Genomic DNA, 230,686 nt, shown 5'->3' on the forward strand with positions numbered 1-230,686 from the left:
CGCGAACTTTTTTACATTCTCCATAAATTGCAGATCCGACGCCGCTCCGCGCGAGATTTCATTCAGGCGGCGCTCCCATTGGCCCGTCATTTCCGGAGAAGTCAGCAGCTCGACGCCTGCCCCGCGGATCAATTCAATCGCCGTCCGTCCCTTTTGCGTAATCCCAATCTTTTTTCCCTGCATCTCAATGTAGCCGACCTTTTTCAGCCGCTCGATCGTGGCCGCTCTCGTTGCCGGGGTTCCCAGCCCCGAATCCTTCATGGCGTCGCGCAGCTCCCCGTCCTCGATCTGCTTGCCCGCGCTTTCCATGGCTTTTAACAAAGTGCCTTCCGTAAAAGCCTTCGGCGGTTGGGTTTCCTTCTCCTTTACGATAGCGTCACTACAATGCACACCTTCGCTGGGAACAACGGAGAACGGCTCGCTGACCTCCGTCTCTTCTTCCTCTTCTTCTTCCTTGCCCTTTGCTTTGCTTCCCTTCGGCTTGTCCTTCTTCTGATCGCTGTAAATGACCTTCCAGCCGAGGCTCAGAAGCTCTTTGACCGTCGTCTTGAATTTTTCCGCTTCCACTTCAGTGATGACAGTGTGCATCTTGTATTCGGCTGCGGGATAGAACTGCGAGAGAAAGCGCCGGACAATAAGATCGTACAGCTTCTGCTCGTCGGGACCGAGCCCCGCCGCTTTGCGCCCCGTCGGCAGAATGGCATGGTGATCCTCAACCTTCGCCGGATTGCAGACAAACTTATTGCCTTTGTGCACGAGGCTCCGGTTCGCACCTTGGACCCATTCATCGTAAGCCGTTCCCGTAAGCGAGGACAGCGTCTTGTGCATCTCGGGGATATTCTGCTCGGTGACGTAGTTGGAATTCGTCCGTGGATACGAAATCACCTTATGCTTCTCGTACAGCGCTTGGGCGGTGTCGAGCGTTTTTTTGGCCGAAAAACCGAATTTGCCGTTCGCTTCACGCTGCAATAGCGTCAGATCATATAGTCTGTTCGGATATTCTTTCGTATCCTTGACCTCGTATGAGGCAATGCGCCCCGGCTTTCCTTTGACCTTGGCCGCGAGCGCCTCCGCTTTGTCCTTTTCGGTCAGGCGGTCGCCCTGCCACAAGCCCTTGTAAGACGTATCTCCCTGAGAAAAGTGGCCCTCCACCTGATAAAATTTCAGCGACGAAAAAGCTTCGATCGTCTTCTGCCGTTCATAAATCAGGGCAAGAACCGGCGTCTGCACCCGGCCAACCGATAGAAGCACATTATGCCTTGTGGTGAAGGCCCGCGAGCCGTTCATTCCGATCAGCCAGTCGGCTTCGCTGCGGGCTTTGGCTGCTTTGGTCAAGTTGTCATACTCCGCCCCGTCCTTCAGCTCCTGGAAGCCTTTGCGGATCGTCTCGGGTGTAAGGTCGGAAATCCACAGCCGCTTGACCGGCTGCTTCAGCTTCAAATGCCGCTGGATCAGTGAAAAAATATGCTGCCCCTCCCGCCCGGCGTCGCAGGAGTTAATCAGCAAGCTGCTGCGCTTCGCCAGTTCCCCGATCACTTTAAGCTGATCAATGGTCTTCCGGTTCGGCACGAGCTTGAACTGCTCGGGAATGATCGGCAGGTCGCCAATATTCCACCGCTTATATTTCGGATCGTATGCCTCGGGCTCCGCCAGTTCGATCAGATGCCCGATGGCCCAGGTAATAATATACTGCTCCCCTTCGAGGTAGGAACGGTGATTTTTGGCTTTCGGGTCAATTGCGGCGGCGATGTTCCGTCCCATATCCGGTTTTTCCGCAATGATCAGTGTCTTCAAAAACAATCGCTCCCCGTCTATCAATCTCTGCTGTATAAACTGAACTTAAGATTTTCCCATTTGGGTATAGTTCGTAACTACGGAATGTTTGGACTTTCGGCCGCTGTTGTCTCCAGATTTCTTGATGCATATCGCTCTTCGCGGTTGAAATCCGGAGACAAAGGCGAACGCTATCGCTCCTACAGTTCCAAACCTCCCTTCGTTACTTCTTACCCTGAGGATATTTTTCAAGTTCATTTTATATAGTAAAAAGGTCCAGTAGTCTATTATACATCAAATCCGATTGTTTTTAACGCAACTTTTGCAGCCCTATTTTTGTTGATGAAAATTTTACAATTGCCCTTGCAACACCGGATACCTAAACATATACATGAAAAAACGGAAGAAAGCGTGATGCAATTGTCCCTGTACAAAGTAAAAGGAAAGATGATTAAGCACCAGATCCTGCTAAACCAACCGGAAATTCGTCCCTATTTGCCCGAAACCCATTGGTTCTCGGCAGACAGAGCCGTGCAAATGTTGAAGAAGTACCCGACCATCTTTATCAAACCCAACGGCGGCAGCGGCGGGGCAGGTATTATCCGTGTCCGGAAAACCGTTAACGGGTATGAAACGGCTCACGACCGAAGCCGCCAAAGGCTCGGCTCCCCTTCATTGCACAGGACTCTCCGCTCTTACGAGCGGTCGCCGAAACAATACATTGTGCAGAGGGGCCTTGACCTCGCCTCCTATAAGGGCAAGTTGTTCGATCTCCGCATCTATCTGCAGAAGCCGGCAGGCCAGTGGATGGTTTCCGGCACTGTGGCTAGGGTCGCTGCTCCGCACCGCTTTGTGACAAATCACACAAGAGGAGGTCATGCCGCATCGCTTCCCAGGGTTCTTTTGCCCATCTACGGAAACAATCGAAGTAAAGTGCGCCATAGCATGAATACGATCAAGAAGCTTTCTCTTATCATAGCCAAGACGCTGAATAAGTCGTTCTCGGACCTTCGCGAATTGGGGATTGATTTTGGAATCGACAAAAAAGGCCGAATCTGGTTTATCGAAGCCAACTCCCGACCTGCCCACCATTTATTTACCCAGCTCCCCGACAAGACCATGCTGCGGCGGATTCGCAGAAACAAACGCCTGATTTTTGTCGAATAAGAAGAACGTTTCCCTAGCAAGTCCTCTTATATCGTCTTCATCAGGTCTAAAGAAAGGAAGCGTGCAATGAACAAATCCACCCGATTGAAGCAGTTGATCAATTCACCAAAAACGGAGTACTTAATGGAAGCCCATAACGGTTTGTCGGCAAAGATTGTGGAAGAAGCCGGCTTTCAAGGAATCTGGGCGAGCGGCCTCACCATCTCAGCGGCCATGGGTGTCCGTGACAACAACGAAGCTTCCTGGACGCAGGTGCTGGATGTGCTGGAATTTATGAGCGACGCGACGTCCATTCCCATCCTGCTCGATGGAGACACAGGCTACGGAAACTTCAATAATGCCCGGCGTCTTGTTAAAAAATTGGAGCAGCGCCAGATCGCGGGCGTATGCATCGAAGATAAGCTGTTTCCGAAAACGAACTCTTTTATCAACAGCGAGACTCAGCCGCTTGCAGACATCGACGAGTTTTGCGGCAAGATCAAAGCCATGAAGGATACGCAGCAGGATGAGGATTTTACGGTGGTCGCGAGAGTGGAAGCCTTCATCGCCGGCTGGGGTCTGAAGGAAGCCCTGAAACGGGCCGAAGCATACCGGCAAGCAGGCGCCGACGCCATCCTGATGCACAGCAAAAAGGCGGATATCTCGGAGATCGAGGCTTTCATGAAAGCCTGGAACGGCAGACATCCGGTGGTCGTGGTGCCCACTAAGTATTATGCCACGCCAACGGAACGCTTTCAGGAGCTTGGGATCAGCACCGTCATCTGGGCCAACCACAACTTGCGCGCCTCGGTTGAGGCCATGCAGGGAATCACGCATAAGATCTTCCGCGAAGAAAGCATCATGGATGTGGAAAACCGCGTAGCAGGCGTTAACGAGATTTTCCGGCTGCAGCGAGCCGATGAGCTTCAGGCGGCCGAAGGCAAATACCTCCCTTCCCCGGGCAAGCCGGAGGGTGATCGGCCATGATCCCTACCGGACAATTCGGAGCGGAATTGCACCGGCTTGGATTTCACTTTTATACCGGGGTGCCGTGTTCCTACTTGAAGAATTTGATCAACTATGCCATCAACGACTGCGAATATATCGGGGCGGCCAATGAGGGAGACGCGGTGGCCATTGCGGCCGGCGCTTACCTGGGCGGGAAAAAGCCCGTTGTCCTCATGCAAAACTCGGGGCTCGGCAACGCCGTTTCGCCTTTGACGTCCCTCCTGTACCCGTTTCGCATCCCCCTCCTCGGTTTTGTCAGCCTGCGGGGCGAACCCGGCGTTCCCGACGAACCCCAGCATGAGCTGATGGGACAGATTACGCCGCAGATGCTGGAGCTGATGCAGGTGGAATGGCAATACCTGTCTTCAGAGATGGCTGAAGCCAAGCAACAACTGCTGCAAGCTGTTCGGGTCACGGAACAGAACCGGCCTTTTTTCTTTGTCGTTCGCAAGGGAACGTTTGAACCGGAAGAGCTGCGCAGCCAGACTCCGCTCCTGGCGGCGAATCAAACCGTTCGAGTCAAGCACAAGAGAGACCAGCTTCCCACCCGGTACGAAGCGCTGTCTCTCCTCCATGCCCAAAGAGACAGCCATACTGTCTATCTTGCCACAACCGGCAAGACGGGCAGAGAGCTGTACGATATCGCGGACCATGCCGGCAATTTTTACATGGTAGGCTCCATGGGATGCATCAGTTCGTTCGGGCTCGGGTTGGCCTTGACCCAAACCAAGAAAGACATTGTCGCCATCGACGGAGACGGCTCCTTGCTCATGCGCATGGGCGCTCTGTCAACAATCGGCTGCTACGGTCCTTCCAATTTGCTGCACATTCTGCTGGACAACAACGCTCATGATTCAACCGGAGGTCAGAAAACCGTTTCGCATAATCTTGATTTCGTGAAAATCGCAGCCGCCAGCGGCTATGCCCACTCCATTTATGTCCACCAGTTGAGCGAGCTGGAGGCCGTTTTGAGCGAATGGAAGGAAGCGAAAAAGCTGACCTTCCTCCATATGAGAATCGCCGCCGGCTCCAAGGAGCCGCTCGGCCGGCCCCACATCCGGCCCTTTGAAGTGAAAGAGCGGTTAGTGGAATTTCTAGGAAAATAGCGAAAAAAAGGAGGGTCATGTTATGGGGACCGTAAAAAGAACGATTTTGCTCAACCCCGGTCCTGCAACGACGACAGACACCGTGAAATATGCCCAGATCGTACCGGATATTTGTCCCCGTGAGCAAGAATTTGGAAGATTGATGGAAGACATTTCTGTGGAGTTGACCCGCCTGGTTGCCGATGACGCCCGTTACGCCACCGTTCTGTTTGGCGGTTCGGGAACTGCCGCGGTGGAATCGATCCTGTCTTCCGTCGCCTCGGACGATGCGGTGGTCATCATCAATAACGGCGCTTACGGCAGGCGGATGTGCGAGATCTCGGCTGCTTACGGATTGAATTACCTGGAATTCAAAAGCTCTCCCGAGCAAGCGGTCGATGTGCCTGCGCTTGAAGCTGCGATCCGCAATTCCCGGCAGCCCGTATCTCACGTCGCCGTCGTTCACAATGAAACGACAACCGGCCTGTTAACCGACATCGAGGCGATAGGAAAGCTATGCGCGAAATACCGGCTGGACCTGATCGTGGACGCGATGAGTTCCTTCGGAGCCATCCCCATCCAAATGGAATCGATGAATATCCGTTATTTGGCGGCCAGCTCCAACAAAAATCTTCAGGGTATGCCGGGAATCTCTTTTGTCGTGGCGGATAAAAGCAAGCTGGAATCCCTGAAATCCGCGAAGCCGCGGAACTATTACCTGAATTTGCCTGCGCAATACGAGCATTTTGTGAAAACCCGGCAAATGCGATTTACCCCGCCGGTGCAAACCCTGTACGCCCTCAAACAGGCCATCGAAGAATTGAAGGGGGAAGGTTTGGCCGAAAGGTACGCAAGGTACGCAAAATCCTGGGAAACGCTGATTCATGGCATGTCCCTGCGGGGACTGAAACATCTGGTTGCGGAAAAGGATCATTCCCGAACCGTGACTTCCTTCCTTGAGCCGGACTGCGAAGGCTTTGATTTTCAAGCGATGCATGATTTTTTTTACGCCCGGGGCTTTACCATCTATCCCGGCAAAATCGAGGATTTACGCACTTTTCGCATCGCGAATATCGGAGACATCAGCTTCAAGGATATCGAAGCCTTTTTGACGCTGCTGGATGAGTACCTGTTAAGCATCGGTTATTCTATGCGAAAGGCAGTTGACTAATCATGCCATTACCGAACAGCAAGAACAAGTTTCTGAAATACCGGTTTATGAATAGCTCCCCGTATTTACGGCCTTATATGCCGGAGACGAGATGGATGACGGCTTTATCGTTTCAGCAGATGTTAACCAAATACAAGAAAGTGATTGTGAAACCCGTAGGCGGCAGCCGGGGACAGGGGGTCTTCCAGGTTTCGGCGCTTGGAAACCATCTGTACGAAGTACACATCGAGAACAGAAAATACAAAGTGCGAGGAAAGCGGCAAGCTTTTGCATTGATAAAAAGGCAGGTCGGAGCCCGCGGCTATATGGTTCAACGCTGCATCTCCCGAGCGGACATCAACGGGCGTCCATTTGATATGCGGGTTATCGTTCAGCGCAAAACAAATTCCCCGGATTGGGTCGTTACCGCGAAAGTGGCAAAAGTGGCAGGCAGCGGTTATATCGTCTCCAATATCGAGCGAAGCAAGGGGACGATTCTGCCGGTCGGAACCGCCCTCCGGCATTCTTCCTTGAAAGGGCACTCCCCACACCTCCTGCAAAAGAATCTGGACCGGGTTGCCCTGCGGTCTACCTTCAAGTTAAAGGAATTATTCCCGGAGCATCGGATATACGGCTTTGATCTGGCGCTGGATCGCCATGGCCGCGTCTGGATCATTGAAGGGAACCTCTTCCCGTCAAGGTCCCATTTCCGGAAGCTGGAGGATAAAACGATGCTTCGCCGGATCAATGCGTATAAATTGGGATAGAGAGATTGAAAAAGCCGCCGTTTGGATCGCGAATCGTGACCAAAGGCGGCTTGAATTTTGAGCAGTTCAGAATGTCTAAACCAAGCACCCAGATTGGAGTTACGATAATTTTTTAGTCTGCGAAAGTTGAGGTTTTAACATGTTCCGTGATTCGTAAAACGGCCTCTTCGAACCCGAGTGTCTCTTTAACTCCGCTTACACGGTTCTCATACTCCACTCTCTCAATCGCCGCCTCCCTGCCGATGACCACAACCTGCGGCGTGCCGATCAGGCCGGAGTCTTTAAATTTAACGCCTGGGCGCTCATCCCGGTCATCCAGCAGCACCTCAAGACCAAGCTTTTTCAGCGTGCCATACAGCTTCTCCGCCAGCGCGGCCTGCGCTTCGTCCTTGATCGAGACGATAATGACCTGCACCTCAAAAGGCGCCAGCGCATCAGGCCAGGCAATTCCCCCTTCTCCGGCGTTCTGCTCGGCAACCGCCGCCAGCAGCCGGGATATGCCTACACCGTAGCAGCCCATGATCATGCTCCGTTCCCTGCCGGAAGCATCCAGAAACGCGGCCGAAAGCTTATCGCTGTACCGGGTTCCCAGCTTGAACACATGACCGATTTCGATTCCCCGGTGCAGCGTCAAATGCCCTTCACGGCAGCGCGGACACTGGTCCCCCTCTGCGGCATTGCGAAAATCGCCGATATGAGCAAGCGGAAAATCGCGGCCGGGCCGGACTCCCCGGAGATGATAGTCCCGTTCCCCGGCGCCAGTGGTGCCCTCCGTCATTGCCGCAACGGCATAATCGGCAAGCACCGGCAGCTTAAGTCCGGCCGGGCCGACATAACCGCTGATCACGCCCGCCGCCGCAGCTACCGTACTGTCATCCGCAAGCGCGATGTCCTCCGCTCCCAAATATTTGCCCAACTTGATTTCATTGACCTCATGATCCCCCCGCACAAGCACCGCAACGATATCGCCGCCCGCCTTGTAAATCAGCGTCTTGATGATTTGCTCCGGCTTCAAGCCGAATGCCGCTGTAAGCTGGTCAATGGTGCGGATGTCCGGCGTATGAAATTTTTCCAGCGGTGGTATGTCATCATTAGCAGCCCCGTCTTGATCCGCCTGTGGCGTGTCCAAACCGATCTCTTTAGCGCCGGAACCGATACTTTCTCCGTTCCGGGCAGCCGTCTCAGCCTGTTCCAAATTTGCCGCGTAATCGCAATGCCCGCAGACGGCGACCGTGTCCTCGCCAATTGAAGAAAGGGCAATAAACTCGTGACTGCCGCCGTCTCCGCCGATCGTTCCCGCATCCGCCTCCACCGCCCGAAAGCGAAGCCCGCAGCGGGCGAAGATCCGGTTGTACGCCCCGAACATAGTCCGGTAGGACAAGTCCAGCCCCTCCTCGGAGATGTCGAAAGAGTAGGCGTCCTTCATAATGAATTCGCGCCCCCGCAGAAGCCCGAAGCGCGGCCGCTTCTCGTCGCGGAATTTGGTTCCGATCTGGTAGACCTTCACCGGCAGCTTCCGGTAGGAACTCACTTCGTTCTTCATCAGGGAAGTGACGGCCTCTTCATGCGTCGGTCCAAGAATAAATTCCCGTCCGTGACGGTCGTTTACCGTCATCAGATTGTTGCCGTACGTTCCGTAGCGCCCCGATTCCATCCACAGCTCCGCCGGCTGCATCGAGGGCAGCATCACCTCCTGGACGCCGGCGCGTTCCATTTCCTCCCGGACAATCCCCTCAATTTTGCACAGAACGCGGCGGCCCAGGGGAAGATAGCTGTAAATGCCGGCGGCAAGCTGCCGGATGTAGCCACCGCGCAGCAGCAGCCCGTGTCCTTCCGTGTCCGCTTCCGAAGGCCGCTCCCGTAAAGTGTTGAGTAATAACTGACTTTGTCGCATCCTTAATTCCCCCTTGAAAAAAATAAAGACACATCCGTCAGGGACGAATGTGTCGTGATACCACCCTAATTCAATCGCTGCGCCGGTATGGCGAACGATCCTCAAAGCGGATAACGGCCGCAGACCGGCAGCGTTTCACGCCTAATGCGCTCAATCTGGATTCGGCAGGTACTGCCGTCTATCCGCATGAGAACTTTTTGGCCTATGTTCCATACCCCGCAGGGATGAATCCATATGGTCTCGGGGGCGCTTCTTCGCTGCAGCTACCGGGCGGGGGGCAGGCTGACGTTTCGGGGAACCTCTCAGCCGGTGAGTTCCCTTTCTGTACCAACGGGGGTAATGCAACTGCCTTCCTCGGTCATTGCTGCTGAATGATCAATTGTAATTTCAATTAACTTACATAATTTCGGCAGCTTAGTCAAGAGGCAAGCTTACGGTAGAATGCTCGAGCCCATCAAATATTGATCCACCTCGCGGGCGGCAGCGCGCCCTTCGTTGATCGCCCACACAACCAGGCTTTGTCCGCGGCGCATGTCTCCGGCGGCAAATACTTTTTCAACATTGGTGTTAAATTTACCGTAGGCCGCTTTTACGTTCGTGCGACGGTCGGTATCCAGCTGCAGCTCCTGAATCAATCCCTGCTCCGGTCCGTCGAAACCGATGGCAATCAGCGCCAGCTGCGCCGGATAGACCGCTTCGGTACCGGGGATTGGCTGATAAATTTTACGGCCTGTCTCATCAACCGTCCGGTGAATGTTCACCGTATGCAGTTCTTTAAGGTTGCCGTTCTCGTCGCCGACGAATTTCGTCGTCATAATCGAGAATTCACGCGGGTCATCGCCGAATACCGCCTTCGCTTCCTGCTGGGCGTAGTCCAGCGTATATACATTCGGGAACTGCGGCCAAGGGTTCGCAATCGGATCGCGCTCGAGCGGCGCCTTGTCATGCGTACCGAACTGAGTAATGCTCTTGCAGCCGTGACGGAGCGCCGTAGCTACACAGTCGGAGCCGGTATCGCCGCCGCCAAGCACGATAACATCTTTGCCTTCCGCAGACAGGAAGTTGCCGTCCGTAAGCCCCGAATTCAGGTAGCTCTTGATCGTGCCGTTCAAGTAATCCATAGCGTACATCACGCCGTTCAGATCACTGCCTTCCGCAGTGAACTTACGCGCCTGGGTCGCACCGCCGCACAGTACGACAGCATCGTACTCGTCAACAAGCTGCTGTGCCGGAATGTCCTTGCCGATCTCCGTGTTCACGACAAAAGTGACGCCTTCAGCTGCCAGCAGGTCAACCCGCCGCTGCACGACACGCTTATCGAGCTTCATCGTCGGGATGCCGTAGGTCAGGAGTCCGCCGACCCGGTCGCTGCGCTCGTAGACGGTAACCAAATGGCCCGCTTTGTTAAGCTGCGCCGCCGCCGCGAGCCCGGCAGGTCCGGAGCCGACAATCGCGACTTTTTTGCCCGTGCGCTTCTCCGGAGGCTCCGGAACGACCCAGCCCTCTTCAAAACCTTTATCGATAATGGCCAGCTCGATCGTCTTGATCGTGACCGGCTGTCCGATCAGGCCGACCGTACAAGAGCCCTCGCATGGAGCCGGACAGATGCTGCCGGTAAATTCAGGGAAATTGTTGGTCTTGTGCAGACGCTCCAGTGCTTCCTTCCACAATCCTCGGTATACAAGGTTGTTCCATTCGGGTATAAGATTATGCACCGGACAGCCCGAAGTGCCTCCGGCCATGTCGATTCCGGTATGGCAGTACGGCGTTCCGCAGTCCATGCAGCGTGCCCCCTGCGTCTTAAGCTCATCTTCGGACAGATGGTCGTGGAACTCTTCCCAGTCCTTAACCCGCTGTTCGGGATCGCGGTCGCCCGGAAGCTGTCTTTTATATTCCATAAATCCAGTTGGTGTAGACATATTTTCGATTCCCCCATCCGTTCTATTCTTGTTGGTTGCAGTACACTTGAACATATTGCGGCATTCAGGTGGGATTCACTTTAGCGCACAGAGGTTCTTGTACAATAATTAATGGGCCTAAAACTTCTAATTTTAATTATATTAGCATCCTTAACTTTCGCACGTTAATGGACTAATTTGCTGATTGTTTGTACTTTTTTCACATGTTATGTCAGATAAGCAGGCTGCTAAGCCTCCGAGTGAAGAGATTAGGACCGCCGATTATTCCGAACGTTCGTACACGACAAACCGGTAATCATACGGATTCTTCTCATCACGGATTCCCTGCGTATGGGATACTTCCCGCCACTTGCTCCAGTCCGTTTCAGGAAAAAACGTGTCTCCTTCAAAAGACTCGTCAATCCGGGTAACGATCAGCTTGTCGGCAAAAGGCAGCGTCATCCGGTATACTTCCGCTCCGCCGATCACCATCAGCTCATCCTGCCCGCGGCCAAGCTCAAGCGCCTCTTCCAAGCTGTGAACCGTTTCCGCCCCTTCGGGAGCGAAGCTTTCGTCCCGGGTCAGGATAACGCTTGTTCTTCCCGGAAGCGCTTTTCCTCCCAAGGAATCCCAGGTTTTTCGGCCCATCAGCATCGTCTTGCCCATCGTCTGCGCCTTGAAGAACGCAAAATCCCGGGGAAGGTGCCATGGCATGGCGCCATCTTTTCCTATGACTCCATCCTCGCCCATAGCCCAAATTAAGCTAATGCTCATCTTTATGCTTCCCTCCTCGCATGCAGTAATGAGAACTGATCGTGGTATGTCTGCTATACGGCGATAGGCGCTTTGATGCCCGGATGGTAGCGGTATCCTTCAAACTCAAAATCCTCGAAAGTATAGTCGAAGATGCTATCCGGTTTTCGGCGGATAACAAGCTTGGGCAGCTCGTAAGGCTCCCTCGACAGCTGAGTCGCCACCTGCTCCAGATGATTTGTATAAATGTGCACATCCCCGCCGGACCAAATAAACTCTCCCGGCTCTAGCCCTGTCTGCTGGGCAACCATATGCGTCAGCAAAGCGTAGCTGGCAATATTGAACGGCAGTCCGAGAAATGTATCCACCGACCGCATCGTCAGCATGCAGGACAGCTTGCCGTCCGCTACATAAAACTGAAAGACGAAGTGGCAGGGCGGCAGCTTCATTTGGTCAATCTCGCCCACATTCCAGGCGCTTACGATATGCCTGCGTGAATCCGGGTTGTTCTTGATCGATTCGATCACGCTTGAAATCTGGTCGATCTGGCGTCCATCCGCGCTTTCCCATGCACGCCACTGTGAGCCGTATACCGGTCCCAGTTCTCCGTTCTCATCCGCCCATTCGTCCCATATGGTAACGCCATTTTCTTTCAAATAAGCGATATTCGTTTCGCCTTTCAGAAACCAAAGAAGCTCGTGCACCACCGATTTCAGATGAATCCGTTTGGTTGTCATCAGCGGAAATCCTTCCGATAGATCGAACCGCAACTGACGGCCGAATACGGATATCGTCCCCGTTCCCGTACGGTCGCTCTTGCGGGTGCCATGATCCAATACATCCTGCAGCAGATCTAAATATTTACGCAAGCCTTCAACGCTCCTCCATTCATATTCTCTTCTAATTCTACCATGACTTACGTCCCCATGTAACATACCAAACTATAGAAAAGGACATCATCCGCCGTGTATAAGCGGCAACAGCTTCTCCATTCTTCCAGAGCGGCGACCGTTTCACGCAGAAATAGAAAGCAGACAGCAGGCGCTATTCAGAAAAAACGCCTGACGTCGTCTTTTTAAGACGCGGGTACGTTTCTCGTAAAAATATAAGACCAAACGATAGGTGCGCAGCTTATAAAGTCTTATATTTCTAGAAAAAAGGACGAAAACGCTTATGCGTCTTCGCCCTGTTCTGCAAGCTTGCTTATGCAAGCTTTCTCGTTCGTATAATTAGCGGGTCAGCACGTGAATCGGGTGTCCTTCGACCAGTTCCGCCGCTTCCATTACGACTTCGCCCAGTGTCGGGTGGCCGTGAATGGTCAGCGAGATATCTTCAAGCGTAGCGCCCATTTCGATAGCCAGACCAAGCTCGGCGATCAGGTTGGAAGCTTCGATGCCGACGATTTGCGCGCCCAGCACGATGTTGTTCTCTTCGTTGGCGACAATCTTGATGAAGCCGTCCGGATTGTTCAGGGACAGGGCGCGGCCGTTGCCCGCAAACGGGAATTTGCCGGATTTGACTTTGAAGCCTTTGTCCTTCGCTTCTTTCTCCGTCAGGCCGACGCTGGAGCATTCCGGATCGGTGAACACGACGGCCGGAATCACTTTGTAGTCGACAGCGGATTTATGTCCCGCAATCGCTTCAGCGGCAATTTTGCCCTCGTAGGAAGCTTTGTGGGCCAGTGCAAGTCCAGGAACGACATCGCCGATGGCGAAGATGTTCGGAATGTTGGTGCGGCCCTGATGGTCAACCTTGATCAGCCCGCGCTCATCCAGCTCGACGCCGATCAGGTCAAGTCCCAGCTCTCCATCCGTGTTCGGACGGCGGCCTACGGTTACGAGCAGGTATTCAGCCGTTACTTCCTTGGACTCGCCGCCAACGGAGTATTTCACGGTAACGTCCTTGTCAGTCTGCACCGCGCTTTCCGCTTTGGCATTCGTCACGATCTCAATGCCGGTCTTCGCCATGCTCTTGGCTACAAGACGGGTCATGTCTTTATCGAAGCCAGGCAGTACGGTATCCATACCTTCGATAATCGTAACTTTGGTGCCGAACTTGGAGTACATTTGACCGAGCTCCGCGCCGATGTAGCCGCCGCCGATGACGATCAGGCTCTTCGGAATTTCCGGCAGCTCCAGCGCCTCGGTGGAGGACAGAATGCGTCCGCCGAACGGGAAAGGCTTAAGCTCGATCGGACGGGAGCCGGTCGCGATAATGCAGTTCTTGAAGCGGTAGCGCGGGGATTCATGGTCGTTGAATACGCGCGCTTCCGTTGTGCTGATGAACATGCATTCACCGTTGAAGATTTCAACCTTGTTGCCCTTCAGCAGACTGGCGACGCCGCCGGTCAGCTTCTTGACGACGCTGGTCTTAAACTCCTGCGTCTTGGTGAAATCCACCTTCACGTTCTCGGCGCTAATGCCGAACGCTTCGCCGTGCTTGGCGGATTCATACTGGTGAGCCGCCGAAATCAGTGCTTTGGACGGGATACACCCACGATTCAGACATACGCCGCCGACTTCGGATTTATCCACGATGAGAACTTTTTGTCCAAGCTGGGCAGCCCGGATGGCTGCCACATATCCGCCCGGACCTGCACCAATAACCAATGTATCAATATCGAGTGAAGCGTCTCCCACTACCATATATTACACCTCCATAACCAGCAGCTCCGGATTTGCGAGCAGCGATTTAATGTAGTTCATAAAGTTCTGCGCGGTTGCGCCGTCGATAATGCGATGGTCGAAGCTTAAGGACAGAGCCATAACCGGAGCGGCTACGATCTCTCCGTTCTTCACCACCGGCTTCTCGCTGATGCGGCCCGTTCCGAGAATAGCCACTTCAGGGAAGTTGATGATCGGCGTAAAGAACATACCGCCGGCGGAGCCGATGTTCGTGATGGAAATCGTGCTGCCCTTCATTTCGTTCGGGCTCAGCTTGCCTTCACGGCCGCGTGCAGCCAGGTCGCTGATCGCCGAGGCGATCATCCAGATGCTCTTGCGGTCGGCATCCTTGATGACCGGAACGATCAGGCCGTTCTCCGTATCGGTTGCAATACCAATGTTGTAGTATTTCTTGTACACAATTTCATTCGCTTCTTCGTCAATGGTGGCATTAAGCGCCGGGAACTGACGGGAAGCCGCTACAAGCGCTTTGACGATGAACGGAAGGTAGGTTACCTTCACACCCTTCTTCTCGGCGAGAGGCTTCATGCGTGTGCGGAAAGCAACCAGCTCGGTTACATCCACTTCGTCCATAATCGTTACGTGCGGAGCGGTATAAGCCGATTTAACCATGGCGTTCGCAATCGCTTTGCGGATACCCTTGAACGGTACGCGCTCTTCCTCAAGGCTCACATTGCCGGCAGCTGCTGCCGCCGGAGCCGCCGCCTTCTCTGCTGGCGCCGCTTCGGAGGCCGCTTCCACTGCTGCCGGAGCTGCTGCTTGACCGCCGCTCAGGAACGCTTCGACGTCCTCGCGGGTGATTTTACCGTTTTTGCCGCTGCCATTCACTTTAGAAATGTCCACGCTGTTGTCACGGGCGAATTTGCGCACGCTCGGCGTAGCCAGAACGTCGCGGTCCGGCGCCGGAACGGCTTCCGCGCCGCCGGCTTCGCCTGCTTTTGCGTCCGCTGGACTGGCTGCAGCCGGAGACGAAGCGGTGTCCGCACTGCCTTTGGCCGAATCGGCTTCCTGCGCGCTCTGCTCCTCGGCATGTCCGCCTTCCTGCTCCGGAATGTCGCCTTCGGCGTCGATAACGGCAACAGTCTGGCCTACGCGGAACACGTCGCCGTCCTTGGCCAACACTTCCAGAACGGTTCCGTTAACGGGACACGGAACTTCGACGACCGCCTTGTCGTTCTGCACTTCCATAATAATGTCTTCGTCGGTTACTTTATCCCCGGCCTTGATGTGCATCTTGATGATTTCGCCTTCGTGCAGGCCTTCGCCCAGCTCGGGGAACGGGTAATTGAATTTTGTCACGATCGAAAACCTCCTCTATGAGAAATAACGATTAAAATTCCAGAACTTTCTTCACGCCGGCAATGATGCGGGCGGGATTTGGCAGCCAGGTGTCTTCGATTTGGGCGAACGGATATACCGTGTCCGGTCCTGCGATCCGCAGAACGGGGGCTTCGAGATGGAGAATCGCCTTTTCGTTGATCTGCGCAATGACTTCGGCGGCGACACCGGCGCTCTTTTGCGCTTCCTGCACCACAATGGCGCGGTTCGTCTTCTTCACGGATTCCACAATCGTATCGATGTCGATCGGGCTGACGGTGCGCAGGTCAATGATTTCAGCTTTGATGCCGCTCTTCTCAAGTTCATCTGCAGCCTTGGTGGCCGTATGTACCATCAAGCCGTAAGCGATAATCGTAACATCGGAGCCTTCGCGGACGACGTTGGCCTTGCCGATTTCAACCGTATAGTCGCCTTCCGGAACCTCTGTGCGGAAAGCATGGTACAGGTTCAAATGCTCCATGAAAAATACCGGGTCATTGTCGCGGATAGCCGCGATCAGCAGTCCCTTCGCGTCATAAGGGTTGGAAGGAACGACAACCTTGATGCCGGGGCTCTGAGCGATCAGGCCTTCCAGGGAGTCGGTGTGCAGCTCAGCCGCCTTGACGCCGCCGCCAAACGGGGTGCGGAAGACGATTGGAGCGTTGTATTTGCCGCCGGTGCGGTAGCGCAGACGGGCCGCCTGTATAACCATTTGGTCCAGCGCTTCAAAAATAAAGCCGACGAACTGGATCTCGGCAATCGGCCGGAAACCTTGTACGCCAAGGCCCACAGCAAGACCGCCGATAGCGGATTCAGCCAGCGGCGTATCGAATACGCGCTCCTCGCCGAACTCGCCCTGCAATCCTTCTGTCGCCCGGAATACGCCGCCTACATGGCCGACGTCTTCGCCGAAGATCAGGACGTTCGGATCACGTTTTAATTCGACGCGCATCGCGTCGCGAATCGCTTCTTTCATATTCATTTGTGCCATAGCCAGTATCCTCCTTATTCAAAATCGGCTTTTTGCTCTTCAAGATCTTTCGGCGTCGTTTCGAACATACTGTCGATCAGGCCGGAGATCGTCATTTTTTCGGTTTTTTCCGCAAGCTTGATTTCTTCGTTCACTTTCGCCTTCGCTTCGTCCTTCACGCGCTGCGTATCTTCGTCGCTCCACAGGCCTTTGGACTCCAAATATTTAACCACACGGGCGATCGGGTCTTTCTCGTTCCACTCGCCTTCTTCTTCTTTGGTGCGATATTTGCTCGCGTCGTCGGACAGGGAGTGCGGACGGAAACGGTACGTAACGGCTTCGATCAGGGTAGGCCCTTCTCCATTCCGGGCGCGTTCGGCGGCTTCTCTAACCGCTTGAATGACCGCAAAAATATCCATTCCGTCCACTTTCACGCCGGTAATGCCGGCAGCAACCGCTTTATGGGCGATCGACTTGGAAGCGGTTTGCTTGGCGAACGGCGTTGTGATGGCGTAGCCGTTATTTTGCACAAAGAAAATGACCGGCAGCTTGAAGCGTCCCGCAAAGTTAAGACCTTCGTAGAAATCGCCTTCAGAGGAGCCTCCGTCCCCGGTGTAGGTAATAGCGACATTCTTCTGATTCTTCAATTTAAAGCCCATGGCAATGCCTGTGGCATGCAGAATTTGAGCGCCAATGATGATCTGCGGAGGCAGCACGCTGACATCCTCAGGGATTTCACCGCCGTGCTGATGGCCGCGGGAGTACAGGAACGCCTGATGAAGAGGCAGACCATGCCAGACAAGCTGCGGAATATCGCGGTAGCCCGGGCAGATGAAGTCCTCCTTCTCAAGAGCGAATTCACTGCCGACCATTGTCGCTTCCTGTCCGGAAGTCGGGGCGTAGAAGCCGAGGCGGCCTTGGCGGCCCAGGTTAACGGCACGATCATCCCAAGTACGGGTGAAAATCATGCGGTAAGCTATTTCTTTTAATTGATCATCGGTAAGAGCGGGCATTTTATCTTTATTGATCACTTCTCCAGCCGGAGAAAGGACCGTAAGAGCCTCTACGTCCTCTGTATATACCTCGTAAGGAACTTTACTCATTATCTTCACCTCAGCAAAAAAATTTGAATAACAATTTGAATATTATCTGCCTCTGTTATAGAATTATTATACACCTGTTTCGTTAATTTCGTCAAAGAATTACGCATAAAATTTATACTCACGTAAACTTTGTATGTATAACAGGACTGTATTTTTAATATAACAGAAATGCAGTTTTTCAATGTGTAAATGATTTTTGCCACAAAGTTGATATTAACTCATTACCGCAAGCATTGCAAAATCCGACAGGAAAGGTGCCTGATGAAACATGGATGATTCTGTTTTTCTGAAACGTACAATTGTAAAACATACCCTTTGGAGTGAAAGCCTGCAAGAGGAACGCAAGCTGCGCATATATCTTCCTCCAGGCTATAACGAGCTGCTCAGCTATCCCGTAGTCTACTGCCAGGACGGGGAGGAGTTTTTTAACTTCGGCCGAATCGCCACCATAGCGGGCAAGCTGATTCTCGAAGAAGGCGCAGAGCCTTTCATCATTGTCGGGGTCGAAGTGAACGTTGCCGTCAGAACCCAGGAATATGCGCCTTTTGGCACCCGGTTCGACCAGTACCTTGCCTGCTTTGCCGAAGAAATTATCCCCTATGTTGAGCAAAATTATCCGGTCCGCCGCTCGCCGAACGAACGGATCGTTGCCGGAGACTCGCTTGGGGGAAGCGTCTCGCTCCACCTCGCCCTCCGTTACCCTGAGCTGTTCACCCGCATTCTCAGCCTTTCAGGCGCGTTCTATCCTCTCACACTGGAATGGATTGAGGACGAAACCGATCTTTCGTGGCTTGAGATCAACATGGTCGTGGGCCTCCAGGAAAGAGATTATGAGACCGACACGGGCGTCTATGATTTTGTGCAGCTCAACCGGGATGCGAAGAAGCTGCTTGAAGAACGCGGCGCCAAGGTGGATTACCGGGAGAAGGACGGACGCCATTTGTGGGGCTTTTGGCAGAAGGAGCTGCCGGAATCGCTATTGTATTTTTTAACCATCTGAACAGGACTTGAATGCCCAAAATAGTGAACAAATTCTAACAATTTATTCTACCGGCCCGATGATTGCGCTTTCATAAGAGGGCAAAGGAAGAGAACCATAGCCCTCTTCTCTACTTTAATGACAGATCTTGTTTCAGCTTGTCCAGCAAAACCCCGCAGCCCGCATCGACCAGTTCATACACCTCTTCAAAGTTGCCTGTAAAATAGGGGTCCGGCACTTCCTTATGCTCATTGTCCGGCAGTAATTCCATAAAGTACATGAGCTTCGCATCCTGTCCTCCGGGCAGTTTGCGAACGTTGGCCCCGTTCGAGTTGTCCATGCAGATGATATAGTCGAATTTGCCGAAGTCTTCGCTGCTCACTCTTCTCGCGGCCATTCCTTCATAGCTGATGCCATTCAGGTCCAGCATCCGTCTTGTCCCCTCATGCGGCGGTTTTCCGATATGCCAGTCGCCGGTACCGGCGGAATCCACGGATATCTTTTGCCCCAAGCCTTCCTTCACGATCTTGTTCCTTAGAACTGCTTCCGCCATTGGAGAACGGCAAATATTCCCCAGGCAGACAAACAGCACATGCAGCATCGTTCCTACCCCCTGATTATTACAGCTTTTTCGGGCCTCTTTCGTAACCTTCACCTGTTGAACCTAAAGAGGTACCTTACCCATTTTATCTTCGCCACCGGCAATTGTACAACCGTTCATTGTGCTTTATACTAGGTCAGGATTACAAAAATTTTGCATCAAAGCGGAAGGAGGTTTGTGATGCCAGCGCGCAGAACCGTTATTTTTGCCGGCGGAGAGCTGTCCGAGCAGTTTTTGCGGGAACTGGACAAAGAAGATTTCATTATCGGCGCTGATCGCGGTGCGCTCTTTCTTGTCAGTCACGGCGTTATTCCCGATATTGCCGTAGGCGATTTCGACTCCATCACTCTGGAAGAGTTCAAGCGGATTGAAGAACAAGTCCCAAGAGTGATTGCCTGCGACCCCGTTGATAAAGATTTAACCGACAGCGAGCTTGCCCTGGATCTTGCTCTTGAACAGCAGCCGGAGGACATTTTGCTCTTCGGTGTTACCGGCACACGGCTTGACCATACCCTGGCCAGCATCCAGATGATGACTCGGGTGCTTCAGCGCCAAATCCGCTGCTCGGCCATGGATCTCAACAATTATGTCACCATTACCGGCTCCCAGGCCACTATACAGGATCGGGGCTATACTTATGTTTCCCTGCTGCCCGTGACTCCAGAAGTCACCGGGATTACACTGGAGGGCTTTCAGTATCCATTAACCGACGCTACGCTTAAGCTTGGCCAATCTCTGGGGATAAGCAACCGGCTGGTCTCACCCACAGGGACCGTTACGATCCTGAGCGGACTTCTGCTTATTATTCAGAGTAACGACTAAGTTGAAGTATGTAAAATTTAAGTCATTTTTGTAACTTTAATCTTCATTCTCGAATGGCGGATTCCCTTTATCCACAAGGGTTTATCCGCCTTTTTCTATGGATAGGAATTTGTAAAGATTAATTTTCTGTAACTTTTAATGCAATTTTAATATAACGCTTACACTTTCGGCCCTCTATGACTTTGAGACCATCCATCCAAATTTTAGGCGGTTTCAAAGCTGTTATACTACGAACTAGCCAAGACATCAACTTGGACAAACATCTTTGGAGGTACGATTACATGAATAAAGCAACACTTATACAAAAAGCACTAGTTGTCGGGGTATGTACAGCCATCGGATTTGGCGGAGTCATGGCTAGCGGAGAAGCAACACCGACCGCGCAAGCCGCATCGGTGTCGGCAAAAGGTGATCAAATTGTCAACTTAGGCAAACAATATATGGGAACCCCTTATAAATTCGGTGTTACCACAAAGACGACCAAATACTTCGACTGCTCGTCCTTTACCAAATATATTTTCGGCAAATACGGCATCGACCTGCCCCGCACTTCGGTAAAACAATCCAAAGTGGGCCGAGCCGTCTCCAAATCCGATCTCCGCGTAGGCGATCTCGTGTTCTTCTCCAGCGGCAGCCGTGCTAACGGCAGTAACGTTACTCACGTAGCGGTTTACGCTGGGGGCGGAAAAATTCTGCACACCTACGGCTCACCGGGTGTCACGATTTCCGACCTGAACTCCGGCAACTGGAAAAGAACGTATCTGAAAGCACGCCGCGTTCTGTAATTGATCGCTACCTGCTATCTAACCGTATAAGCTTACGTATATGGCGCCATTTCCGGCGCCTTTACTACATAACCGGCGCCGCGCACCGTATGAATCAGCTTCTGGCGGTAGCCCTTGTCCACCTTTAACCTGAGATGGCGGATATATACGTCCGTCACATTGGTGTCGGTGTGAAAATGGTATCCCCATACGTGGCGCAAAATATTTTCCCGGGAGCAAATCTCGCCGCTGTTGGCGACCAGGTAATAGAGGAGCGCGAATTCTTTGGCGGTCAGCTTCAAATCCTTGCCGTCGCGGACGGCCCGCCGCCGGGACGGCTCAAGCGTCAGACCGTCAAGTTTAAGCGTGCCGCTCGCTCGCCTCCTGCTCGTCAGCGTCAATAGATTCTCGATTCGGCACCGAAGCTCGCCCGGATGCAGCGGATAAGCCATATAATCGTTGGCTCCCGACTTGAATGCGGCTTCGGCGGCATCTCCGCCCTGCTGGCCGGAAATGACCAGTACAGGGAGATATTTGCCGTTCTCCCGGAGGCTTGCTACCGTATTCCAGCCTTCCCATCGCCCGGCATCCCGGATTTCCGCTATGAGCAACGCGGCGTCCTGCTGCCCAAGGCGGTCTTTAAGGCTCTCCGCATCCGAAGTTTCCACTACGGTTAGTCCCGTATCATGGAGCGCGCGTTCGATTACCACCCGTTCGCTAACCCGTTCCTGCGTTGTGTCTAGAAAATTGCTTCCCTCCTTCCCTACAGGGAAGAACCAAATCATCATCTCATCCACGGAAATCCCCCATATCCGCCGGCGGCTATGCCTGCACAGAAATCCGGCGCTGCATAGGTCTAGATTTCCCTAAAATAAAACGGCCATTCCTTAGCGGATGGCCGTGTTTGCTTATTATCCAAAGTACCGGTGATAGACGCTCCTCGCCGCCGATATATCATTCGTTCCGTGAACAAGCGCTCTCCCGTCTCCAAATACGACGACCCGGTAATCTCCGTCATTGAAGGAGACGAGATACGGATTGATGTCCACCTTGCCCAGTCCCAGCCTGGACAATCTGTTCGCGGTGTCGGGAAGCGAGATCGAGCTTCGGACCGCAGGACGAATCTGCACCGTATTCCGCCCGCAGAGCACGTCGCTGCGCTCCGTATTCGCCGCAGACAGATACGGATATACCGGATCTTTGCCGCATGAAGGGCAATGCTCCTTGCGGGCCGCTCCGACGCCGATTTCCTGGTACTCATTTCGCCAGATGTCAAATGTCATCAGCTTCCGGCGGAGCTGCTCCTTGCGCCCGCCCAGCAGCTTAAGCGCCTCGGCGGTCGCGTTCGACGTAACCATCTGTACGGCCTGCGGCAGAATACCCGCCGTATCGCAGGTGTCTCCGCCAAGCGGAACGGTGCCAAGCAGGCAGTTAAGGCAGGGTGTCTCGCCGGGAATAAAGGTATAAGTAACGCCGTAGCTAGCCACACATGCGCCGTAAATCCATGGAATGCCATGCTTCTGCGCTATGTCGTTGAGAATGAGCCGGGTATCGAAATTATCCGTACCGTCCATAATGAGATCGATTCCCGGTACGAGAGCCTCCAGCTCCTCCGCGCGAACGTCCATAATATGACTCTCCACCGTCACTTCGGAGTTAATCGCCGACAGCCTTGCTTTGGCCGCCGCCGCTTTCGGTATATGGCGCTCGGCGTCTTCTTCCGTGTACAATTGCTGGCGCTGCAGATTGCTCCATTCCACATAATCCCGGTCGGCAATGACAACTCGTCCGACTCCGCAGCGGACCAGCGTCTCGGCAATGCCCGTTCCGAGCGCTCCCGCTCCAACGACGAGCACGCTCGATTCCGCCAGCTTCCGCTGGCCTTCCGCGCCGAACGGCGCAAACCGCACCTGGCGGGAGTATCGCCCTTCTCTGCCGGCGGCTGAGGAAGCCGTATTTTCTTTATCTTGATCTTTCTCCATCCCGGTATGTCCCCTTCCTATATTCAAAAGTCCGGGAAACACGGCGCCCTGTCGCCGTCTCCCGGACTTAAAGTTTAAATTCTGGGCAAAAGCTTTAGCGAGTGCTAGACGGATTGTGTGGACCACTGCTCCACGTTCCACGTCTTGGTTACCCAATCTTCGTAGAAATCGGGTTCGTGGGAAACGAGCAGAACGGTGCCTTTATACTCCTTGAGCGCCCGCTTCAGCTCATCCTTCGCCACAACGTCCAGGTGATTCGTCGGTTCGTCGAACAGAACCCAGTTGCTCTCGCGCATCAGCAGTTTGCACAGCCGGACCTTTGCCTGCTCTCCGCCGCTCAGCATGTTCAGCGGACGGGTAATATGCTCGTTCTTCAGGCCGCAGCGCGCCAGATGCGCCCGTACTTCATGCTGATTCAGACTCGAGAACTCATTCCAGACATCGTCGATCGGCGTAATGTTGCCAGCCTTAACCTCCTGCTGGAAATAAGCGGGATGCAGGAAGTCGCCCCGGTAGGTCTTCCCGCTCAGCGGCGGAATAACGCCCAAAATCGTCTTCAGCAGCGTCGATTTGCCGACTCCGTTGCAGCCGACGATAGCGATCTTGTCGCCGCGTTCAATCGTCATGTTCAGCTTGGGCAGCAGCGGGCGGTCATAACCGATTTCGAAGTCGATGCCTTCAAATACCGTCTTGCCGCTTGCCCGGCTTTCCTTGAACTGGAACGTAGGCTTGACGGCTTCTTCCGGCTTGTCGATCCGCTCCAGACGATCAAGCTGCTTCTCCCGGCTCTTCGCCCGTCCCGACGTCGAGTACCGCGCCTTGTTCCGTTGGATGAAATCCTCTTGCTTTTTGATAAATTCCTGCTGCTTCTCATACGCTTCGATGTGCTGCGTCTTATTGATGTACGCCATATCCAGGAACTTCTCATAATTGGCCGTATAGCGGGTCAGCTTCGCAAATTCCAGATGATAGACGACATCGACAACCTTGCTCATGAACTCCGTATCATGTGAAATCAGCATGAATGCATACGGATATTGCTTCAAATAATTGGTCAGCCATTCGATATGCTCCACGTCGAGATAGTTGGTCGGCTCGTCAAGCAGCAGCACGTTCGGCTTCTCCAGCAGCAGCTTGGCCAGCAGCACTTTCGTCCGTTGTCCGCCGCTAAGGCTCGCCACGTCCCGATCCAGTCCGATCGCGGACAGTCCGAGACCGTTGCCCATCTCCTCCACCTTAACGTCGATCAAGTAGAAATCGCCAATATCAAGCTGCTCCTGAATTTCGCCCATCTGCTCAAGCAAGAGCTCCAGCTCTTCAGGCGAGGCGTCAGCCATTTTCTCGGTAATGCCCATCATTTCCTGTTCCAATTCAAGCAGCGGCAGGAACGCGTCCTTCAGCACATCGCGGATCGTCTTGCCCGGCGTCAGAACGGTGTGCTGATCAAGGTAGCCATAGCGGACCTTCGGGGTCCATTCCACCTTGCCGCTGTCCTTCAGCAGCTTGCCCGTCAATATATTCATCAGCGTCGATTTGCCGACGCCATTCGCTCCAACTAGACCGACATGCTCTCCTGCGAGCAGCCGGAACGATACATTCTTGAACAGCTGACGGTCCCCAAAATTGTGGGCAACGTCTTCTACAGTAAGTAAACTCATAAATTCACGCAAGCTCCTATCTATATTTAAAATCATGAATATTCCGCAGGGCATACAACGATTAATTTTAGCATAAAAATCCCGTTTTCCGAAATATAAATGTTTACATTTCTTTTCATTTGCGCTGAAAAAAGCGCCCTTTTTTCCATCCTCCACCTTTTTCCAATAGGCCGGCGAGCAGCTTCCGAAGCTCGGCTTCCATGCTTCCGCCGCTTGCAAGGGGATCGGGCTGAAATGGCAGCGCGTACACTTCCCGGACCCCCAGCGTCCGCTTTAGCAGTTCGGCGGCATGGACTTCCGCCAGCGGAAGACCGATCTTCCAGCGGCTATCCTGCCGCCAGCCGCTGCGGCGGAGCCAATGCAGCGTCTCCTCCATTCGCCAATCCGCCCCCGAAGCAAGCAGCAGGGGAATGTCGCCGCTGGCGAATTCAGCTTCCGCTCCCTCATACCCCCCGCTGCCCATATCAAGGACAACGTATCGGTAGCGGGCTGCAAGCTCTTTCAGCCTGCCATCCTCCGGACGTCGCCAGCAATGAATGCCGTTTACCTCTAGAGGGCCTTGCTTCTCTTCGGATGGGATAGACCTGCCGGAAGCTGCGGCTAATGACCTTATCCGCCCGTAGACAGGCGAATCGGGAGCATAATCGACCCAAGCTGCCGGACCGCAACGGCTCAGTAGACGTGCAGCCGCCAGCGACGTGTGTGTGACGCCGATGCCGGAAGCCGTTCCCATCAGCGTTACGATATGCGCCTTGCTCTTGGCAGGCAGCGTTGTTCGCGTCAACACTTGCTGCCGCAACCCGGCGGATAAGCCCGCTTTGACATCTTCAAGCACCCGAAGCACCTCTTCCGCGCTGCCATAGCGATCCTCCGGCCTTGGCCGGAGCAGCCGCCGCAGCACGGGGATCAGAATTTCCGGTGCGCGGCCGTCAAGCCTGCGTTCCATTCCAGCGGCCCACTCGCTGTATTTGCCTCCGGTAGCCAAGTACAGCAGCAGCGCCCCCAATCCGTACAGATCGGAGCGGTGATCGCTCTGGCCACTCCCGTACTGCTCCGGCGCGGCAAAACCGACCGTGCCTAGCTTAACCGTATCTTCTCCCACTCCGCCCCTGTGCCTGCGGGCGATCCCGAAATCGATCAGCATCAGCCCTTTCTCCGGAGCCAGCATAATGTTCGATGGCTTCAGGTCGCGGTAGACGATAGGCGGACGATGCTCATGAAGGTATTGCAGCACCTCCAGCAGCTGCTTGGCGAACAGGAGCAAAGTCTCCCTCGGAATAGTTCCGCCCAAGGAATCCATATAACGGTTCAGCGTCACGCCTTCGATGTAGTCCATTACAAGATAAGCGTATCCGTCTTCATCCGGCGGAAAAAAATCGACGACTCTGGGAAGTCTTCTATGATCCAGGCTGATCAGCAGCTCCGCTTCGGCTTGTACATTTCCATAATCTTGATTTTCCGCTACACATTCTTTAACCGCCCAGCGCTTGCCGGGCAGACGCAAATCCTCGCTCAAATGCACATGGCTGCTTCCTCCCGAGCCGATGATACCCGCAATCACGTATCGGCCGCCCAAGATCTGCCCAGGCTTCAGCTTTGATTTATAGCGCATTTTCTTTCCCTCCAACTTCATATTTAGTAAAAAACATCCCGCTGCTGTAAGCCGCATTTTAGCGGTTCACTTCAGCGGGATGCTTTCCCGGAAAAATCTATAGGTCATGCCATTAATATTTAATCATATAAAGCGTTATTTCGTCCCGGTTATGGAACAGCTGCTTGGCCCGCTGAATCTGCATTCGCTCGGCTTCAAACATGGCCATAATCTCTTTGATCAGCGCCAGCGGCTTCTTATACATCAGCTTCACGGTGACGACTGCGGTTCCTCCGGGCGCCAGGCTGTACAGCAGTCCCGTTACAAGCTTGGCCATCAGCTTCGGACTCCAGCTCATATCGCAGACGAGCAGATCGAATTCATTTTCCTTGAATTTGACCTCCCCGGCGTTTTTGCGCAGCACCTTAAGGGCAGGATGATCTTGTAGCGATTCATGCATTCTCGCCGGATCAACCGCTGTCACCTGAAGGCCCCGTTCTAGCAGAAACGACGTCCAGCCGCCGGGCGCCGCCCCGATATCGAGCGCTCGCCGGAAACTGCTGAACGGAATGCCGAATTCCTTCTCCGCTTCCATCAGCTTGAACTTTGCCCGCGAAATTTGGCCGTCCTCGCGGCGGAAGCGGATCGCTCCGCCGTTCCAATCGCTTAAATTGTCCTCGGGACGGGAAACCCCGGCGTACAGCGCGTTCGAGGCCGCATAGACCGAGACGATCCAAGCCGGGCTCTGCACGGTAAATTCGGCTGCGGCGCCTTCAAGCTTGGCCTGAAGCCATTCCCGCAGTTCTCCCGGGCTGTCGCTCCAGAACGAATCCTCAGTCTTGCGCACCTGAACGGCGATCCGCTCCCCTTGAAGCTCGCTCCGGCGGCTTAAATAGACCGCCAGCCGCTCCAGCGCTTCGCTTCCGCCTTCATCCTGCAGCTGAACCGGCTGAATATGGCGCAGAAATATCGGCGGGTTCTCCGATAGTCGCCGCGCGACCTCTTCCGGCTCCGCGTGAAGCGTAGCCAAGAAGACTTCTCCCGGCAGCAGCAGTGTACTCCTGACCGAGCCGAACTGGCGCCGCAGTTCCTCCTGGGCATAGGGGGCAAAGCCGTGATTGGCGGTACAAATGTATCTTGAAACCGTCTCGCTTACCGAAGGAGACGGATTTTGTTCTAAGCTGGGCTTAAGCTCGTTCAAATGGATGAACCGTTGCCAAGAGATTGTACAAGTCTACACAACTCTTGTTTGCTTCCTGCTTCAACGTGCCCGCTTTTGCCGAAGCTACTTACGTTTGGTATAACACTCTACAGGCGTAAATTCGGATGCAACGAATCCTACACATTGGCGTAAGCTTTAAGATGCTACACGGCCAATTGGGCTAGGTTGATTGCCGCGTTCAAGTCACGATCAATCTTTAATCCGCAATCACATTCATAGATGCGGTCAGATAACTTTAAATGGGTCTTGACCTGTCCGCAACCTGAACAACATTTTGACGACGGGAACCATCGATCCGCTTGCATAAACGTTGCACCCCTCTTTTCGCACTTATATTTCATTTGGCGAATGAACTCATTTAGCTTTTGGTTAGCAATCGCTTGACTCAAGTGACGGTTCTTCATCATCCCGCTTACATTCAAAGTTTCCATCACTACGGCGCGTGGCTTGGTTTTCGCGACTGCACTTGTAGCTTGGTGAATGTGATTGGTACGGATATTCGTTAATCTCCGATGAAGCAAACGAATGGACTTTTCGACTTTTACAATGTTGCTTGTCTTGACAAAACGGCTTCCCTCCTTGTTCATCTCATATTTGCGGGAAACTTTACGTTGCAACCTACGCAAACGTTTCTCCGTCTTTCTTACGGCAGCAGACTTGTTGATGTTCTTAAACACCATACCGTTACTACACACTGCCAATTCTTTTACACCTACATCAATGCCTACGACTTCGTCTGTTAATTTTTGTTGCACCTGTTCCTGGTTGATCCCGACAGACAGGTACCAGTACTTACCATCAAAAGTAACACGTGGGTTGCTATAAGAAACACCTATCGGAAGTTGCTCCACTGTTTTCATCCAGCCCACTTTTTCTAACAGGACAACTTGATCTTTAACCTTAAGTTTAGCTGTGTCATTGTAAAAAGATGGCCTTGATTTCTTTCTGGACTTGAACTTTGGTTTCTTTGCAAGTCCCTTAAACATCTTCTTATACGCATCACAGGCATCTTTCACGGCTTGCTTTGCTACGTTATTAGAAACATTGCACAGCCAAGCATACTCTTCGGTATGTTTTAGCTGAGTTAGCTCTTTCCGAAGGTCTCCATCCGACAAGAACTTGCCACCATGCTTGTGGTTTTCTTCTTGTCTGGATAGTGTCCAGTTGTATACCCATCTTGCAGTACCTACAGAACGCCATAATTGCTGTTCTTGCTCAAGTGCCGGTCTGATTCTGACTTTCTTCGTTAGAATCATTTTCGACCAAATCCTTTATTTCCTTGTTCCTGCGTGTAGTATCTATACCCGCTGTCACTGATAGAGTACGGTACTAATTTTCCTGTTTTGTTCCACTCTCTCAGCGTTTTTGGAGTTACTCTTATCATCTTGGATACTTTTCCTATAGGAAGAAGTTTCATTATATCACCTCATAAACATGATAACGCAATGTTTGAGATGTATAAAGAAGTTAAACATCGTTTAGGCAGATATCTCACCTCCACGTTTTATTTTTATCCAGGGACGCTCTTCCTCCCATTCGATCTCCACGGGAAGCTCATAGGCGGCAAGCATCATCTCACCGGTCAGCACTTCTTTCTTCGGTCCCGCCCCGGCCAGTCTGCCTTCACGGGTCAGCGCAACATGGGTAAACAAGGGCACAATCTCCTCCACATGATGCGTGACATACACGACGGTTACCTCCCGGCGGTTCAGCTTGTCCACCTCGGCCAGCATTTTCTCCCGCTCATAAAGATCCAGTCCCGCGCAGGGCTCATCCATAATGAGCAGCTTCGGGTCCACCATCAGGCAGCGTGCCAGCATCGCCTTCTTGCGTTCTCCCTGCGACAGCGTGCCGAAGGTATGATAAGCCAGACGCCCCATATTCATGTCTTCCAGCAGCGCAATCGCCTTGGCCTTAATTTCACCGGGAATCTGCTGATAAAAGCGTAAGTAAGCGTATGCTCCGGTGGCCACCACCTCCCAGACGGGATCGCGAAGCGTCAATTTCTCCATAAGCGACGGCCCGATGTAGCCGATCTCCTTGCGCACTTCGCGCAAATCAACCTGGCCGTAGGTATGGCCGAGCACCTTGACCGTGCCGCTGCTTGGGAACAGATAGCCGGTCATCATTTCCAATAAAGTCGTCTTGCCCGATCCGTTGCGGCCGAGGATCACCCAATTCTCGCCTTCTTTAATATCCAGCGATACATCATCCAGGATCAGGTTCTCCTCCCTGCGCAGGGTAATATGCTGTAAAGAAATCATTATAAATTCACGCTCCTTATGTACTCCAGCACACGCTCCACCGAATCTAACGCATAATGGACGCGCGGCGGACGGTCACGGTCTGCGTCAAATATAAGCAGCGCCGGAACACTGGCAATACGGTACTGCCTTACGATGCTTGGGAGAAGATTAACGTTGCCCGATACCAGCGCATAATCCCGGGGAAGCAGATGTTCAGCGACATCCATCATTCGGCGGGCCACTTTGCATGTACCGCACAGCGGTGTCTCCAGAAACACGGCAAGGCAAGCCCCGCTGCGGCCAATCGCCTCCAGCAGTTCGTGTTCTTTCATTTCCTTCATGATCCAGAGGCCCCCGAAGCGATCTCGCGCAGCTTCTCCTCCGGCATCGGCCCGTTATGGACTGCCGTTTCTTCCGGCCTTGCCGGATACAGCAGCTCGAACATTTCTTTTCTGCCCGGCGCACTCGAGGTATGCAGATAAACCTCCCTCGGGAACAGCGCTTCAAGAACGATGGTTTTGGCTACGTATCCCCCGGTTTCGTCGTCGGGCCCCATATCATAGTCGAGAGAGAGGACGCCGACCTCGCATTCGCGAAGCAGCAGCAGACATTCCTCCGTCGTCCGGGCAAGCGTAAAGCCTGGGGGAACCCGCCTGTAATCGTCCATATATACATGGATCATTCGTTCATCGCCCCTTTTTTTACGCTTCAAACCATGACAGCACCGCCGCAATTTCATCTCTGTGCGTGCCGTCCGCTCCTTTTTCAGTCTCCAAAATGGCCGGTTTGCCAAGCAGCGGCTCCGATGTAAGCAGCTCCTTCAGTCCTTTTTCACCAATTAGGCCCTTGCCCACCCCGGCATGCCTGTCCCGCTTGGAGGAGTAAGGATACCGGGAATCGTTGAGATGAATGGCAGCCAGATGCGGCCAGTAATCCAGCCTTAAGCCCGACTCCAGCAGCTCGCCGCTGCGCTCCGGATTCCATATGCCTGCCGCAAAAGCGTGGCATGTATCGAAACAAAAACCGATTTTTTCAGGATAGCGGCTCAGTTCACGAATCTTGACCAGTTCCTCCAGTGTCGTTCCCTCGAAACCGCCGTTTCCCGCCTGGTTCTCAATCAGCAGCTTGGCCGTCCCTGTCCAGGACTGAAGCGTTTCATTTATACATTGTATAATATTTTGATAGCCTTGTAACGGCGGCAGCTTCTGAAAATGCCCGAAATGCGCAATGACCCCCAGCGATCCGCACGCTTCGGCGATCTCCAAATCGTTAAGCAGCGACCGAACCATCACTTCCCTGGTTGGCGAGTCCGTCTCGCCTGCGGCGAGATTTGTGGGATAGGGCGTATGGGCGACGGACAGCAGTCCTTTTTCCCGGCAATAAGACGCGCAAGCTCCCGCATCTCTTGTATCCACGGCCTTAAGCTGCAAGCTCCGGGGATTTTTCGGAAAATATTGAAATGAGCCCGCGCCGCTCTTCCATGCCGCTCTTGCAGCCTGAGCATAGCCGCCACGGATGCTGACATGCGCACCGATCCTCGGCTTAGCGCTCATTCTGGCAATCCGGGCAGTAGAACACCTTGCGGCTCGATAATTCCGACTTGACGATCGTTCCTCCGCAGCGTTCACAGGTTTCGTCTTCGCGGTCATATACCTTGCATCTGTCATTATAGCTTCCCGTGACCGTATCTCCTGTCATAAAAGGCAGCTCCATGTAGCCCCCGATGTCTGCCGCCTCGCTCAGCACCTTACGGACTGCGGCGTACAAGCGGGTTATCGAATCGGGCGTTAGCCCCTGAACGGGAGCGGACGGCAGCAGCGCCGCTTCATAGGCGATTTCGTCGGCATAGCAGTTGCCGATTCCGGCAAACACCTGCTGGTTCACCAGGAGGCTTTTGAGCGCACCGCGCCTGCCCTTCAGCAGATCAGCGAACCGCTCTTCGTTCATCCGCCGGTCCAGCAGCTCGGGACCCAGCTTGGCGAGGGCCGCCTCAGTCTCCTTAACGGATAACAGATGCAGATAGCCAAGGCGAAGCCCCATAAAATACAATATCCGGTCGCCGAAGGCGATCTCCACCTGCGTGCTATGGTCAGGACGTTCTTCCTCCGTTCCGTAGAACAGCAGCCCTCCAAGCATCAGATGCAGCAGCAGCCGGCGGCCGTCATGCAGATGGAACACCAGATGCTTTCCTCTCCGTTCCACAAAAACGATGCGTGCGCCGACAAGTCTCTCCACAAATACTTCCGGCTCCACATTTATCGATTTCTCCCTGTTAACCGTCACCCCAGTGATCGGTAAATTAACGATATGCTTCGAAAGCAGTCTGCGGTAGTTCTCCATTTCCGGAAATTCCGGCATGATTCATCGTCCTCTCCTATTGTGAAATGCAGCTCTGCCATTATACCCCAAGCAGGGCGCGCAGTTCAGCTAGATTACTGCAAATAAAATCCGGAGATACCCCGATCCATTCCTTGGACTGCTCCAGATTGTCTTTCGTCGTCACACCGGTCAGTGTAAGCACCGTCCGGCAGCCCGCATTCGCTCCGGCAGCTATGTCCGTTCTCATGTTGTCGCCGACTACGATGGCGTCTTTGAGATCAATACCCAGCCGCGATGTGGCGTAATTCATTAGATGGCGGTGCGGCTTGCCGATGATCACCGGCTTTACACCGCTGGCAGCTTCGATCGCCGCCCCCAGTGTGCCCGCCCCAGGCATCATGCCGTCGTCGGAGGGCAGCATCAGGTCCGGATTGGTTAGCACAAAGGCCGCTCCCCCTGTGATCCAGCGCGCCGCGCGGGTCAGCGAATCATATGTAAAAGAACGGTCAATGCCTTGGACGACGTACTGCGGCGAATCGGTTACGATTTGAAGCCCCTCTTCCTCGCAAGCGCGGTGCAGCCCTTCTTCCCCAAGTATCGCCACGGCCGCCCCGGGAGATTCTTCAGCGATATATCTTGCCGCCGCCAGCGAAGAAGTGCAGACTTCATGCTCATGGGCTTCAATCCCCATCGCGGTGAGATGAGCGGCGACATTTGCCGGCGTGCGTGACGAGTTGTTGGTTACGAACAGAAACGGGATTCCTTTCGATCTAAGTCCGGCAATCAGTTTATCCGCTCCCGGAATCATGATGCCCCCATGAAACAGTGTACCATCCAGATCCAGAAGCAGGCCTTGTATATTATCGATCATTTCTCCTCATTTCCTCCCCGCCTTATCCTTGATAATACATCAAATTTGAGACATTATTCTCCATGCTTTTCTCGCTGTGAAACAACTAAAAGTCGAACGGCATCGAACTAGCGGCGGCTTCAGCACTTAATGGCGGTTCTGTGTCGCTTCCTGCGCTTTCCCGGAAAATAATTTAATTTCCCTTCTTTCGCTCCACCGGAAACAGCCGAAATTCCTCAGCAAGCTGCGTGTCCGGAAAAATAGCGCGCGCCTCTTCCAGCAGTGGTCCAAGCTCTTCGGGTGAGCTGTATCTTGAGCTGAAATGCGTAAGAATCAGTTTACGGGCGTTTGCCTCCTTCGCGATTTCAGCCGCCTGAACCGTCGTGCTGTGATGGTATTCCCGGGCCATCTTGGCCAGCTCATGGGCAAAGGTTGCCTCATGAATCAGCACATCGGCTTCTCTCGCGAGCGGAATGGAATTTCCGCAGGGCCTCGTATCTCCGAGAACGGTGACGATTCGGCCGCGTTTGGGTTCGCTGAGGACGTCAGCGGCGGCAATCGTGATTCCCTGTTCCGTGGTCACATCCCGGCCGCTCTTCAGCACACCGTATAATGGCCCCGGCTTAAGACCGTAGCCTTTGAGAAGCTCGATGTTGAGACTGCCGGGAAGGTCCTTTTCCGTGACACGGTAGCCGTAGCTGTCAATCCTGTGCTCCAGCAGAGCCGACTCCACCTTGAAATGCTCATCCTCAAAAAGAAGCCCCCCATCATGCTCGGCCACTTCAAGCTTGTAGGGAATCCGGGATTGGCTGACGGACAGCGAAATATCCAGAAAAGCCTTGAGCCCCGGCGGACCGTATACAGTCAGCGGGGCGGTTCCTCCCTGATAGCCCCGGCTGCTCAGCAGCCCGGGGAGTCCAAAGAGATGATCGCCATGAAGATGGGTAATGAACAACTTCTCCAGCTTGCCTAGCCGCAGCGGCGAACGGAGAATCTGATGCTGTGTTCCCTCGCCGCAGTCGAACATCCAGAAGCTTCGGCGCTCCTCAAGCAGCCGCAGAACAACTGAGGTTACATTTCGCTGAACGGTGGGAATGCCCGCGTTCGTACCCAAGAAATAAATCTCCATCTCTCTCCTCCTTCCCTCTATATAATCTTGTTCTTCCAAATGAGCCCTGGCGGTCTTCCAGCAAAAAGCCTCCCGTAACCGGGAGGCTGGTATAACGGGAAGTTCCCTTAACTGCTATTCTGTCCAAAAGCTCAGGCTTTCTCAACATTAAAATACTGCGCTTCAGGATGGGCGAAGACCATCGCGGACACGGACGCCTCAGGCTCCATCATAAAACCATCCGTCAAGTGGACTCCAATATCCTCGGGCGACATCAGCTTAAACAGCGGCCCTTGATCCTCCAAATCCGGGCAGGCCGGATAGCCAAAGGAGACGCGGATGCCCTGATAGCGGGCGCCATGTCTTTGCTTCATCGTCATATCCGCCGGGTCCGGGAAGCCCCAGGTATCCCGCATCATGTGATGGACACGTTCGGCCAACCCTTCCGCAACCTCAAGCGCCAACGCCTGCAGCGCATGGGAGCGAAGATAGTCGCCCTTATTCTTCAGTTCCTCGGACTGTTCACGAATTCCTTGTCCGGCTGTGACGACCAGGAAACCGACATAATCCATAATTCCGCTGTCTACGGACTTCAAGAAGTCAGCCAGGCAGAGATAAGGCTCAACCTGCTGGCGCGGGAAGGTAAAGGTGTGAAGTACCTTTCCCGTGTCCTCCGGATCGTAGATCAGGATATCGTTCCCTCTGGATTGGGCCGGGAAGAACCGGTACATCGCATGCGGCCGCATCGTTCCGTTAACCGTCGCTTCAAGCAGCAGCCCGTCCACCGTCTCCTTCAATTCGACTGCCCGGGGCTCGCCTGCGGCCAGCTGTGCTTCGACCGATCCTCTAAGCCCCAAATGATGCCCAAGCAGCATCTGCATGTTCACATAAGGGATGATGTGTCCGAGCGGGTAATTGCGCAGGACATGCCGCTCCAGGTCCGGCGGAATGTAGACCGGTGCATCCTGCGAAATTTTCGAGCGTAACGCTCTCGTAAGCTGGGGAAGCTCCGGTTTCTGAGGAGCGGCCGCTCCGGCCTCGTTCTCCTCACGCATCTCCTCGGCCAGCTTGGCCCGTTCCTGCGGATTCATCAGCTTGTTGGCAAGATCAAGGCCATCCATGGCATCCTTGGCGTACAGCACAAGTCCGTCGTATTCCGGACGGATGCGTGTCTTGGTGAATTTGCGGGTCAGAGCCGCGCCGCCGACCATAATCGGCACGTCGATTCCCGCCGTTCGTAAATCCTGCGCCGTCAGGACCATCTGCTGCGCCGATTTAACGAGCAGCCCGGACAGGCCGATGGCATCGGCTTTTTCCCGGCGGTACGCTTCGATGATCGTCTCCGGCGGTACTTTTATACCCAGGTTGATAATTTGGTAGCCGTTGTTTGAAAGGATGATCTCGACCAGATTTTTGCCGATATCATGCACATCACCCTTGACGGTGGCGAGCAAAATCTTGCCCTTGACCGAGGTTTCATTCTTCTCCATGAACTGCTCCAGATGGGCCACCGATGCCTTCATTACTTCAGCGCTTTGCAGCACCTCCGCCACGATGAGCTCATTATTGTTGAACAGCCGTCCGACCTCGGACATTCCGGCCATGAGCGGTCCGTTAATAATCTCTAGCGATCCGTATTTTTTCAGCGCCTCGTCAAGATCGGGAATTAGCCCTTCTTTACTGCCCTCGACCACATAGGAAGCAAGGCGCTCTTCCAGCGTCAGATTGGAAATCTTCTCTTTCTTCTCGACCTTCTTGCCCCGGAAAGCGGCGACAAAGTCGGCAAGCGTCTCATCGTTGGTGTTGTAAATCAGTTCTTCGGCCAAGCGGCGCTCTTCCTCAGGAATCGAGGCGTAACGCTCCACCTTCTCCGTATTGACGATCGCGTAATCCAGCCCAGCTTTCGTGCATTCGTAGAGGAAGACCGAATTCAGCACCTCCCGGCCCGCTTCCGGCAGACCGAACGACACGTTGCTGATTCCAAGCACGGTATGAACGCCTGGCAGTGCTTCCTTGATCAAGCGGATACCATCAATCGTCTCCTTGGCGGAGCCGATATACTGTTCGTCCCCGGTTCCGACAGGAAATACCAGCGTATCGAATATCAAATCCTCCGGCGCCAAGCCGTATTTGTTTACAAGAAGATCGTAGGAGCGTCTGGCAACGGCGAGCTTGTCCTCCGCCTTGATCGCCTGGCCGCTCTCGTCAATGGTTCCGACGACGACCGCCGCGCCGTACTTGTGAATCAGCGGCGTGACATGCTCGAATTTTTCTTCACCATCTTCAAGATTAATGGAGTTAATAATCGCTTTTCCCTGACAGTACTGCAGAGCCAGATCAATAACCTTTGGATCAGTCGTATCGATCATCAACGGCACCTTGACCTTTTTCACGACCAGCTCCAGGAATTGTTTCATATCTTCCGCTTCATCACGGTCGGGGTCCTGTACGCAAACATCGACGACCTGCGCTCCGCTCTTCACCTGGGCGCGCGCAATCTCCGAGGCCTCCTCATACTTGCCTTCGACGATAAGCCGCTTGAATTTACGTGAGCCAAGCACGTTGGTCCGCTCGCCAATCATATACGGCCGGTTATCCTGCTCAATGTACACCGGCTCGATGCCCGACAATGCCGGGGAATGGCTTCCGCGCAGAGGACGCGGCTGGTATTCCGCCAGCGAATCAGCCATCGCGCGGATATGCTCCGGCGTTGTGCCGCAGCAGCCTCCGGCAATATTGAGCCAGCCTTTCTCGGCGAAAGCTGCAACCTTGCGGGCCAGCGACTCCGGCGACTCATGATAGTTGCCGTTCTCATCCGGCAGACCGGCATTCGGATAGCAGCTGACCGCCGCCTTGGCCATCTCGGATAACGAACGGATATGGTCGCGCATGAATTCCGGCCCGGTCGCGCAGTTAAGTCCGACGGAGATCGGCTTCAAATGCTCCAATGAAATATAAAAGGCCTCAATATTCTGACCGGCCAGCGTCGTGCCCATCGGCTCAATCGTGCCTGATATCATAATTGGAAGTGTGACTCCGGTCTTCTCAAAAGCATTTCGGATACCGATGCTGCCGGCCTTTACATTCAAGGTATCCTGCGAAGTCTCGAGCAGCAGGGCATCCACGCCGCCTTCGATCAGCGCAACCGCTTGTTCCTCATAGCTTTCCGTCAGTTCGCTGAATGTCAATCCGCCGGTAACGGACAGCGTCTTGGTAGTTGGCCCCATTGCGCCCACAACATAACGCGGACGGTCCGGGGAATCGTACTTATCGACAGCTTCCCTGGCGATCGCCGCTGCGGCGAGGTTGATTTCGCGCGCTCTTTGCGGAATATCGTACTCCGCAAGGACAACCGAGGTTGCCCCGAACGTGTTCGTCTCAATCAGATCGGCGCCGGCTTCCAGGTAAGTTTCATGAATATTTCGAATAACCTCGGGTCTGGTCAGCACGAGCATCTCGTTGCAGCCATCCAGCTCGTCTCCGCCAAAATCCTCCCCGGTCAGCGGAACCTGTTGTATCATGGTGCCCATGGCACCGTCTAAAATCAGAATACGCTGCTCCAGCGCTTCTGCAAGTGTAGGTTTAGCCACTTTCCAATCCCTCCAGTAAAACATTAGAGTAAGTTTAGCAGAATAAAGGGAATTCGGAAAGTCTCCCCCATCGATTATCGCTTAACGGTCAAGGATTTGACCGGCATGGAATGCTGCGTTCGGGCAGTTACATGCGAGGTCACGCTGTAACTGCCCGCCTCTATCAGCATTCCTTCAGCCGTATAATACCCTTCGCCTACTGACTTACCGGCCAGCTAAAGCTTTTTTGACTCATCAGCGGTATTTATAATTTCAAACCGTACTTCCTTGGCATCATCCACTGGCCCACCGCCTTGAGTCACTCTTGCTTCAAAGGTGATTTCTTGATTAACCGCCACCTCTGGCGGACTCCAGGAGAGCTCGACCTTGACCGGCTCCATTGACATCTCGGACATATTCATGCCGGAATGATTATTTCTCCCGGATGAACAGCCTGCGAGTGCTCCCGCAATCACCAGGAACATTAGAACCCATTTTGCCAATGGTCTTAGCATATGCATCCTTATCCCTCCCGAATAGCCTCTGTATCGTACGGGATGTCGATTACATCTTGCGTTATGCTTACGTTAAGTCTGCCTCTCTCATTATACATGGATTGACCGTCTTTGGTAGACAATGACTTGCTGTTTTCTCATAGAAATGAGATATTTGTCACACATCCGGTTTTGCACTCCATATAAAAGACCGATACCCTGTCATGCAGGATACCGGCCACGAAAAGAACGAGATTACGATTAAAGGTTAGAGACTTTGAGCTAAAGGAAGCAGTTCCGATAAATGCTTGATCTCATAATGAGGGATAATTTCCGGGTCGGATGGTTTGCCGGTGCGATTGATCCATACCGTTGTAAGTCCTGCAGCCAAACCGCCGCGAATGTCAGTCGTAAGCTTGTCCCCGACCATAATTCCCTGCTCCGGTGCGATATCCAGCAGCTTCAGCGCATGCTCGAAAATGGCCACGTCCGGCTTCCCCTTCCCAAATGTTCCGGAAATGACAATATGATCAAAGAAAGGAATCAGTTCGGGTACGCCATCCAGCTTCTCCTGCTGAAGAGCCGGGCAGCCGTTGGTCAGCAGCAGCAGCTTTACTTTCCCGCGAAGCGCAGCCAGAATCTCCAAGGTCTCTTCATACATGTAGGGACGGCTCCGGCGTTCCGCAGCAAAACGCGCAGCAAGTGTCTCCGCCAGGCTCTCATCGTCTATTCCCACGGCCGCAAGTCCGCGGCGCCAGGATTCCTTCCGGTAATTTGGAGCAAGCTGCTCCAGCTTCCGGAACTGCTCCTGTTCTCCGGCTGTAAAATTCGCCCACAGCGCTTCAAATGGATTAATCCCGATCATCTGCGTAAAAGGAAAGGTCTCATAAGACTCGTAAAGACTTCTCGCTTCCCGTCTAACCGCGGCTTCCAGTTCCTTCGGGTCAACGGCTGTGCCCGCCGCTTTGCAGGCGTATTCAAAAGCTTCCTCAATACTTCGCTCATCCCATAAAAGAGTATCATCCAAATCAAACAGTACGGCCGCAATCGGCATTCCACTACTCCCTCTCTATAATAAACTTTGCAATTGTTGCTCTATACTATTTGTGCTCTACAGGAATATGGTTTAGCTGACCAAAACGCTCCATCCGCTCGCCCATGACAGCCGTGTCATAACGGTTGATCAACCGCGAGAAAATCCATTGCCCCCGTTTGGCTTTGGGCTTAATGTTAACGGAGCCGCGGGATATGATGATTTTCTCGATGTCAGCTGCCTCAAGGAACCTTTGGCGGTTAAATTTGAAAGTAGAGACCCGTGCCCGTTCAACTTTCAAATAAGGGCGCCGAAAGAAAATCATTGCAGCCAGTGCAAAATAGAGCACGACGCCGATCCAATTCATTACCAGGCTGTTTTGGTTGGCTGAAGACGTATCGAACTGGCCTATGGTCCAGTACAAAGCCCCCAGTGCCGCAAGCAGTACAGGAAAAACAATATTGCGTCCCTTGTATACGTCGGTTGGACCGGCCTTGGATGAAGAATTGATGGAATCCTTACCCTCTTTTTTTCTTCTCTTGTTAACCTGATGCGTGTTGCGTTGAACCATTCTTTCCCAAGAACGGGCCATTTCATTTCCCCCTAGTCTTCCTGAAATATCTATGATAAGGCGGCTTCGGCTTGATTAATGAAGGTTTCTTCCACCGTCTCGTTCATTTCCATTGTCATCCACAATTTCAATCGACTCCAATTGAGCACGGAAATTGCGGCGGACATTGCCAAGGTATATCTCCCGAAGCTTGGCGCGTTCAGCCAATTCCTCTTCGTTAAGTCCGACGCTCTTATGTTTGCGTGCCAGCTCATTAATGCGATTAACCAGTTCATCTATATTCAAAATGTTCCCTCCTAATTAATGCATGATCGTTCATACCAGCGTCACTGTAATTTGATGAAACCGGTAGAACAGCTTTAAATTCATTCTAACTTTGCCATGAGAAAAAGAGCTTGTCAAGGCGGCTCCCCTGAAAGCTCAGTTGTACTGCAATAGACCTAATATCCTTCTGCCTGTTATTTCAGTACTTTGCAAAATTTGCTCTAAGGCGCTAAACGGAATTATGCCAATGCTCATTTGTATACGGGAATGGACAATATATCTCCAGCCTGAATATCGGAACCGCTCAAATGATTATGTCGTTTAATAGCATCAATATATACGACAGTTCTCATATCGGAAGATTTATTCTTAAGAGCGATACTCCAGAGTGTATCGCCGGGCTCCACTACAATCCGCTTCTCCTGCTGCGGCGAAGATGCCGAACTGGCAAATACCTGGCTTACCACGGTAAATCCCGAAATAATTAGAAGAAGCACAATCATCAGCTTAAAAACATCCTGCTGTTTCAATACGATACGGGCTTTCTTGATGATCGCTTTAATGTTCTTTACGGATGGGTTTGTATGGTCAGAAACCGAGCTCCGGCGCGTTGAGACGGCCTCCGGTGTCTCATTATAAATGCTGCGGTATGTACTATATTTCAACATCTATCATCAGCCTCCAAACACTTGTTCTTACTCGCAAAATTAATATAGCACGAACATGTGTTTCGATCAAGAGGTTTTTCGAACGATTGTTCCCTTTTATTTTCTTAGAACTTATGTTTGTGCGAACGGAAGTTCTATGTTATAATTTTCCCAAACATTACTAGATGGGGTGTATTCCGATGTCAAAGATTTCGAGTCGCCAGCTGGCGATCCTGGAATTTATACGTAACGAAGTTCGCAGCAAAGGGTATCCGCCTTCCGTCCGGGAAATTGGAGAAGCGGTCGGCCTGGCATCCAGTTCTACCGTACACGGGCACCTTGACCGGTTGGAGAAGAAAGGACTTATCCGCCGCGATCCCACGAAACCGCGCGCCATTGAGCTGCTGGGTCAGGAAGACTCTGAAAATGTCCATCAATTCGTGCAGACCGTTGCCCGAGTTCCGGTTGTCGGCAAGGTGACTGCGGGTGTGCCTATTACAGCAACAGAGAATATTGAAGATTATTTCCCCCTTCCCACCCATTACGTTGGAGATAACAAGGTCTTTATGCTATCCGTTATGGGAGACAGCATGATCGAAGCCGGTATTATGAACGGAGATTATGTCATCGTCCGCCAGCAGCAGACCGCCGATAACGGCGATATTGTGGTCGCTATGACCGAAGATGACGAAGCTACCGTCAAGACCTTCTATAAGGAACGCGATCATATTCGCCTGCAGCCTGAGAATCCGGACTATGAGCCGCTCCGGCTTAACCGGGTGAGTATTTTGGGTAAGGTGATTGGATTGTTCAGAGATATCCAGTAGCTGTACACATTTGAAAGGCGGCCAGTTAAATGAGGCCGCCTATTTTCGTATATATTTTTTACGGCTAAGCTTATTTCGCCGCACTACGCTATTCAAGGAAATTCGAACGGCATATGCACTCCCTGCATATTTTGTATCGTAAAGGAGTGCTAATCATATGCCAAATTATCGGATCATTGTCGATTTATCCGAGCGCACGCTGTATCTTCTGGATAACGATACAGTCATTCGTGGCTTCCCTGTAGGAATCGGCAAAATGCTGACCCAGACACCCCAGGGAGAATATACTATCGTTAATAAGCAAGCCAATCCAGGCGGACCGTTCGGCGCATTCTGGATGGGGCTTTCCAAGCCCCATTACGGCATTCACGGAACCAATAATCCCGCGTCTATCGGCCATGAAGTCTCACACGGTTGTATCCGAATGTACAACGCCGACGTTCTTGAGCTGGCCCGGATGGTTCCGCTGGGTACAAGGGTTACGATTCGCCAATAGTGAGGATTCTTATAGTTTCCTGCGTTATAGTCTGACCTACCCAATAACTATAAAGTCCTCTTCTGGGGCATTTTCTATAAAAATGGCTCGACAGACATGAGGATACAGCCGATTAACTCCACTGTCCATGTCTCCGCTCGCGAACTTCAAGCTTGCTATATTCAATCTGACCGTCCAGTATATGACACTCTCAACCATAAGCGTAAGCCATGTGAAGTTCATCGTCTATCAACCTTTGGAGTTTCCACCACATTGCATATCTTTCCTCCAAAAATAGAGAACCCCTCGGCGCTCACAGCACCGAGGGGTTCGTCTTTTAATAAAGCGTAAGGTATTGGTTTCTTTCCCAATCGTGTACTTGGGTACGGTAGATATCCCATTCTATTTCCTTTAGCTCATAGAAGTGCGCCAGGGCATGCTCGCCAAGAGCGTCGGTGACTACGGAGTTACGGATCAGTTCACCCAGTGCTTCCTTAAGATCCGCCGGCAGACTCGGGATGCCCTCCTCGATCCGCTCTTCTTCGGACATAATGTAGATGTTGCGGTCAATAGGAGCAGGAAGATCAAGCTGCCGCTTAATGCCGTCCAGACCCGCCTTCAGCATAACCGCCAACGCGAGGTAAGGGTTGGCCGCCGGGTCCGGGTTCCGGACTTCAATGCGTGTGCTGAGTCCTCTGGAAGCCGGGATACGGATCATCGGGCTGCGGTTGCTTGCTGACCAGGCAACATAGCAAGGGGCTTCATATCCGGGAACCAGGCGCTTGTACGAGTTCACCGTAGGGTTCGTGATTGCCGCAAGCGCCCGCGCATGCTTCAGCAAGCCTGCCATGTAGCTGCGCGCAGTATCGCTGAGACCAAGCTCATCTTTTTCATCATAGAAGGTATTCTCGCTGCCTTTGAACAGCGATTGGTGGCAGTGCATACCCGAGCCGTTCATACCGAACATAGGCTTAGGCATAAATGTGGCATGCAGCCCATGCTGGCGGGCAACCGTCTTCACTACCAGCTTGAACGTCTGGATTTGGTCGGCCGCCTTGATCGCATCGGCATACTTAAAGTCGATCTCATGCTGTCCATACGCGACCTCATGGTGTGAAGCTTCGATTTCGAAGCCCATTTCTTCCAGCGTCAATACGATTTCGCGGCGGCAGTTCTCTCCGAGGTCCATTGGGGCAAGGTCGAAATAGCCGCCTTGATCGTTGAGCTCTGTCGTCGGATTGCCCTTTTCATCGGTCTGGAACAGGAAAAATTCCGGTTCCGGTCCAACGTTCATGGAAGTAAAGCCCATTTCTTTCGCTTCTTTAAGGCAGCGTTTCAAAATACCGCGGGGATCTCCGGCAAACGGAGTTCCGTCCGGCATATAGACATCACAAATAAGACGGGCAACGCGGTCTTCGGCCACCCATGGAAAGATTACCCAAGTGTCGAGATCAGGATATAAATACATATCGGATTCTTCGATGCGGACATAGCCTTCGATGGAAGAGCCATCAAACATCATTTTGTTGTCCAACGCCTTCTCCAATTGGCTGACGGGAATTTCCACATTCTTAACCGTACCAAGCAAATCGGTAAACTGGAGACGAATGAACCGGACATTCTCTTCCTTGGCAATGCGCAAAATATCTTCTTTAGTAAAGCTCACTATACCCTCTCCCTTTCGCGCTTCTGTATGTGTTATTTATTGAAAAACCGGGATAACTCACCTTGAATGAGAGATACTTGTCCCGGTCTTTTCCCGGAAACCAACTCCTGCTTAAGCAGCCGGTGGAGTTGGGAATCGGACAGCTCGCGCCGCCGGACTTCCGTGTCGGGGGTAATGACGGTAGCTTCTTCGGATTCCTTCGATACCGGGTTCATCACCTGCTTGATACCGGCAATATTAACTCCTTTTTCAATCAAAGCCTTAATTTCCAACAAACGCTCTACATCGTTAAAAGAGAATAATCGCTGGTTGCCCGAGGTGCGCGCCGGAACAATCAAACTATGCTGTTCATAATAGCGGATTTGCCGTGCGGACAAATCGGTAAGTTTCATTACAATTCCAATAGGAAATAACGCCATATTTCTGCGGATTTCATCACCCATGACTCATCCAACCTTCCAATGATCTTTTTCTCATCTCATTGTACATTTTCGGCTATGACGTGTCAATGACATGTGAGATATACTCACAACATTTTTGGCTTCTTCTTACAGTAAATTGCGATCCCGCATACTCTGCAGCGCCATCAGCACACCATATTTGACATGCGAATAGGTCAATCCTCCCTGCATGTATCCGATGTATGGAGCCCGAATTGGAGCGTCTGCAGACAACTCCAGGCTGCCTCCCTGAATAAAAGTTCCCGCCGCCATAATGACCGGATGCTCGTAGCCAGGCATGTCCCAAGGCTCAGGAACAGCATGGCTGTCTACGGCAGCGGCCCGCTGAATTCCCTGGACGAAGGCGATCAAATGCTCGGGTCCGTCAAAAGAAATAGCCTGTATAAGATCGGTCCGCTGCTCCTGCCATGCAGGCTTGGTGCGAAACCCGCAGCGTTCAAACACGGCGGCAGCGAAAATGCTTCCTTTTAAGGCTTGTCCGACCGTATGAGGAGCCATGAACAGCCCCTGATAAAGCCCCCGTGTCGTCCCCAGCATCGCCCCGACTTCCCCGCCGATGCCCGGCGCCGTAAGCCGGTAAGCCGCCAGTTCCACCAGATCTCTTCTGCCGCATATATACCCTCCGGTCTCGGCGATCCCGCCTCCGGGGTTTTTGATTAGGGAGCCTGCCATCAGATCGACGCCGACCTGGGATGGCTCCATTTCCTCGGTAAATTCCCCGTAGCAGTTATCAACGAAGACGACAGCGCCCGGCGCCATTTCTTTAACCTTGGCCGTCATCTCCCCGATCTGTTGCACCGTAAAAGAAGAGCGCCAGTCATAGCCACGGGACCGCTGGATCCCGATTACCTTCGTCGCGGGCGTCAAAGCACGTTCAACCTCCGCCCAGTCAACTTCTCCCTCTTCGGTGAGCGCCGCTTCCCGGTAGGTTATGCCGAAATCCGCCAAAGAGCCTGTCCCGTCGCCCGGCTTGCCGATCACCTTATGCAAAGTATCGTAAGGCCGCCCGGTAATGTACAGCAGTTCGTCCCCCGGCCGGAGCACGCCGAACAGCGCTGTGGAGATCGTATGCGTTCCCGAAGCGAAATGAGGCCGCACAAGCGCCGCTTCCGCACCGAATACATCCGCATATACCAGATCCAGCACCTCCCGGCCTCTGTCATTATAGGCGTAGCCCGTTGAGCCGGCAAAGTGGAAGTCGCTGACTTGGTGCCTTTGAAAAGCTTCGATTACTTTCCACTGGTTAAGATCCACAATCCGGTCAAGAGTTCTGACCGCTTCCTGAATCTCTGCTTCCGCTGCTTCCGCCGCTTGTAAAATATCTTCTGCAAATACTGCCATTTGCGTCTGTCTCTCCTTACATACACTTCCCATAATCATAACAGTAAACGGCAGAAGGCTGTCGCTTATATCTGTAAAATAGGATGCCATTTTGAATTAAATAATAATATCCCTGGAGATTTACTGAGTTATAGCGCTGTTCAAATTTGCTGCTATTAATCTCGGCCTGCCTGATCCACGAAATCGGTCAGCAAATATCCCCATTTTTCATAATCGTCCTTGTTCACCCGCACGCAGTATAGGATATCGTTCTCCTCGAAAGACTGATCCAACACATCCCCCACTCTATACAGGAGGGAAGTCAAATCGCCCCGGCTGGACGGAATCCGGAAACTGAGCGTATCTCCGGCCAGCTCATTCTGAATGGTGTCTGCAATCCGGGCTAGATCCTCCGGATTAAAGGCACTGACCTTCATAAAGCCCGGGCCTCCTGGCAGCATCTCAAGTTGTTCGGGCCGACAAAGATCGCTCTTGTTGAACAGAACAATCTTCGGCTTCTCAGCCGCTCCAAGGTCCTCCAAAATGGACTCCACAACCTCCATCTGATCTTCCCGCATCGGGGAAGAGGCATCGACTACGTGCAGCACCAAATTGGCCTCGTTAACCTCTTCAAGCGTCGCCCGGAACGAGGCAACGAGATCATGCGGAAGATTCTGGATAAAACCAACAGTGTCTGTCAGCACGACACTCTTGCCGCCAGGAAGTTCAAGCAGCCTGGATGTCGGGTCCAGCGTAGCGAACAGCTGGTTCTCGATGTAAACGTCCGCATCGGTCAGCTGCTTAAGCAGTGTGGACTTGCCGGCATTCGTATAGCCAACAAGAGCCACCTGCACCACTCCGCTCTTGCGCCGCCGCTCGCGGTGAAGACTCCGCGTCTTCACCACTTCATCAAGCTGGCGCTTAAGCTCGCCGATCCGGTCCCGGATATGCCGGCGGTCCGTCTCCAGCTTGCTCTCCCCGGGTCCTCTTGTGCCGATGCCGCCGCCCAGCCGGGACAGATTCTTGCCATGCCCCGACAGGCGCGGCAGCAGGTAAGACAGCTGGGCCAGTTCCACTTGGATAATCCCCTCCCGGGTCTTCGCCCGGCCGGCAAAGATGTCCAGAATGAGCTGCGTGCGGTCAATGATCTTCAGGTCTAGAGCTTCCTCCAAATTACGTACCTGAGCGCCCGACAGCTCCTGATCGAAAATCGCCGTATTGGCGCCTAGCCCATCCGCAGCCATCCGAAGCTCCTCGACCTTGCCTTTGCCGATGAACCATTTTGAATCCGGCGTTTCCTTATTCTGGCGCAGCACTTCAAGCACTTCAACCCCGGCGGTTTCCGCCAGCTGAACCAGCTCCTGAAGTGAATATTCGGGATCAATTCCGGTCCGTTTGACCTCATCGGTCACAAGGCTTACCAGAATCGCCCGGTCCTGTATTTCTGTATTTGTCTCATGCGTCATAATCGCCATATGCATCTCCTTTTGCGGAATATAAGAACTTATGTGCCTAAGCGTATCTCTACCAAAGTCCTTATATTTTTACGAGAAACGGCTGCCCTTATAACGATACTAGTATCGCGCACTTAGAAAGCGCACAATTCCCTTTTAGGACGGCGCAGCCGTTTCTTCTTAGCTGATTCGTTTCCTACGGCCCGATTTACAGTTTGAAATCCTCGGTTCGCAGGGTCATCAGCTCCTGCTTGCCCGGACTATTATGTTCATACTGATTGAGCAGCCTTACGGCCTGACTGCGTACCGCTTTTTCGATCGCGTTGCGCACATAGCGCGCATTGCTGAAGGCATGCGGGCTATCCTCTTTCTCCACCATCAAATGCTGCTTTAACTTGAGTATCGCCTGCGGCATCAAAATGTAATCACGCTCCTTCGCCATCAGCTCGGCGATTTGCAGAAGCTGGTCGATCGTATAATCCGGGAACTCGACCTGGATCGGAAAGCGCGAAGGCAGCCCCGGATTGCTCATGAGAAAATAATCGATCTCGCTGGAATATCCCGCCAGAATAAGCACGAACTGACTGCGGTGATCTTCCATCGATTTGACAAGCGTATCGATCGCTTCCTTGCCGAAATCCTTGTCGCCGCCGCGAGCCAGGCTGTACGCCTCGTCGATGAACAGAATGCCGCCAAGCGCTTTTTTGACGAGATCCCGGGTCTTCTGCGCGGTATGCCCGATATACTCGCCTACAAGATCGGCCCGCTCCACCTCGATAAGATGTCCTTTGGTCAACACACCCATACGCTGAAACAATTTCGCGACTATACGCGCCACCGTCGTCTTGCCGGTACCCGGGTTCCCTTTAAACACCATGTGATAAGCCTGGCCGCCGCTTGCCAGACCCACTTCACTGCGCATTTGCGCAACCTGAAGCAGTGCGTATATCTCGAATACAAGCTCCTTAATATTGTCCAGACCTACCAGCGCGTCCAATTCTCCCCCGATCTCCTGGAAAAGACCGATTTGGGCATTGCTTTTGGGAGACGCCGATTCGCTGATCGCCGATGTTCCGCTCACAGCCGGTGTTTCGTGATTACGCAATACGATGTTGATTTGCCGCGATGGTCTGCCTTCATCCCGCCCGCTTGAAGCAGCGCTGCGTATGTTCATGGGTTCACCTCATTACTTAGGGCTGAGTGTTCTACTCAAGTCTATTCCCAAGGTTCAGGCGTTATTAGCAGATTCGGCATTTTCCCTTAAACAAGCTCAAAACATCTGTAGAAGCTTCCATTTCGTGTAGGCCAATATCTCCCTCGTCTTATACTTAGCCATCGACATCGTCTCCGAATCGGTAAGTCCGAGCTCAGGCCTCAAATACCCAAGCGATTCTGCAACCTCAAGCGCTCTGCGGCCATGAAAGGTATGGGTGATAACCACTGCCGTTGACCAATTCTCCCGCTGCATGATTTCCTGGCTGAACAGGAGGTTCTCGTAGGTTGACGTCGCTTTGTTCTCCACGGCAATCGCGCTGTCCGGTACGCCCCCGGCAATCAAATAATTGCGCATTCCCTGGCCTTCCGTATATCGATATCCTGGTTTATCAAGCCCGCCGCTAACAATAAAACGAGAAAAAAAGCCCTGTCTATACAGCTTCAACCCGTAGTCAAGCCGCTCCTTAAGCCCGGGACTGGGCTCATCGCCCCACATTGCCATACCGAGAATAATGCCAACATCCGCCTTCTTCATTGGGGAGGTCGTCTCCGCCTGATTGATGATGATCAACACATAAGTACTCCATAATATACCGGCGATCAGCAGAACGGCAGCTGTAAACACCATGATCCGCTTAAATCGCCATTTCCGTCCGCCCGCCGCACTGCTGCGAATCGGCAACGAGTCTAGAGCATACCTTTGCATCTAAAATTTCCTCCTGAATTCCCCATGATGAAACAATTCGGAGCGATGCTTTAGAGACAGAGTGAAAAAAGGAAAGGCGTGCGCGTCAATACTTTTCAGTATCCTTCTGGCGGTATTCCAGGCTAAATTGTAATCGCTGTCTGAAATATCTCCCCGTTCAAGCGCCTCTTCAAGCTCATCCTCATCGAGCAAGAACACTTCTCCGTTCCACAGCACCACTACATCCAGGTACAGATCGTCAAACCAGGGCACCCCCTGATCCGTTACCCCCTGAACCTTGCAGGTGTCTATATACCACTGGATAATATTTTGCCTTTCATCGAACATCGCCGTAACAATATAATGACTGTCTTTTGGAAAATACTGCAGCCACGAATAGCCCTTGTCCGCAATGCGGTATGTATGCCGGCCATAGCTTTTCCAGAGCGGCTCCTTCAATCCGTAAATCGTGTAAAGGGTGATGTATCCGCTGAATTCCCGGCTTTCCACATAGCGGCAGGCAAACCCGCGGCGCGTAATCCGGCGCCAGTTGGCCCGGTCTCCGAATTTACGTTTCATATAATAACCCTCTCCATTATGGTGTCTTCAGCTTACCACATTTAGGAGTCGCACTCAAAACCTTAGGCTGTAAAAAAGAAAAGCTCAGACAGACCGGACCAACCGTCACTAACAGAGGGTCCAGACTGCCTGAGCGGCGTTATTAAAGCAAAATCCCTGCTATTGCGCCGGAACTCCTTGGTTCACCGATCCGTCTACTGGGCCCGCAGCCGGATCGCTGCCATCTCCAGGTACGGCTGCGTCCGCAGGACTTGCAGGCGGAGCAAGAGATGGTGACGGCGAAGGGCTCGGCTGCACCGGAGCGTCCGAGTTACCGCCGTTATTGCCATTCCCGTTGCCATTTCCATTTCCGTTACCATTACCGTTGCCGTTTCCGTTACCATTGCCATTCCCGCCAGTTCCGTTATCCGGACTCGGTTCGGCCGGACTGGCGCCGGTACCGTTGTCGCCGCCACCCTCAGGCGTAGCCGTTGGCAGCTCAGGAATAACCGATGGCGACGGTTCGACCGACGGTGATGGTTCAGCCCCCTCTATTAGCACCGATGCGATATTGGAAGGACCGCTCTCTACTCCCTGATCCGGATAATATACCCTCACATAGTACTCATAGGTAAGACCGGCCATGGCGCTTAGATCAGCAGCATTAGGCGTCAGCGTATTGATCAGTGGACTGAAATCTGCTTCCGAAGTCTCTTTACGGTAGACACGGTATTGCGCACCCGGAGTATCGACAGGCGTCCATGCCAGATTGACGGTTCCCGTCGAGGAATCATATTGGGCGGTTAACCCGCTGGCCGGTCCATTTTGAACCACCGGCGCTTCTGAAGGTTTGGGAATATCGACATTATCCGGTTTCGGGAATGATTTTTCCGGATAATTCTTCACGACCTCCTGCATTACCTTGCCCCAGAATGCGGCGGCCAGCGGACTGCTGTTCTTAAGCAGATGCTGACGGTCGGGATTGTCATATCCCATCCAGACCGCTGCCGTAAGCTCCGGTGTGTAGCCGACGAACCAGACGTCGCGGTTGGAACTGACGCCTCTGTAACCGCTCTGGCTCGTTCCGGTTTTGCCCGCGACCGGACGGTCGATTCTCGCTTTTCTACCGGTACCGCTCTGAACAACCTCCTGCATCATCTCGGTCATCTGATAAGCGGTGCTCTCCTTCATGACGCGCTCGGCGTTCGTGTTCGCCTTATAGACGGTTTCTCCTGTGCTGTCCTTAATGGATTTGATCGCATAGGCCTGCCTCAATTCACCGCCGTTGGCGAACGCGGTATAGGCCTGGGCCATCTCCAGCGTATTTGTGCCTTTGGACATGCCGCCCAGCGCGAGCGACAGGTTTTTGTCGTCATCTTGCAGGCCGATGCCCATTTTTTTGGCAAAATTGAAGCCGGTTTTCACCCCGATCTCGTTAAGCAGCCATACGGCGGGGATATTCTCCGATTTCGTCAGCGCTTCGGTCATGCTGATGGATGACGAATAACCATGCAGATTGGTCGGACAATAATCGCCAAAGCACTGCTTTGCGTTGCTGATCTGCGAGTTCATCGAGAATTGGCCCGATTCGATCGCCGGAGCATAAGATACGATCGGCTTAATCGAAGAGCCCGGAGACCGCCGGCTGTTTGTAATGCGGCTGTACCCCTTTTTCTCGTAATTGCGTCCCCCGAGAAGAGCGACAATACTGCCGTTCTCCTGGTTGATAATGACCATTGAGCCTTGGACCGGCTCGCTGTCGACGCTTTTTTCAAAATTATCGCCGTCGGCAAAAGCATTCTCGACCGTCTGCTGCGCATCTTTGTCCATGGTCGTGTAGATTTTGTAACCGCCAATATTGAGATCGTCTTCGGAAAGACCAAATTTGTCCTGAGCCTCGTCGATCGCATAATCGATAAAAGCCTGATATTTCTGCTGCTTCGCCGGCGGTTTATAGTTGTAATTAATATCCTTCGCCTGGTTCATTTCCTCTTGGGTAATATACCCCTGTTCATTCATCAGTTGAAGCACTACCGCTCTGCGTTCCTTGGAAAGCTCAGGGTTGCGAAGAGGGTTGTAGCGGGAAGGACCCTTCGGCATCGCCGCCAGCGTCGCGATCTGCCACAGCTTCAGCTTGCTCAGGTCGCTTTGCCCGAAATAGTGCTCGGACGCAGCCTTGATGCCGTAGATGGTGCCGCCGAAGTTGATCCGGTTCAGATACATCGTAATGATATCATCCTTTGACCTATGACGCTCCAGTGCCATCGCGATGGACATCTCCGTTGCTTTGCGGAAGAACGTTTTGTCCCGGGTCAAAAAGATGTTCTTGGCCAGCTGCTGCGTAATCGTACTACCGCCTTCCACCATGCTGCGGGCCACAACGTCCTTAACGGCCGCCCGTCCGATCGACCACAGATCGACCCCGCTGTGCTCATAAAACCGTCTGTCCTCCGTCGCGACAAATGCTTCCTTGATAATCTTTGGAATTTGGTCACTATTGACGGGTTCGCTCTTTTCCAATGACAGTTCACCCATCAGATTCGCGTTCCGGTCGTAAATCTTGGTTGTTGGATTGACCGTCAGCTTGCCCTGGTTCTCATTAAGCAGCTTCTCTCCGTTGATCGTGATGAACAGATAACCGCCAAGCGCGCAAAAGATGGCTAAAGCCGTTGTAAAAAACAGAGTCCAAAAGACTCGCTTACGGGACAGCCTTTTCTTCTTTTTCGGCTTGGGCGGTTGTCCGCCTCCCCCTTTTCTGTGACGGTTCGATCGAAGTATTTCGTCGTTCGACATGTTGCCTCCTACTCCCCTAAAAAAGGTCATAAGTTTTATTTGTCTCGGAATGAAAAGAACAACCTTATTCAGGTTGCTCTCTCACCCTCTATTCAAACGAATCATAAGCAAAAAGGTTTCGCTTCGAACACATTCTGGCGTATTGGCATAAGCCCTCGGCTGCGGAAATTATTCTTCGGTAGCGTTGTCCTGCATCAAGGATACGCTTCGCTGCGGAGTAAATGTTGAGATCGCATGCTTGTACACCATTTGCTGGCGTCCGTCGCTGTCGATCACGATCGTGAAATTGTCAAAGGCTTTAATGATTCCCCGGATTTGAAAGCCGTTGGTTAAATATACTGTAGCAGGGATATTTTCTTTGCGAAGTTGGTTCAAGAACGTATCTTGGATGTTAATGGACTTGTTCATATGCCGTACCCCCAATGGCTCAATTAGATTGTTCAGAAGTATATTCAAGACCTGAAAGAAACTTTCCTGCTATTATAGCATGTATTTTCGAGAAATTCTCAGAAAAGTTTCCGCTGCTCGTAACATCGATCCACTGAATATCCTTCATATGGCGAAACCATGACAGTTGTCTTTTGGCGAAACGGCGCGTATCCCGCTTAAGAAGCACCACCGATTCTTCCAGTGTCATCTCTCCCTCAAGATAAGCGGCGATCTCCTTGTAGCCGAGCCCTTGCATGGAAATGAGGTTCCTGCCGCAGCCCCGACCCATCAGACCCCTAACCTCTTCGACCAGCCCTTCCGCCAGCATTTCGTCGATTCGCTCTTCAATACGTTTATATAGTATTTGCCTGTCCATTGTCAAACCGATGAGGCAAAGGTCATACGGTGACTCCGGTTTCTTGGCCGCCGAAGACTCGGATAGAGGCGTATCGGTCTGCCGGTAAATCTCGAGCGCGCGGATAATTCTCCGCCGGTCATTCGGATGCAGCCGGGCGGCGCTGGCCGGGTCCACTTCGGCTAATTTCGCGTGGAGGGCCAGCGCGCCATGCTCCTCCGCAAACCAGTCCATTTCCGCGCGGAAGACCTCGTCAGCGACCGCCTCAGAGAAGCGAAAGCCGTAGCAGAGAGATTCAATATAAAGGCCCGTGCCCCCCACAATGAACGGCAGCTTGCCCTTGGCGGAAATCTCGCGGATCAGCCTGCGGCCCTCATTCTGAAATTCAGCGACCGAGTAAGGCTCGAGCGGATCGTGAATATCGATCAGATGATGGGGAATGCCCTCCATTTCAGACGACTTGATCTTGGCCGTTCCGATATCCATGCTGCGGTATACCTGCATCGAATCGCCGGATATAATTTCCGCGTTGAATGCTTTGGCGATCGTAAGGCTGAGTCGTGTCTTGCCGACAGCGGTGGGTCCAAGCAGCACCAGCACCTTCGGTTTAGCTTCTTTGGTCAATTCGGATCACCCCGTACGATGTTTTGGCCCCCGGGCGAAGCAATTCTTCGAACCCGAGCCGGCTGAACTCGCCGCTGCCTCTTTTCTCTTTCAGCACCACGGCTTTGCGTGCGACCCGAACCGCTGCAAGCACGCTTTCCCGGGACAGCGAAGCGCTGTTGGCGTATGCGCGAAGCGGAGAAATTGCCGCCGAATCCTCAAGAGGCTCACGGAACATCGGATCGAAATAGACGATGTCCACGCTGCCGTCCGGGAGGCTCGCCAGGTAGCTCTGATGGTCGCTGTGAACAACATTGATCCGGCGCAGCGCAGCGTCCACTTCCTCTATTCCGGAAGTGTAATTAGCCATCCCTTCCGCCAGCAGAGCGTAGAGCGGCAGGGAACTCTCCAGCGCGGTAACGCGAGACCGTTCTCCTCCGCGCACCGCGAACAGCAGAGCGTCGGAGCCCAGTCCCGCCGTGCAGTCCAGCACACTGTCGCCCGGAGCCATTCCCGCCGATTCCAGCATCGGGTCGCCTTCACCCTTCAATACCCGCTTGGCGCGTACAAATCCCATGCTGGGATGAAACTGAAGCTGCGGACGGTCCGGCCGCAGCAGTCTTACTCCCTCCAGCAGCACAACGAGAACCTCGTCTCCGCCATAATGCGAGAAAAGTTTATTCATGGATAGGCTGCCGCGCTGTACATAGGGAACACCGAGGCGTTCCGCCAGCCTCTCGGCACGCGCGGCAACCTCGGTTAGCGGGCGATCGCCCGTAGTTATAATCATGGTGCCTCCGTATACTTAATCTTCGTAATAATATTTAATGTCATTCACTATTTATCACATTACTCTTTTGAAAAGCTTCTCCAGATCATATGCCGAAAAAGAAATAACAATCGGTCTTCCATGCGGGCAGGTATAAGGCTGCCGGCAGGCCGACAATCGGGAAAGCAGGCTCTCCACTTCCTGCTCCGTCAGCTTCTGATTCGCCTTGATCGATGCTTTGCAGGAGCATAGAATGGATGATGCTTCCCGCAGCTTGGCGAGGTCGATGCTCTTTTCGCCCAGCACCCATTCCGCCATTTCCTCAATAATCTCTTTCTCATCCCCTTTCGGGAACCAGTAGGGATGCGAACGCACCAGAAACGTCTGGCCGCCGAAAGGCTCCAAGTAGACGCCGGCCTGCTCGAACCACTGCAGGCGCTCGGCAAGCAGCTTGCTCTCCGCCGGAGTAAACTCCAGCGTAATCGGCAGCAGCAGCTCCTGTGAAGCTTCCGCCGGGCGGCCGAACTTCTCGTAATAGAATTCGTAATTGATGCGCTCGTGAGCCGCGTGCTGGTCGATCAAATACAGCCCTTCATCGTTCTGGGCGATAATGTAAGTGCCGTGATGCTGACCGATATAAGTCAGCTCGGGAAATGGCGGCAGGCCTGTATTCCCGCTCCCGGCAGGAGCCCACAGCTCTTCGGTTCCAGGCAAAGCCTGAGCCGGGCGTGAAGCTGTCCTGGAATCGGAGCGGTATCCTCCACCGTATGGGGCTCCGTCGCGCAGCTGGGACGGGGAAGCCGGACGGTCCGGATAAACGGCATCCCGGGCTCCCCCGCGCGTCATGGAGGAAGCGTCAGCTTCATAGGGAGCAGACGGGAAGGAGGCCGCATCAGCCGCGCCTGCCGAAAGGCCGGAATTTGGACTTTGGCCGCGCGAGGCGCCCCCTTGTCCCTGACCGCTTTCAGGAACCATCTGGCCTTCCCGGATACCCGGTGTTTCGCCCGCTCCCGATTTTGCTGTAAACCCAAGTTGTTCCGGGCTTGTCTTCGGCACTCCGCCCGCAGCCGCTGAATTCGGCGCAGCCTTCGGAAAGGCAAATTGCCCCTGAATGAATGAAGTGCTGCCCTTAGGTCCAATTGGTTCTCTGCCGGGGCGCGGAATTAAATTCTCACCGAGCAGAACCTTGCGGATTTCCTGCTCCACGAACTGATACAGCTCGGTCTCCTTGCTGAACCGCACCTCCAATTTCGCCGGGTGCACGTTAACGTCCACCAGCGAAGGATGCATATCCAGCTTTAGTACAAGCAGCGGATAGCGGTTAATCGGCAGCAGCGTGTGATACGCGCGCATAATGGCCGCATTCAGGCCGCTACTGCGAATATAACGGCCGCCCACAATCGTTGTGACCGCGTTACGGTTGGACCGCGTCCATTCCGGGCGGCTGACAAGCCCTGAAATCCGGTAGTCCGGATCTTCCGCCTGTACGGGCAGCATGGCTTTCGCTGCCGAAGTGCCGTAAACGGCGGCAATGACTTGAAGCAGATCGCCGTTCCCCAGCGTATGCAGCAGTTGGTTGCCGTTATGATGCAGTGTAAATGAAATCCCTGGATGGGCGAGCGCCATCCTGTACATGGCGTCGGAGATGTGGCCCAGTTCGGTCTGGATGCTCTTCATGTATTTCAGCCTTGCCGGGGTGTTGTAGAATAGCTCCCTGACATTCATCTCTGTCCCCCGGCTGCGGGCGGCATCTTCATTCACCGTCAGTTTGCCGCCCTCGATCTCAAGCAGCCGCCCCCTGCCGTCGTCAGAGCTCGCAGTCAGCAAGGAAACTTTAGCCACGGCGGCGATACTGGGCAGCGCCTCGCCCCGGAAACCGAGACTGGTAATCTGAAACAAATCCCGGCCGTTCGCAATTTTGCTCGTTGCATGGCGGTAAAAGGCGGTCTCGCAATCCTCCGCTTCAATACCCGATCCGTTATCCTTGACCCGGATGCTCTGCAGCCCGCCTTCCTCCACAGCGACTTCGATCCGGGTGCTGCCCGCGTCAATGGCGTTCTCCACAAGCTCTTTCACCACTGAAGCCGGCCGCTCCACGACCTCCCCGGCGGCAATCTGGTTGGCGATATGCTCGTCCAGCACATGGATTTTGGCCATTTACGTTCACCTCCGATTCGGTTTCCCTCTATTTCTTTTTGAGCTTCATTTTCAAATCGTTCAGCAATTGCATGGCCTGGAGTGGCGTCATATTCATCAGATCCGCTCCGCTGACCGCAGCTATAATATCGTCGGCTACCAAATGGCCTTGCTGGCTTGCTGCCGCCTTGGGGCCGCGCCGAGGCTCGTCATCGCCGAAGATGGAGAGCTGCACTACGCCGCCTTCTTCTTCCACGCGGTCCGCTAAATGCACCGCCGTCTCCCGGCGGGCGGCCTCGGAAGCGCCCAGGCTTCCTTCCGCATGGGATGAAATGTTAGTAGCGGAGCCGGCTGCGGGGTATGTACTGGATTCGGCAGCCGTTTCAAGGACGGTCTCAAGTGCAGCTTCGGCCGTACTAACATTTTTGCTGTTGCCTGTGAGATTGGAACCCGCAGATGCCAGACCGCCGCCGTGATCCCCGGACAGTGATACAGATTCCGCAGGAGCATTAGCTGAAGAAGAATGCTCGATATGCTGCAGCAGTCCGTAAGCGCGGTCGATGATGCTGCCGGGCAGCCCGGCAAGACGCGCGCAGTAGATGCCGTAGCTGCTGTCCGCAGCGCCAGCAATCAGCTTGCGCAGGAAAGTCACTTTATCTCCGCTCTCCTGCACCGCCATGGAATAATTGCGAAGACCGTTCAGGCTGTCCTCCAGATGCGCCAGCTCGTGAAAATGCGTCGATACCAGCGCCTTGCAGCCGATATGGTGATGCACATATTCGATAACCGCCTGGGCTATGGCCATTCCCTCGCTTGTCGAGGTCCCCCGGCCCAGCTCATCAATAATAATCAGGCTGCGCGGCGTCGCTTTGTCGGTCATGAGCTGGATATCAGCCATCTCGACCATAAAGGTGCTTTGACCGCCAATGAGATCATCGGCCGCTCCAATTCGTGTGAAAATCCGGTCGATGACCGGGATTTCCGCCCTATCTGCCGGAACGAAGCATCCCACCTGCGCCATAATGCAGATCAGAGCCACCTGGCGCATATAGGTGCTTTTTCCCGCCATATTCGGACCCGTAATCAGCAAAATTCTGCCCTCGTCCTGCGTGAGACTGCTGCCGTTGGCGATAAAAGAAGCATCCTTCAGCACCGCTTCAACGACAGGATGGCGGCCGCCTTCAATCTTCAAATCATAACCTTCGGTCAGCGTCGGCTTGACGAAACGCTGCTCCGCGCTGACCGCTGCAAGACCTTGGTACACGTCGATTTCGGCCACTTTCTCCGCCAAACTTTGCAGTCTGGGAATCTGCGAGCTTAACCGTTCGCGCAGTTCGCTGAATAAGCTGTACTCAAGATCGGTCATTTTGTCCTGCGCTTCCAGAATCAGGGCTTCCTTCTCTTTCAATTCGGGAGTTACGAAGCGCTCCGCATTGGCGAGCGTCTGCTTGCGCTCATACCGTCCCTCCGGCAGGGACGCCAGATTGGAACGGGTAATTTCTATATAATAGCCGAACACCTTGTTGAATCCGATCTTCAGCGACTTGATTCCCGTTGCCAGGCGCTCCTTCGCCTCAAGCTCGGCTATCCAGCGCTTGCCGCTGCTGCTTGCCTCTCTAAGCTCGTCCAGCCGGGCATGGTAGCCGGGCCGAATCAGCCCGCCGTCGCGTACGGATACCGGTGGATCGTCGACTATAGCCCGTGCAATGTCCTCGCGAAGATCGGCGCACTCGTCAATCCCTTCACCGATTTCCCGCAGCGTGGACGAGCCCGAAGCGAGGCATAGCTCCTTAAGCTCGGGAATCTGCGCCAGCGACAGCTTCAGGGCGTTCAGATCACGGCCGTTGGCGCTGCCGTACGCGACCCGTCCGGTAAGACGCTCCAGATCGTAAATTTCTTTTAGGGCCAGGCGAAAATCCTCGCGGACAATGTACTGGTTGTACAAATAGTCGACAGCCTCCAGACGCCGCTCGACCTTGGAGCGCTGCAGCAGCGGCTTGTCGATCCGCCGCCGCAGCAGCCGGGCGCCCATAGAGGTCTCTGTACGGTCGAGCAGCCAGAGCAGAGAGCCTTTCTTGGAGCGTTCCCGCACGGTCTCGGTCAGCTCCAGATTACGCCGCGTGAAGGGGTCCAAAATCATATAATTCCCCGGCTCATAGGAGGAAATCTGGCTTAGCTGTCCCAAGGATCGCCGCTGCGTCTCGCTGAGATAAGAAATCAGCAGCGCGAGGCACTCCGCCCGCTCGGACTCCAGCCGCGCCCAGGCCGCCTCACCGAACTGGTTCCGCGCCAGCTCTTCATTCTTCTTCTCCCAGGGTGTATAGACAACCGGCTTGTCTCCCGGAATCGTACCTGCCCGGACACTGTCCAGCAGCGTCTCGTCCCCGATAATTTCCGCCGGCTCATACAGGCCGATCTCACCGCGCAGCGTGTCCGCCCCCGCAGGCGAAGAGGTTACATACAGCTCTCCTGTCGTCAGATCGCAGGCGGCCAGCGCCGTCATTCCTGCGCACTCGGTGACGCAGACCAAATAATTGTTGCTCTTATCGGCGAGCACTTTACCTTCCATAACCGTACCAGGGGTGACAACCCGTACAATATCCCGGCGGACCATTCCCTTGGTTGTCGCGGGGTCGTCAAGCTGCTCGCAGATCGCGACTTTGTATCCTTTTTCAATAAGACGCTGAATATAGCCCTCTGCGGAATGGTAGGGAACCCCGCACATCGGAATGCGCTCATCGCCCCCGCCTTCCCGGCCGGTCAGCGTAATATCCAGTTCCTTGGAAGCCAGCAGGGCATCGTCAAAAAACATTTCGTAAAAATCGCCCAGCCGGAAAAAAAGGAAGGCATCCTTTGCCCCTTCCTTCACTTTCAAATACTGCTCGATCATCGGTGTATATTTTGCCATCGTAAACCTCCAGGCCTTATCATGCTTATCCTCTATTATACCAGAAACCGTTCCGCCAAGCGTAAGCGGGTAGACAGTCTGAGCGGGGTGTAACGGTAGTCAGTTCTTACAGTTTTAGTCATGCCGCCTACCGAAGCGAAATTTCGGCGTGCAAAGTATCTTATCATAATCCCAAGCGTTCGCCTAGAGGTTGATACACCGCATATCCGGACTCCACAGCCGCTTAATGGCATAGAAACATGGTTATTGGAAGCAGTGGGAGAACAACTTCTATGACGGGGTATCTTCCCCAACAAAAAAAGCCCTCGATCTCCCAGCTGCCGCCATCTTAAAACACCCATGTAAAAAGGCCAACCGGAAGTTTCCGGCTGTCCCTAATCATACGAACAAGCGCCTTCTCAGGGCGCTTGTTCTCCGCACCATAACCTGCGGACATTGCGGGTTTCGTCCCAGCTTCGGCCGGCGTCGATGTGGCGCAGCAGCGGCTCGACGGCATCCGCCGCCGCAGCGTAGCCGGCCAGTGCCCGGAGCTGCGCCGTCAGCGGCGCGAACGCGGCGCGCAGCGGCGGCTTGTCGCCGCTGTAATACGCAGCGTGAAGGTCCTCGCGGTCAAGCGGGCGCAGCGGCAGTTCCTCGTAATGGCTCACGATTAGGTGAGCCAGCGTGACCGCGCCCCGGGCGACGACCGGGGATACGAGGAAGCTCGGCAGGGTCCGGTACTCGAAGCCGCCATGCGGCTGGAGCCGGAAATCGCCGAGCACGCCGTAGCGGGGGCGCCGGCCTCCGGCCCGGGCGTCCTCCAGCAGTGCGATGGGCAGCGCGAGATAGTTGTCGAGCGCGCGCAGCAGCGGCGCCGTCAGCGTGACGCCGCTGAAGTGCAAATGCCCGCCGAGGGCCCAGCCCCTCAGCGGCATGCCGCCCGCCCGCCAGCTTATGCTGCGGTCGGCAATGAGCCGGTCCGCCTCCATCGCGGCGGACCTCAGCTGCGCCAGCAGCGCGCGCGGCTCCCCGCGCGGCCGGGGGCGCAGCTCCGCCACCGGGAACGCGCCGCGCGTTCCCGGCGGTCCGGCGTCGCAGCCGGCGACGCCGTCCGTAGGCAGGTACCGCGACGCGGGCACGACGCGGCCGGTGGACTCCCGGAGCAGGAGGAACTCCGGGTCCATGCCCATGACGAGGTCAGGCCGCCCGGGCCGTTCCCTCTGTAGTGCCCGCTGCAGCGCGGCAGCCGCCGAGCGGTAAGGCTCGGGCATCACGCCGCCGGCAGAAAGCGCCAGCGGTGTGATGCCCTCTACCGTATACCGCCGCTCTCCCTGGGCCGCAAGCAGCACTTCTCCGCTGTCAAGCCCCAGACAGTACAGCGTTTTGGCCGCAAGGCTGCCCAGCCGCTTCGGCAGGCTTCCGCGCTCTAGAAAGGGAAGCGCGGCGTATCCAGCCGGGTCTTCTGCACGCACGCGGCCTGCAGAGGAGCGCCGGCGCGGCCGGGCCGTAAGCGCCGCCGCCGCGGGCTTCATTCCCAGCCCCGCGCCCAAAGGCGTGATTTCCAGCGGGGTCAGATTGTAGACCTTGACCCGGTAGCGCTGGCGGTAATGCTCCTTCGCAGAAGCCCCCGCCCTGCCGAAGCCCCGATCCCTGCCGCCTGTCTCCGCAGACTGGCTGCCGGCTTCGGGCGACCGGGTTCCGCCTCCGATGACAAGGGAAGCTGAAATCCCGCTGCGCCGAAGCCGCCGCTCTCTGCCTTCGGGCGTCAAAGCATGATATATCTCGGACCCGTCCTTCATAGTTAAGCCCTCCCGAAGCGCAAGGTTCATATCCATCACTTTCCGGCGGGCTGCGGCAGACCATACGGAAGGCGCCTCCTCTACCTGCCTAAAAAAAAGCAAAAAAAGGAGGGCATCCGCCCTCTACGCCGCCGCCCCCGGTACATATAATGGAACATATCCGCTTTTGGTTGTGGCCCGCCGTTCTCGCGGTCCGGTGAAGCCACCTTTATACCCTGACGGCGGCGTACCGTCCTTACAGTTCATCATCCAGCGAGTCGGGATCGAGGTCTTCGTAATCGAAGCCCTCGGTTTCGAAGTCGTAATCCTTGTCTTCGGGGTCGCCCTCCTGGTCGCTGACATACACGCGGAGCTTGGTTTCAGCCACCAGCTCGGCCTCGAATTCGCGTTCGACCCGGATCGTTACGCTGCCCCCGCCCGAAGATACACCCGCTTCCACACAGTTCGGCTCCTGCGTCGCCTCCGCGGAAACCTCTATGGTGGAAGCCCGGTGCTTCGGGTCGAGGTACGAGAGCGAGATCGGCTCCACATAGGAAACCGTTTCTTTCGCCACCTCGGTCTGCTTATTCTTGTCGTACGAGTACCAGATGTTGATATCGTAAGTACCGATTACCTCAATTCCGTTTCCGGCGGCAACCGCTTCGTATTGGTGGTTGATGATCCAAGCCCCCAAAATACTAGTCGGATGATGTGGCGGAGTCACGGTATGGGTTACGGTGGAGAACTTACGACCCTTGCCGCAAATTGCCTTCGTAATGATCTCCCTTGTTTGGCGTTTATGGCCTAATGACATCTTTGAACCTCCTCCATACAATCATTCACTATCAAGTGTATGCAGGGCATTGGCCCAGGGTGACAACTATTTTTGGATAAGTTGATGATTTTGATAAACGAGCGTATACTCCCGTTTTCGGCGTTTTTCTCATGTTTTAGACGAAAAAGAGAGACGGCTGCCTCCCATGCGGGAAAGCAAAGCCGTCTCTTTCGTTTTTTCAGATTGCTATCTTCTTCCGGCTGTCGAGGCTTGCCGAGGCATCTGCTGCCCTAGGGCGATTGGCGCTTTGTACTGCTTGGCAATCTTCAGATACAGCGCCAGCTCCCGGCAGAGCTGGAGAATGGCCGAGCGGACCTCGAATTCCGCACGCGTCGACGGCAGCTTCATTCCCCGAAACTCCTGCTCCAGCGAGTTCAGCAGCTTCTCCGTTCTTCCCGTGTACCCTTCATCCAGCACGTCCTTGCTCAATTGCTCGAACAGTTCGGCGACCATTTCACCATGCGGCACATGCTCGTACACCTGGGAGAGAAGCTGAATCATATTTTGAATCGATTCCAGCTGCTCCTTGCGCATGTAAAAATAGACGTTCCACGCTTCGTCCGGATGAATGACGCTGTTCTCCATCTCCATTGCCGCGGCCGTCAGGCCGCGCTGAACCGCGCTGCCCGCCTGGATCAGCTCCTTGCCGTCCCATACGTACTGCGGATCATGCAGCGTGTTGGAAACTTGCTTGAAAATAATGGAGAAAAGCCCGTCCACCTCTCGGCGTATCCCATACATCATTTGACCGCTTTTTGGCATGTAGATCAGGTTGACCAATCCGGCAGACCCGAGTCCGATCGCAAGTAATTCCACCTGCTGGATCAGTACTTCCAGGCTTAGATGGGCCTCTCCGAACACACGGAATACGATAACCGAGCTAGTGACAATCCCTTCCCTAAAGCCTGCGCGGACGATCAGCGGGAAGCTGCATAGAACGAAGAGCCCCAGCACCCAGTAATGAAAGCCGAGCCGCCAAAACAGGACCCAGCCAACCAATAGACCGACCAGTGAGGCGAAAAAGCGCGCCGTGATCGTCTTTACGCTTCTTTTCCGGGTGACCTCTACCCCCAGAATGGCCAGCAGCCCGGCGCCCTGAGCATTCGGAATGCCTACCGCCGCAGCCAGCAAAACAGACAGCAGCGTCGCCGCCGCTGTCTTCACAACGCGAAACCCCATGAAATTACCCCGCTTTATTTGATGCAAAACCTGCTCCGAAGCTCAGGCGTTAGCGCCGCTGAGACGCACCTGGCTCGAACGCTTAAGTCTGCTGATAAATTTCATGGTACTTGATTTTCTGTAAACGCACAATACTTTCAAGGGCGCGTCACCGCCGGGACAGAAGCGCCTTCTCCATGTACACGACCAGCTGATACATGGCGGTGGCGACAAAGGCGATAATGATCAGGCTGGACATTACGAGCGTGAAATTGAAGACCTGAAACCCGTATATAATGAGATAACCGAGTCCCGATTTCGCGACAAGAAACTCGCCGACGATGACACCCACCCACGACATGCCGACATTCACCTTGAGCGTAGAGACGATGGCCGGGAACGAGGACGGCAGGATGACCTTGAAAAAAACTTGCGTCCGGTTCGCTCCGAACGACCTTGCAACCTTTACCAGATTGGGGTCTACCCCGCAAAAGCTGTTGTATACGACCAGCGTCGTGACAATAATCGTAATGGACAGCGTCGTTACCACGATAGCGGTGAAGCCGGCGCCGAACATGACAATAAAGATCGGGCCGAGCGCCACCTTCGGCATACTGTTGAACACAACCATATAAGGATCAAGCACAGCGGACAAAAAGGGGGACCACCAGATCGCAACGGCCAGCAGCGTGCCGAGAAGCGTGCCAAGCACAAACCCGACAGCGGTCTCCCCTACGGTGACCCCCAAATGATGCCACAGACTGCCGTCAACCATATTGGCATAGATTTGCCAAAACACTTTGGACGGACTGCTGAACAGCAGCCGGTCGACCCAGCCCAATCTGGCTGCTGTCTCCCACAGCGCGAACAACAGCAAGAGAAATATACCCTGGACGGCGAGTACGGCCCTTTTCCGTAGCCGATTCGCCCGCTTGAACTCATCATGGCGGCTACGCAGCCATTCCGAACGGGAAGCCGCGATCCCTGTATGTTCCGCTCCCGTCGCCTTCACAAGCATTCCCTCCTTTAATCTCTAGCCTTCCGTCTTCCTTGCCCCGTCAGCAGCGGTCCCCGCAAGCTCCATTTCCTTCCATAACTCATGGAACAGCTCGGCGAATCCCGGTTGATCACGGGCATACAAGGGCGGCGTATCCGCGATTTGCGCCGGAATAGCGAACACGCGGCGGATTCTGCCCGGATTCCGCGACAGGAGAATGACCCGGGTGCTGACCGCAATTGCTTCCGACAAGTCATGGGTAACCAGGACCGCCGTCTTTTCGCGCTGCCGCAGCGTCTCCGACACCAAATCCTCCAACTGGAGTTTGATCTGATAATCCAGGGCCGAGAACGGTTCATCCAGCAAGAGCAGGCCCGGATCGGTCGCCAGCGTCCGCACGAGCGCGACCCGCTGACGCATTCCGCCCGAGAGCTGGCTCGGATAAGAATGCTCCGTCCCTTTCAGCCCCATATCCGCAAGGAGCTCGGCCGTCTTCCGCCGTCCCGCTTCGTCCAGACGTCCGGTCAGCTCCAGACCCAGAAGCGCATTGTCCAGAATGCTGCGCCATGGAAACAGATAGTCCTGCTGCAGCATATAGCCAACCTCCGGAGAAGGGCCGCTCACGGCGCGTCCGTTCACAAGCACTTCGCCGCGCGAGGGCTGCAGCAGTCCGGCTATAATCGACAGCAGCGTCGTTTTCCCGCAGCCGCTCGGTCCGACCAGGCTGACGAACTCGCCTTGTTCTATCTCAAGATTCAGATCCTCAACCGCAAGGGAAGCTTCCCTTTCGCCCAGGTAAGCGTGCGTAACCGACTTTAATTCCACAACCGGCGGCATGCATAATCCCTCCTTTACGCCTGGCCTCCCGAAATGGCGAAGAGCGGGCTTACTTGTTGCTCTGGGCCGCAGACTGCGCCTTTTCAGCGAATGTGTTATTAACGATCTTCCCTGCCGGAACCCGCTCTTTCAGCTCTCCCGCATTGTCCATCACATCAAGCAAGTTATTCCATTCCTTGTCATCGATGACCGGATTCTGTGCGTAAGTATCCTGATCCTTATAGCGCTTGATCGCCGAAACAACGATATCGCGGTCCGTATTCTGGAAGTAAGGCGATATCGTATCGGCGATTTCTCCGGGACTGTGCTTTTTCACCCACAGCTGGGCTTTTTGCAGCGCATTGGTGAATTTTTGCACGGTGTCGCTGTTTTTTCCGATATAGCTCTTCTTGGACATAAACACCGTGTACGGCAGATAACCGCTCTCAACCCCGAAGGAAGCGATAACCTTGCCCCGCCCTTCGCGTTCAAAGATCGAAGCCTGCGGCTCGAACAGCTGCACGTAGTCCCCGGTTCCCGAAGCAAACGCGCTGGCGATATTCGCAAACTCAATATTTTGGATCAGCTTAAGATCGGCAGCCGTATCAATCCCCTTTTTCTTAAGCGTGAACGCTCCGGCCATCTGCGGCATGCCGCCTTTTCTTTGTCCGAGAAATGTCGAACCTTTGAGTTCGCTCCAATTGAAATTCGGATGGTCTTTGCGGGCGAACAGGAAGGTGCCGTCCCTTTGCGTCAACTGGGCAAAATTGATCACCGGATCATCCGACCCCTGCTGGTATACGTAGATCGACGTTTCGGAGCCGACCAGCGCAACGTCAATCGCTCCCGAAAGTAGCGCCGTCATCGTCTTGTCTCCGCCCGGAATGGTCTGAAGCTCGACATCCAGCCCCTCCTGCTTGAATAATCCCAGCGACAGCGCCACATATTCCGGAGCGTAAAAGACGGAGCGGGTCACTTCGCCCACCCTTACCTTGACTGTCTCCGATTTGCCGCCGCAGCCGGCAAGCAGCGAGACGGAAAGGCCGAACACCAGCAGCAGCGCCGCCAGTCTTGTTGTTCTGCTCATCACTTATGAATCTCTCCTTTCTCCCCAAGGGTCCTGCCCTTCCTAACCTGAACCGCTTCGAAGCTAATGCCCCGCCCAGCGGGATTATTAAAATATATGCGGATGCCTAGGGTTTGGTTAAAGAGGCCAGCGGAAAAGGATAAGATTCGCGAAATAATGCAATTGCGGGCATTAGATCAGCCGGAAGCGGGACATCCATGGCAATCCCTAACGGGATACCATGGCGAACCTTTTTTATAAGGAGAAGGGGGGGACGAACAGAAAGAAACTCGTTTCGAGGAAAACGTGGTAAGAAGGAGGAGGGAAAGCAATATTGCCGTCATGCGGAAGAGACTGGTGATTCTACGGAGCAATCGGCTTTAAGTGCAGGAGCCACTCCAGAAAGGCAGCGCAGAATTGCTTCTTGCCGACGGGTGTCGCCGACAGCCAATCCTCATCTCCGCAGCTCATGCGCAGCAGCCATCCGCAGGAATGGTCGGCGAAAAAGGAGGCGTACTGCAAGGACCAGCCTTGGCTGCTTCTGGAGCAAATGCGCAGTTCTCCTGCCGTGTGCCGGCATTTTACGCTTTTCGCGAATCTAGCGGACAGCCGGGAATCGCCCGTAGCAAGTTCAATATACCAGCGCAGTTCTTGCAAGGAGCAGGAGTCCGACATTCTCCTGATTTCATCATATTCATCTCTCGACATCAGAAGGGCAGGGCTCTCTCCGCTGATTTGTTCGGGGAGTGAAATGCCTTCTAGAAAAAAGGCGCACATCCCCTTCTTGCCTTCGCAATCCTTCAGATCATAACTGAATGACTTCGATGTTTCCGGGCATACAGCGACTATTTTATCCATATGTACATATATGAGCAGATCATTCTCCGTATCCCCGCTTGTATAATGCAGACGGCAGATCCGATCCGTATCTTCCGGCAGCTCCAGCAGTTCTTGTTCTAGATGCTGCTCCAAGTCTTCCGGCATTAGAAAGCGGGATAATTGCTTCGACTCATCAACTTTCACTGTAATCGTTTCCTTCCGGTTGCCGGACTCGGGACGTTAAACCTCTCGTTTCCGGGGAATATCTAGCAATCTTTATGTTATCATAAGCTAATTTTAAGGTAAAATTAAGAAATAACGGGTAGTATTCATATTATGAAATAACTGTAACGAGGTGATTTCTAATGAAAATGATGATTACATTCCAGAACAAGCTCGTACCCGTGTATTTTACAACGGAAAATAAGCAGCCGACTCAAAAAGTGCTCAGAATTCTGACAAGCACGCTGGAGCACAAAATCAATAAAGGCAAAAATGCCCTCAAAAAATGTCTAAGCACTTTGATTAGTATCGAAATTAAAGGCTCTGAGGCCATTTTGCACAGTTTCAGCGAGAACGATACTCTGGCACTATCTCTCTATTAATGCTGGCGGAGGGCACTCCTCCGCGTCAGCAAAAGAGCATCTCCCGATAGGAAGATGCTTTTATTTTGGGCTTTTTAGCTGAATCATCCGGTCTTCTTGCCGTCGTACTCCGCCTTTTCCGCCTTTTGAATTCGAAGCTGAAACAGCTTGACCAAATTGATTCTCGTCTGCTCGTGACAGTTGTCCAATTTTTTTATGATAAAACGGTCAATGGACATGTCAATCGCTCCTTTATTTCGCCTTGTATCCCCTATATAACCCGGCTATTTACTTTTCAAACGGGCTGTTTCGCGTGTCTAACCCCTTTGGAAATTCCATTTTTTGTATAAAAATAACCGGCGCATCCAGCCTATGTCCTATATATTGATGAACACCCGGCTAAAACAATGCTCCCCTTCAAATATGTAGAGGGAGACAAACTCCAGACTTTAAAATACGTTCCACAAAAAAATTTGAACATAATGCGACATATTTTTTTATCCATCGTTTTATCCCCTAAATGTACCAAACAAATTGACCTTAATCCTCCAGATCCCGCCGCCAGCCGTATTTCCTGGAGCGTGAGGACGCCGCCTTCTGCCCGGAGCCAGCTCCGCCTTTCCGTTTGGATTTGGCCTCCTTGGCGGCTTGATATACAAGCTCCCGCTGAGTTTTATGGTAGCTCTGAAGCCGCTTCTCCTCAAGCTCGCCGCTGTCTACAGCCTCGAGAACGGCACAGCCCTCCTCCCGCTCATGCCGGCAGTCCGCATACCGGCAGCGCACCGCGAGCTGCGTAATATCGGCGAATGCGAGATCCAGCCCGCCTTCGTCTTCCCACAGCTGAAGCTCCCGCATTCCGGGAGTGTCGATGATCACGCCGCCGTCAGGCAGCAGAAACAATTCACGGCGTGTTGTCGTGTGCCTTCCCCTGCTGTCATCCTCCCTCACTTCCTGGGTCAGCTGAAGATCGGCGCCGCAGAGCCAGTTGACCATTGTCGACTTGCCGCAGCCCGAGGACCCGGTCAGGGCGATTGTCCGTCCTTCGCCGATATAAGGCAGCAAAGCATCGCGTCCGGAGTCCGTAAGCGCGCTGACCGCATGCACGGGAACTCCCGGGGCTGCCATTTCCATCTCTGCGATATTAGCTCCCGGATCATCGCATAAATCCGCTTTGGTCAGCAGAATAACCGGTGACGCGCCGCTATTCCAGGCCATAATGAGATATCTTTCCATCCGCCGGAGATTATAATCATCATTGAGCGCGCTGACCAGAAACAGGGTGTCCACATTGGCGGCTACAATTTGCTCTTTCGGCTGCGTTCCAGCCGCCTTTCGAGATATCATGCTGCGGCGGGGAAGCACGCCATGGATGATTACCTGCCCGCCCTCCGCTATCTTGACCGCGGTCCAGTCGCCGATCGCGGGGTAATCGCCGGAAGCCTCCAGCGAGTGCCGCAGCCTGCCCGATAGCTCTCCCCAACGTTCTCCATCTTCCGTCAATATCCGGTACTTGCTTCCGAAATCCCCGACAACCCGCCCGGGAGTAAGAGACTCTCCGGCCGCTTCTTGCCCTGCCATGCCGCCCCATTGATTGATCCAATATTCATTCCATCCGTATTGCCGTATCGTCATGCGATACCTCCACTCATTTATTTTTCTTCTTGCAGATTCCTTCATTTCTCTGCCGGGAACCGCGCCGCATGCCTTGAACATAGTGCGTTTTGGACGCAAAAAAGCCCGCCGGAGCAAGTACGTTCCGGCGGGCGGTGACAGGCAAGCAGTCTCTTTGCAACAGAGACAGCTTGCCCTGCCTAACCTGGCGTGCGCTGCGGCGGTGCCCTCTGGACGCCTGGTCGCTTGCGCGCGCGCATATGCGGACAGACTTCTGGAGTCTGCCGCTATACGCAAAAAAGCCGCCGGAACCGATACGGTCCCCGGCGGCGCTAATGGCATACGAAATATGCGCGCTTATGCTGCGGCGTCTATTCCACGCTCACAGCCTGTTCCCGGAAGACACGTATCCTGAGCAGTAACAACCGACAAGACCCAAGCCGTATAAACTGTCATAATACATCCTCTCCTTCCGGTAATTTATGGTGCAATCATAAACAAGAAGACAGCCCTCTGTCAACCCTAAATCCATCCAACTATAAAATGCTCCGCAGCTCGTGAAGCTCATCGATCGTCTTCCAGGGCTGCACATCCAGCTTGTCGTCCCACGGATGGTTGCGGCGCAGCCAAACGCCCCTCATACCGGCGCGTCCCGCCCCCCATATATCGTTCACGGGATGATCCCCAATGAACACGGTCTCTTGCGAATCGTATCCCAGCCTGTCCAGCGCCAGCCGGTAGATGGCAGGGTCCGGCTTGCTGATTCCGGCTTCACCGGAAATGACAATGCTCTTGAAATGGCCGCGCAGCCCGAGCAAATCGATTTTTGCGTGCTGGATCTCGCTTTTTCCGTTCGTTAACAGCCCCATCGCATAACCCCGCTCCTGAAGATAGCCGAGCGACTCCACCGCATGCTTCATCAGTGCGCCGTGTCTGGAATAATTCAAATCGTAGAAAGCGCGGATATCTTCAGCCGATACGGCTTCCCGCCAAGGCAGAACCTCGCTCAGCTCTCGAAAGAAGCCGTCCTTGTCCCGATACCCGTCGGCGTCCCTGATAATGATATCTTCCACAATTTCCAGCTGCCGGTCCGGGCCCAAATGGCCCAGAAAATGGGCGACGAACTGCGTGCTAAAGCTTCGAAAGGTGTAATCCCTGTCCATGAGCGTATTATCCAGATCAAACAGCAAAGCCTGTACCGTTTCCATACCCTGATTCCCCTTGTTATTCTGTATACGTCTTTGCCCGTAAGCGGGCTGTCAGGAATCATTGTACTATGGCGCTTTACTCTATGAAAAGGCCGTTTCGCAAAAAGGAGAAATCCGGAGCATTCTCATATTTTCCGAAGAGAATCATTGGCATGTAACGGGACGCGCCGGCGATGTCTCAAACTTGCAAGAAAATAAACAACCGGGAAGACCAGCAGCAAGCATCCGGCAGCAATCATTCCGCTTACCTGCCCGTAATGATAGGCCGCGGTCCCGAACCATGACCCGAAGGAGCCTCCGAGATAATATCCGACCATATAGAGCGAATTCAGTCGGCTGTGATGCCCTGGATTCAGGCGGCTGATGCGTCCTTGGTTCAAAGTCATGTTCATGCGGGAGCCTACATCTAGCACAAAAGTAACGGCTACGAGCACTGACAGATGATACCAGCCCATGCCTAACAATGCAAAGGAGAACATCATCGTCAGCAGCGCAGCCACATTCCATCCGCGTGCATGAATGCCGTCCGACAGCCGTCCCGCGAAGCCCGCCGCCAAGGCGCCGGCGATCCCGATGACCCCGAAGGTTCCGGCGACCCCGTTCCCGAAATGATAAGGTGCGCCATCCAGAATAAATGACAGGGGAACCCAAAAGACATTAAAGGCGGCAAAAGCGGCCGCGCCGAAAAAAACCGTCTCTCTTAATACCGGCTCCTCCCTTAGCAGGGGAATCATCGACCGCATAATTTTGCTGTAAGATTCTTGCTTCTTGGCCGAATCCTCCGGCAGTTTCACGAACACATAACCGGCAAACAGCAATAAAATACCTGCCGCAAGCCAGTGCACAGTCCGCCAATCGAATATCTGTCCGATCCACCCGCCGGCAACACGGCCTACGAGCACACCGAGAAAGACGCCGGTCAACAGTCTGCCTGTGACCATCCCCTTTTTTTCCGAATCCATGTTGGAAGAAACGTACGGGATAATGAGCTGCGCCGCAACTGTGCTGAGTCCAAGACCCAAACCGGCAGCAAGCAGAAGGCTGAACGAAGGCGCGATTGTCATAACGGCAAGCCAAAAAGCCGACAAAAGCAGACTGGCAACAATCAGCTTGCGTCTGTCAAACCGGTCTCCAAGCGGAACGATAAATAATAAGCCGAGCGTGTAGCCTACCTGCATCATTGTAAACAGCAAGCCGGATGCATTTTGAGGCACATGATAACTCTTGGCGATATCCGATAGCAGAACCTGATCATAATACAGATTGGCAACAGCCAGCGCGCACACTACGGTAAGCAGCCATTGCAGAGTGACGGGGAAAACTTTAAGCTTAGCAGCGGATTCCATGACGAATCATCCTCTCTTCTTAATACGATACAGTGTATAATCATCGCTGTAAGGCATGAAGAGACGCATGATCCTAGGATTAAGAATCCTATGCAAGAGAAAGGGGCTGGCTTCGCCGTCGTGACTCAAGACAAGCATCTGGAACTGGGACTTTTTTTAAGAAAAAAACGCGCTTCGCTTACCCCGGAGGAGGTTGGTCTGCCCCCTGGAAGCAGGCGGCGGGTAGAGGGGTTACGGCGGGAGGAAGTTGCGGAATTGGCCGGTCTAAGCAATGATTGGTACGTTCGTTTGGAGCAGGGCAGGCCCGTGCGCCCTTCCGCCGAGGTATTACTTGCATTAAGCAATGCGCTTCAGCTCAATCGAAAGGAACGGGAATATTTGTATACACTGGGGGCGCAGCGGCTGCCTGATGAAACGCCCGATTCTTTTAAGGTCAGCACCGGGATGCAGCAGTTTCTCGATTTGCAAAATCCTTATCCCGCTTATATTTCCGACCACGAGTGGAATATTATCGCCTGGAATCGGGCCGCTCAGTCGGTATTCGGAGATTACTCCGCAATGTCCAAGCTGCAGCGCAATTCAATCTGGCGCGCGTTCATGGACCCGTATATGCAAAAGCTGCTGGACAACTGGGAAGGACATGCCAAACTGCGTGTGAGCCAATTGAGAATGGCCCATAGCCAGCTGCCTGAGAATCCGGAACGGACGGAATTAATTAATAAATTGCATACGCATAGCGAAAAATTTGCGAACTGGTGGAATGAACAGACGATTGCAGGAACGCCGGAGGGCAAAAAGCTGATCCACCATCCCGTCGCCGGCGATATTCGCCTAAGTTATCTTTCCTTTCAATCCGAGGAACTGCCGAATGCGACGATTACCGTTCATCTGGCAAGCGATAAGGAATCGAAACAGCGGCTGGAGCGGCTGCAGGATCAAAGGTTAACATGACCGTCAAAGCCCTGCAAGAAGATGACTTGAATTCCTTAAACATTCAAGCTCACACAAAGCGCGCGGAACCGCTTACCCGAAATGCTCAGGACGGTGGGTCAGCATTAATTCCTCTTCGGTAATATACAGCGGAAAAGGCGGCATTTCCTTCAAATACCTCTGGCTTGCCAGCAAATGATAGTGAACTTCAGGAAGGTCCGATTCTTCAAGCAGAGGCAGCTTGCCCGTATCGCTGATATAATTGTCAACCGCCGACTGCACCATATCAAGAAAATAGGGAATCTCTTTATCCTTTTCTTCAAAGATCTCAAACGTTTCTCTCGACAAATAGAACTTCTGCTCGGACCTTCCACCCAAATAACGGGCCAGCCGGGACAAATCGATGCTTTTGTCTTCCCGCATCAACACAGTCCGATTGATATCGCCGGGCATATCCTTTTCGAATTGACGCACAGCCTGTTTGACTTGTTGTAGAGTTACGGTAACTTGGCGGGGGGCGGCTTCTTTCTTAAACTTTTTAAAAAGCATATCGAAAGACTCCTTTCTGGCTTTTCATAGATAGCGCTTACAATTCCATTTTATTCGATTCTGCAAATTTTAATCAATTCAAAATTGAACCGTCACAGAAATGTAAGATTAATAAGAACTTTATTTGACAGATTCCCATTTCGTCCACATTTCCCGGGGATTCAATTCATATTTGTCATTTTCCCTGTACATGAACTGATGCATGATGAACTCGCGGCGAATCGTGGCGCAATCGTCATGATACTGCTTGATGAAAGTGTTGATTTCTTTTTCACTGTAGACAACGCCTGGCTTCAACTGTTCGACAATATGCTGCAGGGCAATCAGCTTCTTCTTGTACTGCGCCGGAATTTGCCGCAAACGGCCGTCCTTGGCGAAGAAATTGCGGAGCACCGACTCCTTCAGCTTCTGTTCCTTGCTCTCCTCTTCCATTTCATCCGCCCCTTTATCAAAAATAAACTGCAGCGACGCCTCCCCGCCCTTCCGGATAAATTCCGGATTCAGCGTGAAATAGACGGTATTCTTCTCGCGGCGTTCCTTAATGAGCGCTGCCGCGCGCAGCTTGGCCGCATGATGCGTCACCGTCGGCTGCGACAGGTTCAGCTTCTCCGCCAGCGCCTGGCCATGCATTTCCCCATTCGACAGGAGCAGGAGCATGCGAAGGCGTGTGGGATCGGCGAGGGCTTTGTGATATCCTACGATTTTGTCCAGTTGCATCAAAGACACTCTCCTCTTAACAAAAACACATTAGATATATATCTAATTATATAGTGGACGATACTGTTAATGCAAACGGAAAATTCGTCGGCGCGCCCTGCCCTGGAAAAACCGTGCAAATTGCGGTAGGATGTAGTTTGCACGTTCCAAACGGACGAAGAATATACGAGAAAAAATAAACAGGAGGGAATCCGCTGTATGCATGATGTCATTATCATTGGCGCCGGGCCCTGCGGCCTGTCCACTGCCATTGAATGCCGCAGGCAGGGCCTGTCAACGATCATTGTGGAGAAGAACTTTATTGTCCACTCCATCTTTCTGTATCCGACCCATATGCAATTTTTCAGCACTCCGGAGCTGCTGGAAATCGGCGATGTTCCCTTTACGACGCCGAACGAGAAGCCGTTCCGCCACGAGGCGCTCGTCTACTACCGCAAGGCTGCCGAGCTATATGGACTGGAAATTGCCGCCTATGAGGAAGCGACGGGGATTGAGCGGCTGGAGGACGGAACCTTCGGCGTCGCCACAGTGAACAAGCGCGGTGAACGGAAGACACGGCGGGCGGGCTCTGTCGTCATCTCCACCGGATACTTCGACCAGCCGAACTGGATCGGCATTCCCGGCGAGGATTTGCCGAAGGTGACCCACTACTTCAGGGAGGCGCACCCATACACCGGCATGAGGGTTGCGATTATCGGCGGCAGCAATTCGGCCGTGGACGCGGCTCTTGAGCTGATTCGGGCCGGGGCCGAGGTCGATATGATCTACCGCGGAGACAGCATCTCCGGCAATATCAAGCCTTGGGTGCGCCCAATCTTTGAAAGCATGGTGCAAAAGGAAAAGATCCGGCTTCATCTTTCGTCCAGAGTTACCGAAATTAAACCGGACACGGTTGTCGTATCCTCCGGTTCCCGGGGCGAAGCTTACGCGCTGGACAATGATTTCGTTCTGGCGATGACCGGCTTCAGACCGGACCGTGCACTGATGTCCTCCATCGGCGTCTTGATGGACGACGATATGGATAAGCCCGTATTTGATCCGGCAACGATGGAGACGAACATTCCGGGCGTCTATGTGGCAGGCGTTATCGCCTCCGGCCGCAACGCCAACGAGATTTTCATAGAGACGGGACGACGGCACGGGGCGCTGATCGCGGTGCATGCGGCAGCGAAACGCCTGAATGAAGACAAGGAGCGGAACTGAAGATGGACTACACTTCCCTGCTTCTCCTGGGGCTGGCCGGACTCGGCGTCATCAGCAGCAACTCAACCGTGACTATCGCTATGGTGGCGCTGCTTCTGGTACGGCTGCTTGGCCTCCATCAAGCTTTTCCGTGGCTTGAAAAGTATGGACTGACGGTCGGTATCATCATCCTCCTGATCGGCGTTATGACCCCGCTGGCAAGCGGACGAATCTCGCTGCAAACCGTGGGGCAGGCATTTCTCCACTGGAAATCGCTGACGGCCATCGCTATAGGCATACTTGTCGCTTATCTTGGCGGCCGGGGAGCGGTCCTGATCGGCAGCCAGCCGACGATTGTCGCCGGTCTCTTGATCGGAACCGTTATCGGAGTCGCCCTCTTCAAAGGCGTTCCGGTCGGCCCGCTCATCGCCGCAGGCATCCTGTCGCTCATCATCGGAAGAATTTGAGCATGCATGCGCACAGAGGATAGATACCAGCTTGGTCAAGCGGATTCTACCTCTGTTGTCTATTCTTGGCAGTCCGTACGCAGTTCTCCCGGTAGTGCGCTTATTGACTTTTGTTCCGTACAGTGTTTTGATATTTTTAAATCCTTTCCAAGGATTATAGCAGTACCCGAACTTCAGGAGGATAATGATGTCAAGACAATTTGTGACTGAAGCCGTTATGATGGCCATTTACGGCCAACTGCTGGTACCGAACAGACCGGTAGAATATATCGTTCCGTATACTACGATACTCGAACTGTACGAGCTCCGGGATAGCGACGAGCCGCTGATGAACATTCCCGATGACGATCAGCACGTCAAGGCTAAGATCGGTGAACTAATCGCCTATTTCGAGCAGCCGCTTAACCAGAAAAAGATCCGCCGCTGTCTGAACGTTCCATGGGCTAAGAGTCCGGCCATCCTGCTCGGCGAGCGGGCACAAATAACCGTCATCAACAGTGTGGACAATGCCAGTTACGGCGAAACCTACGACCCGATCGAGACCGAGCTTTTGCTGACCTCACAGCGTGCGAAGATTCCGATCTTAACCGACCAGGTCGAGCTGATCCATCGGATTATCGACGGAGGCATCCCCGTAATGGTATACGATATCGACGATTTTGAATTCGCCATGGAAGAAGAAACCTTCCGCCGGTCCCATTGACCGCCCTCCCTCACAGCAGTCGTTAACCGCAAAAATGGAGCCCTTACCGATGGCAAGGGCTCCATTTGTTTATCACTTATTTGCGCCGGCGGCGGCTTCCGGCACTTTCTCACCGCTAGCCTCAGGGTCATACCAGTACTCGATATCATCTTCTTCCGGCGAGTGGATGATCGACAGTACGTACCCTTCCATATACCATAAATCCTGCTCCTCCATGTAAAAAACGATGCCCTCCCGGGAAGCTTGAAGTCCCGGACGTCCCGGCGGCTCCACGGCAATGCCGAGCGAAAATCCGGGATGAAGCCCGCCGCCGGAGCTGTATCTTGGGAACAGGCGGACACAGTCGCCGTCCGTTAAACCAAGCTCCCGCTTGAACCAGGAGGCGGCTTCAGGACTGACAGTAATGCTCATAAAGCTCTCAACTCCTTTGTCTATTACATTTATCATACCCTAATCCCAGGCTCTATTCCAACCACAAGCGGAATGCCGCAATCCAAACGAAAATAATTTTAATCAAAAACCTGTTTGACAATTTTGCAGGACCGGTGATAAACTCGACATGAGCGAAACGTCTTCTAATCATTACCAAATTTTTAACGAAAGGGTGATCTCGGTGTTTACATTCATGGATATTCATTACACTATTGTCGGCAGCCTTATCCAACAGAATACCGAAGCAGCCCTGCAGGTGAATCTTTCCCGGAAGCGCGCGTTCTAGCCGCTTTACTTTTCGGGAAGCCGAACATTTTACTGGCCGGTGCTGTCATGCACCGTGCGCATGATACGTTTGAGAAACCAGGCATATCGTCCGTTAACGGATGGTATGCCTTTTTTGCTCTTCACCGAACGTTAATCCCGCTTAACCTTGGGTCTTAATGCCGACACCACACCTAATCGAAAGGAAGGGATTTCATGTTTTCCGTATTAAAAGATCTCGGCTGGTTCTTCCGCCGGGAGAAAAGACGCTATACGATCGGCTTGTTCGTGCTGATCATTGCCGGCGTCATTGAACTTCTGCCTCCGCGTCTCCTGGGTAACGCCATTGACGAAATCGTACACGGTTCTATTACGGCAGGTTCGCTCATTAAGTACATTGTAATGATTCTTGCTCTGCTCCTGATCATCTACTGGATTACTTACATATGGATGCGCAGCCTGTTCGGAGGATCGAATCTGGTTGAACGCCTGCTGCGTTCCCGGTTTATGACCCATCTGCTTACGATGACGCCCTCTTTCTTCGAGCGAAACCGCACCGGAGACCTGATGGCCCGAGCCACCAATGACATCCGGGCGGTATCCGTAACCGCAGGCTTTGGGATGCTGACACTGGTCGACTCCACCGTTTTTTTCTCCGTCGTACTCCTTGCCATGGGCTTTCTGGTGAGCTGGAAGCTGACGCTGGCCGCCGTGCTGCCCCTCCCGCTGATTGCGGTGGCAATGGTGATCTACGGCAAAGCCATCCATGACCGCTATAGTCTGGCGCAGGACGCCTTCGGCGATATGAACGATCAGGTGCTGGAATCCGTATCCGGCGTGCGCGTGATCCGCGCCTATGTGCAGGAACGGTTGGATGAGAAGCGATTCGGGGAAATCACGGATGATGTATACCGTAAAAATATGGCTGTTGCGCGGGTGGACTCCTTTTTTGAACCGACCATCCGGTTCTGCGTGGGCCTGAGTTATATCATCGGTCTGACGTTTGGAATCTACCTCGTCTTCCGAAATGAGATCACGCTGGGCGACCTCGTATCGTTCAATATGTATCTTGGCATGATGGTCTGGCCGATGTTCGCCATCGGCGAGCTGATCAATATTATGCAGCGCGGCGGCGCTTCGCTCGAACGAATCGATGAGACGCTGAATTCCGTCCCGGATGTACAGGACCCGGCTCATCCGGCCAGAGTATCCGGGCCAGATGGAATTGAATTTAACAATGTGACGTTTCGCTACCCTGCGTCACCCATTGATAATTTGAGCGGTATCAATCTGTCGCTGGCCAAAGGCGAGACGCTCGGCGTTGTCGGCCGCACCGGCAGCGGCAAATCGACGCTGCTCAAGCAGCTGCTGCATGAATATCCTACCGGAACCGGCAGCATCCGCATTTCGGGTGTTCCGATTGAGGACATTGCGCTAGATCGTTTGCACAGCTGGATGGGCTATGTGCCGCAGGAACAAATTCTGTTCTCCAAAACCGTGCGCGAGAACATCCAGTTCGGACTCGAGCGCGCAAGCGACGACAAAATTCTGGAGGCGGTCTCCACCGCCGCCTTCCTCAGCGATCTGGATACGCTGGAAAGCGGACTGGATACGCTTGTCGGAGAACGCGGCGTCTCTCTTTCCGGAGGTCAGAAGCAGCGGGTATCACTCTCCCGCGCTTTTATCGCCGAGCCGGAAATCCTGATCCTCGACGACGCGCTGTCGGCGGTGGACGCCCGGACCGAAGCCCGGATTGTCGACAACATCCGGTCCCGAAGAGCCGGAAAGACGACCTTGATCTCCACCCACCGCCTGTCCGCCGTCGAGCATGCCGACCAGATCGTTGTTCTGGATGGCGGAGTGATTACCGAGCGCGGAACGCACAAGGAATTGCTGGAACTGGGCGGCTGGTACCGGGAACAATACGAACGCCAGCAGGTGGAGAATAATCTGAACTAAACCATTCACCAGGGAGGTGCCATCCATTTTGAAACAAAGTACGGGCAGACGCCTGCTGCAGTATGCGCTGCATGCGAAGACAACCTTCATCGCGGCGCTCCTCCTGCTCTCCATCGGAGTCGCAGCGGAGCTGGCGGGCCCTTTTATAGCCAGAAGCATGATTGATAACCATATGCTTGCCATTGAGAGACCTTATTTTGCAACCCATTCGCCTGGCAACGCCGTCCGGTACAATAATGAATATTTCAAGCGCGGCGACCGGTTTGAACCGGGGGAGTCCAAGGGCCGCGAGGTTCGCCTGCTCCAGATTGGACGAAGCTTCTATTTCATCAGCCAGCCCGTTGAAGCGATTAACGGGAAGCGCAGCTATGAAGACGGTCAAGTCATAATCGACCGCGGCGGCGAGAGAGTCAGCTATCCGGCCGTACAGCTTGCCACCCAAGATGTATTCGCTTTTTACAACCCGGAACTTCCCGGCATTTATAAGCTCGTCGCATTGTTCGGGCTGTTTCTGGTGATCTCGATCTTCGCCGAATTCGGCAAGACCTACTGGCTGCAATCGTCGGCCAACCAGGTCGTCCGCAAGCTGAGAACAGATGTATATGCGCATATCCAGCGGCTGCCGGTCTACTTCTTCGATAACCTGCCTGCGGGCAAGGTAGTATCCCGGGTAACCAACGATACCGAAGCAATCAAGGAGCTGTTCATTGCCGTCTTGTCGAACTTCGCCACCGGGATCATCAATATTATCGGCGTGTATACCGCCTTGTTCCTGCTGGATGTCCGGCTCGGGCTGGCCAGCCTGTTCATCGTCCCGGTCATCGTGATCTGGGTCATCCTGTACCGCAAAATCGCAACCAAATACAACACAATCATCCGCTCGCGCCTTAGCGAGATTAACGCCATTATCAACGAATCGATTCAGGGGATGCCCATTATCCGCATCTTTCGCCGCCAGAAGCAGCGGCTGGACGAATTCGAAGCGCTCAACGAAGACTACTTGAAGTACCAGAACAAAATGCTTAATCTCAATTCGCTGACCTCGCATAATCTGGTCGGTGCGCTGCGCAGTCTTTCCTTTGCGCTCGTGCTCTGGTATTTCGGCTTTGGCAGCCTTGGCGGCGGGACGATCATCTCGCTCGGCGTGCTCTACGCTTTCGTCGACGTGCTGGGACGGATGTTCCAGCCCATTATCGGAATGGTCAATCAGCTTGCAAATCTCGATACCTCAATGGTGTCGGCAGGCCGCGTCTTCAAGCTTATGGATGAGCTCGGGGAAGACGTGACTGACGGAGAAATGCCCCGGTACAAAGGGAATGTGGTGTTCGAGGATGTCTCCTTTGCCTATAAAAAAGACTTCGTCCTGCGCGACATTTCGCTCACGGCACGCTCCGGCGAGACGGTCGCCCTTGTGGGCCATACCGGCTCAGGCAAAAGCTCGATCATCAACCTGCTGTTCCGTTTCTACGATCCGCAGCGCGGCTCCATCTCCATTGACGGTCAAAAAACGACGGATATTCCGAAGCAGTGGCTGCGGAAGCATATGGGCATCGTCCTTCAGGACCCTTATCTGTTCACCGGGACGATCGCTTCCAACGTCAGCCTAGGAGATAAGAGCATTAAGAGGGAAAAAGTCGAATGGGCGCTTAGAGAAGTCGGCGCGGACCGGCTGCTGGCCCATCTGCCGCAAGGTTTCGACGAACCGGTAGTGGAAAAAGGCAGCACGCTATCGGCCGGACAGCGTCAGCTAATCTCGTTCGCCCGCGCGCTTGCCTTCGATCCGGCGATCCTGATTCTTGATGAGGCCACTTCCAATATCGATACGGAGACGGAGAGCCTTATCCAGCAGGCTCTGGAGGTTCTTAAAAAGGGCCGGACCACATTTATCATCGCCCACCGCCTGTCGACCATCCGCAGCGCAGACCAGATTCTCGTCCTGCACCGGGGCGAAATCGTCGAGCGGGGCAGCCACGATGAGCTGATGGCGCTTGGCGGCCGCTACTACCGCATGTATCAGCTTCAGGTCGGCTCCGCCGCCCAGAGTACGGATACTGCCCAAGCATCCAAGCCTGATCCGGCTGTAAAGGTTCCGGCCGCAATGCAGTCGGCGCATTCGCAAAGTTAGGATCTTTGGCTTCGCTGCCGGAAGGGGCTGTCCCAAAGCAGGATTTTAAAGCTTGGGGGACAACCAAATGTTGAAAAAACAGCAAACCGGCCGGTCAAGGGGTTCATCCTTGGCCGGCCGGTTTGGCATTTTGGTCCACCGCATATTTCTTCATCAGATTGTGGGCGAGCGAAAGCCACCCGACCTCTAGGCTTACTTTCCCAAGCCCTCGAAGCAGGAACCGCCGGAATCCCCGGTTGTTCTTCAATTGCCCAAATACACTTTCCACTTCCGCCATTCGCCGGGCGGAAAGAGTCCGGCCTTCCTCACTCCGCAGTTTCTCCCGCGCCTGCTCCTTGTACCGCAGGTACGTCATGCTTACTCGAATTTCCCGGTTGCCTTTCGCCTTGGTACAGCCACTCTTTAGGGGGCAATCTTCACAGTTTTCACTCCGGTACACTCGCAGCTTCACTTCATAACCGCTGTCTAATTGGCTCCGGCTTTCCCGCACAAAACCCAGCTTTCGCCCATTTCGGCAAATCCACTGGTCGTTCTCTTCGTCATATGTCCAGTTTTCCAGCTTCCCGGGATCGGTTTTCCAGGACTTGCTTGTTTCCCGGTGGAACGTATTGTATTTTACTAGCGCTTCGCAGTTTTCCTTTTCGAGATAGGCGTAATTCTCCTCTCCGCCGTAGCCCGCATCAGCAACGACGGTTTTTGGCAGTTGGCCCAGCCTCCTCTGCAGTTGCTTCAAGTGGGGAATCAGGCAGCGAGTATCGGTCGGCCGTTGGTGCACGCTGTAGCCTACAATGAACTGGTTTTCCGTTCCCGCCTGCACATTGTATCCCGGCTTCAGCTGGCCGTTCTTCATGTGGTCTTCCTTCATCCGCATAAACGTGGCGTCCGGGTCGGTTTTGCTGTAGCTATTTCGCTCTCCGCAAGTTTCTTCCTGCCGCTCGTAGCGCTGCATGCGCGGCAGGTAATCTTTCTTCAGCAAGCGGACCGCTTTCTTTAGCGGCTTATCTTTCGGCTGCTCGTTCAGCTGGGTTTCCAGCTTCCGTAAGGTCTGTTCCATCGCTTCGCTGCTTAGTGAAGCGGATTCCCCAAGCTCCGCCAAATCTGCATCTTCATGGGCCAGATTCTCTTGCTGTTCCTGCACTTCAATCGTCTGGAACAGTACCCGCACCTTCTCCTGCAGCTTCATTTTGTACCGAACCACCGCTTTGCGCCAGACAAACGTATACCGGTTCGCATTCGCCTCAATCTTGGTGCCGTCCACAAAATAGTGATCCAGTTTGACATAGCCGCCCTGGGTTAAGAGTTCCAGCAGGGCGGTAAACAGGGATTCCAGTACGTCTTTCATTCGCTCGCTGCGGAACCGGTTAATGGTGCGGAAGTCCGGGCGCTGGCGTCCGGCCAGCCACATGAACGGAATGGTTTCCCGTACGGCCTTGGCGATTTGACGGGAAGAGTAGATCCGCTGGGTGTAGGCGTAGAGGATGATTTTGGTGAGCATTTTGGGGTGGTAGCTATGGCGGCCTCCACCCGGGTAAGCGGCTGCAAAGATCTTGTCGTTGATGCGGTTCACCATGTCGTTGACGACACGAACGAGGTGGTTTTGGGGAATGTCCTCCTCTAGGTCCATTGGCAGATAAAGTTGATCCATGGTATATTGAATGTACAAAAGAAGCCCTCCTTGTAATGGTTGCTCGTCACTTCCATTTTACCAAGGAAAGGCTTCTTTTGTGTTTGATATCGTAGAAGATTTCGTTACGAGCAGCGGAGAGGACGGAGCGATTGTGGAAAAGCGGCAGCGGTCGCCTTTGTGTCCGGATTTTAACTGCAAAGAGAGATTCAAAAAATCCGGACACAACAGCGATTGGAACAACGATCCGTTCGCGCAGCGTCCATACCGAGTGCTCAAGTTGATACTACTCCAAAACAAGGGGTGTCCCAAGCAGCCATTGCATGGCTTTTGAACTGCACCCCGTCAAGTAGACAGTACAAATAATAAAAGTGTATTAAGCGGCCTTGGTCCTGAATTCCATAGGACTGAGGCCGTTTAATTTTGCCTGTAACCGCTCGTTATTGTAAAAGTGAATGTAGTCATCAATGTCCTTTCGGAGTTCTTCAAAGGTTCGGTAGGTATGCAGATAGTACTTCTCGCATTTCAATGTCCCCCAGAAGGATTCCATCGGTCCGTTATCGATACAGCAGCCCACTCGGGACATACTTTGTTTCATTTCCGCTTTGTCTAGCATCTTCTTAAAGTCCAAAGAGGTATACTGAAACCCACGGTCGCTGTGGAGTAGTGGATGGCTCTCTGGCGTGGCCTGTAAGGCAGACTCCAACGTCTCAAAGACCAGCGGATTATTATTGGAATGGCCCAGCACGTAGGAAACAATCGACTTATCGTGCAGGTCTAATATGGCGCTTAAATACGCCTTTTTCCCGTTCCCGTATTTGAATTCTGTGACATCCGTGACCCATTTTTGGTTTGGAGCGTCTGCCTTGAAGTTACGGTTCAGCACATTCTCTGCGACCTGCTGAGGTGTGGAGTTTGCATACTTCTTTCTCTTTCTGCGGATGACGGACTGGATGCCTTGGAGTCTCATGAGACGGTACACTCGCTTTGCGTTAAGCGGTTTGTCCATCTGTCTTCGCAAATGCAGGGTTAATTGACGGTACCCAAAAGTCCGTTCTACCTTCTCGTACAAGTGGAGCATGGACTGTGTGAGTTTCTCATTTTCAGCCTCTCGGCCACTGGGTTTGCGATTCAGCCATTTGTAGTAACTGGACCGTGCTATCCCTGCGATGGCACATAAAAGCCGGATGGAGCAGGATTCCTCTTGCTGTACAGCCTGAATGGCCAGGTAGAGGTTCTCCTGACGAACGGAACTTAATGTCCCCTCCTTTCGAGTTCCTCTAACTTTTTTAGGAAAGCATTCTCCGCACGAAGCCGTTCATTTTCATATTCTAGCTTCTTCATGGCGAGTTTGTAGCGATCGGCATCTGTGAGCTCTTCCGGCGCCTTGGTGCGTCCTCTGCCGTCCCGCAGGGCTTCCTCTCCACCGACTTGGTACTTCTTTACCCAACCGTATACTTGCTGGTAAGACACCTGGAAATGGCTTGCCGCCTTCGTGTAATCTTGTCCGTTTGCAAGGCAGTACAGCACAATGTCGATCCTCTCCTGCCATGTTGTTGCACGTCCTTTGGTCATAGCCTTAGTTCCTCCTGAGTCAGCTGTAAAGCTGTTGCTATGACCATTATACTTCTTAATCCAGTTCGCGAGTTGGGTGCAGCTCGCAATCCGGTACTTCTCAATAATTTGATATTGCGACAATGCCCCTTCCAAATAATCTTTCACCGCTTGAAGTTTAAGCTCAGCGGAATACGTTCGGTTGTGGGTCCGGACTTCCAGACCCTCGTAACCGTACAACTCATACCTTCGCCGCCATTTCACGATAGAGTTCTTGGTGACTCCAAACTTCCGAGCAGCAGCCTTCACTCCAAGGAATCCCTGTTTAATTTCTTGGAGGATCGTCAATTTATCGAATGCCGTAAACTTCTTTTGTTCCATAAAAATACTCCCCATACAGTAACAGGTTTTATTATTTCACCTGTCTACTATATGGGGAGCATATCATTTTGGGACACCCTCTTTTTTCTTTCATTGCAAACGGAACGCTTGTTCGTTATAATGGGATAATCACCCAATGAACGGAGTGAACTCGCTCTTGATAAGCTATGACGTATCCAAGCGCCAGGCTGCGCATTTTCTTCTAAAGCATCAACGGCTCGGCCCATACCGCCTGCCAGGCGGGAAAGCAAGCGTGTACCAGTACATCCGACATGTCAACTGTATCCAGTACGACCCCCTGAATATAACCGGCCATAATCACGAGCTTGTGCTACAAGCTCGCATCCCCGGCTTTACGCCAGGGTTGGCACAAGAGCTGCTATATAAGGACAGGCTGCTCCTCGACGGCTGGGACAAGAACATGTCGATCTTTTGCACGGAAGATTGGCCATATTTTCGCAGACTAAGGGAACGCGCAGCCCAGCGGCACGGCTCCAATGAAGCCGTGATGGCGCTTGTCCACAAGGTTCGCGCGGAGATTGCGGCGCGCGGTCCGCTCTCCTCGCTCGATTTGGACTTTAAAGACAAAGTGGACTGGGCCTGGGCTCCCGCCAGGCTGTCCCGCGCGGCGCTGGAGAGCATGTATTATTGGGGAGAGCTGTCCATCCATCACCGGGTTCACACCCGCCGCTATTATGATTTTACGGCAAAGCTGCTGCCGGAAGATCTTCTTGCCGAACCGGAGCCTAACAGGGCGGAAGAATCGTACCATGACTGGTATGTGCTGCGGAGAATTGGAGCAATCGGCCTGCTGTGGAACAGGTCCGGCGATGGCTGGCTGGGAATAAGCGGTCTCAAGAGCGGGGAGCGCGCCGCCGCAATCCGGCGGCTGCTGCTTGCCGATTCCATCAGGGAAGTGAGGGTGGAAGGCATCAAGCCGCCGCTTTATGTTCGAACCTCCGACGCCTCTGATCTGGAAACGATTCTGAACGGCAGGCCCGGCGATAATCCATTCGAAACCGGACATTATGCCACGGCTTTGGCCCCTCTCGACAATTTAATCTGGGACAGAGAGCTTATTCGTCAGCTGTTCGGCTTTCAGTACCGGTGGGAGGTGTACAAGCCCGCTGAGGAACGCACTTATGGTTACTACGTGCTGCCGCTGCTCTATAATGACCGTTTTGCCGCCAGATTCGAGCCGGTTCTGGACAGAACGTCCGGTGATCTTATCATCCGGAACTGGTGGTGGGAAGCCGAAGAGGGTCCTCATATATCCGGCTTGCTGGAGGCAGCGAAATCCGCGGTTTCCTCGCTTGCCCTCTCCTTAGGTGCAATCAGAATAACGGCGGCGCCCCCTGTGGCGGCCCAGAGCGGCATTGAAGAATGGAATGAATAAAGCCTCTGCCGGCATTCCTGCCAGTCAGAGGCTCAATGTCCAGTTAATATTCACTGGCTTTAGCGATTGGGCCGCTTCAATTCGGCGGAAGAATCGCCGCCAATTAAATCTTCGTCATCCAGTTTGCCTTCCAGCCCCAGCTTTATGTACAGCTCCGAACAATAACCCTGCAGCTTCAGCTCCAAGGCGCTGGCTTTATTCTTGAACCGCTTCAGTTCCCTGATTATGCGGGTCCTGCCGGCAGGAGTAAACGTGTCCTGGATTCGTTCCTTGAAATAATCGTGAACAATATAATTTCTCTGCTTCCAGACATGATGCAGCTGCGTCGTCTCTTCCTCCGAGAAAGGAAAATGATGCTGTATCTCTTTAATGAGCTGACCAAGTGAATTGCCGAGTTTACGTTGATATAAATCCGTAAGCTCCGCCTCGGACGGTAAGGTCCCCTGGGAAAGCTTCGTCAGCAGGAGCAGGTTGGTAAGTTGCTGCTCCAATGCCTGGCAGTAATAGACGGCCAGTCCAAAATAGGCGAACAGCTCTTTGGAATGTTCACTTTGCGGTAATTGTGTGTCCTCCTTCATCTGCCCTCCGTCATTATGTAGCGTTGTTGTTAAATAATTATCTGACGTCTATGTATGGATGTAAACCTCTGCTTTCTACATTCTAACAATTCGCCGGGCTCTTGTTAATACCCTCTTCCTTCTACGCTTCCTTTTAAGATATTCTTATGGCTCATGACATATAAAAGCCAGCTTTCCGCAAAAGCTGGCCCGTTACTCTACTGCGTTGTGATTGCTTACGAACATTTTCAAGCCAATACAGCAACAGCTTCGCTTATTTGGCTGCAGGGACGAATCGGCAAATGCCATCCTCCGCCCCCTTCACGCTGCTTCCCGGCTTGGCATACAGTCCCAGATTCCCTGAAGCTACAAGCCCCGTTTTATGGTCCCTGGCAGGGTAAATCCCCGTCCTTCCAGCTTCAGCAGTTTCTTCCGCAGATCCCCTGACGAGAAGTGCTCCCCGATAAATACAGCCACGTCCGTGACCTCTCCCTGCGGGTTAATCTTTAGAAAGTCCGACTCCCGGTACGCGTACTGGAACAGAAAGCGCCCCGAAGTATCATTAAAGGTAAGCACACCCTTCGCCCTGTATACGTCCCCGGGCAGTTCTTTGATAAAGGCTTCAAATTCCACACTGTTAATCGGATTCTTAAAAAAGTGCGTATATGCCATCACATGATCATGTGCAGCCCGTTTGGGATCAACGGCATTCTTCTCCCCTGCCTCCGTCAAGCCCTCGCCTGAAATCGAAGCCAAGGAATCCGTTTCCGGCGCATGCTCCGAGATTTCCGTAAAAGCTGTGTTATCCGTGCGGTCGATCAGACTTTCCGGTTCCACCTCGCATCGTACCGCCGGAATAATCTCCGCGAACGCATTCCATTTGCGCAGAACCCCGTTTACTTCCTCCGCTTCTTCCGGGGACACGCGGTCCGTTTTGTTCAGAATCAGCACGGAAGCGCTGCGGATTTGCTCCTGCATCAGCCGGTATGAGGCCCCTTTCTGCTCTCTGTGCAGCTGAAGCAGATGGGCGGCGTCAACTACGGTGATCAGGCCCTTTAATTCGACGTTGCTATAGAGCGAGGTTTCCGTCACATTATCAATGATATCTAGAGGATTGGCCGCTCCCGTCGCTTCAATGACGATGACATCCGGCGACTCTTTTTTCACCAGGGTATTAAGCTCCATACTGAGATCCGCGCTTGCGGAGCAGCAGATGCAGCCACCGAGCAGTTCCGCCATCGGCACCGATTTATCGACCATCATGCCGTCGAAGTTGACCTCTCCGAGCTCGTTCATGACAACGGCCGGACGCAGGTCTTGATCTTTCCAATACTCCAGCAATCGGTACAGCAGAGTTGTTTTGCCGCTGCCAAGAAAGCCTGACAGTATATATACAGGAATGGTTCTATCCATATCTCATTCTCTCCCAATGTATCTGTTCTGTAAGCGAGTGTACTACATTCCTTACCGGCGAAGCAACCTCAGCAAAATAATGTATACGCTTTCCAAGTAAACGCTCACAGCTTCCCACTTTCTCTTTTCTTGCAAGCTGGCATCTCTTTCCCCTATGATAGTGGCGTATGCGAATCATGTAAATTTGCGGCAAGGAGTGAAGAAGACCTATGAATTCAGTCGAACAGCACCGCAAGGAAGCCCCGGATTCGGTCAATTGCTATATTATTACGGTTTCCGACACCCGGACGATGGATACGGATAAAGGCGGCAGCCTTATTGAGACGCTGCTGGAAGAATCTGGCTATAAGATTGCCGGGCGGATCATTGTCAAGGATGATTATGACGATATCCGCGAACTTATTCACGAATGTGCAGGAGATAGCGGCATCGAGGCCGTGCTGCTTACGGGCGGCACCGGCATTGCTCCCCGCGACACCACCTACGAGGCGGTCAAGTCGCTGCTGGACAAAGAAATGCCCGGATTCGGGGAAATATTCCGTTATTTGAGCTTTGCCGAGGATATCGGAACCGCAGCGATCCTGAGCCGCGCGGTAGCCGGTACAATCGGCAGCACCGCCGTGTTCTCCATGCCCGGGTCCGTTGGAGCGGTTAAGCTTGCAATGACTCGGCTAATTATTCCTGAGCTGCGCCATGTGATGCGGGAGATTTATAAATCCTCCTGAAATCTCTCTCCAGCATCTGTAACCGGACCCTGAATGGGGTCTGGTTTTTTTGCATTGACACGGTCCATTTTCCCCGATATAATGTTGAACACTTTTCGCGAAAGTGGTTTTTGATTAACCATCCGGTTAATCGGAAAGGAACTTAATGAGCTCATTACCATTATTGCACCGTAAAATCAAAACCGTTGTCAGTCCCTTCCATGAAATGCTATGCAGCCTGCATGTGCTGTACCAGCCGGAGCATCATCCAAGGCGGCTAGAGTGGTCTCAGGAGCTGCTGAAAAAAATGCCGCCCCAGCTTCGGGATGGCATCCGTCAAGTTGGCGGATGGACCGACTGCTGGACCGCATTAGTTGACCTGGCAGACCATGCCGGACAGCCTATGACCTGCCGGAAAGGCATTGATGCGCTGAGCACCCAACCGGACGCCGAGCTGATCCACTTGGCATTGAACAATAGAGTGCCAATTGGAAGCATCATCCAATGGATGAACGGCACAAGAGGGCTGGAAGATCAGGAACTAGAGGAGGCCGGGCTGACGCTGCTTGACTCGCTGGAGGAATTCCGCAAGCTGCTTACAGGCACGCTTGCCGAGTACGAGGAATCTTTTTTTCGCCGGGAATGGCAGGATGTCGAGCCATGGCTGCAGACGGCCGCCGCCGCCTTTCAGCAGGAGGCCGAAAAGTCCGTAGAAAAAGCCCTTGCTTCCCTGCATCCGCGCTTGTTTGCGGAGAATGGGGAGATTACCGCACAGAAAGCGAATACCTACCATTTTTCCTATGACAGCCTGGAGCATATTTATGTGTTTCCCAGCACCTTTATATTTCCCCATCTCTTAATCGGCTGGTACGGAAAAGATCTCTATTTGCCGCTTGCCGTCGACATTCCTGAGCTGCCGTACAGCGAAGCTCCGCCGGCCGACCTGCTCCTGCGTTTCAAGGCGCTTGGCGACGAGACCCGGCTCAAGATCGTGAAGCTGCTGTGGAAAGGACCGCACTGCACAAAGCAGCTTGCTCCCGTCCTTGGGATATCCGAAGCGGCTGTGTCCAAGCATCTGAAGCTTCTGACCGAAGCCGGTCTGATCAGGGCCAAACGCCGGGGGAACTATCAGTTTTACTCCGCCGACAAGGAGGAATTTGAGATGACGCTTGTGCTGCAAAGACAGTTTCTGGAGCAGTAACTTTAACAAGAGCCGTATAAAGGAGCGCTGATTCATGTGGCATACCGCCCTCGCAACTTTGGTCAGGAACCAAAGGTCCAATCTTAGAGCTTATCCCTGGACGTTTACGTTCGGCCACATCATTGATGGAACGTATCTCGTCCTTGTCACCTATTTTTCCTATGTATATCTGATTAGTGGCGATGTTGAGACCCGGTTTGCCGCGTATGCGGGCACCTCCGATTATTTAACGTATGTCATGATCGGCGGGGCGCTGAGTCTGTTCTCGGTAAGCATGATTATGAATGTTTCGAGGGCACTGATTACGGAGTGGCGGGAAGGCACATTGGAAGCGCTGCTGCTCTCTCCTTCCAGCCGTTTCGGTTATTTTGCGGGGACTGCCGTTCAGCAGCTTATGCGTAGTCTGTTCGAGCTTGCGGTCGTGCTGATTTTCGGAATTGCGGCGGGTTTGAAGCTGCCTGATTTCGATGCATTGTCCGTACTGTTCGGCGTTTTCGCCTACCTGCTGTCCTGTTTCTCCATGGGACTTCTGCTGGGATGCGTTATGCTGCATACGCGGGATACTTTTTTTGTGCAAAATACGCTGTTCGCGTTTACCGCCCTGTTATGTGGATTTCAGTTCCCCCGGGAGTATCTGCCCGAAGCTCTGCGGCTAACGGGGAATCTGTTTCCCTTGACCGATGCGCTGGCGCTGCTGCGGGGAAGCTTGCTGACGGGCGGGGTCATCCGGTTTGGCGATATTGTTCCTGTCCTGCTGCTCTGCGCCGTCTATATCGCGCTAGCTCTCTGGAGCGGCAGAAGGATCGAGCGGCGAATGTTCGAGCGGTATTGAAAGGAGATTTTGTGCAGAACGGTAGGCACTACATAAGAAGAAAGGCTGTGAACAGGATGATCGTAATGAACGAAGTTACCAAAATATACGAAACTAAGAACAGGCTTGGCTGGTTGCGCGCCGAACGTGTGAAGACTGAAGCGGTAAAATCGCTGTCGCTCACTCTTGAGCCTGGACAAATCACGGGTCTGCTAGGACTTAACGGAGCCGGCAAAACGACGACCATCCGCATGCTGTCCACCCTGCTTGATCCGACGGAAGGCAGCATTGAGGTCGACGGACTCGACATGAACCGCAGCCGCAGCGCCATTCAGCAAAAAGTGAATATGATCGCAGGCGGCGAACGGATGCTGTATTGGCGGCTTACGGGACGAGAGAACCTCCACTATTTCGGTTCTTTGTACGGTCTGGACTCCGCCCGTCTCCGGCTGGAAAGCGACCGGCTGCTAAGCGAGGTAGGTCTTGCTGATGCGGCGGACCGTCCGGTAGAGCAGTATTCCAAAGGCATGAAGCAGCGCTTGCAAATCGCCAGGGGCCTCATCAACGACCCGAAATATTTGTTTCTGGATGAGCCGACGCTCGGGCTGGACGCACCGATAGCCAGGCAGCTGCGCAGTATGGTCCGCAATCTTGCGAAAGAACGGGAGAAAGGCATTCTGCTCACCAGCCACTATCTGCAAGAGGTGGAAGAGCTGTGCGACAACGTAAACGTGCTGAACCGCGGGGAGCTGCTGATGTGCGACACTCCGGACCGCATTGTGGCAAGGGTGGCGGGCATGCAGACGGCTCATTTTGAGCTAATGGGCTGGAGGGATGAGCTGAATCCGCTGCTGCTGGAGTATCTTCATACGGAAATCGGACTGAACAGGAAGGAATTGACGGAGCTTCATACGCCCTCTGCCGAATCTGGCTCATCCCCCGAGGAACCGGTCCGATTGACGGTAAAAAGCCGTTCGGCCGACAAGCTCATTACCAAGCTTCTGCCCTGGACTTCCGAGAATGGACTGAAGGTCATCTCCTTTTCTGCCGAGAAGCCTAATCTGGAAGATGCCATCATCCTGCTGTCAGAAGGCAAAGTATCATGAAGCAGCGCGGATGGATGATCTCGCTCCTGGCGGAAATGTTGAAACAGCACAGAAGCCGCACCAGAGGAAAAGCCGTATTTTTCTCCATGCTGCTCTGGCCCGCGCTTGCCTTTCTGACCTCTTACTATGCGATGCAGCCCTATCGGACCGGTGAAGGCTCGGCCTTGTCCAGAGTGATCCCTTCCGGCGGAATACCGCTGTTCCTGCTTAGCGGTTATCTCGTATTTCAGCTGTTCTGGACTACGGTACATTCGGCATGGCTGTTCGAAATGGAACGCAAACAAAGCACACTGGAAATCATCTTCTTGACGCCTTCCTCCAAAATGGCCTTTTTATACGGCAGATCACTGTACTCCCTGTTTAACGGAATCTGGATGTTCGCGGCATTCTCCTTCCTGACGTTCTGGTTTATCGCCGATCCCGGGGAGGTGAAATGGGCCGTACTGCTGCCGGTGCTGGCACTTATCGTATGTTCTGCGGTCATCTGGGGAGCGATGCTCAGCGCCGTCTCCCTATTCTCACGGGACTCCGGCCTGCTGTACTACATTTTCCAGGCTCCGATGGAGTTGTTCGGGGGTGTGCGCATCCCTCCTTCCGTCTTCCCGGTGTGGGCAAAAGGACTGTCCCTGCTCTTTCCCGTTACCTACAGCCTGATCCTCGTTCGCGGGGCGCTGTACGGGAATACCGGCGGACAATGGATGTGGGCGCTAGTCGTATTGGTCGCTGCCGATGCGGCGCTTGTCTGGTTCACCCGGTATCTGCTCTCCTTGGCCGAGAGACATGCCAGATTTACGGGGAATTGGAGTTTGTTCTGAATTAGTTTCATAATTTATATTGGAGAAACTCCCTGAAGTGAGGATGTAACATTAATAATATTATTGACTAAACAGTCCGAAAAGGATAAACTGATATTGAAAGGAGGTTCTATGAAATTCTGATGATCATATCGAGTATTTAAAAAGTAAGAACAGAGGTGCTTTTATGAATAATGATAAAATTCGGTATCCAGATGGAGTTGACCATACCCATTCTCACCATTCCCACCACTCTCATCTTATTAACGCTATCGATAATGATTACAAACATGGGCAGTTGGCTGAAAAAGACGCTCATTCAGGGCATCATCGAAGTACAAATGAACATAGTGGTCACGTACATTCCGTCGACAAGCATGCCGGTCATGAAGTTGGACAATTCAAAAGACGTTTTTACATTTCCCTGGCTGTTACCGTCCCGATACTCATGTTGTCTCCGATGATTCAAATGTTCATTGGCGTAGACTGGCGTTTTCCATTCGACACATATCTCCTTTTTTTGCTTTCTTCCTTTGTGTTTTTTTATGGAGGTTCTCCGTTTTTAACGGGGGCTTACCACGAGCTGAGACAGAAGGCACCTGGAATGATGACATTAATTTCGCTTTCAATCGTCTTCGCGTACGGATATAGCTCACTGGTAGTAGCCGGACTAACCGACACCGATTTTTTCTGGGAACTTGTAACGCTGATTGACATTATGCTGCTCGGCCACTGGCTGGAGATGAAGTCCATTCTTGGCGCATCCCAGGCTTTAGAAGAGTTAGTGAAGTTAATTCCTTCCGAGGCTCATCTTGTTACAACTGACGGAGCGATCAGAGTAGTTGCAGTCTCTGAATTATTAACCGGGCAAACGATTTTAATTAAACCAGGTGAAAGAGTTCCGGTTGACGGCCTGATTGTAAAAGGACAATCAACCGTTGATGAATCGATGCTCACAGGAGAGTCCATTCCAGTTGTAAAGGTGCCGGGCAATCGTGTCATTGGCGGTTCCGTTAACCAAGAAGGCGCATTAACGGTAACTGTAGAAAAGACGGGTGAGGAAGGTTATCTTTCGCAGGTTGTTTCTCTTATCAGGGAGGCGCAGGAATCGAAATCCAAGACGCAAAATTTATCTGATCGCGCCGCCAAGTGGCTGTTTTATATCGCATTAATTGCCGGGATTGCGACTTTGTTCATCTGGTTATCTTTAGGATACAGCTTTGACTTTTCTATTCAGAGGATGGTTGCCGTCATGATCATCGCCTGTCCTCATGCTCTTGGTCTTGCTGTACCACTTGTCGTGTCCGCTTCCACTTCGATATCAGCAAGAAAAGGTCTGCTAATCCGGAATAGAACCGCATTTGAAGAAGCAAGAAATATGAATGCGATTGTATTTGATAAGACGGGAACGTTAACGCAGGGCGAATTCGGCATTACGGATATTATAACGCAGCCGGGTTACGAAGAAACCAAAATCCTTATGTTGGTTGGAGCACTGGAAAGCCAATCCGAGCATCCAATCTCAAAAGGCATTGTCGCGGCAATCAAAAAGAAAGGGATACAGCCATCTTCACCGGATTCTTTTGAGGCATTGGTCGGACAAGGGCTTAAAGGACAAGTGGATGATCATGAGGTGATGGTAGTAAGCCCCGGCTACATGCAGCAGAAGGGGATGATTTATCCGCTTGATCAATATCGTCGGCTGTCTTCGGAAGGTAAAACCGTTGTCTTTGTTCTGATTGATGGAGTCTTGGCCGGAATCATCGCATTGGCGGATCAGGTGAGAGACAGCGCCAAACAGGCGATTGATAGGTTAAAAGAACTTGGGGTTCGAGTGACAATGCTTACCGGCGACAACAAACAAGTTGCGGAAAGGGTCGGTAAAATCCTTGAATTGGATGAAGTTTACGCTGAAGTGCTGCCGCATGAGAAAGCCAACAAAATCGCCGAAATCAAAAGCGGCGGATTACACGTGGCAATGACCGGGGACGGAGTAAATGATGCACCTGCTTTGGCAAAAGCGGATCTCGGCATCGCAGTGGGGGCAGGAACCGATGTGGCAATCGAAACCGCTGACATTATCTTGGTAAGGAGCGATCCGAGCGACGTCGTTTCCATTATTGAACTATCGCGGAAGACATACCGTAAAATGGTGCAAAATCTGTGGTGGGCGACAGGGTATAATATTGTGGCAATCCCTCTAGCCGCTGGTGCTCTTTATGGGGCTGGAATATTATTAAGTCCGGCTGTCGGGGCAGTACTTATGTCTTTAAGTACCATTATTGTCGCCATTAACGCTAAACTGTTGAAGGTGAACTAAGATTCTGATTCCCGCTGTACGGGTTACACAACAAAATCAATCATTGGCCAACTTAGAGACGAAATAAACTGCCGTTCAAACGAAAGTTTAATTGAGCGGCAGCTTTTTTACCTCGTTGATCTTTCAGTACCGGGCGCTCTCTAACATTTCAATAAAATACTTGAATGATTAACGGTACGTGCCCAATACACGGTCATAGATATCCTCGATCAGCCGCAAACCGCCGTTATAACCTGCATAGCCGCAGTTCAATACCAGCCGGTAGGTGATCGGAACGCTGACTGGAAGCAGATCGGCACCGATATCGACAGCCAGGTCGCGCTCCCAGCCGCTTCCGAGAATCAACGCACGCTGCTTCGGATTTGTCTTCCTGATATTCTCCTGAATCTCCCCGCCGTCCACCGAGAATTCCACATTCGCCGACCTCCTGTCGGAGATGCGCCGGAACTGCTCGCGGATTCCTTCGCGGTACTGTTCGGGAGTATCGTCAATAATGTATTGAACCTCCGCCGGAATAATGCCCAGCTCATTTAGCAAATATTTGGAGAAGCCTACGGCATAAGTCGCATCAAGGATCGTGTAGAATACGCGCGGGATGCCGTAACGGAACTCTAGCATGAAATCGGCTGTACGCTCGATATGCGTATAGAATTTACGCTCTTCGTCCGTGATGAATTTCTCGGCCTTTTCACGGTCAATGCTGGCGCCGAATGCCGCAACCTCCCGCAAAAAGCGGCTGGTCTCCACTCCTCCCACCGGCAAATAGGGAAAATGGTAAAACGGCGTACCATATTTCCGCTTGAGCAGCTTGGCGCTTTTCAGTCCCGGCCAGGCGGATACGACAATATTGAATTCGGCCTGCGGAACAGTCAGCCATTCGGATACGCCGCCCGATTCGGGCCCGAAGAGAATATTCGGCGTAAGACCGATGCCTGTCAGCAGCCGCTTAATTTCTTGCAGGTTGCCGATCCAGTAAGGGTCCTGATATGGAACGGAGGCAAAAACATTAACCAGTCCGGGTATCACTTCACCTTTAGCGGGCGCATACCGGTCGACATATTGGTCGACAATCGCCTTGATAATGAGGTCATGGCTGACATAGTTATTGCTCTTGAAGCCCCCGGTCTCCGCGAACACAATCGGCTTGCCGAGATTTTGAAATTCACGGGTCACCTGGCCGACATCGTCACCGACAATATCGGAGGTGCAGCCGGTGAGCACGACGTAAAGGTCTGCGTCGATGACTTTGAACGCACCGTCAATGACACCCTTCAGCTTTTTTTCGCCGCCAAATACGACTTCGGATTCGCTCGAATTGGTGCAGGGGATCGTGCTTCCTCCCGCATAGCCCTCCCCTTGACCGAGCAGGCCGTGAATTTTGGTGCTGCAGCCCGGTCCTGCATGGACGATCGGCACAGCCCGCTGGATTGCGATGACCGTCTGCTGAACGCCCAGCGCACAGGAATACCTTGGCTGTTCAATAAGCTTCGACATGAGTATTGCCTCCCAAAAAAGTGTATGGATCTTGCTCCAGCCACCATTTGGTGTAAGGCATGGAACTATGTTTTGCCAAGTTGGTCACAAACTCCCGGTTATCAAGCGTCTCCAGGATGCGTTCCGCATAATTAAGCAACCCCTGGTATCCCCAGCTAAAATGTTCGTCCCCGATCAGCAGAGTGGGAATGCCAAGCTTGGCGCCCCAGAGAGTCATTCCTCCATGACGGGCGATCATCAAGTCCGGACGGACGCGGTTCAGAATATTGACCAGTTCGTAGGCTTGCTTGTTGCAGACGTTATATCCCTTAATGTCTCCATAGGTCTTGACCGTGTGATCCAGCATATCCGCCGCGGTGCTTTCATTGTCGTAAATGGGGTCATGATGGAAAATAGCCGCGCCCTGCACTTCGATTCCCAGTTCACGCAGCAGAGCGATCAGGGCATGGCCGTGGGCTGAGCCCGCAGTCAAATAGCACGTAGTGCCTGTAAGCTTAGCCCGGTACTCCTCCAGCTTCGGCAGGACAGCCGCTCTCTCCTCGCGGATAATTTCCTCAATCTCGTCTTCACGGTCCAGAACGCGTCCCAGCTCGCGCATCCAGGCATCCGTTCCTGCTATACCGTAAGCCATTGGAGCCTTGATCTCCGGCACTCCGTACACTTGTTCCAGCGCGGCTCCCATATACGTTCCCAGCGTCGGGCAAATCTGAATCGTGGCCGCAGCCTCGGAAATGGTTTCCAGCTGGCTTACGGTAGAGAAGGGAACAACATAGTTCGCTTCGTAGCCCAGACGGTTCAGCAGCTTCGAGAAGACATCACTGCCCCAGAAATTGATGATATTCACTTTGTTCGTCCGCTTCTGCGGAGGCTTCACAATTTTGCGCACAATCGAGTGATAGGCGGCGTCGAAGCCGGAGGTCCAAATTTTGGATCTGAAGCCCTCGCAGACGCAGTTTACGACGGGTATCCCAAGTTCATTCGTCATTCGGTCCGTGACGCTTTCCACATCTTCACCTATGATCCCCGAGGCGCAGGATGTGGTAACGAAGATGGCATTCGGCTTTACTCTGTCATACGCGAGGCGGATCGTCTTCTCCAGCTTGGATAAAGCGCCGAAGACCGTATCCATCTCCTCGATATTGGTATTAAAATATCTGCCGATGGCCGGCGGAAGATCTCGCTCCATTTGGCCGACGCGATACACGAAATTAAAGCCGAAGAAATCCCCGGCGCAGCCGACAGGCGCATGGTTGACCATCGCTGCATCCCGAATCATGGATAATTGGCAAAAAGCATTTCCTGAACTGCAGCCCATGCATTGGCTGAAAGAACGGGTGCCGTCCTTCAGGCAGCCGCTGTTGGAGCAGTTGACCAGGTCTCCCGCTGTTCCGGCAAAACCCGTAATCGAACCCAAACGTTTCTCGCGGATCGGGACCTCGGTCAGATTCAAATTCACTTTTGGCATGTCCTTCTCCCCTTTTACGTTTATAAAATAATATGGATGAATCGGATAGAATCCGGACTGATTCTACTGTGGGGACGCTCCACGTCCACGCTGATAACCTCTATGATCGACGCTACACCAATGTCTCAACAAAAGCCTGCTCGAACGCCTGCTCCAGATCTGCGATTAAATCCTCGGCATCTTCGAGACCAATGGACAGGCGGACCGTTTCAGGCTTGATGCCGGCAAACGCCTGTTCTTCGGGGTTAAGCTCGCCATGCGTCGTTTTCGGCGAATTGATAATGAGCGAGCGGGCGTCACCCACATTTGCATGATAGCTGAACAGCTTCACCGAATTCAGAAAAGTCTTGAGCTGCTCCTCATTTCCCTTAAAGCCAAAGGAGAAAATAGAACTGGCGCCTTTTGGAAAATATTTGTCAGCCAAGGCTTTGTATGCATTGCCTTCTGCGGCGGGATGGCTGACCCAGCTTACTCTGTCGTTGCTTTGCAGATACTGCACGATTTTCAGCGCGTTGGAAATCTGCTTGTCAATCCGCTCAGATAATGTTACAAGTCCCTGAATCAGCAGGAAGGCATCGAACGGGCTGAGAGACGCCCCAAAATAAGCGAGGTAGCTAAGCCGTACTCTTGTCGTAAACGGCGCATTCGGGAAGACCTCAAGAATGCTGCGCTCGCGTCCTGTCGCCTGATCCCGCAGCAGATACTGCGGCTCTTCAAAATGCGGGAATTTGCCATTACTCCAGTTAAACTTACCGTTCTCCACAATGACTCCGCCAAGCGTTGTGCCATGCCCGCCGATCGCCTTGGTCGCCGAGTAAATGATGATGTCCGCTCCATGGGCGAAGGAATCGAACAGATACGGGGTTCCAAAAGTATTGTCAATAACTAACGGAATCCCGTTGTCATGCGCAATTTCGGCAATGGCTTCTACATCCAGGATGGTTGCGTTCGGGTTGCTGATACTCTCGATCAGTATCGCTTTGGTATCCGGCCCTATGGCCCGCCGGAAGGTTTCCGGATCATCCGAGTTCTCCACAAAATCGACATGCACATTGAATTTAGGGAACAGATGCTTGATAGCGTCGAAAGTTCCCCCGTACAGTCTAGGTGTTGTTAATATTCTTCCGCCGCCCTCAGCCAGGTTGAGCAGAGTATAAGCGACAGCGGCCATTCCGGAAGCGACGGCAACAGCGCCGGTTCCTTTATCCAGAGCGGTCAACCGCTCCTCAAGCACGGCTACGGTCGGATTACCGATCCGGGTATACAGGAAGCCCGCTTCCTCCAGGCCGAACAATTTTTCCGCTCGTTCCACGCCGCCTAAATCGTAAGAAGCCGTCTGATAAATCGGCACGGCCACCGAATAATTATGCTCGCTGGACTCATAGCCGGCTCTTACCTTCAATGTATCAAAGCCCAATTGTTTCTCACTCATACAGATCCCTCTTTTCAGATGATTATTATTTGATCAAGCCTTACTGTAAAATAGCTCCACGGCCTGAATGAAGAAAGGAAATCAGCCGGGTCAATGCCTTTTCAATGGGGGCTTCGACTGCCAGAGCCGTAATTCCCACATTGTGAAGCACCGCCGTGGCACCACGACCAATCTGGCTAACAAGTACATACGAACAATCCGTTAGCGCTTCGGCTACTGCCTCCAGACGGCTTTGCTCATGTCCTTGACTGCTTGCAGGATTGCCAATTTCCCTGATTCCGGTCTGTGAATAGAATCCTTCGTCATCCACTTCGTAAATTAAAAACCGGTCGCTCCGGCCAAAATGCTGGTTTACGTTAACACCATCCGAACTACCGACAGCCACTTTCATTTCATCCCTTCTCCTTCCGAAAAACTGCGACAAGAGCGCTGCTCCGCCAGGTATACCCCGTTTATTTCCTTCTACTTCAAGAAGGCATGCTCTACGCAAGTACGGCTCTAATAATTTATGAGCGGGGTGTGACTTATTTCACAATGATGACCAACAGAAAAGGCCGGACCTATCCTGTTATCAGGAAGTATCCGGCCTGCGGTTAACCGCTCAGCTCAATCTCTTAAATACCAATTGTTTTACTATGTTTTAATATACCGATTAGTGCTGAAAAATTCAATCCCTGAAACGTGAATATAGTGTGATCATTTCGGAGAAAAAACAAAGCAGCAAGCCTCCAACAATGGAGACTTGCTGCTATTTTCAAGCGATCCAGCGGATCTTACAGCTCCGGATGCTCGTGCTTAGCTTTCAGGCGGGTCCAGCGGCGCTCTACTTCTTCCTTGAAGCCGTTCAGCGCAGCTTCGTTCTCTTCCTTGAGCAGATGCTTGGTTTTACCCATGCCTTTGAGCCATTCGGTAACGTCTACGCGTTTTTCCTTTTCTTCCGGATTGTACGTAATCGTGGTAACGCCTTGCTCCACTTCATACAGCGGGAAGAAGCAGGAATCGACTGCGAGGGATACCAGCTTGGTGCCTACATTGTCTTCGGTCATCCAGTTCAGTGGGCAGGCAGACAAGATTTTGCCGTATACAAGCCCTTCGTTCTGAGCGTACCATTGGGCTTTGGCGGCTTTCTTCACCAAATCCTGCGGGAACGCTTCGCAGCCGGTGAACACATAAGGAATATTGGTGGCAGCCATAATTTGCGGAGTATCTTTATGCTGCGTCACCTTACCATTTTGCGTCTTGCCGATGCTGGATGTCGATGTGCGGTGACCGATCGGCGTCGAGTACGATTGCTGTGCACCCGTATTCATGTAGCCTTCATTGTCATATTCCAGAACGATCATCTTATGTCCGCGAAGCGCAGCGCCGATTGCCGGCCCCATACCGATGTCCATGCCGCCGTCGCCGGTAACCATGACAAAGGTGAAGTCGTCTTTCAGGTTCAGATGATCAAGCTCGCCGCGGCGTTTGCGTTCCCAGAACATTTCAACCACACCGGACATGGTTGCGGCACCACTTTGGAACAGGTTGTGGATGAACGTCGATTTATGCGACGAATAAGGATAGCCGGTCGTTGTAACAAAGGCGCAGCCTGTGTGGTACAGAGCGACGATATCTCCTTCGATGCCTTTGAAGAACAGTTCCAGACCGGAGAAAATACCGCAGCCTGGGCAAGTGCCGTGACCTGGGGACAGGCGCTTCGGTTTAACGGTCAAGCTGCGCATTGGCGGAATCTTAACCTTAAGTTTGCCTGTTTCCTCATCCTTGTCCACAGTAATCAAGCCTGTCTTGAGAGACTCGAATTTAAGCGGATTGAGCACACGCTTCGGCGCGCTTTCGGCAACGCCCGGATTGTGGCCGTAATAGTCGAAAGGTACTTTCACTTCACCGGTTTCCGCTGCTTCAATAGCCAGCTCGAACAGGCTGTGGCCGTCTTCAGCGAAGAAGTCCTTGCCGCCGACACCGTAAATCCGGCTGATTACTTTCGTTGTTGTATTGCCGTAAGTGAACAGAGCCGCCTTGATTTCGTTAACCATGTTGCCGCCATGCGCTCCGAAAGAATCCGCGCGGTCGCCGACGGTGATGGCTTTAACGTTCTTCAGCGCTTCGGCAATTTGCTTCTGCGGGAACGGACGGATCATGTTCGGCGAAATGGCGCCGGCTTTAATGCCTTTCTCACGAAGCTGATCGACAACATCCTTGATGATCTCGGAAGCCGAGTTCATCAGGAATACCGCAACCTCGGCATCTTCCATCCGGTACTGCGACAGGATCGGGTAATGGCGGCCTGTCAGATCGCCATATTCTTTGGCGATTTCTTCGAATACTTCCGCAGCATTGTACATCGCCACGGATTGTTGGTATTTGTTGTTGATATAGTCCGGTTCGTTCATATAAGGGCCAACGGAAATCGGGTTCTCGCGGTCCAGCGTATCGTCATAACCCTTCGGTTGAGGTCCGATAAAGCTTTGGACATCTTCACGGTTCGCAATCGCTTGGACGCGGCGCTTCTGGTGAGAAGTGAAGTATCCGTCCATGGCTACCAGCACGGGCAGGCGAACCTTGGCATGCTCGGCCAACTTGATTGCCATGATGTTCATATCGTATACGGACTGTGGGTCCGGACACATCAGGATCGGCCAGCCGGTGTTCAGCGCATAATACAGGTCGGAGTGATCTCCATGAATGTTCAGCGGTCCGGAAACGGAACGGCAGATCAGGTTCATGACCATCGGCATCCGCGTACCGGATTGAACCGGAAGCTGCTCCAGCATGTACAAGTAGCCTTGGGCGCTTGTCGCATTGAATACGCGGCCGCCCGCGGTGGATGCGCCGTAACAGATGCCCGCAGAGCTGTGCTCGCCGTCGGAAGGCACCAGCATAATGTCATGCTGCCCGCTGGCTTTCATGGAATCGAGGAATTGGGCAACCTCCGTGGACGGGGAGATCGGGAAATAGCCCATCACATGATAGTTGATTTGATGCGCAGCGTAAGCCGCCATTTCATTGCCGGATTCATATAAAAACTTCTGCTCCACCTTGGCGGAGCCGACTTCTTTTTCGTAATCGATAGCCATTAGTGTTCCACCTTTCTCTCGGGATTTAGATCTGGTTTACAAGATCAAAAGTGTGCCGGACCGTATTGGCTTCCGCGAAGCCTTCCTTCTCACGCGAACGGGAGAGTGCGGAGGTCGGGCAGGCTTCTACGCATTTGAGACAGCCTTTACAGTATTGATAATCGATCCCTTTCAGGAACATCATCGATTTGCCTTTTTTATTGACCTTTTCTTCCCAAACGAAGCACATATCCGGACAAACCGTGTCGCACTCCGCGCAGTTGATGCAGGACTCGTTGTCATATACCGGCACAAGCCCGGAACGGGAAATGCTGAGATCTTTCAGGAAGCTTGTTCCCGGATTGATGATGGTGCCGCCAATCGGCTGGGTTTCATATCCGAGCGGCGAAATGTCGGACCGTACAAACTCCGGCATGCTCTCGCCTTCCGGCAGTTCAAACGTTTGGAACTTCACTTCATTGTAGCCACGGTCGAAAGTCGTGATGGCCGACTGAACCGCTTGAGGATATTTCTTGCCGAGCGACTTCTCGATAACGTTCTTCATTGTATTAGGATCAAGGAACGGACAGAGACGGAACAGACCGCCCAGCATCGCCATGTTCACGCGGTTCTTCTCTTCCAGCGCGATAATGGTCGCATCGACAACAGCGATTGTGCCCGCAGTTACACCAAGAATTTCCTTCAGCTCTTCAGGAGATTTCGCTGAGTTGATCAGCACTGTGCTTTCTGCGGTAATGCCGCTTGTCACATTAACAATCTTGCCCATGGCTTCGTGGAACACGGCAACGACATGCGGCCGTTCAACCGGCGATGTATCGCGGATCGGCGTATTCAAATCGCAGAAACGGATATGCGCTTTAACCGGCGAACCTTTCTTCTCCGAACCATAAGACGAGAAGCTGACGCCATTCAAATTCGCGCCTACTACCCCTGCTTCAGCCAGCATTTTACCAGCAAGGTTCGCGCCGAGACCTCCTATGGATTCGAGACGGATCTCGAAAAACCCAAGTTCGTTCACTTTCGGTAATTGTACCACCGACATAACCCCTTTCCTCTGTGTCAGCTAGAATAACATTCTCATTGACTTTTTCAAAATTGTACCCTGATTCTACATCAAGCGAAGTGATAAATCTTGCACAAAATGACTTAAGAGAATCACAAAAATTTATACATCACGATTGATTCTCTTATATGCGACAGGGTTGCGTAACAGAAAGAGGAAGAAAGCTTCCATAGAAATCGTTAAATGTGTACAAAAAGTGTCTTTCGGTTACCTGTGACATTTGTTACCTTTAATCTAGCAAAATAACCTAAAATTTTATGTTAAATTCATCACATACATAATGACCAAAATCACATTATATGAAAGAAAAAAATAGTGACATGAAAAATTCCTGGATTTCACAAAAAAAACTCTCCCCGAGGCGGCAAAAGCCATCGAAGAAAGTCCAATTCTCACCGTTTTTCTGTAGTCTTCGAAAATGAATGTAATGCAAAATGATTTTCACAAAAATATCAAATATTTAAAGCCGAATTTTGCTGCCTTATTCCCGGTCTGCCGGCATATGTTCCTTAATTAGCTCCTGCTTCCGGTTCCAAACCCTCTCGCTCAGGTTGACCCGGTACACCTCCGGGTTTAATTTGCGCAAGTATTCCGGCCAGAACAAGCTCAGCTGCTCCTTATGGTAGCGGCGAATCTCGTCCAGCCCCGGAAGAGTGTATACTTGAAAGCCGTTCACAAAGATCGGCTCCAGCATCGGCAGCGCCTCATAGCGGTCAACTTTCTTCTGCAAATAGGGATGCAGCGGATTGAACAGCTTCAGCGGGCGGCCGCTTTGCAGGGCATCCTCGCCTGGAAAACAGATATAATCAGCCAAAGCCCTTCCGCTCGTTCCGATAATGCGGTATACATCCTTTTTACCGGGCGTGGACACCTTCTCAGGGTTGGAGGATATCTTAATGGTCGGCACCATCTCCCCTTCCTTAGATTCAATCTCCACCAGCTTGTACACGCCCCCGAGAGAAGGCTGGTCGGATGCGGTAATCAACTGTGTGCCGACACCCCAAGTGTCAATGGCCGCTCCCTGCAGCTTCAGATTGGAGATCGTGTTCTCATCCAGATCGTTGCTTGCGACGATTTTGACGTACTGAAGTCCCGCTTCATCCAGCATCTTCCGCGCCTGAATAGACAGATAGGCCAAATCTCCGCTGTCCAGCCGGATCGCATTCATGCGCTTGCCTGCGGCTTCCAGCTTCTTGGCTGTCGCAATCGCATTCGGCACGCCGCTGCGCAGTGTATCGAACGTATCGACAAGCAGCGTGACTCCATCAGGCAGTACCTTAGCGTACGTATCGAAGGCTTCCTGCTCGCTTCCGAAGCTCTGTACCCAGGAGTGCGCGTGAGTTCCCTTGGCAGGAATGCCGAACATCCGGCTTGCCAGCATATTGGACGTCGCGTCAAAGCCGCTGATAAACGCCGCCCGGGTGCCCCAGATCGCCGCATCGGCCTCCTGAGCTCTCCTTGTGCCGAACTCAAGCAAAATATCGTCCCCAGCCACCTGCTTGATCCGTGCCGCCTTCGTTGCGATCAGCGTCTGGAAATTCATGAAATTCAGAATGGCCGTCTCCACAAGCTGGGCTTCCATAATCGTGCCCTCCACCCTGATCAGAGGCTCTTCCGGAAACACCAAAGCGCCTTCCTTCATGGAATGGATCGTGCCTTGGAAATGGAACTGCAGGAGATCTTCCAGAAAGGCCGGCGCATAATTCTCTTCCTGCTCAGACAGATAGCGGATATCTTCCTCTGAAAACCGGAGGTTTCTGACATAACCAACGATCCGTTCAAGGCCGGCAAATACGGCAAAACCGTTGCCGAAAGGCAGCTTGCGGAAATAAGCTTCAAACACAGCGCGGCGCTTATGGGTGCCGTTCACCCAATGGGCGTACATCATATTGATCTGATATTTATCCGTATGCAAAGCAAGCTCTCTGTTCAACTCGTCATCTCCTGTCGTTACCGCACTTTCATGTATAGGCGGGAAAAGCGGCTGTTCGCCGCTCCTCATCTCATCAAGATATATTGTTATAATGACTTTGCGTCTTTGACCACTTTGGCGCCCAGACTTCCGGCAAAATGCCCCAGCGCCCAGGATTGTCCCTCCGGATTGAAGCTGGCTACGGCATCCTGATGTACAACAATCGAAAAGCCTTTATTATAAGCATCTACCGCTGTATGTAATACGCATATATCCGTACATACGCCAATCAGGTGCAGCTCTGTAATCCCCCGCTCGCGAAGCTTCTGTTCCAGGTTCGTGCCGCAAAAAGCGCTGTAGCGGGTCTTGTCCATCCAGTAGATGTCATCCCGGCGGACTTCATATACATCCTTCAGCCTTCCGTACAGCTCCCTTCCTTCGCTTCCCCGAAGATTATGGGGCGGAAACAGCCTGCTCTCCGGGTGATAGGCATCATCCTGCTCATGCAAGTCCACAGCCATCACCACAAAATCGCCGTTCTCTGCAAATTCCTCCGTCAAACGGCAGATCCTTTCCTCGATATCGATCCCCGTCTGTCCCACCGGCAGGCTGCCGTCGACAAAATCCTTCGTATAATCGATTACGATCAGCGCTCTCATGCAAGCATGCCTCCTCCTGATTCATCTCAGCTTCTCCCCAAGGCCAAACCAAGCTCAAGCTTACGTATAAATGGACAGCAGCGGCTGATGATCGGTAAACATATACAGCTGCGCCGGACGCTGGGAATATTGGTTGGAGCTCAGCGGATTGCCGTCCTCGTCCCGCACTTCCTGCAAAATGCCCTGGCGGCTCCGTGTGGAAGTAATTTTACGGATAAAGTTCGGCTCCTTGAATTCCGGCACCACGGTCTGAATGACCTGATACAGCTCGCTTAGCGTAAAATGACGCGGCAGGAACTGCTTCGCAATCGTGGTCTGCAGCATCTGCTGCTGAATGCGCAGGTAAGCTTCCGAAATGATGGCATGATGGTCAAAAGCCAGCTCCAGCTCTTCCAGCGCCTCCTGCAGCGTAAACAGGCCAACCTCTCCCGCATCATCCGAAGCCCGTCTTTGCTCAAGCATCCATTCCTCAACCAGCGCAAAGAAAGCATGGCTGATAATCCACCCGCGCGGGTCCCGTCCCGGCGTACTGTACACCCCCAAGTATTCCAGGTGGCCGCCATCGACCCCCGTCTCTTCTTTTAATTCCCGCTTAGCCGCATCATATATCGACTCGTCCTCCTGGCAAAATCCGCCCGGAAGCGCCCACATTCCCTCGCAAGGCCACTTCTTCCGCTTAATCAGCATGACTCTCAGTTCACGGATCGGAAGCGTCTTGGTGACGGTCTTTCGCTCGCGTTTCGTTAAGGTAAACATGACGATATCGGCCGGAACACCATCCGGAGTGCGGTATTTTTTGGCGTTGTAGCGTTGTTCCCCGTTCTGGCTCACCATAAATCCATCCTTTGCCGCAGCTAATTTAGTTGATCGTATCCTTAGATGTTACCAAACCTAAACTTCGAAAATCAACAGCCTTGTATCATAAAGTTACATATTCCATTCCAATGGCGCCTTAGATGGCTTTTGCAGCCGGATGGTTTGGAACTGCTAATGGCCAAAGTAAGCGAAAAAAAGAGAGAAAAGCTCTCAAAATACCGTTAAGGTTTCTCTCCGGAAGCACGAGGAAATATAAAAAGCCATTGCTCTCTGAGTACAAAGAACAATGGCTTGCGTAATATCGCTGGGCTCGTTAAGGGTGAGACTACTCCAGGATCTCCAGGAAAGCGTCAATTCTGTTCTTCACATGATTGAATGCATAGTTGTTCCGGTCCATAAAATCCACATTAATGGTTAAGTATTTGATCTTCTTTTCCCCGCATACTTCCCGCATCATCGGGCTTAGCGCCAGCATATTCCGGCAGCCCCACGCATTGGAAATGACGATGCCGTCAATCCCATAAGAGTCGCATACCTCGGCCAAATTGACCTCAAACCTCTCCATATGCCAATGATATTCGATGGCCCTTTGGGCAATGCTGCGGTAAGGATCGTCCGGGTTCAATTTCATCATATTGCTGTTCCAGAGCGGAGCCCAAAAAATGACCTCAACCTCTTTCTCCACATACTGCATGATTTCATGTGAACCGTCCGGGGCTTGTCCCGCCCACAGCACCCGCTTCCCGCTTCTTTTGTTCTCCGGCTTTTTGCTCATATCCGACGCTTCCTGGTACAACGTCTTGCATAATTGCACATTTTCCTGCATTCCGAAAGCGTTCATCCCGAAGATCTCCAGCAGCTCTCTTGAAACACCCGGCAGCCGGTAGTCCCGTAATAATTCCGCCGTCTGGCAAAAGTACTCTCTGGCTTCGTTGGAATGCTGAACCGTTCGGTCAAGATCCGCTTCGTTAAACTCCATATTCAGCGCCGCCGCCATGTCCTTCATCAGCCTTCTCTGCTGCCCGGCAAGATAATCCAGCGTATCTTCGTTCAATTCCGTCGGCGTTGAAATGGACAAGAACGGACTGCGGTAATTTTTGCTGGTGATATTGGCCAGTTTGCTCAAGCAATCACAAGGCTGGTCATTGGCAAGCACGATATCCGGATTCGGATAGCAGTTAGCCATAATAACGCCCAACGATCCGCGCAGAAAGGAACAAATATCCCGGGAAACGTTATTCTGCTGCGTCAGATTGATGAACGAATCCGCACACCCATGCTGGGCTAAAAGAATAGCCATCGATTCGATATTCCACGGAATCATCCCCAGCGCGTACACCAACTCGTTCGGAAACTGCTCGACAACATAGGCAACCTTCGAATCCGGCTCATAAGCTTTGGTGAGACGGTAAGCATTAAGCAGCGACCGAATCCGGCTTGCCTTCAAGTTCGTGCTGCTGGACAAATCCTGGATACGGCAGGCCTCCAGCACCTCCGACATATTTCGGTACTGCGACTTGCGGTCGCTGTCCGCAACTTCAAATAGATTCATCGGCGTCTCCTTTCAGAACATCCGGGTTTCAAGAAAGGTCTGAACCCGCGTCTTAATGCTTTGAATATTGGACATTTGCTGCTCGCCTTCAATAAACAAGACGGAAATACCCTGCTGCTGCAGACGGCTCATCACGTAGGGATAGTCCATCAGGTAAATATCACAAAATTTCAATGTGAAATAGATCACGGAATCGGCCTTGTAAGTCTTGATAAGGTCCAGCAAATGGTTCAGGCGGATATCCGAGTCGTACATTCTCGCGCAGGTCGCTTTTTCCAGATAGTAATCGGCGATTGCCGTAAGAGGGTCTTCGTTCTCCTCAATGCGGCCCTCCGCATATTTGATGCCGAAGCTCGTATCTTCGCAGACAATCTGCGCTCCGGTCCGTTCGATGATTTCCACCAATTCGGGCTGGTCAAAATAGCTGCCGCACACTAAGACGCGATGCGGCTTCGTCTGCGGTTCATTGCGCGCTTCTAGATCATCCAGAAATCTTGCCAGTTCCCGGTTAAATTCTTCCTTGCGGCCTGCGGTTGCGGCCTTCATGATTTGCAGCGCCTCCATGCCCGTCACCGGACTACTCTCCGACTGTCTAAGCTTGTACAACCGCTGGAGCAGTGTCCGCGTTTCGTTGTGAAGCGAAATGGAACGGCGCAGCGCTTCGTCCGTAATCTGGATCTGATAATGCGATTCCAACGCCGCAACCCACTTCTTAAGCTGGAGTCTGAAATAGGCTTTGGATTCCGGCGTAATCACCTTTGGAAGCTCCAAAAAATAGGTGAACGGCGGATTTAATTGTTTTTTCCATGCCTCGTACAGTCTTTTGCGCCAATCGCATTCATCGACAATGACAATTCCGTCGGCAAAATCGTAAATCCCTTCAATGCCCTCGCTAAGGGAATGAAGCAAGTACGAGCAAAAATTGCTGCAAAGCATCGAGCCGGCTTCCGAAGTGTTCTGCGCAAACTCTCCTGTAATGCGGAAAGGAACCAGACCCGCCGCATCCAAAATTTCTTCGGGCGTATAGATCGACAGCCAGCCAATGGCAGGTCTGCCAGATGATTTAACGAATTCGGTTCGGTTCCGGTTCATCAAAGCAAAGATTTCCGCTTGCTCTATCATATCGCTCCTCCTGTTTCGCAATATTGGCAGTTCAGCTATGCATCCGCAGCTTGCGAATGGATAACGTGAATCCTCTTCCATCTGCCGTTCCTGAACCGGACAGTGACGAGACCCAGCATCAAGAATGTATAGATCAGCAAATCCCACCATATCCAAATTATCGGGCGGCCATGGACAACACAAATCCAGTAAGGGAAAACAAGGTAAAAAATTGCCGGCAGCGTCAAATAAACCACCATAATGAAAAAGGTGTCGCCGATCGACTTCAGCACATTGGTAAGGAGAATGACCATCGTATCGAACGCAATCCATACGGATGTGATCCGGACGAGCGGAAGGGCCGCCTGCTTGATTTGCTCGAACATCCCCCGGTTATCGTGATCCTGGAAGATCGAGATAAGGGCGACGGGCAGCACGTTGAACAAAGCAATAATCAAGGCGCTGAAGACCAGGCTCAGCATGATTCCTTTCCTTACCACAGTTGGAATCCGCTCCGCCCGCCCGCCCCCTCTCTCCTGAGCCGCGATAATGCCAACGGCTGTGCCAAGCCCCAATACGGGAAAGATGGACAGACCTTCAATGGTAAAAACAATGTTGGCGGCAGCCAGGGACACTTCGCCAATCCCTCCGATAATAATCAGCAGCAAGCTATAATAGCCTGTCTGAACAAAAGCCTGAATTCCTGCGGGAAAACCAAAACGGATCACTTTCAAAATAGCTTCCTTATCCGGCCTGAAATTCCGGAGACTGCCGAAGCTGTCCTTGTATTTAGGCAGAAATAGCATAGCCAGATAAATAATGAAGGTGAACAGGCAGCTCACGATTGTAGCTGTACCCGCTCCGTTGACGCCGCCCATTTCGGGAAAACCGAGATTGCCGAAAATCAGCAGCCAATCGAGTGCAATATTACACAGGTTACCGGCGATTGCCGCAATCATAATAATTTTGGTGTCGCCTACTCCCCGAAACAGTCCTGAGACGGAGGTTGAGAACAATTGCACGCAGCTTGACAGAAGGATCAGCTGAAAGAATCTTTTTTCATAGACAAGCAGCTCGCCTGTATGTCCCATCATGTCGAACAATAACGAAGTCCACGGCGAGAGCAGCAGCAGCACGGCCGAAAATAGGATACTCAGATAAACCCCTTGCCACATGGAGGATGCGCATCGTTCGTACTTACCCGCTCCGTAATACTGGGAAATGAGCGTAGAGACAAAGGCGATCATTCCGATGAACAAATTGGCGATAGCCGTTGCGGTGTTTCCTGCGGGAAGCGTGGCCGCAAACTCGACCAGATCATACCTCGCCACAAAAGCCCGGTCGACAAACACCATAATGTTCATGGAGAACATCGACAGGATGATCGGATAAGTAATGCCGATAATCGAACGATACGTGATATCAGGTGCTAAAGATTTCAAAGTTTACTCCTCCATTTGCTTGCCAAATCAGGCGATAAAAGCGGCCCCGATCGCGCCCGTAACCTGCGGATAACTGGTCACGTTTACCGGTTGTTTCAGAATCTCTTCAAGCGCGCTGATCACGCCGACATTTTTGGCAACGCCTCCGCTCATCCCCAGCGGCCCCTGGATACCGACGGATTTGAGCAAAGCGACGGCTCTTGTGGCGATAGAATCATGCACGCCCCGAATGATATTGGGAGCCGGTGTTCCGACCGCGACAAGAGAGACCACTTCCGTCTCCGCAAATACCGTACACATGCTGCTGATTCGCGCCGAAGTCTCCGCTTCGCGGGAAAGTTCGCCCAGGTCCTCCAGCTTGACACTCAGCGCCCGGGCGATAATATCGAGAAATCTTCCGCAGCCGGCCGCGCATTTGTCATTCATCATGAAATTGACGACACCGCCGTTTTCGTCGATCTGAATGGCTTTGCTATCCTGTCCGCCGATATCGAGTATGGTCCGGATTTCGGGATTCAGAAAATGCATGCCTTTGGCATGGCAGATAATTTCCGAAGCGTTCTTATTGGAAAAAGGCACATTTTCCCGTCCATATCCTGTCGTCACTACGACGTCGACGTCTTGCTCCGACAATCCCGCCTTTTCGAGCACATTGCGGTAAGTGATTTCTGCGGAGGCTCTGTTGTTACCCCCTGTATAAACGACATCATAGGCTATGACATCCTGCTTGTCTTTTAGAATCGCCGACTTCGTGGACAGCGATCCGATATCGATTCCCACTGATATCATGGAAGACATCCCCTTTGCTTCATATTATTTTGCTCTTTCGTCCATTCGCCCGCGCGGACTGTCCGGCATTACTCTGGCAGCGCAGCGTTTAACTGAACGGCTGAAGATTCCACATGCTCATGATCAAAGATTGAATAATGGTCCCCCTGTAAAGGATACATCTTTAGCGTCTTGCAATAACGGCCCCATTCCGGAAGCTCCGGAATCGGCGAGCCGGTGGCGGCGAACAGATGAACAGGTGACGCCAGATAACGGTCAGGCTCATACTCCGTTCTGGCCGCATGCAGACTCCGAATCGTATTGAAGGAGCATAACCATTCGCGAAACGGGGCTTTGGAAGCAATCAGCATCGGAACCTGCCACTGATCCGCTACCGTCCGCCGAAAGAGGCCGGAGTCGATGCCGCCTTCCTCTTCCCGACCTACGAATGTGCGCCATAATTCGTCCAGGCTGCGGCACTGCGCCAGCCGGTTCTTGTCCTCCTGGGACACGGCATACTTCGACAGCCATTCCAGCTCTGCTTGCAAGGTAACGCTACCCAGCGATTCGGCCGGGTAATATCCCGGCGGAGGCGGATCAAACAGCCCGCAAAAGGCGACTTCGTGACCGCCTGCCTCCAGCTGGCTCGCCATCTCAAACGTAATAGTTCCTCCTATTGACCAGCCGGCTAAATAGTAGGGCCCCGATGGCTGTATTTCCGCTATCCTGCCAATATAATCCCTGGACAATTGCGGAATAGACAATGTCTGAGGAACACCATCGTTAAATTCATTGCACAGGATTCCGTATACGGAGAAGTCGGACCGAATTCGGGCGCACAGCTTGAAATAGCCTTCGATTCCTCCGGTTCCGTCATGGATGAGAAACAACGTTCTCTTGGGACTCACTCCCCGTCCGAGCAAAATCGGCCGGGCTCTGGCCGGGTAAGGCCAGGAGGAGTACACGCTGCCGTTAGTGGGCGCGTTCATGCAGCATTCCCTCCTTGTATCAAACTCGGTTACCTGTTCAAGAGCAGATCGTCTCCCAGCAGCTGCTCCACCTTCGCTGAAAGCTCGCCCACCGTAGCGGATTCCATAACATCCATAATGGAAAGCTCGACATGAAACAATTTTTCGACTTCCAGCGCCACATTGATGAACAGCAGAGAGTTTCCGCCTAGAAGATATAGATCATCGTTCATATCCACTTCTTCACGATGGAACATTTTTTTAATCAGCTCCGCCATTTTCCGTTCCGTATCCGACCGGGGCGCTTGCTTCTCCGCGTGAAGCAACACCGGAACTTCTTCCGGATCGGGCAGCGCCGCCAAGTCAACCTTGCCGTTTGCCTTCAAGACCAGGGAGTCAAGCGGAATGAACAAGGAGGGAATCATGTAAGACGGCAAATGCCCCTCCAGAAAAGTACGCCACGTCTGGGCGCTGCCTTTTCCCTCCTCTTGCAAAACAAGGTAAGCGACGATACGTTTCTCGCCTTCTCGCGTCTCATTGACAACGACCACCGCTTCCCGGATATCGGGATGGCTGATCAATACCCGCTCGATTTCCCCAGGCTCGATCCGGTAGCCGCGTATTTTCACCTGCTGGTCGATCCTGCCTAAGAACTCAATGCTCCCATCCGGCAGCCATCTTGCCAGGTCTCCCGATCGGTATAAACGTTCGTTCGGAAGAAACGAAGCGGATCTAAATTTCTCCGCATTCAGATCGGGCCGGTTCATATATCCGCGGGCCAGACCGTCGCCGCCTATGCACAGCTCGCCCGCAACGCCCGGCGGCAGCAGATTCCCGTAACCATCCATAATGTATACCGTCGTGTTCGCAATCGGTTTGCCGATCGGAACCCGGCTTCCCGTCTCCTCGCCGACCCTGTGGAAGGTAGTAAACGTTGTATTTTCCGTAGGCCCGTACATATTAAGCAGAGTTAATCCCGGACAGGCTTCCCGAACCCGCTCCGCAGGCTTCGCCGGCAGTACATCACCGCCTACCAGTAGGGCAGTCAGGGGCGTGAACAGATCCGGCTTTTGTTCCGACAACTGGTGGAATAAGGGAGTCGTCAGCCACAGCAGATCAATTTGATACTCCGCGATAAAAGCCCCCAGCTTATCGGCTCTCAGCAAAACATCTTCCTCCGCTACATACAGCGTTAGACCATTCAATAAGGCGCCCCATATTTCGAAAGTGGTCGCATCAAACGATGGCGAGCCGGTCAGCAGGATTCTCATCCCTGCATGAAGCTCTATATAGCCCCCGTTCTTCACCAGCCGGACGACATTTCGATGTTCCACCATCACCCCCTTCGGATGTCCGGTTGAACCGGAGGTGTACATGATGTACGCCAGAGTGCTTGGCTCGCTGGTGTTCACCAGGTTAGCGTTATCGGACGCACCGCCTAGAGCCGCTCCATCCTGCTGCACTTCGACTTTGACAACTTCAACACCCGCATACCCAGCTTCTATCCAAGCATTACCTTGTCCCGGTATTCCTGCCTGGACAAGCACAAGCGCCGCTCCGCTGTCCCGCAGCATAAATTCGATACGCTCCGGCGGATAAGAAGGGTCGATGGGCAAATAAGCGCCGCCTGCCTTCAGAATGGCAAGTATGCCGAGTATCATTTGGGGAGAACGCCCCGCGAGAATGGCTACGACGGACTCGGGGCCGATTCCCCGGTCTTGCAGCACCCGGGCCAGCCGGTTGGACCTCGCATTCAGTTCGGCGTAGGTCCAAGCTGTGCCTGCTCCACTTAGCGCGATCGCGTCCGGGGTGCGGCTTGCCTGTTCCTCGAACAGCTCATGGATGCATTTATCCGACGGATAGGCGGCGCGGGTATCGTTGAATTCCTTAACCAGCTTCTCCCGCTCGGCCGCGTCCGTCAGCCGCAGCTCCTTCACCCGCGCATCCGGTCTATCCGCAATATCCTCCAGCAGATGGCCGTACATCTTCAGCAGCCGGCGCACCGTCTCCGGCCGGAACAGGTCGCTGTTGTACTCCGCCCATACCGCCGTCTCTCCTTCCCGCTGCCGGATATCAAACAGCAGGTCCGCCTGCGTCGCGTCGCTTTCCGCTTCCAGCCACGTCTCCTTCAGGTCCGCAAATCCGCCTTCTTCTTTCGCTTCCGTTACCATGTTGAACATCACCCGGAAGAGCGGATTCCGGCTGTGCTGCCGGTCCGGGTTCAGCTTGCGCACCAGTCGCTCGAACGGATAATCCTGCATATAATACGCCTCGTCCACTTTTGCGTGTACGGTCTTCATCAGGTCCTCCCAGGCCAATTCCCCGTCGACCTCGGCCCGGATCGCCACCGTGTTCACGAAGAAGCCTGCCGCCCGGCTCAGCTCCTGGCTGTAATGCCGGCCGGCGAACACCGTCCCGACGACCACATCGTCCTGGCGGCTGCATTTGTGCAGCAGCACATAATAAGCCGACAGCAGCGCCGAGAACAAGATGACCCGCTTGTTCAGGCACTGGAACTTCAGACGGCCGATCAATTCGTCTGACAGCTCCAGCTTCTCGAGCCCGCCCCGAAAGCTGATTCCCGGCGGCGGCGGAAAGTCGGCCGGCAGGTCCAGCACGGGCAGTTCGCCCTTGAACTGCTCAAGCCAGTACGCTTCCTGCTCCACTGTCGCCTCTTCCCCGAACGTCTCCTTTTGCCACAGCGCATAGTCGCCATAGGCGATGCCAGGCTGGGGCAGCTCACCCGCCTCCGCGCCGATCCGGCGGTTATACAGCGTCTTCAGGTCCCGCCACAGAAGCTGGAACGTCGTCGCATCGGAGACGATATGATGCAGCTTCAGGACCAGGAGGGCCTCATCCGCTCCGTACTGCACCAGAATCGCCTGAAAGAGCGGGTCGCCTTCCCGGATAGCGATCGGCTCCCGGCATTCCTTGGAGAACCATTCCGCCAAAGCCTGCTCCCGGCTGCCTGGGTCCCCTTGGGACAGGTCGACCAGCCTGAACTGCTCCGGCGAGAAGGGGCCGAACGATTGGACGGGGGGCTGGGCCAGTTCAATTGTCGTCCGAAGCGCGGCATGGCGTCCGGCCAGTTCCTCCACGGCCCCCCGCATCGCTTCCGCGTTCAGCCTGCCCGTCAGCCGCTTGGCTGAAATCAAGTTCCACAGGGCACCACCCGGCGCCAACTGGTCCAGATACAGAACGCGTTCCTGCTGATAGGACAGCGGGTAATCCCGCCGTTCTTCCCTGTGCTCAATCGCCGGATATCTCCTTATCGAAGTTGTCAATGATTTCACTCCCCGTTATTTGAATAAGGTGAAGAGCTTGCCGAGCGCCTCTTACGGATCAAGAAGCGCCGACGGGCAGCAGGGATTCAACCGTTTTTGCCAATTTCGCCAGGACGGGCAGATCGATGAAATCCATGAGCGACAGACTGATGCCGAATGTCTGCTCAATTTCTGTAATAAAACGGATCGTTAACAACGAATTGCCGCCTAAATCGAAGAAATTGTCATTCGGATTAATGCCGGAAATGTTGAGAATGGATTCGGTTATTCCAATTAGCTTCCGTTCCACTTCGCTTATCGGCTGGTCAGATTCATTCTTCGAATCATGATTAAGGCCGGGAGCTGGCAATGCGGAGCGGTCCACCTTCCCGCTCTTGTTCAGAGGCATAGTCTCCAGCTGGATAAAGGCGGAAGGTATCATATAGGAAGGCAGCCACTCGGCCAGATGCCGTTTCCATTCCTCGTCCGGTATCTCGGTGTCCGGATGCACGACACAGTAAGCGACCAGCATCTGACGGCCAGGCTCATCCTCTCTGGCGATGACAGCCGCCGACAAGATCGACGGATGCGAAGCCAGCGTTTCTTCGATCTCGCCAGGCTCAATCCGGAATCCGCGAATTTTGACTTGCTGATCAATCCGGCCAATATAGTCCAGTGTGCCGTTATCCCGTCTGCGGACCAAATCTCCGGTGCGGTACAATCTTTCTCCCGGGCGGTAAGGGTTCGGAGCGAACTTCTCGGCTGTAAGTTCGGGAAGATTCGCATATCCGCGCGCGAGGCTCGGTCCCGAAAGGCATAGTTCCCCGATCAAGCCTATCGGCAAAAGCTGGCTGTAACGGTCCAGAACATACGCCTGCACATTCGCCAGCGGAGCTCCGATCGGAACCTGCTCTTCCGGCGTGTCCTGCCGGAGCCGGTGGCAAGTTGCATAAATGGCCGTTTCCGTCGGACCGTACACGTTGACCAATTCCGTGCCGCTTACTTGTTCATGGAAGGATCTGACGACATGGGGCTTAAGCGCTTCTCCGGCGGCAAACGCATACCGCAAGCTGGCAAGCTCCCGGATTCCTCTCGCCTTAAGATCTTCCAAGAATGCTTGAAGGAATGACGGCGAGAAATTGGCATGGGTAACCCCGTGCTCCGTGATCGCCTTCACGATTTTGACCGGTTCCTTTTCCGCTCCCGGTTCCAAGATTACCAGCTTGCCGCCCTCAAAGAACCAGCCGAACAGCTCGGAGACGGAAACGTCGAAAGCAAAGTGAGTCTTGAGCAGATGGGCGTCGTTTGAATGAACCGGGAAGGTCTGCTGCATATAAAACAATGTATTCAGCACGGAGCCGTGTTCGACCATAACGCCTTTCGGTTTGCCCGTTGAGCCCGAGGTGTACATGATATATATCAGATCTTCCGTATGGCTGACGGGCTCCAGATGATCTGCCGAACTGGCGGAAGCCAGCGCTTCCTGAATGCTGACTACTGGAACCGGGCCGCTATCCGCTCCGTCCGGTGCAGGATGGACGAGCAGCAAGCGGGCATTGCTGTCCTCCAGCATATAGCGTCTCCGCTCCGCGGAAATCTGCGGGTCGACGGGCACATAGGCGGCTCCCGCTTTGAGAACGGCCAGAATGGAAATCACCATCTCGAAGGAGCGCTCGCTCATAATGCCGACGACGCTTCCCGCCGCAATATCCTTGTCACGGAGATAGCGGGCCAGCCGGTTGGCTTGGCGGTTCAGCTCCTCATAGGTCATCGTATCCTCCAAGAAGACGAGAGCCGTCCGGTCCGGGGTGCGGCTTGCCTGTTCCTCAAACAGCTCATGGATGCATTTGTTGGGCGGATAGGCGGCGCGGGTATCGTTGAATTCCTTAACCAGCTTCTCCCGCTCGGCCGCGTCGGTCGGCCGCAGCTCCTTCACCCGCGCGTCCGGTCTTTCAGCGATGTCCTCCAGCAGATTAGCGTACATCTTCAGCAGCCGGCGCACCGTCTCCGGCCGGAACCGGTCGCTGTTGTACTCCGCCCATACCGCCGTCTCTCCTTCCCGCTGCCGGATATCAAACAGCAGGTCCGCCTGCGTCGCGTCGGATTCTGCCTCCTGCCACGTCTCCTTCAGGTCGGCAAATCCGCCTTCTTCTTTCGCTTCCGTTACCATGTTGAACATCGCCCGGAAGAGCGGATTCCGGTTGTGCTGCCGGTCCGGATTCAGCTTGCGCACCAGCCGCTCGAACGGGTAATCCTGCATATAGTACGCCTCGTCCACTTTCCCGTGGACCGTCTTCACCAGGTCCTCCCAGGCCAATTCCCCGTCTACCTCGGCCCGGATCGCCACCGTGTTCACGAAGAAGCCTGCCGCCCGGCTCAGCTCCTGGCTGTAATGCCGGCCGGCGAACACCGTCCCGACGACCACATCGTCCTGGCGGCTGCATTTGTGCAGCAGCACGTAATAAGCCGACAGCAGCGCCGAGAACAAGATAACCCGCTTGTTCAGGCATTGCGCCTTCAGGCGGCCGATTAATTCGTCCGGCAGCTCCAGCTTCTCAAACCCGCCCCGAAAGCTGATTCCCGGCGGCGGCGAAAAGTCGGCCGGCAGGTCCAGCACGGGCAGCTCGCCCTTGAACTGCTCCAGCCAGTACGCTTCCTGCTCCAAGGTCCGCTCTTCCTCAAACGTCTCTTTTTGCCACAGGGCATAATCGCCGTAGGCGATGCCGAGCTGGGGCAGCTCACCCGCCTCCGCGCCAGTCCGGCGGTTATACAGCGTCTTCAGATCCCGCCACAGAAGCTGGAACGTCGTCGCATCGGAGACGATATGATGCAGCTTCAGGACCAGGAGGGCCTCATCCGCTCCGTACTGCACCAGAATCGCCTGAAAGAGCGGGTCGCCTTCCCGGATGGCGATCGGCTCCCGGCACTCCTTGGAGAACCATTCCGCCAAAGCCTGCTCCCGGCTGCCTGGGTCCCCTTGCGACAGGTCGACCAGCCTGAACTGCTCCGGCGAGAAGGGGCCGAACGATTGGACGGGGGGCTGGGCCAGTTCAATTGTCGTCCGAAGCGCGGCGTGACGCCCGGCCAATTCCTCCACGGCCGCCCGCATCGCTTCCGCGTTCAGCCTGCCCGTCAGCCGCTTGGCCGATACTTTGTTCCACAGGGCGCCATCCGGCGTCAGCTGGTCCAGATACAGAATGCGTTCCTGCTGATAGGACAGCGGGTAATCCCGCCGTTCCTCCCTGTGTTCAATCGCTGGATACTTTCTTTTACCTTGTCTCATAGCTTCTGCCCTCCTACCGGATTAAATGAAGACTTTGCTCTGCGCTTGATCAGCTCATCGGCAATGATTAGCCGCTGAATTTCCGAAGTCCCGTCACCGATTTCCGTCAGCTTGGCGTCCCGAAACAACCGTTCCAGAGGCAATTCACGCGAATAGCCGTAACCCCCGAAAATCTGAACGGCATCCTTAGTGATTCGCGTCGCGGTTTCCGAAGCGAACAGCTTAGCCTCCGACGCTTCCTTGGCGAAGGGCTTGCCGCTATCCTTCAGGTGCACGGCTCTTTCCAGCAGCAGCCGGGACGCGTTCAGATTCACTTCCATATCCGCAAGCATATTTTTAATCGTCTGAAACTGGTATAGGTATTGATCGAACTGCTTGCGCTGCTTCACATATTGCAGACAATGCCGCTGCGCTTCCTCGGCGATTCCGACGGCGATTGCAGCCATGCCCATGCGGGCGCTTGCCAGCGTTTCATGCAGAACTTCCAAGCCAAAGTTCTTGCGTCCAACGACATTTTCCTTCGGAACGATCACATCCTGGAAGATGAGTTCACCCATATCGGCGCCTCTCATCCCGAGCTTGCGTTCCTTCTTGGAGGAAGTTGAGATGCCTTCCATACCTTTTTCCAGAATAAAAACGGTAAGACCGAGCATTTTTTTATCCGGTGCCGTGCTCGCCGCCACAAGATAAATATCCGCTACATTCGCATTGGTGATAAAGGTCTTAGACCCGTTCAACACGTAATGGTCGTCGTGCTCCACGGCCCTTGTCCGCATGGAAGCCATATCCGAGCCGCTGTCCGGTTCGGTCAGTGCAAAAGCGCCGATCGCTTCTCCCGTAGCCAGCCGGCTGAGGTGTGCGGCCTTTTGCAAGGGGGACCCGAAGGCATGAATCGGATGGCCGGTCAGGCAGGTATGGGCCACAACCGTCATCGCCGTTGACGCGCAAGCGGCGGCAAGCTGACGGACGAAGGAGATGTAAGAGGCAAAACTCTGGTCCAATCCTTCGTATTCTTCGGGATAAGGTATCCCAAGCAGGCCGAGCCTTCCCATTTCTTTCATATTGCTCATTGGAAACGTCTCCTGCTCGTCGATCTCCCCCGCCGCCGGCTCCACATAGGTCTTGATAAAGTTCGACGCCGTTTCTTCCATAATCTGCTGCATTTCGTTAACCGTCATTGCTTTCACACTCCAAACGTTTTATGCCATAATTCGAGAGCGATCAAGGCATGCGATGTGCGGAAGACGGCCAAATTGTCCAGCCCCGCGTAATCGCCCCGTTTATTCAAAAAATCGATCGTTTTTCTCTTATCGAAATAGGCTGAAATTTTGGAATTGCCGGAACGGATCAGGTCGGAGGCCAGCTGCCTCTGAGCGATAACCGATTTGGGATCAACCGGGAAGGGAAAAGGCTTCTTCTTCCGGTCGGTTATGGCGCTGGGAAGAATAGACTTTCCGATTTCTTTCAGAAACCATTTTTCGCTGCCATCCTTCAACTTGTATTGCGACGGAAGGTTTATCACGCGCTCCACGATACGGTAATCCAGAAAAGGCACCCGAACTTCCACACCCGAGGCCATGCTCGTCTTGTCCTGCCGTTCCAGCATCTCAAGCAAATAATATTTCATGAATAAATATAAAATACGGTTGAGCGGGTCCCGGGACGGAAACTGTCTTAACGAATCCCGGAGCGATGACTCCACCTTGTCCCGGAATCCGGTCCGCTCCCCTACGGCCTGGTCAAGCAGTCCGGATACTTCCCGGTAATAGGGAGCCCACGGGAACTGGGAGACCTGCCCGGAAGGATCGCCGTTCAGGAAGAAGAAGTATCCGCCGAACAGTTCGTCGGCCCCTTCACCCGAAATGACGACCGACACCTCTTTTTTAATTTCCCGATACAGCAAATACAAGGACGGCGTCGTCAATTCAACGGGCTTTTCCATATGCCAGGTGACCTTCTCCATCATGTCCCTGTAATCTTCCGTCCGGAAGATAAATTCCCTATGATCCGTCCCAAGGTGCTCTGCCATGAGTCTCGCATAGGCCGTGTCGGAATTAGAGGCGCTCACGTCTCGGTTGTCCCCGTATTCCATCGAGAACGTGCGCAATCGGGAATCAGACCCGCCGCTTACCGCGAGCGCCGTCAGCAGACTTGAATCCAGCCCCCCGCTGAGCAGAGAGCCGAACGGAATATCGCTCATGCGTCTTTTCCACACGGAGTCGGTGAGCAGCGACAGCGTCTCATCCTTCCAGGCATCAAGCGACCTTTCTCCCCCTGCGTCCGCCTTCATACTCCAGTACCGGGCCGCTGTCAGCTTCGTTCCCTGCACGCTGAGCGTATAACCCGGGGGCAGAGAGTGAATATTTTTGAACATGGTTTGCCCTTCGAGCAGAACGGTGCAGAACAAGTACTCGGGAACCGCGCCTTCCCGCACCTCCGCCGTAACCGAGGGATGGGACAGAATCGCCTTGATTTCGGAAGCGAAAATAAAACTATGTCCGACCATCGTATAATACAATGGCTTTACTCCAAGCCGGTCCCTTGCCATGAACAGCGTTTCGTTTCGTTCGTCCCACAGCGCAAAGGAGAACATGCCGTTAAATTTAAGCACGCAGTCCGGGCCGTATTCCTCATAGGCGTGAACAACAACCTCCGTATCGCAGTTGGTGCGAAAGGTATGGCCTTGCTGGATCAGCTCGCGCCGCAGCTCCGGAAAATTAAATATCTCGCCGTTATAGGTCAGCCAGATGCTCCCGTCTTCATTCGTCATCGGCTGCCCGCCGTGCGCCAGGTCGATAATCGACAGCCGCGTATGGCCGAGACCGATTCGATTGCCGATATGCACCCCTTCCCCATCCGGTCCCCGGTGGCGAAGCAGACCAATCATGTTCCGCAGCTCCGCTTCGAGGACTTGGTGTTCCGCGTCCGTGTTAACAATGCCGCATATTCCGCACATACTTCCTCCCCGCGCCTCGACAGGCGATTAGAAATAATACCAGATGGTCTTGTAATCCCGGATATCCTCGCCCAGCGCTTCAAGCTTTGCCAAATAATTGCCGATAGGCTCATCCTTGAACAAAAAGGTGTTAACCGGAGCCATGTACTTCTCCCATGGATAAAATTCATAGATTCGGCTCCCGTCCTTGTGGATCATAACGATATCGTGATCCTGCCAGGCGTTCAGATCGTTTTTGCCCAGTGTAGGCACGTTGAATACCGGCTTGTCCGTCCTTACCGTCCCAGGGAGCAGGCGCGCCTCTTCCTTCTGCTCTTGAAGCAGCCGGGCAACGGGAACTTTAAAATTCGCCGTCTCTTCCTTGCCTTTCAGGTTAAATAAGTAATAGGGAGTGACGCCGATAGACCGAAGCTGCTCCCTTAGAAAGCTCGTCTCAAACTTCCGGCTGTTGTAAAGCGTGAATACCTGCTGATTGTAGATGTCGATTCCGGCTCTCTTCAGTTTAAGCGCGGCCTCCGCCGTTTCTTCGGATATCTCGTAGGCATGCTGAAAATGAGTCATCATCGTTATCGTTTTAAAGGGCGGCTTATGATAGGCGCATAGAATGCGCAGCAGCTCCTCGTCAAATCGCATGGGCATCGTCACCAGCGTTCGGGTCCCGATCCGGATTCGCCGGATATGCTCGATCTCGTACAAATTTCGGATGACATATTCCAGCATTTCGTTGTTAACGGTAAGCGGGTCGCCGCCCGTAATCAGCACTTCGCTGATCGAGGGATTGGACCGGAACCAGTCGAATGCTTTCTCCAAGTCCTGAAAAGCAGGCTGCGCCTCGTCTTCTTCCTCACCCTCAAGCTCCCAATTCCGCTGACAGTACACGCAGATTTGGGGACACCACAAATAGGGCTTGACGATCGCGATCATCGCGTACCTTCGGGTTACGGATTGTTCAGGAGACGTATCCCGCTCATGCATGAAATCCAGCGATTCCCTTCCGCCGGAACAAGCCTTGAGATAAGCATCAAGGTAAATCCGGTTCGGTATGACTTGCGCCCGCAAGCTGCGGTCCCGGCCGGACAAGGACGATTCCATGTCCATCAAGGACAAATAATAGGGCGTTATCCCGAACGGCAGCCGGTGCTGCGTTGTTACCCGAATCATCTCCTGCTCTTCATCCGTCAAGGAGATAATTTCGGCAATATCCTCCAAGCGTTGAAACCGGTGCCGCAGATGCCACTTGTAATCGGACCAATCGCTTTCTTCCGCACCCAAATACCGCAGAATTCGCGCGCGCATCGCGTCTCTGCCCTGTTTCACCGCCGGGTGCAGCCCTGTCATATATTCGTTTTTGCGGATAAACTCCTCATATTGATTCGCCTTCCCGTCCAGATGGACCGACCTCGCCTCCGCCGCTTCCCGGCCTTCCAGATGGACGAATTCGGGCACCTCCCGCTTACAGATTCCCGACTTGGAGTAAATGCCCGACAGGCCGATCACACCTTTGAACAGATGAGTCATTTCCGCCAGAAACGCGTCGCTGACATCCGGCCAGTCCTCCTGCTTCCAATGCTCCGTCGCCATTTCCCAAATGACAGCAAGACAACTATGCCCCGTCTTCCGTTCATTTCCTTCGGAGATCAGATTGCGGAATACCGCGATACAGCTTCTTACATTCTTTTGTTCAAGCGGATGCAGCGGACAATCGCTCTTGAGAACGTTCTGTTCGCATTGGTTCAAATAATCAAACAGCCGCCCCCGAGCTTCCGCCACAGTCTCGCTCATCACCAAGAGCCGCAAAATGTCTGGATTGGCATCCAGCCATTCGGTTAATTTTTCACGGGAAGCCATGCTACCACCACACGCTTTCGGCCCTGTATTCATGAAGACATCAGGCTCTTCTCCACTTCTTCCGACAGGGTTAATGTCGTCTCCGCTGGATCTTCAACTCGTCTCAAAGCTTCTTCTCTGGTAATTATCCCCTGCTGCACCAATAAACTCATTTCATAATCATAGGGGTGGAAGCCGTAGTGCTCCAAATGCTTCACAATTCCCAGCGAATTCAAGCGGCAGTTCGATGAATTGGGGTCTACATCCTCCGGTCTGACCCATCCGAGCGAGGAAATCGTGTCGTAAATGTTACGCTCGTCGTAGCCGATTAGCGGAAATGCGTTGACGGTGTACGGAAACGGACGGGTTCGATATTCCTCTTTGTTCAGCATGACATAGTCATAAACGTCTTCGCCCAGACGATCCGCAAGCGGCCGGAACAGATTTTTCCTTAATTCGTAAGGTATTTTATTGTCCTGAAAAATGATCTCGTTCTCCGACTGGATCAATTGGCCGGGACTGTTGCCCAGCATGACGAGCGGTATCCCTTTCTCTATGGCGACCCTCAGCGACATGGTAGTCACCATACGGATGCATGAGATGCAAATTCCGCTGCCGAAACCGGTCAGATGGGGCGGATAGATGCCAGGCTCCGAGCTGCCGAGAAAAATTTTGTTCATGATATCCGCCCGCGGCTTTACGATCAGATGGTCCACATCCATCGCATTCAGCACCGTCCGCATATTGCGGAAAGAGGCTTCGGACATATAGCCGTTATCAAAAGTACAGGCCAGCAGCGATAAGCCGTACTTCTCCTTCAAGGTATGAATCAGGAATGTGCTGTCCTTCCCACCGCTGAATGCCACCAACGCATCGTATCTGCGCTTGACGGACTTGCAGTCCTCCAGCAGTTCCGATAGCCTGCCGCGTAATTTGTCATAAGAAGGCAGGGCGGATCTGTTCTCCGCTTGCCTGCACAGGGAGCACACTCCATCCGAATCGAACGTAATTCCGGGATAGGTCTCGGGCAGAACGCAACGTGTACAACGCTTCACAACGACATTCCTCCTGCCGGCTCCCTCAACAGGGACCGATTGATTTTTAATGTGGCCGTCTTGGGCAAACTGCCGCAAAATTCAACCTCATATGGAATCATGTAATGCGGCAAATTCCGTTTGCAGTGCAAGATGACATCCTGCGCCTCAAGAGACGCGCCCTCCTCCCGGACAATGACCGCTTTGATGCGGACGTTGCCGTTGACGTCCGTTATGCCAACCGCGGCGGCTTCCCGTATCCCGGGCATCCGGCAAAGGCCATCCTCGATTTCTTCAGGACTGACGCGGATTCCCATCAATTTGAGCATCATGTCCTTACGGCCCTCAATGTAAAGAAAGCCCTCTTCATCCAGCCGCCCCAAATCGCCCGTATACAGCCTTCCGTTCCTGAATGTCTCCGCCGTCAGCTTGGGAAGATTCCAGTAACCGGGTGAAACGAAGGCCCCCTGATGGGTAATTTCCCCGATCTCTCCGGGCCGGCAGGGCTCGCCTTCCGGATTGACGATTTCGATTTCCACTCCCGGCAGCGGCTTGCCCGCCGAGGGGAATTTCCGGTCAAAGTCTTCCGGCAAGAGACAGGTGGAGCGGAACGCCTCGGTTGTACCGTACATCATGTAGAACCGGGTCTCGGGTAGCACAGACCTAAGCTTCTTTATTTCGTTTGGGGGAAAAGCTTCCCCGATAATAGATATATATCTGAGATTCGGATAATGGTGCCCGGCAAAAGGAGAATGTCTTTGCAGCAGCATCCTCCAAAAAGAAGGAACGGCATGGAATCCGGTGATTCGTTCTGTCAACAAGGTATCGACAATATCTTTGGGGAAGACAGAATCTTGCAAGATCAGTGTTGCTCCGGCAAATACGGAAGTGAACAACTGGCTTAAAGCTCCGTCAAACGAAAATGGGGTAACGCTGATAATCCGGTCGCTGGCATGGTTCCCCAGCAGACCTGCCGACACGACTGTCGATTCATACAAAATACGATGGGTAACGACGATGCCTTTCGGTCTCCCGGTGGAACCTGAGGTATACAAAATGGCAGCGGGATCATCTTCCAGGGCCGGGACAGGCTCAATCTTCCCCGGATTACCGCCGGTACTATACTCCGCCAGCGGCAGCGAAATCACATTCGGAACGGTTCCGGCAAGCTCCGCATTAAGGAACGTTCCAGTTTTGCCTTCATGCAAAAACAGCAGCTTGATTCCGCAATCGGCCGCAATATGACGCAGCTGCTCTTCTTTAAAGTAGGGATTGATATGGACAAAGACGGCGCCAATTCTCATAATGGCGAATAAAGCGATGATTTCATCCAAGCATTTAGAAGAAAAAATGCCGACACGATCACCCTTTCCAATCCCCTTGGATACAAGCAAGCCCATGACAGCGTCAACCGCCGCTTCCGCTTCCATGTAGGTAAGCCCCTGGCCCTTGCAGCGAAAGGCCTCCTTGTCCGGCTGCTCAATTGCCGCTTTGGACAGCAATTCATGAATGAACATCATTGGCGCACTCCAAGGTTCCGCTTCCTTTCCACGAGTCCCACCAAGCCGTCGATCGTACCGAAGCTCTCCATATCCACGTCTTCTTCGGATATCTCAAGCCCAAAGGTATTCTCCAGGAACGCCAGCAAGTCAAGTACATCCAGTGAGGTTAAGATTCCTTGCTCAAATAAGTTGCTTGCATGATCGGACACCGGTTCATTGATCAAATCCTGTATAAAACCCGCAATAAGTTCTCTTTCGTTCATGATAAATGCCTCCTCTAGTCTTAAATAAGATCCTTATCACTGCCCGTTAGCAACAGTTCTGAACGTTCCCGACTCTATGCAATGGATAAATTCCGGTATGACCCGGAACAAATCTCCGACAATACCATAGTCGGCATATTGAAATATTGGCGCGCCGGCATCGGAATTTATCGCAATAATCATCTCCGACTTATCCATGCCGACCGTATGCTGGAGCGCGCCCGAAATGCCGCATGCGATATAAAGACTCGGCTTTACGATAACGCCCGTTTGACCGATTTGTCTTGCAGCTTCCAGCCATCCTTCATCTACCAGCGGACGGGTAGCGCCAATCTCGGCCCCAATCGTCCCTGCCAGCTTGTGAATCAGCGGCAGATTCGCAGCCGCACCGATCCCCCGGCCGACTGCGACGATTGAATCAGCCTGTCCGAGCTCGAAACCCTTTCCATCCCGCAATATCCTCTTCCCCAGCGTATATACAGACTGCATCACAGGATATTCATCACTGAAATCGAGAATCATTCCTGGGGGATGCCCGGAATGATCCGCTCTCTGGAAGGCGCGTTCTTTCAGCGTCGCCATCTGGGGAGAATGATGCGGAATGACGATCCGGGCCAGAACGCCGCCGCCAAGCGCAGGACGGGTAATAATCAACCGGCGGGTCTCCGGCTCCAAGCTTAGATCGGTGCAATCCGCGCACAATCCGGTGTCCAGCTTTGCTGCGATTCGCGGAAACAGGGAACGGCCGTGTTCCGTTGCTCCGCCGAGGAATATATCCGGCTGTCTTCTCGCCAGCACATCGGCGGTTATGCGGGTAAGAACATCTTCCGCATAGGAAGGAAGCCAGTCCAAGTCAAGCAGCCATACCTCGTGGGCACCGCAGCGCATCACTTCCCCGGCAAGCTGACGGCTGCCGTTTCCGGCTATGATCGCCGCTATTTTGAAGGAATCCGACTCTCCGGTGAGCGACCTGGCGGCCCCGATTGCCTCATAGGACGATTCGTCGATAACTCCGCCGGTGTGTTCGATATAAACACATATCACAGTGGGCTGACGTTCGCTGACCTCATCTGCCGCTGCGGGGTTATTCGCCGCTGTCTCCTTGTCCTCTTCCGGCCACTCGGCCGAATCCTGGCGTATCGCCTTGTTTGGACATAATGATGCGCAAAATCCGCACTCCATGCATCGCTCATCGTCGATGACTGCTACGGTTCCGTTAACGGATATGGCCTCGACCGGGCACATGCTCCTGCATATTCCGCACCCGCTGCAGTCGGTCTCGTGAATGATCAAGCTCTATCCTCCTCCCTCCTGACCTTTGGCTCGGGTTAACCCGAGCCGGGATACCAACCGGGAAACGCAGGCCGTATCCTCTTCAAAAATGCTGAGTTCAGCCTCTTGGCGTTCGCCGGCTTTCACCAATCGGGTCATCTCCAGCACTCGCGTCGGCGATCCCTTTAATCCCATTCTTCCCGGGTCAGCGGCCAAGTGTTCCTCCGTCCAGATCGTTATCGTCTCCCTTCTCGCCCGGAGCGTCCCCCGTATCGTCGGCAGCCTTGGACGGTTGCTATGCTTGCGCACACTGAACAAAGCGGGGAGCGGCAGAACATACTCAAGCTCACAGTCGCCGCTTTCCTTGATAGCGGATATCTCCGGACTCCCGTCCTCATACCGGACATCGATCACTCTCGTCAAATGGGGAATGCCTAAATACTCGGCTACTTCGGGACCGACTTGTCCCGTCTCCCCGTCCGATGATTGCTCTCCCGTAAAAATCAAGTCATACGGAGAAAGCTTCCGAATCGATGCAGCCAAAGTATAGGAAGTCGCCAGCGTGTCCGCTCCCGCAAAGACCGGCGAGGACAGGAGTATGGCCCTGTCGGCTCCCAAACCTAAAGCTTCCTTCAACGGTCCGGCGCATTGAGCCGGTCCCATTGAAATGCAGGTCACCCTTCCCCCGCAGGCCTCTTTGAGTTTAAGTGCCGCTTCCAAGGCAAACATATCGTTCAGGTTATTGCGCAATTCGAACTGATCCCTGCCTGCCAAGTTGTCGGAAGTATTTTCCATAACCGGAATCTGCTTGAGGCATACAACAATCTCCAATCATTTCACCTCACTTTGGCTTGGTTTGCAGTCGAAAATTCACGCTTTCAAAACAATGGCTTTTTCGTCTTTTAATTTAAATTTATGGAATTTAACAACATTTTTTCCAACGATATTAGGATAATCCGAATACATGTTATGCCCTATGAAAAATGTCACCTTTTTATATTTTTGTATATTTATTGGATATTATAGAGGATTTAGATTATTTGCGATGCAAAGAAAGCCAAATAAGCTGCACCGGTACATAAGTACGGAAGCAGCTCATTTGGCTTTTTGTCAGTAGCTATAATCAGTAGCTATAAAATGTTGTCATTGTCATTTGCCATACCGTCAGGGGCAGACAGGTCCTATCTTATTCGCCGCATCTCGAAGGCGGAGCTTCGCTGCCGGCCTCGACATTGATTTTTTCCGAAACGGTGTCCCGGATGACGGAAACGACCAGCTGCAGCAGGTAATTGATATCGGTCTGGCTCTGCTGGAATTCGGTGACCAGCGGGATGCTGTCGATCTCGTCCTGAAGCTCATTAATTTCGCCCTCGATCTTGGCCACCATCTCTTTATTTCCGAAGCTTTCGAAGGCGACAATCTCCTTCTGCTTCTTCTTCATCTGGGCAATCAATCCCTGAACACGTTCATGATTCCGGATTTTCTCCTCCGCCTGCTGAAACAGCTTAACCTCTTCACTGGTCGAAATCAGCGACGCGAGCTCCTTAGCCTTGGCCATAATGTCGTCACGTACGATGAGATCGCGGGTATCGTAGGACATCATCCCGTAATTATTCACACGGCCTTTCTCCTCTGTCATACAGGGTCGCTCACTTTCGTTATGGAGTTAATGGACGCCGGCGGCGGCGGCCACGTAATCGCCTTTGATATACCAGGTCTTCGTATCGGTGATCCGCACCTTGATAAAGCTGCCGATAAGCTCCTTCGGTCCTTCAAAATGAACCAGCTTGTTGCTGCGGGTCCGTCCGGACAGGACGGCGGCGTTATTTTTGCTCTCTCCTTCGACCAGCACCTCAACCGTCTGTCCAAGCATCCGGTCATTGCCGATCCGGCTCTGATCGCTGATCAGCTCGTTCAAGCGCCGCAGCCGGTCGCTCTTGACCTCTGCCGGCACATTGTCCTCCATAGCGGCCGCCGGAGTTCCTTCACGAGGCGAATAAATGAACGTGTAGGCCATGTCGAAGCCAACCTCGCGCACGAGCGCCAGCGTTTCCTCGAACTGCTCCTCCGTCTCGCCGGGGAAACCGACGATAATATCCGTGGTCAGCACAAGGTCCTTGACCGATGCTTTCAGCTTGCCGACGAGTTTCAGGAAGGTCTCCCGGCTGTACTTGCGGCTCATTTTCTTCAGAATGGCATTGCTGCCGGACTGAACGGGCAGATGGATGCTCTCCATCAGATTGCCGCCCTTCCCCAGCACTTCCACAAGCTTATCGTCAAAATCGCGCGGGTGGGAAGTCATGAACCGGATACGCGGGATGTCGATCTTCCGCAGGTCATCCATCAAATCGCCAAACGTGTAATCGATATTGCCAAAATCCTTGCCGTAAGCGTTCACGTTCTGCCCGAGCAGCGTCACTTCCTTGAAGCCCTGGCGGGCCAGTTCGCGAAGCTCCGCAATCACGTCCTCGGGACGGCGGCTTCGTTCCTTGCCCCGGGTGTATGGGACGATGCAGTAGGTACAGAATTTGTCGCAGCCGTACATGATGTTGACCCAGGCGCGCATACCCTCCCTTTTTTTCGGCAGGTTCTCGATAATGTCGCCTTCCTTGGACCAGACCTCCACGACCAGTTCCTTGCTGAACATCGCTTCCTTAATCAATGCAGGCAGGCGGTGGATATTATGCGTTCCGAATATCATATCAACAAATCCGTGCTTCGACATGATCCGGCTTACGACGCCCTCTTCCTGGGACATGCAGCCGCAGACGCCGAGCAAGAGACCCGGTTTTTCCGTCTTCAGATGCTTGAGGTGGCCGAGCTCCCCGAATACCTTATCCTCGGCGTTCTCCCGGATGGCGCAAGTATTGAGCAGAATAATATCTGCCTGGGTCCGGTCCTCCGTGCTCCGGTAGCCCATCTGCTCCAGCAGACCTTTCATTGTCTCGGTATCATGCTCATTCATTTGGCAGCCGTAGGTCGTGATGGAATACAATTTGCCTTCGCCAAAAGCTTTCATGTCCTCGGGAATGGCAAAATCGTAGTGGACCTGAATGTCTTCCTTGCCGCGCCGCTTGCCTTCCTTATAGTCGGGCTGGCTGTTCACCTGAATCGTTCTTCCCTTGATGCGGTATGTGGTCTTGCCCTCTTCCTCGCTGATTACCTTCGCTCCGCTAAAATCGAAGTATTTGGAGTAATCCTTGGCACCCTTGCCGGATTTTAAGTCCGGTGAGCTGTTCTCCTTGTTCATGCTGTCACATCCTCTATTCGAAAACGATGAATTTTGGTTTCGCTTGCAGTTAAAAATTATAACATAGTGCCATGGAATATATCCATATGCTCAAATTTTAGGTGTTCTGCGAGGGCGGGGGCCATCGGATTATTTAACCAGCTCCGTAAACGTCGCGGATACCGCTTCGGCCAGCCTGCCGGGAGGGAGTTCCATCTGCATGCCTATTTTGCCGGCGCTCACCGCTATTTTTTCCAGCATTTCGGCGCTTTGGTCGATGAATGTGGGGTAATGTTTTTTCATACCGACCGGTGAGCACCCGCCCCGGATATATCCGGTCCATTGTTGCAGATCCTTCACGGGCAGCATTTCAATCTTCTTCACTCCAGCGGCCTTGGCCGCTTTTTTCAGATCAAGCTCTTCCGCAACCGGGATGACAAAGACATACAGATTGCTGCCGCTGTGCGAGACCAGTGTCTTAAACACGCTCTCCGGCGGTCTTCCGACCTTCTCCGCAACGGCCGTTCCGTGAATTTGGCCATCCTCATTGTCATAGGAAAGGATTTCATAGGGTATTTTATGGGCATCCAAGATCCTCAGTGCATTCGTTTTGCCAACCTGCATAGCTGCTCATTGACCTCCGTTCGCTAAATCTCATATTTTTATTATACTTTTTAGCATAGGGAATTCCCAGACCTACGGGGAGCGGCTCAGACTTCGGCAAAATTGACATTCGCACTGATTTATAAGGCAGCTTATTAACACGTGTCTAATGATCCGGATATATACTAATGTCAGAAAGCAGTTGAAAGGAGCGAGACCCTTGCCTAACCTTTGGATGCATATCGAATACGGACGGCAGCTCAAAAATGATTTGCAATCATTCTTCCCCTTCGGGGGCGGTTCTTCCGAGCATGCTCTCCTCTACCAACTGGGCTGCCAGGGTCCGGATTTACTGTACTACCACAGCTTTCTTCCCTGGAGCCGTGATATTGGCGCGGCCCGGCTCAGTGACCTGCTGCACAGCCAGAGCTGCGGCGGAGTGTTGATGGCGTTCTGGAATAAGATTCTCCGGCTTCCGCTTCAGGAACGGGGACCGGCGGCGGCTTATTTTACGGGCTTCCTGACTCATCATCTGCTGGACCGGGGCCTCCATCCTTATATTAATTGGAAATCAGGTTACAAGCACAGGGATCATCAACGGTTCGAGGTGGCTCTGGATACGGTGTTCATCAAACATCTGAACGGCCGGAACACATGGAAAATCCCCGGATGGAAAGAGATCGATGCCGGACCGGCTCTCCCCGCCAGCATTGTAGATATTTTGCATGAAACGGCTTGTACATTTTATCCTGAAGCGGCGAATTTCCCGAAATCAGGCTGGCAGCAGGCGTACCGTGATATGGTCAAAGCCCAAAAACTCCTCTACGACCCGCATGGTTGGAAGAAAAAATTGATCTACGGGCCAAACTCCGCTCTGTTCTACCGCAAGCTAACGGCAGCCGAGGAAAAGTTGGATTTCCTGAATGAGCGAAATGCCCCATGGAGGCACTCAGCGCTGTATTCGGAGGTCAGAACGGACAGTGTACCGCAGCTGTGGGAGCAGGCGCTGGTGGAGGGACGAACGGTAATAAAGGCCTTGGCAGCCTGGATGCTGGCGGATTCCCGCAAAGAAGCGGAAGTCATGCGCGAACGGTTCCGGCTTACTCTCGGTGACCGGTCCTACGACACGGGAAAGGATTGCGGTTCCAATCTGGTCAACCAGTATGCTGAACCGATCTGGGAAACAGCCGCCGTTAACTGATAGGGGATAATATACAAAATATAGGCAAACAGCGAAGCTGCGGTCCTGTGAGGACGAGCTTCGCTGTTTTTACTAGTAGAGAGTCTATTTGTACACATCGTTCGGCTAGGGTTAAGTAACAAGGCGTTCCGTTTCAGTGGAAAGCGGCTCTCCGTTGTCTGTAAATCTGCCCTGCAGGCTGTCGTTCTTCCCGCGCTCCACATCCACCTTCAACAACATCGCTATGCCCAGTCCGAAGAACAGCAGCAGAGAGAGTATCCCCATCCGGGAGCTGCCGGTAAGCTGGCCGACCAGACCGAAGAAGAAGGGCCCGAAAATCGAAGAAAATTTGCTCGTAATGTTGACAAAGCCGAACAGCTCGCCTGTACGCCCCATGGGCATCAAATCGCTCAGCAATGATCGCGAAATGGATTGGCTTCCGCCTTGGACAAGGCCGACCATGACTGCAAGCAAATAAAAATGCAAAGCTTGGGTCATCCAGTAGCCAAGGGCCACAATGAGCACATACATGAACAACGAAGCCAACAGCGTACGTTTCGGGCCGAACCGTACCGCCGCTTTTCCGAGCAGAAGGGTGCTGGGGAAGCCGACAAACTGTGTAATGAGAAGGGCCAGTATGAGATGGCTCGTCCCGATGCCAATCGTCGTTCCATAGATGGTCGCCATCAATATGATGGTATTGATCCCGTCATTGTAGAACCAAAAGGCTGCAATCAGCTTAAATAGCTGAGGGTAGCGCCGGATATCCCGGTAAGCCCCCGTAATGCGCTTAAAGCCGGAGCGGACATATCCGCCCGCGGTTAGCCCCGAAGTCTGGCGCTCCAAATTCGGCACCCGGCGCATGACCGGCAGCGCAAACAGCAGCCACCACACCCCCACAGTGACAAAAGACCAGCGCGTACCCGCCAGCCCGTCGCTTATTCCGAACAGCGAAGGCTTCTGAATCATAAGCAAATTCAGCGCAAGCAGAATGCCGCCGCCCACATAACCGGCTGCATATCCTTTGGACGAGATTTCGTCCCTTCGTCCGGGGGGAACGAGATCGGGCAGCATGGAGTCGTAAAAAGCATTGCCCCCTGAAAATCCGAGCGTTGACAATACAAGGAAAGCCGAAGCCATCAGCCAATCTCCTCTTTCCACCAAAGCGAAGCAAGAAGTTGACACGATGCCAAGCAGTGTAAAGTATGTTAAGAAGGTTGTCTTCCGGCCTGAAAGATCCGAAATTGCGCCAAGCAGCGGCGACAATATGGCAACCAGCGCCATTCCGATGGCATGAGTATACGCCAAATAGGACGCCGCCGTTGTCTTATCCAATCCGTCAGCCGCAACCGAACTGTAAAATACAGGCAGAACAGCCGCCAACACTGTTGTCGCATAAGCGGAATTGGCCCAGTCATACATAATCCACGCCCGAACAGCAGATTTATTCACGTCTTCACCTTTCCTCTCCAAAGCCCCCTGCCCTGTCAATCAAGCGGCTAGGAGCCGGCATCTTTGCTTCTATTATACCGAATATTTGGAGAAGGAATGTTCAGTAAATGTTCACGGAGTATAAAATGATAAAAAGCGGAGGATTCCTCCCCCGCTTTTTATCATTCATTATATGGATAATAGCCTGCTCAGGCTTAGCTTAGTCAACGATTTCAGCCGTGTCGCCGTTGCTTGCTCCTGCAGCGTTCGCTTCGTCCGTATCGATATGCATATCGAGCGCAAAATTTTCAGACACGCGGGCAATGACGTTCTCCAGAACGAGGCCGCGTTCTCCGCCAAGGCGGACTTTGAGCAGCTGCTTGTCGGCAATGCCCCATTTCGCGGCATCGGAGGTATGGAAATGAATGTGACGGGCCGCCACAATAACACCCTTCTCCAGTACAACTTCGCCTGCCGGTCCTTTCAGCGTAAGGCCAGGCGTTCCTTCAATGCTGCCGGATTCGCGTACAGGCGCCTTTACGCCAATTGCGAAAGCATCCGTACGGGAAATTTCAACCTGCGAGGCCGGACGTACCGGTCCCAAAATTCTGACTTTATCGAATTTGCCTTTGCTGCCGATTACCGCAACGGTTTCGTTCGCAGCGAATTGTCCAGGTTGGGAGAGCGGTTTGAATTCAGTCAGCTGGTAGCCGGGTCCGAACAGCGCCTCCACATGTTCTTGCGTTAGGTGAATATGTCTAGCCGACACACCTACAGGTACTGTCTTACTCATTACTTCAGTCACTCCTTGTAGTTTTCTCTATTATCTGTACAAGCCAAGGAACATTATACAACTATTTAACCAAAAATAAAAAGGAACCTGCTCATCTTCAGGCTCCTTTTTGGGAATCGTTCGCATTTTCGTCAATTCATTTTGAGACGGATGTCTCCTTATTCAGCCTTCGGCGCAGAGGGCAGGTTGCTCGCCAGATAACTTACGGCATTCCCGTATAGCCATCCCTTAACCGATTCTTCGGAGTAATGACGCAGCAGCAGCTCCGCTAGAGCCGGATAGCGGCCCGGATGCTCCAAACCTTTAATCCAGGAGTCGATGCCGTCAAAATCGGAGCCGAACATCAGATGCTTTTCTCCTCCAAGAGTACAAATATGCTCGATATGTCTTAGCAGATCATCCGGCACAGCCTCCCCGCTATCCGTCACGAACCACGGCACAAAAGTAAGCCCCATACGCCCTTCCACGCTGATAACTGCCCTAATCTGCTCATCGGTTAAATTGCGCGGATGGGCGCAGATCGCCTTTGCATTAGAGTGGGACGCAATAAATGGCCGTTGAGAAAGCTCCGCCAGCTCCCAGAATCCGGCCTCCGACAGATGCGAGACGTCTAGCAGCATGCCACTTCCGTTGCACCACTCGACAAGCTCCCGGCCTTTTTCCGTAAAACCTCCGTTTCGCTTCTCAAGCACACCATCCGCCGCCCAGTTGGCGTAATTCCAAGTTAGTCCCAAAAAGCGTACGCCAAGCTCAAAGATCAGCTCCGCATAGAACAGATTTCCCTCCAAGCCGTCAGCTCCTTCAAGCGACAACATTCCCCAACAGGGACCTCCCCCCAAAGGATCAGCTAAACCGGCAGCCTCCTCCTTCCAGTGCAGCGGCCGAAGCCCTCCCCTGTCCACCACTTTGCTCCGGTAAAGTTCAATTTGCTTCAGCACATGCTCAAACCGGGGTTTCCCCCACTTCTGTGACAAATAAATGGCAAAGCACTGCATCCGCAAACCGCCGACCCGCAGTCTCTCTCCGGTCACATCCAGCCGTCCATCAGCCATAAAATCAATGGAGGGATTCTCCAGCATCTTGCTCAGCGCATCACAATGAAAATCCACTACCGGGAAATGAACTTTTCCCTGTCCCTGCGGTTCTACTGGATTCATCGGTCTGTCCTCCTTTTTTACCCAAAGCAAAAAACCTGTTTACTGGCGTAAACAGGCAACATTTGTGCTTCTATTTATTATCTGGGCTCAACAATTAATTTAATGGCAGTGCGGTCTTCCCCATCAATGACAATATCGGTAAAGGCTGGGATGCAAATCAGGTCGACGCCGCTGGGAGCGACAAATCCCCGGGCAATAGCAACAGCTTTAATCGCTTGATTCAGAGCTCCTGCTCCAATGGCCTGAAGTTCGGCCGCCCCACGTTCGCGAAGAACACCTGCTAATGCGCCGGCAACGGAATTCGGATTGGATTTAGCTGATACTTTTAATACATCCATAGTAAGTACCTCCCCTGGGATAAATAATGGTGTTCTTCCACTACTTTGATGTTATTCGCGTGCAAAAGAAAAATTCCTTCTTTTTGCGAACCCCTTTGCAGAAATTGGTACAAAAGATGCTGTTAAGCGATATAAAAAAGATCACACTTTTTCCCTAGCCGAAAAAACCTGTCCGAAATACCTACATTCCATCCTTTCGTCCTAATCCATTACCCACTCGTCTTCGCGCATTCGAATCTTTTCCAGACGCTTCGCTTTGCCGGAGTCCTCGTCCAGCTCCACAAACAATCCGTGAAGCATCCATTTTCCCTCATCCACCACAAAACGGGACGGAAGCTGGGTTGTGAATTTATAGAGTACCGCATCTTTTTCCATACCCAAAATTCCTTCTCTTGAACCAACCATGCCCGCATCGGTCAAATAAGCCGTCCCTCCAGGCAAAATAATGTCATCATTGCTCTGAACATGGGTATGAGTACCTACGACAATAGATGCACGTCCATCCATGAACCAGCCCATTGCTATTTTCTCGGATGTGGCTTCCGCGTGAAAATCGACCAAAATGCACTTGTGCTGTCTCCGCAGTTCTTCCACAATTTCTTCACCGATCCGGAAAGGACAATCGATTGCCGGCAAAAAGGTACGCCCCTGCAAATTGACGATTGCCAGCTGCTTACCGTTTCCTTTGACCACTGTATAACCTAGGCCGGGTGTACCCGGAGGAAAATTGGCCGGACGCACCATACGCGGCTCATCATCGATAAATTCAAAGATGTTCTTGTTATCCCATGTGTGATTGCCCATCGTGATCCCATGAACGCCCCAATTGAAAAATTCATTCGCAATGGCTGATGTGATACCTCTTCCGGCTGCGGCATTTTCGCCATTGACGATAATAATATGCGGCTGGTATTTGCTCTTCAGGGAAGGAAGCATTTCCCGCAGCGCTTTGCGACCGGTATTGCCTACAATGTCGCCGATAAATAAAACTTTAATGTCGATCTCCTCCTACTGTAAAAAACACCGGTTTCTCGCAGAAATATAAGACAAAATGATAAGCGCTCAGCTTACAAATTCTTATATTTTAAAGAAAAGTGGCGCCTTAAAGGCGCCACTTCTCTGATTATGCCTATTTAGCGTACTCAACCGCCCGTGTCTCGCGAATAACAGTGACCTTGATATGACCCGGGTAGTCCAGTTCATTTTCAATCGTCTTCGTAATATCACGCGCCAGCCGGAAAGCTTCGGCATCGTCGATCTTGTCAGGCTGCACCATTACGCGGACCTCACGGCCGGCTTGAATCGCATATGACTTCTCGACGCCTTCGAAAGATTCGGAAATCTCCTCCAGCTTCTCCAGACGCTTGATATACGTTTCCAGCGTTTCCCGGCGTGCTCCCGGTCTTGCCGCCGACAATGCGTCAGCCGCACCAACCAGCATAGCGATAACCGAGGTCGCTTCTGCATCGCCGTGATGGGAAGCAATGCTATTAATGACAACAGGATGTTCTTTATATTTCTTAGCAAGCTCCACGCCAATCTCGACGTGTGAGCCTTCCACCTCATGATCCAGCGCTTTGCCGATATCATGAAGCAGTCCCGCGCGTTTGGCTAGCACGATGTCTTCCCCAAGCTCACCGGCCATCAGCCCGGTCAAATAAGCAACCTCCATGGAGTGCTTCAATACGTTCTGACCATAGCTTGTACGGAATTTCAGTCGACCGAGAATTTTGATCAAATCCGGGTGCAGACCATGAACGCCAACCTCGAAGGTGGCTTGCTCGCCATATTCTCGAATCCGTTCATCCACTTCCTTACGCGATTTCTCGACCATTTCTTCGATACGCGCCGGATGAATACGTCCGTCTGCCACTAGCTTCTCCAGTGCCGTACGGGCCACTTCCCGGCGAATCGGATCAAATCCTGACAAAATAACCGCTTCTGGCGTGTCGTCGATGATGAGGTCAATCCCGGTGAGGGTTTCCAGAGCCCGGATATTCCGGCCTTCGCGCCCGATTATCCGTCCCTTCATTTCCTCATTCGGAAGTGTAACGACGGATACCGTTGTTTCCGCCACATGATCGGCGGCGCAGCGTTGAATAGCTAGGGTAATGATCTCGCGGGATTTCTTGTCCGCTTCTTCCTTCGCCTGCTGCTCAATATCCTTGATCATCTGTGCGGTTTCATGCCGAACTTCCTGTTCCACATTGGAAAGAATAATACTTCTGGCGTCTTCCATGCTCAAATTGGAGATACGCTCCAATTCAGCAACCTGATTTTTGTAAATTACATCGATTTGCTGCTGGGTTTCGTCAATTCGTTTCTCTTTGTTAGCCACTTGTTCTTCTTTTCGTTCAAGCGATTCCATTTTTTTATCCAGCGATTCTTCCTTTTGCAGCAACCGTCTTTCCTGACGTTGGATTTCATTCCGACGCTCACGAGTTTCCTTCTCAGCCTCGGTACGGATTCTGTGGACTTCGTCCTTGGCTTCCAATACCGTTTCCTTCTTCAGCGCCTCCGCTTCCTTCTTCGCGTTCTCCACGATTACGGCAGCGGCCTGTTCCGCGCTGGAAATCTTAGCTTCTGCAAGGGATTTCCGAATAAAATAACCGAACCCAAAGAATAATGTCGCTACAACGAGAACGATGATGACCCAGATCCAGGTGTCCATCTGTTTCACCTCCTCGTTGGTTCCTCCAAGGCATTCCTTGGGATTGTGCAGTTGTCAAACTATCCGTTCATCACCATACAAAAAAAACGGTAAATTCACCGATTGCCGAACTGCACATGATTCACATGCACACTGCCCGCCGCATCCGGCGATTACATTTCATATGAGTTGATACGCGAATCGTTTAGAAAAAGATGGCCTTTTTGGGAAGGAAAAAGGATTCTTATTTTATGCCGATTCATGTTATATTTTATTATTTATAAAAAGACATTGTCAAGAGAGCCAATCCCGGGCGCAAAGTCAAGGGAGTCAGTCAAACTCGCAAAACTCATCCTCCGCTCCGTCCATGTCCTGCCACAGTGAATGAAGGACACTTCGGACAATTTCGCCCGAAAATCCGCGTCTCATCAAAAAAGCGCCTGTCTTCCTTCTCTTGTCAGCGGCCTCGCCCTTGATCGAATTCCACTTCTTGCGCCCCAGCTCCAGTGCGCTTTGCCGCTCCTGCTCAGCGCTGATTCCATCCAGTGCCTCGGCAATGACCGACTTATCAATGCCTTTCCCTCGCAGCTCGTGACGAACCCATAAGCGACCCTTGCGATGCCCGGTGATCCGCTGCTCCGCCCACTGCCTCGCATACTGGGTATCGTCAATCAACCGTTCACGCCCCAGCCGCTCCAGCACTTCGGCAATTATAGCTTCCCCGATTTCCTTCTGCCGCAAACGTCTTGCCATTTCCATCCCCGTCCGCGGCTTGCGTTCCAAATAACGCAAGCCTTCAACATAGGCCCGCTGCCGCTCATCAGCCAATACGATCTGCTGAAGGTCTTCCTTCGTGAACGCATTTCCGGAAATCATCCGGTACTTGATCATAATATCCTCGTGGACGCTCAGACTGAATGTCCCAAAATGAATAATATAGCGGTGATCGGATTTTTGCCCACGTTCCACCCTGGTTATCGCCAGCGGCTCATCGTCAGGGAACTGTGAGAGCGCATCTTCCTCCGGCTGCTCGCCTTCATAATCAAGCTGTATTGTCATATGTGTGCATCCTCCCTTCTACTCGTATAACCGCCTTGATGCAGCGAAGGGAGCATGATTCCCATATACTTCCTTTCCCGTATAAAAAAGACGCCCTATACGGTTATAAAGGGCGCCTCACTTTCAATAGATTATTCGATTTCGAGCAGTGCCTGTTCTTCCTGCTTCTCTGCTTCGATCTCCGCTTCCGTTGGAGGGGCGACGATTGTAGACAGATTGCTCGCTTCACGAATCTTATTCTCAATGACAAGCGCCAAATCCTGATGTTCCTTCAGGAACTGCTTCGCATTCTCGCGGCCTTGACCCAGCCGTTCACCTTCATAGGAGTACCATGCGCCGCTCTTGTTGACGATATCCATTTCCGTGCCAATATCGACGAGACTTCCTTCTCTGGAAATGCCTTCACCGTACATAATATCGATATCCGCCTGTTTGAACGGAGGCGCCACCTTGTTCTTTACAACCTTGATTCGCGTGCGGTTACCCACGATATCATTGCCCATCTTAATACTCTCTACGCGGCGCACATCAAGGCGAACCGTAGAGTAGAATTTCAATGCGCGGCCGCCGGGAGTCGTCTCGGGATTACCGAACATAACGCCGATCTTCTCACGAAGCTGGTTGATAAAGATAGCAATCGTCTTCGATTTGTTAATGGAGCCGGACAGCTTACGCAGGGCCTGGGACATCAGCCGTGCTTGCAAGCCGACATGGGAATCGCCCATCTCGCCTTCGATTTCAGCTTTCGGAACCAGCGCAGCCACGGAGTCTACCACAATAATATCTACCGCGCCGCTGCGGACAAGCGCTTCCGCAATCTCCAGCGCCTGCTCGCCGGTGTCCGGCTGGGACAGCAGCAGTTCGTCAATGTTAACGCCCAGTTTGCTTGCATAGCTCGGGTCCAGCGCATGCTCCGCATCAATGAAGGCGGCTTGTCCTCCGAGCTTCTGAACCTCCGCAATCGCATGTAGGGCAACTGTTGTCTTACCGGAGGATTCCGGTCCATATACTTCTATAATCCGGCCTTTGGGAAGTCCGCCAATCCCAAGGGCAATATCTAAAGCCAGCGATCCGCTGGGTACGATCTCAACTTGCATATGAGTCGATTCTCCCAGTTTCATGACGGAACCTTTACCGAATTGTTTCTCTATTTGACGAAGCGCCATTTCAAGCGCTGCACGACGATCTGACAATCAGATCACATCCTTTTCACTGTTATAATATCAGAAAGGTAAACCTTGTATTAATATTGTATCTTGTTTTGAAGTGTTTGCCAAGCATTTTTTCGAACATACATTCGTTTTTTTCAGCCTCCAGTTCGCATCTCCCTTTTATTGTAAGTTAAAAAACAAAAACCGCGGCAAAGAAATACAATGCCACGGTTCTTCCGTATGCTTCCATTATATAAGAGAAGAGCTGATCATTTCAAGCCTGAACCTTCGAGTGGCGTATCCGCCTTGCGTTCCGCCAGTCTGCGCCACAGCCGATACAAAATGGCCTTGACGGAGCGAATGCGGATATTGTCGCGGTTGCCTGACAGCCTAAGCTCGAATACTTCTGTCTTGCCGTCTTTCTCGGCGATGCCGATATAAACCAGACCGACAGGCTTGCGCTCAGAGGAGCCCGGACCCGCCACACCGGTAATCGACAGACCATAATCCGTACCGGTGGTAATTCTGACCTGCTCCGCCAGAACCTCAGCTACTTCGCGGCTAACCGCGCCGAAAGAGTCCGGTCCTTCCAAGTAATTCTTAGGCACATTCAGCAGCTTCTGCTTCATTTCATTGGAATAGCAAACAATGCCTCCCATAAACATGGATGAGCTGCCGGGAATGCTCGTAATGCTCTCCATCAGCAGTCCGCCCGTACAGCTCTCGGCGCAGCTCACGGTAAGTCCTTCATTCGTCATCCAATCCACGATTACCTTTTCCATCGGAACATCGGTAGAGGCGTACAAGTTCTCAGGAAGAATAGCTCTTATTTGTTCCTCCAGCGCATCCAGCTTCTCCATCGCTTCGCTGCGAGTAGGCGCCTTGGTGGAAATGCGCACCGTCACCTCGCCTTCTTTGGCATAAGGAGCGATCGTCGGATCGTTTTGGCCGTGAATAAGATTAATCAGCTTGTCTTCAAGCAGAGATTCCCCGATGCCGGCAAATTTAAGCATTTTGGAATAAAGGGGCATCTCATTCGTCAACGCATGCTGCTGAAGCCAGGGCTTGGCTTGCTCTGTAAACATCGGCTTCATTTCCCTTGGCGGTCCGGGAAGAACGATATAGTAGTTGCTCTCATGACGGATTGCAAGGCCCACAGCCAGTCCCGTCTCATTCGGAAGAGGCGTCGAATCGTCGATCACAAGCGCCTGCCGGCGATTGTTCTCAGTCATTGGTACCCCCCGGCCTTTGAAGAATCGGTCCACATGCTCCATCGCCATCTGATCGATGTGGAGTCCACGGCCCAGCGAAGCCGCCAAAGCATCCTTCGTCAGATCGTCCTCCGTCGGTCCGATCCCTCCTGTAAATAAGATGAGATCGGCGCGCCCCTTCGCGATTTCAATAGCCTCCTGCAGCCGGACACTGTTATCGCCTACCACAGTCTGAAAATAGACGTCAATGCCAAGAGCGGCAAGCTCGACGGACAGAAACTGGGCGTTGCTGTTCACGATTTGGCCGAGCAGCAGTTCCGTACCAACTGCAATAATCTCTGCTTTCATATCATCATTCCTCCCATGAGTTATCATCAGCCGTTACACGGATAGAAACGGGGCAATAGGTCTATTGTCTACTGCCCCGCTGCGGATCACGGCAAGCCGGCCCGATATTAAGCGTTATTCAGTTGAAGCAGCTCCTTATTTTTCACGAAATAATCGATGCCAGAGTAAATCGTAATCAAAGCGGCCGCCCAAATGGCAATCCTGTCAAAAGGGATACCGACGAACTGAAACGGAAAATTGTTAAGCAGCAGCAAGGAAATCGCAATAATCTGCACGATCGTCTTAATTTTGCCCCATCTGCTGGCCGCAACGACCTTACCATCCAGCAGCGCCACTTGACGCAGACCGGTAACGGCAAATTCGCGGCTGATAATGACGATGGCAATCCAGGAATCGCATCTGCCCAGCTCGACCAGCGAAATCAGCACCGCTGACACGAGCAGCTTATCGGCCAAGGGATCGAGCAGCTTGCCTAGATTGGTTACCATATTATACTTGCGGGCAATGTAGCCGTCGATACCATCCGTGCTTGCCGCCAGCAAGAAAATAATTGCGGCGATAAGGTGGTTGAACGAGAGCTGAAAGGAGCCCCAATGCAGCGGATTCGGGTAGAAGCTGAAATCGATCAGCAGGAAGAACATCATGATCGGAATCAGACATATTCGGGCAATGGTTATGCGGTTAGGCAAATTCACTGAAGCACTTCCTCCCCTGACAAATCATATTCGAAAGCATGGGTTATGCGGACCTTCGTAATCTCCCCGATGCCAATGCTGCTGCCCTTAACAAATACTTCTCCGTCAATCTCCGGCGCGTCATACTGCGAGCGTCCGATATAGACATCGCTGCGGCCGTCGTAGCGTTCTACTAGCACATCCAGAACTTGGCCCACAAACCGGCTGCCCCGATCCTGGGTAACCTTGCGCTGAAGCTCCATCAGCGTGTTGGCGCGCCATTCCTTCACTTCATCCGGCACCTGGTCCGGCAGGCGCGAAGCCGGAGTTCCCTCTTCGTTGGAATAAGTAAATACCCCCAGCCGATCAAAACCGACTTCGCTTACAAACTCACACAAGCGCTGAAAATCCTCTTCAGTCTCGCCGGGGAAACCGACAATGAGCGAAGTGCGCAGCGACACGCCGGGGATCATCTCCCGAATCCGGGCGATCAGTTCGCGGATATCCCGCTGGCGGCCGGGTCTGCGCATGCGTTTGAGAATCGAGTCTTCACTATGCTGAAGCGGTATATCCACGTATTTGCAGATCTTCGGATTATTCGCCATCGTCTGAATCAGCTCTTCGGTGAAAAATCCGGGATAAGCATAATGCAATCTGACCCATTCGATCCCTTCCACTTCGCTTACGCGATCAAGCAGCTCGGGCAGCTTGAACTCCTCGTACAGATCGGTTCCGTAATTGGTCGAGTCCTGAGCGATCAGGCTGATCTCCTTTACCCCTTGCACTGCGAGTGTTCTGACCTCGGCCAGAATCGACTCTATGGAACGGCTGCGGAACGCTCCGCGCATAATCGGGATGCTGCAGAACGTGCAATTGTTGTCGCAGCCTTCCGCAATTTTGACATAGGTAGTATAACGCGGCGTCGATACCTTGCGGGGCAGCGCCTCCTCATAATTAAAGACCGGATTGCCAACCCATACCGGCCTGCTTCCTCTCACGGCTTCATCAACAATCTGAACGATGTTGTGAAAATCTCCCGTTCCGACGATTCCGTCGATCTCGGGCATTTCCTCCATCAGCTCCGTCTTGTAGCGCTGGGTTAAGCAGCCCGATACGATCAGCGCCTTGAGATTGCCGCTCTCTTTTAGCTCCGCAAGCTCAAGAATCGTGTTGACGGATTGCTCTTTGGCTTCATCGATAAATCCGCACGTATTTACAATAATGACGGTAGCTTCTTCCTTACGGTCCACAAGCGCATATCCACGTTCATGAACCAGGCCGGACATAATCTCCGAGTCTACCAAATTTTTTTCGCAGCCGAGTGTAACAATGTTAATCTTTTCTGTCATTAGTCATCCTCCAAATAATACAAAACACGTATCCACATTTTCTTAAGCAAGTATAATATAGCCGGAATTCGGCTGTCAAAAACACAAAGCACCCCGCAGATCTTCGCTTTGTGAGCGCGCTGCGGGGCACGGAATCATTATTTCAGGTTAGTGTACTGCAAATCAAGCGGCAAGTCAGCCTTGTTAAGAAGCTGGATAATTTGCTGCAGATCGTCTCTGCTCTTACCGGTGACGCGAATCTGATCGCCCTGAATTTGGCTCTTAACCTTCAGCTTGGAATCACGGATCAGCACATTGATCTTCTTGGCGTTATCCTGATCGATCCCCTGTTTAAGTCCGAGCCGCTGGCGAACCGTCCCCAAGGAGGCAGGCTCGATTTTGCCAAAGTCAAGATTCTTGAGCGTAATGCCCCTCTTAACCATCTTCGACTGCAAAATATCAATGACAGCGTTCAGCTTATACTCGTCGTCCGATACAATGATCAGCGCGTCTTTTTCCAGCTTAAGGCTGCTCTTGCTCCCCTTGAAATCGAAGCGGTTTTGAATCTCTTTTTCCGTCTGATGAATCGCATTGGTCAATTCCTGAATATCCATTTTGGACACAATATCGAATGAACTTTCCGAAGCCATATTTCCACGTCCTTTTATGTGCGTTATTTCAGCTACTATTATATGAAAAAGACAAGGCCAAGTCTAACTGCGGGTAGTATTTAGCCCGAACATACAATCCTTATATTTCAAAAAAACGCCTCCTTACAAAGGGCAATTCCCCTTTTGCTGGAGGCGCCCTGCGGCATGCCTGTTATCTGCTTTGAATCGGACTTCTGAACATATCCAAGATCCCCAGCACGATATGCGCAAGACCGAAACCCAGGATTCCGTAACCCCAGGCTCCGGGTGTTAAGTAGTAACCAAGCAGGCTCACAATTATGCCCAAGATGATTACAATCCAGCTGACCGTCATCGATGCCACACCTCGCTTTGATGGATGAACTGTTAACTATTTCTTAGGTTATCCATAGCAGCAGAGTCTATGCGCATCAATTAGCTTATTGGGCGGTGCTTCCATCAGCGGGTACACCGCTGTCAGTCGTTTGCCCGTTCGTACTGTCCGCCGGCGTTTCGGTTGCATTCGCTGATCCCGCGCCGCTGTCGAGCTCGAGCAAAATACGAGAGGTAGTTTTTCCGTCCGTGACGACCTGCCCGTTCACCGTAATCTGCGTAGCGGGAGAGTTGCCGGATTTAATATAAATGCCTTCGCTGCCCAGCGTAAAGGTCTTGGTATCTCCAGAGGCCGTGTTGCCAAAAGAAAGCTTCTCGCCTCTCGAATTGGTTCCTTTATATACCTCAAGCCAGCTAACGCCTGTCGCTGTAATGACAACTTGCGGATTGGTACCCGTCACCTTAAAGACGGTTGTCTTGCCTGATTTCCGGTCCTGAACTACCGTGCCGTCTTCCGCAGCCGGTGAAGGTGAAGGTGACAGCGACGGCGAAGGAGATGGGGACGGCGAAGCGGTGGCCTCGCTTCCTGCTCCTGCTGACGCGGACGGCGTCGGTGCCGCAGCTTCTGCGGAAGCAGGGCCAGCGGACGGTGCCGCCGCAGGACTCTGTGTCTGTGTGCTCGTAGTAATCGGATTAGGGTCGGTCTGCTGGTTATCCGATTTGCCCCAGTTCGAAGCATACATATAAATAACCACTATAATCAATACCGGAAAAATCCACATTAAGAGTGTCGGAACCCATTTGGCATTCCGCTCGGTCTCGGGTCTGCGGCTGCGCTTTTGGAGCACCGTTTCCATAGTGGAAGGCTCCTCTTTGGGCACAGGAACACTTCCGGGCTCTTGTATAAGCTCATCGGGATTAACCCCAACCGCCTCCGCATAGGTCTTGATAAAAGCCCGCACGTAAAAACTGCCGGGAAGCACCTTATAGTCTCCCGTCTCAATAGCTTCCAAATATTTCTTGCGAATTTTCGTTACTTCCTGCACATCGTCAAGACTCATTCCCTTTTGCAGACGAGCCTCCTTCAATTGCCGGCCCAGTTCCGACATGCCTTTGCCTCCTCCTCGTGTTCCCTCTATTTATAAATCGTCGCTGTAGCTGGATGTGATTGTATCGTAAAGGATTTCTTCCCCAGGATTATTGCGCAGCTCGACCAGAATGTCAAAATCGTCATATGTGTATTCTGATTCGCGGACAAAAATGTCCGGGTGCTCAATAACCTTCGTACTCGGCATAGACATGATATCTTTTAGCAGATTGTAATGCTTCTCATTGGAGCGAATCGTGCTGACAATACCATCGATAATAAAAATATTATTCGGATTCATCTCATCCTCGGCAAGCTGGCTGCGGACGGTCTGCCGGAGCATCGTCGAGGAAACGAAGGTCCAACGCTTCATTGCGCATACACTGCCGGCGATAATCGATTCCGTCTTGCCTACCCGTGGCATTCCCCGAAGGCCAATGACCTGATTGCCGTCACGTTTGAACAGCTCTCCGAGGAAATCAACCAGCAGGCCCAGCTCATCCCGGGTAAACCGGAACGTCTTCCGGTCATCTGAATCCCGGTCGATATATCTTCCGTGCCGTACGGCCAGTTTGTCAACCAAGCGCGGTGAACGCAGAGCGGTTACCGTTATATTTTCAACCTTTTTGAGCATTTCGCCCATCAGCCGGATCTTCTCATCATCGTTCGTTTCAAGCAGCATGCCCCGCGTCTTATCCTCCACTCCGTTGATGGTCAGTATATTGACCTCCATCATACCGAGCATCGAAGCGATATCGCCGAGCAAACCGGGTCTATTCTTATGTATCTTGTATTCCATGTACCATTCTTTGTATTCCAATTTGTACACCTCGTAATGTAAATTCCCTGTCCCGAGCCTTGATTCGCCAGAAAACGCCAAGAAGCGACACACCACAGGTTCACGGGTCATGTTAATGATATATAAAATGAAATTGAAAGGCAAGGTCGAATGGTCTGACAATTGCAGAAAAGCTCCCTCGAGGGGGAGCTTGTTCCGCCGGGCTATGCGTTCTGCTTCGCCAGCTTGACCATGAGGGAGGCAATCGTATGCCGCTGGCTTTCGTCGCCCACATCCCACAGCTCTTTGATCGCCCGGTTGGAGGCGTTTTGCGGGTCTACCTTCTTGTCGAGGAATTCCCCGATTTCATAAGCGAGCTCGGCAATAGTGCTTTCGCTCATGCCTACTTTCTCGGCCTGCACAACCCGTTCACCCAGAAAATTCTTCCAGGTATCATAGTTCCTGATTACGGTCGATTCTGTTGACATATTAAATCCTCCTTCGTGTTGATGACCTTGCTTACCCTTAGGCCGCAGGCCATTTGCGCTTAAGATTTAAAAGCAACAGTCATAATATGCCCTCGAAGAAAACTTGTTATGCTTAGGTCTTTCCCCAACGTCAGGTAACCCAGCCCCCATTTGGGCTAATAATTTGTCCATTGATATATCCCGATTCCGGCAGAGCCAAAAAATACACAAGCGAAGCGACTTCTTCCGGCGAGGCAAGCCTGCCTGCGGGAATTTCTTCTTCCAGCATGCGAACCTCATCCTCCGATAAATTATCCAGCATCGCTGTGCGCACCGCGCCCGGAGCCACCGCGTTCACCGTTACGCCTGAAGGCGCCAATTCCTTGGCCAGCGCCTTAGTAAAGGCGTTAACGCCGCCCTTGCTCGCAGAGTAGGCCACTTCGCAAGATGCGCCCGAAATCCCCCATACGGAAGAAACGTTGATAATCCGTCCATACCGCTGCGAAACCATATAAGGCATAAAAATCTGGCTGCAAAGAAACGTCCCTTTCAGATTAACGGCCAAACAATCGTCCCATTCCTCTTCGGTAAGATCGGCAAGCATGCCGTAATGGGCTCTGCCGGCATTGTTGACCAATATGTCCGGCTGCATACCGCTGGCCGTAATCCGTTCAGCCATGCGCTGGAGCTGGCTGCGGTCTCTTAAATCGGCGGCCACGGTCATGACCTGTGAACCGGCGTTCATACAGCGCCGCGCCACCTCGTTGGCCGCTTCATGGGAATTCATATAGTGAATCACAATATTCATCCGTGCCGAAGCAAAGCGCTCGGCAATAGCGCCGCCAATCCCTCCGCTGCCGCCGGTAATAAGCACCGTCGTTTGTCCGAGCGGCTTGCCGCTCGCTCCCACAATATTCACTACGGGTTCACCACCACGGATACGGCAAGCTGATCCCAGTCGATGTGCTCGCGCAGCCGGTCATTTACTTCATCCAATGTGATCGATTCGTATTCCGGGACGACGCCGAAGAAGTCGCCGCCGCGGAACTGATAACGCGTAAATTCATGGGCAATGCTCTCCGGAGAGTTCAGCATGCGCAAATGTCCGCCGATTTTCTTGTTGCGGGCCCGGATAAAATCGCGTTCAGAGAAGCCCGCCCTAAGAACAGCGTCAATCTCTTCCCTGATCCGTTTGAGCAGCAGATTGGGGTCCTTCGTATCGCCGCCGATCGCGGAGAAGGCGTACTGCGGCGAGCTGTTGAATTCATGTCCGAAGCTGTCGGAAATGAGTTCTTCGTCGTACAGCTTCTGGTACAGAGCGGTACTGCTGCCAAGCAGGAGGTCAAGCATTAGCTTGGTCGTCAAATCGCGCCGCACCGCGGCTTTGCCTGTCAGCCCGGTCTCTTTTTCCTTGAAACCGAACAGACACTTAGGCATGGACACCGCCAGCTTGTTCTCCAGCCGCTGCTGGCCAACTTGTTCCGGCTCCCGTTCAAAAATCCGTTCGATCTCGCCCTGCGATTCGTAAACTTTCCGGCTTTGATTGTCGCGCACCAGCTTAAAGACAGCTTCCGGATCTACGCCGCCGACGATAAAGAGCAGCATGTTGCTCGGATGGTAAAAAGCATTGTAGCAGGTATAGAGAGTTTCTTTGGTAATTGACGAGATGGATTCCACTGTGCCGGCGATATCGATCCGTACCGGATTTTTCTGATACATTGCTTCGATCAGCCCGAAATAGACGCGCCAGTCCGGATTGTCGGCATACATGTTGATTTCCTGGCCTATGATGCCCTTTTCCTTCTCCACATTCTGGTCTGTAAAATAGGGACGCTGCACAAAATCGATCAATGTTTCGATATTCGTCTCTATTTTTTCTGTGGCGGAGAACAGGTAAACCGTCTGCTCAAAGCTCGTAAAAGCGTTGGCTGACGCTCCGTTTGATGCAAAAGTGGCGAAGATGTCGCCCTCCGGCTCCTCGAACATTTTATGCTCCAAAAAGTGGGCGATGCCATCCGGCACCGATGTTTCCTCGCCTCCGGCCACACGGAAGTGATTATCCACCGAACCGTATTTAGTCGCAAACGTGGCGTATGTTTTTCTGAAACCCGGCTTTGGAAGAACGTATACACTCAGCCCGTTATCCAAAACTTCGTAATATAGCGTTTCCTGAAGCCTGTCATAATGGATCTGCTCCACAACTACTCCTCCTTCTGTCCTGTCAGGAAATAGATCGTATCCAGCTGGACGGTGTCGGCAGCCCGTTTCACGTCCTCCGCGCCGGAAGCTTCCACCTGGCTCATCAGTTCTTCCGCAGAACGGTCTTTGCCGGACAGCTGGCGGTTGAAGTCGAATGCAATCATTTCAAAGGCGGAGTCCTGGATTTCCAAGAGCAGGTTGCGTATCATCGCCTTAGTCTGGTTCAGCTCCAGATCGCTGATATTTCCTTTTTTCATTTCATCTAGCTGCTTGCGGATAATGTCCACGGCTTTGCCGTAGTTCTCGATTTCAATACCCGACTGAATCGTGGCAATTCCTTTATGTCCGTCGTAGCGGGAAGACGCATAGTAAGCCAGACTCTCCTTCTCCCGGACATTGACGAACAGCTTGGAATGCGGATAGCCGCCCAAAATACCGTTGTACATTAAAGCGTGCGCATAGGCGTCGTCCCTGTAAGTAATGGAAGTCCGCAAACCCATGTTCAGCTTGCCTTGACCGACATCCATCCGTTCTTCCACCGTGCGAACGTCCGTAACGGTCTTAGGGGAGAATCGGGATTGATACTGGGAGGATGCTGTTCGGCCGCCAAAGCCAAAATGCCGCTCTACCAGCTTCTCAACTTCTTCAGGCGTCGTGTCGCCAACGACATACAGATCGAGAATCGCTCCTTCCAGCCAAGAAAGATAGGACTGATACAGCGAGTCCGGGGTAATAGCGTCCAGATCCGCCCTTTGTCCGAGCGGATGCAGCCGATACGGCTCTTCCCGGCACATTTCCTCGATGCAGCGCTCGGCCGCGTAACGGATTTTGTCATTGACGATAGCCTCCAGCTTCTTGCGGACAGTCTCGCGCTCCGTTCCCACATAAGAAGCCCTGAAGCTGCTGCCTTCCAGTACAGGCTGTGTAAGCACTTCTCCCAAAAAAGCGAAGGATTCGCCTAGCAGACTCTCCTTGCTCTGCACAAATGAATCATTGATCGTGTCCATCCGGAATTGGATGATCTGGTAATCGCCGCGCTTATACACGTCGAATCCGAATCCCGCTCCATACAGTTCTTCCAGCCGTTCGCGGAACTGGGTTGTCTCCGGATAAGATGCCGTACCCCGGCGTAGAACGAACGGAATCAGCGCGGTGGGGGTCACGGTCTCTTCGGCCAAGGGAAGGCCGGCATACAGCGATATCGCATAAGTCTTAAACGTCTTCGTCGGCAGCACATGAATCCGGATGCCTCCTACGTTGCCATGCTGGAATACGTGATTTGTCAAGTTGAAAACTCCTTTACTGCCTGGATAGATGCTTTTAAACCATATTTATGAAGTAATATTTATTCTAAACCATTCCAAAGTAAGGAAGCAACCGAAAGACAAGTCTTCCGATTGCTCCTGGGGGTTCGATTACATACAGAAAATATGCTCGCCGATCGTCTTCACCTGCGGTCTTGTCCAGATCCATTTGGAGGTTGCGGTCTTCGGATTGAAGTAATACAGACAGCCTCCCGTCGGGTCCCAGCCGTTGAGCGCCTGCTGAACCGCTTTGCGCGCCTGCTCATTGGGCGTCAGATAAATCTGTCCGTCGGCGACGGCGGTAAATGCTCCGGGCTGGAAAATAACGCCTGAAGGCGTGTTCGGAAAACTTGGGGATTTTGTCCGGTTCAGAATAACTGCGGCGACGGCCACCTGTCCTTCAAACGGTTCCCCCCGAGACTCCCCGTAGACGGCATTTGCCATGATCCTCAAATCGTTCTCCGACAAGCCCATTGTATTTCCGGACGCCAATTCATCGGTAGTGTTTGCCTCGTTTGTTGTTCTCTTGGCGGTCTTCGGTTCCGTAGGACGCCAGTTCTTAGTTGCATTGTACAACCTCAGCTTCGTCTTTGCTCCGACGACACCGTCTGCCACCATGCCAAATTTCCACTGAAACCATTTGACGGAGTTTAATGTTTCGCTGCCGAATTGGCTGTCTATTGTGCCCGAGTAATATCCAAGGTGCTTCAAGCGTCCCTGAAGCTCGTATACATCTTGCCCGGAGGCGCCGTATTTAATGGGCACAGTGCTAAAAGCAGGCATCGCTTCATCGTAGGTCCCAGCCTCGGACGAAGAATTCGCAGCAGTCTGCGGAACTTTCGATGACGCCTTTCCTCCGGAGAAATGTTCAATCAGCGGAGCTGACGCAAGCGTAAGGGCTAGCACGGCAATAATCCATAGCTTCTGATTCTTCATTTGGCTTCGCTCTACCTTTCTCTTTTAAGTTCTGCATGGATGGCTAACGTTATTATGACGACAGCGCAAGAATCCTATGCACCGAAAGGAACGAAAAGAAAGGAGGATAAAATAATAAAAAGCGTTCCTTTTCCGTAGAAAAAGAACGCTTGGCTTAAACTGCTGCCATGCAGAATCAGGAACTGATCCGGCTTTGCTGGTACTGCTCCAGCGAGATCAGCACCTCCCGAGGCTTGCTGCCTTCGTACGGACCTATAACACCCCTGGCCTCCATGGAATCGATCAGTCTGGCGGCCCGGGTGTAACCGACGCGCATCCTGCGCTGCAGCAGCGATACCGAAGCTTGCTTGGCTTCAAGCACGATCTGCACCGCCTGCTCGTACAGTTCATCCTGCGGCTCCTCGGTTTCCGGAGCCGCATCATCCACTTCCGGAACGATAGACTCGTCATACTCCGCTTCGCCTTGGCTGCTGACATAATGGACGATCGCTTCCACCTCGGCATCGCTCATGAAAGCTCCTTGAACCCGAACCGGCTTGGAGGAGCCCATCGGCATGAACAGCATATCGCCGCGGCCTAGCAGCTTCTCTGCTCCCGCCATGTCCAGAATGGTGCGCGAATCAACCTGCGAGGAGACGCCAAAGGCGATCCGCGAAGGGATATTGGCCTTGATGACACCGGTGATGACATCCACCGAAGGGCGCTGGGTCGCAATAATCAAATGAATTCCCGCCGCTCGCGCCATCTGTGCCAGACGGCAAATGGCGTCTTCCACATCGTTCGCGGCAACCATCATCAAGTCGGCAAGCTCGTCCACAATTACGACGATATACGGCAGAACCGCCTCCGGGTTATCCTTCATCAGATTGTTATAGCCTTCCACATTCCGTGTTCCGGATTTGGAGAACAGCTCATATCTTTTCTCCATCTCAACCACAATTTTCTTGAGCGCCAGGCTGGCGCGTTTCGGGTCGGTAACGACAGGAGCCATTAAATGGGGAATCCCATTGTATACATTCAGTTCGACCATCTTCGGATCGACCATAAGAAACTTGACTTCATCCGGCTTGGCCTTGTACAGAATGCTGGTGATAATTCCGTTGATGCAGACCGATTTGCCGGAGCCGGTTGCCCCGGCGACAAGCAGATGGGGCATTTTGGCAAGATTTCCGATGATCGTCTGACCGGAAATGTCCCTGCCGAAAGCAATCGTCAGCCTAGCTTCGGCTTCCTGGAAAATCTGGGTTTCCATGACTTCTCTCATGGTAACCAACGATACCTCCGGATTCGGCACCTCGATTCCGATTGCCGATTTGCCGGGAATCGGCGCCTCCATCCGGATATCTTTAGCGGCGAGCGCCAAAGCGATATCATCGGTCAGATTGACGATCCGGCTGACCTTCACACCGATGTCAGGCTGAATCTCGTACCGGGTAACCGCCGGCCCCCGGACAACCTCCAGCACCTTAGCCCGGACGCCAAAGCTTTCCAGCGTCGCCTCAAGCTTGCGGGCCGTCTGCATGTAATCGTTCTGGTCGCCGGCTTTGCCGCCGTTACTCGGCTTCGACAGCAGCCGGAATGGCGGCAGCTTGTAAGGCTTAGGCGGAGGCGCCGGCTTGGGAGCCGGAGGTATATCTCCTTCAGCCTCTCCTTCCTTGCCGGTGCTTGCCTCAACAATAACGCCGTCTTCCCCGGAGACAGACCCTTCCGCCGCTTCCGCGAGGCTCAGGGCATCGGCAGGCTTCGCACTGCCCCGCGCAGCCGGCGAGAACTCGCTCCATTCCTCACGGTCCTCGTCGCTCAGTCCTTCCGCACGGATATGCTCGAAGAAATCGCGAATGATAGGAGCTGCAGATTCCAGTTCCTCGTTCTCAAAATCATAATCTTCATCCGGACCGGACCAATCCGATTGGGAAGGAATACCTGAAATGATCGGAATATTCCTATGCTCCTCGTCCCAATCATCCTCCCCGGACTCCGGCAAAGCTTCGCCTTCGGAGCGAGGAGTCTTGCGCCGCAGAAGTTTGTCGAAGAACTGCGGCGCTTTGCGGCTCGGAAGACCCGCTTCCAGCTCCTCCTCTTCCTCTTCTTCCTCCGGTTCCTCCTGCACCTTCTTTGGCCTTCCCCGGCCCGATACCGGTACCACCTGTGGGCGGTTAGCGGCTCTAAGCCGAATGCCTTCCGCAAGCTTGACCGCCCGGATTCTCAGTATTCCGAACAGCTCGATATAGGAGAGATTCGTAACCAGCATAAAGCTGATCGCGAGCATAACGATCATAAGCAGCTTGGCGCCGAGTGTCCCGAACAACCACAGCAGCACAGCGAATTCCAATCCGCCGAGATAGCCGCCGCTTATATCTTTGCCCAGCATATAGATGCTGCCGTCATTCACGGCTGGAGTCAACGCCCCGGCCAGATCCTTCTGGGTCTGTGACAGCACGTTGCCCGGATGAAGCATGGATACCGGCCCAAGCTTCTGCTCCATAGCCGAAATGCTGCTCATCAGGCACATTGAGCATACCAGCAGCAGAACACCGCTGTGCCGGCTGCTCCAATTCGAAGGCCATTTCCGGTAGATCATGACCATTAATCCGTAATACATGCCGATGAGCGGCAATACGAAATAAAACCGGCCAAGAAGGTAAGCCGCCAAGCTTGATAATGAACGTCCCACCGCCGCCTCGCCGGATAAAGCTATAACCGAGAAGGTAATCAGAAGAATGCCATAAATCTCATATTTTAAAACACTGCCGAGCAGCGCTTTCTTTTTTTTCCGTTTTCTCCGTTTAGCCACGCCAGCCACCCCCGAATCAGTATTATACCATATAATGGCGTGGCGTACCTATGTTCTGTTTTGTCGGAAAATGCTGCTCTTGAATCAGAAGCCGCCTGATCCCCCGGACGAATATGAAATGATCTGTCCCGGCGCAAGACCCGGTTCCAGATAGCGGTGGAGCGGGCATTGCAGAAGTCTTACGATTCTGGCCCTGCCCTCGTCCAGCGGCTCAACCTGCATGACAATCCCTTGTACAGTAACTTCACGGAATGGGGGCGAAGCCTTAATGGCCCCTTCCCATACCTGATCGGCGGATATCACCGAATAAAGGATCATTGGGTCAACCCTCCCGTCTCGGCAGGGGCTCCTCTAAGAGCAATTAGTTCATTCAGTTTCGCCATTGCCGTGCCGATCCCGCCTATTTCGTCCATAAGTCCAAATGCAACGGCATCATGGCCTCCGACAGCCGTACCAATGTCTCTATTAAGCTCTCCCGTCTTAAACATCAGATCCTTGAAGCATTCTACGGAAATCCGCGAATGGGACGTGACGAACCGGACGACGCGCTCCTGCATTTTCTCCATGTACTCAAAAGTCTGCGGAACGCCGATGACGAGGCCGTTCATGCGGATGGGATGAATCGTCATCGTGGCGCTTTCCGCTATGATTGAATAGCTTGAGGATACCGCGATGGGAACCCCGATGCTGTGGCCTCCCCCAACAACGACGGTAACCGTCGGCTTGGACAGCGAAGCAATCATTTCCGCAATGGCAAGACCGGCTTCCACATCGCCGCCCACCGTATTCAGAATGATTAGCACCCCCTTAACTGTTTTACTCTGCTCAGCTGCGACCAGTTGGGGGATGATATGTTCATATTTGGTCGTCTTGTTATGCGGGGGCATGACGATATGTCCTTCGATCTGACCAATGATCGTGATGCAATAAATCTCCGGCTCGGTGGGTGGAACCGCCACTTGACCGAATTCTTTCACCGTGCTGATCGTGCCTCCGGCATCCTGAGTTCCTTCACCGCCCTGGTCTTCTCTCTCCGGAGGCGTTACCGGTTCCTCATTTCGGTAAGCTGTTTCGAAAGGTGTATTGCCATCCATACTCAGCGCTCCCTTGTTCGCTTGCACCAAAGCTCTTCAGCAAGCGTATGGTAATGAATCTCCCGTTAGTATGACTAATCGCACCCTGACATTATGCAGAGGTATAAATGAACGCATAAAAGCCCCTCTCCGCTAAGAAACCGTCCAATATTTCCAGCGGGAGAGAGGCTTTATGATTTTAGTATAAATTACACTTCCATGATGATCGGAAGGATCATCGGTCTGCGGCGGGTCTGCTCATAAAGGAATCGGCCAAGCGCATCCTTTACGCTTGTCTTGAGCGAAGCCCACTCATTGACCTTCTCGCTCATCAGACGCTGCAGCGTGCTGGAAACAATCCGGTTCGCTTCGTCAAGCAGCCCTTCCGATTCGCGTACATACACGAAGCCGCGTGAAATAATGTCAGGCCCTGAAACAATTGCCCCATTCTGTTTGCTCAGCGTAACGACGACAACTAGAATACCGTCCTGTGACAGCAGCTTCCGGTCACGCAGGACAATATTGCCTACATCGCCAACACCGAGACCGTCAATCAGAACATTGCCGGACGTAACCTTGCCGGCTTTGCGGGCGGAGCCGCCTTGAATCTCCACCACTTCACCAAGCTCGGTGATGAAGATGTTGTCCGGGTCGACGCCCACGGACTTCGCAAGAAGCGCGTGTCTGCGCTGCATGCGGTACTCGCCATGAATCGGAATGAAGAATTTCGGCTTCATCAGGTTAAGCATCAGCTTCAGTTCTTCCTGGCTGCCGTGACCCGACACGTGTACGCCGGAATTCGAGCCGCTGTAGATCACGTCTGCGCCCAGGCGGAACAGCTCGTCGATCGTACGGCCGATGTATTTCTCGTTGCCGGGTACCGGTGTTGCCGCAATAATAACGGTGTCGCCAGGCAGAATGTCCACCTTACGGTGGCTGGAACGCGCCATGCGCGTCAAAGCCGACATCGGTTCGCCTTGGCTGCCTGTGCAGAGAACGACCACCCGATTGGCAGCCATCCGGTTCATTTCCTCCGGTTCGATCAGCATGCCGTCAGGCATGTGCAGATAGCCGAGTTCAGAAGCGATGGAGACGACGTTAACCATACTGCGTCCGATGACGGTGATTTTGCGGCCGGTCTGTACAGCGGCGTCTACGACCTGTTGAATCCGGTGAACGTTGGATGCGAATGTCGCGACCACAACACGCTGTTCAGCTTTCCGGAAAATATCTTCCAGCACGATCCCGACATTTTTCTCCGAAGGGGTGAATCCCGGCTTCTCGGCGTTGGTGCTGTCGGAAAGAAGCGCGAGTACGCCCCGCTGTCCGATTTCGGCCATCCGGTGCAAGTTCGCGAATTGACCATTGACTGGGGTATGGTCAAACTTGAAGTCGCCCGTATGAACCACGTTGCCTTCCGGAGTCTCGATGCACACGCCGACTGAGTCAGGAATACTGTGGTTCGTTCTGAAGAAAGTAACAACCAGCGAACTTCCCAGCTTGATCTCCGAATCCTCATTGATCAGAATGCGTTTCGTTTCGCCAAGCAAATTCGCTTCCTTCAGCTTGTTCTCAACAAGCCCTAATGTCAGCTTCGTTCCGTAGACCGGAACATTCAAATGCTTAAGGACGTACGGCAGACCTCCGATATGGTCCTCATGACCATGCGTAAGCACAATGCCTTTTACCTTGTCACGATTCTCCGTCAAATAAGAAATATCAGGAATAACGATGTCGATACCGAGCATATCCTCTTCAGGGAACTTCAGTCCCGAGTCAACGACCACAATGTCGCTGCCGTATTGTACCACATACATATTCTTCCCGATTTCTCCCACTCCGCCGAGTGCGAAGATCATCAGTTTATCATTGTTGTTTTTTTTGGACAAATGAATCTAACCCTCCTAATATGTTGGACGTCATATGTTATTTTAATCAAGAACTTCAATTGTTTAGCGGTACTGAACACATTCAATAACGCAGAAATCCTTGTCGATGTGAAGACAAAAGGTCATCAAGGCGCAAAAAAATAAACCTTAATTAAAGCTTCCCTACCGGGGGGAGCATACATTTGCGTTAGCGAGCCTATGCCATAAACCATTTGGCCGCGCCCCATGCGCGAAGCACCTTTGCCGTACAAAGCAGATCCAGGGCTGGAAAAATGTCCCTTTTAAAACAAACAGACCTGCAGCGCCGCACATGACATAAGAGTTACCGCATATTTAATTTTAACCGCACCCAGTCACTTAACCACATTATACATGATATTTTTGCCAAAATAAAGTCGCGGGATCTAGTTACCCGTATTCTTCCCGTAAAAGCGGAGCATTATTTCACTGCGCACAAAAAACTAGAGTAAAGGGCTGAAGAAATTTTCAGCCCCTCCTCATCAAACCGTACGTGAGGTTTTCCCTCATACGGCTTTCCGATGTTCGTCATTCATGGGCATGCAGATCACAAGAGCGTTTTAAGTCCCATCGTTTGAGCTAAGATGTTCACTTCTCGTACTAAACTCATCCACCTGTTGCGCTGGCGTTTCTTGGCATGCCACCGGGCAAGTCGCTGGAGAATGTACCAATCCAGTTTCGCAAGCTTCTGCTGGCTGTAAGGCGTGTAGTAGTAGTTGCGCCACCCCTGTATCTTCGGATTTAGCCATGCCACATGATCGTTAAGCGACTTATGACGCATGGCCGGCGGAGCCAACCGCTCCTTTACTACTTCCCGTATGCGTTCTTCCGCTTTCCGGGTTAGCCACTGCTGGGTCGTATAGTACACCTTCCCTTGCGAGGTCTCTGCCTTTGTCTTTCGGTGGTGCAGCCCCAGGAAGTCGAATCCTTCCTCGCCAGTCCATAGTCCGACAACCCGTGTCTTCGCCCTGTGCAAGGTCAGGTCCAGTCGCTCCATGATCGCTTGAATGAGAGCGTACGCACGGTCCGCTTCCTTCTTCGTCTTGCACACTACGACCAGGTCGTCCGCATACCGGGTAAGCTCTCCAGTCCCGCTGCCGTGACGCTCCCACAGGTTGTCGAAGTAATTCAGGTAGATATTCGCTAGAAGCGGCGAAATGACTCCGCCTTGCGGTGTTCCAAGGTCTGAGCGCCGGACGCTTCCTTCTTCCAGAACCCCAGCCTTCAGCCACTTCCTCACCAGTTTTAGTACACGTCTGTCGCTGATTCGCATTTCTACCAGCTTCATAAGCTTCTCCTGATTGATGTTGTCAAAGTAGCCTTGGATGTCGACGTCGACCACCCAATTACCTTTCCGGTTACAGGCTTTCCGAATGCGTTCCAGCGCCTGCTTGGCGCTCCGCTTCGGTCGAAATCCAAAAGAGGATTCTTGGAAATCCGCTTCAAAGATGGGTTCCATGACCAGCTTCACTGCCATTTGTATGACCCGATCCCGGACAGTGGGGATGCCAAGCGGCCTCATTTTGCCATCCTTCTTCGGGATGTACTGCCGCCGCACTGGCTGAGGATGATACTTGCCGTCTTTCAAAAGCTGCTCACATTCGTGCAGGAATAGCTGCTCGCCGTACATTTCAATGTCCGCCAGCGTCTCTCCGTCCACGCCTGCCGCTCCCTTGTTGACCCGTACTCTCCGCCATGCTTCCCGCAAGATGTCCATCCGGTATACCTTGTCATACAGCGCGTGAAATCTGCGTTTCTTGTTTTCCTTGGCCGCATGACCTAGTTTCATTTGGAGTTGTTGAACGTTTTCCTTTGGTGTTGTTAGCCGTTTGGCATTCACTGACTCGTACCTCCTTGTGAAACCTGAACAAAGCAGGGCTCCTTCCCTCCCGCAGGTTGTGTTGTCCTGCGATTCTTCGGTACTATGAGCCCCTCGGACTCCCTTCCTGCAGACCACTCACTTCACCTGTTGAGCTTATAGAGCGTCTCTTTACGGTGTTTCAAAAAAAAAACTCCGTGCAGGGGAGGGTATCCCCAGTTCACTGCATCCTCTTTCAGACCATGCCGCTCCCCATACGCCGGAGGATTCTTCGCTGTCGCTCCAAGTTCTAGACAGCTTCCGTGGCCTTCGTCCAATGATCCGAGACTCGGCTTCCTCTTGTCCCTCTTGCGAGGCCTTTTTGACGACGCGGCAGGATTCACTTTATGTTACGGCCTGGTATGTTGCTCGCCTTGTCTCTGACAAGTACTTTCGTCGATACGCTTCTACGCACAGATTTCGCCATACGCAGGTATCCTAGCTACACGGGGGCTTGGTCCCTCCCGTGACCGGACTTTCACCGGCTAGAAGATGCGTGCTTATCTGGGCACGCAACCATACAAAAAACCGGCCCTCTTAAGCGAGAACCGGTTCATAAAATATAAATACCAGGGCCCAATTTCTATAGTACCAGCTTTCTGATAAATTCCGCCTCGGCCTCATTCGGCGGGGTCAAAGGAAGACGGACCGAACCCACCTTGATTCCCCGAAGCTCAAGCGCATACTTGACGGCGGACGGGCTCGGCAGCGGCTGCGGACATTCGAACAACCCTTTAAACACCGGAAACAGTTCCCGGTGAAGCTGCCCGGCAAGCTGTACGTTGCCCGAGAAATAAGCGGAGATCATGGCGGTCATTCTTACGCCCTCGATATGGCTTGCCACGCTGATAATCCCGTGTCCTCCGACAGCCATTGCCGGCAATGCCGAAGAATCGTCTCCAGAGTACACGTGAAAATCCTGCGGAGTGCCGGACACAATCAAGGCGACGTGATCAAGGGACGCACATTCTTTGGTCGCGACGATGTTCGGAATTTGCGCCAGACGAATCGTCGTATCCGCGCTCATGCAGATTCCCGTCCGTCCGGGGACGTTATACAGAATGAGCGGGAGCTTGGTCTCGGCAGCAATCGCTGCAAAATGGCGGTAAAGGCCCTCTTGGTTCGGCTTGTTATAATAAGGCACGACCAGAAGGGCGGCGTCGACGCCGATTTTCTCCGCTTTCTGGGTCAATTCGATCGTGTGCTTGGTGTTAAAGGACCCTGTGCCCGCAATGACCTTGCAGCGCCCTGCAGCTTTCTCCAGTACAAAGGAAAACATTTGCAGCTTTTCTTCATCGCTCAGCGTTGGCGACTCGCCCGTTGTCCCGCAGACGACGAGCCCCTCCGACTTCTGTTCTTCAATCAGGTAGTCAACCAGACTCGATACCGCGTCCCAGTCGATCTCCCCCTCCTTGTCAAAAGGAGTTACCATAGCTGTTATTAGTCTTCCAAAATCCACTAAGAATTCCTCCTGTTAACGGTGTAATTCAAACTTGGAATGCAGCGCGCGCAGCGATTGCACCATATCTTCCTTCTTGACCAGCACCCAGATCGTCGTATTGGAATCTGCGGATTGCAGAATTTGAATGTGGTGCTCGCTGAGCGCTTCCACGATACGCGCCATGATCCCCGGAACGCCGTTGATACCGCCACCGATAACGGATACCTTGACGCAGCCCGACAGGCTCTTCGGACGAAGTCCAATTTCCTGAAGCGCCGCGATCGCTTTTTCCGAATGATTATCAAAAACGGTGTATACGGCGCTGGTCGGCGTAACATTAATAAAGTCAACGCTTATGCCGCTATCCGCCATGCTCTTGAATATTTGCAGCTGAACTCCGGTTCCGTTCCCTTCCGGGCAGTCCAAGGAAATCTGCGTAATGTTGCTAACATAGGCGATGCCGGTAACGAAGCGGTCGACAATCCCCGGCTGGGACTCCTGAAAGCCTTCGGGATGCGTGACGAGAGTGCCTTCATTCTCTGAAAAAGTGGAGCGGACGCGGACCGGAATGTGCGCCTGCATAGCAATCTCCACGGCCCGGGGATGTATCACCTTGGCGCCCTGATAAGCCATATTGCAAATCTCGGTATAGCTTACATAGGACAGCGGCTTCGCATCCTCGACGATACGCGGATCGGCGGTCAGAATACCATTGACATCCGTGTAGATATCGACCATTTCCGCACGCAGCGCGGCGCCGAGCGCCGTTGCCGATGTATCGCTTCCCCCGCGTCCTAGCGTGGTAAAATCCCCGTCTTCCGTCTGGCCCTGAAAGCCGGTTACAATGACGACCTTCTGGGCGCGCAGCTCCCGCAAAATCCGTTCCGGACGGACATCGAGAATCCGCGCGTTCCCGTAGCCGTTATCCGTCAGGAAACCGGCTTGGGCTCCGGTAAGCACTGTCGAGGGAATCCCTTCCTTTTCCAGCAGGCTGCACAGTGTGGTCGCGGAAATGATCTCACCGCAGCATAGCAGTAAATCCCTTTCGCGCTGAGGGAGAGCATCGCCATTCTGGGAGACCCAGTCCAGCAGTGTATCGGTCGCATAAGGCTCGCCCTTGCGGCCCATTGCGGACACTACGATGACAAGGCTGTATCCATGCCCCAGCTCCCGTTTCACGTGGCGGATCACATGATCCCTGGCCTGCGGGGTGGAAAGCGAGGTCCCGCCAAACTTCTGTACCAAAATGCCCATTAATAATTCCTCCATTAGTTAACGACAGGCTGCACTATTTCTCAGGATGAATCCCGTAAATCCCAGGACTTCGTCTCTAAATCTAAAGGAATAAACACGATTGTACCGCCCTCATGCGGAGGACGGCAGCGGTTAGTCGATCAATATTCGAAGTCTCGTACTTATCAGCAAGTCGCCCTTCACCCTGCTAATATCTGTTGCTTATGCTGAATGAAACCGTTCGATGATCATCGGCTGCAGCTGGGAGCCATGAAGCGCCGCATAGCAGGCCTCTGGAATCAATTCCATGCGAGCTACCAATGAGTTCGGCTTCTGCTCGGGATTATCCTGTCCGAATGGGACAAAATAAATATTTTTGGTTACCAAAAGTTTCGCAATATTCGCCGCGTTCAGACCGAGTCCGTCATTGGTCGATATGGCCAGAACAATCGGCCGCCCGTTACGCATTTGGCATTTGGCCGCCATCAGCACCGGTCCGTCCGTCATGGCATTAGCCAATTTGCTCGTGGTATTTCCTGTGCAGGGTGCAATCGTGAGTACATCCAGTCTCTTGGATGGACCCAGCGGTTCCGCTTCAACAATTGTAGAAATGATATCATTCCCCGTTATATCTTTCAACTGTTTTAGCCAATTTTCCGATGTGCCGAACCTTGTGTCCGTTCCGAGAACCGAGGCCGATACAATAGGCACGACATTCGCGCCTTCGTCGACAAAACGCTTAATTTGGGGTATCACCTCTGCAAAAGTGCAGTGGGAACCGGTGATTGCATAGCCTACCGTCTTACCGTGCCAGTTCATTATTAATCCCCCTTTGTCAACATCCGCTTCGAAATCGACTGAACAAGCGCGCCTGCCATAATGAGTCCCGCGCTTTTGGGCGCCACGATTCCCGGCAGGCCCGGCGCCAGCAGAGCCTTGATGCCCCGTTTTTCCGCATATCGGAAGTCCACTCCCCCGGGCGCGGAAGCGAGATCGATAATGCAGGTATGCCGGGGCACCTGCGACAGCACTTTGGCGTTTAGAATGAGGCTCGGTATCGTATTAAAAATATAATCAACGTCCGTTACATACTCCTCCAGCCGATCAGTCATAAACGGTTTCCAGCCCATGACCTCCGCCTTGGCAAAATCCTCCTGCTTCCTGACGCCTGCTGTGACTTTAGCGCCGAGTCCCTGAAGGCTTTTGGCCATTGTAAAGCCGGTTCTGCCGATTCCAAGCACCATCGCTTCAGAGCCGTGAATGGTAAAATCCGTATTCTGGATCGCCATGACAAGCGCGCCTTCGGCAGTTGGAATCGAATTGTAGATCGCAACGTCGTCACGTTCAAGCAGCTCTACCAGTTCCCGCCCCCCGAGGGCGCACAGCCGTCTCAAATATTCTTTTGCCATGCCCGTGTAAATGGTACAGTGCTTAGGCAAAGCCTCGATATGCTCCTCCAGCAGCTGCATCGGCTTCGAAGAGTACTTTGCGCTGATATGGCCTTCGTCGTCGCAGCCGACGGTCGGCAGCACCAGAACGTCTGCGCCGCTAAGCAGTTCAGCGTCCATTGTCTCCAGGTTAACCCCGTCACAGGGGGTACTCCATTTATCAAAGCCGGCAACGCTTACCGCCGCATCCATCTCCACACATTTTCGAATCACTTCAATTTGTCTTGCGTCCCCGCCCAGGAACACGATCCTGACGCCAGTCAGCATAGGGATGACGCTCCTTTCAACTTTACACTGTAAGGCCATAGAGCATCTTATGCGGGTAAACGCGGATGGGTGAAAGCCACAAAAAAGAGCCTGTGTTCAGCCGAAACGGCCGTCCCACAAGCTCTACATTCATGAATTCATATAAGTATAAATCTATTTGCCGGTATGGCCGAAGCCTCCCGCCCCCCGCTCGGTATCACTCAGTTCTTCCACTTCCACCATCGTTACGGATGGCACCGCTTGAAAGACCATTTGGGCAATCCGCTCATTCCGGGCGATCGTAAAAGGCTCCTGGCCCAGATTGATGAGCAGCACCTTGATCTCGCCCCGGTAATCGGCGTCGATCGTGCCTGGCGTGTTAAGGCAGGTGATGCCGTGCTTCAGCGCCAGTCCGCTGCGCGGACGAATCTGCGCTTCCAGTCCACCCGGCATGGCGAGCGCGATTCCCGTCGGAACGAGCGCCCGCACCCCGGGCTCAAGCGTCAATTCGCTGCTGACGGCGGCGAAGAGGTCGTAGCCTGAAGCCTGCTCCGACATTTTACGGGGAGGATTCACATCCTCATTGCCCGGAAGCTTTAGAATTTGTACGTAGTAAGACAAGATCATCTCTCCTAACATTGGCAATCGCTTTATCGGAAGACCCGACCATCGCCGCCGCAAGCGGCTCGGCGAACATCCGGTCAAGCACCTTATTTACATCATCCATCGTAACTTTCTGAATCTTGGCAATCATTTCGTCCAGCGTGATGTGCCGGCCAAGCATTAATTCATTCTTCCCAAGCCGGTTCATCCGGCTGCTAGTGCTCTCCAGGCTTAGGATCAGACTGCCCTTGAGCTGTTCCTTGCCCTTGCGGATCTCTTCTTCGTCCATTCCCTTGACGGCAAGCTCATACAGCATTTCTTTGGTCAGTTCCATAACGTCTTTGGTCTGCTTAGGAGCCGTTCCGGCGTACACGGTAAAGAGGCCGCTGTCGGCTTGGGAACTATGATAAGAATATACCGAGTAGGCCAACCCGCGCTTCTCGCGGATTTCCTGGAACAGCCGGGAGCTCATGCCGCCGCCGACGGCGTTATTGATCAGCACCATCGCATACTGCAGCGGATCATCGTTGGCACAGCCGGGCAGTGACAGGCAAATGTGGTTCTGTTCCGTTTTTTTACGGCGGAACAATAAATCCCCGTGGAAATCCGGCGGGGTCAGCCGTTCTTGTATTCCGTGATTGTTAAACGTGCCGAAATACCTTTCCAGCAGTTCGCCCACACTGTCGTCAAAATTACCGGCAATGCTGATCACCGTATTCTCGATGGTATACTGCTTCTGCATATAAGCCCGAAGATCATCCGGCGTCATGGCCTCCAGCCGTTCCTTGAGTCCAAGAATAGAGTAAGCAAGCGGATGGCTGCCGTAGGCGGCCATTGACATCAGATCATGCACAAGATCGTCCGGCGTATCTTCGTACATGGAAATTTCCTCAAGGATAACGTTCTTTTCTTTCGCCAATTCCTCCGCATCCATCTGCGAACGGAAGAACATGTCGGCCAGCACATCAACGGCGACGGGCAGATGCTCATCCAGCACTTTGGCGTAATAGCAAGTGTATTCCTTAGAGGTAAAAGCATTGACATTTCCGCCGATGGAATCGAACCGCTCCGCGATCGCCTTTGCGTCGAACCGGTCCGTACCTTTGAACAGCATATGTTCGATAAAATGGGAAATTCCGTTGTTTTCCGGCGTTTCGTTCCTGGAGCCCGTCTTTACCCAGATTCCAAAGGAAACGGAGCGACCGGTCGGGATTTTCTCCATGACTACTCGTAATCCGTTTGATAATACCATTTTTTCCACGTAAAAAGTCCTCCTGCCGTAGCCCTTCGTTCGCCTTACCATTTAGCCGGGCGCCTTATATCCTACCAGAAACGGCGGATTCACTCAACACTGCCTGGCAGCACCCGCTCCGGCGACAGCGTCTGGCTGACCGTTCCGAGCATCAGCTTCTTGGCTTTGATGCCGCGGATCATCCCGCGCAGCGCCTGCGATGACGAAGAGGTGGGATGCATCAGCACGAGCGTGCCTGGCTCCGCATTCGCGGTAATTTTGGCGACTACCGATTCCGGCGAAGGGTGGCGCCAATCCACTGTATCGACCGTCCACAGTACCGTCTTCAGCCCCAGCTCGCGGGCAATCTCCACGGTCTCCTCGTCGAAGTCGCCCGATGGGGGAGCGAACCAGCGGTTATCGACTCCAAGGCTCGATTTCAGCAGCTTCTTGGTCTTGTCGATTTCCAATACCGCGCGCACCCGGCTGAGTGTGCTCATATTAGGATGCGAGTAGGCGTGATTCTCAAGCTCATGCCCGCGCTTTTGAATCTCCATGGCAAGCTCGCGGTTCTTGCTCAGCCAGCTGCCGTCCAGAAAAAACGTCGCCTTGACATGCTCCTCATCCAATATGTTCAGCATAGGCACAATATACTCATTTCCCCAAGCGACGTTAATCATTAGCGATACCATCGGCTTGGCGGGATTCCCCCGGTAGATCGGCTGCACCCCGAGATCATCCAGCGAGACAGCAGGCGCGGTCTGCCTGTAGACGTATTTGATCGCTCCACCCTGAGGAAGCAGCAGAGCTTCTCTGTAAGTCGCATCCACATCAACACTCAGTCCGTTATAGCCGGGAATGGCTTTCCACACCCGATCCACTCTTGCGTCCACCGGCGGGCTGTTAACCTGCGCGGCTTTGGCTTCAATCTCGCTGCGCAGGTCGCTTTTCTTATCGCCGAACTGCTTCAGCACAGCCAGTCCGCCGGAGGAGCGAAGCTGCCCCAGCATGCTTTTTACCGGCTGAAAGCTGCTGCCGATTCCGATCACTATGGCCATGCAAGCCAGCACTACGGCCGCTTTTTCCAGTCTCATTGCGACTTCCTCCCGTACGGTTCGCCGTCATTCAAATTCGCTTAACGTGCACCTTCCGCCTATTCCATAGGCTCGGCAGACGCTGTACAGCGCTCTGTCCCAGCTTATGAGACAAGATGGCGTAATATACCTTCAAGCGGCTGAAGACGGACTGAACGGCGCGTCAGAACGCGGTAGGATCACGTATGAGACTCTGTAAGCACATGAGCTGCACTAAATGGAACCGCAACTCAAAAAAGAGCCAGAATGTAAGCTTCTGCCTCTTTTCGTCCAACCAATCGAATACATGTAAACAAGCGTTGCTTCACTTCTTCGTCAAACCAAGACTGTTAAGCCTTGGCTTCTGCGGTCAGCACTGCCTTGCGCGACAGATTCACGCGACCCTGCTGGTCGATTTCGGTCACTTTTACAGTGACGGTATCGCCGATGGCAACCACGTCTTCCACCTTGCCTACGCGCTCCGTGGACAGCTGTGAGATATGCACCAGACCGTCTTTACCCGGCAGAATTTCTACAAAAGCGCCGAATTTCTCAATCCGCTTGACGGTGCCGACATAAATTTCGCCGACTTCGACCTCGCGTACAATGCCTTCGATGATAGAACGCGCTTTTTGGTTCATCTCTTCATTCGAGGATGCGATGAACACGCGGCCGTCCTGCTCGATGTCGATTTTCACGCCGGTTTCTTCGATGATTTTGTTGATGATTTTGCCGCCTGCGCCGATAACGTCACGGATTTTGTCCGGATTAATCTGCAGGATGATAATTTTAGGTGCGTATTGGGAAAGGCTCTCTCTTGGTTTGGAGATAGCTTCCATCATTTTGCTCAAAATAAACATCCGGCCTTCTTTAGCCTGCTCAAGAGCTTCTTGAAGGATTTTGCGGTCGATGCCGTCGATCTTGATGTCCATCTGAATCGCGGTTACGCCTTCCGCCGTACCTGCCACTTTGAAGTCCATATCGCCGAGATGATCTTCCATCCCTTGGATATCGGTCAAGATGGAGACATGCTCGCCGTCTTTAATCAGACCCATCGCCACGCCCGCAACCGGCGCTTTGATCGGAACGCCCGCATCCATCATCGCCAGGGTGCTTGCGCAAATACTTGCCTGGGAAGTCGAACCGTTCGATTCCAGCACCTCGGATACGAGGCGGATCGTGTACGGGAATTCGGTTTCGTTCGGAATAACCTTGGACAAGGCGCGTTCGCCCAGTGCTCCATGACCGATTTCACGCCGACCCGGCGCTCTCAGCGGACGGGCTTCCCCTACGCTGAACGGCGGGAAATTATAGTGATGCATGAACCGCTTCGTTTCGGTTAAGTCGATACCGTCGAGAATTTGCACATCTCCAAGCGCGCCAAGTGTGCATACGCTGAGCGCCTGCGTCTGGCCGCGGGTGAACAGCCCCGAACCATGCGTGCGCGGCAGCAGCGACGTATCGCATTCGATCGGACGAATCTCGTCTAGCTTCCGGCCGTCCGGACGCACTTTATCATGAGTGATCAGACGTCTGACTTCTTCCTTGACGATATCATGCAGCACTTCCTTCACATCGCCAATCAGCTCAGGCGTTTCGATATATTTCTCCGTGAAATATTCCACTGTCTCATTGTTGACCGCGTCGATCGCATCTTGACGGGCATGCTTCTCGGCAATCTTAACCGCCTCCACCAGCCGCTCCTGAGCGTATGCGCGAACCTCAGCGTTCACTTCGGCGTTTACGGCGTGCAGCTTCACGGTCATTTTTTCCTTGCCGGCAATCTGTACCAACTCTTCGATCTTCGCAACAATGCTGCGGATTTCTTCATGTCCGAACATGATCGCTTCGAGCATGATTTCTTCCGGCACTTCATTCGCTTCCGCTTCAACCATCATGATGGCGTCTTTCGTTCCGGCCACCACCAGAAAAATGTCGCTTACTTCCTGCTGGGCGATTGTCGGGTTGACAATAAACTGCCCGTCAATGCGTCCCACCACTACACCGCCGATTGGGCCGCTGAACGGCACATCGGAAATGCTCAGCGCCGCCGACGTTCCGATCATAGCCGCGATTTCCGGCGAGCAGTCCTGATCGACGCTCATTACCAGATTCAGCACCTGTACGTCGTTACGGAAGCCTTCGGGGAACAGCGGACGAATCGGGCGGTCCGTCAGGCGGCTGGACAGAATCGCTTTTTCGCTCGGTCTGCCTTCCCGCTTAATAAAGCCTCCCGGAATTTTGCCGACCGCGTACAAGCGTTCTTCATAGTTTACCGTCAGCGGAAAAAAATCCAAGTCCTTCGGTTCGCTTGAAGCCGTTACCGTACACAGCACCGACGTATCACCGTAACGGACCATAACAGCAGCGTTGGCCTGCTTGGCAAGCCGCCCCGTTTCCAGCACCAGGGTTCTGCCCCCGAGCTGCATTTCTACACGTTTTTCCATAAAGTCCCTCCTTGGATGACAGCAGACCCGCTCAACTTTGTGGGCAGGTTCATCTGAACGTTGTCAAAATTAAAACGCCGTATCCCTATAATAAGGCTTACGCACGTTCTCTATGCAATACAAGCAAAAACGGCTTGGCCTTTTTTTGAAAAAGGAGCCGTTTTTGACGTTCATATATTCTGGCAGTTGCCAAAATTTACCCAAATTTTCAAAAAGCAACCCAGCTGTTCCGCTGACGCTTCTCGGAAGCACATACGGTAAACAACCAGGCTGCTTTAAGGGTAAACATATGGGTTATTAACGACGCAATCCCAGTTTCTCGATCAATGCGCTGTAACGCTGCACGTCTTTGTTCTTCAAATACGCGAGCAGTTTACGGCGTTGACCTACCATCTTCAGCAATCCGCGGCGGGAATGATGATCCTTCTTGTGCGTACGCAAGTGGTCGGTCAGATTAACGATATTCTCCGTGAGGATAGCAATTTGCACCTCTGGAGATCCGGTATCGGATTCATGAGTCTTGTGCTCGTCGATCAGTTGATGCTTACGTTCTTGAGTCAATGCCATCCTGTTCACCTCCTTCAATATAATCGCCAATGGCCTCGTCACCGTCGGTGACACTCGAATGACCAAGCCAAGGTTATGGATGCCAGCAATCTAGCAACGTTAACCAGTATAGCACTATATAATGCAAAAGTAAACGTTACTTATGGAAAGTCACCAGCAGAAAGATAAGGGCAATAAAATTACGAATTCAGCAGAATTCTCTCTGCTGTCTTCGCATCTTCGCGAATTTGCGAAATAAGCGATTCGACCGAATCGAATCTGCGCTCCGGCCGGATGAAGGCGACGAGGTCTACCCTCATCTCCTGTCCATACAAATCTCCGGCAAAATCCAGCAAATGGACCTCAAAACTCGGCGCGGTAACTCCTTCGTGAAAGGTCGGCTTCACGCCGACATTCATGACTCCCGGCAGGGTCTTTCCATCATGAACGGCACGAACGGCGTATACGCCTTTCGCGGGAATAACATACCGGTCCTCAAGCTCCAGATTCGCGGTTGGAAATCCAATGGTGCGCCCGCGTTTTTCGCCATGCGAGACCGTTCCCCGCAGATGGTAGCAGCGGCCGAACCAGGAGTTGGCCAGCTCCATATCGCCGGTCTGAAGGCCTTTGCGGATACCGGAACTGCTTACCTTGACACCATCCAGCAAAAAAGGCGGCACGGTTTCCACCTTCATGGAGCCGCCTCCAAGCCGCCGCAGCATTTCAGCATCGCCTTCCCCCATGTATCCAAAGCGGAAGTCGAAACCGACAATCGCCGTAGTGATTCGCAGAGGCAGCAGCATGACGGACACAAAATCCTCCGGACTCACCCGGGAGAGCTGTTCGTTGAATTCGATGACGTAGAGAATATCCACGCCCATTTCGGCAAGCAGCTCCTGCTTGTCCCGGGGCGGCGTCAAATATCCATCGTAATCGCCTTTACCCATAACATCTTTCGGATGAGGGTAGAATGTTATGACAGCCGCAGGCACTTCTTCTCTGCGAGCCAAGGCTACGGCAGAGGAGATTACACTGGCATGCCCGCGGTGCAGTCCATCGAATTGCCCCAGGGCGGCAATCTGAGGCTGTGCCCATTCCGCTGCCGCCTGAGGCTGCATCGGATAGGTTAACGTTACGGTTCTCACGCTGTTTCTCACCTGCACTTCACTTAATTAAGCTTGTACTCTTATATTCAAAAATAACATGCGGCAATAATTGCCGCCAGGCAATCCAGCGCCCGGCTGTCAGCCTTGAGCAAATACTTTCACAGGAGCGATCGAACCGGTGTCCTCACGCTTGTAAATGCCAAGAAAACCGCCTTGAAGGTCGTAAAGACGAATGGGACCATCCACTAGAACTTCAGGCGCCACGAACCGGGCGGCCAGCCGCTGGCCCTGAAGGGCAGCCGTCTTCTTCTCATCCGCCACCTTATGCACTGGCAGATGATAAATCGCCTCATCGGCAGGGATCAGAAACTCCGGAAGGCTTCCGTCCGCCTTGCGCTCGGCGATTTCCTCAAGGGAAAGGCACCGATCCGCCCGAATGCCCGCCGACATTGTACGCTCCAGCTTAACCATCACGCCAGGCAGCGACAATGCGCGCCCGATATCGACGCAGAGCGTGCGGATATAAGTGCCTTTGGAGCATAAGACCCTGAAGGTGATATCCGGGAACTTGCCGTTCCAGACCATCTCCAGCATCTCGATCTCGTAAATCTCAACCTCACGGCTTTTGCGTTCCACGGTCTTACCCTCGCGGGCCAGTTCATAAAGACGTTTGCCGCCTACTTTAACGGCAGAATACATGGGTGGCGTCTGGGAAATAACTCCCCGGAACGAATCCAGCGTCCGCTTTACCTCTTCCTCGGTTACCCTAATGTCATCCGCCGTTTCCGTCACGGTGCCGGTTAAGTCTTCCGTGTCGCTGGACATGCCAAGCCGCAGTGTGGCGATATATTCTTTGGGAAGCTCTTGAATGTACTCTACGATTCGCGTGGCCCGTCCGAGGCAAAGCGGCAGAACGCCCGTAACCTGGGGGTCCAGTGTGCCCGCGTGCCCGATTCTTTTCATCCCAAGCATGCGCCGCGTCTTGGCCACAACGTCATGCGAGGTAAAGCCGGCCGGCTTGTACACAGCCAGAACGCCTTCAAGCTCACTCATAGCACCCGGTTGACCTCCTTAAGCACAAGCGCAACCGCTTGTTCCAGAGGCACATCCAACTTGGCTCCGGCTGCACGGGTGTGCCCTCCGCCGCCAAAAATTTGTGCCAAAGCAGCTACATCCACCTTGCCGGCGGAACGGAAGCTGACCTTAACCGACTGGTCGTCAATGACCTTGAACAGCATGCCGACCTCAACGCCCTGGATATTGCGGGGATAATTGACGATCCCCTCCAAATCCTCATTGGCCGCGCCGCAGTCAATCATATCCTGAGGCGTAACATATACCCAAGCAATGTCGCCCTTAGGTGATAATTGCAGCGTGTTTAGCGCCTTGCTAAGTACTTTCACTTGAGGGAGAGTCATTTCTTCAAGCAGTGTTTCCGCAAGTTCCGGTCCATTTACTCCAAACGACAACAGCTCAGAGGAAGCTTCCATTACTTTGGGAGAAGTATTGGCATAACGGAAACCGCCCGTATCGGTTAAAAGGCCGGTATAAATAGCTGTCGCAATATCGGTATCCCATGTGATGTTAAACTCTTTCAGCAAATCAAATAAAATTTCAGCCGTTGCTGCGGCATCTGGTTTAATCAGTTGAACCGCGCCGTAGCCGTTATTCGTCGGATGATGATCAATGTTCACAATAGCAGCATTCGGTTCAAAAAATCTCTGTGTCTGGCCGACACGCTGAAAGTCGGCGCAGTCGACACAAATGATATTGCTGAACATACGTTCCGGAGGATTTACCGACATATCGGCAATTCCCTCTGCCCTCCACAGGTATTTCATTCGGGTCGGGATCGGCCCTTCGTTAAGCATCGTGTATTTCTTACCCAGACATGAGAGAAGCCAGCCCACCGCTAGGGTGGAGCTGACTGCATCTCCGTCCGGCTGAATATGCGACACTACAAGATAATCGTCGTGGTCCAGCAGAAACTGACGTGTCTGCCGGAGACTTTGTTCATAGCTTTGCATTCGCCGTCTCCTTTGGTTATTCCTGGCTCTCGTCCTGCTTGCCGATTTCGCCAAGCAGCTTCTCGATCCGGCTGCCGTAGGCGACGGATTCGTCGAACTTGAAGATCAGTTCCGGTGTATGCCGAAGGCGTATCGCCTTGCCAAGCTCGGAGCGCAGAAAGCCGTTGGCCTTCTCAATCGCCTTAAGCGAAGCATTCTTCTGCTCATCGTCTCCGAATACGCTGAGGTAAACCTTGGCCTGGGAAAGGTCGCTCGTAACATCAACGCCGGTAACGGTGACAAAGCCAACCCGCGGGTCTTTAAGCTCACCTTGAATCAGACGGCTGAGTTCTTTCTTGATCTGTTCGCCTACGCGTCCGGCTCTTATTTTAGACATATTCATTCACCTCTTTAGGTCAGCGCTCCACGGATTCCATGACAAACGCTTCGATGATGTCGCCTTCCTTGAGATCATTGTAATTCTCCAAAGTAATACCGCACTCATACCCTTGCGCTACTTCCTTGGCGTCGTCTTTGAAGCGTTTCAGGGAGTCGATCTTGCCTTCGAACACGACGATGCCGTCGCGGATCAGGCGAGTCTCCGCATTGCGTGCGATTTTGCCGTCGATAACCATACAGCCGGCAACAGCGCCCACTTTGCTGATTTTGAAGACGTTGCGAACTTCAGCATGGCCGATAACGTTCTCCTTGAATACCGGATCGAGCATACCTTTCATTGCCTGCTCGATTTCTTCAATCACGTTGTAGATAATATTGTGCAGACGCACATCGACTTTCTCCTGCTCGGCGGCAGCCTTCGTCTGGGCATCCGGACGAACGTTAAAGCCGATAACAATCGCATTGGAAGCTGCTGCCAGTGTGATGTCGGATTCCGTGATTGCGCCTGCGCCGCTGTGGATAATCTTAACGCGCACGCCTTCCACTTCGATTTTGGACAGGGAGCCCTTCAGCGCTTCGACCGAGCCTTGAACGTCGGCTTTGATAATGACGTTGAGATCCTTGATCTCGCCGTCCTTGATGTGCTTGAACAAATCGTCCAGCGTTACGCGGCTGTTTGTGCTCAGCTCGGATTGGCGCTGGGTAATCGCCCGTTTGTCGGCGATTTGCCGCGCTTTCCGCTCGTCCTCGAACACCATGAACGGGTCCCCTGCCTGAGGCACTTCCGTCAGACCGGTAATTTCAATTGGTGTGGAAGGTCCAGCTTCCTTCAGCCGGCGACCCTTGTCATTCACCATAACCCGTACACGACCGAAGCAGTTGCCCGCTACAAAGGCGTCGCCCACTTTCAGCGTTCCGTTCTGAACGAGAATGCGAGCTACCGGACCGCGGCTCTTATCCAGTTCAGCTTCGATTACGGTAGCGCGAGCCCGTTTATCCGGGTTCGCCTTGTATTCATTTACTTCGGCAACGAGCAGAATCATCTCAAGCAGATCCTCAAGACCGATGCGCTGTTTAGCCGAGACATTGACGAAAATGGTATCGCCGCCCCACTCTTCGGGAACAAGCTCGTAATTGGTAAGTTCCTGCTTTACTCTGTCCGGATCAGCGCCCGGCTTGTCAATTTTATTGACAGCGACGATGATCGGCAGTCCAGCCGCTTTGGCGTGGTTGATGGCTTCCACGGTCTGAGGCATAACGCCGTCGTCAGCCGCTACGACGATAATCGTAATATCCGTAACCTGTGCACCGCGGGCGCGCATCGCTGTAAACGCCTCGTGACCCGGGGTATCGAGGAATGTAATTTTCTTATGGTTGATTTCAACCTGGTAAGCGCCGATATGCTGCGTAATTCCGCCGGCTTCGCCGCCGGTCACATTCGTGGAACGAATGGCGTCAAGCAGCGTCGTCTTGCCGTGGTCAACGTGACCCATAATCGTCACGACCGGAGGGCGGGACTGCAGATGTTCAGGAGCATCGTTCTCTTCCACGGTCTCGAAACGGTCTTCCTCAACCGGAATCTTCACTTCAACTTCAACACCGAATTCACCGGCAAGCAGCTGGATGGTATCGATATCCAGCTCCTGGTTGATCGTTGCCATAACGCCCATCAGAATGAGCTTCTTGATGACTTCCGAAGCATCTTTATGCAGCAGCTTTGCCGTTTCGCCGACTGTCATGTTGCCGCGAACGATAATTTTCTTCGGCGTATTGTCGATTTTCTCCCGGCGCTCAACCTGCTGCTGGTTTCTGCCGCCACGCTGATTTTTGCCGCCGCGTCCATTGTTCCGGAAATTACCGCCTCTTCCGTCCTCGAACCGCTTATTGGTGCCTCCTGACCCAGGCCGGTTTTTGGAATTCCGGTCTCCGCCGCGAGAGAAATCGCCGCCCTGGCCTTGCGGACGGGAATCGCCTTGACGCTGGCCTCCGCCCTGGCTCTGCGGACGGTTGCCGCCGCCGAATCCGCCTTGACGCTGGCCTCCGCCGCCTTGGCCCTGTGGACGGGGAGCCCCGCCTTGGCCCTGTGGACGGGGAGCCCCGCCTTGGCCTTGCGGACGGGAATCGCCTTGGCGCTGGCCTCCACCTTGGCCTTGCGGACGAGGAGTCCCTCCCTGGCCCTGCGGACGGGCTTCGCCTTGACGAGGTGCTCCGCCTTGCCCCTGCGGACGTCCTCCTTGACGAGATGCTCCGCCTTGCCCTTGCGGGCGCGGTCCGGAGCCGGTCTGGTTTCTGCGGGAATCCTGCCCGCTTTGAGGTCTTGACGACGTTGTCGATGAGTTATTGTTTGGTCTGTTCATACCTACCTGCTTTTCTAATTGATTTTGGTTAACATTTTTCACTTCGACTGTAGCCGTTGCTGTAGAAGCGGGGCGGCCCCCGCCTCCGCTCTCCCGTTTGGCCGCAGCATTCGACTTAATATCCTTAAAGAACTGTTCCACCTTCGACACGGCGTCATTTTCCATAACGCTCATGTGGTTGTTCACCGGAACATTCAGACGTTTCAAGATGGTGATAATCTCTTTACTGCTCATGTTAAGCGATTTGGCGTACTCGTAAACCCGCAGTTTGTCTTTGCTGTCTTGTTTAGTCAATGATTCCACCTCCGACATTATCTCCGAGCTGCTTGGAGATCATTTCCGCGAATCCCTTGTCCGTGACAGCCAGCACGACGCGGCTATCCTTGCCGATAGAAGCGCCCAGGATGTCGCGGCTGAATCCGATCACCAGCGGAATATTATAGGTCCCGCATTTGTCGCGGAACTTCTTCTGCGTATTATCCGAAGCGTCCCCCGCCAAGAGAACCAGCTTCGCTTGCGCCGAACGGACCGCTTTCAGCACAATCTCTTCGCCGGTGACAATTTTTCCCGCCCGCATGGCGAGCCCTAAATTAGAGAGAGCCCTACTCATCTTCAGCGGCTTCCTTAGCCGCAAGGAACTGCTCCTCCACGGATACGAAATCCCTGGCGAGCTGTTCGTATATTTCCGGGCTAACCGGGACCTTGAGCGCACGGTCCAGCGCCTTAGTCTTCTGAGCCAGCTTGAAGCATTCCAGCTTGCCGCAAATATACGCTCCCCGGCCCGACTTCTTCCCGGTAAGATCGATCATGACTTCGCCATTCGGCGTTCTCACGATACGGATGAGCTCTTTCTTCGGCATCATTTCCTGACTGGCGACGCATTTGCGCAGCGGCACTTTTTTCTGTTTCATCTTAAGCCACCCGCCTCTCGTTATTAATCTATGGAGACGGAATCCTGATGCATTTCGTCGCTGGACGTTTTAGGTCTGCCGAATTCCTGCTCCGCCTGGCTTTCGCTCTTGATATCGATCTTCCATCCCGTCAGCTTGGCTGCCAAACGGGCGTTCTGCCCTTTGATTCCGATGGCCAGAGACAGTTGATAGTCCGGAACGATAACGCGCGCCATTTTTTCCGCCTCAAACACCTGAACCTCAAGCACCTTGGAAGGACTGAGCGCATTGGCCACATATTCTTCCACCGATTCGGAATACCGCACGATGTCGATTTTCTCGCCGCGCAACTCGTTGACGATCGTCTGCACGCGCATCCCTCTTGGGCCTACGCAGGAACCGACGGGATCGACTTCCGGATTGCGCGAAAATACCGCGATTTTGGAACGGAAGCCCGCTTCACGGGCTACGGAGCGAATCTCCACGACACCGTCGAAGATTTCGGGAACTTCAAGCTCGAACAGGCGCTTTAACAGGCCGGGATGACTCCGGGAGAGCAAAATTTGCGGCCCCTTGGTCGTATTCTCGACTTTGGTAATATAAGCCTTGATACGCTCGCCGTGCTTGAATTTCTCACCGGGCATCAATTCGTTCAGCGGCAGCACCGCTTCGATTTTGCCAAGGTCGATGTATACGTTGCGCAGATCCTGGCGCTGCACGATTCCGGTGACGATATCCTCTTCCTTATCGATAAAAGCGTTGTAAATCAGTCCCCGCTCCGCTTCGCGGATGCGCTGAGTAACGACCTGCTTAGCCGTCTGGGCGGCGATACGGCCGAAATCCCGAGGCGTTACCTCCTGCTCGGCGACATCATCCAGCTGAAAATGCGGATTGAGTTCCCGGGCCGCAGGCAGCGAAATTTCGGTGCGCGGGTCAAGCACTTCTTCAACGATCAGCTTGCGGGCATATACTTTTATTACGCCGGTGTTACGGTTCATATCGACCCGAACATTTTGCGCGGCGTTGAAATTTCGTTTATAACTGGAGATCAGCGCGGCCTCGATGGCCTCGAACAGCACATCCTTGCTGATGCCTTTCTCTCTCTCCAGTTCATTCATAGCTTCAATAAAATCCATACTCATGAAAAATCCGGTCCCCCTTTCAAAAGCTAAAAAATAATGGCCAGTCTCGCGCTGGCAACTTTGGCATACGGAACAACATGCTGTTTTTTGCCCGCAGAGATGAGCATTTCCCCGCCCTCGAACGAGAGCAGCCGGCCTTCGAATTCCTTCAGCCCGTCGATCGGCTCGTAGGTCGTCACAAATACGTCCTTGCCGACCGCCTTCGCCACATCGTCGGCTTTTTTAAGCGGCCGCTCCGCCCCCGGAGAAGATACCTCCAGAAAATAAGCGCCTGGAATAGGATCGTTCTCGTCCAGCTTGGCGCTTAAGAATTCGCTGATGCTGCCGCAATCATCGATGTCGATTCCGCCTTCCTTGTCCACGAATACGCGCAGAAAGTAGTTGGAGCCTTCCTTTACATATTCTACGTCCACCAGTTCGAATCCATTGTCGTCAAGGTAAGGTTTCAGCATTTCTTCAACCGTACCTTTAATTTTGGGTGTGCTCAAATGAAACTAACCTCCACGAACTTGTCTTTTGCTGTATACCAAAGATAAAGAGTGGGTTTCCCCACTCTTTACACAACGGACTTATCTCATTATTACCAAAAAAAATTATACCATAGCATGGCAATACTGACAAGTGTCGGCCCTTGACTGCTGCTGCTCAGGAAGGAGGTCATGGAAAAGCGTTCTTTTTACGGTATTCATCAGGTGTCAGACCGTATTTCGCTTTAAACACACGGTAAAAATATTTCTCATCCTTAAATCCCGCTTTGCCGGCTATCTCATATACCTTCATGTCGCTGGCTCCCAGCAGTTGAACCGCCTTTTCCAGCCGAATATCCGACAAATATCTCGTAAAGGAGACGCCGAGATAGCTCTTGAAGATCGTACTTAAGTAATTGGGGCTGAAAAACAGCAGGTTCGCCACATGCTCAAGAGAAATGTCCAGGGTAAAGTGCGCTTCAATATAACTGACGCATTTCTCAATGACCTCGGCATGCTTCTTTCCCCGGTTGGCTTGGACAATCGTCATGAACCCTCTTAGAATTTCCAGAAACTGCTCCCTGCAATCCTTAAAGCTGGCGCAGGCCGTCAGGCTGCTCTCTGCTTCCTGCAAGACGCACCGGTAAGCCTCTTCACTGAGGAATCCCTTGATCCCCGGAGCGATATGAAGCACAAGTTGAACTATGGATTTAAGCCATTGCTCCCGGTAAGGCAGCCCGTTCTCCAGGAACCGGCGGAACAAGTCATCCGTATGCTTGAGCAATAAGTCAGCCTTGTCCGTTCTGATGTATTCCTTGAACAATTCCTCATCTTTATGGAAGTCGTAATGCATGGGGTTAATCCGGCCGGAAATAGCGGCATATTGAACAACCCGGCCCCCGCCCAAAAAGTAACGGAAACCGGCAGCTTCCTCCGCTTCTTTATATGAATCGACGGCTTCGCGGCAGAGATCGGCGCGCACATTGCCTACGCCTACCGCAAACGGCAGCTGGTACATGCCGGACAGCCGCTGTCCATATTCCTCCAGGGCCGTGAGCACGGCATCGGTGATTACTTCATCAGGACGCTTGGCCGTGATCACCGAGATCACCGAGATCATGGCCAGTTTACGGTGTGAGGCAAAAAAGGAAACAACCCGGGCCGTGGAACTCAAGCGGCTCGCGAGCATCCCGGGCATCGTCCCCCGGATATCTTCCAGCCCTTCAGGATAGAGGTCTCCAGGAGTATTGTCCTCTATGCGCGTTATGATAACCGCCCCGCTGGGCTCCAGAGCATACTGCTGCTGAAGCTCGCGGAATTGGGCCGAGGAGACCCCATTCTGTACCCATTCTCCCAGCAAATGTCCGTAGTACGCATTCATGCTGATGTGAAATTGCTCCCTGCTGATCTCTTCGGGCGAAATCCTTTTTTCTTTTTCAATACTTTCCCGAACCTTGTCAAGCAGTAGGCCGATGCTCTCCTCCTTCACCGGCTTGAGCACGTAATCGAAAGCGCCTAACCGAAGGGCCCGCTGGGCATATTCAAAATAACGGTAGCTGCTTAAGATGATAATCCGGGTAGCGGAGGAAAGCTTATTCATATGCTCAATGAAATCGAAGCCATCCATGATTGGCATTTTGATATCCGTAATCACGACATCAAAGGAAGCGGTTTGGACAATGTCCAGCGCGGTCTTTCCGTTGCCGGCCTCGATAACCTCGCACCCAGGGAGATATTCCCGGATCATTTTGCCGAGCACCCTTCTCTGAATCGCTTCATCATCGACAACCATAATTCTGTTCATGACCGCGTTCACCTACTGTATGGAATTTAATCTGTACACTTTGAGTGACCGGAGTTGTACCTCCCCTTCATATGCAAACATCTCCAGACCATCATCTTCCGGCTCGGGAAAAATCAAATCGGTAATTGCGCACTCCCCGCCGCCCGCGAAGACTTCAACTGATGATCTGTCCACCCATAGCTGCAAAGATACGCGCTCTCCGCAGGGCGCAAGCGCCGCGCCGTGTCTGCCGGCAAAATGCTCGTGAAACCCCACTACTCCGGAAGATGTCCGGTCCACGAACAGCTCTCCGCTTCGGGAGTCATACCCTACTATTGTAGCACGGCTCCCATCCTCTGCGGCTCTTACTCTGAACCCGAACGAAGACGCGGTGCCAAGCTCGAATTCGGCGTCAATCCGCAAGGCGTCTCCCTTGATCCCCGAGAAAGGCACAATTCCTTCAATGGTCAGGTTCTTAAGGTGCAGCGTCTCTCCTGCAAGCCGCGAAAGCTCCGCTACAGGATGCTGAATCAGTCTGATTTCACCGCCAGAGTCTCTCAAGGAAAGCTCTCTGGGGAGCGTCATCGCGCCTCTCCAGCCTTCGGTTGGCGTAACTTTTGCATATTTCCAGTTGCTCATCCATCCCATATAGATTCTTCGCCCGTCCAGGTCCGGTATATCCGAGAAGCTGACTCCTGCATAATTATCCCTGCCATGGTCAAGCCAGCGCACGGCTTCAGGATCATGATCATTCACAAACAGCCTTCCGTTGAAGTGGCCGATAAAATACTGCGTCCGGGAGCCCTCGGGAATGTGGGGAGCGTCTCCTATGCTGACCAGCAGGACCCATTTGGTTCGCTGAGGATTCCCTTCTACAGCCAGCTCGAACAGATCCGGACATTCCCAGACGCCGTCATGGGAGCCGTGCCCCTCGCCAAATTCGCTGGAAAAGGTCCATTCCTTCAAATTTGGCGAGGTGTAAATGCAGATACTCTGGCCAGTTGCAAGAACCATGATCCATCGTCCCGAAGCTTTATGCCAGAACACTTTGGGGTCCCGGTAGTCGGGGTAGCGGGGGTCCTCCAGCACGGGATTCCCGCTGTATTTTATCCATGTGCGTCCGCCATCTCGGCTGTAGGCCAGACTTTGCCGTTCCCGCGGGCTTGCGGTATCCGGGTGTTCATCATGATGGGTGAAGATGGCCACAAGACCGGGCTTCCCGCCAAAAAAACCGGATGTGTTGTTCCAATCCACAACCGCGCTGCCGGAGAAAATTTGTCCATGCTCATCAGGCTCCAGCGCAATCATCAGATGCTGCCAGTGCACCATGTCGAGGCTTACCGCATGCCCCCAATGCATAGGTCCCCAGCTCATACCGAAGGGATGATATTGATAGAACAGATGATATTCTCCATTAAAGTACACCATGCCGTTCGGATCGTTCATCCAATGGGTGCGGGGAGTAAAGTGATAACGCGAACGGTATTTTTCCTTATCCATTCATCAGCCAATCCTCCATGACCAATTTGATTTCATTATCTCTACGAAAATTGTCCGGTCCGGTCAACCTTTGATTCCTGCGCTGGTAATTCCTTGTACATAATATTTTTGCAGCAGCAGGAACAGAACAATGATCGGAACGGTCGTAAAGGTCAGCGTCGCCATAATTTGCCCGTAATAGATCGGAGGCAGCGTGAAGAAGGTCTGGATGCCAAGCTGAATGTTACGCAGCGATTCCCCTGTCGTCACCAGGATTGGCCACATGAAATCTCCCCAATGACTGATGAAATCAAGGATGAATACGGTTGCAAAAACCGGCCCCGAGAGCGGAACAACGATGGATGCAAAGGTCTTCAGCGGACCCGATCCGTCGATGGAAGCGGATTCCAGTATTTCATTGGGAATGTCCATAAAAAACTGGCGGAACATAAAAATGCTGAAACAGTTCGCGATAAACGGGACGATCAAGGCAAACCAGGTATTGACCCAATGCAAGGCGTTAACGACCAGGTACAGCGGCATCAAAATGCTCTCGAACGGAACGATCATCAAGGCGATAATGCACACAAGAATGAATTCACTGCCCCTGAACCGCAGCTTGGCCAGCGCGTAACCGCAAATTGAATTTACCCCAAGGCCGCTGATGCAAATCACGGACACGTAAAAAAGGCTGTTGAACAGAAACTTCATCAGTGGAATCCGCTCAAACGCCATTCTGTAATTGTCCAAGGTGATATGAAGCGGCAGCAAAGATTTCAGCGAGCTCAAATCGGCAAAAATCTGATTCTCCGGCTTGAGCGAGGAGACCACCATCCACAGCAGCGGGATAATGAACAGCAGCGACATGATGATGTTAAGAGCATACAGCAGCACCTTTGTCCGGGTATTTCTCATGTCCTGATCCCCCCTTCCGTTATTTATCTCTGAGAAATTTTTTCATCGAAAATGAGATCAAGACGACAATTAGGAAGAAGATGACGGAAATGGCGGAAGCGTATCCCGCATTTCGGAACTGAAAGCCTTGCTGGTAGATCAGCAGAGCCAGCGTTCGGGTCGAGTTCTCCGGACCGCCATTCGTCATGATGTAAGGCTGAACGAACAGCTTCACAGCCTGAATCGTCGTAATCGTCAGCACGAACACCGTCACATTGTACAGGCTCGGTATCGTAATGTAGCGGAGCTGCTGAAGCTTGCTTGCCCCGTCGATCGAGGAGGCTTCGTACAGATCTTTGGAGATGCCCTGAAGACCGGCCAGAAAAATCATCATCTGGTAGCCGGCGGCCTGCCAAACGGACATGAAGATAATCGAATTCATCGCCTGGGAGGAGCTGCGCAGAAACGGCTGGTTCGAAATGCCGAAGAAATGAAGCGCCGAGTTAATCAAGCCTTCATTCGGGTTATAGAGGGAGATCCAGAGAATCGCGATAACGGTCATGGAGGTGACGACCGGACTGAAGTAGGCAATCCGGAACACGTTCCGCAGCTTGAGGCTGTTGTTAACGAGCAGGGCCAGCATCAAGGCTACGCCCGATTGAACCGGTACGACGATCACCGTGAAATACAAAGTGTTCCAGAGCGATTTATAGAACAGGCCGTCGGTAAAGAGCAGCTTGTAATTGTCCAGACCGGTAAAATGAATTTTGTCCGGACGCAGCAGATTGAACTTCGTAAATCCGAAGACCACGGCAAGCAGAAAAGGTAGCACCAGAAAAAAGATCAGCAGGAGAACCGCCGGTGTGACAAATGAATAACCTACAAGGGTTTCACGTCTTTTCTGCCGGCTAAATGTCGATATATGCTCGCGTTTATGCGCATGGAGTGCCGTTTGCATCATCCATCCTTCCTTTCGCTTAGCTGATAAAAAGCTTGCGGCAAAGACGCTGCCGGGCGCCCTTGCCGCAGGTAAAATTTCACCGCCTGCTACTCGGCAAAATTGCGCTTGTACTCTTCATCATAAGTGGACGCCACGTTGTCCAGAGACTTTTTGACATCCGCGCCGACCATAATATCCGTCAACGCCTCGGCGAATTTCTGCGTCAGCACCGGATACGCCGGAGTGACCGGTCTGGCATGCGACACGCCAGTTACCTGCTCCTTGATGATGCGAAGCGGAAGCTCGTTGTATTCCGTCAAGCTCTCGAACGCCGATTTGCGGCTGGCCGGCATGCTGATCGCCCGTGCCAATTGGGTCGAGCTGTCTTTGTTCGTAATCCATTTAATGACCTCTGCCGCTTCTTTCGGATGCTTGGAGTCGGCCGATACCCCTACCGCCCAGCTGCCCGAAGGAGCGGTTTGAACGCCGCCCGGTTTTTTGGGGAAATAAGTAATGCCCCACTCCAGGTCTGGATAGTTCTTAAAGCCCGGAATGTTCCAGGGACCTCCCAGCTTGGTCGCCGCTTTCCCTTCCTCAAACTCCGTCGGCTTCGGATCGATATTGAACAGCTTATCGTTCGCCAGCTTTTGCAGGAACTCGGCCGCCTCCACGCCCTGCGGGCTGTTGACGAATCCTTCGGCGGTCGTCCCTTCCTTATTGACAATGTCCGTGCCCCCGGAAATCCATAATTGCTCGAAGGCGTAGGTCATCCATTCCCCTTTGTCGTTGATCATGTTCGTGCCGAACACGCCGTCCTTGGACGTCTTCTTCATCACGTCGTACCAGTCGTCCCAGGTCCAGGCATTTTCAATTTTGTCCGGAGGCGTTATTCCGTGCTCGGCCATAATTTTTTTATTATAAAAAAGCACGACGGAGGACTCGTTCAAGCCTGGCGCGTAAAATTTGCCCTGGTACGAGCCTTGCTGAAGGATCGAAGGGACGAAATCGTCCAGATCCTCCTTGGAGAAATACTCGTCCAGTGGGATAATAATCTCCGAGGCCGCATAGTTGGCGATATTCGGTCCGTCCATGGCCAGTACATCCGGCAGGGTGTGGGAAGCGACGGCGGCATTGATTTTGTCTTCATAGGCAAAAGAGTTGCCCCGGGTAATAACCTCCATCTTGACATGGATCTTCCCTTTATTGGCCTGATTAAACTCTTCAATCCGCTTCACATACACATTGTCCTCGACCTCGCTGGCCTGCGGACGCCAGAAGGTAAGCTCAACGGCCGATCCCTCTCCCTGACCGCCGCTGCCTGAATTGGCGTTTTGGGTCCCGCCGCCGGAGCAGCCAGCGAGCAAGGATAAGGCCAGAAGTGACAGTAGAATCCCCTTTTTCATATGACACCGTCCTATCAAATAAAGTTTTTGATTACGCTTTCATCATAAAAGGAAATGCGTGCTCCTCCTACTCTAAAAAAGGGGGAATGGTGGACTTTTCTACTGAAAGCGTTTTAGTTGTGATGAAAACAAACAAAATCCGGCTTGGGACACTACTCCAAGTGCCTTAAGCCGGACTCTGCCTTATCCAGGGGAAGCCGCAAAATGACCGTTGTCCCCGCATTCAGCTCCGAGCGGATATCCACGCCAAAAGCCTGACCATACAGCAGCTTGATCCGATGGTTGACATTCTGGATTCCAATGGAAGCCGCTGCGCCCGAATCCTCACGGATTTCCAGCACCCGGGCTATCGTCTCGGGCGGCATCCCTTTCCCGTTATCGGTCACAGTGAATATTCTGCCGGTACCGTCAATCTGCCCCGTCACATGTATAAGCCCTCCCTGCTCCCTATCCTCAAGAGCGTGAACCAGGGCGTTCTCAATGAACGGCTGCAGAAAAAATTTGGGTACCCAGTGGCCTTCCAGCTTCGGATCAATCTCATAAGTTACCGCGAATTTGCCCTCAAAACGGCGGCTCATAATGAACACGTAATTCTTCAGATAGTTCAGATCCTCGGAGAAAATAACCTTCCCCGGGCTTTTGGCCGTATATTCCAGCATTTCCGACAGCTCAACCAGCATTTTGCTGATCAGGGACTGTTTATTTTCAATTGCCAGATAGTTGATGATATTCAGGGTGTTGTACAAAAAATGCGGATTGAACTGGAAATTAAGAGCTTTTAGCTCCGCCTCCAGCTCTTTCATCTTTGCCTTATAGTTTTCTTCAATCAGCGTGTGGATGCTTTCATTCATCTGGTTGAACTTGTGAATGATAATGTTAAGCTCCTTGGTGCCCGCCGATTCGATATAGGTATTAAAGTGGCCGTCCCCGCTTCGGTTAATGCCGCGCAGCAGCTTGATCAGCGGCAGGGTGATGCGGCCGGACAGCAGCGCCGCGACCGCCACCGATATCAAGGTGATGATCACCATGGAGTACAGGGTGTAATCGAACATGTCGGGCAGTGTCCGCTGCAAATTTTTATACGGAATAAACACCGCCGACAGCCAGCCTGTCGTCTTCATCGTATCGAAGCAGACGACCAGCTTCTGCCCGCCAAGGGTGATGTACTCCGTACCGCTCTTCTTGCTGATGGCGCGGGCAATCCACTCCCGGCTAATCTCGGCCGGATCGCCGGCCAGCTCCGAGCTGGACAGGACAGCCCCTTCCGGAGTGAACATATGGTAATAGGAGCCTTCTACGTTCAGGCTTTCCTCAAGAGCATGCCGAAACATAGATTCCTGAAAGTTCACAACCAGAATTGGCCGCTCCATACTCTTTTTCATCTGGATCAGGATGTTGTTGCGGACCATCGCAAAGTTCATTAACCGCGTCCCCGTAAAGACATATTGATCTTTCTCCGACGGGGCGGCCCAGTAAAACTGCTCCAGCAAATTATAAGTGGGAATCCAGGTTGTGCTGCTGCGCGATTCGGTTCCTATCTTATATATGTTGGAGAGGGAGTAATCCTTCTTCGGTATCCAAAAGGACGGGGTTTCTCCGAAGGTGTACTCCCGGGTGACCAAATTAACCGAGAACATATCCTCCGAGCTTGGAAAGTACTTTTGCAATATCCGCGTAATTTTGCGGTCCGAGTCATCGGTGATGTCCCTTAGCCGCAAGTTTTCCGTATTGAAAAATTGAAACAGGTCCTCGTCCAGATGCATGTTGATCGCGCTCTGCTCGATCCCTGCCAAGCTGCTGTCCAGCGATTGATTGCCCATCCGCACAAGTCCCAGCGAGGTTTCACTGGCATTCTTGAGAATCACATCGGAGCTCTTGACGGTATATCCTACAGCCATGACGGTCAGCGACAAGACAGTTACCGCGATGAACGAAAGCGTCAGCTTGGTCCGCAGGCTCATGTGAAACAGAAATGCTTGGAATTTCCGCACAGGTACCGACCTCCGAAATCATCTCGCCTTCAGGCAGCGGGACTGCTCAAGTCTTTAGAACAGGGAAAGCTGGTTGCTCTCCGGCAATCCACGGAAGCAGCCCATGCTGGTGAGCAGCTCGACAATCGTCTTACTGGCCTTGGATTTCTGCTGAAAGTCCTCAATCGATAGAAACTCTCCGGCATCTTTAGCCGCAGCAATATTCTTCGCCGCATTATCGCCGATACCAGCCAGCGCAGAAAATGGAGGAATAAGGCTGTCTCCATCAACCGTGAACTTGGTCGCGTCCGAGCGGTACAGGTCGATGCTCTTGAACGTAAAACCGCGGGCCGTCATTTCCAGCGCCATTTCGAGGATCGGCAGCATCGCTTTTTCCTTTGGCAAAGCTTGAAAGCCCTTCGCTTCAATTTCGACGATCTGCCGATGAATAGCGTCATAGCCCTGGCAGCACAGCTCAATGTCGAAATCCTCCGCGCGAACCGAGAAATATGTCGCGTAATAATGTATCGGATAATACAGTTTAAAGTATGCGGTCCGCACGGCGGAGATGACATAAGCGGCGGCGTGCGCTTTCGGGAACATGTATTGGATTTTGAGACAGGAATCAATGTACCACAGCGGCACCTTGCACCTCTTCATTTCCTCAATCCATTCGGGCGTTAGTCCCTTGCCTTTCCGCACACTTTCCGTGATCTTGAACGCCAGTCCGGCGTCCATGCCGGCTTTGTAAATCAGATAGAGCATAATGTCATCGCGGCAGCCGATAACCGTCTTGATGTTACAGGTGTTGTTCTTGATTAGCTCCTGCGCATTGCCAAGCCAAACCCCCGTTCCGTGGGACAGGCCTGAAATCTGCAAAAGGTCGGCAAAGCTCGACGGCTTCGATTCGACAAGCATCTGGCGGACAAACTTCGTCCCCATCTCCGGCACCCCGTAGGTGGCGACGGGTGTCCGGATCTGCTCCGGCGTCACGCCAAGCGCTTCCGTCGAGTTGAACATGCTCATGACCTTCTGGTCGTTCATTGGAATCGTCGTCGGGTCGACGCCTGTCAAATCCTGCAGCATCCGCATCATCGTCGGATCGTCATGGCCCAGAATATCGAGCTTGAGCAGGTTGGCGTCAAAGGCGTGATAGTCGAAATGCGTCGTCTTCCATTCCGAGTTTACATCATCGGCAGGAAACTGTACCGGTGTAATATCTTCCACCTCAATGTAGTCCGGCACGACGACGATGCCGCCGGGATGCTGGCCTGTGTTGCGTTTAACGCCTGTACAGCCCGCCGCCAGACGGCTGAGCTCGGCGCCGCGCCAGCGCTTATGATGATCTTCCTCGTACTTCTTGGCGAAACCGAACGCGGTCTTCTCGGCGACGGTACCGATCGTACCGGCCCGGAAGACGCTTTTTTCACTGAACAGTACCTTTGTATAATTATGCGCATGCGGCTGGTAATCCCCAGAGAAATTAAGATCGATATCGGGAACCTTGTCGCCCTTGAAGCCAAGGAATGTCTCGAACGGTATATCCTGCCCTTCGCCTTTCAGCATTTCGCCGCATTTCGGGCACGCCTTGTCGGGCAGGTCGAAACCGCTGGGCACGCTGCCGTCGAGGAACCACTCGCTGTGCCGGCATTCGGGACTACGGCAAACGTAATGCGCCGGGAGCGGATTGACCTCGGAAATGCCGAGGAAGGTTGCGACGACGGAGGAGCCGACCGAACCCCGGGAGCCGACGAGGTACCCGTCCTGGTTCGATTTTTTAACCAGCCGCTCGGAAATGAGATAGTTGGCGGAGAAGCCGTACTTGATGATCGGCTCCAGCTCTTTTTCCAGACGGGCGGTGACCACCTCGGGCAGCTCCTCGCCATAAATGGATCTTGCGGTCCGGTAGCAGGTTTCGCGGATTTCCTCATCCGCCCCTTCAATAATCGGCGTAAACAGCTTGTCGGGGAACAGCTCGATGGGCTCGAAGCGCTCCGCCAGTTCCACCGTATTGGTCACGACAACTTCAAGCGCCTTATCCTCACCCAGAAAATCAAATTCCTGAAGCATTTCCTCGGTTGTCCGAAAGTGAGCATCCGGCTTGCGCTGATCCTTTAGCGGACTGAATCCGGTAATGCCGTGAATCGTGATGTCGCGGAACAGCTTGTCGCGCGGCTCCAAATAGTGCACGTTGCCGGTCGCGATGACCGGCTTGTTCATTTTTTCCCCGATTTCGCAAATCCGGCGGACGACGCCGCGCAGCTCCTCGGGGCTTGCCACAAAGCCTTTATCCACCAAATGCATATACATGGTCAGCGGCTGGATTTCTAGCACATCGTAGAACTGGGCGACCTCCATCGCTTCCTCGACCGTTTTGTTCAAGACGGCTTCGAAGAATTCGCCCCGCTCGCAGCCGGAAATGATCAGCAGGCCGTCCCGCATTTCCTCCAGCTTCGACTTTGGAATACACGGCACGCGCATAAAATAATCGGTATGAGATGATGATACCAGCTTGTACAGATTCTTCTTGCCCGTCATATTCAGGGCGTAAATGCAGCAGTGGAACGGACGGGTGTTGGAGAGATTCTTGCCGACCTCGTCGTTCAGACGGTCCAGCATCGTCAGCCCTTTCAGCTTCTCGGCGTCAACCAACAGTCCGTTCAGGATTCCGCCCAGCGCCACCGTATCGTCGACCGCGCGGTGATGGCTTTCCAGCAATACTTTATATTTGTCGGCCAGCGTGTTGAGCCGGTGATTTTTCATATTCGGATGCAGCAGCCGCGCTAGTTCCAGTGTATCGAGCGAAGGATTGGGCAGAGCCGGCAGCCCCAGCTTGGCAAGCGACGCCTGAATGAACCCCATATCGAAACGGGCGTTATGCGCCACAAGTACGGCATCCCCAATAAACTGCACGAAATCATGCAGCACCGGCTCCAAATCAGGCGCATCCTTGACCATATCGTCTGTAATATTTGTTAACTGCTGGATATGATAAGGGATTTTCTCATGTGGATTGACAAAGGTTGTGTATCGGTCGATTTCCTGTCCGCCCTGCATTTTGACGGCGGCAAGCTCAGTGATATTGTTGCGCGTAATGGACAGGCCGGTGGTCTCGATATCGAAGACGACATAGGTGGCGGTTTTGAGCTCGAGCGGCTGCGGATTCTCCACCACATTCACCGCATCGTTGACCACATTCGCTTCCACGCCATACAGCATTTTGATGCCGTTCTTCTTCGCTGCCTTGCCGGCTTCGGGATAGCACTGCACCCCGCCATGATCGGTAACTGCTATTGCCGGATGCCCCCATTTGGCTGCGGTTTTGATATAGGCGTCGATTGGAGCCACTGCATCCATAGTGCTCATGGCGCTGTGAAGATGAAACTCCACCCGCTTCTGCGGGGCATTGTCCTTGCGGGCAGGCGGAGCAGACACTTCGGACAAATCCGACGGAATCATCACCAGTTCCGGAGTTTGCATGAAACGGTCGTACTCCACCCTTCCGCGCGCTTTTACCCATTTCCCGTTTGCCAGCTGGCTCATCACTTTCAGGTCATCTTTGGTTTTAGCGAACATCTTCATTTGCAGGGAATCGGAAAAATCAGTTAAATTAAAGGTGAACAACGTGCTGCCATTGCGCAGCTCTTTGCGGTCAAGGCCGAAAATCGTTCCCTGAATCGCGATTTTTTTCTCCTCGTCCTGAATTTCCATAATTGGAACGGGCTGGTCTTTGATATCGTAACCGACCTGAAGCGGAACGACCTCTTCGCCGTCTTCATTTTCTGAGGAACTTTCCGTCTCGATGGCCGTCATCATCTGCTCAATAATTTCCCGCTGCTCCTGCTGGAGCTTCTGCTGGAATTCCTCGAATTCCTCCGCGCCGTTTCCTTTTTCCGCAAGCTGCACTTTTACACGCAGGGAAAGTCCAAAGTACGTATCGTAAAAACGGACAATCGCGCCGTCGATGCCTTTTTTCCGCGCCAGCTCCAATGACATCTGATCGCTCATGTTCAGCAGCAGCGTGTCGCCCTGAAGCTCCTGTCCCGAACGCGTCAGCCAGCCATTGACGGAGGGAATCTCACGGTGAACCCATTCGAGGAACAGTCCCCAATACTCGTGAAAAATGTCAGCCTGGCTCACCTGCTCCTCGTACTTGAACAAGAACCCGACTTTTGCGATATGCTGCATCCGCTCTCGTACTCTCAAGCAAAACGTCCGATATGCCTGTGCCGGAACGAGAGTCTGCTTCACTACAACGACGCGCCAATCCCGATTGCCTCGGCTGATCTCCACCCTGTCAATATAACCGTCCAGAAAATAAGGATCGATGAGTGCCGGAGGGACATCACCCTGCTTCATCAGCAGCTCGAACCGCTTTCTTCTCTCCTCGCTGTATTCCATGCTTCCCCCACCTTTACATTCCCCGATAAAGCGAGGTCTTTGCTGTCACTCTAACATATAAAATCTTATAATTTAAAAAGGCTTCCGGAGAAGAAGACCGGCTTCCGTCTCTCGTAGACATATAGGCAGGGCAAGCGTTCGGCTTATCCCTGCCTATATGTTTAAAAAGCACCCGGGCTGTCCGCCCGCCGTCCTCTGTTCGCCAGAAGCTTGCAATCCTGCCCGAAAAGAGGGCTGTAAACTTTTAGTAGGCTTTGGCAAATACAACCGTATGCTCTGCCGGTTTGCCGCAGCAGATACAAGTCTTCTTCGTTTCGCCCGGTTCAAAAGGAATGTTGCGGCTCGTTGCTCCGGTTTCTTCCTTCACCTGTGCTTCGCAGGCATCGTCACCGCACCAGCCGGCCAGCGCAAAGCCGCGTTTCTCTTCCATTGCCGCTTTCATCTCATCCAGCGTCTCGACGGAATAGAAATGTTCCTCCCGGAACTTAAGCGCCCGCTCGAACATTTCGTTATGAACCTGCTCCAGCATAGCTTGGACTTCTTCCACTAGACGGTCCTGCTGAACGATTTTCTTCTCGCCGCTGATCCGTGAGACCAGCACGCAGACGCCGTTCTCCATGTCGCGGGGCCCGAGCTCCAGTCTGACCGGCACACCGCGCATTTCATATTCGTTGAATTTCCAGCCGGGCGTTACATCGGAACGGTCGTCAACGCGTACACGGATGCCCGCCGATTTAAGCTCCTTGAACAGCTCATCCGTCCGGGCAATGACCGCTTCCCGTGTCTTCGGAGGGCCGATCGGAATCATGATAACCTGGGTCGGCGCCACTTTAGGCGGCAGGGCCAGACCACGGTCGTCCCCGTGCACCATAATCATCGAACCGATCATGCGAGTGCTTGTCCCCCAGGAAGTCGTATGCACATATTCCAGATTGTTATCGCGGCTGAGGTACTGAATGTCGAAGGCAACAGCAAACTTGGTGCCCAGATAGTGGGAGGTTCCCGCCTGAACAGCCCGTCCGTCCTTCATCATCGCCTCGATCGAGTACGTGTCCACCGCTCCGGCAAAACGCTCGGAAGGCGTCTTCTGCCCGGTAATGACCGGAATCGCCAGATAGCCTTCGACGAAATCGCGGTAAACTTCCAGCATCTGCATCGTTTCCTGGCGCGCTTCGGCCTCATTCTCATGCGCCGTATGGCCTTCCTGCCACAGAAACTCGCTTGTGCGCAGGAAAGGAAGCGTGCGCTTTTCCCAGCGGACAACGTTCGCCCACTGATTGATCAGCACCGGCAGATCCCGGTACGACTGAATCCATTTGGAATACATATGTCCGATCATCGTTTCGGAGGTCGGCCGGATCGCCAGACGTTCTTCCAGCTTCTCGCCGCCGGCTTCCGTTACCCATGGCAGCTCCGGATTGAAGCCTTCGACATGCTCTTTCTCCTTTTGAAAAAAGCTTTCCGGAATAAACAGCGGAAAATAAGCATTGCGGTGTCCCGTTTCCTTGAAACGCCGATTCATCTCTTCTTGGATATGCTCCCAGATTTCATAGCCGTCCGGCTTGAACACGATACAGCCGCGCACCGGAGAATAATCCATCAGGTCAGCTTTCTTGATTACATCGATGTACCAGCGCGAGAAGTCTTCGCCCTGCGGCGTTATTTCCGTAACAAACTGCTTTTCTTTTGACATAGAATGGAATTCCCCCCGTTAATAAGCCCGGGCAGCAGATGGCTGCAGCTTAGGCCGAAACAAAATTAACCGCTGATAAGGCGTAAAATATCATTATAAGTAACGGCGATCATCAGCAGAAACAGCATCGCGAAGCCGACAAAATGGACCATGCCCTCACGGCTGGGATCAACCGGTTTGCCGCGCAGCGCCTCCACACCGAGGAATACGAGCCGGCTTCCGTCAAGCGCCGGAATCGGCAGTAAGTTAAAGATGCCAAGGTACAAGCTGAGTATGGCCGTCCAGTGGATCAGATACACGATCCCCTGCTGGGCGATTTGGCCGGTCAGCTCGAAAGTACGCACCGGTCCGCCGATATCATCCATATTAAACTGATTAATCAACTGCTTGAAACCGAGAAAAATCGCTTTAGTGGTATCGGCCATAGCATGACTTGCTCCGCTGAATGTTTCGCCAATTGTCGCATTTCGGGTCGGAAGCTCAGGCGTTATACCGACTTTTCCGCCTTCCTGCCCTTCCATATGGCGAGGGGTCATCGTTACCGTGATCATTTGATCTCCGCGCTTGATCGTCCAATTCATTGCTTTTCCTTCAGATGCGGAAGTCAGGTTAATCATCTTCTTGTAGTCCGGGCCAATGGTTTCCCCGTTGATCGAATAGACAATATCGCCCTTCTGAAGTCCGGCCTGCTGAGCGGGCATCCCCTCGGAGACGTCGCCGATCAATACATAGGTTGGATTCTCTACCGGAACGCCGGCCATTTGAATGTAAACGCCAAAAAGAATAAAAGCGAGCAAAAAGTTCATTACCGGACCGGCTGCAATGGCAAGCGCCCGCTGTCCGACGGTTTTACTGCCGAATTGCCGATCCTTCGGAGCGATCTGGATTTGCTGGTTTCCTTTAACCAGCATAGCTTTCGGATGCAGGGAATAGGTCGTAACCTCCCCGTCAACATCCAGCCTGATGCTCAAATCCTTCTCCAAATCGGCATACTGCGCTTCCCCGCGGATAACATTTCTGCGCGTATCCAACTGGTCGAGATATACGGCCTTTACGATATTGCCTTCGCCTAGCCGCACCGCTATCGTCTGCCCGGGAGAGATCTCGATCACCTCTGGGTCCTCACCAGCCATCCGCGCGTAACCGCCAAACGGCAGCAAACGTAGCGTGAACTGCGTTTCATTACGTTTATAAGAAAACAGTTTCGGACCGAAACCGATAGCGAACTCTCTTACAAGAATACCGGCGCGTTTAGCAAAATAATAATGTCCCCATTCATGAACCGTCACCAGGACGAAGAACATGAGCACCGTCAAAAAAACGACTTGAACCATTTCCAAGTTAGGCAGCCCCCTTTAGGTGAAAGACCGAAGTATGTCCTCTTAATTTATCATTATTCTCCGATCCGGCACAAGAGAATCAACCGTTTAAACCAATTTTTCCGGTTCTTGGTGCCAACTTCCATTGGTTTCACGCAGATTACAGACTTTGTGCCAGCGCGCGCACCGTGCGGTCACATTCCTCGATTTGCTCCAGACTCGGATGACTCTGTACTGGATGGCGCCCTAGAACCTCTTCCAATATCTCTTCAATTCGCAAAAAAGAAATCTCGCGCCGCAAGAACCTTGCAACGGCAACCTCGTTCGCGGCATTGAAGGCGGTTGTCGCGGTTCCGCCGGTCTTTCCGCACTCGATAGCAAGCTTTAGCGCCGGATAACGCGCAAAGTCCATCTCCCGGAATGTCAGCCGTCCAGCCTGCGCCAGCGACAACCGCTGGGCCGGCGAATGCCATCTCCCGGGATAGGTAAGCGCGTATTGGATCGGTACACGCATATCGGGATTGCCGAGCTGGGCGATGATGCTGCTGTCACGGAACTCCACAAAAGAGTGAATGATGCTCTCCGGGTGAAGCAGCACCTCTATTTGTTCGTAAGGCAGCTCAAACAGCCAGTGGGCCTCAATGACTTCCAGCCCTTTATTGACCATAGTAGCGGAGTCAATCGTAATCTTGGCGCCCATTGCCCAATTGGGATGGCGAAGCGCATCTTCGACCGTAACATCGCGGAGCTGCTCCCTGGAGAGATCCCGGAAGGAGCCCCCTGAAGCGGTCAGCGTAATGGAAGCAATATCTCCCTTGCTTTCTCCATTCAGACATTGAAAAATCGCCGAATGCTCGCTGTCGATGGGGAGCAGCTTTACCCCTTTGCGCCGGATCTGCTCTGTGACAAGATGTCCCGCCGTCACCAGCGTTTCCTTGTTCGCGAGACCAATATCCCTGCCCGCCTCGATGGCGGCAAGTGTTGAGCGCAGTCCGACGCTGCCCATGACTGCGGTCACTACATACTCGGCATCTCCGCCTGCTGCGATTTGCACCAGTCCCTCATCGCCGCTGTACAGCTCGACTCCTGCCGGAAGCTGTGTCCGAATGTCGTCGGCAAGCTCTTTGCTGGCGACGGATACTCTCTTCGGCTTAAAGCGGCGGACCTGCTCCAGCAGAAGCGCCGTATTGCTTCCGGCAGCCAGGCCGTCCACTTCAAAGCTATCTGGATGCATGGCCACAACATCGAGCGTTTGCGTTCCGATTGAACCGGTTGAGCCGAGAATGCTGATCTTTTTCAAGCGTCACGTACCTTCTTTCTAGTTAGTAATAAGGCATCAGCATCATGATATGTACGAACGGAAACACAATAATCCAGCTGTCACAGCGGTCGAGAATACCTCCATGTCCGGGCAGCAGCGTTCCCGAGTCCTTAATGCCGTATGCCCTTTTATAAGCTGACTGAACAAGATCCCCTAGCTGTCCGACCACGGCGCTGGCAAGACCGATAACTAGCGCACGCCCGAAGGACAGCAAATCTGGAGATATTAAGGCAAAGATCAAAGCAATGACCATCGCGATAACGATTCCGCCTACTGCTCCTTCGACGGTCTTATTGGGGCTGATTGCAGGCCAAAGCTTTGTTCTTCCTATCGCTCTGCCGACAAAATAGGCTCCCGCATCACTGCTCCAAATGCAGCAGAGAAGCAGAAGAGTCCAGAACAGTCCATTACCGTCTGGTGCAGAACGGGAAACCGCCATATAGGAAAAGCCTGTTCCTATGTATAAAGCGCCGATGAACAGCAGCGCGGTTATGCGAATATCCACTTTATTCTTGGTAAACACTGTCATGACAAGGAATAAAAGCATCAAGAGCCATACTCCCTGCATCCAAGATAAAGGCGCTGAAAAGCCGATCAAATCCCAAGGCATCATAAAACCCAGCACAGAAGCATAGCCAGCCACCGCACTGCCGCCCATAGGTGAACAGCCGATCATTTTGACGAATTCATAGTAGCCAATCCAAGCCATGGCGATCAGCAGAAGATGAAACCACCAACCGCCAAGCAGGCATAGACCCAAAAACAATGCTCCGGCCCCCACCCCGGTTATCACTCGCTGCTTCAAACGTTCTCAACTCCTATCGGCTACTTCAGGCCGCCATAACGGCGGGTTCGCCGCTGGTACTCGGCCACGGCTTGAAGCAAATGCTCCTTGCCGAATTCCGGCCAGTAAATATCGGTAAACCACAATTCGCTATAGGCCAGCTGCCAGAGCATAAAGTTGCTGAGACGCATCTCACCGCTAGTCCGGATAAGAAGGTCGGGATCGGGAAGCCCTCCGGAGAGCAGCCGGCTATCAATCAATTCCGCCGTTATCTGCTCCGGCGATAATTGTCCCGCAGCAATATCTTTCCCTAAACTGCGCATGCAGTCCTCAATTTCCTTACGCCCTCCGTAATTTAACGCAAAATTCAAAATCAGTCCGGTGTTATGCTGTGTGCGAAGCACCGCTTCGTCCATCGCTTTACGGGTATACGAAGGCAGCTCCTCACTGTCGCCCATGACCCGTACCCGGACGTTCTTCTCTATCAGTTCGTCCAGTTCGATAGCCAAAAACTCTTCCGGCAGACGCATCAGAAAATCGACTTCCTCTTTAGGCCGTTTCCAATTTTCCGTTGAGAACGCGTACATCGTCAAGAATTCAATACCCAGCTCGTCAGCGGCAATCGCGGCGCGCTTTACCGCCTTCATGCCGGTCTGATGGCCGACAATGCGCGGCAATCCAAGGCGTTTGGCCCAGCGTCCGTTGCCGTCCATAATGATGGCCACATGCCGGGGAATATTATCCGGTGAAATATCGACCGGCTGCTGCCGCTCTTCCCGGCCCAGCCAAGATTGAACCCGTTTGATCATTAACGTTTCCTCCATGTTTCATGCGAGAAAGAGACAAACCCCACCAAATTGAGGAGGGGCCTTAATCTCTGCGCTATCTTTATACTTCCATGATCTCTTTTTCTTTAGCCAGGAGCACTTTGTCGACCTCGGCAATGAACTTATCCGTCGTCTTCTGGATATTCTCCTGATGTCCGTGGGATTCGTCCTCCGAAATGCCGTTCTTCTCCATCTTCTTGATATCGTCATTTGCATCGCGGCGGATGTTGCGGATCGCCACCTTTGCTTCTTCGCCGAATTTTTTTGTCAGCTTAACAAGCTCCCCGCGGCGTTCTTCCGTAAGCGCAGGAATGGACAGACGGATTGTGCTGCCGTCGTTAGCAGGTGTAAGACCAAGATCGGATTTCATAATCGCCCGTTCGATATCGGCTAGCGAAGATTTATCCCACGGCTGAATAAGCAGTGTGCGGGAATCCGGGGTGTTAATGTTGGCAAGCTGATTGACCGGAGTCGGCGAACCGTAATATTCCACCTGAATGCGGTCTAGCAGCGAAGGGGTTGCACGTCCGGCACGAAGCGTCGACAAATCGCGTTTGAGCGACAAAATCGCTTTCTCCATGCGCTCTTCGGCATTTTTTTTAACCGATTGTGGCATTATTCTACACTCCCTTTAACAATTGTTCCGATGCGTTCTCCCAGAACAACACGCTTGATGTTGCCCTGTTGTGTGATGGCAAACACAATAAGCGGTATATCGTTATCCATACAGAGAGAGGATGCGGTGGAGTCCATGACGCCCAGATTCTTATTGAGCACGTCCAAATAAGTAAGCTGTTCATACTTTTGGGCGGTGCTATCTTTGAACGGATCAGCGGAATAGACGCCATCAACTTTATTCTTAGCCATCAGAATGACTTCGGCTTCGATTTCAGCCGCACGCAGCGCCGCAGTCGTATCGGTTGAGAAGAACGGATTGCCTGTACCGGCCGCAAAAATAACGACCCGCCCTTTCTCCAGATGGCGTATGGCCCGGCGCCGGATATAAGGCTCTGCGATCTGCTGCATCGAGATCGAGGTCTGCACTCTGGTCGGCACACCGATCTGTTCCAAAGAGTCCTGCAAAGCCAGCGAATTCATAACCGTAGCCAACATGCCCATATAATCAGCGGTCGCACGGTCTATGCCGCTTGCGCTCCCAGCGATGCCGCGCCAAATGTTGCCCCCGCCACAGACGATGGCGACCTGGACTCCAAGCTCCACTACTTCCTTCACCTGCTCGGCAATAGAGCTAATCGTATCCGCATCGATACCGTAACCGTTATGCCCTGCCAGCGATTCGCCGCTGACCTTCAGGACTACCCTTTTAAATACCGGCTGTTCCAAATTGTATACCCTCACTTTGCAATGGTGCCTTACAGGCCCCAGGTTATTCGTACATCCCTGCCGCATGCGCGGCGAGGGTGAATCGGCGGCCAAGCTGTCTCATTCCGGTCCGGCTTCCCCATCTGGAGAGCAGATCCGTATACTTCCGCTTGCAAAAGACGGAACACCATGTACCCGTGTTCCGCTCTCGAAAGTGCCTGCTATATGTTCATTTCGGCGGCGCTGGCCGCGAATACTTATTATTGTTTCACTTGCGCCATTACTTCTTCTACGAAGTTGTCGACTTTCTTCTCAAGCCCTTCGCCCAGTTCGTAACGGACAAAGCGACGAATGGAGATGTTCTCGCCGATTGTGCTGACTTTTTCGTTGAGCAGGTTGGAAATGGTCTTGTCAGGGTCTTTGATAAAGGCTTGCTCAAGCAGTACATGCTCTTCATAGTACTTATTGATACGTCCTTCGACCATTTTGTCAACGATTTTCTCCGGTTTGCCTTCGTTCAGCGCTTGCGCTCTCAGAATTTCCTTTTCCTTCTCGAGTTCTTCCGCAGGAACTTCTTCGCGGCGAACGAAACGCGGAGCGGCCGCGGCGATTTGCATCGCGATATCGCGCGCGAAGTCCTTGAATTGGTCGGTCTTGCCGACAAAGTCGGTTTCGCAGTTGATTTCTACCAGAACGCCGATGCGGCCGCCTGCATGAATGTAAGATTCAACAACGCCTTCAGTCGCTGCGCGTCCTGCTTTGTTTGCTGCTGCGGAAAGGCCCTTTTCGCGGAGAATTTCAACCGCTTTGTTCAGATCGCCGCCAGCTTCTTCCAGCGCCTTTTTACAATCCAGCATGCCGGCGCCGGTTCTTTCGCGGAGCTCTTTTACGGATTTTGCGTCTACTGCCATTGTTTAATCCCTCCAGATAATTTGTTTGCCTTCTAAATTCAAAACGCCCCCACAAAGAACAGCCTTGGCTATGGAACCTTAGTTGGTGCTTTGCGGGGACCCCGGAAGCTTAAAAGCTATTCATTCGGTAAAAAAAGGGCAGTGAGAGGTTATCCACCTGCCGACCACCCTTTTCATTTAATTTCATATTCGATATGCAACCAGCAGGATTTAAGCTGAAGTTGTGTCTTCGCCTTGATGAGCTTCCACTACAGCGTCTGCCATTTTACCCGTCAGCAGCTTAACGGCGCGGATTGCGTCGTCATTGCCCGGAATAACGTAGTCGATCTCGTCCGGATCGCAGTTCGTATCGACGATAGCAACAATCGGAATACCCAATTTGCGCGCTTCGGCAACGGCGATGCGCTCTTTGCGCGGATCAATAATGAACAGTGCGCTTGGGAGACCTTTCATGTTCTTGATACCGCCAAGGAATTTCTCAAGACGTTCTTTCTCTTTGCGGAGAAGGATGACTTCTTTCTTAGGCAGAACGGAGAATGTGCCGTCCTCTTCCCAAGCTTCCAGCTTTTTCAGACGGTCGATACGCTTTTGAATCGTTTGGAAGTTCGTCAGCGTGCCGCCGAGCCAGCGTTGATTGATGTAGTACATGCCCGAACGTTCGGCTTCTTCTTTTACAGAGTCTTGAGCTTGTTTCTTTGTTCCGACGAACAGGATCGTACCATTGTCGCCTGCTACGCTTTTAACAAAGTTGTAAGCCTCTTCTACTTTCTTGACCGTCTTTTGCAGGTCGATAATGTAGATTCCGTTTCTTTCAGTGAAGATATAACGATCCATTTTCGGGTTCCAACGACGAGTCTGATGACCGAAGTGTACCCCAGCTTCGAGAAGCTGCTTCATGGAGATTACTGCCATCTTCACACACCTCCTAAGTTTGGTTTTATTGTGTGTCCCTCCGCCAGGTATCATCTTGCAGCAAGACTTTCTTCGGAAGAAAGCACCGCTTGCTGTAATCAACCGACGTGTGTTTTAACACCGTCATTTAATATATCACAAGACTACATGGGATGCAACGTCTTACACACGATTTTTGTCATAAAACGCGATACTTGGGAATACGGGTCCACACTCACTTGAAAAAACGTCTATTTTCAATAGCGGCGCTCACTTTTTCACCCTAACCAGTTCGTCAATGATCGATTCGACGCTCTGTCCGGCCTCAAAACTGTACTGCCCATATTGAATCCGTGTATTTGCCTTGCGGCTGCGGGCGGCATTCATAAATGCTTCCTTGTCTTGGATTACTCCCGCACCCGCCAGCAAATCCGAGACTTTGGTTAGATTGGCTCCCCTTGGAATACGCAGAGCAATGCTGGAAACAACCGGTTTGACGGTATGTGTATCGGACGATGGTGAAACCGAAGCGGACGGCTTAGCGGGCGAAGCCGGTGCCGTAGGAGAAGCCGCCTTGCTGGGCGGTGATACTGGCTCGCTCTTTGCAGCAGGAGATTTCGGGGCCGCAGGCTGCGATGTGCCTCCAGTATTGACTTTACCCGCTGCGCCTTGCCCTTTTGAAGCTTCCTCTTGCTGCGCCAACGCACGCCACTCTTCAGCTGTCAGCAGATTCGATCCCGCATCGGTAACCTTCATGTTCAGCTTCGAAGCTTCTTTGGCAATCTGCGCCTTCGTTGGTGTAGCCATACCCGCCGAAATCATAAGCTGAAGAAGAAGCGCTCCAGCCACGAGCCCGCAGCCGAGCCCGATGATAAAGGAACGATTCCTGATCACGCTGATTCCTCCTGTTTTGCGAGCTGCAAGATCAATTGAATTTCTCCTGATTGCATTCCTGTTTTTTTGGCGATGGCATCGATGGATTTCCCTTCGTTGTGGAGTTCGAATAGCTGCGGATAACGAAGCTTAATCGTGCTGACCGGTTTCGCCTTAACATCAGCTGCAGGCCCGTCAATCGCTTCTGCTTGAGCTTCCGGTTGCTGCGCATTTGTCTCTTTTCCGCCGGATAACGCCAACTGAAGGAGCCCGTTCTCATTTGCGGCCATACGCGTCTCCAACTGCGATGTTCTATGCTGCATCGCGTCCAGCCGCCCATTCAGTTCGCTAAGCTGCTCTTGAAGCGCGGCCTGACTGCTGTGGGACTGGGTCTTGATTGAATCAAGCAACTCCAGCAGCTCACGGTTTTCGCGTTCGACATCCGCCATATATAATTCCAGCGCCGCTTCAACTTCTTTCAGGCTCTGCTTGTCTGCGCCGCTGTCCTTGTTACGGGTGCGCGACGGCAGAAACAGCGCATAAGCCAGAGCAAATCCGCCAAGCATAACAATGTACGCCCATGGTTGCAAGTGTCCGCTCTCCTTTAGTGAATAGAATAAATATTCCGCTTCTTTATAGGGCTTCTAGTTACAAAACTTCTAAATCTAGAGCTTGATATCGAAATGGTGCCCTTTATAAGGATGTTCCGCGTTTCGTTCTTCGTCTTTCTTTTGTTCCCGGGAAGTACCGTTTCCGGCGGAGCCGCCACGGCGTCCGTCATCCCTTACGGCGGATTCCGAAGACTCGCTGACCTCCGTGCTGCGAAGGGCCAGTTCACGCGATTCCTTTATGTTCTGCCCCGCCAACCCCTGCTGCTCAAGCTCGGGCCGATGCTGAAGTTCTTGCTGGAGCTTGCTCGCCTCAGTTGTCCGTGGCACCGCAATTTGCAATTCAATTGGCCTTAAGTTCACAGCAATCGCCTGCCCTTCCCCGTAAGAATCTATATCACCCTCATCAGAAGAATTAGACGTTAGGCACCATATTAATGTCGCCCTCGGAGTAGTAGAACGTAACTCGCTCAGCGGTGTCCTTAATAAATCTGGTATATCTGCCGATTACGATTTTCGAGCCGCCGTAAATGGTTTTGACGACCTCAACCTTGGCTCTGTCCGTATCCTCAAGCATTCTTTCGATCTCCAGAATCCGTTCTTTAATATGGGCTTCCTCTCTTTGCTGGGATTGTTGAGTCGCATTAAGCTTGATCCGTAAGGCCACCTTGTCCGGAGGCAGGGAACCACTTATCGCCAACTGATTTAGCAGATAGAGCGCCTTCTTCGTCTTATCGGCGTTATCAAGGAGCAGGCGAAGCTGCTGACGAAGGTCATTGATTTCATTTCTAAGTTCGGGCAGCACTCCAACTTCGATTGCCGTTGCCGTCGACATCGTGTTACCAACCGTGCGCGCTACAACCTTTTCCCCGGCCTGCACCGTTCCACCTACGATAAGTCCCTTAGCTCCATTGCACAGCACGTTCCTGCCGGCGCGGATATTTGAATGCATGATGCTCTGGGAGACAATGATATCCTCAGCCGCCGTCACATTTCCGTCCTGAATAAAAGACACTTTCACATTGGATCCGGCGCTGACCAGTCCCTTGTGATACCCGATGATGCCGCCGCCAATTTCGATTGAGCCTTTTGCGATTAGTTCAGCACCTTCCACGCCGCCGCTTACCCGAATGTCCCCCTCCGATTTCACCGTAAACCCGGACAGTACATTGCCTCGAATGACGACGGTACCGACAAAATCAATATTCCCCGTGTTGTAATCTACATCGCCCTGCACTTCGTATACGGGAAAAACATTGATTTTTCCTTTATCGGTATAGGATATCAGTCCGTCAATTGCCGCGTACATTAAGGTGGCATCCTCATTAAGCAGGACGTTCTTGCCGACCTTGAAATGGGCAGCTTTCCCTGCCTTGCAGGGAATCGGATCGCCGGTAACCGCCATTCCGGGCTGCCCCGGTTCAGGGGGAACAAGCGTGGCAATTAGCTGTCCCTTGCGGACGTTGCTCAGCCGGATCAGTTCCTTAAAGTCCACCTTGCCGTCTTCCTTTTCCATCGGGCGGCGGTCATTATCATCCATTGTAATACTTAATAGTACTTGTCCGTCTGTACCGTTTACGGGTGCCTTGCCCATAGCAATCGGCACCTTCCCGGATATGTACTCTTCCGGATGATCTGCAAAACGCTGAACGATATCCCACTGTACGCCATAGAGAACCTTATTTCGCTGCAAAAAAACGCCCAGTTCTTCAACCGAGCAGGCGAATCCTTCATCCCGTTGATAAAACTCAAGATAAGCAATTTCCTTGTCCTCCGAAAAGCTGATGCCCAAATATTCGCTCAAAGCAGAATGGACAACCATTTTCCGCCTCCTTGCCGCCATTCCTGGCTAATCATTTTGCATTAAGAGATCCCGATTCTTCTCAAGCGTTCCCCGCAGCCGCAGTATCGCCTTGGAATGCAGCTGCGATATCCGGGAAGGAGACAAGGACATGACCTCTGCAATTTCGCTCAAAGAAAGGTCTTCATAATATAAAAGGGACACGACGGTCCGTTCTTTCACAGTTAGTTTCTCGATGCCTTTGGTAAGTGTTTCACGAAGATAGAACTCATTTACTTTATGATCAGGGTTCTTGGCTTTATCGTCCACCAATACCGACATACGGGTCTCTGATTCTTCTTCCCGAATTGGGTCCTCTAAAGAACACAGCGTCATCACCGCCACATCCTGAAGCATGCTTTGAAACTCTTGTTCGGTTACATCCAAATAGCGGCTCATTTCTTCATCGCTGACTGATCTTAAATATTTCTGTTCCAACTGCTGGTATGCATCCTCAATTTTTTTCGCCTTTTCCCGGACCGAGCGCGGAACCCAGTCGCCTTGACGCAGAGAATCCAGGATTGCTCCGCGGACACGCCAGGAGGCATAAGTTTGAAATTGCAGTCCCCTTTTGTAATCAAACTTTTCAATCGCATCAATCAGTCCCATAACGCCATTGCTTGCCAGGTCGTCTTTTGACACGTTTTTTGGCAGGCCTACGGCCAAACGCCCGGCGACATAATCCACTATGGGCAGATATTTCTCGATCAGCTTTTTTTTGGCTTCCGGGTTCCCTTCTTCTTTCCACTGTTCCCAGAGGGCCTGGTGTTCCAAATGAGAAGCTTTATGCTCGTTCAACGGCTTTCACCCTTCCCACAGTGTAGTCGGCGAGTCCGCGGGCCAGGGTTCATTAAAATCCACAATATGTCTCCCACTACGCTCGCTCATTCATTTTTTAAGTGACGAACGGCCTTGGCCAATTCTTCAGGATCCTTCATCGAGACCAGTTTGGGAGGCTGAAGCGGCTTAAACTCACCGTTTTGTTTCTCTTGTTCAGGCTTTGGTTTGAGCAAATCCTTTAATTCCTCATTCTCGTCCGGAGTCAAAATATCCACTTGAGCGCCCAAAGTCTCCTGAACACCGTTAGAAGAGGAGGACGGATTGTCCGAATTTGCCGTTTGCTTAGCAATAAGCCCCAAAACCCATTGCAGGGCAAAGGCAAGCAAAAACCAGAGAATAAATCCCGCTAATCCCCGAAACAAACTGGTCATTGGCAAATTGTTCCGCAGCGAAAACATAAAGGTAAAAATAAAACCGACCAGCCCACAGATCAAGTTAATCAAAATAGTTCTAGTCATCATATTATAATTCCTTAACGCCTTTTTGCACACTGCGGATATACAATAATCCGGTACTGCAGGCGATCTCGATCGTTCGCCCGTAGCTGCCGCCCGTATCTTCGGCTAATAACGGAATATTCAATTCCTCCAATGCTCGCTTGCAGGATTCTACATTGCGCGGGCCGATTCTCATTGTGTCGTTTCCTCCGGCAAAAGCGAACATTTGGGAGCCGCCGGCCATCTTGGCGACAATCCGGTTGCGGATCGCACCGAGATTCAACAAACGGGATAGAAGCTCGGGGATTGCCGTATCTGCGAATTTGGCAATGTTAAGCTTACCTTCACGGGCGATCTCCGATGATGGCAGCATGACATGAGCCATTCCGCCCAATTTTTTCTCGGGATCGTAAAGCGTAAGTCCGACGCATGAGCCAAGACCAGTGGTGCGGATTACTTTTTCTTGACTACCTACGTTCAGATCTGCCATTCCCACCTTAATAACGCTCTGCTCCTCAATCATTCAAACGGCACTCCCAGAGATTTAAAAATTTTAGGAAACGATTCAGGATCCGGGATAAGAAAGAACTGGCCTTCAATCTCATCCTGCCCTTCCAAAAATGTTGTATCGATCAGGAGTGCGTCGTCTCCCATCTGTCCGAACTGCAGTAGACCGTAGCTCAAAATCGCTCCCGCCATATCCATCGCCAAAGCCGGTACCGTCGGATACATGGAAAGGGAAGTAAAGTCGGCCAGCGACGAGAGGTAGGACCCCGCCAATATATTACCGATTTCATTGAGTGCGGAGAGTTCCATTTCACTCAGCTCTTCGCCCGACACCTCAGAGATGCCCGCAACACGGCTCAGCAAACTGCGTGCAGCATCCGGTGAAAGTATAAAGAACAGATTCCCCGGCGCCTCGCCTTCGACTCGCAGAAACACCGCAAAGACAAGCTCTTCGGCACCGCCCACTTTTTCAGCGATCTCCTCGAATCCAAGCAATTGAACTTTAGGAACCGCCATATCGATCGGTTTGTTCAGCAATTGGGACAACGCGGTGGCGGCGTTCCCAGCTCCGATATTCCCGACTTCCTTGAGCACATCCATCTTTAAATCTTTCTGATATTTGAATAATTCCACGGCATCAGCCCTCGAAACTTTCCAATTGCACGATTTCACTCTTGTTGAGGACTTCCGACAGATTAAGCATAATGAGCAGACGTTCCTCTCCTATTTTGGCCACACCATCCAAGTACTTGGCTTTAATGCCCCCTACCACTTCCGGAGGCGTATCAATGGATTCCCTGTTCAAATCAATCACATCATTGGCTGAATCTACGACGAAGCCGACCTCCATCTCGTTGACAACAACGATAATAATGCGGGTCTGATCCGTATGCTCTGCCTCATCCAGACCGAATCTTCCTCGAAGATCGATTACGGGGATAACGACGCCGCGCAGATTGATGACGCCTTTGATAAAGTTGTACGTCTTCGGCACCCGAGTAATCGGCATGAGACGCTCGATTGTTTGAACTTTATCCACTTCGATGCCATATTCCTCGGTAGCTAATTTAAAGACAATGACTTTAATATCTTCTGCCATGGAAAGTACCTCCATTAATAATTTCTTTTATTTGATAAAAGCGTTGGCATCGATAATTAGCGCAACCTGTCCGTCGCCAAGAATTGTGCCTCCCGATATTCCCTGGGTACTCGGCAAGTACTTGCCTAAATTCTTAATGACAATTTCGTTCTGGCCAATGAAATCCTGCACCGTGAGCGCAACGAGTTTGTCCCCTTTGCGGATGACAACAATTTCCGTCTCTTCTTCGCTGCTCTCGTCATAGTCAGGCACATTAAAGATGGCGCTTAGCGACACGATCGGGATATGGGCTCCCCGGAATTCCACCATCTTCGAACTATGGACGCTGCGGATTTGCGAACGCTTCACGATGCCTGTCTCTACAATGGAAGAGAGCGGGATCGCATATTTCTCCGAGCCGAGCCGGACCAGCATGGCGGCGATTATGGACAGCGTCAGCGGAAGCTGAACAGAGAATGTGGTGCCTTTGCCCGGAGTGGAGTAAATGGTGACGTTGCCGCCAAGGGAAGAAATCTTAGCTTTCACGACATCCAATCCGACCCCGCGGCCCGAAATATCGGAAATAACCTCGGCTGTACTGAATCCTGCGGCGAACAACAGCTGATGGGCCTCATTGTCGGTCATTGCCGCCGCTTGCTCCGCAGTGACGATTCCCTTATTCATCGCGGATTTCAGCACCTTCTCACGGGAGATGCCGGCGCCGTCATCCTGAATTTCTATAAAGACGTGGTTGCCGCTGTGAAACGCCCGCAACTGGATGGAGCCGGTCTCCGGTTTGCCGGCGGCGATCCGGTCAGTTACCGATTCGACCCCATGGTCAAGCGCGTTGCGCAAGAGGTGAACGAGCGGATCGCCGATTTCGTCGACGACGGTCCGGTCGAGCTCGGTTTCGGCGCCCGTAATGATGAGGTCCACCTTTTTGTCGAGCGACTTGGCAAGATCGCGAACCATGCGGGGAAAACGATTGAACACCGTATCTACCGGTACCATCCGCAGCTTCATGACTATGTTCTGCAGATCGCCACTCACACGGCTCATATGCTCAACCGTCTCGGTCAGTTCTCCGCTCTGAATATCCGAAGCATGCTGCTCCAGCCGAACCCGGTCGATCAGAAGCTCGCTGAGCAAGTTCATAAGAACATCCAGACGGTCGATATCGACACGGATGGTACGGGAAGGAGTACCTGCGCTTTTGGCGGGAGCCGCCTTCTTGGCTTCTTCTCTTTTGGGGGCAGCTGCGGGCGTTTGGGTAGCCGGAGGGTTGTTCTCCCGCGCGGGAGCCGGGGGGGCCTCCTCAACAGCGGCGGCGACTTCCGCCCTTGCGAGCTGGCTCAGCGTCTCCACATCAAGCGCCACCGAAGTTACACTATCGATCTCGGATACTCCCATGATCAAAGTTTGCATTTCCTCGGCTGTCTTCTGTGAAATATAATAGAGCGAAAAGCTGTAATCAAACTTTTCCTGCTCGATATCCTGAACCGAAGGGAAAGATTTCACGACTTCACCGAAACGCTCCAACAGTTCAAAGACCATATAAGCCCTTACCGCGCGGAGTTGACAGTCTTTGCGAATCGTTACTTCAATGAACAGTACCTGAAGTCCTTCCTGAATCGATTGTTCAAGAACCGATAGTTGGAATTCATCAAGAAGGGCAGGGGCTTCCGTCTCCTTGGATGCAGCGGCTGCCGGCGCGGCGCTTCCTCCCTGGGCAGACGGCACTTCGCCGCGCACAATTGCTTGAAGAGAGGCCACAATGGAAGATACGTCGGCCTTACCCTCTCCGCCTCCAGTAATATCCTGAACCATGGCTTCAAGCGCATCAAGACTCTTGAATAAAGTGTCAAAAATAAAATCCTGCATAACCAGCTTACCGTTTCGCACCAGGTCCAGCACATTCTCCATCTGGTGGGTTAGCGAAGCCAGATCTTCAAATCCCATTGTCGCCGCCATGCCTTTTAAGGTATGTGCGGAGCGGAAGATCACCTGCACAATGCTGAGATCGTCGGGATTAGCCTCCAGGCCCATCATATTTTCGTTCAAAGACTGCAGATGATCATTCGACTCATCAATAAACATGGATAAATACTGATTCATGTCCATGTCCTGACACCTACCCTTCACGTTCACTTTGCGTTATTTAACGACTTGGACCAGTCTTGGAGCAATGTCTTGCAACGGCAAAATATAAGTGACACACTGGAGTTCAACCGCGGAACGCGGCATCCCGTAAACGACGCAGGTTTCTTCGCTCTCAGCAAAGGTAGAGGTGATACCCGCGTCATATAGCGACTTCATCATCTTGGCGCCATCGCTTCCCATTCCGGTCATAATAACCGCATGGCGCTCCAAATCTTTTAGTGGAAGCAGTGACTCAAACAGCGTATCCACCGAGGGACGATGACCGTTACGTGCTTCCTCCTTCGATAGAGCCACTGCGTACTGCCCTCCCGCAGTTTCCGTGACCTTTATGTGATATCCCCCCGGAGCAATATAAGCCGCTCCCTTTCGCAGGATCATCCCCTGCTCCGCCTCCATGACATCCAGAGGACTAAAGGTATTCAGCCGCTGGGCAAGCGACTTTGTAAAATTGGGGGGCATATGCTGCACGATAACAATTGGTGCTGGAAAATCGGCCGGAATATTCTCAAGCAAAGCTTTCAGCGCGCGCGGTCCGCCTGTTGAACAACCGACCGCCACAAGCTTCGTCAGCCCCTTCACCCCAAATTTGCGGTCCTTGCCTTTCGCTGCAGGAGTATCTGGTTCCGCTCCGGCTGCCGGCGGCTTCGGCGGTGCTAGATCGGCCGGGACGTCCGATTTCTGCTGGGACAAAATCTTAATTTGTCGGGCTTCCGGCTTCGCTCTAGGAGGGACGCTTTTGGTTCGCTCTGAGCGAGGAACCGGCGGCTTGTCTGCACGCTTGCGTTCGAAGAGTTTCCCGGTCACCGGCGAGGAAGGCCGTGTGATCGGCGCTTTACTGTCCTTGATTTCCCGGTTAGGGATATGTTCCGCCGCGCCTCCGTCCGGCTTATCCGCCAGCTTGACAGGCGGCGGGGGGGAAGCAGATTCGGGCGGCTGCAATGCGGGTGAACCGTCAGAGCCTTGAGGCTCTGACACTGACCGCGCTTCCCGGCGTTCGCGAGCAAGCATGGCTTCCTTTATCTGCTCCCTCAGAGCTTCCCCGACACTGTTGATGTCATGGGAGCTAGAAACCGATGGCTTGCGAATGAAGTCGAAGGCCCCGCCTTCCAGTGCCAGGATTGTCTCCTTCATTCCTTCTTCATTAATACCGGACAACATGATGACAGGAAGCGGATGGTCAAGCATGATCAGCTTCAACGCTTCTAGGCCGTTCATTTCCGGCATTTCCACGTCCATGGTGACAAGATCCGGCTGCAGTTCCTTCACCTTCTCAACCGCTTGTCGTCCGTTGACCGCCGTTGCCGTTACTTGGAAGTCGGCGTCCTTTTCAATTAAATCGGAAATGATTTTGCGCATAAAGGCTGAATCATCCACAACAAGAACTTTATATGGCTTCATATCATTTCCACCTCTGTCCTTAAATTCAGAACATTTCTTATATACGGCGAAGCCACTTGCTGATAAACCCTTTAATCCCTTGCAATTCAGCCGAGGATGAAGAACGGTCGGATGACAAATATCGCAGCGTCAGTCTGTGAAGATCCTTCGCAGCGGCACTGTTGGGATAGGCCAATGAGAATGGAATCTGGCGCTTGACTGCTTGTACCACATGGTTGTCGCTGCTAATAAAACCGAGAAACGGGATATCCACCTGCAGAAAGCGGCGGGCGGTCAGCCGGATTTTGTCGCTCGTTGCAGTCGCTTCCTTCATACTGGATACCTGATTAACAATCAGTTTGAACGCGATGTTCGGATGACTAGTGTGAACCACTTTCATCAATGCGTAAGCATCGGTAATCGCCGTAGGCTCTGGGGTCGTAACAACGAGACAATCGTCTGTTGAAGCGATGAAATTCATCGTTTCCTTGGAAAGTCCGGCACCCGTATCAAATAGAATATAGTCCATCTCATCGGCCATTGTGGCAATTTGGGATGTGAAGTAATTCAAATCGCTTTCCGATAGAGAGAAAAGCTCTTTCATGCCCGACCCTCCGGCAATGAAAGGCAGGTTGTTTGGCCCCGATTGAATAATCTGCTCAATGCCGGCTTCTCTGCCAAGCAAATGATAAAGATTGTATTTCGCTGAGACACCCATCAGAATATCCAGGTTGGCCATGCCGATATCGGCGTCGAACAGAAGTACTCTTTTTCCCATACTCTTGAGTGCAAGCGCAAAGTTAAGCGTGAAATTCGATTTACCGACTCCGCCTTTACCGCTGCATACAGTGATTATTCGCGCGGTGTCTGTTCCTCTATCGCTAAGTTTTTTGTTTTGTCCAGCAACAAGCTGTCTCAACGATTGAGCCTGATCCATCACTGTTCACCCGTACCAAGCAGCAGATTGCACACCAGTTCTCCGGATGGTATAAGAAGATCATCAGGTACGGTCTGACCATTTGTCATGTATGACAGCATGAGCGGGTAATCGTTAAGCAGGTTGAACAATGGTCCGTAGCTGCCCGTTTCGTCCAGTTTCGTCAGAATGACTTTATCCAGCCTGTATTTGCTGAAATGCTCGGTAATCAGCTTCATATCCCTGCTCTTCGAAGTCATGCTGAGCACCAGGTAGGTCTCGCTCTTCATTGCCGGAGAAAGCAGGCTCTGCAGTTCGGCAACGAGCAGCTCATTGCGGTAGTTTCTTCCAGCCGTGTCCATTAATACCAGATCACAACTCTCCAGCCTGGATAAGGCCCGCTGCATATCGCCCGGCGATTGAATAACCTCAAGAGGCACATTCAAAATGGATGCGTAAGTCCGAAGTTGTTCCACCGCAGATATACGGTATGTATCGGCTGTGATCATCCCGACCTTTCGGCCATGTCTGAAGAGCTGATCAGCCGCAAGCTTGGCCAAAGTCGTCGTCTTCCCTACCCCTGTAGGACCTGCGACATATAAGAGCTGTGTATCCGGAGCAATGCCTCCTCCTATTCTATCGGCAAGAAACCCCTCAACCTGTACTCTTAGAACTTCCTCAAACTTTTCTTCCGGCCACAGTCTTCCGTCATTATTCCAGGCATCCAGCACATCACTGATCCATTCTTCTACCAATGCGTCGTCCATTTCCTGCTCAATCAGCCGCAGGCGGAGCAGCTCCAGCCCTTCCGGAAGTTCTCTCGAGTCAGCGGACTGCCGGGCGATTCGCTCAATCCAATGCTTCATCTCTCTAATCTCATCAAGAACGCTGTCATTAGACGGACGTTCCTTTCGGTCAGAAGGGAGCTTCGGAGCCGAAGGAGGCTGCACAACGGGATCGGTCGCCTCCAGACGTGAACTCGCTGAAGCTTCCTTAGGAATTTCCGGCACCGCTTTCTCTTCCAGCACGGCGACAGCCCCTTGCTTCTTGGCGGCGCCTTCAAGCGACGCGGCAATCTCGGCAAAACTCCGCGAAGGCTCCGATCCGCTTGCGGTAACATTGCCCGAAGCAGAGGCATAGGCCTCCCGGTAGGCCTTGGGAACAACTGCACGGGGGACGGACTGCGGCGCTACCTCCCTTTTTTCGGAAGCTGCTTGCTTCTGTTCATTCTCTACCGCGGCGACCACTTCGATTTTCTTTTTTCTGAACATTCCCATAAAGCCACCGGTTCTGATTTCCTTCGTGCTCAGAATAACGGCGTCACTTCCAAGCTCGCTGCGAATGGAATGCATGGCGTCCGGCATCGTATCGACAACGTAACGCTTCACTCTCATAGATTCACCACTCCAACGCTTTGAATTTCAATATTAGGCTCTAATTCGCTGTAAGACAGCACTGGAATATCCTGCATCGTCCGCTCTATGACCTGCCGCAGATACATACGGATGGTTGGCGAAGTCAATACAATGGGCTGCTGTCCCGATTGCAATAGACGGTTAATTTGCTCCATTAGGCGCTGATATACCGTCTGGGTTGATACAGGATCGAGCGCAAGGTAGCTGCCATGCTCCGATTGCTGAACGCTTTCGGCTATTTTTTTCTCAAGCGTTGGTCCTACCGTAATTACCTTAAGAGTTTCTCCGGACTGGGAGAATTGCTGAGTAATCTGCCGTGACAGCGATTGTCTCACATATTCCGTCAGTACATCTGGATCTTTAGTATAGGTGCCGTAGTCTGCCAGCGTTTCAAAAATAGTAACCAAGTCCCGGATCGATATCTTCTCGCGCAGCAGCTTAGCCAACACTTTCTGCAGATCCCCAACGGTGAGTACAGACGGGATCAATTCATCGACCAGCACAGGATAACTTTCGCGAATATTGTCGACCAGCATTTTCGTTTCCTGACGTCCAATCAGCTCATGCCCATGCCGTTTGATCAGTTCGGTAAGATGGGTGGCGACTACGGACGGCGGATCGACCACCGTATAACCAGCTAGCTCGGCACGCTCCTTGACCGATTCATTGATCCATAACGCAGGTAATCCGAATGACGGTTCAATCGTCTCGATCCCGGTTATCGATTCGTCATCATACCCTGGACTCATTGCCAAATAGTGATTAAGTAGTAATTCACCGCCGCCGACCTGATTTCCTTTAATTTTGATGACATATTCATTCGGTTTTAGTTGAATATTGTCGCGTATTCGGATAACAGGGACAACAAGTCCCATTTCAAGCGCGCACTGCCTCCGAATCATGATGATCCGATCGAGCAAGTCGCCCCCTTGCTGGGTATCCGCCAGCGGAATTAAGCCATAGCCGAACTCGAATTCGATTGGATCGACATTCAGCAGGCTGATCACGCTCTCCGGACTGCGTACCTCCTCGATCTGCTGTTCTTCGACGAGCTGCTCTTCTTCGATGGCCTTACGGCTCAAGTTCTGCGTCATCCGGTAGGCCGAATAGGCCATAAGACCTGCTAACGGCAGGGTTGTTATCGCATGAATTGGTGTAAATAAGCCTAAAAAAGCGACCGTAACCGCAACGATGTACAGAAGCTTCGGATAAGACAGCAACTGCCCTGTCAGATCTTCCGCTAGATTGCCATCCGAAGAAGCCCGGGTAACGATTAGGCCGGCTGCGGTAGAAATGAGCAGAGCAGGTATTTGGCTAACCAGACCATCCCCGATCGTCAGAACGGAGTAGGTCGAGAGCGCGTCTTGGAACGGCATCCCATGAACAGCAATCCCGATGATGAAGCCGCCGATCAAATTGATCAGCAGGATAATAATGCTGGCTATCGCATCCCCTTTTACGAATTTACTCGCCCCGTCCATCGCGCCGTAGAAGTCTGCTTCACGCTCAATATTACGCCGGCGCTCCCGGGCTTGCTGCTCGTTGATCATGCCTGCATTCAAATCGGCATCAATACTCATCTGCTTACCCGGCATGGCATCGAGTGTAAATCTTGCCCCTACCTCGGCTACGCGTTCAGAGCCTTTGGTGATAACGATAAACTGCACAACAACCAGAATCAGGAACACGATAAATCCGATCGCAACCTGTCCGCGCGCAATCCAGCCGCCAAACGTCGCCACAACCGAACCGGCTTCACCCTCGGATAAAATCAGCTTCGTTGTTGAGATGTTCAGCGCCAGGCGGAACAAGGTTGTAATTAGCAACAGCGATGGAAAGATGGAGAACTGAAGGGGTTCCTTTGTATTCATTGCCACTAGGATAATCGTCAACGCGATCGAAATATTAATGACCAGCAGAAGGTCGAGCAGCCCAGAGGGAATAGGCAGAATCATCATTAGCACGATTCCGATTATACCGATTAATACCGTTAAATCCCTAGCTTTCAATGTTTCTTACCTCCCTGAAATTATCTGGTTCTGCCCTTCAACTTATATACATAAGCGAGCACTTCGGCTACCGCCTGGAACAGATCGGCAGGGACCGAATCCCCGATTTCCGCCCTTTGGAAGAGCGCCCGTGCAAGCGGCTTGTTTTCCATTGTCATGACGCCATGTTCTTTGGCAATCGACCTAATTCGAAGAGCGACATAATCCTGGCCTTTGGCCACGATCTGCGGCGCCTCCATCTTAGATCCGTCATATTTCAGCGCTACCGCAAAGTGGGTCGGGTTCGTAATGATGACATCAGCATTGGGGACTTCTTGCATCATCCGCTGCATCGCCATCCGGCGCTGCCGCTCTCTAATTTTCCCTTTAATGAGCGGATCGCCTTCCGTTTTTTTGAATTCATCTTTAATTTCCTGTTTGGACATCCTCAGACTCTTTTCATGCTCGTACCGCTGATACATATAATCGAGCACAGCCATAATAAGCAGAGCCGCCCCGATTTTGATACCGAGATTCAGAGTCATCTTCGCAGTAAAGCGAAAAACATCTTCCGCACTAACCTGCGCCAGGGACGAAAAAACGCCTTTTTGCCCCCACAATGTACTAAAAACCAGATACGCGATTACCAGCAGCTTAAAGATTGATTTCAGCATTTCAACTAGCGACCGCATAGAAAAAATATTCCTAAAGCCTTTAATCGGATTGATCTTACTGAACTTCGGAGTGATTCCCTCTCCGGTAACCATAAAGCCCACCTGGGCCACACTGGAGATCAATGCCAGAATGAAGGTTATGCCCAGCATCGGTCCCAGCAGAATCAGAATCTGTACTCCATATTCGTTCATCAGCTGCAGCACATTTTCTTTAGTGACCTCCATCATGAGGCGGTTCATAAAAACGTCAGTATACAGCGCGGTAAACCGTACCTTCATAAATCCGCCGAATACCATCAGACTCAGCACCCCGGACAACAGTACCAGTGCGCCTGAAAGTTCAGCGCTTTTGGCAACTTGGCCTTTTCTCCGGGCGTCCTGCCGCTTCCTTGGAGTCGCCTTTTCCGTCTTTTCTCCGCCGAAGAGCTGGAGGTCGAGTTTATATCGATATGCCATGTCTGGGCCCTCCTACTGTCATCTTACGGACTGTTCCCCATTGTGCTCAGCAAATTGCGCATAGATTCGAACATGATATTGAACAGGCTTTGAAAAAGTACGGCTAAAGCAGGCATCAGAATAAACAGCAGCACTAGGCCGACAATAATTTTCAGCGGCACTCCGATAACGAACACATTATACGACGGCGCAGTTCTTGCCAAAAAAGCTAGCCCGACATCCGTCAGAAACAACGCGGTCACCAGCGGAGCAGACATTTGAAAAGCAAGCATAAACGACTGAGCGAATGAACGGAGAAGAAACTCCGCCAGACTTCCGTCCATCATTTTAAGCAGGAGATCATTATCTAAAGGAACCCAGTTATAACTGTTCACTATAGCATCAAGCAAATAATGATGACCATTCATCCCTAAAAACAACAACAGGGCAATCATATATTTTAAGTTGCCAAGTATGGGTGAAGACGCCCCGGTCATCGGGTCGATCACATTCGCTATTCCGAAGCCAATCTGGATGTCGATGAACGAGCCCGCTGTCTGAATGGTCATAAACATCAGATAGCCTATGAACCCGAGCAGCAGCCCGATCAGAGATTCTCTAATGATCAGCAGAATTATACCGAGATCTTCCGGAACAGTTACACCGCTTCCTTTAGCGCTGAACACGACAAGTGATAGAAAGAAGGAAATTCCGATTTTGAAAGTTCTCGGCACGCTTCGGGAAGAAAAGACAGGCACGATAACAAAAAAGGCCGTAATTCGACAAAAAATAAGCAAAAAAACTGGAAAGCTGCGCAAAATGGAATCTATCATATCATTCATCCGATATACATATGGAGATTACCCAAAATTTGGGTGGTAAAGTCAACAAGCTTTGTTATGATCCACGGGCCGAACAGAAGCAGGGCCAGCAGCACAGCGACGATTTTGGGGACAAAGGCCAGCGTCTGTTCCTGAATCTGAGTCGTCGCTTGAAAAATACTGATAATCAGCCCGACGACCAAACCTAGAATCAGCATAGGCGCGCTTATCTCAAGTACGAGATACACGGCTTGACCTGCGAGACCGATAATAAACTCCGTATTGATACCCTTCGCCTCCTCTTCCCCGTCACGTGCCGTAGCTGAGCAGCAGCGATTTGACTACTAGATACCAACCGTCCACCAGCACAAACAGCATGATTTTAAAAGGCAGCGAGATCATTACGGGCGGCAGCATCATCATCCCCATCGCCATGAGCGTGCTGGCAACCACCATATCGATAATTAAAAAAGGAATAAAAATCATGAAGCCCATTTGGAAGGCCGTTTTCAATTCACTCATCGCAAAGGAAGGCACGAGCACGGTCAGCGGAATATCAGTGTATGTCGCCGGCTTGTTATTGCCAGTGTAGCCGTTATATTTCATAAACAGCAGCAAATCCTTCTCATGCGTATACTTGAACATGAATTGTTTCATCGGAACGGCAGCCTTGTTCATCGCTTCGGTCTGCGTGATTTGTCCTTTGATGTATGGCTGCAGCGCCGTCTGATTCACTGTCGACAAAGTTGGTGACATAATGAACAGCGTCAGAAAAAGAGCGAGTCCCACCAGCACCTGGTTCGGCGGCATCTGCTGCGTTCCGAGCGAAGTGCGGATAAATCCGAGCACAATAACGATCCGGGTAAAGCTGGTCATTAGAACCAAAAAAGCCGGAGCCACGCTCAGAACCGTAATGAGCAGTAAGATGGAAATGGAACTGGTGCCGGTTTGACCGCCGTCTCCTCCTACCTGAATGTCTATGTTCGGAATAGGATCGGCGGCATAGATCGGACGCAGAGCCAGAAAACTGACAAGACCAATCAGCAGGAAGGCAAACCATATTTTTTTCTTCATAAATCCTCCTGCCTGCCCTTTTGATCTTCGCCGCCAAGCCGTTCCTCCATCTTCTTCTCTCGGTCCGAAGCGGAGCGCAGCTTGGTCTGCAGCATTTCATAGAAAGATGAAGTTTCGTTCAGATCGATTTCCTGAGACGGCACTTCCCCGCGCAGCCTTTCTCTCACCCTGGCAATCAGCGGAATAAAGAACTTGCCCCCCGGCACAGACTGCTCCTCGAATCCCGATACGATCAACGCGACTTCTTCGGGATCGGTGATTTTATCCAAAATCGTTACGTTCTCGCCAACCCCGATCAAATAGAGACTGCGCCCAATTTCTATCACCTGCATCGACTTGTTAGGGCCGAGTCCCACCGCACCTAAGGTGCGCATGGAACGGCCTTTCATCCAAGCTTGGTTGCGGCGTCCCAAAAACCGGATCAGAAAAATAATAATAACGATAATGACCGCGAGCACAAAGATAACATTGAGCAAATTCAGCAGGTTATTGCCTGTGCCGAGCGGCTCGGTGTTGAGCGGCATGAACAGATCCTACACGCCTAGCGTCTTGCTGATGGCTTCGATAACGCGGTCCGCCTGGAATGGCTTAACGATAAAATCTTTGGCTCCAGCTTGGATTGCGTCGATAACCATAGCCTGCTGACCCATGGCGGAACACATAATGACTTTGGCGTTGGCATCCACTTTTTTAATTTCTTTCAGTGCCGCAATTCCGTCCATTTCAGGCATGGTAATATCCATGGTAATCAGGTCGGGACGCAGTTCCTTGAATTTTTCAATCGCCTGGGCACCGTCCTGGGCTTCACCCACCACTTCAAAACCGTTTTTCGATAAAATATCGCGAATCATCATTCTCATAAATGCAGCATCGTCCACGATCAAAATTCGGTTAGCCATCTTAAAATAAATCCTCCCTAAGTTATGCTTATTGTAATTTTTGAACCCGGTCCCATTGGCTTACGATATCCGTTACACGAACCCCAAAATTTTCATCGATTACCACTACTTCTCCCTTGGCAATCAGCTTGTTGTTCACTAAAATATCAACAGGCTCGCCTGCAAGCTTGTCCAGCTCAATGATCGATCCCTGCGACATCTCAAGAATGTCTTTAATTTGCTTCTGGGTCCTTCCTAATTCTACGGTCACTCTTAGGGGTATGTCCATCAATAAGTTCAAATTATTTTCGTCAACATTCCCAAATGTGTTACCGCTAAGATTGGCAAACTGGACCGGCTGTACGTTGACATTCCGGTTCGGCTGGGATGCTGAGGGCGGGGACTGCGGGTAAGGCATTCCCTGTTGTCCAGGCATCCCCTGAGGGGGCATACCATAAGGAGGCATTCCGTATGGCGGATAATAATATCCTCCTTCGGGCATTCCCGGATATGGCTGTTGTCCTGGCGGTATTTGCTGTGCTGCCGGCTGCTCAGGAGCCGACTGAGGCTGCTGAGCAGCCGTTGCGGATTGGGGCTGAGATGCTTCCGGTCTAGCAGGGGCCGGCGCTTCAACAGCGGCAGCAGGCGCTTCAGTCGACTCAGAGGCGTCTCCAACCAGCATCATCACCATATCCTTAGCAAAAGAAACGGGCAGAAGCTGCATGAGGGTCGAGTCGATCAGTTCACCGATTTTGAGACGGAACGAGATGCGAATCAGTGTCTCGTCTTCGGGTAGACTTCTCACTCCCTCGCCACTCGACATATTGAGAATATCAATACCTGGCGGCGAAATGTTAACGAACCGGTTGAAAATGGTTGACATCGATGTGGCGGAGGAGCCCATCATTTGATTCATGGCCTCCTGAACGGCGCTGACATGTATCTCGTTCAGTTCTTCGTCATTAGGTTCTCCGTTACCACCCAGCATCAGATCGGCAATCACCTGGGCGTCACGGACTTTGATCACGAGCGAGTTAATGCCCTGAAAGCCATCAACATACTCTACATGCACTGCAACGTGAGGTTTAGGGAAAACTTCCTCAAACTCACTGCGCGTAATAATGGAGACTTGCGGGGTCGTGATGTCCACTTTTTTACCGAGCAGGGTCGAAAGTGCCGTTGCGGCGCTGCCGAAAGTAATATTACCAATCTCTCCTAAGGCATCCTGCTCAAACGGGGTCAGATAATCATCCACCGTCTTGTTGGAAGATGCGCTTCCCGCGCTCTCCGTCGATTGTCTTAAAAGTGCGTCGATTTCTTCCTGGGATAAATAATCTTTACTCGTCAAGTCCTTCAACTCCTTCACTGACAATCTCATCAATTTGCACGGCTACCCGGTCTTTGAGCATTCCCGGACTTCCAATAAACTTCAGCTTGTTGCCCACTTTGATCGATAGTCCGGCTTCAACGGTCCTGTTAAGTGATATTACATCACCTACATTAAGACCGAGGAACTCGGCAATCGAAATCCTGGATTCTCCCAATTCTGCGACAATCGGAAGCTGAGCCTTGTTGACGCTGGCTCTAATCGCTTCCACTTCCTGCTCATCCCGAGCCTTTTTCTCAGATACGAACCATTGATGCACGGACAGCCTGGACATGATTGGCTCCAGCACAACGTGCGGGATACATAAATTGATCATGCCCGTCGTGTCCCCGATCTTGGTGCTGAGCGATATAAGCGCAATTGTTTCATTAGGGGATACGATCTGCATAAACTGCGGATTCGTTTCCAGCGCTTCCATTACCGGCTCAATATCCAGTACCGTCTTCCAGGCTTCCTGCAGGCTCTCAAAGCATCTGCTGAAAATACGCTCCATTATAGTTGTTTCAATCTCAGTCAAAGTAGCAATTTTCGAGGGAGCTGTCCCTATTCCTCCAAGCAGCCGGTCAAGCATGGCGAAGGCAATATTCGGATGCACTTCCATGACCATTCTTCCTTGCAGTGGCTCAGCTTCAAAAATATTCAAAATAGTCATTTTGGGTATTGAACGGATGAATTCATCATAAGGCAGCTGCTCTACCTGAACGACATTGATCTGTACAAAAGTTCGTAATTGCGCCGAGAAATAAGTCGTCAGATATCGGGCAAAGTTATCATGAATTCGGGTCAGGCTTCGAATATGATCCTTTGAGAAACGAACAGCCCGTTTAAAGTCATATGAACGTATTTTGCGCTGAGTTTCCTCTTTTTTTAGTTCGTCGGCGTCCATCTCACCGGATGATAGAGCGGCAAGCAGGGCATCAATTTCGTTTTGCGAAAGTACATCAACCATTCATTCACCCCCCGTAAGTTAACTTGAAATTTGGCAGTCTTAAATGGGTGCCAGAATATAAGAAGTAATTTCCACCTGGGTAAGCTTTCCTTCGGGCAACGTATCGTTAATCAGATTGACAAGCTTACTGCACAGTTGGTCCTTGCCGCTTGCTCCGCTCAATTCCTGGGGTTTCGCATCGGCCAGTGTTTTAATAATGAGCGGCTTGACCTTTATTTCTTTAATTTTTTCAAAGTCTTCCTTAGTTGCTTCAGAATTCAATTGAAAAGCGAAGTTTATAGAAACGACGTAATCGGGATCAGCAAGATTGGTTTTTATTTCTTTAATTTCCGAAGTCATGGTCGCGATTTCGTCTGCGGTCAGACTCTTGGTCGCCACAGTGTTTACTGTGTCGTTAACCGCGTTGCCGCTGCTGTCGGAAAACCATTTGTTCATTAGTAAAAAAGCGGCTAGCACGATTAAAGTAATCGCCAATAAAATCGTGATGAGCCAAGGCAGCATCTTTTTCATGAAAGCTCCTCCAGTGTTTGGACTTTAATGGTGGCTGAATACGCGCCGATTTCCTTATTGTAATCACGGATTTTGGCAACAACTTCATCGGCCTTTTCAAGAACGATCAGCTTCTTTCCCGTTACAAGGGTGATGTAAGTGTCCGGGCTTTCTTCCACCATTTCCACCAGAAGGGCATTCAGCCACATTGGCGATCCGTTTAAACGTGTTACCGAGATCATAAGAGGCCTCCTAACTATAAATTGGGAGAGGAGAACCTCCCCCAGCTTGAAACCAATATCATGAACTATGAAAAAACAATATATAACTATTATTCTGTAAGCCCGGCATCCGGAAAGTACTAAATCAGAGAACTTCTAGGATGACCTGAAATTAACGTTTCAGATTAACGACTTCCTGAAGCACTTCATCCGATGTGGTAATAATCCGGGAATTCGCCTGGAACCCGCGCTGAGCGACGATCATTTCCGTAAATTCATTCGTCAGATCGACATTGGACATTTCCAATTGTCCCGCTACAATTGCTCCGGTGCCAGCTTCCCCATTGTTGGCGGTTGTAGGTTCCAGAGCGCCTTCCGCGTTGGCATTCAAAGTCATGCGATACAGATTGCCCCCAATTTTCTCAAGGCCCTGTGGGTTACTGACTTTGGCGACGCCGATTTGAACGCCTGCTTGGGTTGTTCCGTCGGCCATCGACTGTACAATGGTTCCGTCATTGGAAATCGAGAAAGCCGTGACGTCCTCACCAATGACTATCGGCTCTCCGGCTGAATCAAGCACATGAAGGCCATCCGAAGTAACCAAATTACGGCTGGCATCAACATGGAAATCGCCGGCCCGGGTTAGAAAAGGAGTTTCTTGGTCGCCAGTCAACTTAACGAGGAAAAAACCATCTCCGTCGATACGAAGGTCGGTCGGATTATTGGTTGTCTGGGCACTGCCCGCCAGATGCATCGTGTCAATGGAACCAATGCTGACGCCAAGTCCGATTTGCTTGGCGTTGATACCGCCTTGTCCGTCATCGTTGGGTGCGGTAACGCCGGAAATCGTCTGGCTCATGATATCTTTGAACATGACACGTCCCGATTTAAAACCGATCGTATTTACATTCGCGATATTGTTGCCGATAACATCCAGCTTGGTTTGGAAACCGCGCATGCCTGAAACACCGGAGTACATAGATCTTAACATTATTTTACCCTCCCAGAAATAGAGCTTGGGGGCTCCTTTAATTTGGATAATAATTATAGGTAGGACCGCGTCAGTCGATCGGCGGTCCTCCGGCTTTCCGTTAGGACCAGCCGGTTCAAGAGATGATTACTGCACTATCTATTTGGGTGAATACATTGTCCTTCATCGAGCTTCCATCCATTGCCGTCACCACGGTACGATTCGCAATACTGACAATGAGCGCCAAATCTTTCATCAGAATGAGCGATTCCTTGCTGCCTTTGGCCGCCGCTTGTTCTACGGCCGAAGAGATCTGGTCAAGCTGCTTAGTTCCAAGCTGAATCCCTCGCTGCTCCAGCCGCTTCGCGGCATGATTGCTGAATTTCAGCATATTCCGCTGAAGTACGGTTTCGAAAGAGGTGCTTCCGGAAGAAGATCCATTGTTATTAACGGTGTTGGAACGCTGCAGCATGCCTGGGTGCCGGACACCGGTAAACATCTGTCCGACCGTCATTTTATCGTTCATGATGCCGTCCCGCCTCCGCTGCCGGCGTCCCCCGCCGCCGAGGTGCTGTCGCTATTTTTAATCTGCGTGATGTCCTTGAGCGCTATCTTCTCTTTGCCCACAAGAGCGTACTGCACTCCGTCGCTAACGACAATGGAATCCACCGTTCCCGATTTCTGCTCTGAAGTAGAGCTGTCAAGCCAGCTGACATTTTTCCCAATTAGACCTGAAACCGTGCCAAGCGACTGATTGAGCGCCGTTAATTGACCGGAGATGTTCATAAGCTGCTCAACAGACGTAAATTGAGCCATTTGAGCAATAAACTCCTTATCTTGTAAAGGCTGCATCGGATCCTGATTCTGCAACTGCGTAACCAATATTTTAAGAAATTGGTCTTTCCCGAGCGTTTGGTTGCCCTTACTGCTGTCCGAGACGTTACCTGCCGAATAGTTCGGCCATACATTATTTGTGGATATCATATTATCCGAGGTTGCCATGGTCTTTCACCCCTCTTTCCGTCACCCCTAAGCCTCGGCTGAGAACTGGCCTGTCAGGCTGCGGATACTTTGTCTTTCACTATTCAGCCATTCTTTCCATTCCCCATCGAGTTCGGCGGTAAGAATAGCATCATCTGAAGCTTCCTTCCGCTCTTTGGAGCGTTTGTCGGAACCCTGACCGCCTGCTCCCGAATGGCGTCCCTCTTGAAAAAGCTGCGACTGCTGGGAAGTGTTGTTCTGTGAAACTTCCAGTTTTTCTACCTGCAGTCCCTGGGATTGAAGCGCAGCGCGCAGTTGGGACATCTGATTCTCCAGCAAATCTTTGGCTCCAGCATGCTCAGTCGTGAAATGCGCGACCAACTGACCGTTCTGCATCGTGATCTTGACATCTACTTGTCCCAGATTTTCCGGAAACAGAGATATTGTCGCTTCGGCAATTCCGCCCTTATTGACAATCTCCAGCTTGCCTGTAATAAAACCTGTCATTTCCTGCGCAAATCTATGAACCGGAACTTGCGGAGTCTCTGTCTTCAGAGGAGCCGTAATTCCGTCCCTAAGCATGAGCTGGCCTGCGGTAATGACTTTGCTATCTCCTGTGGTAGAATCCTGGTCAGCAACTATTTCGGATAGTATATCCGCACTTGCCTTGGGATTCTCCTTACCTTCTGCGGATGTCGAAGTCACTTTAAAGTTCATCAAATCACCTGCTGCCGCCTTGACATCGCCAGAGCTCGCGGGAGCTTTTCCGGATCCGGAAGCGTCCGACTTGTTCGCAATCAAGTCTCCGACCTTGGAAGGACCGGTTCCTTCGGAATTATTGCCGACGTTCTCCTTTTGGCGTTCTTGAAGCTTTCCAACAACGGCAGCTTGAGGGGCAGCAGACTGTACAGAAGTTTCATTGGAAGCCGATCCAGTTCCAGTATACGGTTCAAGGATTGCCGCAAAGCTATTCAGCAGCTTCAGCGCTGTGCCTGCTGCCGCTTCATCGCCGCTTTCTGCAGCTTGCTGAAATCTGGCCGCGAGGTTGTTCAGTTCATCCTGAACAGCAAACCTTGCGGTAGCAGGGTTCTGCGCAAGTGCCGTAAGCGCGTTCTCAGCTTGACCTTCCTTTGCATCAGCACCCGACAAAAGAGCGGAGACCTGAATCAGCCAGCCCTGAAGCGCCGCCAGCAGTTCGGGATTCAATTCGATCTGTTCATCCAGTTTCGTAAGCTCGGGAAGAAGTTGACCCAGCAGCTCTTGGCCGGTCGCGCTCGACATTTCGCCATCCTTATCTGTTGTGCCGGATACTGTCGTCTTCAGAAGGTTCTGTAAAGTTACTGCTGCCGTATCGCCTTTTGAAGCTGCTGTCATCCCAGAAGCTGCGCCTGCCATCGATTGCAACAGAGTCTGGGAGAACATCCCGTTTCCCGCAGTGCCGATAACTCCTTCTATCCCGGAAGACCCGGTAGAAGCAGCTGCTTTGGCATTAAGACCTTTCCCTGAAGAAATCATTTGAAATACAAGACTCATCATTTTTCACCTCCTTTCATGTGCAGTTCTTATTTACCGCCCATCAGACGGTTTACGATTTTGGCAGTTACTCCATTCGTATCATTCTTGGTCATCTCGGATAATATGGAAGACCGCACACTGTCGTTCACGGTACTTAGAATCGTGATCACCTTATCTGGACTGATGCCGTACATATCACTGAGCAGCTTTGCCGCTTCGGCGGCGGGCATAGTGGAGAAGGTCTGGCTCAACTTTTCCTTGTCAAGATTAGAACCGCTGCCGGCCTGGCTAGTTGCCGCCGCTTGTTGATTTAGTCTGGATTGAAGGGCTGCAATAGCCATATCGGAAGAATTGGCCGATTCCTTTAGCTTTATAGACACGTCTGCGGCTACTTTCGGGTCCATCTTTTCCAAAATGGCTGTCTTGCTGTCATTATTCATTCCGCTAAGCAGCTGAACTACTTCCTCGGTCGTCATATTTTGCATAATTGTCGCCGCTTTGGATGCTTTCATTCCCGCATAAAGCTTGGTCATAGCGGCTATCTTTTTCTCGTGCTCATCCTGTTCTTTTGCCTGTTCTTGGCTGCTGGCAGTCTGCTGCATTTCGTCAACCTGCGTCTTTAGATCCTGAACCTCCTGATCTTGCGAGGTTTTTTGCTCATTCAGCTGTTTTACCGTCTCTTCCTGTTTGGCCAGCTGGTCCTTTAGCTCTTTAATGGTTGCTTCCGAGCTCGCCTCTTGCTTCTCCTGTTGCTGGCTACCGGCAGTATCCTCTTTTGGATCAGGCACCCATTTATTCACGAGCGGAATTTTGTTCGCTATTTGCAGCATGTCGTTTCTGTAATCCATATTGAAAAGCGTCAGCAAAACCCCAATTAAGACAAGTGTAAAAATAATCGGAATCATCAGAAACAGAAACCGCTCAAACTTGCTTGCCGATTCTTCGTTTTCAAGCTCCATATCGTTCGTTGCCACTGGTGAATAACCTCCAGACGTCAGAGGGGCTTCATCGCGAAGCGGACGGTAGCCATCTCATCCAGTTCGTTTTGTTCCCGCAAATTCATATTTTGTTTAAAAATACCCAGCGCTTTTTCTCTTGCTTTCAACCAAATTTTCTCATCCAGAGCCTTTGAGTTAAGATTATCCTGTTTTCTTGAAACTTCTTGATGCGCTTGGCTGATCTCGCCTTGTTTGCGGGTAATACAGTTGTCTAAATAGTCCACGTAATCCTGCATTTCCCGGATCATCGCCATCGGTGTTCTACGTTCTGCCGCTGCCTGAAGCGAGAGTAAAATTTCATTTCGCTGTTCCATAAGTTCAACCAAACTTTTCTCCTGTGCCTGGAGTTCCCCAATCGCGTTCGAGAGCAACCATTCCGCCTGCGTTTTTTCATTGCCCTTCAAATCGACGACTTTCTGGAAACTGTAGTGAAATCTCATTAATCAAATCAACTCCTCGAAAAATGGGAAATTAAGATTTGTTGAACTTCGGCCAGCGTTGTCTTCTCGTCTACCTTCTGCTTTGTAAAATCCCAAATACTATCAATATAATGCAGCGACTCATCAATCTGGGCATTGGAACCTCTCTGGTAAGCGCCAATATTAATTAAATCTTCGGATTCCTTGTAAACCGACATCAACCGTTTCACATTCTCAGCCGCTTCAATCTGATCCGCGGGCGCGATGTCCTTCATCACCCGGCTGATGCTCGCGAGCACGTCGATCGCCGGAAAATGCCCTTTATTTGCAATACTCCGGTTAAGCACAATATGTCCATCCAATATTCCGCGAACGGCATCGGCAATCGGTTCGTTCATATCGTCTCCATCGACCAGTACGGTATAAAAAGCGGTAATCGATCCGGTTGGCCCTGTTCCCGCGCGTTCAAGCAGTTTCGGCAGACTGGCAAATACCGACGGTGTATATCCTCGCATCGCCGGCGGCTCTCCGACAGCAAGACCTACCTCGCGTTGTGCCATCGCATACCGTGTAACCGAATCCATCATCAGCATGACATTGAGTCCGCGATCACGAAAATACTCGGCGATCGTCGTAGCAATCAACGCCCCTTTAATCCTAATCAGCGCCGGTTGGTCCGAGGTAGCTACAATTACAACCGATCGCTGCAGCCCCTCCGGACCAAGGTCGCGTTCGATGAAATCGAGAACTTCTCTCCCGCGCTCTCCAATCAGTGCGATCACATTAACATCCGCGGAAGTCCCCCGGGCGATCATACCCATCAGCGTACTTTTCCCTACCCCCGAGCCTGCAAAAATCCCGACCCGCTGGCCCTTGCCAATCGTTAGTAGTCCGTCGATCGCCCGCACTCCGATGCTGATCGGTTCCTGTACTCTGGGCCTGTTAAGCGGATTAGTTGGGATATTGAAAGTTGAACTGAACGGCATGCGAGCCGGTATAAGCGTACCGTCAAGCGGCTGTCCGAGACCGTCGAGCACCTTGCCGAGCAGTTCGGAACCCACCTGCACGTTGAGCGGTTTACCCGTGCCTACCACATCACAACCGGGTCCGATTGCCTGCAGCTCACCCAGCGGCATAAGCAGCACCTTGTTATCGCGAAAGCCGACGACCTCCGCCTTGAGCGGTCTGCTGCCCTTGGCAGGATAGATATAGCAGACGTCTCCTATGCTGGCATCCGGCCCTTCCGATTCAACCATCAGCCCGATAACCTGGGTTACCTTGCCGTTAATTCTGACGGGATCGATACTGCGTAGCTGTTCTTTGTATTTCTGGGTGTCAAGCATTACCTTCCCCATTTCTCTGCCCGTCATTATCCAGCGCCACCCGAATCAGTTCCTTTTTGATCTCCTCGAGCTGGGTGTCGATCCTTGCGTCTACGCTTCCAAGGGAAGAACGGATTACGCATCCATGGTCCTTCACCGTCGAGTCGGGCAAAATCTGAAGTTCCGCCTGCGAATCAATGGCTAATGTAAGTTCCTCTCGAGCCGCATTAACAAAAGAGAACTGTTTAGGATTTACGCACAGAGAGATGGTACCCTGCTCCCTCTTACGGGCCAGGTTTCTCTTGATGAGATCAATTGTAAACGCCGGTTCCACCGTCAACTGCTTCTCCACGATTTTCTCGGCGATGTCGCAGCTTAGTTCAACGAGAAAAGGCTCGGCTTCCTGAATGATCACGTCGCGCGCTTTATAGGCTTCTAATAAAACGGCTTGAGCCTCTTCCATTACCTTTGCGAGCTTTGCCTTCATTTCTTCCTCAGCCTGCAGCAGACCCTCATTATATCCTTCACTATAGGCTTCTGCCTTGACCGCTTCGGTTAGGTGTTCATCCTGCTCCCTGCGGCTGCGCCACCATTCTTCGGCTTCACTATGCGCTCTCTCGATGATTTGTTCAGCCTCAAGCGAGGCGCTCCGCACCTGTTCTTCGGCAAACTCCTTTGCGTCGCGCAGCATTTGTTTGCATGTCTGCTCAGTTGCCTCGTGAGCGGGATCGTCATGCTGCGTTTCGCTACTTTCCCCTGATTGGATTTCTTCTTCGGCTAGACCGGCATGCTGCCGGGCCAACTCCAATCTCTTGAGCGCTTCAACAGGAACATATTGGGAGTGTTTGATCAACCTAGACAATAATGTCATCTCCTCCACCGCGGGCTATGATGATTTCACCTGACTCTTCCAGCCTTCGAATGGTACTCACAATACGGGTTTGGGCTTCCTCTACATCACGAAGCCGCACCGGGCCCATGTATTCCATTTCTTCCCGGAATGTTTCCGCCATGCGTTTGGACATATTTCGGAAAATGACATCACGGACCTCTTCGCTCGCAACCTTAAGCGCAAGCTGCAAATCCGCATTCTCGATATCGCGGATAATTCGCTGGATGGAACGGTTGTCCACATTGACGATATCCTCGAATACGAACATCCGCTTCTTGATTTCTTCCGCCAGTTCAGGATCCTGAATTTCAAGCGAATCCAGAATCGTTCGCTCTGTCCCACGGTCGACGCCATTGAGTATCTGTACGATCGACTCGATGCCGCCTGCATTCGTATAATCCTGAGTAACGGTTGCGGACAGCTTTTGCTCCAGAACTTTCTCAATCTGGGAAATAACCTCCGGTGAGGTGCTGTCCATAACAGCAATTCTTCTAGCCACCTCAGCCTGCTTCTCTTGCGGCAAAGAAGAAAGAATTGCAGCCGCCTGTTCAAAATGAAGGTACGAAAGCACAAGGGCGATAGTCTGCACATTTTCATTTTGAATAAAGTTCAAAATTTGATTAGGGTCCGCCTTCCGGGCAAAATCAAATGGTCTGACCTGAAGCGTCGCCGTAAGACGGTTGATAACTTCCAGCGCCTTTTGCTGCCCGAGCGCCTTCTCTAAGATTTCCTTGGCATAGTTGATGCCGCCTTGCGAAATATATTCCTGGGCCAGACAGATTTGATGAAACTCCGACAAGATTAATTCCTTCTCGCCGCTGTCAACCTTGCGGACGTTAGCGATCTCCAGCGTAAGCTGCTCAATCTCCTCGTCTCTTAAATGCTTGAAAATTTGCGCCGAAACTTCAGGCCCTAATGTGATGAGCAGGATTGCGGCCTTCTGACGGCCGCTAAGCCCCTGCTGTGCCGCCTTTGCCATTCGTTCACCTCTGTTCGTCTGCTAGCCAGGTGCGCAGCAGGTTTACGAACTCTTCTGGCTTTTTCTTAGCCAGGCTTTCCAGCTGCTTACGCACTTGACTCTCGTTCGTTACGCTGTCCAGGTTAATGGACGGGAATTCTGTCGGCATCTGAAGCGGAATCTCTTCCTCTTCTTCTTCCGCATTATTGCGGCGGCGTCGATAGATGATATATCCCACGCCCGCTCCAACCAGCAGTGCCGCCGCGGCGATCGCCCATATCATCCAGGTTGCTAAGCCGCCAGATGCTTGGGCTGCCGATTGTGCACCAAAAGATTGAGAATAGACCGAAACTTTTTTACCCAAATCAGCGTCAGTATAGGTAACCCCTGAATCGGCAAGGGAAGCTCTGACAATATTGATCAGTATAAGCCGAATGGCATTCGAAACGGCCGGATTCAAAGTTGGTTGTCCATCGGGTGGTTCAACCGCAACATTAATGGTTAAATCTTTTACAGTGTATGGACTTGCGATGATATCTCTCGTAATTCGGTTCACTTCAAAATTTTTGGTCTCAGACGACTCCTCAGATGAAGTGTTTCCGGAATTCGCACTGCTTGGGTATCCTTGTACATCACCAGCCCCGGTTCCCGCTACTCCACCGTCCGCACTGCCTTGTCCAGAGTACGTATTACTAATAATTTGGGAACTGATTACGATCCCTTGCATGTTTTCAGGGTCTACAGGCTCAACCCGGTTTTCCTTCCGGGTCTCTTTGTCGAAGTTCAGCTTGGAAAAGACAAGCACATCGACTTTATCGGGCCCAGTTAGCGTACTGAGAAACGCCTTGACATTCTTTTTCACATCATCTTCAAATTTTCTCTGAAGGGCGAAGTTTTCTTCAACCTGGCTGGAAACACCGGCTTGCCCTCCCTTTGCCGTCGGCATAAGCTCGGTTTCATTATTCGTAATTGTAATATTGTTAATAGGCAAATTCGGAACGGCCGTCTTAACCAGATTGAAATAGCCGTCGATGTTGTCTTGAGAGGGTCTGAAGCCCGGTTTAAAGCTCAATACCACGGATGCCGAAGCCTTCTCCTGATCATCCTGGGTAGCGA

The 230,686-nt window shown here is 52.6% G+C and carries 206 protein-coding genes and 1 pseudogene (2 of these 207 running past the window's edge); 26 read left to right on the forward strand and 181 right to left on the reverse strand.

The genetic code is table 11. The annotated features are described in order from the left end of the window. Positions 1-1,794, reverse strand: partial view of a type IA DNA topoisomerase gene (locus VK70_RS11085; RefSeq protein WP_046723272.1) — the 5' portion only. The gene continues 639 nt to the left of window position 1, outside the view; the window shows 1,794 of its 2,433 coding nt (coding positions 1-1,794); the start codon lies at positions 1,792-1,794; its stop codon lies beyond the left edge, outside the window. A 393-nt stretch (positions 1,795-2,187) separates the two neighbouring features. Here VK70_RS11085 and VK70_RS11090 point away from each other — a divergent pair, with 393 nt between their 5' ends. From VK70_RS11090 to VK70_RS11110, 5 genes are all read left to right on the forward strand, one after another. Further along, complete coding sequence (locus VK70_RS11090) at positions 2,188-2,940, forward strand: YheC/YheD family protein (protein WP_036642681.1); 753 nt, start codon at positions 2,188-2,190, stop codon at positions 2,938-2,940. Between the two features lie 66 nt (positions 2,941-3,006). Beyond that, positions 3,007-3,906, forward strand: coding sequence for a phosphoenolpyruvate mutase (gene aepX, locus VK70_RS11095; RefSeq protein ID WP_025699537.1), 900 nt, complete (start codon positions 3,007-3,009; stop codon positions 3,904-3,906). Next, a complete protein-coding gene (gene aepY / locus VK70_RS11100; protein WP_025699536.1) occupies positions 3,903-5,033 on the forward strand; it encodes a phosphonopyruvate decarboxylase in 1,131 nt (376 codons plus the stop codon). Before aepX ends, aepY begins: the two co-directional genes overlap by 4 nt. A 22-nt stretch (positions 5,034-5,055) precedes the next feature. Beyond that, a complete protein-coding gene (locus VK70_RS11105) occupies positions 5,056-6,183 on the forward strand; it encodes a 2-aminoethylphosphonate aminotransferase (protein WP_025699534.1) in 1,128 nt (375 codons plus the stop codon). A 2-nt stretch (positions 6,184-6,185) separates the two neighbouring features. After that, the gene (locus tag VK70_RS11110; protein ID WP_025699532.1) at positions 6,186-6,929 is read left to right on the forward strand and encodes a YheC/YheD family protein; all 744 of its coding nucleotides are present in this window, start codon (positions 6,186-6,188) and stop codon (positions 6,927-6,929) included. Positions 6,930-7,041: 112 nt separating this feature from the next. Here the strand turns inward: VK70_RS11110 and VK70_RS11115 are convergent, their stop codons facing one another. From VK70_RS11115 to pdhA, 8 genes are all read right to left on the reverse strand, one after another. Continuing rightward, positions 7,042-8,823, reverse strand: coding sequence for a proline--tRNA ligase (locus VK70_RS11115; RefSeq protein ID WP_046723275.1), 1,782 nt, complete (start codon positions 8,821-8,823; stop codon positions 7,042-7,044). A gap of 431 nt (positions 8,824-9,254) precedes the next feature. Continuing rightward, positions 9,255-10,742 (reverse strand): glutamate synthase subunit beta, encoded by a 1,488-nt coding sequence (locus tag VK70_RS11120; RefSeq protein ID WP_025700809.1) that lies wholly within the window; start codon positions 10,740-10,742, stop codon positions 9,255-9,257. 261 nt (positions 10,743-11,003) lie between these two features. Further along, complete coding sequence (locus tag VK70_RS11125) at positions 11,004-11,495, reverse strand: dihydrofolate reductase (RefSeq protein ID WP_025700807.1); 492 nt, start codon at positions 11,493-11,495, stop codon at positions 11,004-11,006. 53 nt (positions 11,496-11,548) lie between these two features. Next, positions 11,549-12,343, reverse strand: a complete 795-nt coding sequence (gene thyA / locus VK70_RS11130) for a thymidylate synthase (protein WP_025700806.1) — start codon at positions 12,341-12,343, stop codon at positions 11,549-11,551. Positions 12,344-12,703: 360 nt separating this feature from the next. Continuing rightward, entirely contained in the window at positions 12,704-14,119 is a 1,416-nt protein-coding gene (gene lpdA, locus VK70_RS11135; RefSeq protein WP_025700804.1) for a dihydrolipoyl dehydrogenase, read from the reverse strand. A gap of 3 nt (positions 14,120-14,122) precedes the next feature. Next, a complete protein-coding gene (locus VK70_RS11140) occupies positions 14,123-15,457 on the reverse strand; it encodes a dihydrolipoamide acetyltransferase family protein (protein WP_046723277.1) in 1,335 nt (444 codons plus the stop codon). A gap of 31 nt (positions 15,458-15,488) precedes the next feature. Continuing rightward, positions 15,489-16,466: an alpha-ketoacid dehydrogenase subunit beta gene (locus VK70_RS11145; protein ID WP_025695655.1), complete on the reverse strand. Its 978-nt coding sequence runs from the start codon at positions 16,464-16,466 to the stop codon at positions 15,489-15,491. A gap of 14 nt (positions 16,467-16,480) precedes the next feature. Further along, the gene (gene pdhA / locus VK70_RS11150; protein WP_025695654.1) at positions 16,481-17,548 is read right to left on the reverse strand and encodes a pyruvate dehydrogenase (acetyl-transferring) E1 component subunit alpha; all 1,068 of its coding nucleotides are present in this window, start codon (positions 17,546-17,548) and stop codon (positions 16,481-16,483) included. A gap of 268 nt (positions 17,549-17,816) precedes the next feature. Here pdhA and VK70_RS11155 point away from each other — a divergent pair, with 268 nt between their 5' ends. Next, complete coding sequence (locus tag VK70_RS11155) at positions 17,817-18,548, forward strand: alpha/beta hydrolase (protein ID WP_025695653.1); 732 nt, start codon at positions 17,817-17,819, stop codon at positions 18,546-18,548. A 109-nt stretch (positions 18,549-18,657) separates the two neighbouring features. Here VK70_RS11155 and VK70_RS11160 read toward each other — a convergent pair whose 3' ends face one another. Next, a complete protein-coding gene (locus VK70_RS11160) occupies positions 18,658-19,128 on the reverse strand; it encodes a low molecular weight protein-tyrosine-phosphatase (RefSeq protein WP_025695652.1) in 471 nt (156 codons plus the stop codon). 180 nt (positions 19,129-19,308) lie between these two features. Between VK70_RS11160 and VK70_RS11165 the strand changes: the two genes are divergently transcribed. Both VK70_RS11165 and VK70_RS11170 read left to right on the forward strand, forming a co-directional pair. Further along, positions 19,309-19,950, forward strand: coding sequence for a thiamine diphosphokinase (locus VK70_RS11165; protein ID WP_025695651.1), 642 nt, complete (start codon positions 19,309-19,311; stop codon positions 19,948-19,950). Between the two features lie 281 nt (positions 19,951-20,231). Next, positions 20,232-20,735 (forward strand): C40 family peptidase, encoded by a 504-nt coding sequence (locus VK70_RS11170; RefSeq protein ID WP_025695650.1) that lies wholly within the window; start codon positions 20,232-20,234, stop codon positions 20,733-20,735. Positions 20,736-20,767: 32 nt separating this feature from the next. Here VK70_RS11170 and VK70_RS11175 read toward each other — a convergent pair whose 3' ends face one another. The 20 genes from VK70_RS11175 to yneA form a co-directional block, all read right to left on the reverse strand. Beyond that, the gene (locus VK70_RS11175) at positions 20,768-21,502 is read right to left on the reverse strand and encodes a winged helix-turn-helix domain-containing protein (protein ID WP_233277844.1); all 735 of its coding nucleotides are present in this window, start codon (positions 21,500-21,502) and stop codon (positions 20,768-20,770) included. Between the two features lie 123 nt (positions 21,503-21,625). Then, on the reverse strand, positions 21,626-22,696 hold the full coding sequence (locus VK70_RS11180) for a ThiF family adenylyltransferase (protein WP_025695648.1): 1,071 nt from the start codon (positions 22,694-22,696) through the stop codon (positions 21,626-21,628). Between the two features lie 104 nt (positions 22,697-22,800). Then, entirely contained in the window at positions 22,801-24,354 is a 1,554-nt protein-coding gene (locus VK70_RS11185; protein WP_046723279.1) for an ABC-F family ATP-binding cassette domain-containing protein, read from the reverse strand. A gap of 115 nt (positions 24,355-24,469) precedes the next feature. After that, positions 24,470-25,966: a serine/threonine-protein kinase gene (locus VK70_RS11190; protein ID WP_046723280.1), complete on the reverse strand. Its 1,497-nt coding sequence runs from the start codon at positions 25,964-25,966 to the stop codon at positions 24,470-24,472. A gap of 112 nt (positions 25,967-26,078) precedes the next feature. Then, positions 26,079-27,146, reverse strand: coding sequence for a 23S rRNA (cytidine(2498)-2'-O)-methyltransferase RlmM (locus VK70_RS11195; protein ID WP_025697992.1), 1,068 nt, complete (start codon positions 27,144-27,146; stop codon positions 26,079-26,081). Between the two features lie 164 nt (positions 27,147-27,310). After that, positions 27,311-28,423: an RNA-guided endonuclease InsQ/TnpB family protein gene (locus VK70_RS11200; protein ID WP_025697990.1), complete on the reverse strand. Its 1,113-nt coding sequence runs from the start codon at positions 28,421-28,423 to the stop codon at positions 27,311-27,313. Then, the gene (locus VK70_RS29525; protein ID WP_081754963.1) at positions 28,420-28,584 is read right to left on the reverse strand and encodes a MerR family DNA-binding transcriptional regulator; all 165 of its coding nucleotides are present in this window, start codon (positions 28,582-28,584) and stop codon (positions 28,420-28,422) included. Before VK70_RS29525 ends, VK70_RS11200 begins: the two co-directional genes overlap by 4 nt. Positions 28,585-28,645: 61 nt before the next feature. After that, positions 28,646-29,431: an ABC transporter ATP-binding protein gene (locus tag VK70_RS11205; protein ID WP_025697989.1), complete on the reverse strand. Its 786-nt coding sequence runs from the start codon at positions 29,429-29,431 to the stop codon at positions 28,646-28,648. Next, entirely contained in the window at positions 29,431-29,754 is a 324-nt protein-coding gene (locus VK70_RS11210) for a thioredoxin family protein (protein WP_025697988.1), read from the reverse strand. The genes VK70_RS11205 and VK70_RS11210 overlap by 1 nt, the downstream gene beginning before the upstream one ends. Further along, a complete protein-coding gene (locus VK70_RS11215; protein ID WP_025697986.1) occupies positions 29,751-30,095 on the reverse strand; it encodes a cyclic-phosphate processing receiver domain-containing protein in 345 nt (114 codons plus the stop codon). The genes VK70_RS11210 and VK70_RS11215 overlap by 4 nt, the downstream gene beginning before the upstream one ends. Before the next feature lie 19 nt (positions 30,096-30,114). Next, entirely contained in the window at positions 30,115-30,966 is an 852-nt protein-coding gene (locus VK70_RS11220) for a deoxyribonuclease IV (RefSeq protein ID WP_025697984.1), read from the reverse strand. Further along, a complete protein-coding gene (locus VK70_RS11225; RefSeq protein WP_025697982.1) occupies positions 30,956-31,771 on the reverse strand; it encodes an Fpg/Nei family DNA glycosylase in 816 nt (271 codons plus the stop codon). The genes VK70_RS11220 and VK70_RS11225 overlap by 11 nt, the downstream gene beginning before the upstream one ends. Before the next feature lie 40 nt (positions 31,772-31,811). Continuing rightward, on the reverse strand, positions 31,812-32,603 hold the full coding sequence (locus tag VK70_RS11230) for an HAD-IIA family hydrolase (protein ID WP_179945330.1): 792 nt from the start codon (positions 32,601-32,603) through the stop codon (positions 31,812-31,814). A gap of 172 nt (positions 32,604-32,775) precedes the next feature. Next, positions 32,776-33,711 (reverse strand): ribonuclease Z, encoded by a 936-nt coding sequence (rnz, locus tag VK70_RS11235; RefSeq protein ID WP_025697978.1) that lies wholly within the window; start codon positions 33,709-33,711, stop codon positions 32,776-32,778. A gap of 131 nt (positions 33,712-33,842) precedes the next feature. Then, positions 33,843-37,280, reverse strand: a complete 3,438-nt coding sequence (gene metH / locus VK70_RS11240) for a methionine synthase (protein ID WP_025697976.1) — start codon at positions 37,278-37,280, stop codon at positions 33,843-33,845. Positions 37,281-37,495: 215 nt separating this feature from the next. After that, positions 37,496-37,780 carry a FixH family protein gene (locus VK70_RS11245; protein ID WP_025697974.1) on the reverse strand — a complete coding sequence of 95 codons (285 nt, stop codon included), beginning with the start codon at positions 37,778-37,780 and terminating at the stop codon, positions 37,496-37,498. A 241-nt stretch (positions 37,781-38,021) separates the two neighbouring features. Beyond that, positions 38,022-38,807: an HAD family hydrolase gene (locus VK70_RS11250; protein WP_046723282.1), complete on the reverse strand. Its 786-nt coding sequence runs from the start codon at positions 38,805-38,807 to the stop codon at positions 38,022-38,024. Between the two features lie 46 nt (positions 38,808-38,853). Next, positions 38,854-39,378, reverse strand: coding sequence for a hypothetical protein (locus VK70_RS11255; RefSeq protein WP_025696736.1), 525 nt, complete (start codon positions 39,376-39,378; stop codon positions 38,854-38,856). 54 nt (positions 39,379-39,432) lie between these two features. Then, a complete protein-coding gene (locus VK70_RS11260; RefSeq protein ID WP_025696734.1) occupies positions 39,433-39,642 on the reverse strand; it encodes a DUF896 domain-containing protein in 210 nt (69 codons plus the stop codon). Positions 39,643-39,872: 230 nt separating this feature from the next. After that, a complete protein-coding gene (gene yneA, locus VK70_RS11265) occupies positions 39,873-40,289 on the reverse strand; it encodes a cell division suppressor protein YneA (protein WP_025696732.1) in 417 nt (138 codons plus the stop codon). A gap of 179 nt (positions 40,290-40,468) precedes the next feature. Between yneA and lexA the strand changes: the two genes are divergently transcribed. Beyond that, a complete protein-coding gene (lexA, locus tag VK70_RS11270; RefSeq protein ID WP_025696730.1) occupies positions 40,469-41,095 on the forward strand; it encodes a transcriptional repressor LexA in 627 nt (208 codons plus the stop codon). A 157-nt stretch (positions 41,096-41,252) separates the two neighbouring features. Then, positions 41,253-41,591, forward strand: coding sequence for a L,D-transpeptidase (locus VK70_RS11275; protein WP_025696728.1), 339 nt, complete (start codon positions 41,253-41,255; stop codon positions 41,589-41,591). A gap of 316 nt (positions 41,592-41,907) precedes the next feature. On the opposite strand, the gene glnA is transcribed toward VK70_RS11275, so the two are convergent. The 20 genes from glnA to VK70_RS11380 form a co-directional block, all read right to left on the reverse strand. After that, positions 41,908-43,236, reverse strand: coding sequence for a type I glutamate--ammonia ligase (gene glnA / locus VK70_RS11285; protein WP_025696724.1), 1,329 nt, complete (start codon positions 43,234-43,236; stop codon positions 41,908-41,910). A gap of 32 nt (positions 43,237-43,268) precedes the next feature. After that, positions 43,269-43,679: a MerR family transcriptional regulator gene (locus tag VK70_RS11290; protein WP_019910684.1), complete on the reverse strand. Its 411-nt coding sequence runs from the start codon at positions 43,677-43,679 to the stop codon at positions 43,269-43,271. Between the two features lie 105 nt (positions 43,680-43,784). Then, positions 43,785-45,038: a methionine gamma-lyase family protein gene (locus VK70_RS11295; protein WP_025696722.1), complete on the reverse strand. Its 1,254-nt coding sequence runs from the start codon at positions 45,036-45,038 to the stop codon at positions 43,785-43,787. Between the two features lie 155 nt (positions 45,039-45,193). Continuing rightward, positions 45,194-46,492, reverse strand: a complete 1,299-nt coding sequence (hflX, locus tag VK70_RS11300; protein ID WP_025696721.1) for a GTPase HflX — start codon at positions 46,490-46,492, stop codon at positions 45,194-45,196. A 187-nt stretch (positions 46,493-46,679) separates the two neighbouring features. Further along, positions 46,680-47,645, reverse strand: coding sequence for an AAA family ATPase (locus VK70_RS11305; protein WP_025696720.1), 966 nt, complete (start codon positions 47,643-47,645; stop codon positions 46,680-46,682). Between the two features lie 96 nt (positions 47,646-47,741). Then, positions 47,742-48,392: a YdcF family protein gene (locus VK70_RS11310; RefSeq protein ID WP_036641252.1), complete on the reverse strand. Its 651-nt coding sequence runs from the start codon at positions 48,390-48,392 to the stop codon at positions 47,742-47,744. Continuing rightward, a complete protein-coding gene (locus VK70_RS11315) occupies positions 48,393-48,950 on the reverse strand; it encodes a ribonuclease FAU-1 family protein (RefSeq protein WP_025696718.1) in 558 nt (185 codons plus the stop codon). Positions 48,951-49,109: 159 nt separating this feature from the next. After that, positions 49,110-51,722: a transglycosylase domain-containing protein gene (locus VK70_RS11320; protein WP_082210229.1), complete on the reverse strand. Its 2,613-nt coding sequence runs from the start codon at positions 51,720-51,722 to the stop codon at positions 49,110-49,112. A gap of 168 nt (positions 51,723-51,890) precedes the next feature. Then, complete coding sequence (gene hfq / locus VK70_RS11325; RefSeq protein WP_025688942.1) at positions 51,891-52,130, reverse strand: RNA chaperone Hfq; 240 nt, start codon at positions 52,128-52,130, stop codon at positions 51,891-51,893. A 19-nt stretch (positions 52,131-52,149) separates the two neighbouring features. Further along, a complete protein-coding gene (gene miaA / locus VK70_RS11330; RefSeq protein WP_025694961.1) occupies positions 52,150-53,130 on the reverse strand; it encodes a tRNA (adenosine(37)-N6)-dimethylallyltransferase MiaA in 981 nt (326 codons plus the stop codon). Further along, positions 53,114-53,899, reverse strand: coding sequence for a class I SAM-dependent methyltransferase (locus VK70_RS11335; protein ID WP_025694960.1), 786 nt, complete (start codon positions 53,897-53,899; stop codon positions 53,114-53,116). The genes miaA and VK70_RS11335 overlap by 17 nt, the downstream gene beginning before the upstream one ends. 54 nt (positions 53,900-53,953) lie before the next feature. Continuing rightward, positions 53,954-56,035, reverse strand: coding sequence for a DNA mismatch repair endonuclease MutL (gene mutL, locus VK70_RS11340; protein ID WP_025694959.1), 2,082 nt, complete (start codon positions 56,033-56,035; stop codon positions 53,954-53,956). Positions 56,036-56,063: 28 nt separating this feature from the next. Next, the gene (gene mutS / locus VK70_RS11345; RefSeq protein WP_046723286.1) at positions 56,064-58,922 is read right to left on the reverse strand and encodes a DNA mismatch repair protein MutS; all 2,859 of its coding nucleotides are present in this window, start codon (positions 58,920-58,922) and stop codon (positions 56,064-56,066) included. 398 nt (positions 58,923-59,320) lie between these two features. Continuing rightward, complete coding sequence (locus tag VK70_RS11350; RefSeq protein WP_046723288.1) at positions 59,321-60,700, reverse strand: putative amidoligase domain-containing protein; 1,380 nt, start codon at positions 60,698-60,700, stop codon at positions 59,321-59,323. A 235-nt stretch (positions 60,701-60,935) separates the two neighbouring features. Beyond that, the gene (locus VK70_RS11355) at positions 60,936-61,493 is read right to left on the reverse strand and encodes an outer spore coat protein CotE (protein ID WP_025695590.1); all 558 of its coding nucleotides are present in this window, start codon (positions 61,491-61,493) and stop codon (positions 60,936-60,938) included. 207 nt (positions 61,494-61,700) lie between these two features. Further along, positions 61,701-62,693, reverse strand: coding sequence for an aromatic acid exporter family protein (locus VK70_RS11360; protein ID WP_025695589.1), 993 nt, complete (start codon positions 62,691-62,693; stop codon positions 61,701-61,703). A gap of 148 nt (positions 62,694-62,841) precedes the next feature. Then, positions 62,842-63,690 carry an ABC transporter permease gene (locus VK70_RS11365; protein ID WP_046723292.1) on the reverse strand — a complete coding sequence of 283 codons (849 nt, stop codon included), beginning with the start codon at positions 63,688-63,690 and terminating at the stop codon, positions 62,842-62,844. Positions 63,691-63,705: 15 nt separating this feature from the next. Then, positions 63,706-64,506, reverse strand: a complete 801-nt coding sequence (locus VK70_RS11370) for an ABC transporter ATP-binding protein (protein WP_025695587.1) — start codon at positions 64,504-64,506, stop codon at positions 63,706-63,708. A gap of 49 nt (positions 64,507-64,555) precedes the next feature. After that, a complete protein-coding gene (locus tag VK70_RS11375) occupies positions 64,556-65,572 on the reverse strand; it encodes an ABC transporter substrate-binding protein (protein WP_046723294.1) in 1,017 nt (338 codons plus the stop codon). A 342-nt stretch (positions 65,573-65,914) separates the two neighbouring features. Further along, positions 65,915-66,574, reverse strand: coding sequence for a hypothetical protein (locus tag VK70_RS11380; protein WP_025693923.1), 660 nt, complete (start codon positions 66,572-66,574; stop codon positions 65,915-65,917). 161 nt (positions 66,575-66,735) lie between these two features. On the opposite strand from VK70_RS11380, the gene VK70_RS11385 reads away from it, so the two are divergent. Beyond that, positions 66,736-66,975, forward strand: coding sequence for a hypothetical protein (locus VK70_RS11385; protein WP_025693922.1), 240 nt, complete (start codon positions 66,736-66,738; stop codon positions 66,973-66,975). Between the two features lie 83 nt (positions 66,976-67,058). Here VK70_RS11385 and VK70_RS29220 read toward each other — a convergent pair whose 3' ends face one another. Continuing rightward, positions 67,059-67,193, reverse strand: a complete 135-nt coding sequence (locus tag VK70_RS29220; protein ID WP_267885654.1) for a hypothetical protein — start codon at positions 67,191-67,193, stop codon at positions 67,059-67,061. Between the two features lie 301 nt (positions 67,194-67,494). Further along, the gene (rsgA, locus tag VK70_RS11390; protein ID WP_046723295.1) at positions 67,495-68,586 is read right to left on the reverse strand and encodes a ribosome small subunit-dependent GTPase A; all 1,092 of its coding nucleotides are present in this window, start codon (positions 68,584-68,586) and stop codon (positions 67,495-67,497) included. Positions 68,587-68,659: 73 nt separating this feature from the next. On the opposite strand from rsgA, the gene VK70_RS27840 reads away from it, so the two are divergent. Next, positions 68,660-68,980 (forward strand): hypothetical protein, encoded by a 321-nt coding sequence (locus tag VK70_RS27840; protein ID WP_158454065.1) that lies wholly within the window; start codon positions 68,660-68,662, stop codon positions 68,978-68,980. Between the two features lie 121 nt (positions 68,981-69,101). Here the strand turns inward: VK70_RS27840 and VK70_RS11395 are convergent, their stop codons facing one another. Together VK70_RS11395 and VK70_RS11400 are read right to left on the reverse strand one after the other, a co-directional pair. Further along, a complete protein-coding gene (locus VK70_RS11395; RefSeq protein WP_025696671.1) occupies positions 69,102-69,773 on the reverse strand; it encodes an HAD family hydrolase in 672 nt (223 codons plus the stop codon). A 125-nt stretch (positions 69,774-69,898) separates the two neighbouring features. Further along, positions 69,899-71,119 carry an MFS transporter gene (locus tag VK70_RS11400; RefSeq protein ID WP_025696668.1) on the reverse strand — a complete coding sequence of 407 codons (1,221 nt, stop codon included), beginning with the start codon at positions 71,117-71,119 and terminating at the stop codon, positions 69,899-69,901. Positions 71,120-71,209: 90 nt separating this feature from the next. Between VK70_RS11400 and VK70_RS11405 the strand changes: the two genes are divergently transcribed. After that, positions 71,210-72,070 (forward strand): helix-turn-helix transcriptional regulator, encoded by an 861-nt coding sequence (locus VK70_RS11405; protein ID WP_025696666.1) that lies wholly within the window; start codon positions 71,210-71,212, stop codon positions 72,068-72,070. A 72-nt stretch (positions 72,071-72,142) separates the two neighbouring features. Here VK70_RS11405 and VK70_RS11410 read toward each other — a convergent pair whose 3' ends face one another. Both VK70_RS11410 and VK70_RS11415 read right to left on the reverse strand, forming a co-directional pair. Then, positions 72,143-72,598 carry a DUF3939 domain-containing protein gene (locus tag VK70_RS11410; RefSeq protein ID WP_025696664.1) on the reverse strand — a complete coding sequence of 152 codons (456 nt, stop codon included), beginning with the start codon at positions 72,596-72,598 and terminating at the stop codon, positions 72,143-72,145. Positions 72,599-72,718: 120 nt separating this feature from the next. Next, on the reverse strand, positions 72,719-73,315 hold the full coding sequence (locus VK70_RS11415) for a DUF2087 domain-containing protein (RefSeq protein ID WP_025696662.1): 597 nt from the start codon (positions 73,313-73,315) through the stop codon (positions 72,719-72,721). A gap of 198 nt (positions 73,316-73,513) precedes the next feature. Here VK70_RS11415 and VK70_RS11420 point away from each other — a divergent pair, with 198 nt between their 5' ends. The 3 genes from VK70_RS11420 (at position 73,514) to VK70_RS11430 (ending at position 75,667) form a co-directional block, all read left to right on the forward strand. Continuing rightward, complete coding sequence (locus tag VK70_RS11420) at positions 73,514-74,518, forward strand: YpdA family putative bacillithiol disulfide reductase (RefSeq protein WP_025696660.1); 1,005 nt, start codon at positions 73,514-73,516, stop codon at positions 74,516-74,518. Between the two features lie 2 nt (positions 74,519-74,520). After that, a complete protein-coding gene (locus tag VK70_RS11425; RefSeq protein ID WP_025696658.1) occupies positions 74,521-74,964 on the forward strand; it encodes a DUF441 domain-containing protein in 444 nt (147 codons plus the stop codon). A gap of 187 nt (positions 74,965-75,151) precedes the next feature. Then, positions 75,152-75,667 (forward strand): hypothetical protein, encoded by a 516-nt coding sequence (locus VK70_RS11430; protein ID WP_025696656.1) that lies wholly within the window; start codon positions 75,152-75,154, stop codon positions 75,665-75,667. Positions 75,668-75,739: 72 nt separating this feature from the next. On the opposite strand, the gene VK70_RS11435 is transcribed toward VK70_RS11430, so the two are convergent. Then, entirely contained in the window at positions 75,740-76,078 is a 339-nt protein-coding gene (locus VK70_RS11435; protein WP_025696654.1) for a HesB/YadR/YfhF family protein, read from the reverse strand. Positions 76,079-76,579: 501 nt separating this feature from the next. Here VK70_RS11435 and VK70_RS11440 point away from each other — a divergent pair. Continuing rightward, on the forward strand, positions 76,580-78,322 hold the full coding sequence (locus tag VK70_RS11440; RefSeq protein ID WP_025696652.1) for an ABC transporter ATP-binding protein: 1,743 nt from the start codon (positions 76,580-76,582) through the stop codon (positions 78,320-78,322). A 28-nt stretch (positions 78,323-78,350) separates the two neighbouring features. Further along, positions 78,351-80,447 (forward strand): ABC transporter ATP-binding protein, encoded by a 2,097-nt coding sequence (locus VK70_RS11445; protein WP_046723296.1) that lies wholly within the window; start codon positions 78,351-78,353, stop codon positions 80,445-80,447. A 103-nt stretch (positions 80,448-80,550) separates the two neighbouring features. On the opposite strand, the gene VK70_RS11450 is transcribed toward VK70_RS11445, so the two are convergent. Further along, complete coding sequence (locus tag VK70_RS11450; RefSeq protein ID WP_082210231.1) at positions 80,551-82,110, reverse strand: IS1182 family transposase; 1,560 nt, start codon at positions 82,108-82,110, stop codon at positions 80,551-80,553. A 337-nt stretch (positions 82,111-82,447) separates the two neighbouring features. After that, positions 82,448-84,006 (reverse strand): IS3 family transposase gene (locus tag VK70_RS29530; protein WP_411431684.1). Its coding sequence is split into 2 segments (ribosomal slippage): positions 82,448-83,373 and positions 83,373-84,006, totalling 1,560 coding nucleotides; the frame shifts between segments, so codons are not numbered across the junction. A gap of 136 nt (positions 84,007-84,142) precedes the next feature. On the opposite strand from VK70_RS29530, the gene VK70_RS11470 reads away from it, so the two are divergent. Then, positions 84,143-85,402: a DNA glycosylase AlkZ-like family protein gene (locus VK70_RS11470; protein WP_046723299.1), complete on the forward strand. Its 1,260-nt coding sequence runs from the start codon at positions 84,143-84,145 to the stop codon at positions 85,400-85,402. A gap of 59 nt (positions 85,403-85,461) precedes the next feature. On the opposite strand, the gene VK70_RS11475 is transcribed toward VK70_RS11470, so the two are convergent. Continuing rightward, a complete protein-coding gene (locus VK70_RS11475) occupies positions 85,462-85,980 on the reverse strand; it encodes a hypothetical protein (RefSeq protein WP_025699789.1) in 519 nt (172 codons plus the stop codon). 345 nt (positions 85,981-86,325) lie between these two features. Continuing rightward, the gene (locus tag VK70_RS11480; protein ID WP_025699791.1) at positions 86,326-87,372 is read right to left on the reverse strand and encodes a CobW family GTP-binding protein; all 1,047 of its coding nucleotides are present in this window, start codon (positions 87,370-87,372) and stop codon (positions 86,326-86,328) included. A gap of 209 nt (positions 87,373-87,581) precedes the next feature. Here VK70_RS11480 and VK70_RS11485 point away from each other — a divergent pair, with 209 nt between their 5' ends. The 6 genes from VK70_RS11485 (at position 87,582) to VK70_RS11510 (ending at position 94,308) form a co-directional block, all read left to right on the forward strand. Further along, the gene (locus VK70_RS11485; RefSeq protein WP_046723301.1) at positions 87,582-88,097 is read left to right on the forward strand and encodes a MogA/MoaB family molybdenum cofactor biosynthesis protein; all 516 of its coding nucleotides are present in this window, start codon (positions 87,582-87,584) and stop codon (positions 88,095-88,097) included. Between the two features lie 145 nt (positions 88,098-88,242). Further along, positions 88,243-89,277, forward strand: coding sequence for an ArsR/SmtB family transcription factor (locus tag VK70_RS11490; protein WP_025700420.1), 1,035 nt, complete (start codon positions 88,243-88,245; stop codon positions 89,275-89,277). A gap of 34 nt (positions 89,278-89,311) precedes the next feature. Continuing rightward, entirely contained in the window at positions 89,312-90,109 is a 798-nt protein-coding gene (locus tag VK70_RS11495; RefSeq protein WP_025700422.1) for an ABC transporter permease, read from the forward strand. Between the two features lie 65 nt (positions 90,110-90,174). Beyond that, the gene (locus VK70_RS11500) at positions 90,175-91,194 is read left to right on the forward strand and encodes an ABC transporter ATP-binding protein (protein WP_233277811.1); all 1,020 of its coding nucleotides are present in this window, start codon (positions 90,175-90,177) and stop codon (positions 91,192-91,194) included. Next, positions 91,191-92,009 carry an ABC transporter permease gene (locus tag VK70_RS11505; protein ID WP_025700426.1) on the forward strand — a complete coding sequence of 273 codons (819 nt, stop codon included), beginning with the start codon at positions 91,191-91,193 and terminating at the stop codon, positions 92,007-92,009. The genes VK70_RS11500 and VK70_RS11505 overlap by 4 nt, the downstream gene beginning before the upstream one ends. Before the next feature lie 166 nt (positions 92,010-92,175). Further along, the gene (locus VK70_RS11510) at positions 92,176-94,308 is read left to right on the forward strand and encodes a copper-translocating P-type ATPase (RefSeq protein WP_046723303.1); all 2,133 of its coding nucleotides are present in this window, start codon (positions 92,176-92,178) and stop codon (positions 94,306-94,308) included. 168 nt (positions 94,309-94,476) lie between these two features. Here VK70_RS11510 and VK70_RS11515 read toward each other — a convergent pair whose 3' ends face one another. The 27 genes from VK70_RS11515 to ybaK form a co-directional block, all read right to left on the reverse strand. Beyond that, positions 94,477-95,802 carry a nitrogenase component 1 gene (locus VK70_RS11515; protein ID WP_025700431.1) on the reverse strand — a complete coding sequence of 442 codons (1,326 nt, stop codon included), beginning with the start codon at positions 95,800-95,802 and terminating at the stop codon, positions 94,477-94,479. Further along, positions 95,786-97,267, reverse strand: coding sequence for a nitrogenase component 1 (locus tag VK70_RS11520; RefSeq protein WP_025700432.1), 1,482 nt, complete (start codon positions 97,265-97,267; stop codon positions 95,786-95,788). The genes VK70_RS11515 and VK70_RS11520 overlap by 17 nt, the downstream gene beginning before the upstream one ends. A 112-nt stretch (positions 97,268-97,379) precedes the next feature. Continuing rightward, entirely contained in the window at positions 97,380-98,699 is a 1,320-nt protein-coding gene (locus VK70_RS11525; protein ID WP_025700435.1) for an O-acetylhomoserine aminocarboxypropyltransferase/cysteine synthase family protein, read from the reverse strand. Positions 98,700-98,739: 40 nt separating this feature from the next. Further along, positions 98,740-99,090 (reverse strand): NifB/NifX family molybdenum-iron cluster-binding protein, encoded by a 351-nt coding sequence (locus VK70_RS11530; RefSeq protein WP_025700437.1) that lies wholly within the window; start codon positions 99,088-99,090, stop codon positions 98,740-98,742. Between the two features lie 382 nt (positions 99,091-99,472). Further along, positions 99,473-101,776 carry a thiamine pyrophosphate-dependent enzyme gene (locus VK70_RS11535; protein ID WP_025700438.1) on the reverse strand — a complete coding sequence of 768 codons (2,304 nt, stop codon included), beginning with the start codon at positions 101,774-101,776 and terminating at the stop codon, positions 99,473-99,475. A 25-nt stretch (positions 101,777-101,801) separates the two neighbouring features. Further along, positions 101,802-102,812 carry a 2-oxoacid:acceptor oxidoreductase family protein gene (locus VK70_RS11540; RefSeq protein ID WP_025700440.1) on the reverse strand — a complete coding sequence of 337 codons (1,011 nt, stop codon included), beginning with the start codon at positions 102,810-102,812 and terminating at the stop codon, positions 101,802-101,804. 508 nt (positions 102,813-103,320) lie between these two features. Further along, positions 103,321-104,772, reverse strand: a complete 1,452-nt coding sequence (locus VK70_RS11545) for a nicotinate phosphoribosyltransferase (RefSeq protein ID WP_025700442.1) — start codon at positions 104,770-104,772, stop codon at positions 103,321-103,323. 86 nt (positions 104,773-104,858) lie between these two features. Then, a complete protein-coding gene (locus VK70_RS11550) occupies positions 104,859-105,410 on the reverse strand; it encodes a cysteine hydrolase family protein (protein ID WP_025700443.1) in 552 nt (183 codons plus the stop codon). 60 nt (positions 105,411-105,470) lie between these two features. Next, a complete protein-coding gene (locus VK70_RS11555) occupies positions 105,471-106,244 on the reverse strand; it encodes an NUDIX domain-containing protein (RefSeq protein ID WP_025700444.1) in 774 nt (257 codons plus the stop codon). A 307-nt stretch (positions 106,245-106,551) separates the two neighbouring features. Further along, positions 106,552-107,778 carry a 2-hydroxyacyl-CoA dehydratase family protein gene (locus VK70_RS11560; protein ID WP_025700446.1) on the reverse strand — a complete coding sequence of 409 codons (1,227 nt, stop codon included), beginning with the start codon at positions 107,776-107,778 and terminating at the stop codon, positions 106,552-106,554. 12 nt (positions 107,779-107,790) lie between these two features. After that, positions 107,791-108,900: a 2-hydroxyacyl-CoA dehydratase subunit D gene (locus VK70_RS11565; RefSeq protein ID WP_025700448.1), complete on the reverse strand. Its 1,110-nt coding sequence runs from the start codon at positions 108,898-108,900 to the stop codon at positions 107,791-107,793. 35 nt (positions 108,901-108,935) lie between these two features. Further along, a complete protein-coding gene (locus VK70_RS11570; protein ID WP_025700450.1) occupies positions 108,936-110,321 on the reverse strand; it encodes an MATE family efflux transporter in 1,386 nt (461 codons plus the stop codon). Between the two features lie 27 nt (positions 110,322-110,348). Continuing rightward, on the reverse strand, positions 110,349-111,110 hold the full coding sequence (locus VK70_RS11575; RefSeq protein ID WP_036643163.1) for an acyl-CoA dehydratase activase: 762 nt from the start codon (positions 111,108-111,110) through the stop codon (positions 110,349-110,351). 68 nt (positions 111,111-111,178) lie between these two features. After that, on the reverse strand, positions 111,179-112,078 hold the full coding sequence (locus tag VK70_RS11580; protein WP_046723305.1) for a thioesterase domain-containing protein: 900 nt from the start codon (positions 112,076-112,078) through the stop codon (positions 111,179-111,181). Positions 112,079-112,107: 29 nt separating this feature from the next. Next, positions 112,108-115,341, reverse strand: a complete 3,234-nt coding sequence (locus tag VK70_RS11585) for a non-ribosomal peptide synthetase (protein ID WP_052756001.1) — start codon at positions 115,339-115,341, stop codon at positions 112,108-112,110. A 58-nt stretch (positions 115,342-115,399) separates the two neighbouring features. Further along, positions 115,400-118,603 carry a non-ribosomal peptide synthetase gene (locus tag VK70_RS11590; protein WP_046723307.1) on the reverse strand — a complete coding sequence of 1,068 codons (3,204 nt, stop codon included), beginning with the start codon at positions 118,601-118,603 and terminating at the stop codon, positions 115,400-115,402. Further along, complete coding sequence (locus tag VK70_RS11595) at positions 118,600-119,781, reverse strand: acyl-CoA dehydrogenase family protein (protein WP_025700056.1); 1,182 nt, start codon at positions 119,779-119,781, stop codon at positions 118,600-118,602. The genes VK70_RS11590 and VK70_RS11595 overlap by 4 nt, the downstream gene beginning before the upstream one ends. Before the next feature lie 5 nt (positions 119,782-119,786). Then, positions 119,787-121,559 (reverse strand): asparagine synthase (glutamine-hydrolyzing), encoded by a 1,773-nt coding sequence (gene asnB, locus VK70_RS11600; protein WP_046723310.1) that lies wholly within the window; start codon positions 121,557-121,559, stop codon positions 119,787-119,789. Positions 121,560-121,586: 27 nt separating this feature from the next. Further along, positions 121,587-123,407, reverse strand: coding sequence for a KamA family radical SAM protein (locus VK70_RS11605; RefSeq protein WP_025693863.1), 1,821 nt, complete (start codon positions 123,405-123,407; stop codon positions 121,587-121,589). A gap of 29 nt (positions 123,408-123,436) precedes the next feature. Further along, positions 123,437-124,441 carry an adenine nucleotide alpha hydrolase family protein gene (locus VK70_RS11610; protein ID WP_025693864.1) on the reverse strand — a complete coding sequence of 335 codons (1,005 nt, stop codon included), beginning with the start codon at positions 124,439-124,441 and terminating at the stop codon, positions 123,437-123,439. Beyond that, on the reverse strand, positions 124,438-125,940 hold the full coding sequence (locus VK70_RS11615; protein ID WP_081754706.1) for a class I adenylate-forming enzyme family protein: 1,503 nt from the start codon (positions 125,938-125,940) through the stop codon (positions 124,438-124,440). The genes VK70_RS11610 and VK70_RS11615 overlap by 4 nt, the downstream gene beginning before the upstream one ends. After that, complete coding sequence (locus VK70_RS11620; RefSeq protein ID WP_025693866.1) at positions 125,937-126,185, reverse strand: acyl carrier protein; 249 nt, start codon at positions 126,183-126,185, stop codon at positions 125,937-125,939. The genes VK70_RS11615 and VK70_RS11620 overlap by 4 nt, the downstream gene beginning before the upstream one ends. 36 nt (positions 126,186-126,221) lie before the next feature. Beyond that, positions 126,222-127,478, reverse strand: a complete 1,257-nt coding sequence (locus VK70_RS11625; RefSeq protein WP_025693867.1) for an electron transfer flavoprotein subunit alpha — start codon at positions 127,476-127,478, stop codon at positions 126,222-126,224. 3 nt (positions 127,479-127,481) lie between these two features. Continuing rightward, positions 127,482-128,288, reverse strand: coding sequence for an electron transfer flavoprotein subunit beta/FixA family protein (locus VK70_RS11630; protein WP_025693868.1), 807 nt, complete (start codon positions 128,286-128,288; stop codon positions 127,482-127,484). Positions 128,289-128,643: 355 nt separating this feature from the next. Beyond that, positions 128,644-129,096, reverse strand: a complete 453-nt coding sequence (locus VK70_RS11635; protein WP_025693869.1) for a YlbF/YmcA family competence regulator — start codon at positions 129,094-129,096, stop codon at positions 128,644-128,646. A gap of 27 nt (positions 129,097-129,123) precedes the next feature. Beyond that, on the reverse strand, positions 129,124-130,707 hold the full coding sequence (gene miaB, locus VK70_RS11640) for a tRNA (N6-isopentenyl adenosine(37)-C2)-methylthiotransferase MiaB (protein WP_025693870.1): 1,584 nt from the start codon (positions 130,705-130,707) through the stop codon (positions 129,124-129,126). Positions 130,708-130,836: 129 nt separating this feature from the next. Then, on the reverse strand, positions 130,837-131,310 hold the full coding sequence (gene ybaK, locus VK70_RS11645; protein ID WP_025693871.1) for a Cys-tRNA(Pro) deacylase: 474 nt from the start codon (positions 131,308-131,310) through the stop codon (positions 130,837-130,839). Between the two features lie 199 nt (positions 131,311-131,509). Between ybaK and VK70_RS11650 the strand changes: the two genes are divergently transcribed. Continuing rightward, complete coding sequence (locus VK70_RS11650; RefSeq protein WP_025693872.1) at positions 131,510-132,490, forward strand: zinc dependent phospholipase C family protein; 981 nt, start codon at positions 131,510-131,512, stop codon at positions 132,488-132,490. A 111-nt stretch (positions 132,491-132,601) separates the two neighbouring features. Here the strand turns inward: VK70_RS11650 and VK70_RS11655 are convergent, their stop codons facing one another. From VK70_RS11655 to fliF, 93 genes and pseudogenes are all read right to left on the reverse strand, one after another. Then, on the reverse strand, positions 132,602-133,921 hold the full coding sequence (locus VK70_RS11655) for an MFS transporter (RefSeq protein WP_046723312.1): 1,320 nt from the start codon (positions 133,919-133,921) through the stop codon (positions 132,602-132,604). Positions 133,922-134,120: 199 nt separating this feature from the next. Further along, on the reverse strand, positions 134,121-134,693 hold the full coding sequence (gene pduL, locus VK70_RS11660; RefSeq protein WP_025697779.1) for a phosphate propanoyltransferase: 573 nt from the start codon (positions 134,691-134,693) through the stop codon (positions 134,121-134,123). A 158-nt stretch (positions 134,694-134,851) separates the two neighbouring features. Next, positions 134,852-135,850: a dipeptidase gene (locus VK70_RS11665; RefSeq protein WP_025697781.1), complete on the reverse strand. Its 999-nt coding sequence runs from the start codon at positions 135,848-135,850 to the stop codon at positions 134,852-134,854. A gap of 77 nt (positions 135,851-135,927) precedes the next feature. Then, entirely contained in the window at positions 135,928-136,188 is a 261-nt protein-coding gene (locus VK70_RS11670) for a stage V sporulation protein S (RefSeq protein ID WP_025335291.1), read from the reverse strand. A gap of 201 nt (positions 136,189-136,389) precedes the next feature. Continuing rightward, the gene (locus VK70_RS11675; protein WP_025697783.1) at positions 136,390-137,184 is read right to left on the reverse strand and encodes a TIGR00282 family metallophosphoesterase; all 795 of its coding nucleotides are present in this window, start codon (positions 137,182-137,184) and stop codon (positions 136,390-136,392) included. A 133-nt stretch (positions 137,185-137,317) separates the two neighbouring features. Then, positions 137,318-138,859, reverse strand: coding sequence for a ribonuclease Y (gene rny, locus VK70_RS11680; protein WP_025697786.1), 1,542 nt, complete (start codon positions 138,857-138,859; stop codon positions 137,318-137,320). 309 nt (positions 138,860-139,168) lie between these two features. Beyond that, positions 139,169-139,897, reverse strand: a complete 729-nt coding sequence (locus tag VK70_RS11685) for a regulatory protein RecX (RefSeq protein WP_036641751.1) — start codon at positions 139,895-139,897, stop codon at positions 139,169-139,171. A gap of 131 nt (positions 139,898-140,028) precedes the next feature. Continuing rightward, the gene (recA, locus tag VK70_RS11690; protein ID WP_025697790.1) at positions 140,029-141,090 is read right to left on the reverse strand and encodes a recombinase RecA; all 1,062 of its coding nucleotides are present in this window, start codon (positions 141,088-141,090) and stop codon (positions 140,029-140,031) included. A 227-nt stretch (positions 141,091-141,317) separates the two neighbouring features. Continuing rightward, positions 141,318-142,607, reverse strand: coding sequence for a competence/damage-inducible protein A (locus VK70_RS11695; RefSeq protein WP_025697792.1), 1,290 nt, complete (start codon positions 142,605-142,607; stop codon positions 141,318-141,320). Between the two features lie 107 nt (positions 142,608-142,714). Beyond that, positions 142,715-143,302 (reverse strand): CDP-diacylglycerol--glycerol-3-phosphate 3-phosphatidyltransferase, encoded by a 588-nt coding sequence (pgsA, locus tag VK70_RS11700; RefSeq protein WP_025697794.1) that lies wholly within the window; start codon positions 143,300-143,302, stop codon positions 142,715-142,717. Further along, the gene (gene rimO / locus VK70_RS11705) at positions 143,299-144,630 is read right to left on the reverse strand and encodes a 30S ribosomal protein S12 methylthiotransferase RimO (protein ID WP_025697795.1); all 1,332 of its coding nucleotides are present in this window, start codon (positions 144,628-144,630) and stop codon (positions 143,299-143,301) included. The genes pgsA and rimO overlap by 4 nt, the downstream gene beginning before the upstream one ends. A gap of 137 nt (positions 144,631-144,767) precedes the next feature. Continuing rightward, positions 144,768-145,259: a YajQ family cyclic di-GMP-binding protein gene (locus VK70_RS11710; RefSeq protein ID WP_025690270.1), complete on the reverse strand. Its 492-nt coding sequence runs from the start codon at positions 145,257-145,259 to the stop codon at positions 144,768-144,770. Between the two features lie 172 nt (positions 145,260-145,431). Further along, positions 145,432-145,593, reverse strand: coding sequence for a hypothetical protein (locus VK70_RS28545; RefSeq protein WP_169733339.1), 162 nt, complete (start codon positions 145,591-145,593; stop codon positions 145,432-145,434). An 85-nt stretch (positions 145,594-145,678) separates the two neighbouring features. Continuing rightward, a complete protein-coding gene (locus VK70_RS11715; protein ID WP_025697798.1) occupies positions 145,679-146,680 on the reverse strand; it encodes a helix-turn-helix domain-containing protein in 1,002 nt (333 codons plus the stop codon). Between the two features lie 30 nt (positions 146,681-146,710). Next, positions 146,711-147,478 (reverse strand): DUF3388 domain-containing protein, encoded by a 768-nt coding sequence (locus tag VK70_RS11720; protein ID WP_025697800.1) that lies wholly within the window; start codon positions 147,476-147,478, stop codon positions 146,711-146,713. A 182-nt stretch (positions 147,479-147,660) separates the two neighbouring features. Then, positions 147,661-147,924, reverse strand: coding sequence for a DUF3243 domain-containing protein (locus VK70_RS11725; RefSeq protein WP_025697802.1), 264 nt, complete (start codon positions 147,922-147,924; stop codon positions 147,661-147,663). A gap of 130 nt (positions 147,925-148,054) precedes the next feature. Then, positions 148,055-148,822: an elongation factor P 5-aminopentanone reductase gene (gene ymfI / locus VK70_RS11730; RefSeq protein ID WP_025697804.1), complete on the reverse strand. Its 768-nt coding sequence runs from the start codon at positions 148,820-148,822 to the stop codon at positions 148,055-148,057. After that, positions 148,822-150,102, reverse strand: a complete 1,281-nt coding sequence (gene yfmH / locus VK70_RS11735; protein WP_025697806.1) for an EF-P 5-aminopentanol modification-associated protein YfmH — start codon at positions 150,100-150,102, stop codon at positions 148,822-148,824. Before yfmH ends, ymfI begins: the two co-directional genes overlap by 1 nt. A gap of 2 nt (positions 150,103-150,104) precedes the next feature. Then, positions 150,105-151,388, reverse strand: a complete 1,284-nt coding sequence (gene yfmF / locus VK70_RS11740) for an EF-P 5-aminopentanol modification-associated protein YfmF (RefSeq protein WP_046723314.1) — start codon at positions 151,386-151,388, stop codon at positions 150,105-150,107. A 129-nt stretch (positions 151,389-151,517) separates the two neighbouring features. Continuing rightward, positions 151,518-152,342: a spore cortex-lytic enzyme gene (gene sleB / locus VK70_RS11745; RefSeq protein ID WP_025694770.1), complete on the reverse strand. Its 825-nt coding sequence runs from the start codon at positions 152,340-152,342 to the stop codon at positions 151,518-151,520. A gap of 175 nt (positions 152,343-152,517) precedes the next feature. Then, positions 152,518-155,136, reverse strand: a complete 2,619-nt coding sequence (locus VK70_RS11750) for an FtsK/SpoIIIE family DNA translocase (protein WP_025694771.1) — start codon at positions 155,134-155,136, stop codon at positions 152,518-152,520. 84 nt (positions 155,137-155,220) lie between these two features. Then, positions 155,221-155,454, reverse strand: coding sequence for a YlzJ-like family protein (locus VK70_RS11755; RefSeq protein WP_025694772.1), 234 nt, complete (start codon positions 155,452-155,454; stop codon positions 155,221-155,223). Beyond that, a complete protein-coding gene (locus tag VK70_RS11760) occupies positions 155,451-156,230 on the reverse strand; it encodes a ClpP family protease (protein WP_025694773.1) in 780 nt (259 codons plus the stop codon). The genes VK70_RS11755 and VK70_RS11760 overlap by 4 nt, the downstream gene beginning before the upstream one ends. 188 nt (positions 156,231-156,418) lie before the next feature. Beyond that, a complete protein-coding gene (locus VK70_RS11765) occupies positions 156,419-158,098 on the reverse strand; it encodes a ribonuclease J (RefSeq protein ID WP_025694774.1) in 1,680 nt (559 codons plus the stop codon). A 565-nt stretch (positions 158,099-158,663) separates the two neighbouring features. Next, positions 158,664-159,956, reverse strand: a complete 1,293-nt coding sequence (ltrA, locus tag VK70_RS11770) for a group II intron reverse transcriptase/maturase (protein WP_046723202.1) — start codon at positions 159,954-159,956, stop codon at positions 158,664-158,666. A 601-nt stretch (positions 159,957-160,557) separates the two neighbouring features. Next, entirely contained in the window at positions 160,558-161,433 is an 876-nt protein-coding gene (gene dapA / locus VK70_RS11775) for a 4-hydroxy-tetrahydrodipicolinate synthase (protein ID WP_025697555.1), read from the reverse strand. A gap of 15 nt (positions 161,434-161,448) precedes the next feature. After that, a complete protein-coding gene (gene dapG, locus VK70_RS11780) occupies positions 161,449-162,669 on the reverse strand; it encodes an aspartate kinase (RefSeq protein ID WP_025697557.1) in 1,221 nt (406 codons plus the stop codon). A 201-nt stretch (positions 162,670-162,870) separates the two neighbouring features. Then, positions 162,871-163,467 carry a dipicolinate synthase subunit B gene (locus tag VK70_RS11785; RefSeq protein ID WP_025697559.1) on the reverse strand — a complete coding sequence of 199 codons (597 nt, stop codon included), beginning with the start codon at positions 163,465-163,467 and terminating at the stop codon, positions 162,871-162,873. Positions 163,468-163,469: 2 nt separating this feature from the next. Further along, entirely contained in the window at positions 163,470-164,363 is an 894-nt protein-coding gene (dpsA, locus tag VK70_RS11790; RefSeq protein ID WP_025697561.1) for a dipicolinate synthase subunit DpsA, read from the reverse strand. Positions 164,364-164,516: 153 nt separating this feature from the next. Next, entirely contained in the window at positions 164,517-164,963 is a 447-nt protein-coding gene (dut, locus tag VK70_RS11795; protein WP_025697564.1) for a dUTP diphosphatase, read from the reverse strand. Continuing rightward, on the reverse strand, positions 164,923-166,206 hold the full coding sequence (locus tag VK70_RS11800) for a M16 family metallopeptidase (RefSeq protein WP_046723316.1): 1,284 nt from the start codon (positions 166,204-166,206) through the stop codon (positions 164,923-164,925). The genes dut and VK70_RS11800 overlap by 41 nt, the downstream gene beginning before the upstream one ends. A gap of 80 nt (positions 166,207-166,286) precedes the next feature. Further along, a complete protein-coding gene (locus VK70_RS11805) occupies positions 166,287-167,270 on the reverse strand; it encodes a polysaccharide deacetylase family protein (RefSeq protein WP_025700629.1) in 984 nt (327 codons plus the stop codon). 329 nt (positions 167,271-167,599) lie between these two features. Further along, positions 167,600-169,696: a polyribonucleotide nucleotidyltransferase gene (gene pnp / locus VK70_RS11810; RefSeq protein WP_036643220.1), complete on the reverse strand. Its 2,097-nt coding sequence runs from the start codon at positions 169,694-169,696 to the stop codon at positions 167,600-167,602. Between the two features lie 297 nt (positions 169,697-169,993). Beyond that, positions 169,994-170,263 carry a 30S ribosomal protein S15 gene (rpsO, locus tag VK70_RS11815; protein WP_025690244.1) on the reverse strand — a complete coding sequence of 90 codons (270 nt, stop codon included), beginning with the start codon at positions 170,261-170,263 and terminating at the stop codon, positions 169,994-169,996. Positions 170,264-170,442: 179 nt separating this feature from the next. Beyond that, complete coding sequence (locus VK70_RS11820) at positions 170,443-171,387, reverse strand: bifunctional riboflavin kinase/FAD synthetase (RefSeq protein ID WP_046723318.1); 945 nt, start codon at positions 171,385-171,387, stop codon at positions 170,443-170,445. Between the two features lie 99 nt (positions 171,388-171,486). Then, a complete protein-coding gene (gene truB, locus VK70_RS11825) occupies positions 171,487-172,401 on the reverse strand; it encodes a tRNA pseudouridine(55) synthase TruB (RefSeq protein WP_025695532.1) in 915 nt (304 codons plus the stop codon). After that, positions 172,398-173,375 carry a DHH family phosphoesterase gene (locus tag VK70_RS11830; protein ID WP_025695533.1) on the reverse strand — a complete coding sequence of 326 codons (978 nt, stop codon included), beginning with the start codon at positions 173,373-173,375 and terminating at the stop codon, positions 172,398-172,400. The genes truB and VK70_RS11830 overlap by 4 nt, the downstream gene beginning before the upstream one ends. Before the next feature lie 16 nt (positions 173,376-173,391). Then, positions 173,392-173,751, reverse strand: coding sequence for a 30S ribosome-binding factor RbfA (rbfA, locus tag VK70_RS11835; RefSeq protein ID WP_025695534.1), 360 nt, complete (start codon positions 173,749-173,751; stop codon positions 173,392-173,394). A gap of 19 nt (positions 173,752-173,770) precedes the next feature. Further along, entirely contained in the window at positions 173,771-176,404 is a 2,634-nt protein-coding gene (gene infB / locus VK70_RS11840) for a translation initiation factor IF-2 (RefSeq protein ID WP_046723320.1), read from the reverse strand. A 3-nt stretch (positions 176,405-176,407) separates the two neighbouring features. Continuing rightward, positions 176,408-176,720, reverse strand: a pseudogene (locus VK70_RS11845) (YlxQ family RNA-binding protein); the annotation flags it as partial. Beyond that, positions 176,713-177,021 (reverse strand): RNase P modulator RnpM, encoded by a 309-nt coding sequence (rnpM, locus tag VK70_RS11850; RefSeq protein ID WP_025695952.1) that lies wholly within the window; start codon positions 177,019-177,021, stop codon positions 176,713-176,715. The gene rnpM and the pseudogene VK70_RS11845, both read right to left, overlap by 8 nt. A gap of 23 nt (positions 177,022-177,044) precedes the next feature. Next, on the reverse strand, positions 177,045-178,142 hold the full coding sequence (nusA, locus tag VK70_RS11855; RefSeq protein WP_025695953.1) for a transcription termination factor NusA: 1,098 nt from the start codon (positions 178,140-178,142) through the stop codon (positions 177,045-177,047). 26 nt (positions 178,143-178,168) lie between these two features. Then, complete coding sequence (rimP, locus tag VK70_RS11860; protein WP_025691718.1) at positions 178,169-178,630, reverse strand: ribosome maturation factor RimP; 462 nt, start codon at positions 178,628-178,630, stop codon at positions 178,169-178,171. A gap of 169 nt (positions 178,631-178,799) precedes the next feature. Beyond that, complete coding sequence (locus VK70_RS11865) at positions 178,800-180,413, reverse strand: response regulator transcription factor (protein ID WP_025695954.1); 1,614 nt, start codon at positions 180,411-180,413, stop codon at positions 178,800-178,802. A gap of 12 nt (positions 180,414-180,425) precedes the next feature. Next, entirely contained in the window at positions 180,426-181,892 is a 1,467-nt protein-coding gene (locus VK70_RS11870) for a glycoside hydrolase family 32 protein (RefSeq protein WP_025695955.1), read from the reverse strand. A 63-nt stretch (positions 181,893-181,955) separates the two neighbouring features. Next, the gene (locus VK70_RS11875) at positions 181,956-182,786 is read right to left on the reverse strand and encodes a carbohydrate ABC transporter permease (protein WP_051505100.1); all 831 of its coding nucleotides are present in this window, start codon (positions 182,784-182,786) and stop codon (positions 181,956-181,958) included. Between the two features lie 19 nt (positions 182,787-182,805). After that, entirely contained in the window at positions 182,806-183,726 is a 921-nt protein-coding gene (locus tag VK70_RS11880; protein WP_201778754.1) for a carbohydrate ABC transporter permease, read from the reverse strand. Positions 183,727-183,812: 86 nt separating this feature from the next. Next, entirely contained in the window at positions 183,813-185,108 is a 1,296-nt protein-coding gene (locus tag VK70_RS11885) for an ABC transporter substrate-binding protein (protein WP_025695958.1), read from the reverse strand. Positions 185,109-185,260: 152 nt separating this feature from the next. Next, on the reverse strand, positions 185,261-187,099 hold the full coding sequence (locus tag VK70_RS11890) for a sensor histidine kinase (protein WP_025695959.1): 1,839 nt from the start codon (positions 187,097-187,099) through the stop codon (positions 185,261-185,263). 54 nt (positions 187,100-187,153) lie between these two features. Further along, positions 187,154-191,479 (reverse strand): PolC-type DNA polymerase III, encoded by a 4,326-nt coding sequence (locus VK70_RS11895; protein WP_025695960.1) that lies wholly within the window; start codon positions 191,477-191,479, stop codon positions 187,154-187,156. Positions 191,480-191,723: 244 nt separating this feature from the next. Next, positions 191,724-193,172 carry a proline--tRNA ligase gene (gene proS, locus VK70_RS11900; RefSeq protein WP_025695961.1) on the reverse strand — a complete coding sequence of 483 codons (1,449 nt, stop codon included), beginning with the start codon at positions 193,170-193,172 and terminating at the stop codon, positions 191,724-191,726. Between the two features lie 65 nt (positions 193,173-193,237). Beyond that, a complete protein-coding gene (rseP, locus tag VK70_RS11905; RefSeq protein WP_025695962.1) occupies positions 193,238-194,512 on the reverse strand; it encodes an RIP metalloprotease RseP in 1,275 nt (424 codons plus the stop codon). Positions 194,513-194,651: 139 nt separating this feature from the next. Further along, positions 194,652-195,791, reverse strand: a complete 1,140-nt coding sequence (locus tag VK70_RS11910; RefSeq protein WP_025695963.1) for a 1-deoxy-D-xylulose-5-phosphate reductoisomerase — start codon at positions 195,789-195,791, stop codon at positions 194,652-194,654. A gap of 22 nt (positions 195,792-195,813) precedes the next feature. After that, positions 195,814-196,617 (reverse strand): phosphatidate cytidylyltransferase, encoded by an 804-nt coding sequence (locus VK70_RS11915; protein WP_025695964.1) that lies wholly within the window; start codon positions 196,615-196,617, stop codon positions 195,814-195,816. A 20-nt stretch (positions 196,618-196,637) separates the two neighbouring features. Then, entirely contained in the window at positions 196,638-197,405 is a 768-nt protein-coding gene (locus VK70_RS11920; protein WP_046723322.1) for an undecaprenyl pyrophosphate synthase, read from the reverse strand. A gap of 79 nt (positions 197,406-197,484) precedes the next feature. Beyond that, a complete protein-coding gene (gene frr, locus VK70_RS11925; RefSeq protein WP_025695441.1) occupies positions 197,485-198,039 on the reverse strand; it encodes a ribosome recycling factor in 555 nt (184 codons plus the stop codon). Continuing rightward, positions 198,039-198,767 (reverse strand): UMP kinase, encoded by a 729-nt coding sequence (pyrH, locus tag VK70_RS11930; RefSeq protein ID WP_025690374.1) that lies wholly within the window; start codon positions 198,765-198,767, stop codon positions 198,039-198,041. Before pyrH ends, frr begins: the two co-directional genes overlap by 1 nt. 239 nt (positions 198,768-199,006) lie before the next feature. Further along, complete coding sequence (gene tsf, locus VK70_RS11935; protein WP_025695442.1) at positions 199,007-199,657, reverse strand: translation elongation factor Ts; 651 nt, start codon at positions 199,655-199,657, stop codon at positions 199,007-199,009. 210 nt (positions 199,658-199,867) lie between these two features. Beyond that, complete coding sequence (gene rpsB / locus VK70_RS11940) at positions 199,868-200,569, reverse strand: 30S ribosomal protein S2 (RefSeq protein WP_025690372.1); 702 nt, start codon at positions 200,567-200,569, stop codon at positions 199,868-199,870. A 249-nt stretch (positions 200,570-200,818) separates the two neighbouring features. Further along, complete coding sequence (locus VK70_RS11945; protein ID WP_025695443.1) at positions 200,819-201,442, reverse strand: endolytic transglycosylase MltG; 624 nt, start codon at positions 201,440-201,442, stop codon at positions 200,819-200,821. Beyond that, positions 201,439-202,011 (reverse strand): hypothetical protein, encoded by a 573-nt coding sequence (locus tag VK70_RS11950; RefSeq protein ID WP_025695444.1) that lies wholly within the window; start codon positions 202,009-202,011, stop codon positions 201,439-201,441. Before VK70_RS11950 ends, VK70_RS11945 begins: the two co-directional genes overlap by 4 nt. 75 nt (positions 202,012-202,086) lie before the next feature. Further along, positions 202,087-202,392, reverse strand: a complete 306-nt coding sequence (locus VK70_RS11955) for a hypothetical protein (protein ID WP_025695445.1) — start codon at positions 202,390-202,392, stop codon at positions 202,087-202,089. Between the two features lie 52 nt (positions 202,393-202,444). Continuing rightward, a complete protein-coding gene (locus VK70_RS11960; protein ID WP_025695446.1) occupies positions 202,445-203,851 on the reverse strand; it encodes a flagellar assembly protein A in 1,407 nt (468 codons plus the stop codon). Between the two features lie 27 nt (positions 203,852-203,878). After that, on the reverse strand, positions 203,879-204,667 hold the full coding sequence (locus VK70_RS11965; RefSeq protein WP_025688972.1) for a FliA/WhiG family RNA polymerase sigma factor: 789 nt from the start codon (positions 204,665-204,667) through the stop codon (positions 203,879-203,881). A gap of 86 nt (positions 204,668-204,753) precedes the next feature. Further along, on the reverse strand, positions 204,754-205,170 hold the full coding sequence (locus tag VK70_RS11970; protein WP_025695447.1) for a hypothetical protein: 417 nt from the start codon (positions 205,168-205,170) through the stop codon (positions 204,754-204,756). A gap of 1 nt (position 205,171) precedes the next feature. Then, a complete protein-coding gene (locus VK70_RS11975; protein WP_025695448.1) occupies positions 205,172-205,669 on the reverse strand; it encodes a chemotaxis protein CheD in 498 nt (165 codons plus the stop codon). Next, entirely contained in the window at positions 205,666-206,253 is a 588-nt protein-coding gene (locus VK70_RS11980) for a chemotaxis protein CheC (RefSeq protein WP_179945341.1), read from the reverse strand. Before VK70_RS11980 ends, VK70_RS11975 begins: the two co-directional genes overlap by 4 nt. Positions 206,254-206,290: 37 nt before the next feature. After that, positions 206,291-206,752: a chemotaxis protein CheW gene (locus tag VK70_RS11985; RefSeq protein ID WP_025695450.1), complete on the reverse strand. Its 462-nt coding sequence runs from the start codon at positions 206,750-206,752 to the stop codon at positions 206,291-206,293. A 27-nt stretch (positions 206,753-206,779) separates the two neighbouring features. After that, on the reverse strand, positions 206,780-208,852 hold the full coding sequence (locus VK70_RS11990) for a chemotaxis protein CheA (RefSeq protein ID WP_046723324.1): 2,073 nt from the start codon (positions 208,850-208,852) through the stop codon (positions 206,780-206,782). 33 nt (positions 208,853-208,885) lie between these two features. Continuing rightward, complete coding sequence (locus VK70_RS11995; protein WP_025696139.1) at positions 208,886-210,289, reverse strand: protein-glutamate methylesterase/protein-glutamine glutaminase; 1,404 nt, start codon at positions 210,287-210,289, stop codon at positions 208,886-208,888. A 37-nt stretch (positions 210,290-210,326) separates the two neighbouring features. Then, a complete protein-coding gene (locus tag VK70_RS12000; RefSeq protein WP_025696141.1) occupies positions 210,327-211,208 on the reverse strand; it encodes a MinD/ParA family protein in 882 nt (293 codons plus the stop codon). Beyond that, on the reverse strand, positions 211,205-212,578 hold the full coding sequence (flhF, locus tag VK70_RS12005; RefSeq protein WP_025696143.1) for a flagellar biosynthesis GTPase FlhF: 1,374 nt from the start codon (positions 212,576-212,578) through the stop codon (positions 211,205-211,207). The genes VK70_RS12000 and flhF overlap by 4 nt, the downstream gene beginning before the upstream one ends. After that, positions 212,575-214,608 carry a flagellar biosynthesis protein FlhA gene (flhA, locus tag VK70_RS12010; RefSeq protein WP_025696145.1) on the reverse strand — a complete coding sequence of 678 codons (2,034 nt, stop codon included), beginning with the start codon at positions 214,606-214,608 and terminating at the stop codon, positions 212,575-212,577. The genes flhF and flhA overlap by 4 nt, the downstream gene beginning before the upstream one ends. A gap of 20 nt (positions 214,609-214,628) precedes the next feature. Beyond that, entirely contained in the window at positions 214,629-215,717 is a 1,089-nt protein-coding gene (gene flhB / locus VK70_RS12015; RefSeq protein ID WP_025696148.1) for a flagellar biosynthesis protein FlhB, read from the reverse strand. Between the two features lie 23 nt (positions 215,718-215,740). Beyond that, positions 215,741-216,529, reverse strand: a complete 789-nt coding sequence (gene fliR / locus VK70_RS12020) for a flagellar biosynthetic protein FliR (RefSeq protein ID WP_036641009.1) — start codon at positions 216,527-216,529, stop codon at positions 215,741-215,743. 5 nt (positions 216,530-216,534) lie between these two features. Beyond that, positions 216,535-216,804: a flagellar biosynthesis protein FliQ gene (gene fliQ, locus VK70_RS12025; protein WP_025696151.1), complete on the reverse strand. Its 270-nt coding sequence runs from the start codon at positions 216,802-216,804 to the stop codon at positions 216,535-216,537. A 22-nt stretch (positions 216,805-216,826) separates the two neighbouring features. After that, positions 216,827-217,591: a flagellar type III secretion system pore protein FliP gene (gene fliP / locus VK70_RS12030; protein WP_025696153.1), complete on the reverse strand. Its 765-nt coding sequence runs from the start codon at positions 217,589-217,591 to the stop codon at positions 216,827-216,829. After that, positions 217,588-218,115, reverse strand: a complete 528-nt coding sequence (locus tag VK70_RS12035; RefSeq protein ID WP_025696155.1) for a flagellar biosynthetic protein FliO — start codon at positions 218,113-218,115, stop codon at positions 217,588-217,590. The genes fliP and VK70_RS12035 overlap by 4 nt, the downstream gene beginning before the upstream one ends. A 9-nt stretch (positions 218,116-218,124) precedes the next feature. Beyond that, the gene (locus VK70_RS12040; RefSeq protein ID WP_025696157.1) at positions 218,125-218,490 is read right to left on the reverse strand and encodes a response regulator; all 366 of its coding nucleotides are present in this window, start codon (positions 218,488-218,490) and stop codon (positions 218,125-218,127) included. Positions 218,491-218,518: 28 nt separating this feature from the next. Beyond that, positions 218,519-219,817, reverse strand: a complete 1,299-nt coding sequence (gene fliY / locus VK70_RS12045; RefSeq protein WP_046723326.1) for a flagellar motor switch phosphatase FliY — start codon at positions 219,815-219,817, stop codon at positions 218,519-218,521. Further along, positions 219,807-220,805 (reverse strand): flagellar motor switch protein FliM, encoded by a 999-nt coding sequence (gene fliM / locus VK70_RS12050; RefSeq protein ID WP_025700215.1) that lies wholly within the window; start codon positions 220,803-220,805, stop codon positions 219,807-219,809. Before fliM ends, fliY begins: the two co-directional genes overlap by 11 nt. A 39-nt stretch (positions 220,806-220,844) precedes the next feature. Beyond that, a complete protein-coding gene (locus tag VK70_RS12055) occupies positions 220,845-221,315 on the reverse strand; it encodes a flagellar basal body-associated FliL family protein (RefSeq protein ID WP_025700217.1) in 471 nt (156 codons plus the stop codon). Continuing rightward, positions 221,312-221,536: a flagellar FlbD family protein gene (locus VK70_RS12060; RefSeq protein WP_025700218.1), complete on the reverse strand. Its 225-nt coding sequence runs from the start codon at positions 221,534-221,536 to the stop codon at positions 221,312-221,314. The genes VK70_RS12055 and VK70_RS12060 overlap by 4 nt, the downstream gene beginning before the upstream one ends. A gap of 151 nt (positions 221,537-221,687) precedes the next feature. Beyond that, entirely contained in the window at positions 221,688-222,506 is an 819-nt protein-coding gene (flgG, locus tag VK70_RS12065) for a flagellar basal body rod protein FlgG (RefSeq protein ID WP_025700219.1), read from the reverse strand. 115 nt (positions 222,507-222,621) lie between these two features. Continuing rightward, positions 222,622-223,011, reverse strand: coding sequence for a TIGR02530 family flagellar biosynthesis protein (locus VK70_RS12070; protein ID WP_025700221.1), 390 nt, complete (start codon positions 223,009-223,011; stop codon positions 222,622-222,624). Beyond that, positions 223,008-223,487, reverse strand: coding sequence for a flagellar hook capping FlgD N-terminal domain-containing protein (locus tag VK70_RS12075; RefSeq protein ID WP_025700222.1), 480 nt, complete (start codon positions 223,485-223,487; stop codon positions 223,008-223,010). Before VK70_RS12075 ends, VK70_RS12070 begins: the two co-directional genes overlap by 4 nt. Positions 223,488-223,514: 27 nt before the next feature. Next, positions 223,515-225,002, reverse strand: a complete 1,488-nt coding sequence (locus tag VK70_RS12080) for a flagellar hook-length control protein FliK (protein ID WP_081755028.1) — start codon at positions 225,000-225,002, stop codon at positions 223,515-223,517. 26 nt (positions 225,003-225,028) lie between these two features. Next, on the reverse strand, positions 225,029-225,955 hold the full coding sequence (locus tag VK70_RS12085) for a MotE family protein (protein WP_025700225.1): 927 nt from the start codon (positions 225,953-225,955) through the stop codon (positions 225,029-225,031). A gap of 20 nt (positions 225,956-225,975) precedes the next feature. Then, the gene (gene fliJ, locus VK70_RS12090) at positions 225,976-226,419 is read right to left on the reverse strand and encodes a flagellar export protein FliJ (RefSeq protein WP_025700226.1); all 444 of its coding nucleotides are present in this window, start codon (positions 226,417-226,419) and stop codon (positions 225,976-225,978) included. Positions 226,420-226,427: 8 nt separating this feature from the next. Then, on the reverse strand, positions 226,428-227,741 hold the full coding sequence (fliI, locus tag VK70_RS12095) for a flagellar protein export ATPase FliI (RefSeq protein WP_025700228.1): 1,314 nt from the start codon (positions 227,739-227,741) through the stop codon (positions 226,428-226,430). After that, positions 227,734-228,582 (reverse strand): FliH/SctL family protein, encoded by an 849-nt coding sequence (locus VK70_RS12100; RefSeq protein ID WP_025700230.1) that lies wholly within the window; start codon positions 228,580-228,582, stop codon positions 227,734-227,736. The genes fliI and VK70_RS12100 overlap by 8 nt, the downstream gene beginning before the upstream one ends. Then, positions 228,575-229,591, reverse strand: coding sequence for a flagellar motor switch protein FliG (gene fliG / locus VK70_RS12105; protein WP_025700232.1), 1,017 nt, complete (start codon positions 229,589-229,591; stop codon positions 228,575-228,577). The genes VK70_RS12100 and fliG overlap by 8 nt, the downstream gene beginning before the upstream one ends. A 4-nt stretch (positions 229,592-229,595) precedes the next feature. Further along, positions 229,596-230,686 carry the 3' portion of a flagellar basal-body MS-ring/collar protein FliF gene (fliF, locus tag VK70_RS12110; RefSeq protein ID WP_025700233.1) on the reverse strand. The gene runs 496 nt beyond the window's last position, so 1,091 of the gene's 1,587 nt are visible here — the last part of the coding sequence; the start codon falls outside the window, past its right edge; the stop codon is at positions 229,596-229,598.

The organism is Paenibacillus durus ATCC 35681, assembly GCF_000993825.1.
Classification (GTDB): domain Bacteria; phylum Bacillota; class Bacilli; order Paenibacillales; family Paenibacillaceae; genus Paenibacillus_AQ; species Paenibacillus_AQ durus_B.

Bases quoted from the DNA above. Each gene is read 5' to 3' on its own strand.
- VK70_RS11375 (WP_046723294.1), bottom strand. From the start codon at position 65,572: ATGAGCAGAACAACAAGACTGGCGGCGCTGCTGCTGGTGTTCGGCCTT.
- rnz (WP_025697978.1), bottom strand. From the start codon at position 33,711: ATGGAGATTTATTTCTTGGGTACGAACGCGGGCATTCCCACCGTTCAG.
- VK70_RS11315 (WP_025696718.1), bottom strand. From the start codon at position 48,950: ATGAAACGTAAATTCGGAGACCGGGCCAACTGGCGCCGGATTACGCGC.
- mutL (WP_025694959.1), bottom strand. From the start codon at position 56,035: ATGGCCAAAATCCATGTGCTGGACGAGCATATCGCCAACCAGATTGCC.
- VK70_RS11520 (WP_025700432.1), bottom strand. From the start codon at position 97,267: ATGCCAAAAGTGAATTTGAATCTGACCGAGGTCCCGATCCGCGAGAAA.
- VK70_RS11615 (WP_081754706.1), bottom strand. From the start codon at position 125,940: ATGATGTTCATTCATGAATTGCTGTCCAAAGCGGCAATTGAGCAGCCG.
- fliR (WP_036641009.1), bottom strand. From the start codon at position 216,529: ATGATAGATTCCATTTTGCGCAGCTTTCCAGTTTTTTTGCTTATTTTT.
- VK70_RS12075 (WP_025700222.1), bottom strand. From the start codon at position 223,487: ATGGCAACCTCGGATAATATGATATCCACAAATAATGTATGGCCGAAC.
- VK70_RS11420 (WP_025696660.1), top strand. From the start codon at position 73,514: ATGCATGATGTCATTATCATTGGCGCCGGGCCCTGCGGCCTGTCCACT.
- VK70_RS29525 (WP_081754963.1), bottom strand. From the start codon at position 28,584: ATGAAACTTCTTCCTATAGGAAAAGTATCCAAGATGATAAGAGTAACT.
- fliJ (WP_025700226.1), bottom strand. From the start codon at position 226,419: ATGAGATTTCACTACAGTTTCCAGAAAGTCGTCGATTTGAAGGGCAAT.
- VK70_RS11785 (WP_025697559.1), bottom strand. From the start codon at position 163,467: ATGAACTGGCACGGTAAGACGGTAGGCTATGCAATCACCGGTTCCCAC.
- VK70_RS11165 (WP_025695651.1), top strand. From the start codon at position 19,309: ATGCCAGCGCGCAGAACCGTTATTTTTGCCGGCGGAGAGCTGTCCGAG.
- VK70_RS11275 (WP_025696728.1), top strand. From the start codon at position 41,253: ATGCCAAATTATCGGATCATTGTCGATTTATCCGAGCGCACGCTGTAT.
- VK70_RS11510 (WP_046723303.1), top strand. From the start codon at position 92,176: ATGAATAATGATAAAATTCGGTATCCAGATGGAGTTGACCATACCCAT.
- VK70_RS11205 (WP_025697989.1), bottom strand. From the start codon at position 29,431: ATGATTTCTTTACAGCATATTACCCTGCGCAGGGAGGAGAACCTGATC.
- VK70_RS11620 (WP_025693866.1), bottom strand. From the start codon at position 126,185: ATGAACGAAAGAGAACTTATTGCGGGTTTTATACAGGATTTGATCAAT.
- VK70_RS11415 (WP_025696662.1), bottom strand. From the start codon at position 73,315: ATGCAACTGGACAAAATCGTAGGATATCACAAAGCCCTCGCCGATCCC.
- rnpM (WP_025695952.1), bottom strand. From the start codon at position 177,021: ATGAAACAGAAAAAAGTGCCGCTGCGCAAATGCGTCGCCAGTCAGGAA.
- aepX (WP_025699537.1), top strand. From the start codon at position 3,007: ATGAACAAATCCACCCGATTGAAGCAGTTGATCAATTCACCAAAAACG.
- VK70_RS11500 (WP_233277811.1), top strand. From the start codon at position 90,175: ATGAACGAAGTTACCAAAATATACGAAACTAAGAACAGGCTTGGCTGG.
- VK70_RS11360 (WP_025695589.1), bottom strand. From the start codon at position 62,693: ATGGGGTTTCGCGTTGTGAAGACAGCGGCGGCGACGCTGCTGTCTGTT.
- VK70_RS11255 (WP_025696736.1), bottom strand. From the start codon at position 39,378: ATGGCCCGTTCTTGGGAAAGAATGGTTCAACGCAACACGCATCAGGTT.
- VK70_RS11385 (WP_025693922.1), top strand. From the start codon at position 66,736: ATGAAAATGATGATTACATTCCAGAACAAGCTCGTACCCGTGTATTTT.
- VK70_RS11525 (WP_025700435.1), bottom strand. From the start codon at position 98,699: ATGAGTGAGAAACAATTGGGCTTTGATACATTGAAGGTAAGAGCCGGC.
- VK70_RS11125 (WP_025700807.1), bottom strand. From the start codon at position 11,495: ATGAGCATTAGCTTAATTTGGGCTATGGGCGAGGATGGAGTCATAGGA.
- VK70_RS11695 (WP_025697792.1), bottom strand. From the start codon at position 142,607: ATGAAAGCAGAGATTATTGCAGTTGGTACGGAACTGCTGCTCGGCCAA.
- dpsA (WP_025697561.1), bottom strand. From the start codon at position 164,363: ATGCTGACTGGCGTCAGGATCGTGTTCCTGGGCGGGGACGCAAGACAA.
- VK70_RS12055 (WP_025700217.1), bottom strand. From the start codon at position 221,315: ATGAAAAAGATGCTGCCTTGGCTCATCACGATTTTATTGGCGATTACT.
- VK70_RS11555 (WP_025700444.1), bottom strand. From the start codon at position 106,244: ATGGTGAGCCAGAACGGGGAACAACGCTACAACGCCAAAAAATACCGC.
- fliG (WP_025700232.1), bottom strand. From the start codon at position 229,591: ATGGCAAAGGCGGCACAGCAGGGGCTTAGCGGCCGTCAGAAGGCCGCA.
- aepY (WP_025699536.1), top strand. From the start codon at position 3,903: ATGATCCCTACCGGACAATTCGGAGCGGAATTGCACCGGCTTGGATTT.
- flhB (WP_025696148.1), bottom strand. From the start codon at position 215,717: ATGGCATATCGATATAAACTCGACCTCCAGCTCTTCGGCGGAGAAAAG.
- VK70_RS11870 (WP_025695955.1), bottom strand. From the start codon at position 181,892: ATGGATAAGGAAAAATACCGTTCGCGTTATCACTTTACTCCCCGCACC.
- VK70_RS11880 (WP_201778754.1), bottom strand. From the start codon at position 183,726: ATGATGCAAACGGCACTCCATGCGCATAAACGCGAGCATATATCGACA.
- VK70_RS11295 (WP_025696722.1), bottom strand. From the start codon at position 45,038: ATGGCAGTATTTGCAGAAGATATTTTACAAGCGGCGGAAGCAGCGGAA.
- VK70_RS11495 (WP_025700422.1), top strand. From the start codon at position 89,312: ATGTGGCATACCGCCCTCGCAACTTTGGTCAGGAACCAAAGGTCCAAT.
- VK70_RS11435 (WP_025696654.1), bottom strand. From the start codon at position 76,078: ATGAGCATTACTGTCAGTCCTGAAGCCGCCTCCTGGTTCAAGCGGGAG.
- VK70_RS11590 (WP_046723307.1), bottom strand. From the start codon at position 118,603: ATGAGACAAGGTAAAAGAAAGTATCCAGCGATTGAACACAGGGAGGAA.
- VK70_RS11155 (WP_025695653.1), top strand. From the start codon at position 17,817: ATGGATGATTCTGTTTTTCTGAAACGTACAATTGTAAAACATACCCTT.
- VK70_RS11635 (WP_025693869.1), bottom strand. From the start codon at position 129,096: ATGACAGAGGAGAAAGGCCGTGTGAATAATTACGGGATGATGTCCTAC.
- VK70_RS11895 (WP_025695960.1), bottom strand. From the start codon at position 191,479: ATGGAATACAGCGAGGAGAGAAGAAAGCGGTTCGAGCTGCTGATGAAG.
- VK70_RS28545 (WP_169733339.1), bottom strand. From the start codon at position 145,593: ATGACGGTCAGCTGGATTGTAATCATCTTGGGCATAATTGTGAGCCTG.
- VK70_RS11980 (WP_179945341.1), bottom strand. From the start codon at position 206,253: ATGGATGTGCTCAAGGAAGTCGGGAATATCGGAGCTGGGAACGCCGCC.
- VK70_RS11490 (WP_025700420.1), top strand. From the start codon at position 88,243: ATGAGCTCATTACCATTATTGCACCGTAAAATCAAAACCGTTGTCAGT.
- VK70_RS11565 (WP_025700448.1), bottom strand. From the start codon at position 108,900: ATGATAGAGCAAGCGGAAATCTTTGCTTTGATGAACCGGAACCGAACC.
- VK70_RS11760 (WP_025694773.1), bottom strand. From the start codon at position 156,230: ATGGATGGCAATACACCTTTCGAAACAGCTTACCGAAATGAGGAACCG.
- VK70_RS11245 (WP_025697974.1), bottom strand. From the start codon at position 37,780: ATGCATATGCTAAGACCATTGGCAAAATGGGTTCTAATGTTCCTGGTG.
- dapG (WP_025697557.1), bottom strand. From the start codon at position 162,669: ATGGGCATTTTGGTACAGAAGTTTGGCGGGACCTCGCTTTCCACCCCG.
- VK70_RS11425 (WP_025696658.1), top strand. From the start codon at position 74,521: ATGGACTACACTTCCCTGCTTCTCCTGGGGCTGGCCGGACTCGGCGTC.
- VK70_RS11090 (WP_036642681.1), top strand. From the start codon at position 2,188: ATGCAATTGTCCCTGTACAAAGTAAAAGGAAAGATGATTAAGCACCAG.
- VK70_RS11830 (WP_025695533.1), bottom strand. From the start codon at position 173,375: ATGCAAAGCTATGAACAAAGTCTCCGGCAGACACGTCAGTTTCTGCTG.
- VK70_RS11250 (WP_046723282.1), bottom strand. From the start codon at position 38,807: ATGCCGATTGCGGCCGTACTGTTTGATTTGGATGATACTCTTTTATGG.
- pnp (WP_036643220.1), bottom strand. From the start codon at position 169,696: ATGGAAAAACGTGTAGAAATGCAGCTCGGGGGCAGAACCCTGGTGCTG.
- VK70_RS11430 (WP_025696656.1), top strand. From the start codon at position 75,152: ATGTCAAGACAATTTGTGACTGAAGCCGTTATGATGGCCATTTACGGC.
- flgG (WP_025700219.1), bottom strand. From the start codon at position 222,506: ATGTTAAGATCTATGTACTCCGGTGTTTCAGGCATGCGCGGTTTCCAA.
- hflX (WP_025696721.1), bottom strand. From the start codon at position 46,492: ATGGCGATTATGACGCATGAGACAAATACAGAAATACAGGACCGGGCG.
- VK70_RS11220 (WP_025697984.1), bottom strand. From the start codon at position 30,966: ATGAGCGCTAAGCCGAGGATCGGTGCGCATGTCAGCATCCGTGGCGGC.
- VK70_RS11670 (WP_025335291.1), bottom strand. From the start codon at position 136,188: ATGGATGTATTAAAAGTATCAGCTAAATCCAATCCGAATTCCGTTGCC.
- VK70_RS12035 (WP_025696155.1), bottom strand. From the start codon at position 218,115: ATGCCGCTCAACACCGAGCCGCTCGGCACAGGCAATAACCTGCTGAAT.
- VK70_RS11470 (WP_046723299.1), top strand. From the start codon at position 84,143: ATGAACGGAGTGAACTCGCTCTTGATAAGCTATGACGTATCCAAGCGC.
- VK70_RS11310 (WP_036641252.1), bottom strand. From the start codon at position 48,392: ATGCAAAGGTATGCTCTAGACTCGTTGCCGATTCGCAGCAGTGCGGCG.
- asnB (WP_046723310.1), bottom strand. From the start codon at position 121,559: ATGTGCGGAATATGCGGCATTGTTAACACGGACGCGGAACACCAAGTC.
- VK70_RS11920 (WP_046723322.1), bottom strand. From the start codon at position 197,405: ATGATCAAACGGGTTCAATCTTGGCTGGGCCGGGAAGAGCGGCAGCAG.
- VK70_RS11180 (WP_025695648.1), bottom strand. From the start codon at position 22,696: ATGGAGAAAGATCAAGATAAAGAAAATACGGCTTCCTCAGCCGCCGGC.
- rbfA (WP_025695534.1), bottom strand. From the start codon at position 173,751: ATGTCTAAAATAAGAGCCGGACGCGTAGGCGAACAGATCAAGAAAGAA.
- VK70_RS11230 (WP_179945330.1), bottom strand. From the start codon at position 32,603: ATGATCGATAATATACAAGGCCTGCTTCTGGATCTGGATGGTACACTG.
- rimO (WP_025697795.1), bottom strand. From the start codon at position 144,630: ATGACAGAAAAGATTAACATTGTTACACTCGGCTGCGAAAAAAATTTG.
- yneA (WP_025696732.1), bottom strand. From the start codon at position 40,289: ATGTTGAAATATAGTACATACCGCAGCATTTATAATGAGACACCGGAG.
- VK70_RS11305 (WP_025696720.1), bottom strand. From the start codon at position 47,645: ATGAACATACGCAGCGCTGCTTCAAGCGGGCGGGATGAAGGCAGACCA.
- VK70_RS11960 (WP_025695446.1), bottom strand. From the start codon at position 203,851: ATGGTTGTCCATTCTGCTTTGAGCGAATATTTGGGCATCAGCTTTTCG.
- VK70_RS11560 (WP_025700446.1), bottom strand. From the start codon at position 107,778: ATGAATCTATTTGAAGTTGCGGACAGCGACCGCAAGTCGCAGTACCGA.
- VK70_RS11885 (WP_025695958.1), bottom strand. From the start codon at position 185,108: ATGAAAAAGGGGATTCTACTGTCACTTCTGGCCTTATCCTTGCTCGCT.
- VK70_RS11405 (WP_025696666.1), top strand. From the start codon at position 71,210: ATGCAAGAGAAAGGGGCTGGCTTCGCCGTCGTGACTCAAGACAAGCAT.
- VK70_RS11160 (WP_025695652.1), bottom strand. From the start codon at position 19,128: ATGCTGCATGTGCTGTTTGTCTGCCTGGGGAATATTTGCCGTTCTCCA.
- VK70_RS11505 (WP_025700426.1), top strand. From the start codon at position 91,191: ATGAAGCAGCGCGGATGGATGATCTCGCTCCTGGCGGAAATGTTGAAA.
- VK70_RS11665 (WP_025697781.1), bottom strand. From the start codon at position 135,850: ATGAATCCAGTAGAACCGCAGGGACAGGGAAAAGTTCATTTCCCGGTA.
- nusA (WP_025695953.1), bottom strand. From the start codon at position 178,142: ATGAGTATGGATTTTATTGAAGCTATGAATGAACTGGAGAGAGAGAAA.
- VK70_RS11865 (WP_025695954.1), bottom strand. From the start codon at position 180,413: ATGAACAGAATTATGGTTGTCGATGATGAAGCGATTCAGAGAAGGGTG.
- VK70_RS11110 (WP_025699532.1), top strand. From the start codon at position 6,186: ATGCCATTACCGAACAGCAAGAACAAGTTTCTGAAATACCGGTTTATG.
- flhF (WP_025696143.1), bottom strand. From the start codon at position 212,578: ATGAGAGTGAAGCGTTACGTTGTCGATACGATGCCGGACGCCATGCAT.
- VK70_RS11475 (WP_025699789.1), bottom strand. From the start codon at position 85,980: ATGAAGGAGGACACACAATTACCGCAAAGTGAACATTCCAAAGAGCTG.
- VK70_RS11575 (WP_036643163.1), bottom strand. From the start codon at position 111,110: ATGATATCAGTGGGAATCGATATCGGATCGCTGTCCACGAAGTCGGCG.
- VK70_RS11350 (WP_046723288.1), bottom strand. From the start codon at position 60,700: ATGAAGGACGGGTCCGAGATATATCATGCTTTGACGCCCGAAGGCAGA.
- VK70_RS11755 (WP_025694772.1), bottom strand. From the start codon at position 155,454: ATGATCCTTTATTCGGTGATATCCGCCGATCAGGTATGGGAAGGGGCC.
- VK70_RS11170 (WP_025695650.1), top strand. From the start codon at position 20,232: ATGAATAAAGCAACACTTATACAAAAAGCACTAGTTGTCGGGGTATGT.
- VK70_RS12060 (WP_025700218.1), bottom strand. From the start codon at position 221,536: ATGATCTCGGTAACACGTTTAAACGGATCGCCAATGTGGCTGAATGCC.
- rny (WP_025697786.1), bottom strand. From the start codon at position 138,859: ATGGACACCTGGATCTGGGTCATCATCGTTCTCGTTGTAGCGACATTA.
- VK70_RS12070 (WP_025700221.1), bottom strand. From the start codon at position 223,011: ATGAACGATAAAATGACGGTCGGACAGATGTTTACCGGTGTCCGGCAC.
- VK70_RS11370 (WP_025695587.1), bottom strand. From the start codon at position 64,506: ATGCCGCCGGTTGTGGAATTAAAGTCGGTTACGCACGCTTACCTGGGC.
- VK70_RS11190 (WP_046723280.1), bottom strand. From the start codon at position 25,966: ATGCGCTATAAATCAAAGCTGAAGCCTGGGCAGATCTTGGGCGGCCGA.
- VK70_RS11320 (WP_082210229.1), bottom strand. From the start codon at position 51,722: ATGTCGAACGACGAAATACTTCGATCGAACCGTCACAGAAAAGGGGGA.
- VK70_RS11440 (WP_025696652.1), top strand. From the start codon at position 76,580: ATGTTTTCCGTATTAAAAGATCTCGGCTGGTTCTTCCGCCGGGAGAAA.
- fliP (WP_025696153.1), bottom strand. From the start codon at position 217,591: ATGAAGAAAAAAATATGGTTTGCCTTCCTGCTGATTGGTCTTGTCAGT.
- VK70_RS11595 (WP_025700056.1), bottom strand. From the start codon at position 119,781: ATGACGGTTAACGAAATGCAGCAGATTATGGAAGAAACGGCGTCGAAC.
- VK70_RS11550 (WP_025700443.1), bottom strand. From the start codon at position 105,410: ATGAGAGCGCTGATCGTAATCGATTATACGAAGGATTTTGTCGACGGC.
- fliM (WP_025700215.1), bottom strand. From the start codon at position 220,805: ATGGTTGATGTACTTTCGCAAAACGAAATTGATGCCCTGCTTGCCGCT.
- VK70_RS11225 (WP_025697982.1), bottom strand. From the start codon at position 31,771: ATGCCGGAATTTCCGGAAATGGAGAACTACCGCAGACTGCTTTCGAAG.
- proS (WP_025695961.1), bottom strand. From the start codon at position 193,172: ATGTCAAAAGAAAAGCAGTTTGTTACGGAAATAACGCCGCAGGGCGAA.
- mutS (WP_046723286.1), bottom strand. From the start codon at position 58,922: ATGGCAAAATATACACCGATGATCGAGCAGTATTTGAAAGTGAAGGAA.
- VK70_RS11365 (WP_046723292.1), bottom strand. From the start codon at position 63,690: ATGCTTGTGAAGGCGACGGGAGCGGAACATACAGGGATCGCGGCTTCC.
- VK70_RS11105 (WP_025699534.1), top strand. From the start codon at position 5,056: ATGGGGACCGTAAAAAGAACGATTTTGCTCAACCCCGGTCCTGCAACG.
- VK70_RS11395 (WP_025696671.1), bottom strand. From the start codon at position 69,773: ATGGAAACGGTACAGGCTTTGCTGTTTGATCTGGATAATACGCTCATG.
- VK70_RS11120 (WP_025700809.1), bottom strand. From the start codon at position 10,742: ATGTCTACACCAACTGGATTTATGGAATATAAAAGACAGCTTCCGGGC.
- hfq (WP_025688942.1), bottom strand. From the start codon at position 52,130: ATGAACAAGTCCATTAACATCCAAGATACGTTCTTGAACCAACTTCGC.
- VK70_RS11535 (WP_025700438.1), bottom strand. From the start codon at position 101,776: ATGGCTATCGATTACGAAAAAGAAGTCGGCTCCGCCAAGGTGGAGCAG.
- VK70_RS11805 (WP_025700629.1), bottom strand. From the start codon at position 167,270: ATGAGACTGGAAAAAGCGGCCGTAGTGCTGGCTTGCATGGCCATAGTG.
- lexA (WP_025696730.1), top strand. From the start codon at position 40,469: ATGTCAAAGATTTCGAGTCGCCAGCTGGCGATCCTGGAATTTATACGT.
- tsf (WP_025695442.1), bottom strand. From the start codon at position 199,657: ATGGCAGTAGACGCAAAATCCGTAAAAGAGCTCCGCGAAAGAACCGGC.
- frr (WP_025695441.1), bottom strand. From the start codon at position 198,039: ATGCCACAATCGGTTAAAAAAAATGCCGAAGAGCGCATGGAGAAAGCG.
- VK70_RS11715 (WP_025697798.1), bottom strand. From the start codon at position 146,680: ATGTCGGAACTGGGCCGGCAATTGAAGGAGGCTCGTCTGCAAAAGGGA.
- VK70_RS11975 (WP_025695448.1), bottom strand. From the start codon at position 205,669: ATGATTGAGGAGCAGAGCGTTATTAAGGTGGGAATGGCAGATCTGAAC.
- VK70_RS11200 (WP_025697990.1), bottom strand. From the start codon at position 28,423: ATGATTCTAACGAAGAAAGTCAGAATCAGACCGGCACTTGAGCAAGAA.
- VK70_RS29220 (WP_267885654.1), bottom strand. From the start codon at position 67,193: ATGTCCATTGACCGTTTTATCATAAAAAAATTGGACAACTGTCACGAG.
- VK70_RS11355 (WP_025695590.1), bottom strand. From the start codon at position 61,493: ATGTCATTAGGCCATAAACGCCAAACAAGGGAGATCATTACGAAGGCA.
- VK70_RS11145 (WP_025695655.1), bottom strand. From the start codon at position 16,466: ATGGCACAAATGAATATGAAAGAAGCGATTCGCGACGCGATGCGCGTC.
- pduL (WP_025697779.1), bottom strand. From the start codon at position 134,693: ATGAGTAAGACAGTACCTGTAGGTGTGTCGGCTAGACATATTCACCTA.
- VK70_RS11410 (WP_025696664.1), bottom strand. From the start codon at position 72,598: ATGCTTTTTAAAAAGTTTAAGAAAGAAGCCGCCCCCCGCCAAGTTACC.
- rpsB (WP_025690372.1), bottom strand. From the start codon at position 200,569: ATGGCAGTAATCTCCATGAAGCAGCTTCTCGAAGCTGGGGTACACTTC.
- VK70_RS11530 (WP_025700437.1), bottom strand. From the start codon at position 99,090: ATGAAAGTGGCTGTCGGTAGTTCGGATGGTGTTAACGTAAACCAGCAT.
- ybaK (WP_025693871.1), bottom strand. From the start codon at position 131,310: ATGCAGGTTGGCAAAACGAATGCACTGAGGATCTTGGATGCCCATAAA.
- VK70_RS11875 (WP_051505100.1), bottom strand. From the start codon at position 182,786: ATGAGAAATACCCGGACAAAGGTGCTGCTGTATGCTCTTAACATCATC.
- VK70_RS11215 (WP_025697986.1), bottom strand. From the start codon at position 30,095: ATGATCCATGTATATATGGACGATTACAGGCGGGTTCCCCCAGGCTTT.
- VK70_RS11290 (WP_019910684.1), bottom strand. From the start codon at position 43,679: ATGGGTGATGAAATCCGCAGAAATATGGCGTTATTTCCTATTGGAATT.
- VK70_RS12040 (WP_025696157.1), bottom strand. From the start codon at position 218,490: ATGGCTAACCGAATTTTGATCGTGGACGATGCTGCATTTATGAGAATG.
- VK70_RS11515 (WP_025700431.1), bottom strand. From the start codon at position 95,802: ATGTCGAAGCTTATTGAACAGCCAAGGTATTCCTGTGCGCTGGGCGTT.
- VK70_RS11990 (WP_046723324.1), bottom strand. From the start codon at position 208,852: ATGGACATGAATCAGTATTTATCCATGTTTATTGATGAGTCGAATGAT.
- VK70_RS11480 (WP_025699791.1), bottom strand. From the start codon at position 87,372: ATGGATAGAACCATTCCTGTATATATACTGTCAGGCTTTCTTGGCAGC.
- VK70_RS11995 (WP_025696139.1), bottom strand. From the start codon at position 210,289: ATGAAGCCATATAAAGTTCTTGTTGTGGATGATTCAGCCTTTATGCGC.
- VK70_RS11175 (WP_233277844.1), bottom strand. From the start codon at position 21,502: ATGATGATTTGGTTCTTCCCTGTAGGGAAGGAGGGAAGCAATTTTCTA.
- VK70_RS11210 (WP_025697988.1), bottom strand. From the start codon at position 29,754: ATGAAGGAAATGAAAGAACACGAACTGCTGGAGGCGATTGGCCGCAGC.
- VK70_RS11115 (WP_046723275.1), bottom strand. From the start codon at position 8,823: ATGCGACAAAGTCAGTTATTACTCAACACTTTACGGGAGCGGCCTTCG.
- lpdA (WP_025700804.1), bottom strand. From the start codon at position 14,119: ATGGTAGTGGGAGACGCTTCACTCGATATTGATACATTGGTTATTGGT.
- VK70_RS11605 (WP_025693863.1), bottom strand. From the start codon at position 123,407: ATGGCTTCCCGTGAAAAATTAACCGAATGGCTGGATGCCAATCCAGAC.
- VK70_RS11710 (WP_025690270.1), bottom strand. From the start codon at position 145,259: ATGGCTTCGGAAAGTTCATTCGATATTGTGTCCAAAATGGATATTCAG.
- rsgA (WP_046723295.1), bottom strand. From the start codon at position 68,586: ATGACGATACGGCAATACGGATGGAATGAATATTGGATCAATCAATGG.
- VK70_RS12080 (WP_081755028.1), bottom strand. From the start codon at position 225,002: ATGATGAGTCTTGTATTTCAAATGATTTCTTCAGGGAAAGGTCTTAAT.
- VK70_RS11400 (WP_025696668.1), bottom strand. From the start codon at position 71,119: ATGGAATCCGCTGCTAAGCTTAAAGTTTTCCCCGTCACTCTGCAATGG.
- truB (WP_025695532.1), bottom strand. From the start codon at position 172,401: ATGAGTGAGCTTGAAGGCGTTCTGGCTGTGTACAAGCCGGCCGGCTTT.
- VK70_RS11335 (WP_025694960.1), bottom strand. From the start codon at position 53,899: ATGATTATAACTACGGGCGATCGCCCGCTAACCGAGGTTGCCGCGCGT.
- fliI (WP_025700228.1), bottom strand. From the start codon at position 227,741: ATGCTTGACACCCAGAAATACAAAGAACAGCTACGCAGTATCGATCCC.
- miaB (WP_025693870.1), bottom strand. From the start codon at position 130,707: ATGAACAAGGAGAACAGCTCACCGGACTTAAAATCCGGCAAGGGTGCC.
- VK70_RS11970 (WP_025695447.1), bottom strand. From the start codon at position 205,170: ATGATGACTAGAACTATTTTGATTAACTTGATCTGTGGGCTGGTCGGT.
- pdhA (WP_025695654.1), bottom strand. From the start codon at position 17,548: ATGAGTAAAGTTCCTTACGAGGTATATACAGAGGACGTAGAGGCTCTT.
- VK70_RS11485 (WP_046723301.1), top strand. From the start codon at position 87,582: ATGAATTCAGTCGAACAGCACCGCAAGGAAGCCCCGGATTCGGTCAAT.
- VK70_RS11685 (WP_036641751.1), bottom strand. From the start codon at position 139,897: ATGACAATACAGCTTGATTATGAAGGCGAGCAGCCGGAGGAAGATGCG.
- VK70_RS11580 (WP_046723305.1), bottom strand. From the start codon at position 112,078: ATGAACGCGCCCACTAACGGCAGCGTGTACTCCTCCTGGCCTTACCCG.
- rpsO (WP_025690244.1), bottom strand. From the start codon at position 170,263: ATGGCATTGACTCAAGAACGTAAGCATCAACTGATCGACGAGCACAAG.
- VK70_RS11985 (WP_025695450.1), bottom strand. From the start codon at position 206,752: ATGGCAGAAGATATTAAAGTCATTGTCTTTAAATTAGCTACCGAGGAA.
- sleB (WP_025694770.1), bottom strand. From the start codon at position 152,342: ATGAAGAATCAGAAGCTATGGATTATTGCCGTGCTAGCCCTTACGCTT.
- VK70_RS11725 (WP_025697802.1), bottom strand. From the start codon at position 147,924: ATGTCAACAGAATCGACCGTAATCAGGAACTATGATACCTGGAAGAAT.
- VK70_RS11185 (WP_046723279.1), bottom strand. From the start codon at position 24,354: ATGAGTTTACTTACTGTAGAAGACGTTGCCCACAATTTTGGGGACCGT.